Origin of the sequence: Algoriphagus halophilus (assembly GCF_900129785.1) — a bacterium.
Classification (GTDB): domain Bacteria; phylum Bacteroidota; class Bacteroidia; order Cytophagales; family Cyclobacteriaceae; genus Algoriphagus; species Algoriphagus halophilus.
Genome location: NZ_FSRC01000001.1, coordinates 2,306,861 through 2,537,546 on the forward strand (window position 1 = coordinate 2,306,861; position 230,686 = coordinate 2,537,546).

179 protein-coding genes and 1 tRNA gene (2 of these 180 cut by a window edge) are annotated in these 230,686 nt (G+C 39.2%); 45 read left to right on the forward strand and 135 right to left on the reverse strand.

Features of this window, described 5'->3' with window-relative positions:
- The 9 genes from BUR11_RS09725 to BUR11_RS09765 all read right to left on the reverse strand — a co-directional run.
- On the reverse strand, window positions 1-498 hold the 5' portion of the coding sequence (locus tag BUR11_RS09725) for a GumC family protein (RefSeq protein ID WP_074224624.1). 1,818 nt of this gene lie to the left of the window's left edge; 498 of the gene's 2,316 nt are visible here — the first part of the coding sequence; the start codon lies at window positions 496-498; its stop codon lies off the left edge, out of view.
- Between the two features lie 10 nt (window positions 499-508).
- On the reverse strand, window positions 509-1,288 hold the full coding sequence (locus BUR11_RS09730) for a polysaccharide biosynthesis/export family protein (RefSeq protein WP_074224625.1): 780 nt from the start codon (window positions 1,286-1,288) through the stop codon (window positions 509-511).
- 21 nt (window positions 1,289-1,309) lie between these two features.
- A complete protein-coding gene (locus BUR11_RS09735; protein WP_074224626.1) occupies window positions 1,310-1,918 on the reverse strand; it encodes a 4'-phosphopantetheinyl transferase family protein in 609 nt (202 codons plus the stop codon).
- 123 nt (window positions 1,919-2,041) lie between these two features.
- The gene (locus tag BUR11_RS09740; RefSeq protein WP_074224627.1) at window positions 2,042-6,070 is read right to left on the reverse strand and encodes a non-ribosomal peptide synthetase; all 4,029 of its coding nucleotides are present in this window, start codon (window positions 6,068-6,070) and stop codon (window positions 2,042-2,044) included.
- A 22-nt stretch (window positions 6,071-6,092) separates the two neighbouring features.
- Window positions 6,093-12,560: a type I polyketide synthase gene (locus BUR11_RS09745; RefSeq protein WP_074224628.1), complete on the reverse strand. Its 6,468-nt coding sequence runs from the start codon at window positions 12,558-12,560 to the stop codon at window positions 6,093-6,095.
- 48 nt (window positions 12,561-12,608) lie between these two features.
- On the reverse strand, window positions 12,609-13,754 hold the full coding sequence (gene gmd, locus BUR11_RS09750; protein WP_074224629.1) for a GDP-mannose 4,6-dehydratase: 1,146 nt from the start codon (window positions 13,752-13,754) through the stop codon (window positions 12,609-12,611).
- Window positions 13,755-13,799: 45 nt separating this feature from the next.
- Window positions 13,800-14,759, reverse strand: coding sequence for a GDP-L-fucose synthase family protein (locus BUR11_RS09755; RefSeq protein WP_074224630.1), 960 nt, complete (start codon window positions 14,757-14,759; stop codon window positions 13,800-13,802).
- Window positions 14,760-14,766: 7 nt separating this feature from the next.
- The gene (locus BUR11_RS09760; protein ID WP_074224631.1) at window positions 14,767-15,777 is read right to left on the reverse strand and encodes a mannose-1-phosphate guanylyltransferase; all 1,011 of its coding nucleotides are present in this window, start codon (window positions 15,775-15,777) and stop codon (window positions 14,767-14,769) included.
- Between the two features lie 781 nt (window positions 15,778-16,558).
- Window positions 16,559-17,065, reverse strand: coding sequence for a hypothetical protein (locus BUR11_RS09765; protein WP_074224632.1), 507 nt, complete (start codon window positions 17,063-17,065; stop codon window positions 16,559-16,561).
- Between the two features lie 1,241 nt (window positions 17,066-18,306).
- Between BUR11_RS09765 and BUR11_RS09770 the strand changes: the two genes are divergently transcribed.
- Window positions 18,307-24,759: an Ig-like domain-containing protein gene (locus tag BUR11_RS09770; protein ID WP_159439217.1), complete on the forward strand. Its 6,453-nt coding sequence runs from the start codon at window positions 18,307-18,309 to the stop codon at window positions 24,757-24,759.
- Window positions 24,760-25,358: 599 nt separating this feature from the next.
- Here the strand turns inward: BUR11_RS09770 and BUR11_RS09780 are convergent.
- From BUR11_RS09780 to BUR11_RS09795, 4 genes are all read right to left on the reverse strand, one after another.
- Complete coding sequence (locus BUR11_RS09780) at window positions 25,359-25,889, reverse strand: RNA polymerase sigma factor (protein WP_074225202.1); 531 nt, start codon at window positions 25,887-25,889, stop codon at window positions 25,359-25,361.
- Between the two features lie 205 nt (window positions 25,890-26,094).
- Window positions 26,095-28,305: a hypothetical protein gene (locus BUR11_RS09785; protein WP_074224635.1), complete on the reverse strand. Its 2,211-nt coding sequence runs from the start codon at window positions 28,303-28,305 to the stop codon at window positions 26,095-26,097.
- A gap of 2 nt (window positions 28,306-28,307) precedes the next feature.
- The gene (locus BUR11_RS09790) at window positions 28,308-29,543 is read right to left on the reverse strand and encodes a sialidase family protein (protein WP_234982138.1); all 1,236 of its coding nucleotides are present in this window, start codon (window positions 29,541-29,543) and stop codon (window positions 28,308-28,310) included.
- Window positions 29,504-30,517 (reverse strand): polysaccharide deacetylase family protein, encoded by a 1,014-nt coding sequence (locus BUR11_RS09795; RefSeq protein ID WP_234982139.1) that lies wholly within the window; start codon window positions 30,515-30,517, stop codon window positions 29,504-29,506. The genes BUR11_RS09790 and BUR11_RS09795 overlap by 40 nt, the downstream gene beginning before the upstream one ends.
- Window positions 30,518-30,740: 223 nt before the next feature.
- Here BUR11_RS09795 and BUR11_RS09800 point away from each other — a divergent pair, with 223 nt between their 5' ends.
- On the forward strand, window positions 30,741-32,018 hold the full coding sequence (locus BUR11_RS09800; protein ID WP_074224637.1) for an MFS transporter: 1,278 nt from the start codon (window positions 30,741-30,743) through the stop codon (window positions 32,016-32,018).
- Between the two features lie 4 nt (window positions 32,019-32,022).
- On the forward strand, window positions 32,023-33,201 hold the full coding sequence (locus BUR11_RS09805) for an AraC family transcriptional regulator (protein ID WP_074224638.1): 1,179 nt from the start codon (window positions 32,023-32,025) through the stop codon (window positions 33,199-33,201).
- Between the two features lie 231 nt (window positions 33,202-33,432).
- Here the strand turns inward: BUR11_RS09805 and BUR11_RS09810 are convergent, their stop codons facing one another.
- Window positions 33,433-33,645, reverse strand: coding sequence for a helix-turn-helix domain-containing protein (locus tag BUR11_RS09810; RefSeq protein ID WP_074224639.1), 213 nt, complete (start codon window positions 33,643-33,645; stop codon window positions 33,433-33,435).
- 336 nt (window positions 33,646-33,981) lie between these two features.
- Here BUR11_RS09810 and BUR11_RS09815 point away from each other — a divergent pair, with 336 nt between their 5' ends.
- The 5 genes from BUR11_RS09815 (at window position 33,982) to BUR11_RS09835 (ending at window position 41,304) form a co-directional block, all read left to right on the forward strand.
- Window positions 33,982-34,326: a hypothetical protein gene (locus tag BUR11_RS09815; RefSeq protein WP_074224640.1), complete on the forward strand. Its 345-nt coding sequence runs from the start codon at window positions 33,982-33,984 to the stop codon at window positions 34,324-34,326.
- A 185-nt stretch (window positions 34,327-34,511) separates the two neighbouring features.
- On the forward strand, window positions 34,512-35,795 hold the full coding sequence (locus tag BUR11_RS09820; protein WP_074224641.1) for a hypothetical protein: 1,284 nt from the start codon (window positions 34,512-34,514) through the stop codon (window positions 35,793-35,795).
- Between the two features lie 181 nt (window positions 35,796-35,976).
- Window positions 35,977-36,177, forward strand: coding sequence for a hypothetical protein (locus BUR11_RS09825; protein WP_074224642.1), 201 nt, complete (start codon window positions 35,977-35,979; stop codon window positions 36,175-36,177).
- 22 nt (window positions 36,178-36,199) lie between these two features.
- The gene (locus tag BUR11_RS09830; protein WP_084560918.1) at window positions 36,200-39,595 is read left to right on the forward strand and encodes a SusC/RagA family TonB-linked outer membrane protein; all 3,396 of its coding nucleotides are present in this window, start codon (window positions 36,200-36,202) and stop codon (window positions 39,593-39,595) included.
- A gap of 17 nt (window positions 39,596-39,612) precedes the next feature.
- Window positions 39,613-41,304: a SusD/RagB family nutrient-binding outer membrane lipoprotein gene (locus BUR11_RS09835; RefSeq protein WP_074224643.1), complete on the forward strand. Its 1,692-nt coding sequence runs from the start codon at window positions 39,613-39,615 to the stop codon at window positions 41,302-41,304.
- 153 nt (window positions 41,305-41,457) lie between these two features.
- Here the strand turns inward: BUR11_RS09835 and BUR11_RS09840 are convergent, their stop codons facing one another.
- Window positions 41,458-42,756 (reverse strand): M28 family peptidase, encoded by a 1,299-nt coding sequence (locus tag BUR11_RS09840; protein WP_074224644.1) that lies wholly within the window; start codon window positions 42,754-42,756, stop codon window positions 41,458-41,460.
- 586 nt (window positions 42,757-43,342) lie between these two features.
- Between BUR11_RS09840 and BUR11_RS09845 the strand changes: the two genes are divergently transcribed.
- Window positions 43,343-44,341, forward strand: a complete 999-nt coding sequence (locus BUR11_RS09845) for a polysaccharide deacetylase family protein (protein WP_074224645.1) — start codon at window positions 43,343-43,345, stop codon at window positions 44,339-44,341.
- Window positions 44,342-44,482: 141 nt separating this feature from the next.
- A complete protein-coding gene (locus tag BUR11_RS09850; protein ID WP_074225205.1) occupies window positions 44,483-45,616 on the forward strand; it encodes a glycosyltransferase in 1,134 nt (377 codons plus the stop codon).
- A 238-nt stretch (window positions 45,617-45,854) separates the two neighbouring features.
- Here BUR11_RS09850 and BUR11_RS09855 read toward each other — a convergent pair whose 3' ends face one another.
- From BUR11_RS09855 to BUR11_RS09955, 21 genes are all read right to left on the reverse strand, one after another.
- A complete protein-coding gene (locus BUR11_RS09855; protein ID WP_074224646.1) occupies window positions 45,855-47,078 on the reverse strand; it encodes a hypothetical protein in 1,224 nt (407 codons plus the stop codon).
- Window positions 47,079-47,158: 80 nt separating this feature from the next.
- A complete protein-coding gene (locus BUR11_RS09860) occupies window positions 47,159-48,244 on the reverse strand; it encodes a glycosyltransferase (protein ID WP_074224647.1) in 1,086 nt (361 codons plus the stop codon).
- On the reverse strand, window positions 48,241-49,875 hold the full coding sequence (locus tag BUR11_RS09865; protein ID WP_074224648.1) for a glucosamine inositolphosphorylceramide transferase family protein: 1,635 nt from the start codon (window positions 49,873-49,875) through the stop codon (window positions 48,241-48,243). Before BUR11_RS09865 ends, BUR11_RS09860 begins: the two co-directional genes overlap by 4 nt.
- The gene (locus tag BUR11_RS09870; protein WP_074224649.1) at window positions 49,865-51,100 is read right to left on the reverse strand and encodes a glycosyltransferase family 4 protein; all 1,236 of its coding nucleotides are present in this window, start codon (window positions 51,098-51,100) and stop codon (window positions 49,865-49,867) included. The genes BUR11_RS09865 and BUR11_RS09870 overlap by 11 nt, the downstream gene beginning before the upstream one ends.
- Window positions 51,101-51,103: 3 nt before the next feature.
- Complete coding sequence (locus BUR11_RS09875) at window positions 51,104-51,856, reverse strand: FkbM family methyltransferase (protein ID WP_074224650.1); 753 nt, start codon at window positions 51,854-51,856, stop codon at window positions 51,104-51,106.
- Between the two features lie 31 nt (window positions 51,857-51,887).
- The gene (locus BUR11_RS09880; protein WP_074224651.1) at window positions 51,888-52,661 is read right to left on the reverse strand and encodes a class I SAM-dependent methyltransferase; all 774 of its coding nucleotides are present in this window, start codon (window positions 52,659-52,661) and stop codon (window positions 51,888-51,890) included.
- Window positions 52,654-53,202, reverse strand: coding sequence for a serine O-acetyltransferase (locus tag BUR11_RS09885; protein ID WP_074224652.1), 549 nt, complete (start codon window positions 53,200-53,202; stop codon window positions 52,654-52,656). The genes BUR11_RS09880 and BUR11_RS09885 overlap by 8 nt, the downstream gene beginning before the upstream one ends.
- Window positions 53,199-54,119, reverse strand: a complete 921-nt coding sequence (locus BUR11_RS09890) for a glycosyltransferase family 2 protein (protein ID WP_074224653.1) — start codon at window positions 54,117-54,119, stop codon at window positions 53,199-53,201. Before BUR11_RS09890 ends, BUR11_RS09885 begins: the two co-directional genes overlap by 4 nt.
- Window positions 54,109-54,966 carry a polysaccharide pyruvyl transferase family protein gene (locus BUR11_RS09895; protein WP_074224654.1) on the reverse strand — a complete coding sequence of 286 codons (858 nt, stop codon included), beginning with the start codon at window positions 54,964-54,966 and terminating at the stop codon, window positions 54,109-54,111. Before BUR11_RS09895 ends, BUR11_RS09890 begins: the two co-directional genes overlap by 11 nt.
- Window positions 54,959-55,852, reverse strand: coding sequence for a glycosyltransferase family 2 protein (locus BUR11_RS09900; protein ID WP_074224655.1), 894 nt, complete (start codon window positions 55,850-55,852; stop codon window positions 54,959-54,961). The genes BUR11_RS09895 and BUR11_RS09900 overlap by 8 nt, the downstream gene beginning before the upstream one ends.
- Window positions 55,853-55,859: 7 nt before the next feature.
- Window positions 55,860-56,708: a glycosyltransferase family 2 protein gene (locus tag BUR11_RS09905; protein ID WP_074224656.1), complete on the reverse strand. Its 849-nt coding sequence runs from the start codon at window positions 56,706-56,708 to the stop codon at window positions 55,860-55,862.
- A complete protein-coding gene (locus tag BUR11_RS09910) occupies window positions 56,698-57,825 on the reverse strand; it encodes a glycosyltransferase family 4 protein (RefSeq protein WP_074224657.1) in 1,128 nt (375 codons plus the stop codon). The genes BUR11_RS09905 and BUR11_RS09910 overlap by 11 nt, the downstream gene beginning before the upstream one ends.
- Complete coding sequence (locus tag BUR11_RS09915) at window positions 57,822-58,943, reverse strand: glycosyltransferase (RefSeq protein WP_074224658.1); 1,122 nt, start codon at window positions 58,941-58,943, stop codon at window positions 57,822-57,824. Before BUR11_RS09915 ends, BUR11_RS09910 begins: the two co-directional genes overlap by 4 nt.
- Window positions 58,930-60,045 carry a glycosyltransferase family 4 protein gene (locus tag BUR11_RS09920; RefSeq protein WP_074224659.1) on the reverse strand — a complete coding sequence of 372 codons (1,116 nt, stop codon included), beginning with the start codon at window positions 60,043-60,045 and terminating at the stop codon, window positions 58,930-58,932. Before BUR11_RS09920 ends, BUR11_RS09915 begins: the two co-directional genes overlap by 14 nt.
- An 81-nt stretch (window positions 60,046-60,126) precedes the next feature.
- On the reverse strand, window positions 60,127-61,965 hold the full coding sequence (gene asnB, locus BUR11_RS09925) for an asparagine synthase (glutamine-hydrolyzing) (protein ID WP_074224660.1): 1,839 nt from the start codon (window positions 61,963-61,965) through the stop codon (window positions 60,127-60,129).
- Between the two features lie 5 nt (window positions 61,966-61,970).
- Window positions 61,971-62,711: a class I SAM-dependent methyltransferase gene (locus BUR11_RS09930; RefSeq protein ID WP_074224661.1), complete on the reverse strand. Its 741-nt coding sequence runs from the start codon at window positions 62,709-62,711 to the stop codon at window positions 61,971-61,973.
- On the reverse strand, window positions 62,708-63,979 hold the full coding sequence (locus BUR11_RS09935) for an ABC transporter ATP-binding protein (RefSeq protein WP_074224662.1): 1,272 nt from the start codon (window positions 63,977-63,979) through the stop codon (window positions 62,708-62,710). The genes BUR11_RS09930 and BUR11_RS09935 overlap by 4 nt, the downstream gene beginning before the upstream one ends.
- Window positions 63,972-65,051 carry a glycosyltransferase WbsX family protein gene (locus BUR11_RS09940; protein ID WP_074224663.1) on the reverse strand — a complete coding sequence of 360 codons (1,080 nt, stop codon included), beginning with the start codon at window positions 65,049-65,051 and terminating at the stop codon, window positions 63,972-63,974. Before BUR11_RS09940 ends, BUR11_RS09935 begins: the two co-directional genes overlap by 8 nt.
- Window positions 65,048-65,911 carry an FkbM family methyltransferase gene (locus tag BUR11_RS09945; protein ID WP_074224664.1) on the reverse strand — a complete coding sequence of 288 codons (864 nt, stop codon included), beginning with the start codon at window positions 65,909-65,911 and terminating at the stop codon, window positions 65,048-65,050. The genes BUR11_RS09940 and BUR11_RS09945 overlap by 4 nt, the downstream gene beginning before the upstream one ends.
- Window positions 65,912-65,947: 36 nt before the next feature.
- Window positions 65,948-66,886, reverse strand: a complete 939-nt coding sequence (locus BUR11_RS09950; RefSeq protein WP_074224665.1) for a hypothetical protein — start codon at window positions 66,884-66,886, stop codon at window positions 65,948-65,950.
- A complete protein-coding gene (locus BUR11_RS09955; RefSeq protein WP_074224666.1) occupies window positions 66,886-68,400 on the reverse strand; it encodes an MBOAT family O-acyltransferase in 1,515 nt (504 codons plus the stop codon). The genes BUR11_RS09950 and BUR11_RS09955 overlap by 1 nt, the downstream gene beginning before the upstream one ends.
- Window positions 68,401-69,247: 847 nt before the next feature.
- On the opposite strand from BUR11_RS09955, the gene BUR11_RS09960 reads away from it, so the two are divergent.
- The 6 genes from BUR11_RS09960 (at window position 69,248) to BUR11_RS09985 (ending at window position 74,759) form a co-directional block, all read left to right on the forward strand.
- Window positions 69,248-70,909: an FAD-dependent oxidoreductase gene (locus BUR11_RS09960; protein ID WP_074224667.1), complete on the forward strand. Its 1,662-nt coding sequence runs from the start codon at window positions 69,248-69,250 to the stop codon at window positions 70,907-70,909.
- A gap of 200 nt (window positions 70,910-71,109) precedes the next feature.
- Window positions 71,110-71,679 carry an RNA polymerase sigma factor gene (locus BUR11_RS09965; protein WP_074224668.1) on the forward strand — a complete coding sequence of 190 codons (570 nt, stop codon included), beginning with the start codon at window positions 71,110-71,112 and terminating at the stop codon, window positions 71,677-71,679.
- Window positions 71,648-72,874, forward strand: coding sequence for a porin family protein (locus tag BUR11_RS09970; protein ID WP_074224669.1), 1,227 nt, complete (start codon window positions 71,648-71,650; stop codon window positions 72,872-72,874). The genes BUR11_RS09965 and BUR11_RS09970 overlap by 32 nt, the downstream gene beginning before the upstream one ends.
- An 87-nt stretch (window positions 72,875-72,961) precedes the next feature.
- A complete protein-coding gene (locus tag BUR11_RS09975) occupies window positions 72,962-73,348 on the forward strand; it encodes a 2-polyprenyl-6-methoxyphenol hydroxylase (RefSeq protein WP_074224670.1) in 387 nt (128 codons plus the stop codon).
- 2 nt (window positions 73,349-73,350) lie between these two features.
- On the forward strand, window positions 73,351-73,890 hold the full coding sequence (locus tag BUR11_RS09980; protein WP_074224671.1) for a YceI family protein: 540 nt from the start codon (window positions 73,351-73,353) through the stop codon (window positions 73,888-73,890).
- Window positions 73,887-74,759, forward strand: coding sequence for a DUF5777 family beta-barrel protein (locus tag BUR11_RS09985; RefSeq protein WP_074224672.1), 873 nt, complete (start codon window positions 73,887-73,889; stop codon window positions 74,757-74,759). Before BUR11_RS09980 ends, BUR11_RS09985 begins: the two co-directional genes overlap by 4 nt.
- A gap of 105 nt (window positions 74,760-74,864) precedes the next feature.
- Here the strand turns inward: BUR11_RS09985 and rffA are convergent, their stop codons facing one another.
- From rffA to BUR11_RS10295, 60 genes are all read right to left on the reverse strand, one after another.
- Entirely contained in the window at window positions 74,865-76,022 is a 1,158-nt protein-coding gene (rffA, locus tag BUR11_RS09990; RefSeq protein ID WP_200800403.1) for a dTDP-4-amino-4,6-dideoxygalactose transaminase, read from the reverse strand.
- 10 nt (window positions 76,023-76,032) lie between these two features.
- Window positions 76,033-76,704: a GNAT family N-acetyltransferase gene (locus BUR11_RS09995; RefSeq protein WP_143185910.1), complete on the reverse strand. Its 672-nt coding sequence runs from the start codon at window positions 76,702-76,704 to the stop codon at window positions 76,033-76,035.
- Between the two features lie 134 nt (window positions 76,705-76,838).
- Window positions 76,839-77,756, reverse strand: coding sequence for a glycosyltransferase family 2 protein (locus BUR11_RS10000; RefSeq protein WP_074224675.1), 918 nt, complete (start codon window positions 77,754-77,756; stop codon window positions 76,839-76,841).
- 173 nt (window positions 77,757-77,929) lie between these two features.
- Window positions 77,930-78,757, reverse strand: a complete 828-nt coding sequence (locus BUR11_RS10005) for an ABC transporter permease (RefSeq protein WP_074224676.1) — start codon at window positions 78,755-78,757, stop codon at window positions 77,930-77,932.
- 131 nt (window positions 78,758-78,888) lie between these two features.
- Entirely contained in the window at window positions 78,889-79,395 is a 507-nt protein-coding gene (locus BUR11_RS10010) for a winged helix-turn-helix domain-containing protein (RefSeq protein WP_074224677.1), read from the reverse strand.
- Window positions 79,396-79,681: 286 nt separating this feature from the next.
- Entirely contained in the window at window positions 79,682-80,398 is a 717-nt protein-coding gene (locus BUR11_RS10015) for a hypothetical protein (protein ID WP_074224678.1), read from the reverse strand.
- Between the two features lie 173 nt (window positions 80,399-80,571).
- The gene (locus tag BUR11_RS10020; protein WP_074224679.1) at window positions 80,572-82,122 is read right to left on the reverse strand and encodes a hypothetical protein; all 1,551 of its coding nucleotides are present in this window, start codon (window positions 82,120-82,122) and stop codon (window positions 80,572-80,574) included.
- Entirely contained in the window at window positions 82,110-83,657 is a 1,548-nt protein-coding gene (locus BUR11_RS10025; protein WP_074224680.1) for a hypothetical protein, read from the reverse strand. Before BUR11_RS10025 ends, BUR11_RS10020 begins: the two co-directional genes overlap by 13 nt.
- A 239-nt stretch (window positions 83,658-83,896) precedes the next feature.
- Window positions 83,897-86,347: a leucine-rich repeat domain-containing protein gene (locus BUR11_RS10030; RefSeq protein WP_074224681.1), complete on the reverse strand. Its 2,451-nt coding sequence runs from the start codon at window positions 86,345-86,347 to the stop codon at window positions 83,897-83,899.
- On the reverse strand, window positions 86,334-87,176 hold the full coding sequence (locus tag BUR11_RS10035) for a hypothetical protein (RefSeq protein ID WP_074224682.1): 843 nt from the start codon (window positions 87,174-87,176) through the stop codon (window positions 86,334-86,336). Before BUR11_RS10035 ends, BUR11_RS10030 begins: the two co-directional genes overlap by 14 nt.
- Window positions 87,173-87,751, reverse strand: a complete 579-nt coding sequence (locus BUR11_RS10040) for a hypothetical protein (protein WP_074224683.1) — start codon at window positions 87,749-87,751, stop codon at window positions 87,173-87,175. The genes BUR11_RS10035 and BUR11_RS10040 overlap by 4 nt, the downstream gene beginning before the upstream one ends.
- Before the next feature lie 26 nt (window positions 87,752-87,777).
- Window positions 87,778-88,245 (reverse strand): nucleoid-structuring protein H-NS, encoded by a 468-nt coding sequence (locus tag BUR11_RS10045; protein WP_074225206.1) that lies wholly within the window; start codon window positions 88,243-88,245, stop codon window positions 87,778-87,780.
- A 554-nt stretch (window positions 88,246-88,799) separates the two neighbouring features.
- Complete coding sequence (locus BUR11_RS10050; RefSeq protein ID WP_074224684.1) at window positions 88,800-89,762, reverse strand: MraY family glycosyltransferase; 963 nt, start codon at window positions 89,760-89,762, stop codon at window positions 88,800-88,802.
- A gap of 106 nt (window positions 89,763-89,868) precedes the next feature.
- On the reverse strand, window positions 89,869-91,515 hold the full coding sequence (locus BUR11_RS10055) for a hypothetical protein (protein ID WP_074224685.1): 1,647 nt from the start codon (window positions 91,513-91,515) through the stop codon (window positions 89,869-89,871).
- Between the two features lie 233 nt (window positions 91,516-91,748).
- Complete coding sequence (locus BUR11_RS10060; RefSeq protein ID WP_074224686.1) at window positions 91,749-92,960, reverse strand: glycosyltransferase family protein; 1,212 nt, start codon at window positions 92,958-92,960, stop codon at window positions 91,749-91,751.
- A gap of 98 nt (window positions 92,961-93,058) precedes the next feature.
- Window positions 93,059-94,756, reverse strand: coding sequence for an asparagine synthase (glutamine-hydrolyzing) (gene asnB / locus BUR11_RS10065; RefSeq protein WP_074224687.1), 1,698 nt, complete (start codon window positions 94,754-94,756; stop codon window positions 93,059-93,061).
- Window positions 94,756-95,451, reverse strand: coding sequence for an acylneuraminate cytidylyltransferase family protein (locus tag BUR11_RS10070; protein WP_074224688.1), 696 nt, complete (start codon window positions 95,449-95,451; stop codon window positions 94,756-94,758). The genes asnB (BUR11_RS10065) and BUR11_RS10070 overlap by 1 nt, the downstream gene beginning before the upstream one ends.
- Complete coding sequence (gene neuC, locus BUR11_RS10075; RefSeq protein ID WP_074224689.1) at window positions 95,451-96,605, reverse strand: UDP-N-acetylglucosamine 2-epimerase; 1,155 nt, start codon at window positions 96,603-96,605, stop codon at window positions 95,451-95,453. Before neuC ends, BUR11_RS10070 begins: the two co-directional genes overlap by 1 nt.
- The gene (locus tag BUR11_RS10080) at window positions 96,602-97,603 is read right to left on the reverse strand and encodes an N-acetylneuraminate synthase family protein (protein ID WP_084560920.1); all 1,002 of its coding nucleotides are present in this window, start codon (window positions 97,601-97,603) and stop codon (window positions 96,602-96,604) included. Before BUR11_RS10080 ends, neuC begins: the two co-directional genes overlap by 4 nt.
- Window positions 97,604-103,834, reverse strand: a complete 6,231-nt coding sequence (locus BUR11_RS20930; protein WP_084560921.1) for a PKD domain-containing protein — start codon at window positions 103,832-103,834, stop codon at window positions 97,604-97,606.
- A gap of 145 nt (window positions 103,835-103,979) precedes the next feature.
- Window positions 103,980-105,092, reverse strand: a complete 1,113-nt coding sequence (locus BUR11_RS10100; protein WP_074224690.1) for an acyltransferase family protein — start codon at window positions 105,090-105,092, stop codon at window positions 103,980-103,982.
- Between the two features lie 52 nt (window positions 105,093-105,144).
- Entirely contained in the window at window positions 105,145-106,149 is a 1,005-nt protein-coding gene (locus tag BUR11_RS10105; protein ID WP_074224691.1) for a glycosyltransferase family A protein, read from the reverse strand.
- Between the two features lie 48 nt (window positions 106,150-106,197).
- The gene (locus BUR11_RS21360; RefSeq protein WP_074224692.1) at window positions 106,198-106,665 is read right to left on the reverse strand and encodes an acyltransferase; all 468 of its coding nucleotides are present in this window, start codon (window positions 106,663-106,665) and stop codon (window positions 106,198-106,200) included.
- On the reverse strand, window positions 106,646-107,080 hold the full coding sequence (locus tag BUR11_RS10115; protein WP_074224693.1) for a sugar 3,4-ketoisomerase: 435 nt from the start codon (window positions 107,078-107,080) through the stop codon (window positions 106,646-106,648). The genes BUR11_RS21360 and BUR11_RS10115 overlap by 20 nt, the downstream gene beginning before the upstream one ends.
- Complete coding sequence (locus BUR11_RS10120) at window positions 107,070-107,477, reverse strand: sugar 3,4-ketoisomerase (RefSeq protein WP_074224694.1); 408 nt, start codon at window positions 107,475-107,477, stop codon at window positions 107,070-107,072. Before BUR11_RS10120 ends, BUR11_RS10115 begins: the two co-directional genes overlap by 11 nt.
- A gap of 8 nt (window positions 107,478-107,485) precedes the next feature.
- Window positions 107,486-109,345, reverse strand: a complete 1,860-nt coding sequence (gene asnB, locus BUR11_RS10125; RefSeq protein WP_074224695.1) for an asparagine synthase (glutamine-hydrolyzing) — start codon at window positions 109,343-109,345, stop codon at window positions 107,486-107,488.
- 6 nt (window positions 109,346-109,351) lie between these two features.
- Window positions 109,352-110,386, reverse strand: a complete 1,035-nt coding sequence (locus BUR11_RS10130) for a glycosyltransferase family 4 protein (RefSeq protein WP_074224696.1) — start codon at window positions 110,384-110,386, stop codon at window positions 109,352-109,354.
- Window positions 110,383-111,279, reverse strand: a complete 897-nt coding sequence (locus tag BUR11_RS10135; protein WP_074224697.1) for an NAD-dependent epimerase/dehydratase family protein — start codon at window positions 111,277-111,279, stop codon at window positions 110,383-110,385. The genes BUR11_RS10130 and BUR11_RS10135 overlap by 4 nt, the downstream gene beginning before the upstream one ends.
- Entirely contained in the window at window positions 111,276-112,472 is a 1,197-nt protein-coding gene (locus tag BUR11_RS10140) for a glycosyltransferase family 4 protein (RefSeq protein ID WP_074224698.1), read from the reverse strand. The genes BUR11_RS10135 and BUR11_RS10140 overlap by 4 nt, the downstream gene beginning before the upstream one ends.
- The gene (locus tag BUR11_RS10145) at window positions 112,469-113,788 is read right to left on the reverse strand and encodes an acyl-CoA synthetase family protein (RefSeq protein ID WP_074224699.1); all 1,320 of its coding nucleotides are present in this window, start codon (window positions 113,786-113,788) and stop codon (window positions 112,469-112,471) included. The genes BUR11_RS10140 and BUR11_RS10145 overlap by 4 nt, the downstream gene beginning before the upstream one ends.
- Before the next feature lies 1 nt (window position 113,789).
- Window positions 113,790-115,208 (reverse strand): O-antigen ligase family protein, encoded by a 1,419-nt coding sequence (locus BUR11_RS10150; protein ID WP_074224700.1) that lies wholly within the window; start codon window positions 115,206-115,208, stop codon window positions 113,790-113,792.
- Between the two features lie 11 nt (window positions 115,209-115,219).
- Window positions 115,220-116,332, reverse strand: coding sequence for a glycosyltransferase (locus tag BUR11_RS10155; RefSeq protein ID WP_074224701.1), 1,113 nt, complete (start codon window positions 116,330-116,332; stop codon window positions 115,220-115,222).
- Window positions 116,332-117,030: a class I SAM-dependent methyltransferase gene (locus tag BUR11_RS10160; protein WP_074224702.1), complete on the reverse strand. Its 699-nt coding sequence runs from the start codon at window positions 117,028-117,030 to the stop codon at window positions 116,332-116,334. Before BUR11_RS10160 ends, BUR11_RS10155 begins: the two co-directional genes overlap by 1 nt.
- Window positions 117,023-118,168, reverse strand: coding sequence for a glycosyltransferase (locus BUR11_RS10165; RefSeq protein WP_074224703.1), 1,146 nt, complete (start codon window positions 118,166-118,168; stop codon window positions 117,023-117,025). Before BUR11_RS10165 ends, BUR11_RS10160 begins: the two co-directional genes overlap by 8 nt.
- On the reverse strand, window positions 118,165-119,310 hold the full coding sequence (locus BUR11_RS10170) for a glycosyltransferase family 4 protein (RefSeq protein ID WP_074224704.1): 1,146 nt from the start codon (window positions 119,308-119,310) through the stop codon (window positions 118,165-118,167). The genes BUR11_RS10165 and BUR11_RS10170 overlap by 4 nt, the downstream gene beginning before the upstream one ends.
- A gap of 28 nt (window positions 119,311-119,338) precedes the next feature.
- Complete coding sequence (locus BUR11_RS10175; protein ID WP_074224705.1) at window positions 119,339-120,748, reverse strand: glycosyltransferase family protein; 1,410 nt, start codon at window positions 120,746-120,748, stop codon at window positions 119,339-119,341.
- Window positions 120,748-121,926 carry a glycosyltransferase family 4 protein gene (locus BUR11_RS10180; RefSeq protein ID WP_074224706.1) on the reverse strand — a complete coding sequence of 393 codons (1,179 nt, stop codon included), beginning with the start codon at window positions 121,924-121,926 and terminating at the stop codon, window positions 120,748-120,750. Before BUR11_RS10180 ends, BUR11_RS10175 begins: the two co-directional genes overlap by 1 nt.
- A 7-nt stretch (window positions 121,927-121,933) precedes the next feature.
- Entirely contained in the window at window positions 121,934-122,836 is a 903-nt protein-coding gene (locus tag BUR11_RS10185; RefSeq protein WP_074224707.1) for a glycosyltransferase family 2 protein, read from the reverse strand.
- Window positions 122,817-123,929 carry a DegT/DnrJ/EryC1/StrS family aminotransferase gene (locus BUR11_RS10190; protein ID WP_074224708.1) on the reverse strand — a complete coding sequence of 371 codons (1,113 nt, stop codon included), beginning with the start codon at window positions 123,927-123,929 and terminating at the stop codon, window positions 122,817-122,819. The genes BUR11_RS10185 and BUR11_RS10190 overlap by 20 nt, the downstream gene beginning before the upstream one ends.
- Window positions 123,930-123,949: 20 nt before the next feature.
- Window positions 123,950-125,746: an ABC transporter ATP-binding protein gene (locus BUR11_RS10195; protein WP_074224709.1), complete on the reverse strand. Its 1,797-nt coding sequence runs from the start codon at window positions 125,744-125,746 to the stop codon at window positions 123,950-123,952.
- Window positions 125,747-125,762: 16 nt separating this feature from the next.
- Window positions 125,763-128,132 (reverse strand): GumC family protein, encoded by a 2,370-nt coding sequence (locus BUR11_RS10200; protein WP_074224710.1) that lies wholly within the window; start codon window positions 128,130-128,132, stop codon window positions 125,763-125,765.
- A gap of 13 nt (window positions 128,133-128,145) precedes the next feature.
- A complete protein-coding gene (locus tag BUR11_RS10205) occupies window positions 128,146-128,970 on the reverse strand; it encodes a polysaccharide biosynthesis/export family protein (protein ID WP_234982142.1) in 825 nt (274 codons plus the stop codon).
- A 112-nt stretch (window positions 128,971-129,082) separates the two neighbouring features.
- Entirely contained in the window at window positions 129,083-130,381 is a 1,299-nt protein-coding gene (locus BUR11_RS10210) for a nucleotide sugar dehydrogenase (protein WP_074224711.1), read from the reverse strand.
- Between the two features lie 311 nt (window positions 130,382-130,692).
- A complete protein-coding gene (locus tag BUR11_RS10215) occupies window positions 130,693-132,420 on the reverse strand; it encodes a capsule assembly Wzi family protein (protein WP_074224712.1) in 1,728 nt (575 codons plus the stop codon).
- A 2-nt stretch (window positions 132,421-132,422) separates the two neighbouring features.
- Entirely contained in the window at window positions 132,423-133,280 is an 858-nt protein-coding gene (locus BUR11_RS10220) for a glycosyltransferase family 2 protein (protein ID WP_074224713.1), read from the reverse strand.
- Window positions 133,281-133,291: 11 nt separating this feature from the next.
- Window positions 133,292-134,047: a glycosyltransferase family 2 protein gene (locus BUR11_RS10225; protein ID WP_074224714.1), complete on the reverse strand. Its 756-nt coding sequence runs from the start codon at window positions 134,045-134,047 to the stop codon at window positions 133,292-133,294.
- Window positions 134,047-134,808, reverse strand: coding sequence for a glycosyltransferase family A protein (locus tag BUR11_RS10230; RefSeq protein WP_074224715.1), 762 nt, complete (start codon window positions 134,806-134,808; stop codon window positions 134,047-134,049). Before BUR11_RS10230 ends, BUR11_RS10225 begins: the two co-directional genes overlap by 1 nt.
- Window positions 134,790-135,992, reverse strand: a complete 1,203-nt coding sequence (locus tag BUR11_RS10235) for a hypothetical protein (RefSeq protein WP_074224716.1) — start codon at window positions 135,990-135,992, stop codon at window positions 134,790-134,792. Before BUR11_RS10235 ends, BUR11_RS10230 begins: the two co-directional genes overlap by 19 nt.
- Entirely contained in the window at window positions 135,989-136,984 is a 996-nt protein-coding gene (locus BUR11_RS10240) for a glycosyltransferase family 2 protein (RefSeq protein WP_159439219.1), read from the reverse strand. The genes BUR11_RS10235 and BUR11_RS10240 overlap by 4 nt, the downstream gene beginning before the upstream one ends.
- A 1-nt stretch (window position 136,985) precedes the next feature.
- Window positions 136,986-138,077 carry a Wzz/FepE/Etk N-terminal domain-containing protein gene (locus BUR11_RS10245; RefSeq protein WP_074224718.1) on the reverse strand — a complete coding sequence of 364 codons (1,092 nt, stop codon included), beginning with the start codon at window positions 138,075-138,077 and terminating at the stop codon, window positions 136,986-136,988.
- Window positions 138,078-138,126: 49 nt separating this feature from the next.
- Window positions 138,127-138,996, reverse strand: coding sequence for a glycosyltransferase (locus tag BUR11_RS10250; RefSeq protein WP_074224719.1), 870 nt, complete (start codon window positions 138,994-138,996; stop codon window positions 138,127-138,129).
- Window positions 138,996-139,856, reverse strand: coding sequence for a glycosyltransferase family 2 protein (locus BUR11_RS10255; RefSeq protein ID WP_074224720.1), 861 nt, complete (start codon window positions 139,854-139,856; stop codon window positions 138,996-138,998). The genes BUR11_RS10250 and BUR11_RS10255 overlap by 1 nt, the downstream gene beginning before the upstream one ends.
- Window positions 139,857-139,866: 10 nt before the next feature.
- Complete coding sequence (locus BUR11_RS10260; protein WP_074224721.1) at window positions 139,867-141,294, reverse strand: lipopolysaccharide biosynthesis protein; 1,428 nt, start codon at window positions 141,292-141,294, stop codon at window positions 139,867-139,869.
- Window positions 141,295-141,300: 6 nt separating this feature from the next.
- Window positions 141,301-141,906, reverse strand: a complete 606-nt coding sequence (locus BUR11_RS10265; RefSeq protein WP_074224722.1) for an acetyltransferase — start codon at window positions 141,904-141,906, stop codon at window positions 141,301-141,303.
- A 60-nt stretch (window positions 141,907-141,966) separates the two neighbouring features.
- Window positions 141,967-143,286 carry a UDP-glucose dehydrogenase family protein gene (locus tag BUR11_RS10270; protein WP_074224723.1) on the reverse strand — a complete coding sequence of 440 codons (1,320 nt, stop codon included), beginning with the start codon at window positions 143,284-143,286 and terminating at the stop codon, window positions 141,967-141,969.
- 18 nt (window positions 143,287-143,304) lie between these two features.
- A complete protein-coding gene (locus BUR11_RS10275) occupies window positions 143,305-145,887 on the reverse strand; it encodes an SLBB domain-containing protein (RefSeq protein ID WP_143185912.1) in 2,583 nt (860 codons plus the stop codon).
- 181 nt (window positions 145,888-146,068) lie between these two features.
- Window positions 146,069-146,587, reverse strand: coding sequence for a DeoR family transcriptional regulator (locus BUR11_RS10280; RefSeq protein ID WP_074224724.1), 519 nt, complete (start codon window positions 146,585-146,587; stop codon window positions 146,069-146,071).
- Window positions 146,588-146,699: 112 nt separating this feature from the next.
- Window positions 146,700-147,071, reverse strand: a complete 372-nt coding sequence (locus tag BUR11_RS10285) for a hypothetical protein (RefSeq protein WP_074224725.1) — start codon at window positions 147,069-147,071, stop codon at window positions 146,700-146,702.
- Between the two features lie 4 nt (window positions 147,072-147,075).
- Window positions 147,076-149,490: a penicillin acylase family protein gene (locus BUR11_RS10290; RefSeq protein ID WP_074224726.1), complete on the reverse strand. Its 2,415-nt coding sequence runs from the start codon at window positions 149,488-149,490 to the stop codon at window positions 147,076-147,078.
- A 244-nt stretch (window positions 149,491-149,734) separates the two neighbouring features.
- Complete coding sequence (locus tag BUR11_RS10295) at window positions 149,735-150,307, reverse strand: DUF2911 domain-containing protein (RefSeq protein ID WP_074224727.1); 573 nt, start codon at window positions 150,305-150,307, stop codon at window positions 149,735-149,737.
- A gap of 242 nt (window positions 150,308-150,549) precedes the next feature.
- Here BUR11_RS10295 and BUR11_RS10300 point away from each other — a divergent pair, with 242 nt between their 5' ends.
- Window positions 150,550-151,593 (forward strand): endonuclease/exonuclease/phosphatase family protein, encoded by a 1,044-nt coding sequence (locus BUR11_RS10300; RefSeq protein WP_074224728.1) that lies wholly within the window; start codon window positions 150,550-150,552, stop codon window positions 151,591-151,593.
- On the opposite strand, the gene BUR11_RS10305 is transcribed toward BUR11_RS10300, so the two are convergent.
- Window positions 151,582-153,843: an efflux RND transporter permease subunit gene (locus BUR11_RS10305; RefSeq protein ID WP_074224729.1), complete on the reverse strand. Its 2,262-nt coding sequence runs from the start codon at window positions 153,841-153,843 to the stop codon at window positions 151,582-151,584. The two genes, BUR11_RS10300 and BUR11_RS10305, sit on opposite strands and share 12 nt — an antisense overlap.
- A gap of 131 nt (window positions 153,844-153,974) precedes the next feature.
- Between BUR11_RS10305 and BUR11_RS10310 the strand changes: the two genes are divergently transcribed.
- A complete protein-coding gene (locus tag BUR11_RS10310) occupies window positions 153,975-154,769 on the forward strand; it encodes a thymidylate synthase (RefSeq protein ID WP_074224730.1) in 795 nt (264 codons plus the stop codon).
- A 76-nt stretch (window positions 154,770-154,845) separates the two neighbouring features.
- Here BUR11_RS10310 and BUR11_RS10315 read toward each other — a convergent pair whose 3' ends face one another.
- The 4 genes from BUR11_RS10315 to BUR11_RS10330 form a co-directional block, all read right to left on the reverse strand.
- Window positions 154,846-155,406 carry a hypothetical protein gene (locus BUR11_RS10315; RefSeq protein ID WP_074224731.1) on the reverse strand — a complete coding sequence of 187 codons (561 nt, stop codon included), beginning with the start codon at window positions 155,404-155,406 and terminating at the stop codon, window positions 154,846-154,848.
- Between the two features lie 166 nt (window positions 155,407-155,572).
- Window positions 155,573-158,386 (reverse strand): S9 family peptidase, encoded by a 2,814-nt coding sequence (locus BUR11_RS10320; RefSeq protein ID WP_074224732.1) that lies wholly within the window; start codon window positions 158,384-158,386, stop codon window positions 155,573-155,575.
- A gap of 6 nt (window positions 158,387-158,392) precedes the next feature.
- Window positions 158,393-160,309 carry a M14 family metallopeptidase gene (locus tag BUR11_RS10325; RefSeq protein ID WP_074224733.1) on the reverse strand — a complete coding sequence of 639 codons (1,917 nt, stop codon included), beginning with the start codon at window positions 160,307-160,309 and terminating at the stop codon, window positions 158,393-158,395.
- Window positions 160,310-160,398: 89 nt separating this feature from the next.
- Window positions 160,399-160,935 (reverse strand): hypothetical protein, encoded by a 537-nt coding sequence (locus tag BUR11_RS10330; RefSeq protein WP_084560925.1) that lies wholly within the window; start codon window positions 160,933-160,935, stop codon window positions 160,399-160,401.
- A gap of 373 nt (window positions 160,936-161,308) precedes the next feature.
- Here BUR11_RS10330 and BUR11_RS10335 point away from each other — a divergent pair, with 373 nt between their 5' ends.
- The 10 genes from BUR11_RS10335 (at window position 161,309) to BUR11_RS10380 (ending at window position 169,926) form a co-directional block, all read left to right on the forward strand.
- On the forward strand, window positions 161,309-161,782 hold the full coding sequence (locus BUR11_RS10335; RefSeq protein ID WP_074224734.1) for an Lrp/AsnC ligand binding domain-containing protein: 474 nt from the start codon (window positions 161,309-161,311) through the stop codon (window positions 161,780-161,782).
- A 240-nt stretch (window positions 161,783-162,022) separates the two neighbouring features.
- Window positions 162,023-163,468: a Fe-S cluster assembly protein SufB gene (gene sufB / locus BUR11_RS10340; protein ID WP_074224735.1), complete on the forward strand. Its 1,446-nt coding sequence runs from the start codon at window positions 162,023-162,025 to the stop codon at window positions 163,466-163,468.
- Window positions 163,469-163,507: 39 nt separating this feature from the next.
- Entirely contained in the window at window positions 163,508-164,272 is a 765-nt protein-coding gene (sufC, locus tag BUR11_RS10345) for a Fe-S cluster assembly ATPase SufC (protein WP_074224736.1), read from the forward strand.
- A 22-nt stretch (window positions 164,273-164,294) separates the two neighbouring features.
- On the forward strand, window positions 164,295-165,563 hold the full coding sequence (sufD, locus tag BUR11_RS10350) for a Fe-S cluster assembly protein SufD (protein ID WP_074224737.1): 1,269 nt from the start codon (window positions 164,295-164,297) through the stop codon (window positions 165,561-165,563).
- 7 nt (window positions 165,564-165,570) lie between these two features.
- Window positions 165,571-166,794: a cysteine desulfurase gene (locus BUR11_RS10355; RefSeq protein ID WP_074224738.1), complete on the forward strand. Its 1,224-nt coding sequence runs from the start codon at window positions 165,571-165,573 to the stop codon at window positions 166,792-166,794.
- On the forward strand, window positions 166,791-167,222 hold the full coding sequence (locus tag BUR11_RS10360; RefSeq protein WP_074224739.1) for a SufE family protein: 432 nt from the start codon (window positions 166,791-166,793) through the stop codon (window positions 167,220-167,222). The genes BUR11_RS10355 and BUR11_RS10360 overlap by 4 nt, the downstream gene beginning before the upstream one ends.
- Before the next feature lie 3 nt (window positions 167,223-167,225).
- Window positions 167,226-167,564, forward strand: coding sequence for a DUF59 domain-containing protein (locus tag BUR11_RS10365; RefSeq protein ID WP_074224740.1), 339 nt, complete (start codon window positions 167,226-167,228; stop codon window positions 167,562-167,564).
- Window positions 167,565-167,587: 23 nt separating this feature from the next.
- Window positions 167,588-168,013, forward strand: a complete 426-nt coding sequence (locus BUR11_RS10370; RefSeq protein WP_074224741.1) for a BrxA/BrxB family bacilliredoxin — start codon at window positions 167,588-167,590, stop codon at window positions 168,011-168,013.
- A gap of 241 nt (window positions 168,014-168,254) precedes the next feature.
- Window positions 168,255-169,541: a citrate synthase gene (locus BUR11_RS10375; RefSeq protein ID WP_074224742.1), complete on the forward strand. Its 1,287-nt coding sequence runs from the start codon at window positions 168,255-168,257 to the stop codon at window positions 169,539-169,541.
- A 124-nt stretch (window positions 169,542-169,665) separates the two neighbouring features.
- Entirely contained in the window at window positions 169,666-169,926 is a 261-nt protein-coding gene (locus BUR11_RS10380; RefSeq protein WP_074224743.1) for an acyl-CoA-binding protein, read from the forward strand.
- Between the two features lie 53 nt (window positions 169,927-169,979).
- On the opposite strand, the gene BUR11_RS10385 is transcribed toward BUR11_RS10380, so the two are convergent.
- The 3 genes from BUR11_RS10385 to BUR11_RS10395 all read right to left on the reverse strand — a co-directional run bounded on the left by BUR11_RS10385 (window position 169,980) and on the right by BUR11_RS10395 (window position 172,675).
- Window positions 169,980-170,864, reverse strand: a complete 885-nt coding sequence (locus tag BUR11_RS10385; RefSeq protein ID WP_074224744.1) for a hypothetical protein — start codon at window positions 170,862-170,864, stop codon at window positions 169,980-169,982.
- Between the two features lie 78 nt (window positions 170,865-170,942).
- Window positions 170,943-171,929 carry a bile acid:sodium symporter family protein gene (locus BUR11_RS10390; RefSeq protein ID WP_074224745.1) on the reverse strand — a complete coding sequence of 329 codons (987 nt, stop codon included), beginning with the start codon at window positions 171,927-171,929 and terminating at the stop codon, window positions 170,943-170,945.
- On the reverse strand, window positions 171,929-172,675 hold the full coding sequence (locus tag BUR11_RS10395; RefSeq protein ID WP_074224746.1) for an RNA methyltransferase: 747 nt from the start codon (window positions 172,673-172,675) through the stop codon (window positions 171,929-171,931). Before BUR11_RS10395 ends, BUR11_RS10390 begins: the two co-directional genes overlap by 1 nt.
- A gap of 19 nt (window positions 172,676-172,694) precedes the next feature.
- On the opposite strand from BUR11_RS10395, the gene tamL reads away from it, so the two are divergent.
- From tamL to BUR11_RS10450, 11 genes are all read left to right on the forward strand, one after another.
- Window positions 172,695-175,115, forward strand: a complete 2,421-nt coding sequence (gene tamL / locus BUR11_RS10400; RefSeq protein ID WP_084560971.1) for a translocation and assembly module lipoprotein TamL — start codon at window positions 172,695-172,697, stop codon at window positions 175,113-175,115.
- Between the two features lie 13 nt (window positions 175,116-175,128).
- Entirely contained in the window at window positions 175,129-176,040 is a 912-nt protein-coding gene (hemF, locus tag BUR11_RS10405; protein WP_074224747.1) for an oxygen-dependent coproporphyrinogen oxidase, read from the forward strand.
- Window positions 176,037-176,612 carry a phosphatase PAP2 family protein gene (locus BUR11_RS10410; RefSeq protein ID WP_074224748.1) on the forward strand — a complete coding sequence of 192 codons (576 nt, stop codon included), beginning with the start codon at window positions 176,037-176,039 and terminating at the stop codon, window positions 176,610-176,612. Before hemF ends, BUR11_RS10410 begins: the two co-directional genes overlap by 4 nt.
- A gap of 161 nt (window positions 176,613-176,773) precedes the next feature.
- A complete protein-coding gene (locus BUR11_RS10415; protein ID WP_074224749.1) occupies window positions 176,774-177,427 on the forward strand; it encodes an outer membrane beta-barrel protein in 654 nt (217 codons plus the stop codon).
- A gap of 102 nt (window positions 177,428-177,529) precedes the next feature.
- On the forward strand, window positions 177,530-178,771 hold the full coding sequence (locus BUR11_RS10420) for an OprO/OprP family phosphate-selective porin (protein WP_074225211.1): 1,242 nt from the start codon (window positions 177,530-177,532) through the stop codon (window positions 178,769-178,771).
- Window positions 178,771-179,970 carry a BamA/TamA family outer membrane protein gene (locus BUR11_RS10425; protein WP_074224750.1) on the forward strand — a complete coding sequence of 400 codons (1,200 nt, stop codon included), beginning with the start codon at window positions 178,771-178,773 and terminating at the stop codon, window positions 179,968-179,970. Before BUR11_RS10420 ends, BUR11_RS10425 begins: the two co-directional genes overlap by 1 nt.
- 118 nt (window positions 179,971-180,088) lie before the next feature.
- The gene (locus BUR11_RS10430) at window positions 180,089-180,565 is read left to right on the forward strand and encodes a hypothetical protein (RefSeq protein ID WP_074224751.1); all 477 of its coding nucleotides are present in this window, start codon (window positions 180,089-180,091) and stop codon (window positions 180,563-180,565) included.
- 18 nt (window positions 180,566-180,583) lie between these two features.
- Complete coding sequence (locus tag BUR11_RS10435; protein WP_074224752.1) at window positions 180,584-181,231, forward strand: DUF4136 domain-containing protein; 648 nt, start codon at window positions 180,584-180,586, stop codon at window positions 181,229-181,231.
- Window positions 181,232-181,234: 3 nt separating this feature from the next.
- Window positions 181,235-181,825, forward strand: a complete 591-nt coding sequence (locus BUR11_RS10440; RefSeq protein WP_074224753.1) for an outer membrane beta-barrel protein — start codon at window positions 181,235-181,237, stop codon at window positions 181,823-181,825.
- Window positions 181,826-181,968: 143 nt separating this feature from the next.
- Complete coding sequence (locus BUR11_RS10445) at window positions 181,969-182,514, forward strand: DUF4136 domain-containing protein (RefSeq protein ID WP_074224754.1); 546 nt, start codon at window positions 181,969-181,971, stop codon at window positions 182,512-182,514.
- A 17-nt stretch (window positions 182,515-182,531) separates the two neighbouring features.
- Window positions 182,532-183,173 carry a hypothetical protein gene (locus BUR11_RS10450; RefSeq protein ID WP_074224755.1) on the forward strand — a complete coding sequence of 214 codons (642 nt, stop codon included), beginning with the start codon at window positions 182,532-182,534 and terminating at the stop codon, window positions 183,171-183,173.
- 58 nt (window positions 183,174-183,231) lie between these two features.
- Here BUR11_RS10450 and BUR11_RS10455 read toward each other — a convergent pair whose 3' ends face one another.
- Window positions 183,232-185,766 carry a phosphoenolpyruvate carboxylase gene (locus BUR11_RS10455; protein WP_074224756.1) on the reverse strand — a complete coding sequence of 845 codons (2,535 nt, stop codon included), beginning with the start codon at window positions 185,764-185,766 and terminating at the stop codon, window positions 183,232-183,234.
- A 243-nt stretch (window positions 185,767-186,009) separates the two neighbouring features.
- On the opposite strand from BUR11_RS10455, the gene BUR11_RS10460 reads away from it, so the two are divergent.
- Entirely contained in the window at window positions 186,010-187,077 is a 1,068-nt protein-coding gene (locus BUR11_RS10460; RefSeq protein WP_159439220.1) for a lactonase family protein, read from the forward strand.
- Here the strand turns inward: BUR11_RS10460 and BUR11_RS10465 are convergent.
- Window positions 187,074-188,156 (reverse strand): o-succinylbenzoate synthase, encoded by a 1,083-nt coding sequence (locus BUR11_RS10465; protein ID WP_074224758.1) that lies wholly within the window; start codon window positions 188,154-188,156, stop codon window positions 187,074-187,076. The genes BUR11_RS10460 and BUR11_RS10465 overlap by 4 nt on opposite strands.
- Before the next feature lie 72 nt (window positions 188,157-188,228).
- Between BUR11_RS10465 and BUR11_RS10470 the strand changes: the two genes are divergently transcribed.
- Entirely contained in the window at window positions 188,229-189,440 is a 1,212-nt protein-coding gene (locus tag BUR11_RS10470) for an S-adenosylmethionine:tRNA ribosyltransferase-isomerase (protein ID WP_074224759.1), read from the forward strand.
- A gap of 51 nt (window positions 189,441-189,491) precedes the next feature.
- Window positions 189,492-191,018 (forward strand): hypothetical protein, encoded by a 1,527-nt coding sequence (locus tag BUR11_RS10475; protein WP_074224760.1) that lies wholly within the window; start codon window positions 189,492-189,494, stop codon window positions 191,016-191,018.
- Here the strand turns inward: BUR11_RS10475 and BUR11_RS10480 are convergent.
- Entirely contained in the window at window positions 191,015-192,265 is a 1,251-nt protein-coding gene (locus tag BUR11_RS10480) for a PAS domain-containing protein (RefSeq protein WP_143185914.1), read from the reverse strand. The genes BUR11_RS10475 and BUR11_RS10480 overlap by 4 nt on opposite strands.
- Before the next feature lie 265 nt (window positions 192,266-192,530).
- Window positions 192,531-192,785 (reverse strand): hypothetical protein, encoded by a 255-nt coding sequence (locus BUR11_RS10485; protein WP_074224762.1) that lies wholly within the window; start codon window positions 192,783-192,785, stop codon window positions 192,531-192,533.
- A 262-nt stretch (window positions 192,786-193,047) separates the two neighbouring features.
- Between BUR11_RS10485 and BUR11_RS10490 the strand changes: the two genes are divergently transcribed.
- Window positions 193,048-193,136, forward strand: a tRNA-Ser gene (locus BUR11_RS10490).
- Window positions 193,137-193,608: 472 nt separating this feature from the next.
- Here the strand turns inward: BUR11_RS10490 and BUR11_RS10495 are convergent.
- From BUR11_RS10495 to BUR11_RS10555, 12 genes are all read right to left on the reverse strand, one after another.
- Window positions 193,609-194,706 carry a hypothetical protein gene (locus BUR11_RS10495; RefSeq protein ID WP_074224763.1) on the reverse strand — a complete coding sequence of 366 codons (1,098 nt, stop codon included), beginning with the start codon at window positions 194,704-194,706 and terminating at the stop codon, window positions 193,609-193,611.
- The gene (locus BUR11_RS10500; RefSeq protein WP_074224764.1) at window positions 194,684-195,898 is read right to left on the reverse strand and encodes a hypothetical protein; all 1,215 of its coding nucleotides are present in this window, start codon (window positions 195,896-195,898) and stop codon (window positions 194,684-194,686) included. Before BUR11_RS10500 ends, BUR11_RS10495 begins: the two co-directional genes overlap by 23 nt.
- A gap of 18 nt (window positions 195,899-195,916) precedes the next feature.
- Window positions 195,917-196,699 carry an ABC transporter permease gene (locus BUR11_RS10505; protein WP_074224765.1) on the reverse strand — a complete coding sequence of 261 codons (783 nt, stop codon included), beginning with the start codon at window positions 196,697-196,699 and terminating at the stop codon, window positions 195,917-195,919.
- Window positions 196,696-197,394, reverse strand: a complete 699-nt coding sequence (locus tag BUR11_RS10510) for an ABC transporter ATP-binding protein (RefSeq protein WP_074224766.1) — start codon at window positions 197,392-197,394, stop codon at window positions 196,696-196,698. Before BUR11_RS10510 ends, BUR11_RS10505 begins: the two co-directional genes overlap by 4 nt.
- Window positions 197,391-198,626 carry a nitrous oxide reductase family maturation protein NosD gene (locus BUR11_RS10515; protein ID WP_074224767.1) on the reverse strand — a complete coding sequence of 412 codons (1,236 nt, stop codon included), beginning with the start codon at window positions 198,624-198,626 and terminating at the stop codon, window positions 197,391-197,393. The genes BUR11_RS10510 and BUR11_RS10515 overlap by 4 nt, the downstream gene beginning before the upstream one ends.
- 5 nt (window positions 198,627-198,631) lie before the next feature.
- The gene (locus BUR11_RS10520; RefSeq protein ID WP_084560926.1) at window positions 198,632-199,669 is read right to left on the reverse strand and encodes a nitrous oxide reductase accessory protein NosL; all 1,038 of its coding nucleotides are present in this window, start codon (window positions 199,667-199,669) and stop codon (window positions 198,632-198,634) included.
- Window positions 199,670-199,805: 136 nt separating this feature from the next.
- Window positions 199,806-201,764: a Sec-dependent nitrous-oxide reductase gene (gene nosZ, locus BUR11_RS10525; protein ID WP_074224769.1), complete on the reverse strand. Its 1,959-nt coding sequence runs from the start codon at window positions 201,762-201,764 to the stop codon at window positions 199,806-199,808.
- Window positions 201,765-201,814: 50 nt separating this feature from the next.
- Complete coding sequence (locus BUR11_RS10530; RefSeq protein ID WP_074224770.1) at window positions 201,815-202,294, reverse strand: c-type cytochrome; 480 nt, start codon at window positions 202,292-202,294, stop codon at window positions 201,815-201,817.
- Between the two features lie 15 nt (window positions 202,295-202,309).
- Complete coding sequence (gene ric / locus BUR11_RS10535) at window positions 202,310-203,035, reverse strand: iron-sulfur cluster repair di-iron protein (protein WP_074224771.1); 726 nt, start codon at window positions 203,033-203,035, stop codon at window positions 202,310-202,312.
- A gap of 51 nt (window positions 203,036-203,086) precedes the next feature.
- Window positions 203,087-203,512: an RrF2 family transcriptional regulator gene (locus tag BUR11_RS10540; RefSeq protein ID WP_074224772.1), complete on the reverse strand. Its 426-nt coding sequence runs from the start codon at window positions 203,510-203,512 to the stop codon at window positions 203,087-203,089.
- Between the two features lie 798 nt (window positions 203,513-204,310).
- Window positions 204,311-209,617 carry a CHAT domain-containing protein gene (locus BUR11_RS10550; protein ID WP_074224774.1) on the reverse strand — a complete coding sequence of 1,769 codons (5,307 nt, stop codon included), beginning with the start codon at window positions 209,615-209,617 and terminating at the stop codon, window positions 204,311-204,313.
- A 288-nt stretch (window positions 209,618-209,905) separates the two neighbouring features.
- Window positions 209,906-210,859 (reverse strand): helix-turn-helix transcriptional regulator, encoded by a 954-nt coding sequence (locus BUR11_RS10555; protein ID WP_074224775.1) that lies wholly within the window; start codon window positions 210,857-210,859, stop codon window positions 209,906-209,908.
- Between the two features lie 131 nt (window positions 210,860-210,990).
- On the opposite strand from BUR11_RS10555, the gene BUR11_RS10560 reads away from it, so the two are divergent.
- Window positions 210,991-211,476, forward strand: a complete 486-nt coding sequence (locus BUR11_RS10560; protein ID WP_074224776.1) for a DinB family protein — start codon at window positions 210,991-210,993, stop codon at window positions 211,474-211,476.
- 34 nt (window positions 211,477-211,510) lie between these two features.
- On the opposite strand, the gene BUR11_RS10565 is transcribed toward BUR11_RS10560, so the two are convergent.
- From BUR11_RS10565 to BUR11_RS10575, 3 genes are all read right to left on the reverse strand, one after another.
- The gene (locus BUR11_RS10565) at window positions 211,511-212,899 is read right to left on the reverse strand and encodes an MATE family efflux transporter (protein WP_074224777.1); all 1,389 of its coding nucleotides are present in this window, start codon (window positions 212,897-212,899) and stop codon (window positions 211,511-211,513) included.
- A 137-nt stretch (window positions 212,900-213,036) separates the two neighbouring features.
- Entirely contained in the window at window positions 213,037-214,584 is a 1,548-nt protein-coding gene (locus BUR11_RS10570; RefSeq protein WP_074224778.1) for a sulfatase family protein, read from the reverse strand.
- Between the two features lie 19 nt (window positions 214,585-214,603).
- The gene (locus BUR11_RS10575) at window positions 214,604-216,295 is read right to left on the reverse strand and encodes a sulfatase family protein (RefSeq protein WP_234982143.1); all 1,692 of its coding nucleotides are present in this window, start codon (window positions 216,293-216,295) and stop codon (window positions 214,604-214,606) included.
- A gap of 309 nt (window positions 216,296-216,604) precedes the next feature.
- Between BUR11_RS10575 and BUR11_RS10580 the strand changes: the two genes are divergently transcribed.
- On the forward strand, window positions 216,605-217,333 hold the full coding sequence (locus BUR11_RS10580; RefSeq protein WP_074224779.1) for a DUF4397 domain-containing protein: 729 nt from the start codon (window positions 216,605-216,607) through the stop codon (window positions 217,331-217,333).
- A gap of 62 nt (window positions 217,334-217,395) precedes the next feature.
- Here BUR11_RS10580 and BUR11_RS10585 read toward each other — a convergent pair whose 3' ends face one another.
- The 12 genes from BUR11_RS10585 to BUR11_RS10640 form a co-directional block, all read right to left on the reverse strand.
- Entirely contained in the window at window positions 217,396-217,773 is a 378-nt protein-coding gene (locus tag BUR11_RS10585) for a VOC family protein (protein ID WP_074224780.1), read from the reverse strand.
- A 148-nt stretch (window positions 217,774-217,921) separates the two neighbouring features.
- Window positions 217,922-219,310, reverse strand: a complete 1,389-nt coding sequence (locus BUR11_RS10590; protein ID WP_074224781.1) for an outer membrane beta-barrel protein — start codon at window positions 219,308-219,310, stop codon at window positions 217,922-217,924.
- On the reverse strand, window positions 219,297-219,845 hold the full coding sequence (locus BUR11_RS10595; protein WP_084560927.1) for an RNA polymerase sigma factor: 549 nt from the start codon (window positions 219,843-219,845) through the stop codon (window positions 219,297-219,299). The genes BUR11_RS10590 and BUR11_RS10595 overlap by 14 nt, the downstream gene beginning before the upstream one ends.
- 82 nt (window positions 219,846-219,927) lie before the next feature.
- Window positions 219,928-220,113, reverse strand: coding sequence for a hypothetical protein (locus BUR11_RS10600; RefSeq protein ID WP_074224783.1), 186 nt, complete (start codon window positions 220,111-220,113; stop codon window positions 219,928-219,930).
- A gap of 60 nt (window positions 220,114-220,173) precedes the next feature.
- Entirely contained in the window at window positions 220,174-221,799 is a 1,626-nt protein-coding gene (locus BUR11_RS10605) for a hypothetical protein (RefSeq protein ID WP_074224784.1), read from the reverse strand.
- Complete coding sequence (locus tag BUR11_RS10610; protein WP_074224785.1) at window positions 221,796-223,982, reverse strand: hypothetical protein; 2,187 nt, start codon at window positions 223,980-223,982, stop codon at window positions 221,796-221,798. Before BUR11_RS10610 ends, BUR11_RS10605 begins: the two co-directional genes overlap by 4 nt.
- On the reverse strand, window positions 223,979-225,142 hold the full coding sequence (locus tag BUR11_RS10615) for a BatA domain-containing protein (RefSeq protein ID WP_074224786.1): 1,164 nt from the start codon (window positions 225,140-225,142) through the stop codon (window positions 223,979-223,981). The genes BUR11_RS10610 and BUR11_RS10615 overlap by 4 nt, the downstream gene beginning before the upstream one ends.
- Window positions 225,142-226,011, reverse strand: a complete 870-nt coding sequence (locus BUR11_RS10620) for a DUF58 domain-containing protein (RefSeq protein WP_074224787.1) — start codon at window positions 226,009-226,011, stop codon at window positions 225,142-225,144. Before BUR11_RS10620 ends, BUR11_RS10615 begins: the two co-directional genes overlap by 1 nt.
- Window positions 226,001-226,996: an AAA family ATPase gene (locus tag BUR11_RS10625; RefSeq protein ID WP_074224788.1), complete on the reverse strand. Its 996-nt coding sequence runs from the start codon at window positions 226,994-226,996 to the stop codon at window positions 226,001-226,003. Before BUR11_RS10625 ends, BUR11_RS10620 begins: the two co-directional genes overlap by 11 nt.
- A gap of 6 nt (window positions 226,997-227,002) precedes the next feature.
- Complete coding sequence (locus tag BUR11_RS10630) at window positions 227,003-227,617, reverse strand: DUF4159 domain-containing protein (protein WP_074224789.1); 615 nt, start codon at window positions 227,615-227,617, stop codon at window positions 227,003-227,005.
- A gap of 108 nt (window positions 227,618-227,725) precedes the next feature.
- Window positions 227,726-229,042 carry a TldD/PmbA family protein gene (locus tag BUR11_RS10635; protein ID WP_074224790.1) on the reverse strand — a complete coding sequence of 439 codons (1,317 nt, stop codon included), beginning with the start codon at window positions 229,040-229,042 and terminating at the stop codon, window positions 227,726-227,728.
- Between the two features lie 17 nt (window positions 229,043-229,059).
- A protein-coding gene (locus BUR11_RS10640; RefSeq protein WP_074224791.1) for a TldD/PmbA family protein crosses the window boundary here: on the reverse strand, window positions 229,060-230,686 show its 3' portion. 17 nt of this gene lie beyond the right edge of the window; 1,627 of the gene's 1,644 nt are visible here — the last part of the coding sequence; its start codon lies off the right edge, out of view; it ends in the stop codon at window positions 229,060-229,062.

The following is a 230,686-nucleotide window of genomic DNA, read 5'->3' on the forward strand; positions in this document are numbered from 1 at the left end:
AATGACGTAATCATTCTCAATCCCCAAGACCTCAAATTCCTTATCCAATAAGTATTCCTCCTCAATATTGATCACTTCGATCAGGAAGGGAAGCTCTTGGTTTGATACCGTATTGAGCTTACCCAGGAAATTTTTATGGTAGGCTAAATAATTAAAATTCAAATCTTTGATCGCTTGTCTCATTAAATCCGAAGATTGAAGTACATCAATCTCGTTGTCAGTAATTTGGTAGGATTTAAAATCGCTTAATTCACTTAAAACTGGATTTTCCAAAAACACAGAACCCTTCGATTCGTCTTTGAGCATAATCACGCTATTCACCTGAAACAAAGGGATAGCAAAATAGATATAGGCAAACACCGAGGAAAAAACCACCACAAAGGAGATCAAAAAGAGTTTCCAATACCTTACATAGTAAAGGAAGCTTTTCTTGATATGTGATGACTCAAATACCTCTGTGTCAACAATTCCATCCAATAAAACATCTGAAGCTTTCATAAACAGTTATTTAAAAAATATTCTGATAGTTAAATATTAGTGCCACAGCAACAGAAGATAATATGGTCATGAACGCAATGGTGGTTGGGTTCATTTCCGCTTGTATCAGCTTCTTTTTATCTGCCTCTATGTAAAGCACATCGTTTTGTTTTAGGAAGAAGTTGGCCGATCCCAACAATTCTTTGTCATTCATATCAATACGATAGAGCATTTTCTCTCCATCATGTTCTCTGATCACTAAAACATTCTCTCTTTTACCATACACGGTCATATCTCCTGCCAAGCCCAATGCTTCTATGACCGAGATATTGTCCGTGGTAATGGTAAATGTATTAGGTTGATTCACCTCTCCTAAGACCGTGATTTTAAAGTTGGTAATGGATAATTCTACACGGGGGTTGGTCACCAACTTTTCCAAAGAACTAGCTATTTTTTCTCTGGCCTCATCTCTTGTCAACCCCAGCAGTTCAATTTTCCCGACAATTGGAAAATCTATTTCTCCACTCTGAGATACCTTATATCTACTTTGGGTATAGGTAGTTCTGGCCCCCACTTCCTCCTCTCCATTTGCAATCACACCATAATTGAAGAGCAGGTTAGATTCAGGATCCAAGGTGGTTACCTTTACTTCCAATTCATCTCCTTTTTGAATCCTAATAGGATCTATTGCATTGGTAGTCGTGTATAATTCACCCTTTTGTAATTCTAAATTGGAGAAATAAGTGATATTCCTTTTAGAACAAGATGCTAAGAGAAATAGCACGAGCATGTATTTAAAAAAATATTTCATAAAATTATAGTTATATATCTATTACAGTTGATAAAATCTAATGATTCTTACAGCGGAATCATGGGCTATGCTTACACAATACTCTCCCATTTCAAAACTCCATATCTTCCAGGAAGAGGCAAAACTTGAAAGGTCTGAAGGAATTAAATTTAAGCCATCTACACAGGCTACATCTTTGATTCTATCGGTCAATCCTAAACCAACTCCTTTCAACAATGACTCTTTTCTAGTCCAGTGTTTAAAAAACACAGCTCTCGGTGCCTCAGAGTTTAAAATCATGCTTATTTCATAATTGGACATACAATTAATAATCATATCATATAAGTCCAATTGTGAATTCATAAACTCAATATCTACACCTACAGACCATCTATTTGCAAAACCAATAACAATGTAATCTCCTGAATGAGAGATATTAAAATTAAAATGAGGGTAGTATTTAAAATAAGGTTTATTGTTTTCTAAATAATCAATCTCAAATGAATTGGGGTCAACTTTTAAATAATCTGAACTTATTTTTCTGACAAAATAGCGAGCCAATAAATGCCTATTCCTATCCTCCGTATCTTTATAATTATTAAATCTATTTAACTCCTCTTCTGATAGTGTATCACTTAGATGATCTAACATATCTAAATGATCGGGAATATATATTCTCCATATATCAAAATGATTATCTAAGTTATAATCACATGATTTCCTCCATTCAATCACCCTAATTTGATCACAGAAAACTTTACCCATTATCATAGCTTACCTAGTGTAGGAGTTCAAAATATTCTGTAATGTCTTTGTAAATTCTGCACCGTGAGGTGGTTTAAGCATATTGGCATGCTCACCTGGCATCCTAATTACCTTGATCTCTTTTGCAAAAGGAGTCCAACCAAATGTTTTGAAATCCTCTACGTAAAATGTTCTTCTATTGGCAAGAAATAAGGTAATGTTTACGTCAACCGGCTCATGAACATAATTTTTCCAAGCTTCCTTGTTGACATGTTCGATCTCCTTGATCCTAGAAAATAAATTGGTGTTCTTCTGGAATTTTGCCCTCCAATTATCCCTCTTCTCCAATAAATATTTCTTTCTATAGCTCAGGTAAAAACCTGGATCTCTGACGATGAATTTTATTTCATACCAGATCCTCTTGAACAATCTGGACACCTTGCTGAAAAACCCTTTTGGAGTAGAATCTGTATCAAAAGCAATCGTATCAATCATTCCTAAAAACTGTACCTGATCCCCCATCTTTATTAATTGCTTCGCCATTTCAAAAGCAATCAACCCTCCCAAAGAATTCCCCATTAAATGATAAGGACCTTGGAGACCTGCTATTCTGATCTGTTCAATATATACTTGAGCAATCTGTTCAATGGTGCTAAGCGGCGCTAAGGAAGCATCTAAAATTGACGGAGATTGAAGTCCCCAAATCGTTTGGTCCTCATCCAGATTATCCACCAACGTATTGATTTCCAAAGGATTCAACCCCACCCCATGAATAAATAGCAACACTTTATTGGGGTCACCTTCCTTGATCTTCACCAAACATTTGGACTGTCCTTTATTCTCTTCTTTTTTACAATGTTCAATGTGAGAGGCAAGCATCTCAATCGTAGGAAATTCAAATAGGGTGGAAAGGGGAAGATTTATTTTGAAGTGGTTTTCAAGCTTGGATAATAAATCTACCGCAAGAAGGGAGTGCCCTCCTATTTGGAAAAAATCCTCATTTGTTGCGAGTAGTTCTCTTTTTAGTACTTGTTCCCAGGCTTTTTTAACAGCAAGAATCGATGTAGAGGAACCTTTGATCTCTTTTTCTTGATCAATGGCTTGGGTAAATACGGAAGTTGGCCTATATCTTTCCAATAACTTCCGATCGATTTTACCATTGGAATTCAACTCAAAACTAAGCTGTTGAACGAATTCACTGGGAATCATATATGAAGCAAGTTTTTTGGAAAGCTTACTTTTTGTAATGTCTATCCAATTAGAGAATTTAGAATCAGGTATTTGCCCATCTACAAAAGAGACATGAGCTCGCAGCATTCCCTCCCCATTGGCATCGAGTACTTTGATGACCACTGCATTTTTGATCAATGGATCTTTGGCAAGTTCACTCTCAATCTCACCCAATTCCAATCTTTGACCTCTAATCTTCACTTGGTGATCTATCCTTCCCTTGCACAACAGATCACCCTCTTCATTCCAAAGACCTAAATCACCGGATTGATAGAATTTTCCATCATATCCTTTAAATGGACTTGGGACAAACCGTTCTTGGGTTAATTCTGGGCGGTTCAAATAGCCGTTTCCAACGCAAGTCCCTCCAATCCAAATCTCTCCCATTTTACCGGGGATATTGATCAATTTACCTTGCTCATCCACTAGGATGACACAGGAATTTTTAACGGGTTTGCCAATGGTAATTTCCTCTTCAGAGGCATTTATTTTCTTAATCGTGGCAAATACAGTAGTTTCTGAAGGCCCATAAATATTAAATACCGAGTCAGCAACTTTGAGTAAAGAATCAGCCAACGTCCTGGATAGCGGTTCTCCGGCAGAAATGATGGTAAGTCCTTCTAGTTTCGGCTCGCCCATGTATTGAATGAGGGACTTTAGATGAGAAGGAGTGATGTACAATTTGGTAATACGGTGATCTTTCAGCGCATTAAAAATTTCCCGCTGGTCCTTTCTTTCATACTTACCAAGTAAATAGAGACTTGCCCCAACTGTCAGAGGAAGAACCGTCTCAAGCCATGCCATGTCAAAACTTATAGAAGTTAACCCCAACACCCTATCTTCATCACTAAGTCCTGGCTGTTCAAGTACCTGCTGGGTGAAGTAAAATAAATTCAAATGGGATAATTCTACCCCTTTGGGCTTACCCGTAGAACCTGACGTATAAATAATCAGAGCTGGATTTACGGGATCAAAGTTTTCAACTTTAAACAGCTCGTATTGATCAAGGATCTGACTGATTGGAATTGGTAGTTTCTTGGGTTGCAATTCACCCCAATTCACCGAATCATCACTCGAAATGAAATACTTCACGTCGGCATCTTCCAGCATGAATTTTACCCGTTCCTCTGGAAAATCCGTATCAATGGGAAGAATCCCTGCTCCAACACAGATTACTGCCAAAGCAGAAGCGATTAAATGTTCATCTCTTTCTAAATGGATTCCAATAATATCTCCAGGTTTTACGCCTTTGCTATGGAGATACCCTGCCAAATGCTTTACCTTTTTCCCCAATTCCTGGTACGTGAATTGTTTTTGGTTCACCGTCAAGGCCACTTTATTTTGAAACTGGCTTACTGAATCAAAAAAGTACTTTCCAAAAGGAATGAAGTCCAATTGAGAAACCTGCAGATCAATAGAAGGCTCTTCTACTTTTGGAGCATTGGCTTCGATCTCCTGAATGATCTCCTGAATCGAACGTTTTCTTTCTATCGTAAAAGCCTTGAGGTAATTGACAAAATCCTTTCCCGCATGATTGATGTACTCCCGGTCAAACAAACTTTTATTATAGGTCCACTCGAAAATGAATTCATCCGAATTCCCATAGAGGTTTAGTATAATTTCAAAATTTGCATAGGCTTTCGGATTAAAGGAAAGTTGATGGTCCAAGCCCACAAAGTCCACTTTGGCATCCAAGTCCAGATCAATGTTAAAAGTAATCGGAATCAAAGGGACTTTTGAGGAATCTCTTTTGATCGGAAGATCCTGAATCATATTTCCGAAACTCAAGAATTGATGATCCAATGCTCGGTTATAATTCGCCTTCCTTTGTTGCAAGTACCCTGAAAAAGGCAACGCCTTATCTACTTCACTTCTCAAGGGTAATAAATGCACACAATGCCCGATCAGACGGAGTCTGTTTAGTCCTAGCTGCCCGGATACTGGCATCCCTACCACTACTTCCTCCTCACCGGACCATCTGCTTAAAAAGATCTCAAATATGGAGAGTATTACTAAGTTCAAACTAACTTTCTCCTCCGAGGAAGTCTTCTTGAGTTGCTTTACAACTTCTTTTGGCAAAGGAAACCCGATCACATCGGAGTCATAGGTTCTATGGATAGGTCTGTCTTTGGAAATGGGTAATGAAAAATCCGGTAAAGGATTTGACAAATAATTTTTCCAATACTTTTTGGTCTCCTTATGTTCGAACTTTCTGCTTCTGTTGATCAGTTCCGCTGAATATTCTCCCAATAAATCCGGCTCTGGGAGGTCCAATTCCAGGCTTTGAACACTTTTGGAATATAATTCACTTAATTCCTCCAACATCAATCCAATTGACCAACCGTCGAATATGATGTGGTGTCCTGTAAAAGAAATTTCATGGAGCAACTCATTAATTTTAATCAGTTCCATCACATACAAGGGCCCCTGACTTAAATTAAAGTGGTAATTACCGATCTCTTTTGTATGCTTTCTAAAAAAACACTGCTGCTCTGCCTCAGTTAAGTGACTGATATCCCTGAACCTAATAGGCAGTTCGTAGGAAGAAAAAACCAACAGATTCTTCCCATTAGGACTGATAATTGTCCTCATCCCATCATGTCTCCGAATCAGCTCTAAAAATGCTTTTTTCAAACTATCAACCGAAAGGTTTCCTTTCAATTGAAGAGAGACAGATTCATTGTAAGCCATGTTGGCTTCCTTTCCTCCCATTTTACAGGCCAACCAAATTTCTGTTTGAGAGGGTGTAGTCTTAATCACCTTCTCAATTTCCATGGGTGCTTTGGTCAGCATGGATTGATTCAATGTCTGTTCTAATAAGTTATTCATAAAAAAATCAGATCAATAAAAATTAATTATTCTCTTTAGGTGAAACCCACATTGGGTTTCCTTCACTGTCTAACCCGATTTTCGCACCTGGAAATGGAGGGTTATGAGTATCCATTACCAGCTCTTCCAAATCTGGAAGATCTCCTCTCACTACATCATTTTCTATCATCAGTGCCAAGGCTTTTTCAAGCTTCACTAACGTTTGTTCTATATCTATTCGAGTATGCTTTTCGGTGAAATAACAAGGGATTCCCCGCATCATATGAACGCCTTCGTACCTCAACAAAACGAAAAGTAATGGGGTCGTAGAAGTAGGCTCTTTCTCCTTAATTCTCCAGATAGAGCGAAAATTAGCTGCCTCATAGGGGCTATTATATTTTTCGAAAAGCTCATTTACCCGTGCCACAAATTCATCTGTCTTTTTGGATAATTCATCTTGAAATCCCGGTCCTCTATCTTCAATCTCCTTCAACAATGCCACGGTAGCTGCTAAGACAAATGAATCGCCAGTATATTCTCCCAAGTCTTGGAGCATTCCGAACTGGCTTTTATGGATGGAGGAGGTGATTCCTGAATAATCTCCCAAAATCCCCAAATGCAAACCCTCTCCGATTAAATTTCCAAAAACCACTAAATCCGGTTTTGAATTCATTAAGTGGCTTACACCATTGGAGTAGGTATTAAAACCGGATAATACCTCATTCAATACCAGTAGCATATCCTCCTCAAGAGTTAGCTTTCTTAAGTTGTCCAAGAAAACTTCCAATTCTTTCGCATTCAAATCATCACATCGCACGTCAAATAATACAGTGCCTATTTCGGAGGATCGATCTTGGAGGATATCCAAAGAATCTTCCAAACTCCCGTTCAAGACGAGTAAGTCCGTATGAAAATGGTCCTTTAGGAAATCCAGGCATTCTGTATTACCCAATGAGCCACAAGGCAAATGAGTGTCACTACCTTGTTTGCTGCATTTTCTTGAAACGACTGCAATCAGTTTTTTATCACTGATGGATTGACATCCTGTAACCGCTCTCAACAATGCTTCAGAGAAGTGGTCGAACAAATAGGCATCCTTCACTTGGGTCAGCCTTTTAAATTTCCTGATCACCTCTTTTTCCTGATCTAAATGAGTCCCAAACTCCAAACCATCACTGATCTGTGTTTTCAATGCTTTTTTGATAAAATCAGCATTGTATCCAAACAATTTTGACCCATAGCTGAAATGCCAATCCAAATATTCATTCCCATCTAAATCAATCAACTTTGACCCATCGGAAAACTTGGATATAATTGGATAATTCAACCGCTTAGCACTCCATACCTGTTCTTTTTCCTCTTGCAAGCCCGCTCCCTCATGATGGGAATCGTAATAATCCTTACTTTTCGAGGTTCTCTTTTGGTACTTTTCTTTCAATTCATCAAAGAATTCCTGAGCCTCTTTACTTAGGTTAGCCGGATCAATTTCTTCCTCTACTGAAGAGGAGGAATCTTCCGATTGTGCAGTTTTATGGATTGCTCTTGGCTTTTCATACTTACTGATAGAATGTTTCACTCCTCCACCATTGGTCTGTAGTTGGGAAATTTGTGTTTGAATGGCATTCAATTGTTGTTGAATCAATTGAATCACATCACCCCCTACAGATTCTTCCTTCCGCTCAGCTACAGGCTCCTTCTTTTTAACCGCTGCTTTCTTAGGTGGATTAACTGGCTTAGGAGATTTCGATTGGATAAATGATAATAATGTACCTGGGGTATTTAACTCATCATTGATTTGCCTGAACGTGATCGTTACTCCAAACTCCTTTTTGATAGAAAAAGTAAATTGAGTTAGTACTAATGAATCAAGGCCCAGTTCAAAAAACGAGGAACCAATATCCTTACGCTGGATCTGAACCCCAGAAGCTGATTCAAGCATTTCTTTGATCTTCTCAAAATTATCCTGCGCTACCTCCTCCTCTTCATGAATGGCATCTTCCATCTGTCCATTTTCCTGGAGACCATTCAAACGAGAAGCATTTGCCAAGCTCTTAGAAAATGCCGGATTTAATAAAGCTCCTTTTTGAGTCCAGCAAAGCTTGGGTTCAAAAGAATAGGTGGGGATATCCATGAATGAAAATTCCCCTATCCCATTTAGTTTAAACTGATCTATTGTAGCCCCGAAGGAAATCAGTCTTCCAATTTGATTCATCAAATAGGTCAATTCATGCGCTTCATTTTTTCTGGAAAGAGTAGAAACAATTGCCCGGTCTTTTGCCTCAGCCTGCTGCTGCATGAGGCTTGAAAGCACATTTCCAGGTCCTACTTCTATAAAGTAAGAATCCTCTAATTCTTCAAGTAAAGCTTTGGCGCTGTCATGAAACAATACTGCATTTCGAATATGATCTACCCAGTATTCGATGGAAGTAGCCTGAGCATCAGTTAACCAAGCTCCGGTTTGGGTAGATTTTATGGGGATTTGAGGAATATTCAGCGTAACACTTTCCAATACTTTGGAGAAATCATCCAAAGCCCCATCCATCATTTTAGAATGGAAAGCATGACTCGTTATTAATACCTGGTTGGCAATCCCATACTCTTCCAGTACTTTCTGAAATTCTTCGATTACTTGATGCGCTCCGGAAACCACACATAAATTGGGGGCATTATGCGCCGCAATGGACAACTCATCTGGCAGAATTTCTTTAACGATATCTAACTGGGACCGAACAGATAGCATTTGCCCTGCCGGCAAATCGTAAATCAGCTTTCCTCTGTAGGCAACGACTTTAACGGCATCTTCCAAACTGAACACCCCTGCTAAATGTGCCGCAACGTATTCTCCAATGCTATGCCCACATAAGGCAACCGGATCAAATCCCTTATTGATCAGCATCTTGGCCAAGGCATAAGAAACTGTAAAAATGGCTGGTTGGGTTAAGTAGGTTTTGGATAAGTTCTCTTGGGTCCCATTGAAAATTTCTTCTTTCAAAGAACAACTTAAATAGGAGTCAAATAGCTTACAGCTTTGATCAAAGGCATCTTTGAAAACTTGATTGGATCTGTAAAAATCCTTTCCCATTCCCACATATTGCGAGCCTTGACCAGGAATCAAAAATACTGGAGTTTTAAATGCTCCTTTTTTATATAAAACCGGAATCAATCCATTTTCTACCTCCTCCAGGTTCTTAATTAATTCAGCTCTTTTTGTGGCGGAAAAATGAAGGTTCACCCCATAATTCAAATACCTATTGGTAAGGTTTGCATGGAGGTTTTGAAGATCCAAATCAGGATGTTCCAGCACATAGCCATGCAGTTTTTTCGCGTAATCTTTTACACTTGACTCAGATTTTGCTGAAAAAACGTACAGATTAGGTTCTTCTCCCTCTTTCGTGGTAATGGCTTTTTGTTCTGGATCTGCTTCCTCCAGGATCACATGAACATTCGTTCCACCAAACCCGAAGGAACTTACGCCAGCGATCCTCTTAGTATCACTAGCCCAGCTTTTGGTTTCATTGTTTACATAAAAAGGTGATCCTTCAAATTTTATCTCTGGATTGGGTTTTACAAAACCCAAAGAAGCTGGAAGTATCCGCTCATGTAGGGCATATACTGTCTTAATGAACCCTGCAATACCTGCGGCAGCTGTCAAATGTCCCACATTACTTTTTACTGATCCAATGGCACAGGTGCTGGATAAACCTTCCCCAAAAGCCATCTTTAATCCTTCTACCTCAATGGGGTCACCAATAGGGGTAGCCGTGCCATGCGTCTCCACATAACCAATTTGCTCTGGCTTTACTTGGGCATCCAAAATGGCATCTCTGATGGCAGAAGCTTCTCCTCTTACACTGGGGGAAGTGAAGCTTGCTTTTTCAAATCCATCATTGCTGATCCCAATTCCTTTAATAACTGCATAGATTTTATCCCCATCTTTTACAGCTTGTTCATAATCTTTCAGCAGAACTGCACCTGCTCCATCACAAAACATGGTTCCAGTAGCTTCTGAATCAAATGGTTTACAATGACCGTCTACACTGAAAATGGCTCCCTCTTGATAGCGTTGCCCACTATTGGCAGGAAATGTAATGGAACTTCCTCCAGCAATTGCTGCAGTACATTGGCCAGACCTGATACTCATCACCGCATGGGCTACTGCCAATAGCGAGGTGGAACAGGCGGTGTAAACACTTACAGCAGGTCCTGTTAAGTTGAGTTGGAAGGCCACCCTGCTTGCCACATAATCTTTTTCATTGAGGGACATGACCTGATTTGGGCCAAAGATTTCCGTTGCCTCATGATCAAAAACGATATTCCTGTTGTAATAGGTGTTATTATTGGTCCCTGCAAATACGCCTATTCTAAAATCCGGCCGGTTGGCAATCCACCCTGCCTTTTCCAACACCTCATGGGAAATCTCTAAAAACTTACGTTGCTGGGGATCCATGATTTCAGCCAATTTTGGATTCATCCCAAAAAATTTGGAATCAAACTTATCATAATCGGCTACTACCCCTCTTGATTTGATGTAATTGGACTCTTCTGCCTCATGTCTCACCAAAGGATCTATTTCCTCCAGGGTAAAGTGGGTAATCCCCTCTTTTTTGTTTTTGATCATTTCCCAGAAACCGGCGGTATCATTTGCTCCTGGAAATCTTCCAGACATGGCAATTACTGCCACATCTCGATTTTCGGAAGCAGCTTTTTTGGTAAGCTTTTCAGGACTATCCAAGCCTCCTTTTTTTTCTCCTTTCAGGAAAGAAATCTGCTTACCTAAGGTTGGGTTCTGATAGATCAAAGCCACTGGAAATACAGTTTTTAGCTGATCATTGATGGCCAATGAAAGTTTTTGTGCCAAAATCGAGCTTCCTCCCAATTGGAAGAAATTACTATCCAGGTTGAACTCCGTCTCTTGAAGGAGATCCTTCCATATCTCTGTTATTATCTCCTTATAATTTGTATCATCCTTCGTCTGGGAAACTTTCTGGTCTTTTTTTTCGGCCAGGGAATTCTTCAAAGCTTTTCTGTCAATTTTCCCGCTTCCAGTTCGAGGGAACTCGTCAATTCTGATGAATTTGTACGGAATCATGTATTCAGGAATGGATTTTCTCAATTCCTCTTTGATCTCCTCGATTTTTAGATCATTTCCAGTAGTCTTGTAGAACAATGCCACATAGTTTTGTCCATCCTTGAAATGGCCAATCACCACCGCATTCTCCACAATCCCGCTAATTTTAGAGGCATTTACCTCAATCTCTCCTAGTTCTACCCGATGGCCATTAATTTTAACCTGATCATCTACACGCCCCAAGAACTTAATACTTCCATCTACATTCCATTCCGCCAAGTCACCTGATTTATAGTACCGTTTGATTCCGGCACCATCCAGGTTCAGTTCCACAAATAACTTGTTGGTCAACGCTTCATTTTGATAATAACCTCGGGCTAAACAATCTCCGGTGATGTAGATCTCTCCGACCTTATCCATTGAGGTGATGGATTTCCCTTCGGGACTTACAATCAACATTTCCACGTTGGAAATTGGCCAACCTATACTTGGAAGATCTTCCCATTCTGAGGGTTCTCCTTCTAAATATTTCTGTGAAACAATAATGGTAGTTTCGGTAGGACCATACTGGTTGTAAAATCTGCAGCTTCGTAACTCCTGGAAAAACTCCCGAATGGTACTGCTTACTTTTAACTGCTCTCCGCAGGTCATGATCTCTCGTATGGAGCCCGGAAAAATTTTGTAGGATACAGCCGCGTTCGCTAATCCTTGAAGGGCAATAAAAGGTACAAACAACCTATTTATCCCTTTATTCTGGATGAATTGTAATAATTGATAAGGGTCTTTTAGTACCTCATTGTCCTGAATATACAAAGTACCACCACTTACCAACGTGGTAAAAATCTCCTGAAATGAAATATCAAAGGTCAATCGGGCAAAATGCAAAGTCTTAAAACCTGGTCCCGATTGAGAGTTTTCCAGTTGCCAGTTCACCAAATTGACCAAACTGGGACTACAGACCTCAATTCCCTTAGGCACTCCTGTAGTACCAGAAGTAAATAAGACATATGCCAAATCAGAGGTATAGGTAGGAGTTAACGTAGATTCTCTATATTTCCCCTCAATGGTTTTAATTGAAAGAGAGGCAAAATCCTCCGAATCCAGCCCTGGCAATCCAAAACGAACATTGGTTTCTGATACAATTTTAGCGAGTCTTTCTGTTGGCTGATCAAAATCCAAAGGCAGATAGGCCTTTCCCGCAGCCAATACTCCCAACATGTTAATGATCGTTTTTACAGATCTGGAACAGGAGATGGCTATTAGTTTTTCTTCCGGAGCCTCATTTCTGATTCTTTGCGCAACTAAATCTACCAGGATCTCCAATTTCCCATAGGTGATGAATTCGTCATGATGAACGAGTGCATCGTATTCTCTAAACTCCTCGAATCTCCTTTTTAAAAGATCAAAGATATTTGGTGTAGTTGAAGTTGAAAAGTTTTCCATCTCAAGAGACGTTTAAATAAAAAACAAATTATAGTCGGAGAGCTGAACTCAATATTCCAAATGAGATACTACCTCAAAGCCTCCATTCACTAAGCAGATGTCTTTGTTCAATTCTTGCAAATCTGCATGCATCATATCCTCTACAAGCATTTCCAAATCATATTTAGGTTTCCACCCAAGATTCCTTAATGCTTTGTCCGGTTTTCCAATTAATAATTCCACTTCGGTAGGTCTGAAATATTCAGGATCAACTTTCACTAAAATCTCACCTAGCTTGGGAAGCTCCTCTTTTCTTTTTCCGAGCTTTCCATAGGCTAGCTCATAATCAATGGAAGAAAGAATACCCATCTCCCCCACACCCACTCCAGCAAAATCAAGTTTGAAGCCTATTTTGGAGAATGCCATGCTCAAAAACTGACGAACACTGGTAGTCACTCCGGTGGCTACGACATAATCTTCTGGCTTATCTGCCTGTAGCATCAGCCACATCGCTTCTACATAATCTTTGGCATGTCCCCAATCTCTTTTGGCGTCCAGGTTGCCCAGATAGAGTACTTTCTCCATTCCCATTCCTATTCTCGAAACTGCTCTTGTGATCTTTCTTGTCACAAATGTTTCTCCTCTCAATGGGGATTCGTGATTGAAAAGAATTCCATTACAGGCAAACATGTCATAGGCCTCTCTATAATTCTTCACGATCCAGAATCCATATAATTTTGCCACAGCATAGGGAGATCTGGGGTAAAAAGGAGTCTTCTCCGTCTGCGGAATTTCTTGGACCAAACCATAGAGTTCAGAAGTACTGGCCTGATAAACCCTGGTCTTTTTTTCCATACCCAGCAATCTGACCGCCTCCAAAATTCTAAGAACTCCCAGACCATCCGCATTGGCTGTGTATTCCGGTGAGTCAAAACTTACTTTTACATGACTCATAGCTCCTAGATTGTAAATCTCATCCGGATTAGTTTCCTTGATGATTTTAGTTAGGTTCATGGAATCGGTAAGATCCCCATAGTGCATAAAAAATCTAGCATCAGCCTGATGTGGATCTTGGTATAAATGGTCGATTCGTTGGGTATTAAATGAAGAGGACCTTCTTTTAATGCCATGTACCACATATCCTTTGTTCAGTAAAAACTCAGCTAAATAAGCTCCATCTTGACCTGTGACTCCAGTTATTAAAGCGACTTTCATAAATAGTATTATTAAAAATTGATAGGATTATTAAACAGTGGACTTTTAAAATGCAATGGAATGCATTTTTAGACTTTTTTGATTTTTTTGGAACCAGTTATAGGTCTGGGAAATACCCTCTAGTAAATTCAGTCTTGGTTCCCAACCCATGGATTTTATTCTGCTGATATCCATTACTTTCCGGGGCGTACCATCCGGCTTACTTTCATCCCATAGGATATCACCTTCATGGCCCACTACACTTTGGACCATCAATGCCAGTTTTTTTATTTCTATATCGTAGCCTGTACCCACGTTGATCAATGGGTACTTCACCTCTCTTGTCAATAAAAACATGACCGCATCAGCCAAGTCCTCCACATGCAAAAATTCGCGTAATGGACTTCCTGTCCCCCAAAGCATCACCGGTTGATTTCCGTTGATCTTAGAATCATGAAACTTCCTGATCATCGCAGGCAACACATGGGAGCTGTTTAGGTCAAAATTGTCATAAGGACCATAGAGATTAGAGGGCATAATAGAACTATACCCTTTACCCATTCTGGTATAAATTGCTTCACAAGCCTTGATTCCTGCTATTTTTGCAATTGCATAGGATTCATTGGTTGGCTCCAAAGGACCCGTTAATAGATACTCTTCTTTTATAGGTTGGATAGATCTTTTTGGATAAACACAAGAACTACCCAAGAATAGAAATCTTTCGACTCCGGATTTTAAAGAGCTATCAATGATGTTATTTTGTATCATTAAATTATCCATCAAAAACTCGTAGGGATAGGAATCATTTGCTAGGATCCCTCCTACTTTGGCAGCTGCATTGATGACTATTTCAGGACGTTGATCAGCAAAAAATTCACGAACCTCATATTGATCTCTTAAATCAAGCTCGGAACTCTTCTTCCCTATCAGGTTCATTGCCCCCCGGGCTTTTAAAAGTCTCCAAATAGCAGAACCCACCATTCCTGTATGCCCTGCTACGTATATTTTCTTCTTAAAAATATCCATTGTAAAATCAGTTAACTAAGCTTGGATTTTCTGTTTCAAATTGTTCAAATAGGTTTTTTACTTTTTGACAGTCAGACCTATTCAAAATCAAAAATGCATCTGGGGTCTCAACAAAAATCATGTTGGAGACACCTAGAAAACTGGCATGACGGGACTTGCCTATATAGACATTCCCATATTCATCTTCCTCTACTTGATGGGTTTCACACAAATAATCACTTAGTGCTTCGAAAGAACCAAGGTCAGACCATTTAAAGTCTCCTTCTACCATCACCAATTTCTTGGAATGCTCCATTACAGCATAATCCACACTGAGTGAATCAATTAATTCATTATCTGATTGTTGGATAAATCCATCCTTGGAGTTTTCAAAAGCTATTTTTACTTGATGGAAAAGATCTGGCTGAAAAAATTCAAGTTCTCTTAAAAAGAGCCCAGCCTTAAAACAGAACATTCCGCTATTCCAAAAATGATCCCCCATTTCCAAATAAGTCCTTGCAGACTCAATACTTGGTTTTTCTTTAAATCTTTTTACAATCCCATCTTCCACCTGGATGTAACCATATCCTGTTTCAGGACGGGTTGGGGTAATTCCAAAAGTCACAAGAAGATCTATACTTGCAAGTTTCACTGCATTTCCAACTGCACGTTCATAAGAGTCTTGATCTTGTACCAAGTGATCTGATGGAGTGATTAATAAAATATCCTCAGGATTACTAGACATAGCCGCAAATGCAATGGCAGGAGCTGTATTTTTAGGTAAAGCCTCTACAATCTCTCGGTAAGGGTCAATCCCCATCTTTGCAAAGGTCTTTCTGGATAATTCGAAATTTCCCAGACTTCCGACTACAACCCCTTTTCCGCTTAGAAAGCGGTTACGCTCCAAACACAATTCAAACAATGACTTTCCGTCAAAAATCTCCAAATATTGTTTGGGGCAGGACTTTCTGGAGAGAGGCCATAATCTACTACCTGTTCCACCAGATAAAATGACATGAGTTACTGTTGAAGGACTCATAAAACAATAGATTTAAAAGGTTAAATAACAATACTATTTACTGTTACTATATTATTAGAAAAATGACAAGATTAATTATGTAACAATCATCTGACGATTCAATATTAGGAAATAGATTTTGAAAGAAAAAATGTTGAAAAGCTCTTTTTCTAGGACGAAATACGTTTTTTTGTTCTTCAAATACAGTTATATCCCAAATAAAATTTTAGTAAAATTTAAAAAATACCATTAAATAGGATGGAATTCCGGGTAAAATACAACACAATTAAAATTAAATATTTATTTAGTAGATTATGCCAAATTTTAGTATTGAAGGAAACAATATATAAAAATAAAGTTACACTAAACTAGGTATAATTAAATGAAAATAATTATATACACCTATAATACAATTTTTTAAGTAAAAATATAGGAAAATTTAGGAGTCTAAAAATGATCAATAAAGTTAAAAAAAATAATTTTTTTTTAAAGAAAACTATTTTTTCCATCAAAATGGAATCACAAAACCTAACAATATCAAATTTTGCAAAATAAAAATATTAGCATAATACAATGAAAATGGGAGAGATTTATGAAGGTGCACACAGCAGTTCCGCAATTGGTTGTTAAAAAAAACCATGATCAAAACAGAAAAGGAAAAATGAGGAAAGTGAGCCACCCTATGTTTTTAATCCCTGGTAGTAAAGCAATATCCATTTAAAAAAAATCCTTCTCTTTAGGTAAGAGAAGGACTTCAACTATCAACTCAATTTAGCAGTTAATAGCATAATATATATAGGAGTTAAAATATCGCTTTCAATTTAGGGCTATCATTTAAGACTATCTCCCAATACCAAGAAACAACACCTCCATGTTCAATAGTTATAGATAAAGGAAAGCAAAACTTTAAGACTGGCATTTTATCTTCCATTACTAATTGAACGGTATGTATAATATAAGGTCTAGGTAAATTTGATAAATCCAAATTTTTCGCATCTTCAGACTTGGTCCACTCTAATATCTCTTCCACCAACTCATCTGGCCAAACCCAATTTTGAGGGATAGGACGATTGGTAAACATCCAGGTCCAAGAGTCAAAATTGAAAAGCCGATACACTCCTCCCATCTTATTCAAACGTTGTTGGAGGATACCATTATAAGTAGAACTATAACACATCTCAAATCCTAAAATCTCCTTCTTTGCAGAAGAAATGATTTCAGAAAAAGTCAGAAACTGATCTCGCTTTTTTTGCAAAACGTAATAGATTATTTCCAGTGCTTCGGAAACCATTAATTCAGATTTGCTCATAAAAAAACAATTTATAGTTTAGATAAAAATTTAAGTTCAATAAATAATTGAAAAATTTATATTTTTTAATTTGAACTTACTCTTGTATAAACAAATTTAAACAAATAAACTATTAGATTCCTATTACTTACTACATTTTTTTAGATTTAAAATTCATTTTTATCACCTCAAATAAGATCATCATAATTCAGAACTATTTTTTTTGAAAATTAGTAAAATACAATTTTTTTAATTGGAATAATGATATATTTCAATCGATAAGAAATTAACTGATGAAAATCATATAATTTTTTAATTCCTAATTGCATAGTTCTTCTATTCAGCTTTTTTTTATAGAATTTTTCTTTTTCTAACTACACATTTAATCTTCATTTTATTGATTTTCAGTTAATTATAAAATTTAAAATCTTAATTTTTAGAAATTTGATTTAGCTGAAAACCCAAGTTTTTTGAGCTTTCATTTCCGGGATATCTCAATTAAAAAAATAGCATTGAACTTGGACTAACAAATAATTTTGTGCTCAATTTCCAACCAAGAATCTTCTCTTTAATCAAATTGGATTTCCCTCGTTACCACAGGCAGGTGGCTGAACTAAGACTCCGGGAAATGCTTGAATTACCAACAACTAATTTCCTCCCAAAGCATCCCAGTACAAGCGGCTCTTCCCCCTAATAATCTTTATCCACACATCGAAAACCCTAGCATATTCAAACTCATTGGAGAAAGACCACTCTTGACGTCAATCTTATTTAAGTGCAGAGAAAGTAAAAAACATTAAATACAGAATATAAACAACACTAAAAAGTTCAAAATATAGTATACAAATCACCTATAAATACAAAGTTAATTGAATTATATTTTTCAATAAGTCTTCCTTTAATTATTTTTTTTATCAATAAAATAAGAATGAATGAACATTTCAACCACTCAATAGTTATGCTAGAAATTGACCTTAAATGGTTTTTTACATTTAAGTAATTGTGACATGATTAAAAATAATGATGGTAAAAAAAATTAACTATAACTTATTTTCAATTTAGAAATTTTAATTATATTAAAAATTCTTTCTTTTTGAAAATTATAATTTTAGTAACCTATAATTATTTTTATATATGATTTTAGAAAATTGTATTTAATTAATTTTCACCTAACCTTTACTAGTATGAGCTTTTTCAACATTTTAACAAAAGTATTTTTAATACCCCCTAAAAATAAACATCTCTGCCAACTGATTAAGTTATTGATTTTTATTTTTATAGTTAACATCCCCAGTATTTCATATGCAACGGATTATTATTTCTCCTCTAGCAAAGGAGATGATAGCAGAAGTATCACTGAGGCTCAAAACCCTGAAACCCCTTGGAAGACGATTGATAAGCTCAATGCCATTTCCTCGGCTTTGAAAGGAGGAGACAGAGTCCTATTTGCTGCTGGGGAGGTTTTTTATGGGACGATCAATGTCGTTAGAGGTGGGGAGGTAGGAAATCCTATTGTTTACACCTCTTATGGCTTAGGCCCTGCTGCACAAATCACCTCCTTGGAAACAATTTCCGAATGGAGATCTTTGGGTGGAGGCTTGTACGAGGCTTCCCTTCCGAATTTACAGAGTTCAGTCATTCAAATCTTAGAAATTGACAATACACCTCAAGAAATAGGAAGAACTCCTAATTCTTTCAGCGAATCTCCTTTTTTTGAAATTCAAAATGTGCTGGGCACCAACTCCATTTCAGGAGAAGGAAGCTTTGGGGATTTAACCGGAGCTGAAGTGGTCATCAGGAAAAACAACTGGATCATTGATAGACATCCTATTTCTTCTTCCTCTGGAAATACCATCAATTTTGAATCCATCAATACTGCTTACACTGTGAAATCAGGGTATGGTTACTTTGTCCAAAATCATGTGAGTACCTTGGATTCATTTGGGGAATGGGCTTATAACCCCACTCTGAAGACTGTCACGGTATTTCTGGGTGCCAAAAAGCCTTCTACTTTTAAAATCAAGGTAGCGAATAAGGATAATTTGGTTACCAATAACAGATATATACAAAACATCACTTTCTCGAACCTTCATTTCAAAGGAAGTAACAAAAGCATTTTCTCTCTCAAAAACTCTGGCAATTTTAAGATAGAAGCGAGCATTATGGAATCTGCTGGTGACAATGCCGTATATGTGGAGGAAGTTCCTGATTTAACCTTGTCCAAGAACACGATTAAAAATAATTTGAACGGGGGCTTATTTGTATATTATGGTAGCCCAAGAGTTCAAGTAACTAATAACCTCTTTGAAAACTCCATGCCTTACCAAGGCATGGGGAAAAGCAGTGATTTAACTGGTATTGCCCTTTACATTGCTTCGGACTCTGACAATTCTTTAATAGAAAAAAACCAGATCATCAACACCAGTTACAATGGTATCCATTTTGGAGGCGATTACACCATCGTCAAAAACAATTTCATTGAGAGATTCTGTGTTTTTAAGCAAGATGGTGGTGGTATTTATACCAATGCCGATGGTCAAACGAACCGAAATAATACAGGAAGAGAAATAGTCGGTAACATCATCCTAAATGGACTTGGAAACATTGATGGAAATGAAGAAAAACTATTCCTGGCAAATGGCATCTATTTGGATGATATGGCGGCGGGTCTGAAAGTCTATAAAAACACCATCTCAAACATCAATGGAAACGGGATTTTTCTACACAATAATAACAATGTGGAAGTCTCTGACAACTTGTTTTACAAGATTCCAACCCAAATCCTCGCCTCCCATGACCCAATCGGCACCCCTATCCGAGATATCATCGTCAAAGAGAACCAGCTTTCCAGAATTTATGACAATGAACTGGTCATGGATTTCAATTCCATAGATTATGATGTGGCCCAATTTGGTCAAGTAGACAACAATTACTTTTTGGACCCTTACCATACTAATTTCTTCTTCTATTCTAGAGAACCTTCAGACGGTCAAATTGGACAAACTAGAAATTTAAAAAATTGGGGAGATGCATTTGGATACGATTTAAATTCAAAGCAGCCCAGATTCAACTTGGACCGATATGAAATCCTAACTCAAGATCCTATTAAATCCAGCACCTTTGACGCTAATATTGATTTTGTGGCCGGAACCTATGGTGGGACCGGACAATGGATTCCCGATGGAATTGAGGGGGGCTCCCTCTCCTTACAACCTAATCCCGGAGGTGATGTACTTTCTTATCTGCAGATTGGGCCAGTAGAAGTCGGAGATCAGATTCTGATTGAATTTGATTCTAAAAGTGTGGAGGAAAATAAAGAGGTCATTTTATTTTTAGAAAAAACATTTGACCAAGATCAGGTAGGGAGCCTCAGGTTTTTTGCTACCACCACTGAATCAGAAAGGATTCAAATCGGTTTTATTGCTGAGGTGGCAACCCCTAACGAAAGTATCGTCATCAAAATCCCTGACCCTTCTGAACCCGTGATTTTTGATAACATTGAAATTTCTAAAGTCACAACAAGGGAATTGAACATTTTAGAATATGTGTATTTCAATTACAATAATTCTGATGAAGAAGTGACTTACCCTCTTTCAGGAATTTATAGAAATGCAAAAAATGAATTCTTCTTTCAAAAGGTAACCATACCACCTTATGAATCGGTACTTTTAGTGAGATTGGAATTAGATCTACCCGATCTCCCGGAATCCTCCATAGAAATTTCCATCACCGATCCGGCTCCAAACACCGTATTCTATAATGGTGATAATATTGATATCAAAACTCAAATAACGGACCCAAACGGAACACTGAGTAAGGTATATTTCTATCAAGGAGATAGTTTGTTAACTAGAATATACCAGCCTCCCTTTCAATATACCTGGCCTGATCCTGCGCCAGGACCATATAATTTAAAAGCAGTTGCCTATGATATCCTGGGCAGAACTTCTGAATCAGAAATTGTTCCCGTTTCCGTATTAGAAGAAACACTTCAAAACCAACCTCCCACCGTAGAAATTATTACTCCTTCCAATAACCAATCCATCGATTTAGGACAAGATGTTTTAATCAGTACTTTTCCCCAAGATGCTGATGGTACGGTAGATCGAGTAGAGATTTACGAAGGAAATAATCTTTTAGGAACTATAAACTCATCTCCCTATGAAATCACCTGGACTCCCTCAAGTATAAACAGCTATACCCTCTATGCCAAAGCCTTTGACACCGAAGGGGCAGAAGGCCAGTCTGGAAATATCACAGTAAATATTACAGAGCCTCCCAGTGCCAACCTTCCTCCCACAGTCGAAATTACTGACCCCCTGGAAGATCAGTTTAAAATCTTCGGACAGGATATCCTGATCCAAACCAATCCATTTGATCCTGAGAATAAAATTCAACGAGTTGATTTTTATTCAGGAACAGATCTTATTGGCACCTCAGAATCGGCCCCATTCAGCTTCAACTGGACGAATGCCGAAGCGAAAGATCATGCTTTAAAATCTATCATTTATGATGAACAGGGAGCCAACTCAGAATCGAGTGTAGTCAATATCCATGTGATCGATACTTCATTGGTAGATTTCCCTCCGATAGTCGAATTGGTTCAGCCAATTAAAGAAACAATCTTAAATTCCGGTGCTTTGATTGAAATTGCGGCCGAAATCCAAGATCCACAAAATAATCTTGACCGTGTTGAAATCTATAGCAATGGCAATCTCATTGGGACCATTTTTGCGAATCCTTTTGAATTGGACTGGACTGCAGATGTCCAACCAGGCACTTATTTACTTTATGCCATCGCGTATGATACTAACGGAGGAAGTAATCAGTCAAAATCTGTAATCGTCCATATCATCCCTCCTAGTGAAGAGAATCTACCTCCTACCATCACCATCAGCCAACCTATTACGGGTGATGATTACCACTATGCACAAAAGATATTGGTGAAAACCAATCCATATGATCCGGAAAATGATCTTAAAAAAGTTGATATCTACATTGACGGTGAGTTAGTTGATGTAATAGGTGCTGAGCCATACAATTATGAATGGACTAAAATCCCTATCGGAACGCATGAATTGTATGCGGTAGCCACAGACAATGATGGACAGTCTACTTCTTCAGAGCTTGTGGAAATAACGGTATCCAACTATGCTCCATCGATCAGCATTGAAAATCCTTTGGATGGACAGACGTTTACCAAAGGGGAAGATGTATTGATCCAGACCAATCCAATAGATCCTGAAAATGAAATTGAGCATGTAGAGTTCTTCTACAATGAACAGATCTTTGGAATCGCCTTTGAAGCACCTTATGAGCTCAACTGGGAAAGTCCTCCTCCAGGTACCTACACCCTTAAAACGAAGGTATTTGATGTTTATGGATTAACTGCTGAATCCAGCAGACCGGTCATCACTGTTCTGGATAACCAACCACCTAGCATTACGATAGAGGAACCGGTAGACGGTCAGAAGTTCAGCTTAGGTGAAGATATACTTATCAAAACCAATCCAATTGATCCGGAAGGAGATATTGACCATGTAGAATTCTTCTACAATGAACAAATCTTTGCCATTGTGACAGAAGCCCCTTATGAATACAATTGGGTAAGTCCTCCTGCAGGCACGTATACCTTAAAGACCAAAGTCTTTGATGGAGAAGGTTTGACTGCAGAGTCCAGCAGACCGGTTATTACCGTTCAGAATAATCAACCACCTACCATAACTATCGAAGAACCCGTAGACGGCCAAATATTCAGTCTAGGAGAGAATATTCTAATCCGAACCAACCCAATTGATCCGGAAGGAGATATTGATCATGTAGAATTCTTCTATAATGAGCAGATATTTGCCATTGTTACAGAAGCTCCGTATGAGTATAATTGGGTTAGTCCACCAGCTGGAACTTATACCTTAAAGGCCAAAGTCTTTGATGGTGGAGGCTTGACAGCTGAGTCCAGTAGGCCAACCATTGTCGTAAACCAGCCACCAATAATCTCCTTCATTTCTCCAAATGAAGGTCAAAAGTTCTTCTACAACGAAAGCATATTATTTAAGCTAGCGGCTTCAGATCCTGAAAATGGATTGCAAAAAGTAGAGCTTTATTCAGATGGCGAATTAATTGCCGTCATTGTTGAACGATCTCTTGAATTTAATTGGACAGATGCTACTCCTGGTTTTCATAGAATTGAGGCAGTTGTATATGATCAAGAAGGTTTAACATCGAAATCTGAAATCAATATTCAAGTATTAGAAAATCAACCTCCTTCTATCACGATTGAAGAACCTTTGGATGGACAGACCTTTAATTTGGGAGAGGATATCCTGATCAGAACCAATCCGATAGATCCGGAAGGTGAAATTGATCATGTAGAGTTCTTCTATAATGAGCAGATCTTTGCCATCGTTACAGAAGCTCCGTATGAGTTCAATTGGGAAAGTCCTCCAGCAGGTACCTACACCTTGAAAACCAAAGTGTTCGACGGTGGTGGATTGACCGCTGAGTCCACTAGACCTGTAGTCACTGTTTTGGATAATCAGCCTCCTACCATTACCATCGAGGAACCTGTAGACGGACAAACCTTTAACTTGGGTGAGGACATCCTAATCAGAACCAATCCAGTGGATCCAGAAGGTGATATTGACCATGTAGAGTTCTTCTATAATGAGCAGATCTTTGCCATCGTCACAGAAGCTCCGTATGAGTTCAATTGGGAAAGTCCTCCAGCAGGCACCTACACCTTGAAAACCAAAGTGTTCGACGGTGGTGGATTGACCGCTGAGTCCACTAGACCTGTAGTCACTGTTTTGGATAATCAGCCTCCTACCATTACCATCGAGGAACCTGTAGACGGACAAACCTTTAACTTGGGTGAGGACATCCTAATCAGAACCAATCCAGTGGATCCAGAAGGTGATATTGACCATGTAGAGTTCTTCTATAATGAGCAGATCTTTGCCATTGTCACAGAAGCTCCGTATGAGTTCAATTGGGAAAGTCCTCCAGCAGGCACCTACACCTTGAAAACCAAAGTGTTCGACGGTGGTGGATTGACCGCTGAGTCCACTAGACCTACGGTGACAGTCATTAATAATTTGCCACCAAGCATTTCTATTATTTCTCCTACGGATGGTCAGGTCTTCAAAGAAGGAGATAATGTGCTGATTCAAACTAACCCAATAGATCCTGAAGGTGATATTGACCATGTTGAATTCTTCTATAACGAACAGATCTTCGCGATCGCCTTCGAACCACCATATGAGTTCAACTGGATCAGTCCTCCTCCGGGAACCTATACCTTGAAAACAAAAGTGTTTGATGGTGGAGGGTTGACGGCAGAATCTTCAAGACCAGTCATTACGGTAACTCCAAAAAACAATGGAAACAATGGAAATGGAGGAAAAAGATTAGGCAACCAAAGCACAGATAGTGATAGTCCATTCGAAATAAATTCATCGGATATAGCGCAAAAAACTGTTGCACTTCCTAATCCTGCCATCAATGAAGTAAGAATCAGGTACGAGAATAGGTTCTTACCTCTAAATGCAATAATCAGGGTGTTTGATATGAATGGAAAGGAAATCAAAGCCAAAATAAGAGATCAAAGTGACTACCAGGTTACTTTGGATATTTCCTCCTTAGCCCCTGGAAATTATGTGATCGTACTTCATCATAGCAACGGAATAATAGAGTCTAAGAAAATCATCAAACTATAACTAAGATGGATTGACTAAATCATCTAATTCTTAAAATGAAACAAGCCGGAGAAGGATTCCTTTTCCGGCTTTGTTATGAATTAATTTTATTCCCAGGAATTGACTTACCAGTTCATTTATCTATTCAAAAATTATTCAACTGATCCTAAAACGGAAAGAGGAAGAAGTGATAGGCTTTAAAGTGAAATCAGATCTTTACTTGTCGACTTACGATCAATCCATTTCCTGCTAACAAAAACCGGCTGAAATAAGTGGTCTTTTTCAAATCAATTAAACAGGAAAAACTTCAAAAGGCAGGTCTTGGTGCTATGTATTGATTTCTTTGAAATAAAATCTTGAAAACTTAAACGGCTACCAGGAAATTTCTCAGAGACTTACCCAATCATGTGACTAATGTAATACAAACGCAAAAGCCCAGGCTGAAGAATGGAGAGGTACTCTTGAAAATCATGATGAGCGAGAGAGAAAGAGAGAAAGAGAGAGAGAGAGAGGGAGAGAGGGAGAGAAAAGAAACTAAAAATTTAAAGTCAAAAAATTCAACCCAAAAACTAAAAAATAAATATTAAAAAAAATCAAATTTATAATCCCTTATGTCCTGATTAAATGGTCAAATAATGGCGAAGACTAATCTTCGCTTTTATCAAATGGTTCTTGACGGTGTTTTTGGAAATCAACATCCTCTCTGCGATCTCTTGATAGGATAGATTTTCAAAGTAGGACAGCTGGATGACTTTTTTCCGTTGATCCGTCAACAAGTCAATTGCATCTTCCAACCTGTTCATCAATGCTTCTTCTTCCAGCTTTAAATCAACCGGACGCTCAATCCTGTTATTATAAAACTCTTCCGCTTTCTTCCTATTGGAATTCAAGTGGTTGAAATAGTCTATCACTTCATTCTTTGAAATGGTAAAAATGTAGGACTTGATGCTTTTTTCAGAGTCCAATTCTTTGCGCTTTCTGAGGATTTTTAAAAAAACATTATGGTAAATAACCTCTGCCTCTTCGGCATCTTTCACCATCGAAAGAACAAATCTCATGACCGAAGGCTTATATTGATAATACATGGTTTCTATTGCCTCCCGATCCCCTTTGCTAAAATTTTTAATCGTATCTGTATGCGTTGGTATCATATGAGCTAGGTTTCTTTCTTCTAAATTTTGAAAAAATAAGCTCAATCATGATCGTAAATCACGCATTTAAATCCTCAATTTGCGAAAAATTCAAACCGATTAACTCTTTATAATCAATAGGTTAAGTTTTTATTACTTGGCTTCACTCCTATCGATTTAATGATTAGTTTTTCGCAGCCTCCAGAACCATCTGGCCGTACTACTTTTATTGAATTACCTTCAAATACCTACCCATCCAATAAGGAAGTAACCATATATCCCCAGCACTATAGACTGACCTGCCGTTTCCATTTCCATCTAAATTGAAGCGGTTGGCATTGTGCCGGGCTATTCTTGTCTCCGAAGGAGAAAGAACCTGTGAAATACTTTGTCTTCTAAAGTTTGGCTCCAGTGCTTGGATATCTTTCCGATGTGAATTTTTTACATTCCAATTGATCAGATCAATGGGGTGTTCCTGAAGGAACCATATAGCCTCATTTAAATCAAACTTTTCGGGTTGAACCAGTGCCCCGAAGATATTCCATAGCCCGTCCTTTTCTGGTCTTTCAGCATTCCAGTGGTCCAAAATTGCTGTTTTGTAATTTGCCTTCAATTCCTCATTGAACGCATACTTGTACAGCCCCCAATACCCTAAAAAATACATTTCATCATCAGAATGATTCCAGGACTCTGACAGCATTTGACTATAAGAATCACTTCCATCCCCTGCTTGTCCTATGATTGACATCGGTCTCATCAGGTTCTCTAGATATCCTTCTTTCTCCATCAATTCAAAAGCCTTTTCTTTAAATCTTTCTTTTCCTGTAAAATGATAGGCTGTTTGAAGCATGCTGATGATATTGGAAGAATTGAGTTTCCTATCCCCGACTTGAATTGGAAATTGATTGACGTATTCAGGATTCCATTTTCCCCATTGGGTAGGCTTTCCATCGAAATCGATCAAGTATAGGTCATGATCTAAAATATGGGTCATCAGGGTATCCATCAATTCAATGGATTTATTTTTCACCCAATCATCCTCCACTAGTTCCGCCAGCACCGCATAGACAAACATATGTCCAATAGCTTCATCACTACTCGTAGTAGATTTCCAATCCCACTCTGGGTTGGGAGCATGTTGCCATCTTTCAGGGTCAGATAGCTTTTCTATGTATCCGGATCGCTCAAAGGATCTGGAAGGGAAACCTGCAACCGGATTGATGGTAAAAAGCCGTTCCATTGCCAACAAGGATTGCCTGATTTGATCCATGGCTTCTGGATCCTGGGTCATCGCATATCGGAATCCTTGGGAAGCCAGATACATGGAGGTCCATAACCCATCATTATCCGAATCATCCAAGACCCCTGTCTCCAATTTCCCGGGTTCTGCCAATTTCAAGGAGGCATTGAACCCGTGTCTCAAATGGTTTTTCTTTGTATACCTATCAAATAGTTTGGCCTTTTCTGCCAAGGTCATTTCAGTTTGGACCACCGTTCCTAGCCCTTGATCTGTCAACAAATAGACCTCTCCATTACCAAATGCAATATCTAACACCTCTTCTCCGGGAAGCCAGCGCTCCAAGTAATAATAGTGACTATCTCCATTCGGAAGTAGCACAAAAGCACCTTTGGAAGTCCCAAACCATATTTTGTCCCCTTGGGCTTCCACCACATTGATCTCATCCCATGGAAGTTTGGCATGTAACTCTGATGCAATTTTTGCTTTGATATCATAGGTAAAATAGCCGGATTCCGTCCCCACAATCAATCTGTTTTGCTCCGGATGGAATGAAAGAGAAGTCATCTTTGGTGTACTCAGTTCTTCGGTCAGATTTTTTTCTTGGGGATCAAATAAAAATAGCTTCTCAGAACTCAAGACCCAAAACCCATTTTGAACAGGATCAAACTCAATTGCGATTATTTTATTTGGGGCAGGTAAGATCAATTCCTTCCCGTCCCTGTTTACATACTGCACTTGTTTCCCGTCACTGATCAAAAAATCAAAATCATTTCCTCCATCAATAATGTAAGCGGCCGGAAGTCGATGTTCCAAATACAGGCTTCCTGCCCAAGCATTACTAAATACAGCCTTATTATCAAGATAAATGAATTCACCTTGATAGCTAGCTATCGCTTGGACCTGCTTATCGGCCATGGGTAAATAGGAAAGATCTTTGACCAAGGTTCCCCAATGTTGAAACTGGCCACCAAAAGGTTTTAGCAGTTGGTGGTCTTCCACTAACTGAACGCTTCCATGCTGATTGGATGCCAAGCTATACTGGTTGGGATTGGATAGGGATTTGGCATGAACGATCGAATATTCCTGAATAAAAGGACGATCTATATAGGACCCTCCGGATCCGGATTGCCCAAAGGAATCCAAAGAAATAAGCCCTATGATCAGTACTAGGGAAAAGGCAGAAAAATTGGTTTTCATAATCAATGAATTAGGTTAGGGTCCAACATTCTATATTGGATGGTTTTACCTTCTTTGAGGTGTTTTGAATAAGTTAAATGCACGAGTCCTTTGGAATCTTGGATCAATGCAGGGTATGAAAATTTTCCATTGTGAGTGGGGTCAAATTCCAGGTATTGAGCAGGGCTCCAGTGTTCACCTTCATCGGAAGATATCCATAAAGCCAACTGATATCTCCCGTCATAAAGATCATTTCCTACCATCCACCAGCGACCATCCTGCAGTTCAAGTAATTCTACACTTGCTGTATTGGGAAAATCGGTTTTTCTGGCTACAGTCCAGGATTGACCCAGATCTTTGGAAATGCTTTGTTGAATTTTTGGAGGCGCATCACCTGAATCCCGAAGCATGGCCAAAATCTCTCCATTGTTTTTTTGTATCAATGCGGGTTGGATGGGCCCCTTCCCCACCAATGGCAAACTGGGTTTCCAAGTATTGCCCTGATCCTCAGATATCGCCATCATTGAAAAATTAAAACCATCGGAATAGAGCGGAAGAATAATTCTATTGCCTACCATTAAAGGCTTGATTCTGGTCATCCATCCAATACTTCTTTTTTTGGAATCTTTGGAAGCCTCCAAAATCAAACTCTCATATGTTGGAGCATAAGTAGCCCAACCTAAATGAGTTGGGGGTAAATCTGCCCATTTTTTTTCCACTTCCTCCGCAAATTCACTGTCAGGCTTCAGGAAAATATTGTCCTGCCAATACCAGTCGGGAGCTCCCTCCTTTTGATAATCCTGGCTTCGTTTGACACGTAAAATCGAATGCTCCCATTCATTTGCCAAAACCGCTATCCAAACTAAAAACAGTTCCCCACTTTGATTTAAAAACAAGACCGGGTTACAATCTGGGATCCCTGGAGTATCTGCCATTAAAAAAGGAGCAGACCAACCTTGTTCCCCACTTTTCTTTCTCGCGCCCATCAGCAGCACATCATCCGCTTTTCTTTCTCCAGATCCCTCAAACCAAACAGTCAATAAATCTCCATTGGGCAGCGCAACAATGCTACTGGCATGGGTATGTTTTTCCTGCAAAGGAAAGATGGATTCATTTACGGTAGAATTCAGCAAATCTCCTTGCCCAAGGGCGGAATTAGGGATCAAGCTCCACCCCAGGATCACCAAGGCAATAGCACCCGCCATTTTTAACAGCTTCTTCATTCGAGTCTCTTTCTTCTTTCCAAAACTTCTCTCCATGTGGTCAATATGATTTCTTCCTGGTCAATATAAGACTTTAACTCATCAGAAAGCATGGCTTCTAAATCCGCTTGTCTTGAGCGTCCTGAACTGGAGAAATGTTGAAAATTCTCAGTTGCTGGGCTACAATGTACAATGATCATTGCCAAACCAGGGTCCATGGTGTCCAGCGTCTCCTTAAATTTTTGAATTTTATAATCGGTAATTTCTTCTTGGGTATAAGGACTTTTTTCGGGCTTCCAATCTCCACTGATGCTGTGCAAATCATCCAATACCGGAAAACCCAATTCCCAGATTCTTTTCCCGAACGCTTCTGCTTCTTCCAGAATATCCGGAACAGGAAGTTCCATCCCCTCTGTATAGGCTCCCTTTTCTTTCAATTCCTTGACCAAGGGGAGCTGTAGGCTTTGTGTGATTAATTTATTCCTTCCTCCAGGAAACATGATGGGAATTTGATACTCCAACCCCACCTTTAAATAGGTTTCCAAATATTCGGGCTTGGCAAATAAAGTCCCCATGTGTGAATCCAAATGCGTAGGCTGGACTCCGATTTGTAAAGCTCTGTCAATCTGGGCTTTCAACTCTAAGTAGACTTCTTCTGCTGAGGCATGCCTTACAACTTCAGCTACACTTGGCCAAAAAGCTCCTTCCGGGTCTGTAAGACCAGGAACCAAACTTTTCCCGGCTAGCGGCTCCCAACGATACGTTTTCCATTCCGACGTCAATACCAGGTGTAGCCCGATGTCTATACCCGGGGACACCTTGCTTTCTCTTAAAAATGTGGCTGCCCAAGGGCATGGCATCATGACACTACAGGATGTCGCTACTCCGTTTTGAATAGCTTGAAAAGTACCGAAGTTGGATTCATAGGACATCCCTGCATCATCTACATGAAATATGGCTACTTTCTTCCCTTTTGGGTAGCCAAGTTTCTCGGCATAAGTCTTAGATGACTCCACTTGCATTTGTCCCATTGGACTTGGATTGGACATCCCTAAGAGAAAAAACTGTATTATTAGGGGAATTAACATTTCTTACTACACATCATTGAAGTATTAGTTTGATTTACTGATGTTACCTTAGTATTTTCAAAAAGGACTAATAGTTTCTTCAAGTTTATTTTTAATTAAGAAACTGTTAACGCCTTAGTTTTTAATGTCATTCTCCTTACAATTGCGTACTTAATTTTTGCTTGAAATGATAGGTAATCAGAAAGTTCAAAGGAAGAGGGCCCAAACGAAAATCCTCCTTCTTATTTTTTTGATATTCTTTGTGATATCATTGATGTCCAATATTCTTGGGCCCATTATTCCGGGAATTATTAAAAGCTTCTCTTTAAGTTATGGGTTAGCAGGATTCTTACCCTTTTCTTTTTTTGTAGCCTATGGCGTGATGTCCTTGCCCTCAGGCCTATTGGTAGAAAAATGGAGGGAGAAACCCGTTTTATTACTTGCATTCAGTTTAGCAGCTATTGGGGCCTTAATATTTGGATTCAACCCTCAATTTGGGTTCTCTTTGAGCTCTTTATTTATCATAGGCTTGGGAATGGCCATGCTTCAAGTGGTCATCAATCCCTTATTGAGAGTTACAGGAGGTGAGGAACACTTTGCCTTTAATTCAGTACTGGGTCAATTGGCCTTTGGGGCAGCCTCTTTTCTAAGCCCCATGCTCTATAGTTATTTGGATCGCTCTCTATATTCAACTACTGCTCCTGACTGGGTCCAATACCTTGAACTTTGGGTACCTGAGGATATGAAATGGGTGTCCGTCTACTTTGTATTTGCTTTGCTAGCCTGTATCATGCTGGGGTTGGTAGGGTTCACCAATTTTCCTCAGGTGGACCTAAAAGAAGACGAGCGTGTTGATTTAGGTATCACTCTGAAAAAACTTCTCAGCAAACGACTGGTCTGGCTCTATTTTTTAGGGATCTTTTCCTATGTAGGTACAGAACAGGGAATTGCCAACTGGGTGAGTAAATTTTTACAGGATTACCATGGCATTGATCCCAGTGTCGGTGGAGCTAAAGTTATTTCATATTTCTGGGGCCTGTTGACCGTTGGCTGTCTTTTGGGACTGGTTTTACTAAAGTTTATGGATAGTAAGCTGGTATTGATATCCTTTACCTGTGCGGCAATTTTTTCCTTATTGGTAGGACTACTTGCACAGGGAAATGTAGTGTTAATCGCGTTTTCTTTTTCCGGGTTTTGTCTTTCTGTGATGTGGTCCATATTGATTTCACTGGCATTGAATTCAGTGGATTTTGCCCATGGCACTTTTGCAGGTCTCCTCTGTACAGGGATTGTGGGAGGAGCTGTCATCCCTTTGATTATAGGGACATTGGCAGATCTCATAGGTTTACAGTTTGCGATGTTTTATCTGCTTATTCCCCTAGGGTATATCTTATTTATTGGTTTTTGGGCCAAACCATTAGTAAGCAATTCCAGGGTCAAATCTCTCAAAGAACTTTTTGCCTGATCTTATGTATCGTGTAATTTTACTGTTAGATTTTGGAGAAGAATATAGTAAGTCTCTGTTAAAGGGTATTAGTACCTATTCCAGTGAAAATGGGCAATGGACATTTTGCAGAATGCCTTTGTATTACCGCGAGATGATTGGCGCCAAGGGAATCCTCAAATGGGCCAAAGAATGGAAAGCTGATGGGATTATTGGCCAGCTGTATAATGAAATGGAGGAAGAGTTTCTGAACGGTGACCTTCCTGTAATTGCCCAGGACTTTAAAGAACGGTTTTCAAACATTCCAAATATTACCGGTTCTTACCGTGAAACAGGAAGGTTGGGGGCAGAATATTTTCTTAATAAAGGCTATTACAACTTTGCCTTTTATGGGTTCAACAATATCGTTTGGTCAAGAGAAAGGGCGGAAGGGTTTGAATCCACCATCAAACAGGCCGGATTTGAGGTCAATTACTTTGAACATAAGAAAGCAAGATCTACCGATATCTGGTATTACAAAAGTAAATCCCTGAATAAGTGGCTCAACAATCTTCCAAAACCAGTGGCCTTGATGGCCTGTGATGACAACCAGGGAGTACATATTATTGAGGCTTGTAACCATAATAAAATCCGCGTACCTCAGGAGGTAGCCGTGCTGGGTGTGGACAATGATGTCATGCTCTGCGAATTATCAGACCCAAGACTTTCCAGTATAGAATTAGACATTGAACGGGGAGGATATGATGCCGCTCAGGTATTGGATGAAATGATCCAATCTGGAAGTAAAGAAAATCGGGATATCATCGTACCTCCAATGAATATCATCACCCGCTCTTCTACCGATATGTTTGCTTCTGCAGATGGATATGTAGCTGATGCCCTCACCTATATCCATAAAAACATCGACCAAAACTTGTTAGTAGACCATGTAGTCAAAGAAGTACCCCTTTCCAGAAGGGCTTTGGAAAAGCGGTTTTTGCAGATTACGGGACATCCCGTTTACAAATACATCACTAAAACCCGCATGGAAAAACTCGCCCAAAAGCTACTCAGCTCCGACCAGTCCATTTTTGAGATTGCTGTGGACCTGGGATTTCAAGACAGTAAAAACCTAGCTAGGCAATTCAAACAACTCACGGGATATTCTCCAGGGGAATACAGAAAGAAGTGGGGAAACATCCCAATGCCTCCTTCTAGGCAATAAGTTATTGAATTGAAAATCCACTATTCGGGATTTTCTTCGATAGGTTTCTGCGTTCTTTTTCTGCCCTATCCATTTCTCATGTTTTGCTAAAACCTGCGCTAAACAAAGGGGGAGCCGTAAAATTATTTCTGGGATTTAAATATCCTAGGAAAGCCATCCAAGACCCCCTCCTCTCCTATCCCCTCCTCACATCCTAAGTAATATATTTAAGATGCTGCAGGTATGTCCCACTCACACATCAAACAATTCTTTTGGGGCAACCTTTAATGCTTTGGCAATGGCAGAGATATGACTGATGCTTGTGTTAATTCCCCCTCTTCCTATCCTTCCTATCTGACTCAGCGTAAAACCCCTTCTCTCTACTAAATCTTCTTGAGAGACCTTCTTGGATTTCCTTATCTCCACAATTCTTTTTCCAACCTTATCGATAAACTCCTGACCCAAAAACTTTTCATTGAACTAAGGCCAATGAAAAACTAACATTATTTTAACGCAAATATGGGGTAACTTAATTTTAGTATATTTTATAAATTAACACTGTCATTCAAGGAGTTAATACTCCTATGAAAACACTGGATAGCCATGAAAGCATGAACAGATTTTCAGCACATATTATTTGACAACTAAGCCTTAGGACAAGACCTCATTGACTTTAGGAAATTGAAATATTTAAAAGCGATGGATTCAACTGGCTATTCAAGTACAGGAGCTTAAAAAAAGTAATGAACAATCGAAGTCTATTCCATACAAATCATCAACCTTACACTAAACCAACTCGTCATGATCAATATTCCAAAAGATGAACTTATTAAAACGCTGATACTTCAAGATCTCAAACATTGTCAACTGGTTTACGGCTTAGATCAACTTCATTTGGATGCCGGTTTTCGCCATTTTCTGGGAATAATGGATTTGGTCAGGCAATTAATGGAAATACCGGAAAGTGAAGCCAACCCCTTTTATGACACCTATAGTAGTTTCATGCAAAATTGTATGAACTACCCAATTTCCAGTAATGGTGAAGAATTAATACCAGTAGCTGAAGAATGCTTCCTCAGTTTGGAAAAAATTCAAAAAAATGATTTCAAAACTTATCCTAAGCAACCAGTCCTTTTAACTGGATAAGTTGAATACTATTCATGATCCTATTTTTTAAAATGCTTACTACTTCATTGATTCTGGGGAATACTGGAAAAAGTAGGGTAACATTCCATTGCTTCCTTCCAGGCAATAAGTTTGCAAACACCTTTGTTTAGTAGTCCATTTCAGTTTGGTAGTCCATTTCATCAGATCCGGGGTATTAAAGTGGAATGAACCAGAACCTCCGCATCCTTTTAATCACCTCTATTACCTTAGGTACTGCTTGGGCCATCCGCGGCCAATTCGGGCATGAGCAGGGGGCTGCCTGGGCGGGTGGCATTGCCTGTATTTTCTTTATCATCAGTACTGGAAATAAAAACTGGGAATCCGTAGGCCTTAAATCTTCCCTAATGGGTGCTATTGGCTGGGGATTGGGAGGAATGATGAGCTATGGTGTAGTCGTTGGGTATGGGAGATCCGAAGATTTACTCAATGCCGGTTATGGATTAGTGATGCTTGCAGTAATAGGAGGACTATATGGTCTACTGGGAGGAGGATTATTTGGATTGGGATTGGAAGAGGGCAATTCAGGTAAAAAAGTGGCCTGGCATCATCTATTCGTAGAAATGACCGCTGGAGGCATTGTCTTTTATTATTTTATTATTGAGCAGCTTGGAATTTTAATGACTCCGCCAAGATCAGAAGCTTGGGCTGTTTGTGCCGGAGCTGGCATTGCGCTGATCTATTTCATGGTCCGGAATTCCTATCAAGGTGCCTTACGAACCGCTTTGTTCTCTGCAATTGGAGGAGGGTTTGGATTTGCTTTTGGGGACTTCTTACAAGTGATGGGATACTTGTCCGGAATCCAGTTCAACTTCTGGAATGTCATGGAGTATAGTTTGGGATTTTTTGGTGGATTGGGCATGTCCTATGGTGCCATTACAGGTTTCAAGAAATCCTCTCCTGTACCCATAGAAACAATTAAAGCAAACCCCAGAACAGGATGGGCTTTGTTTGGATTGGTTTTTCTAATTCCGTTGATTGTGTTTCAAAAATCTTTTTTGGAAAAAGACCTCAGTTCAGAATTCACAAAACTGGGAGTAAGCACCTCCTCAACCTGGGCTGCGATTTCAGTTGGTGCTGCATTTCTAATTTGGGTGATTTTACAGCTACTGACTTGGAAGAATTATAAAGATTTTTGTGCTTCTCACTCCTTTCCTGAACGTTTGTTGAACGTTACAGGCCCCCTCCTTTTTATTTCTTACCTCCTCTTTTCGATCCTACTTACGGGCTCTTACTTCAAATGGGGTAGGCTGGAACAATACCTTTATATCCTCAATTTTATTTTCGTGCTGGTTCTAACTTTTAAAGTTGAAAAGAATGGAATCAACACCCATTTACCGGATTATTCAGCGGTAAAAACTGCTACCATCGCAATGCTGATCATTCTTCTATTGGCAATCATCGCGTCCTCCTCCCATAGCCCCATCCCTGGTGCCCAAATGCGGTTTTAAAAAAACTTTCATTTCGTCCCCAAAATCAATCCAGTCCAATTAACAACCCTACTCGCAAATGAATGTTTCCTCAACATTATCAAAAAGAGGAACTCAACAATCAACAATTAACAAACTGGTAATCAGCAAATAGATAGTCCATTTTTTTAAGTAGAGAGTATTACTCCTGAAGGTATAGCCTATGAAAAATTTAAACATCAAGGAATTACTGGAAAAATTATCCACTGGGGAGATCTCAAAAGATGATTTTTTTCAATTGCTAAAGACACTTGAAATCGAAAAAGATTCTCCGGAATTAACCCAGGCATTCCTTGACATTTTTGACGGGTTTATTCCAGATGAAACGGATCAACCTATTAAACCAAAAAACAATTCTGACTAACCCAATAAATTTCTTTTTGCTTATGAAACATTTTTCCTTTTACCAAAAAATCAAGATTCTTTGGGGATTTCCCAGGATTTTTGGATTGATACTGATCCCAATTTTTGGGCTTTCAGTAATGTATTCGACTCCCTCTTATGCCGCTAATGAAGTTTTTCAGGTGCAGCAAGTAAGGGGTAAAATCATTTCCGGAATAGATGGCCTTCCGCTTCCCGGAGTTACCATCCTAGAAAAAGGAACCAACAATGGAATTGTATCAGAAATCGATGGAACCTATTCCCTCAATGTGGCTGGTCCTAATTCCGTTTTGGTTTTTTCTTATGTGGGCTTTGTCTCTCAAGAAATTACGGTAGGAAACCAGTCTACCATTGACATCACCATGGAAGAGACAGAAACGAGTATGAATGAAGTGGTGGTCACAGCCTTGGGAATAGAAAGAGATCAGCGTTCCTTGGGTTATGATGTATCGAGTGTGCAAGGGGAAGAGTTGACCCAGGTTTCACAAGAAAATGTCTTGAGTTCTTTGTCCGGTAGAATGCCTGGAGTCACGATCAACCAAACCAGTGGTCCAGGTTCCTCCATGAGTATGGTGATCCGTGGAGCCACCTCTCTTACCACCGACAACCAACCTTTATTTGTGGTCGATGGGGTCCCCATGTCTAATTCTCTGAATAACATTCGTGAGAACGGGAATGGAAACCAAGTCGATTATGGAAATGCGATTTCAGATATCAATCCAGATGACATTGCAAGCATTTCTGTACTAAAAGGTCCTAGTGCTGCCGCATTGTATGGAACACGGGCAGGTAACGGGGTGGTGATTATCACGACCAAATCCGGAAAATCAGGAAAGTCCATGGGAATTTCATTTTCTACCAGCAATGTGTTTGAAAGACCGACCCGATTACTGGACTTTCATTATAAATATGCCAATGGAAATAGAACCGGTGTCTTTAATGAGGGTTCTGCTTATTGGGGAGGCCCAGAACTGAATGCCGGAAATACTGCTGTTCAATGGAACAGTCCACTGGATGCCAATGGAAACCCTGTCCCAACGGAATTGCTTGCTTACCCCAATGCCATGAAAGATTTTCTTCAGACCGGGGTAACCTCCACCAATAATATTGCAGTCGATGGAGGAAGTGACCAAACTACCTATCGAATCTCCTATTCCAATATGTTGCACCAGGGAATGATTCCAAATTCGGATTTATTCAGAAATAGTTACTCCACTTCCTTGAGTCATAAGATTACCGAGAAATTGACCTTCACTTCCAACTTCAATTACACCAATAGTAAGTCCAATGACCGTCCAAGTACAGGTGATCGTAGAGCCAATCCATTAGAAGCAGTTTATACTTCTCCTTATGTAGATTTTAACCAAATGCGAGATATATGGGTGCCTGGGCAAGAAGAAGTGCAACAAATGAGGACCTCGGCAGGTGACAATCCCTACTTTATCGCTTATGGTATCCAAAATGCCTTTGTAAGGGATCGAATCTATGGAAACGTGGCTTTGGATTACCAGTTTTCTGAATCCTTCAATATACGAGTTCGCTATTCTCTGGATAGATCGGACGAAAACCTCGAAACAAAAATACCCTATAGTTTCAGCCGAATGGCGAGAGGAGGTTATTACACCTCAGATATTCTGACGCAAGAATCCAATGCGGACTTTTTGGCTTCCTGGAATCAGGATTTCGGAGAGTTGGATATCAATGCTTCTCTAGGCGGGAATATCATGAATCGTTTTGGACGAAGCACGAATGTAGGGGTAGGTGGAGACCGAAACAATGGGCTGGTGATCCCCGGAATTTATAATGTTCAAAATATTCCAGCAGACAATCGGTCAATGAACAATTCCTATTTTGAAAAAGGGATCTATTCTATTTATGGATTAGTTTCTTTCGGCTATGCAGATCAATTGTATTTGGATCTGACCGCAAGGAATGACTGGTCTTCTACCCTGCCTCAGGATAATCGATCCTATTTTTACCCATCGGCATCTTTGAGCTGGTTGGCTAATTATACCTTAGGGATGTCTGATAAAATTGACATGTTCAAGTTTAGATTTGGCTGGGCCCAGGTAGGTAATGATACGGGGCCATACAATTTGGTTCCAAACCTTTCTACGGGACTTTACAATTCCATCAACACGGCAAGCATGCCCTCAGGCCTTTTGAATCCTGATTTGAAACCAGAAGAGGCTACCTCCTATGAAGGTGGTGTTGACTTGAACATGTTCAACAATAAACTCCGGTTCTCTGGTACGATCTACCAAATTGACAATCGAAACCAGATTTTCTCTGTAAACCTTCCTTCCTCTTCCGGGTATTCCGGGCGTTTGATCAATGCAGGCTTGATCCGTAGTAAAGGAATAGAACTAGCTCTAGGTGCTACGCTGATTCGGAAACAGGATTTTTCTTGGGATGTGGACTTGAATTGGAGTAGAAACAGGACCACTGTCGTAGAACTTGCGGAAGGTTTAGACCGCATCACCCTGTGGTCTGAAAACGGAGGGGGGGCCATTACCTTTGTGGGAGAGCAAATTGGAAACATGTATAGCTCCAGCTATGCAGAAGTAGAAGACCCCAATTCACCTTATTATAAGTGGCCTATTTTATCCAATGCAGGAGGATGGCAGGAATTATCAGGAACTGAAAATTTGAAGAAAGTAGGAAACTTCAACCCGGACTTCCAAATGGGTTTACAGACTACTCTGAATATTAAAAACTTTGTCATCGGAGCTAGCATTGATTGGAGACAAGGTGGAGAGTTTATGTCTTTTACCTACCGTTATGGCGAATCTGACTGGAAGTCCCAAAGACAATTGGACAATTTAATCCCTGGAAGTTTGTATTCGACGGATGAATTGATCGAAATGATGAAAGCCAATCCTGAGAAATACATCATACCCACTGCTGGAAACTATCCTAGAGTGGGCGGTCACACCGCAGAAACCGGTGGATATTATGTAGATGAAAATGGCAGTGATGGAGCATTTGTACCAGGAGTAATCCAAACTGCGGGGGCTGATACTCCCAATGATTTTAGTGATGATGTGTACGAAGAGCATTTGGGAGCGGAGGGAACAAACATCTACCCTATTACCAATACCTATCCTTGGGATTTCAATGAGCAAGTAACTTTTGATGCTTCCTTTATCAAATTGAGAGAATTAAGCATTGGCTATAGGATTCCAAACCTTGGCAAGTTTAAAAATGCAACCTTCTCGATTTACACCAGAAACCTGATGATATGGACCAAGGCAGATATAGGAATAGACCCTGAAAGAGCCTTTTGGGCCAGCGGAGGAACACAAGGGAATACCTCTTCCCAATTCCGACAAGGGATCGAAAGACAAAATGTGATGCCTTGGAGTCTTCCAATCGGGTTCAAATTAAATTTTAATCTCTAACCTCAAATCATCGAATCATGAAAATTACATCAAAAATATATAAAGGAATGATGATAGCTTTGGTTTGCTGGGTGGGTTTCACGGGCTGTGATGATAAGCTTGATGAAATGAATATCAATCCTTATGGAATTGATCCTACAGAAGTTAACCCTAACCTACTGATGCCAACCATTTTGGCCTCTGCGGCTCAAAACTATACCAATCTAGGCGTGAATGACTTAGCCGGAGCTGTTCAACATACACAGAAAAATGGATGGTATGGAGGTCATAATAATTATAGCTGGGAAAGTATGAGTTGGAATGGATGGTACGATATTCTTAGAAACAATGACTTGCTTTACAAGAGAGCGGTAGAATTAGAGAATGAATTTTTCCAGGGCGTATCCTTGACCATGAAATCTTTTGTTTTTGGAAACATCACAGACTTATGGGGAGATGCACCCTACACCAATGCCCTAATGGGATTTGAAACTTCTCCTGAGTCTCAATTTCCCGCATTTGATAACCAGGAAGTGATTTATGATGGGATCATAGCGGATTTGGAGAATGCCGTTGCTTTGTTTAACTCTTCCAATTCTGATTTAGTAGTGCCTGCAAATGACCTTTATTTTGGAGGGGATGTAGGAAGTTGGAAACGTTTTGCCAATTCCCTTTTACTACGGTATTATTTACGGATTTCTTCTAAGAAGCCAGAGGTTGCCAAAGCGGGCATTGAAGCGATTTATTCTTCAGGAGAGTACATCCAAAATCCGTCCCAAGATGCGGTATTGGATTATACAGGAGGGGCAAGTGATATTTGGATAACCCGTCATATTGCCTTAAACCCTGATGACTTTCAGCGGTATCAAGCATGCCAAACGTTTATTGACCAATTGGTAGGGACCAATGACCCAAGGCTTCCTGTTTGGTTCGCACCAGTGCGTGTACAATGGGAAGCAGATGAAAGCCTGGATGTTGCTGCTGAAGATTTTATTCGAAATGACGGTGAAGCCTTAGGAGTGGTCACCTATCCTTTTGATGACTTTGTGGAATTGTATCCAAACGAAAACTTTACCAGAAAATACAATCCCAACTTGGTCTCTTACAATGATGCAGCATATGTCGGATTACCACCTTCTTTGATGATTCCTGAATCTTATAATGGAAATCCTTCTCCCGGTCAGGGGACGCAAAACCAGCATGTATCCCAATTGGCGGATATTTATCAATCCGCAGGTTCTGCAGGAGATATCCTAAAATCCAGATTGATCTCAGCTGCAGAAGTGAGTTTTATTTTTGCGGAAGCAGCTCTGAAAGGCTGGAATGTGGGCTCAGCGGAAGATCACTACTATATGGGAATTCAAAACTCCTTAATTACCTGGGAAAAAGAAGCAGAGTATGAAGCTTTCATCGCTCAACCGGAAGTTGCTTTTAACAATACCATCCAACAGGTGATTGAACAAAAATGGGTAGCAAGCTGGACTGCTGCAGCGGAGTCTTTTGCTGATTATAAAAGAACCGGATATCCTATGTTGGAAACAGGACCTCAATCTCCACAACCTAGGGTAGCATTGAGATTCCAATATGGCAATGATGAGTACAACAACAACGCTGAAAGCATCACTGGTGCCTTGGACCGATTGGAATTAACTGAGTATTCAGGAGGATTTGGAAAAGACAGCCAATGGTCCAAATCCTGGCTGTATCAAGGAAGTTCTATTCCTTGGTAAAAAATTAGATATAAAAAGAAATGTCACATTTTGGCCCCTACAATTATTAGGGACCGAAATGTGACATTTTATTGTTAACTGAATTTTAACTTCGCTTAGTTTGACCCTTGTGATCGCTCAGAAAAAGCCTTCAAGTATTTTCAGTTTGGATCATCAATTCAATTTCTCCACCCTAGTGGGAGTATCCTTGCCGCTGATGATACTTTTGCTGCTTAAAGCGATCGCCTTGATTACTTCCGTCATATTGGCCATATCCAGGGTTTCAATTTCATCTGAAGCTTTATGGTAATTGGGTTCATCATTCGGAGGCTCTTCCATTTTCGAAGTAGAAATCGTATGGGCAGGCACTCCCAAAGCTGCCAAGGTCGCATTATCGCTTCTATAAAAAAGATTTTGCTGTGGATAGGGATCTGGCTCAAACCGAAACTTGGAGCCTTCCAGGTTTTTCTGCAAAATCTCACCAATGCTACTTTTCTCAAAACCTGTAATATAAGCACTATTTGTACCCCACTTGCTTTCCGTTCCGATCATTTCAATATTGAACATGGCCACCACTTGATCCGGATCTAATTGCTTGGAAAAATAGGTGCTTCCAAAGCCACCGGATTCTTCTGCAGTAAAAGCCACAAAAATTAAGGAACGTTCATTATCCTGCAGTTCTTTAAAGTATTTTGCCAACATGATCACAGCAGTAGTTCCCGCTGCATTGTCGTTGGCACCATTGAAAATACTGTCTTGCCCCTCTCCCATGGATCGAATTCCTAGGTGATCATAGTGCCCACCGAAAACCACATATTCGTCTTTTAGGGACTTTCCTGGAATCATTGCTACCACATTCTTCAACTCTTCTTTTACCACTTGATTGGTAGCCTTCAACTGAATAGAGGAAGGGTCCAAATTCTTTGTCAAAACAAAAATCTGGGAGTATTCTGTAGGGAATTTTGGTCTGCTTGCACTCCTGGCCACTCTAGCAAAGTTTTCTTCATGGGCCGGGTCTATTAAAACCAGTAAATTCTTTTCTTCCCTCAATAGCGGAAAAACGCTTTGGTTGAATACATCATTTTCCTCCACGCTGATGAGTTGATACCCATCAAAAGATTCTAAGTTCAACTCCTCTTGGGTAGTATTGACCACCACATTTTGGGCATTCAATGCTTGTTGGTCCAACATTCCCTCTATTTCAGCCGGGACCGTTTTCAGTAATTGGAAATTCTGGAAATAGGAATTGTTACCTTCCAGATAAGGCAGATCACTTTTTTCAAATTCAGAAGCGACAAAATCAGCTGCTTTCTCCAGTCCAGGAGTAAATATTCTCCTTCCCTCCATATCGTCCGCAGAAAGTGTACGTTCAATCCGCTCCACTACATCCATGGAGATGACATCCTCAATAGTTGGGTTACAGGCATATAGCATCAGGCAACATGCCGATAGTGATAAAATAGTTTTCTTCATGCGTGGTGGGTTTATACTTTTTAGTAATAAGTAGTCATCTAGTTACTAAGATGGAATGAATTTTAAGCTTTAGGTAAACATAGTTTAAATTCTTGTATTTGGAGAAACAGGAATTGAGGAACCTTAAAAATGGATGCCTTGGTTAAAACCAATCCTTTGCTTTTCTCCTTCACTCGTATAACTGATAGAAATAAAAAAGACCTTCGAGGGTGTTACTTCCTCAAAGGTCTGATTTCGATACGTTAAGCACTTAAGGGTTAATTGCAACTTTCTAACCAATAATCTTTAAGTTAACTAATATTTATTTAGTAACCTATTTATCAGCTCTACATTTAACTATTAGTTGACTTCAAATAATCTATAAATGTCAATCGATAAGCAATTAACCTGAATATCAAAAATGTAAACCATCTTAAAAAAACTGAATAGTAGTAGTTAGGGTCTTACCACCACACAAAAGATTCGGTCCCTACCCTCAAAGCCTATACAAAAAGGCTCATTTCTATTATATTAGTAAAAACAAGTATCTTTCTTTTAACTATAGAACTTACCAGAGCTCGACCCAATTTTTAATTAACCAACCAGAATGAATTCAGGCATCTTCTGCATTTCCTTAGACTTCGAACTACTATGGGGCATTTTTGACAAAGTGGGAATGAATTTCAGTCCAAAATACTTCGAGCATACCCGGCAGATAGTTCCTGATATGTTGGATGTTTTTGCTAAAAACCAAGTCCAAGCTACCTGGGCTACTGTGGGGATGCTGTTTGCAGAAAACGAAGAGGAATGGATGGCATATGCTCCAATGCAAAAACCTTCCTATCGGGACCCGAAGTTATCTGCATATGAATTTGCTCGCAGCTATGGCTTGAATCCCCAAGTTCATTTTGCACCTGAACTGATCCAACAAATCATTGATACCCCAGGCCAAGAACTTGGCTCGCATACTTTCGCCCATTACTACACCTTAATGCGGGGACAAAGTCCTGAGCAATTCCGCCAGGACCTTCAGGCATCACAGAAAATCTCTCAGGATAAATTTGGAATCACTTTGAAATCATTGGTATTTCCAAGGAACCACATTAATGAGCTCTACTTACCTATTTGTCTGGAGGAAGGTTATACTCAAGCTAGAAGCAATCCCAAAAGCTGGTTCTGGCAAGAAACGCAACATGAGGATTTAAGTAAAAAATGGTTTAGATCTGCAGACTGCTTTATGCCTATTGGAAAAAATACTTCCTTCAAAAAAAGTGAATTGAAGATTTATCCCAATGAGCCTTTGTTAATTCCAGCTTCCAGGATCTTAAGGCCCATCTCAAAAAACAACAACCTGTTCAATTCTGTAAGGCTTTCAAGGATCAAGTCAGAAATGAGCTTTGCCGCAGAAAACCAAGAGATTTATCACCTGTGGTGGCATCCGCATAATTTCGCTAATGACCCTATCCAATCCATGATAGAACTGGATGAAATCATGGATCATTTCCAGCAATTAAAATCTGAATTTGGAATGAGAAGTCTGAATATGAAGGAAATAGGAGACTTGGTTGCAAAAGAATCAGAAAAAAGTCTCCAATCCATCAATTGACAAAAGGGGTCAGGAGTGGAATTTTACCCGCACTCCTTTGGGTGGAGTATAATGTCTTTTTTATAATTTTGGCCGGTGAAGGAACTAGCTACTTTCTTAATTTCCAGTTTGCCTTCTTCCCTATCAAAAACCCAAAAAAAATTGAATAAAAAAATAAAGGTATTACACTTGATCAAAAGTCTAGGAAGAGGAGGGGCAGAAAAGTTAATTCCTGAAACAGCCTTGGTACATAATCAAGAGCAATTTGAATTTCATTGTCTTTACTTTTACCACCAAGAAAACAACATTATCGATGAGCTTGAAAATGCGGGTATTCAAGTTCATTTAATCCCTTCTGGAAACTTAGGATTGTTTTTTCGGGTCAACAAAGTACGCAACTTTATCATTTCCAATGGATTCGACATTATCCATGCACACTTGCCATGGGCTGGAATAATGGCGAGATCTGTAGGTAGGAATCTGAACATCCCCATCGTGTATACTGAACACAATACCTGGGAAAGGTACAATAAGCTTTCCTACTGGGGCAATAGAATTAGCTTCAAAAAACAAGATGTGGCCATTGCAGTATCCAATGAAGTAGCCCTATCCATGCGACTCAATTCCATATGGGACCCTTATCAACGGGGAGGCAGAATGAAATTAAGAGTCATTCAAAACGGGGTGAATACGGAGGTGTTCAAAAGAGTGAAAATAGAATCCATTACCCGTGAGAAAATTGGAATACCTCCAGATGCAACAGTTGTTGGGATCGTTGCAGTTTTCAGGGATCAAAAACGCCTATGGCTTTGGGTGGAAGTGGCGTTGAAAATCCTAGAAAAATGCTCAAATACCCATTTTATCCTGGTGGGCGATGGAGAGTGGAGAGAGAGGCTGGAAGACCAGATCCTTAAATCCGGAAAAGAAAATCAGTTTCATTTAGTGGGAGTTCAAAAAAATGTAATTCCATTTTTATCCATGATGGATATTTACTTGAGCACCTCAGAATTTGAAGGATTACCTATTGCAATGTTGGAAGCCATGTCTTGTCATGTACCTGTGGTAGCCACAAGAGCAGGTGGAATTGGAGAGGTAATCCAACATGGGGTTCAGGGGTATTTAACGGAAATAGAGGACTGGAAGGAATTGACTCCGCATGCCATCAAACTCATTAAAAATCCAGCACTTCGGCAAAAAATGGCAGATGCCGCCAGAGCTAGGGTAATCCAAGGATTTAGTATGAAAAGGATGGTAGAAGAACTGGAAGAAATTTACAAGGACACCGCAGGTAAATAATCAGACTTAAAAAAATTAGAATCTCATGATATAGAAAGACAACTAAGACACATTTTCATGGTTTCTTTCGTCAGTTAGTATTCTTAGCTAATTAGGAATACCTCACTTCCAATCAAATATTCAGGTCCTAAAAGCTAAAGATCGGGACAATCAGATGGAAGATAGAAATGGATTTTAAAAATCCTGCAATCTACTATCCTATCTAATTCAGAAAAGAAAATAGAAAGCGGTTAACCTCCTATTGCTCCATCAACTCCGCCTCAGCAATACGCTTCCTCTCCTCCTCCACAATGCGGTTGTAAATCTCTCCACGTTTTTTAATCCGGTTGATCTTCTGCCAGTCCATAAAGGCGACTACCACAAAAAGCATAAAATACATGATCTGTGATTTTTGGCGGATGATGATCCCCAAATTGGACATCACATAGGTCATGGAGATGGAGATGGAAATAAATACCACTGCCGACATCTTGACCATCGCAGGGGCTTCCTTGATGTAGGTAATAAAATCTTTTCTTAGGATTTTACTAAACATGTAGATATACAAAGCATTTTCAAAAGAAATAGCAATGCCCAAGGCATTAGGGGAATCCACAAATAAGGGTCGAAACCAAAAAGTAAAGAGTTTCATCGGTAAACTATAGGAACCCATATCTACAGCTGAACCTGCTGCTTGCAATCTTTGCCTATTTAATTCTGATTCCTCTTCAAAACTATCCACTAAGTTATTAGGGTCATATCCTAAATAAACTATTAAATCTTCATAGACATAAATACTCATTCCGATTGCAAACACAACCACCATGTACTTCTGGTATAGAGGAACTTTTTCTTTACCCATCACAAACCCTACCCCCATACCAATTAAGATCGCAAAAAGAATATGTGGCCGTACCATATAGCACAAAAAGCTTCCAAAAATAATGTGAGGTATTCTTTTTGCCGGCCAGGATAACCCATAGACCAAGAAACCTATTCCTGCAAAAATCACCGCTCCTTTCCCCAAAGAAGCAGTCCAGAAATGCATATTGGGCAAAAACATAAAAATGGTAATCGCATCCCAACCTTCAAATTTGGGATTGAAACGCAGATTTTCCTTAAAGAATAGGTAAAAATAGACAAAACCCCAAAACCCTAACCAAGTAGTTAGGAACATCATCATATCGTAATTAAACCCAAACCAACGAACCCAAGGAAATGCCAACCACTCAATAAAATCTGTGCCCTCAGAAAAAGCATCAAACCAACTTCTCCAATAAAATTTCGTTCGATTAAAATAGGTAATAGAGTCAGATCGATTGAATTGCCCATACGTCCAATAGACCAAACCAAAAAACATATGGTACCAGAAAATCTGGTTCAGCATTCCAGCTTTCACCCATTTATGTTCCTTTTGGAGATTCCCAAGGATAGGTTGGCTAATGCCAAATAAAATCAATATGAGAACTACTGCACCAAGCACTCTTTGAATTTATTGTTTGAATTATTTTCCAATTTTAATTTATAGATATTCCTTTTTGAAACTTCCTACTTTCCCTAAAATCAAATAGACAAAGCCGTAACTACTCTCAAATAAAACTTCTCAAATTGAGTTGTAATATTTTCGATAGAATAATTTTCATTGATCAGCTGAAAAGCCTGATCAAGTATATTCTCCTTTTTTAATTCATCCATTTGATGTACTTCTAAGATTGATTTAATAAATGCATTTTTGTCACATTTGGAAATCAACCACCCTGTTTCCTCAGTCAAAACTTCAGAAACTCCTCCAACATCATATGCAATAACCGGAATTTTATTTGCAAATGCTTCTAGGATTACAGCAGGTAATCCCTCTATTTTACTTGGAAGAAGGATAATTGAATTTCTGGGTATAACCTCAAAAGGCTTGGGAACAATGCCCTTAAAAATGACTGAATCTTTCAAATTCATTTTTTTTACTTGATTTTCGATTGAAGCCTTTTTTGGCCCCTCTCCAAACAGCCACAATTTTAACGTCGGATATTGGGATTGAACTTCTGAAAAAATATCCATCAATTCCGAGTGATTTTTTTCGAATGTAAACCCTCCTATATGAACTAACAAGGGGTTTTCGGTTTTAATAAAATATGACTTTGATTTAGGAATTTCTATTCCTATTGGAATTACTTCATGTGCTTTATTAAAATAAAAAATAGAATTGAAATCTGATTTTGAATTAGAACTAACTGAAATTATACCGTCTATCTGATTATACAGGTATTTATTAAAATTCTTAATTAATGGACTCTGGATGTACTGACTTATTTGAGAAGCGTTTCTGAAAATCAAGGGTGTTTTCCACCCAAAAAGTTTCTTGGATAAAACAGTGAATTTTAAAGTATCAGCCGCATTAGCCTGTATAAGATCAGGATTTTCGGTTTTAATTAATTCTGCAAATTGGCTCCATGCTCTAAGATCCCAAAGCCTGTTTTTAATAGATCTTTTTAAATGAATCTGTTGTCCTGAAAAAGGTAAATCAAAATTCCCTTCAAAGAGAGAAATTAGAATGACATCATGCCCTAATTCTTTCAACTTTCCAGAAAGAAGGCAAGTAAAAAACTCAACTCCTCTTGCCTGGGGCTTTTGTATGACCTGGAAAATTTTCATTTTCTATAGTAAGCGTCTGAGAAGACCCACTCTTCCGTAAAATTAAATGTATGGGCACCCAGTTGCTTTTTTGAACTATCTGGCTCTAGGACTGCCACAGTATCTTCTTTATATTCTTCTGGAGTAAGATTCAAAATCTTCTGAATTTTTACTCTATGCCCATACCTCAAACCTGAATCCTGAGCAGGTCTAAATAATTTTTCTCCATTTTTAAAAATCCTTCCAGCAGGCCTAGAACAATTAACATCTGACACTATAGGATTCAATGAATGGGCGATCCATTTTGGTTCTAATAAACTTGGTGAATAATAGGCATATAATTCTACAAAGGCTGAAGTACCTTGGTGAGGACTCTGGTTCACAAATAACCAATACTTATCTTCTACTTTTATAAGTGTGGGATCATAAGCTTCTCCTTCAAAAAACACTCCTACCTTGGTCCATTTAAAAGGGAAATCTAAAGCTTTGTAAATAAATAGCTTTCCTACTTCTCCCGATTCTGGGATCAAATAAAACTCATTATTTTCTTCCCAAATAAAAGGATAGGAAAGATGCCATTTTTCCTCCAATACAACTTTTGGATCTATCATTTTCTTTCCATCCCATTCTGCAACAGAAATTCTTCCCTTATTGGAATTGTAATCAAAATCTTCAAAAAACACCCAGGTCTTTTTATCTTTTTCTATTGGAAAAGGATCTGCCCAGAAAGATCCATTTGAAAGTAAACCTTTTGGAGGTTTAATGGAATGGAAATTAATGACACTCAAATTTGATAAAACATTTCCCTCATTTCTAGCCACTACTATTTCCCAGTAAGGTTTTTTAAATCCCTCTTTTATTTTCCTGAATATATTTCTGAAAGTAAGATCAGTAGCCAAAATCGCCATCTTTCCTGAGGCTGGAGGTGTTAAAAGTGGTACCTCTGACTTTATCGGGACTTGATTACTATGTATTTCTTTTTCCCATTTATCAATTCCTTTGGTATTGATTTGACGGATAACACGAGGGATAATAAAACTAGAGAGCCAGAAAATTTTATTCGCATTTCTCTGTACGGAGAGCGGATCTGTTTGTGAAAAGGATTTATACAAAACTTGACCATCATCAAGTTTTTCAGATAATCTTTGAAGAATCAACCCTGTAGTTTCCTTTTTCAACATTACTTCCCAAAATCCTGGGGGGCCTCCTTTGTAGAATTGATTGTCACCATGATGGAAAGACCAGACTCCCAGTTTGGGGATAAGGAGAATTTTTCCCCTAAGTATTCTGAATCCAAAACGAACAATAATATCTGGATTCAGGGCACTGATTTTATCCAGATCTTCTTTTTGAAAGTAATCCGAATACTTCTTTTGAATTGGCGTAATTGGAAGAGAAGGAATATCCCAACCTTTTATATTCCTGATATCTTCTTGTGCAAATGCATCAGGAGATTTCAAAAATAATTTCCTGTCTATTGCTCTAAACAAGCGGTACAGGAATGGGGATTTCTTGCCGCTGGATTTAGGTTTTTGATTAATAACAGCTAAAACTAATTCAGTATTTCTTTCTTTGAGTATTTGTTCAATTGCCTCGAAGACCCAAGCTGCAACAATAAAGGAATCCAACAAAAGAATTATTCTAATCTTCACTTCTTAAGTTTTGATAGATTTTATGCAATGTTTGTTCGTATTGGATAGCAATTTTCTCAATATCAAACCTGGCAATAGCTTCCTCCCTAGCCTTTCTTCCTAATTCAGCCATATACTCAGGATTTTCTATGGCAAAAATCATCTGATTGGCTAATTGCTCCGAATTTTGAACTTCAAAAATCAAAGCATTCTCAGTACTCACTGCCTCTAAGTTCATAGAAATATTTGAAGCAATAATAGAAATTCCTGCCATCATGGCTTCCACCAATGTACCTGCAAAACCTTCATACCAACTAGGGAACAGAAAACAGTGGGCAGTGATCAGTGGGCAGTCCCGATAGCTACCGGGATCAGTAGTCAATGGATAGTACCCATTTATTAGTGCAATATTTGGATTGGAGATTTTTCCGGGAAGAAAAATCGAGTCATTGAGATTTAAATCCTGAACTAGCTTTTCAAGCTCTGATCTAAAAGGCCCTTCTCCAAAAATAGTCAAAGAACAATTTGGGTACTTTTCGATAACTATTGAAAAAGCATTTATTGCATCCTGAAAGCCTTTTCTTTCCAAGAGCCTACCATAAGAGATAAAATTAAAAGTTTTAGGACTCTCCTCTTGTTCTTTGGGGTTTTTCCCAGAAGGCCTTTCTCCATGAATTCTTACTTCTCTAAGTTTATCTGAAGTCCAGAAATTTTTAGGAATATTTCTGCCCCTATAAACCACTTCAATTTTATTCTCATTTAAACCCAAAGTCTTTATATGTGAATCAGCTAATGCCCTAGCATTAGAAATCCAGAATTCCGGAATGGATGCAGTTATTTTATCCAGCCAATATACTATTTGATGCTTTATACCAGATTTGTCCTTCCATGCCAATTTGGAATAGCTATCATTTACAAGAGTACCAACTAATGGAACGCCAGTAATCCATGAAGCTAGGCGGGTGATTATATCAGCACGCCATAAACTTGAGACCAGTAAATCTGGCTTTTCCTTATGGATCAAGCTAACCAATCTCCTTATTCCTAAAATTAGATGGTATTTCTCAGGAATATCCAAAAAAAATAGCCGAATACCGGCTCTTTGATATTCTCCTTTCAATTCATTTCTGGGATAGAAATAAACCAGGGAGGTGTCAAAATCTTTAGAAAATCTGGATAGTAGTTCTAGGTTACTGCGTTCAGTTCCAGCATTTATTAAAGCATCTTGAGTAAAAAGGAGTTTCAAGCTTTAAAGAAATGTTTTTATTAAGGTGGAAAAAGAATTATGAATAAATAGTGCGTTTGAAAAATGGATTTTACGATCAATTTTCCTAATATCCGTTTGAAATAAGCCTACGAATATATAATCATAATTAGACAAATATTCTATAAAACTTGACAAATGAACATGACGAGTATTTGATTTATCTAATCCACATTCAACATATATTAATTTAAATATACCTAGGGACAAATTCTTATTAGATCCTTTTAACACATTTAAATCATATCCTTCAGTATCAATTTTCAACAAATCAACACTTTTAATATTACAAGATTCAATATAATTATCTAGAGTATTGACTTCAATATCCTCTATTAATAGGGAATTTTTAGGCTGATTCTCTAAAACCAAGCTGTTAATATCAGCCCTGTTTGGTTCATTTATTCGAATTGAAAGATTTTGAACTAAATCTCCAATTGCAATTTGATTTAAAATAACATTACTATTCGTACCTAGATTCCTTTTAAGTATTTCAAATGTCCCTTTTATCGGTTCGAAACAATGATTCTCTGATTTAGAGTAAATTTTAAGAATTTGGTTTGTAAATCCACCTACGTTGGCTCCCACATCAAAAACAGTCTTTATATCAAATTGGACTCGATATTTTAGAAAATAAAAAAAATGCGTTCCTACAGGGAGTCTTTTCACATCGTAAAACCAAAAATGAAATAGATTTACAATATGTAACTTTATATATTTAAAAAGAGCTTTTTTCAAATTTCTTTACTTACTTTTTCAGCATATATAATCAAAATGGTTTATACCAGTTCCATTCTCTTTTGTCTTCAATTTTCTTTCTAAAAAAAATCATTGAACTATACAGCTTAAGGTTTCTATCTGATTTTATTACTCTATCTGACAAAACTCTATGATAATATTTAGAAGGTAGGACCAATTTTAAACAACCAAAAATATTATTCAAAAAACTATCCCTAAGTTTAGCCTTTCTACTAATGAACATAGGGACATTATAAGCAATTTCAAGATTAGGATAATTCATTAAATAACGAACAACCTTGTTTATGCCTGGTAAATGCACATCATCTATTGCAATAATTCCTCCAGGACGAATCATTTTCTCTAAATAAAAGAAATCAATTAATGTATGATCAAAAGTATGCCAGCCATCTATTAGTGCGAAATCAAACTCTTCCTTCTTTTTTAATAATTCAGGAAGTGCAGTTTCAGATCCTTCTTCAATTAATTTGAAATTAAAAACATCTGCTTTAATAAGGTTATTTATCCCTACACTTTTCCAAGAAGTTGTTTGAAAAGGGTCAATAATGGTATGAAAAGCATCAGCCCGACCTAATGTACCTTCACATATATAAAGTGATGATAAGCCAAAGGCACATCCTATTTCAATAGTCTTCGTAAATTCAGAATTAGCTTTCAAAATACTTAGAATGGCTTTACCCTCATTTGGATCTATTGCAGAATTCAATTTCAAAAATTCACCATTCGATGTAGTAACAACCTTATTGGTATAAATCGAATCTCTTAATTCCTGTAATTTATTCATTATGAAAATTTATGTAATCCCTTGAAGTTTTCCCCTCAACTATTTTAGCCGGATTCCCGATTACCATACAATTAGCTGGGACATCTATATTTACAAAAGTAAGTGGTGCGATCAAGACATTATCTCCTATACTTATTTCACCAGATAGAACTGCATTCGGGCCAATCCAAACCTGATTCCCTATTTTTGGAGCCCCTTTTCTAGGACCTGAATTTATTCTACCAATAGTTACTCCCTGTGCTATGTTACAATTTTCACCAATAGATGCATGACTGCTAATCACAATTCCTCCAAAATGTGGTAAAAAAACACCTCCTCCGATTTTTGTATAGTGCGCAATTTGAAAACCAAAACGGATTTGGCTCAAGCGATAAAAGAGTCGAAGAAAAAGCCCCACTGGATGGTACTTTGAAAATCTATTTATCAATCTGAATAAAACAAAAAATCTAAAGCCCGGGTTTTTGTATGCCTTGAAAAACCCCGCAATCCCAGGCTTCGCATAACGACTTTGATCCTTAATAATCGCCTCTTTCCAATTCATTCTAGTTTCTTTGATAAAAAAACATGTGCCTTTGCCCCATACTTAGAACCTAAAAGCTCAAAGAGTACAAAAATTTGCCAAGCTCTTTGATGAGAATATTTGTCCTTAATCAATTTTCTGAAAAACCCCCTTGCTAATCTATAATTCCCCAAGTGATAATTTAGCCACATCATTTTATAATACCATTTCAGCCTTAAAGTTCTATTTGTATTTATAGTGGATTCATGCTTCGGAAATATTTTATTATAAGCTAATCCTATCTTCTTAAAATCAAATGAGAGTCTATCTGAATGTTCAATATAAATATTTACTAATGGCTCAGATATTGTTTTGAAATAAAACTTTTGAATAATTCTAAGTAAAAAATCAGTATCCTCCGCAGCAGGTAGCGTATCATCGAAATAGCCACATTTAATAAAAACTTCACGTTTGACCATCAGCCCTGAGTTGGTTCCGGTATGAAGTGCGTTTAAAAAAGAAAGGTAGTAATTAGAAGTATCTGAAGGTTTCCAAAACTGAGACTTTTGGCTAGTAGAAGTAACATAGTTATAACCAGTCCATGAAAAGCCAATTTCATCATAAGTATTTGAAAATAAATCTATTGAAAGTTTTAAAAAGTCTGGCTCATAGTAATCATCACTGTCCAAAAATGTTATAAAATCACCTTTTGATTTAGAAATCCCTAGATTTCTAGCTCCAGCAGGACCAAGGTTTTTGGGAGTATTTAGAACCAGTATTCTTTCTCCGGTATATGATTTAAGTATGTCAAGACTAGCATCTGTAGAATTATCATCAATCAAGATCAACTCCCAATCTGAATAGCTTTGGCTCAGAACACTATCAATGGCTCTTGCTACTTTATCTTCTCGATTATAAACTGGAAGTATAATGGAAATTCGCGGAATTCTATTTTTCAAGATCTTGAACAAAATTATTAAGACATATAACCATTTCTTGGTGCTTAGATTCCAAAACAGATTTTTCACTAAGGAATCCATTTTGATTTATCAATTTCCTGAGTTGGTACATCCCTATTTTAGAGCCAAATAAAACCCCATAAATTGTCTTTAACATCCATTTTAACTTCGATTTTTTATTAAGAACAGCTCGATCATATAGTGATGATAGATGTTCGATTTTAACTTCCAAATTCATGGATTGCATCCAATCATTCCACTTGAACTCAGAAAAATGTCCTTTTATTTTTACCGGAATCCACGGCACTCGAAAAGTATCCGCAATGATAGCCCCATGTAATGATTCTGCTATTATCAATTTGGAATTGATTAAGTCATCAATAACAAAGTCAGGATTTTGTTTTGGATTTATAAAGTTAATACTCAATTCTTTACACACTCTCTCCCAATTATCTTCTGCTGAGGTTAAATGATGTGGTATAAATGAAACTTCGTATCTTGGTATTCCCTTTTGGTAAAGATCCTTACATAGGATAGCAGCATCTGTAATTACCTTATTTCGATCGATACCGAGCGCATCTGCTGTAAGCGGGCCTCTAAGGCATCTGATATCCCAATTTTCATTAACTGTAGGAGGAAAATCTGAATATCCAAAACCAGCACCAAAAACAATAATTCTTTTTCCTTTGGGAATATTTTTTGGCCTTAACCGAGTACCAATACCAATAAAAAATGTGTCATTATCTAAATATTCTGAAAGTGGTTTTGGCAACAATTTATTCCACATTGTAACATTTAAATCATCGCCAAAGTTACCTCCATCAATCCGTTCATAATGATTAATCATTCGCAATAAGCGGTAAAGTCATACCAAACTTACCAATATGGTAATGGTAAAATGCCGTAGAAATATATTTGAAATTGGTAATTCCATATTTAAATCCATACCTGAAACCATAGAATAATTTAAAAGACCATTTTTTCACTAATTGTCTTTTCATAGAATCCAAAGTCAAGGAATCCGAAATCAATAAAAGGTTTCGCAAACTGTAATACTCACGAACTAAACTCTCCTTTTTTTTGTATCGAGCTCTTTCAAAATCCAAACGTTCATACTTTTTCCTAGCCTCTAAGAATAGCTTACAGTCGACCACTATTGTAAAACCCTTTCTAGCCACTTTCAAACAAAAATCTAATTCCTCAAAACCAAAAAATAATTCTGGATTCGGCGAAATACCTAACCTTGCAATTTTTCCATTTACTAACATACACATTCCCCCAGCTACATAATCCACTTCCAATGTTTCTTTCTTTTCCAGAAGCCTAGATTGAACTCGCTTAATTACTCCTTGTTTGCGGTCAAAAAATTGCCCTACTGTACCTAAGACACCCGTAAATGGATTTTGCTCACTAATGGCTAACAGTCTTTCAAAGCAATCGTTTCGAAAAGGAGGATCATTATCATCTCCCCAATATATCCAATCCAACCCCTCTTTTCCGCAAAGTTCTAAACCCTTCTCTGCAGCTCCCGCCGGGCCTGCATTATATCCCATTCTAAAATATCTAATCCTAGAATCTAATAAAGTCGCAATTGCATGATCAGTTTCAAGATTATCTGAATTATCAATTATCCAAAGTAGTTCCGGAGGATGAGTCTGATCAAATAGTTGCCGAATAGTATCCAAGAGGATTTTTGATCTATTATAAGTGATAATAAAGCCTCCTAATCTCATGGATTTGCTAATTCTTTGTGTAAATTATTTTTGCCAATGGTGGTAAAAATGCAATCATCAATCTTGCCATTGTTTGCATTTTGAAGGGTTTAAGCTGAAATGCATCCCAAAGGTGAATCCTTGCTTTCCTAAATTCCTCAAATCGCATATAATTAACTCCTAAGATCTGATGATAAAGAAATTGGACATGTGAAGAAAGTGTATCATTATGTTTTTCCAATATGATCAATAATGAATCCATTAAGTTTTCTGAATTTTTGCTACCTCCTTGAGGATTGTCGTAATATTTAACTGTGGCTTTTTTGAGAAGTATTTCCGAATATCCCAATAAATTAATTCTATGGAATAATTCCGTGTTTTCTGAAAATTTCAACCTTGAGTCAAATCCTCCTACACTATGGAAGACCACAGTTCTTAAACAGAAGGTACCTGGAATTTTTGCCTGATAAACTCCCTCTTCTGGAATCTTAGTAACCTTATTCTCTCCAGTAATTTTTGTTATTCCTCCAACAAAAATTTTCTGCTGTGGATTACATTTAATAGAATCCCAATACAAAGCCAATGCATCCGCTTCCAATTCATCATCTGCATCAAGAAAAACTAACCAATCAGAAGTTGCTTTAGCAGCTCCAGAATTTCTTGCAACTGAGACACCATGATTTTCCTGACTGAAATAGCAAATTCGAGGATTGTTTAACCAATTCTTGCATAATTCAGGAGAATGATCAGTACTGCCATCATTCACTAAAATGAGCTCCCAATTTGTAAAACTTTGATTGACAACTGACTTTATTGCTCTTTCAACGGTACCTTGAGAGTTGTATACTGGGATTATTATTGAAATGTCAGGCCTCATCCAAAATAGTAATCAAAGTATTTGCCCAATGATTAAATGAAAAATGATCACTAAGAGAATTAAAATCACTTTCCGCATTTTCCATTTTCAACCCTTGTTCTATTGCCAAAACCCATTCACCAACAGTTGAAGCCATTCTCACTAAGCCAATGGAATTCCATTCCTCAAATCCTCTCGCACCAAATGTAGAACTAACCACCTTTCGGTAATGATATAGGGCTTCGCTTAACTTAACATTACTACCTCCACCATAGAAAACCGGAACTATACAAATAGTATGCTCTCGATATTCAAAGGCCAAATTATCAATGTTAATTTTTAGTGTAACGCCTACACTTTCTTTAATAATTTTTGCAAGCTCTTCATCAGGGTTTGTTACAGATACTATCGTCAATTTAATAGTAGGATTTGTAATTATCAGTTGCGGCCAAACGCTCTTGAGAAACCATAAAATCCCATCCGAATTGGGCAAATAGGTCAACTTACCTACAAAGAGAATTGAGTTACCTGAGGGTTTGCAAAAAGACCTGGAATCATTACTCAACAGGCTTTGAAAAGGCATATTGGGTAGAATGTCATATGGTAAATTAAGATGCTGAGGTTTCACTAAAATCAAACGTGCCGCCGACTCCAACACTCTCTTATAAAAAATGGTATTCAGTTTAGCGATTTGCCAATATCTTATTTTACGAGCCCAGTCCTTTTCTGATTTGATTTTTGAATTCATCAACTCCTGATAATCATCGTCTATATCAATGATAAGATTGTCAATTGGAGGGAGATCTTTTGCAGCACTTACATACCTACAAAGAATTTTGTCAAAATTGCGCTCTGTTAGAAATCTATCAATTCGTTTCTTATTCTCAGAATTTGGCAAGAAACTCAAGCCGAGTTTTTTTGTTAGCCCCTTATGTGTTTCATAAGGCAAATAGAAAAATTTTAGACTTCTAGCTTCATTAACTTTTGCTTTTTTGAATTCACTTAAATTCCCAAGTATTAAATAATCTACGCAATACTTAGTCTGAGCAGCAGTTACTAGGGCTAAGTTTCTTTGCCGTTTACCATCTCGTGGAGGATAAGGACCAGAATCTGCAATAAAAAGTAGACGGGGTTTCAATAAAAATTCAATCTATTTAGTATCCCTCCAATAAGTTTACCATAGCGTAGGTGGTTCAATTTCTTAAGCTGTGGACTCATAATGTATCTTGAAATTGAGGCGGCTTCTTTTTTTGAAAAATCAAGCTCTAAAATAAAGGCTTCTAATAATGGACTTAAATCTCTGAGTAAAACTTTTATTTCTTCCAATCTAAAAAAATAGCCCCAAGACAGATAGCTGGATAAGCTACGTAAATCTTCAGGTTCCAAAGACCAGTTCCATTTTTCTTGCTCTTGCTTATACCATTCGGTTGCTTCTTCAATTCCTCCTTGGTGTATCATTACACCTAAGACAGTAAGCAAATGGTTCTTTTGAACTTCTGCAATTTCCAAACTATAAGCATGGTTGAATTTTGAAGATTTTGTAAGTCGGAGATCCTTCCTTCCAGCTCGCCAGCTCACTTCAGACAATGCTTCATACATAACTCTTGGATTTCGACTCATGCTATTACGCACATAACGATAGGCAACCAATACTTCGGGGATAGACCATATTTTAGCTCCCATCTTTCCAGCACGTATCCAAAAATCCCAATCTTCACAGCTTCTGAGCAAAGGATCAAATCCTCCTAGCATTTTAGCAAAATCACTCCTAACTATAATAGAATGACAAGGGCCAATATTTTGGGTTAAAACCTGTGGGAAAATTTCACCATTAGCCATAGGCAAATGGGTATGGAAAAGTAACCCGTTTGGTTTGTCCCAATAGGCATATCCCATCCGATATAATTCATATCCAGGACACTCAAATATGACAGTAGATAAAGTTGAAAAAGCATTATTTTCGATCCAGTCATCTGCATCTAAAAAAAGTAGATAATCTCCTCTGGCAACAGACATTCCATTATTTCTAGCAGATGACAATCCTAGATTATTTTGACTTTGGACTATAATTCGGGCATCTAGTGCTTCTAGGGATCTAGCTATCACTTCGGTGTCATCGATACTTCCGTCATTTATTATAATAGCTTCCCAATTATCAAATTTTTGGGCTAAAATAGAATTTATACAATCCTCCAGAAAAACACCTTGATTGTAACAAGGAATGATAATTGAAAAGATCGGATTATTGGCTTTCAATAAGCTCTAGATATTGATTACACATTCTTGCCATTGAAAAAGAATCGGCTATTCTTTTTTTATTTTGCCTTCCTATACCATCCGACAAAGATCTATTTTCGATTAGCTCTATTATTTTTATAGCTAATGACTCATGATCTTTAGGTGTAACCAGAAAAGGGTAATCAACACCCAAAGCTTCCTGTGCTCCTAAGCAATTTGTTGCAATTACTGCTAATCCAGCAGCCATTGGTTCCAAAACACCATTAGGAATTCCCTCATTATATGAGCTAAACACCGCTAGCTGAGCTGATAAAAGCAGAGAGTTTATATCTTTTACTTCACCTAAGAATGAAACTGTAGATTCCATTTTATTCTCAGAAACAAAAGTAGACAAACTTGAGTACTCGTCTAATTTATTACCCGCGAGAAGCAACTGTACCTCTTCTTTCCCAAATCTTTCAATTACTATTTTCCATGCTTTCAAAAGGGTAAAATGGTCTTTATATGAATGAAGATTACCAATTTTAACTACCCTAATTTTACTTTCATAATCACTTTTAGATGAACTTTCGTCAACTGGCATTACACCATTATGAATAATCTTTATATTCCTCTTAGTGAATCTCTGTAAAAAATTACTTCCTTCTAAACTATTAGAAATGATTGAGGTAGCGTTATTTAAACATTTAATATCAAAAGAATCCCCCTTAAAAAACCTACCCTCATCTCTTTGATTCCAAAAACATTTTTTTGCTCCCATTCTTTTAAACCATTGGCAAAAAATACTATTCGCTGGATAGGTGAAAGGTATAATGGAGTCAATACCTAATCGTTTTACTTGTAAAATCAATTTTCTAGAATAGTAGTATCGCCTCAGAAGCCCAGATAAATTCTGTGTTGGGGTCAGAATCAACTTTTCTTGAAAGCCCCAATGTATTGTTTTATGCCCTAGTCTATTAAATCGAAAGTAGCCTTCTCCTATTTCATCCCCAAATGCACCGATAGTCACTTGATAGCCTTCCTGTTTCAAAAATTCCGCAAGGTACAGAGCTTGGGTTTCTGCTCCTCCTATTGCAAATCGATGTAAAGCAATAAGAATATGTTGCTTTTGATACTTCACTGATTACATTGATTTAAAGAAATTACAATTTCATAGGTATTTAGTAAAAACTTCAATGGTAAAATCCGTGATAGTTCTCAATTATTTATTTTGTACCATCCATTCCTGAAGAAATACCAAAAGCCACTGGTGACCAGAATTGGATCCATTTGCTACTTTCTTCAATTCATTTTTATCAAATAAGGTATCTAAACCATTTCCAGGGGAAAGTAATCTTTCGGATACTTCTTGGCTGGATTTATGGGTATCTGCAAACCATTTACTAATTGGTGCTGCAAAACCCATCTTTTCTCTAAATGCAAAATCCTTCCCCAAATCCTTCGCAATGATCTTTTTCAGTAGTTGCTTCCCTTCCCAAGTTCCTGAAGTCTTATTGATATTAAACGTTTCAGGGATTTGAGAAGCTAGCTCCACCACTCTAAGATCTAATAAGGGCGTTCTCACCTCAAGACTATTCATCATACTTGCAATATCCACCTTCGCTAAGATATCATTAGGAAGATAGGTCTGAAAATCAAGCATCTGAGCCCTTTGAAAATGGCTATAACTTCTACTCAAATTCCATTTTTGCTCATGAATAGCATCGGTTGCAAAAAGTTGTACTTTGTATTCGGACTTCCAGAGATTTGTTCGGGCATTCTTAGCATAGAATTGAATATAGCGTTGCCAATCTGTAAAATTAGCAGTTCTCAAAGGGTATCTCTGAGGTAGAACTGAATTAAGAATTGGATATAACCCTTTCTTAAAACAACCAAGGTGCTCAGGAACTGATGAAAGGTGGCGCGTCCAACGATCTGTGTAGCTTAAATATCCTGCGAACAATTCGTCTCCGGCATCCCCAGACAAGGCCATGGTTACATGCTGTTTAGCTAACTTCGAAAGATAATAGGTGGGAATTGCAGATGAATCCCCAAATGGTTCTCCATAGTGTTTGACTAATTCAGGTAGAATACCAAGTGCATCAGGTTTTACAATTGCTTCAAAATGATCAGTACCCCAAAAGTTTGCTACTTCTCTAGCATAGTTTAATTCAGAAAATCCCTCATCTTCAAATCCAATACTGAATGTTTTTACTGGATTAGACATGATTTGAGACATATACCCCACTACAAGGGAAGAATCGATACCTCCCGACAAAAATGCTCCAAAAGGAACATCTGCAACTAAATGTGATTTTACCGATTCCTTGATACATAGTTCAAGTTCTTCAATCCATTCAACCTCAGTTTTATTGTAATCAGGCTTGAACTCAGGCTGCCAATAGCAAATCTGTTCCTGAATCTCACCTGAAAAATCTACACGCATAAAATGGGCAGGCGGAAGCTTACTGATTTCCCGATATATGGTGTTAGGAGAGGGAATATACTGATAGGTGAGGTATTGATCAATCGCTGTTAGGTTAATATCCCACTTGATAGCATCTAATGGCTTTAAGGCCTGTATTTCTGAAGCAAAGGCAAAAACTCTTGAATTATGGGCGTATACCAATGGTTTGATACCAAAATGATCTCGCGCCAAAAACAACTCTTTTTTTGTGGTATCAACAATGCAAAAAGCAAACATCCCACGAAAGTGCTTGACACAATCTATGCCCCAATAAGCATAAGACTGTAAAATTACCTCCGTATCTGAAGATGTGCGAAAAGAAAATCCTTTCACTCGCAATGATTCTCTCAGTTCTTTATAATTATATAATTCACCATTATAAGTAATAGAAAGATTTTTCTCAGAGTTCTGTAATGGTTGTTTACCACCTTCTAAATCAATAATTGAAAGTCTTCGATGACCAATCCCAATATTATCAAAATAATAGACTCCTTGTCCATCCGGGCCGCGATGTTCCATTGAATCCAGCATCTGATTTAACAATTTGCTATTTACTGGACCTTTGCAATTGACTACCCCAAGAATTCCACACATAATATTTAAATGGTGGCGATGGCTAAAAGGTGTGGTTTCTTCTTTTCAATTTTATTTTTAAGAAACTCAAAGAATTTACCAATTGTATATCGATTAAAACCATACCATTTGGCTGATTTAAAAAAATGGGTTGATTGAACTCGGACGGGCTTCAATCCCTTTTCAATTATTTTTTGATTAAGTGTTTCAACATTCCATGATCTTACATGTTGCCACCTATGAAATACTTTATCACTAAAAGGACAGTAAATATAAGATTTTGATAAATCTTCATCATTTGGGGTTGTAAAAACAACTTTCCCTCCTGGTCTTAAAAGTTGTTTAACATTGTCAAATAACTGATTTAGCTCTTTGTCATAAATGTGTTCAATTACTTCGACGACGAAAATCAAATCAAATTTCTCTCCACTATCTAATAAATGATCATAGCTAAAAACTTTTTTAAGTGTTGGATAGGATTTCAATTCTCCTTCCAAAAGCTTAACCCCTTTGTTAGAAAACTCCATGGCGGAAACTTGCATCCCCCTATCCAAAAGCTTTTTACTTAAAAAACCAAATCCAGCACCGTAATCAAGTATACTTATGCTTTTATCTAAATATTTATTGACAGATTCCAAAATCTCATCTCCGTGGCCATTTGTAAAAAAGTTTTCAGGTTGTAAAGATTCAAAATCCCAGAAAGATTTAAGAGAATTCTCATCCCATATTGCAAGTGGTTTACCTAAATATTCAGTATTTCTATTCATTTCTCTTTTAATTCAACTGACCAATTAAAATCATCAATATAAACGCAGTTGTCTTTTCCCCATGAGAACTGATGAGGTTTATTCATCATAGAAACTTCAAAGGAGTTTATATTCTCAATTTTCATTACATTTTTAGTCCCATCCAATTCAGAAAAATGCAAGGTTAAATGATATTTCCCATAATAAAGTTTAAGAGAAGGGAAGTGACATTTCAAATAATAAACACCCTCCTTCTCCCCAATATTCATTTCTTTGTGATGAAGCCAAGAATAAAGAGCTGGCCTTCCAGAAGTACTGTGTACAATCTGAAATGCGATGTTCGCTTGATCTAATCCTTCTGGTGCTTCCAACTCAAATGAGATATCTAGGGGATCTCCAAATCTGTGAATATTTTGAGGATGGGAAGTATGAACTTTTACCTCCTTAATCAACAGTCCATTATCACCTTTTGGGAAATGGTTGGTGGCACTTTCATTTAAAAAAGACTCTCTATTTAAATATCTTTCTATTGCAAGAGGTGTTTCAGAAGTTATTAATTCTGAACCATTTTCTAAAACTAAAACTCTGTTACATAAATTACTAATAGCTGGCAGATCATGACTAACAAATAAAACGGTCCTTCCCTGACCTGCCACATCTTCCATCTTTCCTAAGCACTTGGCTTGGAACTCATAATCACCAACAGCAAGCACTTCATCAATAATCAAAATTTCAGGTTCTAGGTGTGCTGCAACAGAAAAACCTAGACGAACCTTCATACCTGAAGAATAAAATTTAACAGGAGTATCAATAAATTTTTCAACTCCAGAAAAATCAATTATTTCATCCAGCTTAGAATCAATCTCCCTACTCGTCATCCCAAGGATGGTGCCATTCATATAAATATTTTCCCTTCCCGAAAGCTCTGGGTGAAATCCAGTTCCTACTTCCAATAATGAAGCAACTCTCCCATGTATTTCAATCTTCCCTGAGGTAGGTTCAGTAATCTGAGAAAGTATTTTAAGTAAGGTGGATTTACCGGCCCCATTCTTACCAATAATCCCTAAAACTTCTCCTTCTTTGACGTCAAAGTTGAGATCTTTTAGTGCCCAAAAGACCGAATCATCCTCAATCCCAAAACGACTCATTTCACGAAGTCTTCTTAAATTTTGCCAAGGAGACTTAATCAAGTTTCCAATTTGACCTACAAAGGTTTCAGCTTGTTTTTCTTTTAAACCTAGCCGATAACGCTTAGAGAGGTTTGAAACCTTAATTACAGATTCACTCATTTTTGATTTTTTTAATCACTTCCAAATAATCTCTTCCATGCTTTTTAGTTGGTTCCAATACATTCCCCTCAGCCCATTCATTCCAAGATTTAACAAAAACAATTTGTCGATCAGATGATAATTTTGAAGCTTGAATTACACAAGTTTTTAAGTGTTTTTCAAAAGCTTCTGGTGTAGCATTCAAATATACTGTCCCATTTTTTTTTGTCCGTGGAGTGTTATCCCAGTTTGGAATCGCTAGTGGAAAGAAATCAATAAGATATTGATCTTTAAAATCCTCTAAGCAAGCTCTTACAGTATGATAGTAAATAGTTTTGGGCCACTTCAATACATTGCGAACAATTGGATTATTAAAAAAATATCTTAGAAAAATACCAGAACCAGACTTCCTGTGGTACTGATTAATATTTGAAAGATTAGAGTTAACATATCCATTGAAATTAGAATTCAATCCACTCCAATTTGCCCTAGTCTTTACAGCAATCCAATAAATTCCAGATAATCCAGCCAATTTAGCTTGATCATCAAAAGTTTTCACGAAAACCTCTAAATCTGGAATTGATTCAGGTACATATACTTGAAAAACAGATTTCCCATCAATTTTAAGACACCTTGGATCTTTAAAAAAAGGCAATAGATATTCAAAATGTGCTATATAATCTTCTTTTCCAGGATAAAGTTGCTCTTGAAGCATTCTGTTACCTGCGCCATGCCAAGTTCCTTTCCACGATTCATTTGCCCAGCACATCGCAAATTGAATATCAACATTGGTATTTTTTAAAAAATCTTGAAGCGGCCTTTCTAATAATGTTTTCCCATTGCCAAACCAATAATGATAAAAAACAAAACCATCTACTCCATAGGATTTGGCCAAACTAGCTTGTAGTTTAAGAGTATCGGGATCTTCTAAAGAATAATAACCCAATTCTCCAGGAAATAAGGGTTGCTTATGACCTGGAAATAAAGGAGTTGCTTTCTTAACATTAGTCCATTCAGTAAAACCTTTTCCCCACCATCCATCATTCTCTGGAATAGTATGAAATTGAGGTAGGTAGTAGGCAAAAAATTTCATTGATATTTAGATACTCTTAAAACACCTTTCCTTAGAAAAGGAGCTTTTATCTTTTTGTCGTGATAAAACAACATATATCCTGAAGAAAAGCTTGTTTCGAATCCCAGTTTTTTAAAGTATTCTTCAAATTCAATGGCATCATTTTGAGAATGATAAGTACAAATTGCAATTTTAATTTTTTGGGCTTCCTTTAATAGTTTTTGCATCCCTTTTAAAACCTCCCGCTCCCCACCATCTACATCAATTTTTATAAAAATACTCTTATCAAACAATTCAGAAAATGAATCTAAAGAGACAGAATTTCCAGAATCTTCTGAGCCCGCAAACTTATTAACTATGGTAACTTTTTCTTCAAATCCCTTAAATGTTTCTTCAAGAGGCTCCAACCAGTCTTGATTCTTTTCAAATAAATAAACCCTACTGGCTTTTTCTATATTCTCTATTGAAAAATTCCCTTCCGCTACTCCTAAATCAATTAATATATCTCCGGCCTCAACTGTAAAATCAGCATCACAATATAAATGTGCAGATTCATCATCTTGCTCCATTACTATACTTTTATAATAATGATTAACCTGTTCTGCACCCCATCTTTTCTTAAAAAATAGTTTTCTGCCTTTGTGAAAGACATATGGAAATGAGTTTTCAAAAAACACTTCAGTTTTGAAATCTCGATACTTTTCAGAAAATGAATGAGGAAAAATACACAGACCATTCTTTTCTATAAATTGGATTGATTCCAATTCCAAATCATTGACAGAACCTTTTTTTGAAAATTCAATTATTCTTTTAAGTAATTTTTTTCTAAAAAAATCTCTTCTCCAAAAATAAATCTTAACTCTAAGACTTTTAAAAAACATTTTTATGTTGAGGGGTTAATAATTCACAACCTAAAATCAAAATTTGCTAGATTCTAAAGCAAATTTCTTTGTAAAATGCGATACTCCATTTTTATTTAAGTGAGTTCCATTATAGAAATTATCCTTTGAATAATTGATTGAGTCATCGGAATAGTCGAGAAAAGTAAAACCATATTCATGACTTAAATTTTCAACCCTCTTGGTAATTTGATCCTCATTCCGAATTAGATTTTTAGCCTCATAATAAATAGGGCTTATGACTAAGACTACTTCGATTTTATCGTGAATTAAAGTAATTAGTCTGTCTGAAAATTGGGCAAATATTTGTTCTTCAACCTTATATGAAATACCCTCTTTATACTTCGCTTTAAATCGATCAAACTCTCTATCCCAGACTTTATCGCTTTTACGGTAGCCTTTAATCAAGGCAGGTCGTGTTTCGTATAGTTCAAAGAAGTTTAATAAGCCGACCATTTTCATTTTGGGATTGAAACTGTAGCGCAACACTGGAATTTGATAAAGTAATGCATCTGTCTCTTCATTGGCTTCTAATAACATTTGAACCTCCAATTGATCCTGATAGGGTACTAGTTGCTCAAAGCCATAGAATTCCTTGCTGTGCTCAAATGAATGATAATCCACATTCCATACCAAGGTCTCTGGAGCCTTGTTGTTCTTTAAGTATAAATCTAACATCAGTCGTTGATGCTCGAATAGCGTGCCGTCAAATCCTAAATTAAAACACTTTTTACCAGTAATTTCCTCAATCAACTCGCAATCATAATGAACCAAAGCCCTTGAAGAACCTACAATTAAAAGCTCAGCATCTATCCCGCCTTTGATTACCTCATTCCATTTGCTTACCTCTCTATAATTTGAAGTTTTTAATCCTTCTTGAATAAAGTAATCTACACTATAGAGTAAAAGTGCAAATACAGCCGAAATAAAGAAGAATTTTTGCCCGAACTTTCTCATCAAAACTGAAAGTAAATAAACTCCTTAGCTTCAGTAAACACTCCCCAAAAAACGATTAGGAATCCTGTAAATAGGTAAACTGGGTATCTATACCATTTTCCCTCTAACCTACCTAACCAATTGAACTGAAACCTTCCAATCCATTCCAATCCAAGAAAAAGAATCAAAGCAATTCTTATATCATAGCCAAGCCAAGCAAAATTCCTTGGTAATAAAGGGTTTTTAAACAAACCACCTAAATACCCCCAAGCATCTCCAACTGAATCAGCCCTAAAAAACACCCAAGCAATACAGACCAGAGTGAAAGTTGATACCATCTTTAAAGCTTCTTTGAAGGAAGGGATAAGATGGCTTCCTTCATGAAGGTGAGTTCTATTCTTCCCAATCAAAAAGATCGGTATAAATAAGGCAGCATGGATCCCTCCCCAAACTATAAAAGTCCAGTTAGCACCATGCCAGAAGCCCGAAACCAAGAATACAATAAAGATATTGCGAATAGCTTTGGCTTTTATTACTCGGCTTCCTCCAAGCGGAATATAGAGGTAATCACGAAACCAGGTAGAAAGTGAGATATGCCATCTCCGCCAGAATTCAGCGATGTCTCTACTGAAATAGGGAGTTCGGAAGTTAGTCATCAGATCGAAACCAAAGAGCTTTGCTACACCAATAGCTATATCCGAATATCCTGAGAAGTCTCCATAGATCTGAAATGCGAAGAGGATAGCTCCCATGATAAGCTCTAATCCTGATGCGGTTTGATAATTCTCGAATATGGGATTGACTACTAAGGCACAGTTGTCAGCAATAACCATTTTTTTAAATAGACCCCAGAGAATTAGTTTCATTCCATCGGATCCTTTTTGGTATTCGAATTCCCGCTTTTTAAAGAACTGAGGAAGTAGATTCGAAGCCCTCTCTATAGGACCTGCTACCAGCTGAGGGAAGAAAGCCACGAAGGTAAAGAAGGCGATTGGGTCTTTAGTTGGCTTTAGCTTCCCTTTATAGACGTCTATGGAATAGCTTAAAGTTTGAAAGGTATAGAAAGAAATCCCTACAGGAAGTATCAGGTTAAGCGTGCTGATATGAGGTTGAAAACCTAGTAACAAGATAAAGTCAGCTGCAGAATCTATAAAGAAGTTGAAGTACTTGAAGAAAGCGAGAATTCCTAAGTTAAAAATTAAAGAAATGGCTAAGTAGCGTTTACGGCCTGTGAACCAGTTTTCAGTTTTCAGTGGTCGGTTGTCAGTGGTCAGTCCTTTCTCAATTTCAAATTGATTCAAGTCTGCTGTAGACTGCTGACCGTCGTCTGTCGACATCTTTAATCCACACCAGAAATCTATCGCCGAACTCGCAATAATCAATCCAAGAAATCTCCAGTCCCACCAGCCATAAAACACATAGCTAGCCAATAAAAGAAAGGCATTCTGAAACTTCAAATTCTTCTGAAATACAAACCAGTATAGTAGAAATACTATCGGCAGGAAGATCAGAAAGGTGAAGGAGTTGAAAAGCATGTTTCAGTGAACAGTGATCAGTTGACAGAAATCAGTGGTGCAAAGGAAAGCGTTCAGGGGGCAGAAATTAAGAATTGCAGGACACAAGGTCTAGTGATCATCTGTTCTATATTCATGATTCTGCGTGCAATGTATATCTAGACTGCCCTCCTCTATTTTGTATCAGTGTTGACGCGGAATTGAACACTGCCAACTGGCCAAGGCTTCGCCCTTTCACTCCCATCTTTGAATTTAAAATGAGGAGTTAAAAATGAAGAAATGGAGTCAGTAATGCTACTGAGATTGCCAGGCTGCTCTCCCGCCACGGCGGGCAGGCGAAATGACTTAAACTGACTGAGTAATAAATTTACTCGGTTGGTTTGGATTCGCAAATTTTATGATGTGAGATTTTTGAACAACAAAGTTTCAAATGGGAATTGGTGAGCTTTAATTAGAGTTTGGAGAATGAAAAATTTAAAGTTTAAAAAGAGGAATTTAAAGTAAGGAAAATTGAAAATGATCAAAATTGAAAATGATGTATTTCGAGGAACAAATCTCAGTCGACCAAGGAGCCAATATTTAGCGAAGCCTATCTCAGTGCCTGCCTACCGAAGGCAGGAAGCTGTATTTCTCCGCCAAAGGCGGATTAATTCAGCCGAGGAACGAGGCTATATCTCGCCGAAGACGTATTTCAATCGAGGTACGAGCTTTTATTTCGCCGAAGGCATATCTTCTTTATTCAAGATAGCACTTTGGGGCAGATATTTTTAAGATCGGATAAATTTCAATCCAAAAAATTGATCTTCAATTGTTATCTTAAATTCCCAATTAATTGAACCTTTACTTTTTACAATAATTCCAAATACTCATGACCAGATTTCGATTGCCCTGCTTCATTTTTTTAATATTCATTCAATGGACCTATGTACTTGGGCAGGAATATGATCTAGTCATTTATGGGGGTACTTCAGCAGGAGTAGCAGCGGCAATCCAAGCTTCCAGAATGGATAAATCTGTGGTGTTAATTGAGCCCAGTCATCGATTAGGAGGACTGACTACCGGCGGTTTAGGACAAACGGACATAGGGAATAAACAGGCGATTGGAGGAATCAGCAGGGAATTCTACCAAGGTATCAAGGAATACTATAACCAGCCTGAACATTGGAAATGGCAGAAAAAAGAAGAATACAAAGACGGAGGTCAAACGACCACTGCTGAGGGAGAAGATGCCATGTGGACGTTTGAACCTTCTGCAGCCTTACAGGTTTTCCAACAGATGTTGGATCAGGAGGAAGTTACTCTTGTCTATGGAGAACGGCTTTTGAGAACTGAGGATGGGGTCGAGAAATCAAATGGCCTACTTAAAGCCATTACCATGGAAAGCGGAAAGAAATTCCAAGGTAAAATGTTTATGGATGCCACCTATGAAGGTGATCTAATGGCTACTGCTGGGGTTTCCTATACGGTAGGAAGAGAGGGGAACAAAAAATACAAGGAATCCCTCAATGGGGTCCAAGCCAATTATTATGCCCCTACCCTCCAAAACAAGGTTTCCCGCAATGCCATCAACCATAATTTCGTCCCGGGTGTGGATCCCTATGTTGAAAAAGGCAATCCTTCCAGTGGTTTACTTCCTTTTATTAATCCCGAGGGACCAGGAATCGATGGAGCTGGGGACCACAAGGTTCAGGCTTACTGCTTTAGAATGTGCTTAACGGATCATCCTGATAACCGAATTCCATTTGAAAAACCTGAAGGTTATCAGGAATTGGACTATGAATTACTGATCCGAAATTATGAAACGGGAGAAGCTCAGGTTCCCTGGATCAATTCCTCCATGCCCAACCGAAAAACGGACACGAACAACCGTTTGGGCTTTTCCACTGATTTCATTGGGCAAAACTATGATTATCCGGAGGCCAGCTATGAAGAACGGGAAAGGATTGTAGAAGCTCATAGAAAATATCAACAAGGTTTGATGTGGACCTTGGCCTATCACCCAAGAATGCCTGAAAAAATACGAAATGAAGTCTCTAGATGGGGTACCAGCAAAGATGAATTTGAGCGGGAGGACGGTTGGCAAAACCAATTGTATATCCGGGAAGCAAGAAGAATGGTCAGTGATTTGGTGATGACCCAGCATCATTGTGAGGGCTTAGAGGTTGTAGACGATGGAATTGGTCTGGCAGCCTATGGAATGGATTCTCATCATATTCAGCGCTACGTGGATGCCAATGGCTTTGTCCAAAATGAAGGAAATGTAGAAGCTCATGTTTCTGGCCCCTATCCAATCAGCTATAGATCCATTATTCCTAAAAAATCGGAAGCCCAAAACCTCTTGGTGCCTGTTTGTATCAGTGCTTCACATATTGCTTTTGGATCCATCCGAATGGAACCGGTTTTCATGGTATTGGGGCAATCTGCAGCAATAGCAGCAGTGATGGCAATCGACGAGTCCATTCCGGTTCAGGATATCTCCTATGCTTCATTGAAGGAAATTATTCTAAAATATAAGCAGCGGTTGAAGTAAAATCTAATAAGTACGGAATGGGAAGTACGAGGATCAAATGGCTCTTACTTCTCTGTAAGAGTATACTATCCTAACTCAATATTTTGAACATAGGAATTCGCCAACCCTATCCCCTTAGCTCATAAGATTAGAGTTTTTTTTAAAATCCCACGCAACCAATTCGTAACTTCCCTTGTATGGGCTAATGCAAGCTTGGGAATGTGAAATCTGACAAACTGGAAAAAGATATCTGGCAAGGCCTGGTGGAAAACAACCGTAAATACCAGGAGATTCTGTATAGACGCTATTACAGTTATGGAATGAGTATATGCCTACGCTATACCCAAACCAGGGAGGAAGCGAAAGAAATCTTGCACGATGGATTCATGGTTCTATACAAAACGCCTAGAAAATTAGATCCATCCTTACCCTTCAAACCTTGGTTTAGAAGGGTGTTGATTAACCGATGCATCAATCATTTCAAAAAGCATCATAAAAAAATGGATGAAACTGGGTTTGATCAGATTACTGAGTCAGAAACTAGCGAACCAAGCCCATTGGAAAGCATGCAATATGAGGAACTTTTACAATTGATCCTTCGCTTGCCAAGCGCCTATCAGGCTGTTTTCAATTTATATATTCTGGATGGCTATACCCATGATGAAATTGCCAAGTTACTGGACATCAGTGTAGGAACCTCCAAATCAAACCTTTCGAGGGCAAGGCAAAAATTAAGAGAGATGTTAAACACCCAAAGCAATGAGCGAGAATTTCTTCGACAAGAGCGATAAGGAGTTGGATGAACTCTTGAAAAAGATTTCCGAGTCGGCGGACATCCCCTTCTCAGAGAAAGATTGGTCTGATATGGAATCACGGCTGGATCAAAATCTTTCTAACGGGGCCATTGACTGGAAAACGTCCATCTTAAGTTGGGTCGCAGCTTTGCTCCTTGTGGGTGCCTTATTGAGTTCCATTTGGGAAAGGCAGGATCCCATTCAGGAGTATCAAACAGAACAACATGAGGGCTTTCTGGAGCCGATTCCACTTGAAAACAATACTCCTCAGGAAAGTCCTATATCCGTCCTAGAAGGTGATGAATCTGGTAAAAGTGCTTTTGAGGAATCTTATAATGAAAGCTCACCTTTATCAGGTCCTGCCACTTTCAACCCTATTTACGACCAAGAATCTTTTGTCGGAAATTCCTATGCAGAAAACAGGGGGCTCGACCATCCTATTCCCGTGAGTGAGAGGAATGGGGCAATTTCAATTAGAAGTTTGGAAGGTCTGGACAAATCACTAGAAAAAGGCTTGACGACTTTCTCTTTCGAAGCGCCTCTTCAGGAAGACATAAAAAAAGTAAGTAAGCAGGGAAGTAAGCAGGGAAAGGAACAATTTGGAGGAAAATTCAATATTTCAGTTCAGGTAGCTCCAGACATCAGTGCAATTCAAATCGATCAATTTCGCAAAGCAGGAAATATGGTTGGCCTGGGTGTCGAATATTTTATCCGGTCAAAATTGAGTATTTCCACCGGAGTCTATTATTCCTATAAGCCATACAGTGGAGATCAGGGCTATCATTCAAATTATGGTTATGAACCAACCTATATAATTGGAGCCTGTGACCTGCTTGACATTCCTTTGAACCTAAGATATTATCCTTTCGAAGGGAAAGTTCAACGGTTTTTCATCAGTGCAGGAGTCTCCTCTTACCTGATGCTGAAAGAAAAATATGAACTGGAATACTATAACGAAGACACAGGATATCCCTATACAAGGGAGTTAGAGGTAAAAGGTGCCAATCAGCATTTCTTGGGCATAGCCAATATCAGCGTGGGTTATGAAAGAAAACTCGGTAGGCAAATCAGTTTACAGGTGGAACCCTATTTCAAGGTACCCTTTTCAGGTGTAGGAGAAGGGGATGTTTCATTAAAAAGTACCGGAATATTCATAGGTCTAAAATTCTATCCTAGCCAAACACTGAAATAACCATAACACATTCTTATTAAATATGTTAACCTCTTACAGTTAAAAGAGGTCAGGAAATTATTTGCTAAAATTTTAATCCCTACAACTATGAAAACGACATTCTTGAACAAAAAAACCAATTGGGCAATCATAGCCACATTTGTTTCAGCTCTGATGATTTTTATTTCCTGTTCCTCGGATTCAGAAGATCAATTGCCAGCTCCACCAAACAATGAATGTGAAGGAAGCACCGCTTCTTTGGCCAATGATATTATTCCCATCATTCAGCAAAATTGTGCTGTGGCAGGATGCCATGTCTCCGGTACAGGTAGGGCTAATTTATCTGTCAAAGAGAATATTATTTCTTTCGCCAGTCAAATCAGAACCAATACCCAAGCTGGTGTGATGCCTCCTTCCACTTCAGGCAAGTCCCTATCGGACTCTGAAAAAAAACTGATCAATTGCTGGGTGGCCAATGGTGCTAAAGACAATTAATCATGAAAAAGTTAATCCTATTTACCTTCTTCTGGCTACATGCCTATTATGGATCATGTCAGGCTTTACAATCTGAAAAGGGGTATGTCAAATTCTTCAGTAGTGCCTTAATCGAGGATATCACTGCTGAAAATCACCAAGCAAAAGCCCTATTCAATCCAGAAACCGGTGAAGCAGTATTTCTGATTCCTATAGCTGATTTTGAATTTAACAAAACGCTGATGAAGGAGCATTTCAATGAAAATTATATGGAATCTGATCAATACCCCGAGGCGTATTTCAAAGGAACTATATCCGGATATCAAAAAGACGCCACAAAAAGTGAGGCGGTTGCTGAAGGGGAAATGATGATTCATGGCGTAAAAAATCAGGTAAGGATTCCTGGAGAAATCATCCGTCAAAACAACACGCTTTTATTGAAAGCAGTGTTTCAGGTGGCCCTTGAAGATTATGACATCGAAATCCCAAAATTGATGTTTCAAAAAATTGCGGAAGAAGTAGAAGTGACCATACAATTTGAATTTCAAAACCCAAGCTTATGAATTCAGTACGTTTATTTATCACCCTATTATTGGCATTCATTACCATGAACTCATCCGGACAGGATCTATTAGATCAATTAAGAGCAAGTTCTGACAATGACCCAAGACCTGTCACTGGAACTTTTAAGGGGACAAGGATCATCAATGGCCAATCAATAGAGACAAGAGGAAAAGGGAATTTGGAAGTCATCATTTCTCATAGATTCGGAAGAATCAATTCAGGTTCCTACAACTTGTTTGGCCTGGATGATGCGAATGTAAGACTGGGGTTGGAATATTCCATTTTGGATAGATTGACAATAGGCTTAGGAAGGAATTCCCTCAATAAGGTATATGATAGTTATATAAAGGGTAGAATCCTTCAACAAAAGACTAAAGGAAGTCCCGTCTCTATCACTTGGGTCAGTGATTTTTCCATCTACACCTTGAAACGACCAGAATTGCCGATGACTTTTGAACGAAGGCTTCGATATGTGCATCAGGCATTGGTGGCACGAAAATTCAATTCGATCCTATCGATTCAATTTATGCCAAGTTATGTGCACCGCAACTTAGTTCCGACAGAAATCGAAGGTAATGACCTATTTGCATTAGGCATGGCTGCTAAGGTCTCTTTATCAAGAAGAGTGGGAATTACAGGAGAATATTATTATCGATTTGGAAACGACTTGCCTGGCTATAATTCTTTGGGACTGGGAATAGAAATTGAAACCGGTGGACACGTTTTTCAATTGCAGTTCACGAACAGCAATGAAATGACTCCTTCTGGATTTATCCCTTCTACTACAGGAAACTTCTTTGATGGAGACATCCATTTCGGATTCAATATTTCCAGGTCGTTTCAGGTAGGAAAAGGGAGATTGGATTAAAGTTTAAAATGAGGAGATAAAGGAGATAGAGGAGATAGAGGAGATAGAGGGGTTAGAGGAGTTAAAAGTGAAGAATGAAAAGTTTATAGTCAATGTGGAAGTAGGCTATTCAAACTGCTTACTGAGCTTCGGTAACTCATAAAAAAGCGGTAAACGTAATAGGCAATCGGAATAGTAATCAGAATTGGGGAGATCCCGCTGATATTGATCGGGGAAATGCCTTTTAGCAAATTCTGATCTGTGAAGGCTTTGGTAATGAAATACTGCGAGAATTCCATTTTCCCTGAGCGAATTGATATAAATTGACCTTGTGGCAAGGGATGGAAAAAGTAGAAAGAAGAGGTGTGCATTCGCACTGAATTTTAGATATGAAGAGGAAGAATTCAATGTTTTGATAAGCTCCAAATACTTGGGGGCCAAAACATGCGATTGAACTTCCTCCCGATTGAAAGCGCCAAAATAGTCTTCCCAAATTGCTTTTCTTCTCAATTGGATTACATCAAGGTTTTCTAGCTGAGCCCAAAGGAATGCCGCAGTAAGTTCAGAAGGCAAAAATGAACTTCCTTGATCTACCCACCCGTATTTTTGAACTTCCCCTCTTGAAAAAGCGACTCTCTCTGTTCCTTTTTCCCATAGGATTTCAGCTCTTTTTATCAAAGAAGGATCGTTGATCATCAACATTCCCCCTTCCCCACTTTGGATATTTTTTGTTTCATGAAAGCTCATGCATCCCAAATGCCCCATACTTCCCAATGCTTTCCCCTGATAAAAACTGTCTATTCCCTGTGCTGCATCTTCAATTACCAATAGGTGGTATCGATCGGCAATTTCAAGGATGGTATCCATTTCGCAGGGAACTCCTCCATAATGAACAACCACAATGGCTTTGGTCTTAGTGGTAATAAGCTCTTCAATCAGTTTTTCATCCATATTCGGATGATCAGATTTACTGTCCACAAAGACGACCTTGGCTCCTCTCAATACAAACGCATTGGTAGTAGACACAAATGTAAAGCTGGGTACAATGACTTCATCTCCGGGTTGGATATCACAAAGCAAGGCTGCCATTTCCAAAGCATCGGTACAGGAAGTGGTCAACAGGCACTTTTGGAACCCATATCGTTTTTCAAAAAACTCCTGACATAACTGGGTGTAATGTCCATTCCCTGAGATTTTCCCCCGGTGGATGGCATCTTGTATATACGTCAGTTCCTTTCCTGATTGAAATGGCTTGTTGAAAGGGATTTTGATTTCAGGTTTCAGATTTTAGCGTTTAGATTTCCCGATTTTTAAAATGATACACATATGTTTCATCCACTATTGCGTATCCCAATTTTTGATAGAGCTGGCATGCCGCTTTGTTGGTATCCTGAGTAGGAATCAGTATAAATTCTGCACCAGATTTTAGGGACTCTTCCTCCACCGCATGTATCAGAGCAGATCCTAAGCCCAGCCCTCTTTTTTCATTTGCAACGGCCAACAACCCAATGCTTGCTTCTTCTCCTTCCACCGAATAGGTAACCATGCCTGACCAATCATTTAAAACCAGAATTTCATCTTCATCCAGCGTCCGATCCATCCAAGCAGTATACATTTTCTCAAATTCTTGCTGCTTTAATCTAGTATCTACATGAAAACGAGAATATGCCCCACTTTGAAAGGCCAATGAATAAAGTGAAGGCAGTACCTCGGTCTTGGTATACCTTTTCACTTGATGATCTATTTCCCTCTTCTCTTTCAGGTCTTTTTTGAAAACCACCTTCTTATTTAAATATAAAATCCTGGGGTCTTGAGTATCCAAAGGGTCATTGGAAAACAGGTAAACCAAATTGAATTCTTCTGCTTTTTTTAAAAACTCAAACTCATTCCAATCCCCCTGTACCTCTAGCTTTGCTACGGGATACCCAAACAATTCTGAATCGAATGGAAGTGTCTGTATTTTCAATTGAAACTGAGGAAATGAAGGGTCTTGTAGGATTGAGACCAGAAGAAAAAAAGATAGCCCTTCCGGGCTGAATTTTTAGTATATGTACTAAGTTTAATTAGGATTCATTTGTCCAACTCTTTTCTTGTCAAGTACTATTTAGTCCTCGTTTGCTTTTCTATGATATAAACCGGTCTGTTCTTTACTCCCTCAAAGGTCTTCCCCACGTACAGTCCGACCATACCTAGGGTAATCAAAATAAACCCGGTCAATACCCAAATGGAAATAATCAAACTGGCATACCCTGCCACTATGATTTCACCATTGAGATACTTGAAAAAGGTAAAGAGCGCAAATAAAAAACCAGAGAACGCAATCCCAAACCCAAGTTTTACGGTAAGTCGAATGGGTTTATCCGAATAGGCTAACATGATATCCAAGGCCAAATTAAACAACTTGCTAAAGCTGTAATTACTAGTTCCTTCCTCTCGTTTGGCATGGACCACTTCCATACTGGTTTGCCTAAAACCCACCCATTTAACCATGGTAGGAAAATATCGAATGCTTTCCCGCATCCGAATAATTTCATTGATTACGTTTCTATGGTAGATTCCAAAATTAGCAATGCGTTCGTCCTGATGGGAGCCCGTCAGCCATGCCAACGTTCTATAAAACAATTTGGATGAGAGTCGTTTTAGGAATCCGTCTCTCCTATTTTTTCTTTTCCCTAAAACCACGTCATAGCCTTCCAAAGCTTTGTCCAAAAAGGAAGGTATTTCCTCGGGTTGATCCTGTAAATCACAATCCATCACTACTACCCACTCTCCAAGGGAAGCATCCAGCCCAGCTGTGATCGCATAATGTTGTCCAAAATTCCTGGAAAGCTTAATCCCCTTAATTTCTGGGTGAGTGGCTGCCAATTCTTCAATTTTGACCCAAGAATTATCAGGACTTCCGTCATCCACTAAAATGATTTCCAGTTCACTTGCCGGAACTGCCTTTTTTATCCTGAAGACCAGTTCTTCAAGCGTATTTTCGGCACGGTAAACAGGAGAAACAATGGAAAGTCGCACTGAGCTATTGGAATGAGGGATAATTAGAATTGAATTTCAAAGGGTGGAAATTGAATGATTTTCTAGTATTAGTATCTGGGGTCTATAGGTTGAGTATTATTTTTTTCACCCTTTATCTTAAATGCCAACCCCTAAGAGCAAAACGATTTTAGAAAGATTCCCAAGGGATATGATTAAGCTACATCTGCGAATATGCGTTCCATCCTTCGGAAGTACATCATTCCAAAAACAAATAGAACCAATGCCACTATACTACCTGGCCAGATCCATTCCCAAGGCATAGGACGATTCAGAAAGGCTGCTCGGAACCCTTCAATGACTCCCACCATGGGATTTAGGATGTAATACTTTTGGTAAGTTTCAGGAACTGCATTTGTACTATAAACCACCGGTGCAGCATACAACAATAGCTGTACAACAAAAGTTAAGGCATGCTTCACATCTCTGTACTTCACTGCCATGGCAGATAAGGTCATCCCTACCCCCAAACTACACATCAGGAGTTGAATAATTAATAGCGGAACCACCAGCAATCCCCATCCAGGAACCACTTTGAAATAAATCATCATCCCGATCACCACCACAAATGCAATGATAAAATCTAATAGTTTAGAAAGTATGGAAGAAAGTGGCAACACCATCCTGGGGAAATAAACCTTCGTAATCATGTTGGCATTTTGGATCAGGGAATTGGCAGACTCCGTAAGGGTACCGGAAAAATAATTCCATGGCCAAAGGGCTAAATAAGAAAACAGCACATAGGGAATGCCATCTGAATCCACTTTTGCTAAATTCCCGAATACCACCGTAAATACCAGCGTGGTAAACAAGGGTTGTATAATCGCCCAAGCTACTCCCAAAATGGATTGGGCATATCGTGCCTTTATTCCCCGTAAGGTCAGAAAGTACAATAAATCCTTGTATCTCCAGAGTTCCTTGAAATCAATTAGCTGCCAGCCGGATGTTGGTTGTATGATTTTAATATGTTCTTTTGGATTCAATTTATTAGTAGCGTGTTAAGGATTTAAAATGGAGCAATTTGATATTGCTTTTGAAGCTGGAAGTCAACCGATTCTCATTTCAACCAGGGCTGTTTACCGGCATCTGAACATTTCCTCCCGAATACTGGGCTTCACTTTCCATACACCAAAATCCCCTGAATATCTCCAGGATCATCCTCCAATATGGATACTTCCACTTTTCGCTGAACTTTCTCGTAGGTTTTTTCACGAATAAAATCGAGATAATCAGTGTCTAAGTTCTTACCAATTAAGACCATATGGACGGTTCCCGAATCAACTCCCAAGGCATAATCACCTACGATATAGGCTTTCTCCACCTCTCCCATTCTTTTCACAATACGTTCCATTAGGTCATCCAACCCTAAAAACTTGGATACCATATTGGTGATTTCAGAAAAGAATGGATGCTGCTTATTAGCACGATATACTTTGGTTTTCCCTTCTTCCTCGGAAACCAATAATCCGGCTTCTGTTAATCGATTTAATTCAACCCGAACGGAGTTGGTGGATTCATCAAACTCCTTTGCCAAGGAACGCAAATACCCGGAATTGGCATGTGCAAAAAACTTCAGCAAAAGTTTGATGCGGGTTTTAGATGTAACGAGCGATTCTAGCAAGCTTTATAATGTCAGAAAAAGTGATTAAAAAAATCAGGTGGGATTGGCTATTTAGGATGGCAATGCCCTTTCAGTCCCATCTGGAACCTACCATACTGAGTAATAAATTTACTCGGTTGTTTGGTAATAGCAAATTTGTAGTTTGTTTATTCACAATCACCCCTTCAAATACAAAAACATAAAATCTGCCCCTCCTATTTTGAAAAAATTGGATTGTTGTTTCTTTCTCTAAGAAATTGTGATTTAAAATGCAGGAATTAAAAAAAGGATCGTTGAGGATATGGTTTTAAGAGGGTCGGGTAGAAAATGCCTCTTCCCCAGAGATCCTAGTATATCTTTGATGAAACTTGGAGGTATTTATCGTTGGGAAATGTTCTTTTGCCCACTCCACAATTTGTTGTTCATCAGGTCTATTGGAATCGTCCACATAGATAATAGCATTCTTCGAAATCTTACCTTTCAAAAAAGGAATAAACCCATATCTAGAATATTTGCAGACACTTTTTTTAGGAGCATCCACTATCACCAAATCGAAATTCAATTGGGTGAGTTCATGATTTTCAGGTATGTCAAACCATTTTCCTTTTCCCTGATAAGAATAAGGGCTATCCTGAACCAATGAAAAGCTGGATAATGTGACATTTGGGTTGGAAACCTTGAGCATGGACTGCCATTCCCCATCATCGTCTACACTATATAACTTAGTAGTTAACTTATTTTCCAATAAAAAATTGGATATGATTTGGGTAGATAAACCAGATCCAAACTCCAATATCCTCTCAGGCTTATAAATAAATATATCGTTTAGAATATGTTGGATTGCCTGAAAAGACATACTAAAACTTGATTCAAACAAGTATCCCTCGGGAAAATAAGGCTTTAACACCTCAAATGCTTTTAGCTCCTTGATTTTAAACAAATTACTCTCTTCCAGCTTTTTGTTTGATTTCTCAAGTTTATCAATCCCAAGTAATAGATCTCTAAGTCTGATTAATTTTCTCATTTATATCTGATTCAAAAGCATCAATTTAGTTTTGATTTGAGGTTTAACAAAATCTTTATCCAAGCCTTCAAAAATAAATTTTTAAACAACTGATGATGAGATAGATATAACGATCAAAACCAAGCGTTAAAATTTATTGGATCAACCAACCAAAAGATATTTTAGGATGTCCTTTACTCAGAAGTAGCAAATCTTAATAATTGGAAATTATTAGTTTCGATTTTTTCTACTAATTGGAACCTGGGATTTAAGTGTTTCATATAATCAGGAAAAACCACAGGTTCATCCATTCGGATTGCCAATAAAGAATAGGAGGATAATTCGCTTGGCTTTTCCACATCATACTTCTTTAGCATCTTCTTTTGAAAAGGAGATCTGGAAAGCCAACCTTGATTAATGAATGGAACCTGATTATTCACTGTAAAATCAAGTCCAAACATATGTTCTTGATATCCTTCTAAAAAAATGGGGGCATTTTCATCAATCCTACTGATAAGGTATTGCATCTCCTCATCCATGATGGCTCGATTTTTCCCTTCTTCTAAAAAATTCATGGTATGATAAATCATTCCAAAAATCAAGACAAACGACATTCCTACTACAAGCTTTGTATTACTCTTTGGAGGAAGATTGAAGAAAATTGGAATTAAGAGAACCAATAAAAACAGCACATTAACTCTTCCATAAAACAGGAAAAAATGATTTAAAACCACCATTCCAAGCAACCAACATGCAAGAAATTTTCTATTTCTTGGGTTCTGGGTTGGTAGAAATAGGAATAATAGAACTACCCAAAGAAAGCTCTTAAATGCTTCTGCACGTTGTACTGAAACAATTCTATAACCTGTATTTCTGAATTGTTCTAGAGAAAACAACGCTGCATCAAGACTGGATTTCATTTTTTCTAACTGGTCAATATCTATTTCACCTTCTTCAAAAAACCACCTTGAAAAATAAAACCATGGAGAATCCTTGCTTATTTCTTCCTGAACAACTTTTCTATAAAATACCGGATGATCAATCACCGAAGATCTAGCTTGATTGAAAACAAGGAAATCCGAATATTCTGAATTCTTTTCCCAAATTGACTTACCTGCAGCTAATAACAGGCAAACCAAAAAAACAGGGGCTAATTTTTTACCATATCCCAGTAGCTGCTCTTTTTTAAAATTAAAAAAAGCCCAACTAACAAACCCAAAGGAAACCAAGAACATTGCCTCCATCCTTATTAATCCTCCTACTACCAATAAGAATCCTCCTAATACCAATTGAAAATATGATCTTCCAGCGTTCAAAATCAACAAGAAACCTCCTAAAGCGGCGAATCCCGCTACCTGGGTAAATTGTAAAAAGAATAGAAAGTGGATGGTTAAACCTAGTAAAACCAACACGAGCAGCCCCCTATAAAAAGATGAAACCGCATGTCTTGAAATAGAATAGACAAGTACCAAGTATGAAAAATAGACAACGACAAACCAAGCAATAGGGTACCAGGGAATGAGTGGGGAATAGGTATAAAGTTTAGCAAGGCTCCAACTAAGTATTGGATGAATAAAGACCGTGTAGGTTTCAGGTGTGCCCGTATAAGCACCTGATATTAACCACATCATAATCTCATCATCATTTACCTGAAAACGCCATGGCAAATTCCAGATCAGGATGGTAATCAATAACCCAAGCCCGGACCAAATCAAAAAAAATAAATTCCCTTTTATCTTCTCCATAATAGATTTACTTCTCCTTGAGGCAAGCTATATTTTTGAACTTGAAATTGGGACATCGCATCTCCGGGGAGTTCCTGGTAGGGAAAATAAATAATATAATCGAACCCTTCAGGAAAATAGGGGAAATAGGTATTGAGTTGGTCTTGATCCCAAATTCCAGGATTTTTAGGAGAGGTGAGGTCTAGAAGTACCATCCAACCGGGATTTCGATATACGGAAATAATTTCTTCATTTGGAACCGCTCGAATCTTTTCCTTCATATCTTCCAACACAGCAACCATTTCCTGGGAAAGCAGAATTTTTTTTCCCTTTCTATACTCCCACTCTACTGTATTATTTAATAAGTGCAATTGCTCAAATGGCCCCAACCAGATTCCGTTCGCAATTAAAATCAGAGAAAGGATAGAAAAAGAATAGACAAATTTTATCTTCTGGGAAGTTGGTTTTTTCTCTATCAAAAAAAAGATTCCCAATACTCCAAAAACCCAATAATGAATACCTAATCTCAAAAAATAAACATTGGACCCAAAGTGTAAGACAAAAGGTAAAATCATCAGAATTATAAAAAAAAGTGTTTTTGAGGGTTTCCAATTCCAATCTTTCTTACTCCCTATTAAAAAAGCAATGATGGAGAAAGTCACAATTAGGATTCCATGAGACCACTCATTTGTAATCATCGTCTTCTGAATAACCCAAAGTTCGAATATGATAGAAAGCACGAGTAAATACCATCTGAATTTATTTCCTGCTCTGGCTGTAATGAAAAATGGAATAGAGGCTACTAAAATCCAAAAAACGCCTACCAAGTTATGTTTAACTAGCAATACCCATTGGTAATCTTCTCGGTTGATCATCATTTGGTACCCCTCCAACACCCTGAAAATCCCTGCTTCATGTAATGTCAGGTAAAACAAGGACTCCAAAAACAAAAAGGGGAAAAGAAGTGAAATTATCACTATGGGACTCAAAGACCTTCTATATGAAATTATCAAAACTGTCAAAAGCCCTAATAACCCACAAGTGGTTATTTTCACATAAAATAAAAGTGCTAGTAAAAACCCAATCCCAATATTCACCCAGAAAGATGGGGTTTCCTTGGTTATTAAATATAGCCACAGGCAAACGATAACCACTGAAATAGAATTATAAGATAAGGATGGAGGTAGAAATGCATACCCGGAAAACACCCCTAGCACACTAACCAACCACACATTTAAATCTATTTTTTTATCAGCGTGGATATTCTTCCAGAACAAAGCAAGGGCAAACCCTCCGATAAGGTAGCTAATCAAGCGAATTACTCGGGAGCCAACAATTCCAAATTCAATCCCAAACAAGCTATACAATACCTTAAAAAACAGGTCATAATTATAGATTCCAGCACTATTGGCTTGATGTGGGTTTAAAAGCAAAGAATAAAGCCCTTCATCAGAGGTGTCGAATCCTCTGTTTATTCCCAACAGGATCATCAATATGCCTAGGAAAAAAGTTAAGGCTAAGGTCAGTGTAGAAAGGTCTGATTTGCTAAAATTCACAAGATAAAATTAATAGTTCTCCTCAAAACCCAACTGATAAAGATTCAATGTTTTCTAAAAAATTTCACAATTTGTGGATAACTACTAGGCCTAAAAACAAAAAAATACCCAGTACTGGGTATTTTTTTTTCAATGCTGCTTTCTACCTTTATGTCAGGGTGATTAAGCAACTTTTCTCAACATTTTTTCTAGACCATCATTAAGGGATTTTTTTCCACATTTTTTTACCCCTTATAATTTTAATAGTACCTCACCTCACAGTCTGGTACTGCTTGTTTGAAATTATCAACAGCCCGGCTATTGAGTCGGGTATTGAAGCATGACAATTTTTTCAGATTTGTCAAGCCTTCGATCTGTCTTAAAGACCTCAAATTAGTGCTGGCAACGTCTAGCTCTTCCAAATTGATTAGGCCTTCCAAACCTCGAAGTGTTTTCAGATTTGTTCCTGAAATATTCAATTTCTTTAAATGAATCAAACTGGATAGAGGTTCTAAATCAGAAATACCGGTATTGGAAATATCCAGTTCCTCTAAGTCAGTTAATGAAGCTAATGCACTAAAATCCGAAACAGGTACCTGAGAAAGCTTTAAAGACTTTAAAAGCTTTAATTCAGATATCGGAGACATATTCATTAAAGGCGCATCAAAAATCGTCAAGGATCTCAAATTACTAAAAATGGTCAAGGCTTCCACTTTCCCAATCGGCACACTTTCAAAGTTTAAAGAGGATTTCTCGGTCATGGCATGTAATTGCTCGGTATTAGGATCTTCCGGTGTCCCATTTTGCCTTCTTAGCAAATTCTTCCATGTTCCATCCAATTCTTCCCACCAGGCCATCAACTCATCTGTCCGATAAATTATATTCAGAGTTGGCTTTTGAATTAATATTTCTGGCACCTCCTCCTCAAATATTGCGGAGTTGTTTACATTGATATATACCAACTCTGGAAGAGACAACACATCCATGATGCTCTCAACTGGGGCGCCCTCTAGATCGATCCTTTCCAGCAATTCATTGTTTTTGATTGGGGATATATCTCTTATCAACGTGTTTTTACCGGTGATCTCTACCAAGGTTTTTACCTCCGAAAGTGGTAATAAATCCGACACCTCGTTGTCGGAGAAATTCAACTTATGAAGCTTTACGAATCGGGTGATCGGATTGAGCGTTTCAATCCCCTCTCCAGACATATCCAATTCCTCCACCCCGATGGTTTCGGTTAAGATTTCCACATTCGGGTTATCTGTTCTGATCTTTGGATTGGCTTTTTTCAAAGTAGACTTCCAAGCATCGGATAAACCGGACCACCAGCTCTCCAAATCTCTGACATGGTGGATCAGTAAAACGGAGGGGTTATTTCTGGTAAAATTATCAGCTGCCAATACTGAAAGTTTGGTTTGGTCGGCCAATACTTTATAAAGTTTTTCCTTACCATTCAATCCAGATATATCCGCAACCTGGGTACCTGTCAAATCCACCTCCTGCAAGTTCTCCAAATTATTAAGTGGTGTGATATCCTGGATATTGGTTTCGGATAGGTTTAAATACTCCAAATCGGTCAACGCTTCCAAGGAGGTAAAATTGATCAAGTAATTTCGACTTAAATCCAATCTTTTCAGATGCTTCAACTCTTTGATATTTTCAGCACTATTGAAACCACTTTGAACCAGGCTCAGGTTTTTCAAGCTATCAAACTCATTCAATACCGCAAAGCTCATAATCGGAGTATAATCGGCTTTCAGGCTGGTCAATGACTTCAAGTTGGCCAGCTCCTCAATATGTTGAATCTGTGTATTGGAGATATCCAAATGCTTCAAACGATCGGAATATTTGATGAACTGGATATCGGAAGCAGGAGTATTGGACACATCCAAATATTCCAGAAAGGTAACGTTGGAAATCGGACCTAACTCAGTGATCTGGGTATTGCTGAGGTTGACATACTTCAATTGCCTCATCGCCTCCATGGGCTTCAGATTCAATAACGAATCTGTCCCGGAGATATCCAAGGAATCCATTTCCACAAATCGATACAGCTGATTGATATCAATGGAGTCATATTCTGAAATCTGGAATTTCTCCCTGAAAAAGACTTTCCAATTTGGATCCAAAATCTCCCACCATTCCATCAATTCTTCATCACGGCTCAACTTCGTGGTATAGATACTGGCAATTTTTAATTCCTGGGATTTGTCTTCCAAATTCACTTCCACAAAACGGGGCTTGGTATTGCTGATGCTCTCACCTGTTTTTCCCGTGGCAGTGATGGTTCTATCCAAGGAAACTATAAAAAAGACCTCACCATTATCCTTTTGGGAAGGCTTTACCTCCCGGATTTTGAATTTGAAATTAACATTGGTGAAAAAAAACTCAATGTCTTTGAGATAAGCAGTTACATCTTTATTGGTCACTACTTTTCTATCCATCAGCAGGTCATCTTCTACCTGCACATGCTCATCTCTGAATATTTTCAGGTAACTCTCTCTGATCACCACATCTTTATCCCGAGCAGGAGTTTCCTCATTCCCAACCGTGTTGAGAAGGTATTCCAAAAAGCGAACCTGATCTTCTACTTTTCCAGTGAAGTCTTTGATTTCTTCTTGGGTATAGCCTTTGATGTTTTGCGCCTGAACTGAAGCAGCAAAACCTAAAAGCAAGAATAGAAAAATGGATACTTTACTCTTGATCATAAATGTATTTCAGGATAGTTTCCTTATCACCTGGACTAAGTTTCACCAGATTTGAAATCAACCAGCCGGTATTAAACCCTGGTCGATTGAATTGATTCACTTCAAAATACCATCCTTCAATCTGAAAGAAATGGAACTTAACATCTTTAACAGTTTCGAATCGAACATTATTCTGTTTCATTTCATACAAAAACAGTGTCAAATAATCCGGTTCAAAACTAGATTTTGTAAAAGCTTCAGGCATTTTAGAGTCTTGGAAGGCCCTACGCAGGTTCATGAAGCCTAATTCATGACTTAAGGGATGCAGAAAATCCTTCTCATCACCTACTGGCTTGTTGAAAAGATCCTTAAATGGGGGAAAACTCACCTTATCTATGACCCATTCATAGCCCAAACCTTCTGGTTGTAATTTTAATACTAGGGTAGCCGTTTCTCTTTTACCTTTAAAAATGAAATCGGCTTGTACTTCTGCCATCCAACCTTCCCGATGAAAATTCAGGTATTGTGGGTATTGATCCGACAATACATTTTTCTGAAACTGATCTTTCAGGTCAGGAGAAATAGAAGAAGTTTGATTATCAAAAAGGACTTTTAAAAAGCCCTCTCTCAATGCTTTATTATGGTAAAGGGAGTCACCTGGATAAAATCTCTTATTCCCATCGGTCGGTGATTCCTCGGCATTAAACCTTCTAAAAAATTGATTTACTTGCTTTGTTGATGCTGCGAATCTACCATCATCTTTGATTGTCCCGGGGCCGCCTATGCCCTGCCCCGAGACAAAAAAGATGCTTGCGATAAAAAACGCAAATATCAGGGAAATTAATCTCATGCGGAGGTTTCAGTCACTCTTACATCACCCAACATCACATCCCAGAATTCGATGGTTCGTCCGGCAATTTGAGTCTGCTTTTTCTCTACGTAAATAGTGATATCTTTTTTGGTGGTATCCTTATAGTTCATTCCAGTTTCAATGGAAGTACCTTCAAATCGTTGGAATACGGTAATCACACCTACATATCTGCCATCAGGCTGTCTTTCCAAATCGGAGATGTATTGAATGTCATACCAAGTGATATTCACCCGGTCATAATTCAACGCCATCAATCTTTCGAAATAACGTCTTACCTTGTAATAAGCAATCTCACTGGAATTGATGCTGGAAACACCCATTTCAGCTCCCGGAGCGAATAGCTCTTCTGCTCTGTCCATTACTCGGTTAGCTTCAGAGAACTGAGTTTCTTTGCTACCGATAATGCTGATATATTTACTTAAATCTTTTACTTTTTCTAAGGCTAATGAGTCAATTGCCTGCTTTCTTGCAGGGCTGATATCATCCGCCTGAGCGAATACACTTACTGTTGTGGCTAAAAAAAGGCCCAACATAAGGATCATTTTATTTTTCATGTCAAATCTATTTTTCAGGTGGGGAATTATTTTCTTCTAAGTTCCAATTCAGAAACTTTACCATTTGCATCCAAACGAATGTCAGAGATGAAATTCAAGTTTTTCTTGGTGTCTTTCAGGTATTCAAGGTATTTCTTGATGGTAGTTGGTTCATCGTAATCCTTGATTCCGTTTTCTTCATGAATAACAATCAAAACCGGGGTTTCCTGATTTGAAAACATAGAAAGTGTTTCCTGAATAGATTGATTTGCCATCGAAGCACTTCCAGAGGAAGCTACACTATTGAAATAGTTCTCCAATTTTTCGGCAGCCACTTCTTCAGCAGAGGCAACAGGTGGTGGAGGTGGAGCTTGCTCTACTGTCTCTACTGGTGCAGGAGCAGGAGCTGGTTCTACAGCTTTCTTTTTACTCTTACAAGCACCTAGAGCCAACAGACCTACTAGGGCAATGATCAGAGAGCGGTTGATCGAAAAAGAGAATAACTTTTCTTTCATTTTAGGGGTTTGATTAAATTTTACGGTGTTATTTGGAATTGCTGTATCGGACTTACCGGTGCGCAAATTTGCCACAAATTAAATAAAAACAGATGATTAAAAGACAAATGCCATACCAAATAGTCAATCCTTTTTGTTAATAATTCTATTCACCTTTTTGACGGCATCATGATTACCTTAATGGTAGGCGAAAATTTTCGGGAATCCCTGAAATAAAACCGCTCAGTAAGAGTAGTTTTTTTAGTCGGTTAGAGGATTTAGTCAGAAACGAAACCAAAAATCCCGCGAAAGATCACAGATTGTATAAAAACTATTCCAGATTTTTAATTCAATTAAAAAGAGCGAAAAACATCAAAAATTAAATCCTGGAAAACATGAAATATCCACAAAATGGTTAAAAAATACCCAATTATAGGTATTTCTTCGAGTTGAAATATACCCGATATTTGAAATGCGTTAAGTTTTAAATAGGGCGTTTGCCTAAACGAAGAGCCGAGGGATTCCCTCGGCTTTTCTTATTTATTCTCCTAAATAACTTTACCTCAAGGGCAAATTCAGGTCATTCTATATTTAGATAAATAAATTCTTTTCACGGCGAGGTAAATCAATCCATACACTACAATCACTAGCACTGACAAATCCACTGGTGGAACCTCTCGATGTTGTATAAACAGGAAATAATTGATAATCCCTTGGATCCCTGCGAAAATCATTGCTACAAGGATATGGTCAATTTTACCTTCATTGGCCAAGATCTGATAAAGATGAGACCGGTGAGGCTCAAGCACATTTTCTCGTTTGATCAACCTTTGGATCATGGTTAGCATGGAATCGGCTCCGTAAACAATCAAAAACAACAGCACGGTCCAACTCTGTTCGTATAAATACCATTTCGTCAAAAAATAAATCATTAAATAGGCGATGGAAATGCTTCCTATATCCCCCGCAAACATCATGGCTCTTTTTCTAAAATTAAAAATCAGGAAAACACTCAAGGCAAGGATTTCATATTGAATCAATTCCCTGTCAAATAGTGGCGTATAAGTATTCACCACTAACATACTACCCATAAATACCAAGGAATAAAGCCCGGTCAACCCATTGATGCCATCCATAAAATTGACCGCATTGATAATTCCCAAAGCAAAGAAATAAAACACGGGTAATACATACCAAGAAACGCTGGTAAATAAATCCAGGTCATAAAAAGCCATGCTTACTGCCAAAAACTGAACCCCAAAACGAATCTTCCTGGAAATAGAATATAGGTCATCCATTAAAGAGACAGCAGAAACCCAAACGACCCCAAGTACCATCCAGGTATTTTGAAAATCAAAAGCCATCCACCACAAAATCACTCCCACCGGAAATAAGATCCCCCCTCCCCTTACCGTTGGTATGGCATGGGAACTCCTATTATTTGGAATGTCAATAATTTTGAATTTTATCGCCAAGCGTTGATAAATCAGCGCAAGCAATAAAAGAATAAGGAAAATTATAAGGTGGGATAATATCATACAGTGCAGTATGTCAAATCAAATTTGAATCAAATTTATAGAAGAGTGGAGAATTCGGCCCTTTCTTCCAGAAAATTAAGGACAAGTTCGGCTATTGGAGCAATTTTTAAACCAATGCCATTATAAAATCGATAAAATCCTTTGCTTTTTTTGCCATGTCTCCAGATTCATTCATAGGTATCTCTGGATTAAACTGGTCTCCAAAACCGCTGCAGTTAATTAAGGTATATCCTTTGGAATTACCCTTTCCAGATTTGGATTGCCTGTAAAACCCTTGGTGAACTGTATTTTTGGCCCAAAGGGATATTTCCTTATGATTATAGGAAAGTACCCCAAAAGGATTGGAAGCTAGCATATAATCCAAGCCATGGTCCACATCCATATTTGTCTGCCAATTTTTATTATACTTAAAGACAATATACCCCTCATGAAGGTTTCCATCCAGCAATTTTTCTCCTTTACTTTCTAACACTTCTACTTCTACTACCATGGGTATATCCTCTGGAAGATCTTTATCCAACTTAAATTCCTGAGCGTAATAGGAGTCTTGACCATTAAATCTATATTCTGAATTAAAAGTCACTCCTGGAATTCGATCCGTGATTTTGACTAGGTATTCTTGCCCATTTATCCTCAATCTGTCCCCTACTTGTAATGACCTGACAACATTGGGTTTGGGATCCAAACCTAACTTTTCCCAGTTGATGACATTTCGTAACATCCCAGGAATAGGTACCCCGTAAAGATCATAACTTCTAGACATCAGAAACTTCTCTCCCACTGATGGTATGGGATGGATGTAATGAGATATATCCTGATTGGTACTGTCTATACTATCTCCATTATATCTGTTATGGTAATTTCGAATGAATGTTGTGGGCGGAAGTAAGAAAGTCATTCCCTCTACAAAAACTATATTGGAGCTGTTTCCCATTCCTTGGAAGGTATTTTCTATCTGGTTGAAACTTCCTTCATTGACCATGACAGCATTTTTTGAGAACTTTAATTGCTTCTTAAAGTAAGTAGGTGGATCCACTTGTTTCAAGTGACAATTATCCATAATCACTTGTAAACCTCCCCCATTGTTGGCCTTTAATTCCTGCCAAATGATTCCTTCAAAATTGACATCTTTCTGAATAAGGGTTAAATCTTCCTCTTGGCCTCCTGAATATAAGAGTCCAAACTCCATATCAGTATTTGAATTTATTAAGGCTATTAATCCTGATTGATTTTGGTTGGGAGAATTTTTGAAAATACCTCGATAAAAAGGTTGAACTTCTTGCACAAGTTGTGCTGATTTGAGGTCTACATTTACAATTGCCACTTGGGAATTCCAAGTATCCAAATCAAATACATAACGGTCCTGTTTCACCGATGGATCTGGATTCCATTGATCGAAATTATCCAACCCGAATCGTAGTTCAGAATCTCCTTCAGAAATAATAAATAAGTCCTTCTTAAGCTTTTGGGTACTATACTCTTTAACCCTGTATTTCTTTCCTTTTTGAAGCCTGATTATTGAAACATCCGAGTTCTGAGTATGCTGAATAGCTTTTTCCCAATCATAGTTAAATTCCTCCAGCGTAATATATTTTACCTCTGATAAGTTTTGGGCTGGTTCTGGATCAAAATCAGCTGGAAGAGCAGAGACAATAGCAGCTGCAACTCCGTCCTTTATGGATTTTGAAAGGTCCTCCAGTTTCTCAACTTCGATTTCAAAGGATAGATTGGATATGTGCACTCGATATTTCATAGATAAAAGAATTAGTTGATATAAAAGTCACCACCATTTCGGTGTCATATCTTGTTCAGATCCCTCTTTGGATTTAGAAGGATTCCCAGTATAAAAATCAAACTAAGATGTTACACCATAGCCCCAATTTAAAAATGTATTCCTAAGGATGCGAACATCTTATTCAAATAGAATAAATTTTCCACGTAGTTTTTTGATGATTCTCCAATTCATCTATGCCTACTTGAGATAATTCATTTATTGGCTTGCAATATTTCATTGAGCTGAACTTTGAAATTCTCTTGGCTGAAATATTCTCCAAATGGCTTAACAGGTTCACCCTTATCAAGTTCATTATCAATCAGTTTCTTCAGCTTCGTTTTGATTTCTGTTACATCCCCCATGTCTGCAATACATGTATCATCTGAAACGATGGTTCTTAGCTCGCTTTTCTTTGGAGATAAACAAAGAACTGCCTTATTAATGGATGCCAGAAAAGGAGCCTTACCCACTAAAATATTACAATAGTAAGGTCCGTTTTCCAAAATAATCACGATGTCACTTTGGTGAATCTGTTCACTTGAGGAACTGGAAAAATCCACCGTATCCAAAAATTTGATATTTAGGGCATCACCGTATATCTCCTTGAATCGAGCTACCTCATTCCCTTTTACTCTTAAAATCAATTCGGAATTTTCCACATATTTCGGATCAGAATTGACCAATTCACTGTACGCTTTAATCAGGTTTTCTATGTTTCTACCAAACATCAATGCCCCATGGTAAGAAATACTTACAGGTTTTTCTTTGACTCTTACTTGAGTAGGTTCCTTTAGGCTGAAAACGGTAGGGTCATATTGATGGGGAAGGGTGAAAAATGGCTTTTTAGAACCATAGAGGTGTTGCAGGTCATGTGACATGTAAGATGCGGTGGATGTACAAACATGTGCCTGCTCCACTACCTTCATCATCTTAGCCAGTCTAAAAAAATCTAGCTTTGTCGGCTTTACTTTTGTTCCTACATACCAGGCAACAGGAAAGGGATCATGGAAATTAACAATCGCTTTTTTAAGAATTGGTAAATCCAGGGTCGCTAGAATCATTTCATGACCAATCCCTGCACTCCTGATGAAGATATGATCATATTTTTCATAATCTATTTTGGCTATAATTTTAGCGTATTGTTTTACAAACCACTCTTCTACCAATGAAACATTGAAAAGTCTCCAATACAATTTATTTGCAAGCTGAACCAACATAGGTGCTGCAGCATTTACTCTGTACTCAACCATATGATCTACAGGAAGTAAATCGAGTTTATCGACTGAGTCCTCAGCTTTGATGTAATGAACATCGATCAAGGATTCAGGGTATGCCTTCCTCAGCTTACCCAAAAATGATCTAGAAATTATTCCCTGGCTGGTTCCGGAAACCCTTAAATCTTGCTCAATGATTAGAAACTTCATTTTTCGAACTTTTAAAAAGAATCCCTAAAACTGAATTCTTTAACTACTACTATTTACTAATATCTGTTTATCACCTACTTTTCGATTGGTCTCATGAATTAACCTTCGAAAAAGGAAGTATTGATCCATTGCCAAACGAAAAAGCTATTGTCGTTTTGACCATTTTTATAATTCTGCCATTCCAAATCCAATGCATTTTTCTCAATCCATGGGTTAGAGCGCAGCATACTGATCCTATCTTCCACAAAATCGGACAAAGGACCTCCTATCCATTCACGCTGAGGGGTTTGAAGGGGTCTTTTAGGGGCTAATGCAATATTTTCAAGCTCCTTTTTGACCAATTGTCGTGGCAACCACTTTCCTTGACCTTGCTTGATTTTCATTTCCCTTTTTTGGGCAAATGCCATTTCTACTAACCGATAATCCAGAAATGGTTCTCTCAATTCTGTACTATGCATCATACTTACTCGATCATTGAATCGGAGGGCTCTAGGGATTTTGGTAAAATACACATCCCTGTATTGCTTGTTTTGGAGTGGATTATCAAAAGGTTCCGGATAGCTTATTGCTCTCGCCTTGGCACAAAGCTCTGGGGAAATCACATTTGGCCGAGTCAATGAACTTTTAATTCCCTGGACCAAAGCATTGGAATCGCTCCGGTAATAATCATAACCTGCCCAGGCCTCATCCATCCCCTGTCCATCCAGTAATACCAAGAAGCCTTTCTGCCTTGCCCTTTCAAAAATCCTTGAATAGGCAATGGTAGGAAATCCCCCAAATGGCTCGTCTTGGAAATAGGCTACTTTTTCTATTAGATCCGGAACCTCGGATTGGGATAAAAGAACAGGGTTTAATGGACTTTTGGTTTTAGAAATTAAATCCTTGACCCATGGTAATTCATCATAGCGCTCATCTCCAGTATAGAAAGAAAAAGCTTCTATGTTTTGCATTTCACCTTCCTTGATTCTAGAAATCATAGCGAGTAGAATGGAAGAATCCAACCCACCGCTCACATTGAAGCCAACAGGGACATCTGATCTGAATCTTAATCGGATGGAATCCAATAACAATTCCAAATATTCTTCTTGAAGTCTTTTTTCATCCTCAAAAACAGGCTGATGCTTCACCTGATCTACAAAGTCATAGTATTGGCTGATTTGAGGTCTGTGATCTCCTTCTCTATAGCTAAGACTATGTCCTGGAGCTAATTGGTAAATGTCTTTGAAAAAAGTCTCTTCAGGATATCCATAACTCCCGTGAACGAAATAATCTGCCCAAACTTCCTCATTCAGAGTTTGGGTAACCCCAGCTGCAAATAAGGTTTTAATTTCACTTGCAAATAAAAACTGGGACTGAGCCATCGAATAATAAAATGGCTTTACTCCAAATCGGTCTCTAGCCGCAAAAAGCTGTTTCTCCTGAATATCCCAAATGGCAAAAGCAAACATACCATTGAGATAATTGATCATGTTATCCCGGTACTTGATATACATTGCCAACAGCACTTCTGTATCAGATTTCGTCCTGAACGGGTAATCCAAGGATTGCTTTAACTCTAGATAATTATAAATCTCCCCGTTAAAAACAATTACATAGCGCCCGCAATTACTGAAAAATGGTTGATTTGCCGCTTCAGATAGGTCTAAAATAGAAAGTCTATTGTGACCTAGAAAAACCTCATCCGCAGACCAGATACCCTTGGCATCAGGTCCTCTATGGGTCTGCTTTTCAAGCATGTTTGCTAGGACAACCTTATTTTCAGGATTTCTTCCGACAATACCGGCTATTCCACACATTAAACTATGTTTTTATAAGTTGTTTCTGCTTTTACCCAGTCCTCTTGGGTATCCAAATTGGCATAATAGGCTTTATCTGAAAGCACTCCTACAGTTTTTCCTCCAACAAGCACTTTATGCTCTTTGATTAGGGAGACTTTGGATATATATACCGACCCATCTCTGTGGTAGGCCATGGGCAGCTCCTGTCTTCTAGGTATCAGGGTAGGTTCACCAGTAGCGATTGACAAGCTTCCTTCTTGATCCATTTTAAAAGTCCAATGTGGATTGTATTCATGAGGAACCTCCAATACCGAAATAAGGGAATCTGCATGGGTATCCACAAATTTTTGAATACAGGCATCAATGAAACCCTTGGGCCGGAAGGGGCTGGTAGGTTGCAACAAACAAACCGCATCAAAAACCTCTCCGTTTTGCTCAAAAAAATCCAAAGCATGAAGCACCACATCTATGGAAGGAGTTCGGTCTTGGGCCAACTCTTTAGGTCGCAAAAAAGGGACTTCCCCTCCATAGGATTTTGCAATCTCAGAGATCTTTTCCCCATCTGTACTGACCGCTACTTTGGTTAATTTTTCAGAAGCCAGACCATCTGTGATGGAATAGGCAATTAAAGGTTGGTGACCTAGTATTCTAATATTTTTACCGGGAATTCCTTTTGACCCTTCTCTTGCAGGGATCAGACCAAGTATTCTCATTAAAAGGTGATGGTTTTATGAAAAATCAACGGAAGTTCAGACAAGTGCTGCGCAATTTTCTCACCCGCATCTCCATTTCCGTAGATGGTAGAGATTTGAGGTTTTGGTGAATTTTCTATTTCATTGAGCGCCTGAAGAATTTCTACTCGAGAATAACCAACATCTTTGACATTATTCCCTCTTTCTCTACTGTTTTGTCGGGAACCGATATTCACCACTGGCACTCCCATAAACGCACATTCTCTAATTCCTACAGAACTATTTCCAATAAGGCCTTTACTGGAATAAAGGAGCTTTAAGAAATCCTGAGGCTCCATATTCTTAAAGAAATGAAAATTCTCCAAGTCATGTGTTTCCCTAAAAGATCTGATTCCGGTACTGGTTCCATCCGCTCCTGCATCGACATTGGGCCAAAACCAAAATACGGGTTGGTTTAAACTGTACATAGCATGTAGTGTCTCCTCAATATGAAATCTTGAATTACCTACTTCCGTGGTGACAGGGTGTTGCATGACTACCCAATACCCATTGGAGTAATCCATCACTTTTCCTACTCCCCCATATTTTTGAATGGGGTCAAAGTCCAACTTGGGGTTTTGTTTGATTTCATAGGCCAAATCAATACTAGGACAGCCCGTATTAAAGACATAAGATGGATTTTCTCCCAATTTCACTACTCTTTGATATGCATCCTCGGATGCCACAAAATGGTAGTCAGATAATTTGGTAATGGCATGCCTCACTTTCTCATCAATATTTCCCGTTACTTCGCCTCCTTGGATATGTGCCAAAGGGATGTTCATGTAACTGGCGGAAATTGCCGTGGCCATGGTTTCAAAACGGTCTGCCACCGTCACCACAATATCAGGATTCAGGTTATTGAATACAGTGGAGAGCTCCAAAATGCCTATTCCTGTTGTTTTTGCAGCAGCAGTCAAGTTCTCTCCCTCCAATACATTAAAAACTTTCGCAGTAATCTTAAAGCCGTCTTTCTCAATATTATTTACTGCATTGCCATACCGGTCCAGTAATGCGGAAGCGGCTACTACCAACTGCAATTCCAAATCAGGATGATTGTTAATTGCTGCCAATGCAGTTTTAATTCTGGAATAGGAAGGGCGTGCAGTGATTACAACACAGATTTTTCTTTTCATGAGTCTGTCTTAAGATCTTCTGAATTCAGAAAATCCCATTTTTCTAGATTTCTATTTAACTCTTTTCCAAGGACTAATTGGTATTGAGAGGCAGGAATTCCTTTGTCCCCAGGTTTTTTGGATTCCAAGTCATCCACCGTCAATAGATGACCTTTCGGTAAGGCTTTATTTACTGCCAGGGATTTTCCAAACATCACTTTCAACTCTGAATATTTCTGGTTTTCAGATTTCACCACTGGATTTCTTAAGGCACTTTGGATTTTCTTGATTCCCTCGCAAAGCACCTTAGTCTGATCGATGCTGATACTGGCAGGGGAATCCGGTCCAAATTGTCTTTTGTCAAAGACCACATGAAACTCAAAAATCTCCGCTCCGAAAGTTGCCGCCGCTAGGCAGGCAAAAATATCTCCACTGTGATCTGAAAACCCAACAGGTACCTGATACCGTGCTTTTAATTCAGCCATCACATTTAAACCCCATTGTTCCGGTTGTGTGGGATAAGCTGTGGTACATTGTAAAATACTTAGGGCATTACCAAAGGGCCTTAAAAAATCAACCGTTTTGTCCAATTCCTCAAATGAACTCATCCCTGAACTTAGCATGATCGGTTTGCCGGTACGGGCAATTTTTTCCAACATCAAAAAGTTTCCAATTTCTCCTGACCCTATTTTATAGGATTCCACCTGTATTGATTCCAGTAAGTTCACTGCTGCATTACTGAAAGGAGAAGAGATGAATTTCAGGTTCTTTTCTTCACAATGTGCTTTTAATCCTTTCCATTGTTCTGGAGTAAACTCCATTCTTTTCCAGTAGTCAAAACGAGTATCGTCCTGCTTGGAAAACTTCACCCGAAAAGGTTCAAAACTAGAAGACTCTGCTTCTGCAATGTGGGTTTGAAATTTTACTGCATCTACCCCTGTTTCAGCCAACGCATCTATAAAGGCATGTGCATTCCCCAGGCTTCCATCATGGGCCTGGCCTATCTCGGCAATTATCATCTATCGAATTAAAATAAATACTCCTCCTTCATCAAACACATTTCCAGACCTGGTTTGGTATTTCACTTTATAAACATAATTACCATTTGGTGCTGGTTTGCCATTCAGTGTACCATCCCAACCTAAATCTTCCAAAGAATCTGAATGGTAGATCAGTTCTCCCCATGTGTTAAATACATAAAAATCAAGACTGGCAAGTCCTCTATGCATCGGTTTATAATACTGGTTTTTGACACCATCAGGAGTAAAGGCATTTGGCATCATCAACAAATAATCATCTTTCACATCCACCAAAATCGAATAGACACTTTGACAACCAATGGAGTCTGTTGTTTTCAATGTAACGGTAAATGTACCTTTTTTGGAATAGACATGGCTTGGGTTCTGTTCTGTACTAGTAGCTCCATCACCAAAATCCCACTCCCACATGATAACTTCCCCACTGGAAATATCCTCAAAATCAACATTCTCAAGAATCTGAATATCCCCGTTGCTGACAATGATTCCATCTCCTTGGTCGGCATGGTATTCAAAGTTGGATTGTAACATCTCTTCAGCGATCCTTACCAGGATTCGTTGCGATTCTGTCCAACAACCGGATCCTTTCAAGGAGGAACTCACTTCATAATTTCCTGAAACATTTACGGCACTTACTTCATTTCCTGTCAAGGCATTGCCCAATGGGCTAATGATATTGTATTCATACACGGATGGATTGTAGCCTTCAATGTAATTGGTCAAATCCACCGTTTCATTTGGATCACAAACAATGGAAGGATTAGAAACCCTCAAATTCGGGAATGGGCTGACTTTCACTTCCACTTTTTCAGGGATTATCCCGCAGACTCCTACCCCACTTACCATAGCATAGTACTCATAAGGTTGATCTCTGGAAGGCAATCCAGAAACAGTCATTTCACCCTCTGAATCAATGGTGTAAGTAACTCCATTGACCACACCTGACTGCAAAGGATTATTCATTTCCTCGTCGAAGAACCAAGTGAATACAGGAGCGTTGACATTGCTTGGAACTTCTGGAGTTAAGACGGCATCTTGTCCTTCACAAATTTGCTGATCTTCCAAACTGATCTCAGTAGGAACTTCTACCAAATCCAATGGTTCTGAAAGAGTGATGGTACATCCTAACGCATCTGTGATTTCAAAGACAAATTCTCCTTTGCTGATTCCAGATACCATCACCTCCCCGTTTTGATCGGAAGTTTGGGTTCCCTGACTTACTCCATCTTTGAGTACTTCTACTGAATAAGGAGCCATTCCACCCGTTAATGCTAGGGTAATGGATCCATTGGACATATCACAGGCAGGATTTACAATATCTGTGATCTCTCCATTCAATGGACTATCTGGACCTACTATTTCAATATTATCCAGTGTAATTTCACAAGTTTCAGGAGTTGAAATGGTAATGCTATGAATTCCTCTAGGCACATTTTCAAACAAGCCGTTATCTTGAGATATCTGACCATCTAATGTGAAGGTATAATTCCCTGAACCACCTGTAGCAGTTACTTCAATGGTTCCACCATCCTCAAAACAAACTTCATCTGTCTTCACATAGGTGGCAGATGGTGTGCCATAAACCATGGCCTCCGCTTCCGCCACAAATCCAGTACAAACCTCATCTCCTACTGCAATTACATAATATTGATAAGGGGTGGCTGACACCGACAGACCAGTGATGGTCAATTCCCCTGTGGAAGAATTGATTTCATAGGTAATCCCTTGTCCATTAGGAGTAGAACTTGAAGGGATTTTTTGGCTGGTATTGGCATCGAAATACCATTCAAATGTTGCCCCAGGAGCTGCAGGATCAATAGAAGGGCTGAACACCACTTGTTGCCCTTCACAAACAGCTTGGTCTTCTACCAAAATCTGAGAAGGTCCATCAATAAGCTCCAAATCGTTAGAAACTATCTGACAACCTTGTGCATCTTCAATTTCCAAGGAATAGAGACCTGCACCAAGCCCAGTCAATGCGATGGAACTTCCGGAGTCTTCAATCGTCTGAAGAATTGCCCCGTCTTTGATCACGGTAACTTGGTAAGGGCTCCAGCCTCCAGTAATATTTGCCTCTAAACTTCCATTCAAAGCTCCACATCCTGGGTCTATTCCCATCAGAGGGGTAACTTCCAAGGCAGATTCAGGTCCCTCTATTGTAAATTCCAGTTCCTGAGGACATCCTGCAGGCGTGGTCACTTCTACTTGATAGGTTCCTGCAGCAAAGCCCATCGACTCAAACTCGCTTTGTGAAATCGGCGCAGCGGAATTGATGCTATATTCATAAGCTGGATTCGTTCCTGATAGGAATGTTACTTTTCCATCCTCCCCTCCAAAACATGAAACTGGGCTTGTTTCCAGTGCCACTGTTGGTACTGCAAACACCTCTACATCTACTTTTATCTCCTGACCAGTACAAGCCACATAAAAATAGTATTCATACACACCTGCCGGAAGTCCATCGACGAGCAGTTTAGGATTTAACCAATCCGAGTCGTCTACGGTGTAGCTAACGCCAGGCATGCTAGCGTCAGGCCCTGTCGTGATCAATCCTTGTTGTCCTGCATCCTTGTACCAGAAAACCTCTGTAAATGCTGCTGGAGGTAGATTAGGATCAGGAGCCAAATGAATAGGTCTGATTTCTACTTGCTCTTCTACGCAAACGTCAATTGGTGGAACAATATCATACACTGGATCTGACAGTGTTCCTACCTCAAAATCAAACGAAATGGAACAGCCTATAGCATCAGTAACTATAGCATAATAAGTGTCAGGCAATAAGTTATTTGCTCCGGTCAGGTCACCTGGAATCACAGGGCCATCAAGAGCGCCTTTACGCCATTCTACAGTATAATCTCCCCAACCTCCACTCAGCTGAATATCTTTGATCACACCATTAGCCAATCCACAGGATGCCCGCTCAATGGAGTAATTTGTATTGATGGATATTGGATCTGCTGGTTCTTTTACCTCAATTCCACCCAAGGTGGTGATACAATCCAAATCATCTTTGATACTTACCTCATAGATGCCTGCTGGTAAGCCAGTAAACAATCCATCATTTTTAGAAAAATCCTCGAAAATCCCGTTATCCCCTGAAAGGCTAAATTCAAAATCCGAATAGTTATTTCCAGGTATTTGTGCTTGAATACTTCCCGTAGTTTCTCCAAAGCAAGTTTCAGTCACGATCGGAGGATTCATTTCAGGGCCTGGAGTCACCAAAATTTCAGTAGGAATATAGCCTTGATCACAGATTCTATCTCCAGTAACCAATAAATAATAGATATAAGGGCTTGGATTGGCAGTCAAACCGGTAACCGACAGTTCCATGCTAGGGTTGATTTCATAAGAAAGGTCACCCACAGTCAATCCATCCGTAATTTGCTGATAGTTTCCGGAAGCATCTTCATAATACCATCCATAGGTTGGAGTTCCTGTAGAAGGGTCGTTAATATCAATGGTGGCAGTCCCTACCTTTCCCTCACAGATTTCAGAGCCAAGAGTAGTGAAATTAGATGGTTCATCTCCTGGTATCACCATAGAAATACTCGTATTACAGCCTTGCGCATCAATGACTTCGATCGTATAACTTCCCTCTGCTAGTCCAGGGACAGCATAAATTCCATTTGAAGTGACAGGAACATCTACTCCACCCACTTTGACAGACTGATAAGGCATGTTACCTCCGCTTACCACAAAATCAATCTGCCCATTTGGAAGTTCACAATAGGCATTGTCAATTTGCGACGGGGTAATTACTAACCCTTCTGAAGGGCCTTCTATGATCACCTCTTCCACAGGAGTACTACAGCCTAGGGAAGGTGAACTTCCATAAATTTGATAAGTACCTGCAGGTAAACTTGAAAATTCTCCCGAGGTATTGTTTCCAATTGGATTCCCCGTTTCATCCAATAAATAGTAAGTGACATCTGAAGCTCCAGTGACAGTACCTATAATTTCACCAACATAACTCAAACACCAATCATCGGTATGTGAAATGGTAAATTCTATAGGTGGGTTCACTAGAACAGTCGCTTTGGTAAGTACGTCACCTATATAAGGACAAAAGTTACCTCCAGTTTGAGATTGTGAAGCTGCCTCCACATAAAACTCATAAGTAGATGTACCTGCAGCATATTTTAATCCGGATAAAGTCAATTCCCCAGATGAAGAAATAGAAACATCCACTGGGTTACCGTCGATTGTTACAGTAGACCCATTCACCAATGCTCCTCCAGCCCGATTGGCATTTTGATACCATAAAAAATTAGGAGTAGCTCCTGAAGGATTATTTGCAGGATCAATCAAAGGCAAAAATGAAACATCCTCCCCTTCACAAATGGTTTGATTGGGCACTTCTATATCGACTGGCGTACCGTCTTCCTGATTGACAATTACCTCTACAGTTTCGTAACAGCCTCCATTTTGGGAATCTGATGGGTTCCAAACATTTAAAGTATAGGTCCCTAGATTAATCCCATCCAATTCAAAGGTGGCTTCACCATTCACCAAAGTGCTAACGGAAGCTCCAGATTTTCCAATTGAATTACCATTGTAGAGCCATTCATAATCAAATCCATCTACTAGATCACCTACAATGATGTCATAAATTCTACCATCTGATTGTCCATCACAACTCGGGTTTTCTATGGATGCGTCTTGAATTTTTACTGGAAATGGATTGGCAACAACGGTGATTTTTCCTGGTTCTGAGGTCAGACCGTAGTTGTCAGTCACATTATAATAAACAGTAGCTTCACCTATAAAATCAGGTGCTGGTTCAAATCGGATTGTCGCTTTATTTCTTAAATCTTCAAAGTTTTCAGTATCTAAAGGCTCCAAATCAGCATAAAATGTCCCCAATAATTTACCTGTTGCATCTCGCACCTCTACAGGTACATTTAATGAACACTCACTACTACAATCAGAGTCATCAAAAGTACAATCCTCAACCGTTGAGGGAGGGGTATTATCAGGGGAGCCTGGGGAGTTTTGAAATAATTGTATACAAGTTATAAATGCATCAGCTCCTGTCTGTAACTCTACAGGAAATTCAAATTCTAAATCCTCTCCGACACATACAATTCTTTTTTCATCAGAGACAATTGGAAGACGAAGGGGATCAATACTTGACACATTTACCTTTACATTTCTTATTTCATGATTATTTCTACCATAACCTGTACTACCAGCAAACCCAATCTTCAACCTTTCCGGAGCTAAATAATTATATTCTATTGGAGGAAATTCTACTGGGTGAAAACCATTGTCTTTGGTGTTTACCAACATTTTAATATAAATCCAATAACCAATACCAGATTCATGAGGAACTAATTCGATGAACACTTTCCTATAACCTTCTAAACTACAATCGGTTGTTCTGACTAAAGAAGTATTATCTATATCAAACCATTGGTTACTAGGAATTGTAGCAGGGGGAAAATAAGGTTGTCCTCCATAATTAGTTTTATTTGTATGATACCTCTCAACAACATCATAGTCTTTCTCTACAGGGCCACGTACTGTTATACTTTGAGCAATACCATCTAGCCAATTTTCGATTGGTTCCTGATATGTCCCTCTAGCAAAATTACCTCTTTCATCAAATCCAATTCCAACATATCCGCCAGCAATCCCATCAACCAAAATTTCACCATCATCAGGGTCAAAGGCAGGAGCATAGGCTAGAGATCCACCTAAATACCCAATATCAACTGGTTGATCAGCGTCAAACATAAAAAAACTGATCCCATCTGCAGGTGCAGCTCTTTCTGTTAACGGATCAAAAGGACCATAAGAAAAATATTCGAAAGAAGCTTTTATCCCATATTGGGATGAGAAAGGAATATCCACAATTGCATAACCAGAATGCCAATATTCATAAGGGGTTAATTGTAAAGATGTCCCATTTGGTTTGGCATGGTATTGCTCACTATCATCCACTATTGGGAGAGGCGTCCAATTTTCCGGAACGTTTATCGGTATTCTTAGCTCTCCACCTAAAATTGTGTATTCAAATGGCCCATTTCCAGTAAATGGCTGACAATAGGGGAAACCTTCTCTTGGTATTGGAATTGCAATCTGAGCCTCTGCTGAACTCAGTACAAAAAATTGAATAGCAATAATTAAACTGGCCGCTAAAGCAAACAGCTGATTCTTCTTTTGAAAAGAAGTCATTACGAGTCTAGCAAGGCCAAGTAAAATTTTTGCCATTTACTTTATTTTATCCATCTATAATTCCTCAAAGGTGTGTAAAAACGCAACCTCATGCAATTGATTTTTATGATATTCAACCTGCAATTTAAGAGTCTTAAAAAGTAAACAAAAACTATGCAACTTAGTAGAATAAGCAAAAAAATTAGGAGGAACTCACCGTCAGCTCTTTTTCGGAAGTGCTTTTGATGGTCGTATACTTCGATTTTAGCTTTAAAAATCTTTTTTCAAAATAATGGTAGGAGAGGTAAGATATTGCTACAGTCAATACCAAAGAGAGAATGCCCAAGGACGCTAATTTCAGACCATTTGGAACAGGTAAGATTTGAATGAAGGGGACTAATAATAACACGATCAGCTTGTGGTATACGTATATCCCGTATGAAAGCTTTCCGATGAAATTGAAAAATTTGTTCTCCAAATTAAGGAGTGGCTTTTTGAGGGTGATGTTTGAAAGGATCAATGAAAGTGTAACTAAAGCCACCAGCTGATGATCTATTAACATGGAAAATCTGAACTCTTCTAATAACATCACAATCAGGCTGATCAGCACGATCCACTGAGCAGCTTTGCTGGTAAGAAATTCAACCATCTTACTTTTTTGGTGATAAAGGACGGCCCCAATCCCTCCTATTCCCATGCAATCAAACCGATTCACTTTCAATACGGTATAAAAAATATCGCTATCGGTGTATTTGAAGATCACTAGGGCAAACACTTTTAACGCATAAAACGCCAAAACAAACACAAAGAGCTTGGTCAGGATTTTTTTGGTGCTCTTGAACAACCAAGGCCAGAATATATAAAATTGCTCCTCCACCCCGATGGACCATAAATGACTGATCGCCATCAGTCCCGCGCCAAGAATAAAAGGGACATTGGCAAAGAAGGTCAGGTAATAGAGAAGTTCTACTTGAATAATACTTGTGTCTAAAAAAAAGTAAAGGCAAGCAGCAGAAATAAAAATATAGAGGTAATAAATAGGCCAAATCCGAAGAATTCTCCGAATGTAAAAATCCTTCAGTTTGATGGTCCCTGACTTTTTTTGCTCCATCAACAATAAACTGGAAATCAAAAAGCCACTTAGGGTAAAAAACATGGTGACCCCATAATTGGCAATGTCCAATTCATCGATCTCCAATTGGGGATAAATATAATTGGCCCCTGTGATAATATGCGAAAGAAGGACTGACAAAGCTGCAATCGCTCTGATTCCATTTAAACCTTTGTAATAAAGGACCTTCTTTGCTTGGGCCATTAATTTCTAGATGAAAAATTAAATTTGATCGTGATCATGGACTTTAGGGTGATCATAGGCTTTTAAATTGAACAGTCAACTCGGGGGCTGGAGGCCTAGCATCATTTTTCATTTTAAATAGCTTCGCATATACCCGATGTTCCAATTGGTTTATTTCACCAGTTTTTATATCTGGAAGGCGGATCAATTCAGGTACCTGATCGTTCTTCTCAACTTTTTCAAACACCAGATTGTTTTCTTGGGTTAATTGGTTTCCCATATGATGTACCCAAGTATGCAACGTACTCAATCTCCAAGTACCTAATTGGTTGATGGGTATATCTATCCAGTTCAACTCACTACCGGATCCGATTTTGATAAAACTTGGCTCCTGTGGCATCCCGAAAAACAACTCACGTCTAATGGTAAATACCTGATGACCGCTTCCCATCACAGCTTCTACCCCTTTGCTATCCACTACCGGCAATAGCCCATCGTACCCAGGATCATAATTCCAACCATAGGAATCATACACCTCTTTGATCATTTCATGCTCTGAGGTTTCTTTGAACTTAAACCCCAATTCACCTTTTATGACAGCTTTTTGGGTGGAAGAGGAATGATAATACATATGTCTGGCGATTGGAAATGGTGCCACTGAACCTGCTTTGGGAAAATTCCTGAAAACTTTTTCCACTTCCTCCTGCCAACCATTCCTGAACAGGATATCACTATCGGATAAGGTAATCAGTTCCTCCCTGCATCCCCTGGCAGCTCCCATGATGGCGTCAATTTTACCGACATTTTCTTTGTGAGTAATCAAAGTTTCTATGACTCCTTGATCCTGCAATCCCCTCAACCAAGTCTTCACCTGATCGCAGGATCCATTGTCTACCACCGTAATTGCTGACCTCCCATGCTGGGTCAAATGGGCTGATTCAATGCACAACCGGTACACTTCCATCAAATCCTTGAAATAACCAGAAATCTCCGGAATAAACACAGGTATGATGATCCTGTGATGATATTTTTGGGCAATTTTGGAATCTAATTTTGCAGGGTTAATTCCTGTTCTCATGACTTCTCAACCTTTTTGGAATTCATTTTAGAGCATTTATAACAATCATTATTCAGCATCTTCCACCAATTTCCGGACAACTCTGGCAGGTCTTCCCATCACCAAGGTGTTGGGAGGCACATCATGGGTGACCAAAGATCCTGCTCCTACCATGGAATTCTCACCGATGGTGCAGCCACCCAAAATCACCGATGCGGCTCCTATGGAAGCGCCTTTCCTAATAACGGTGCGCTGAAATTCATCTGGATACTGCTTGGAACGGGGATATTTATCATTGGTAAACGTGACATTCGGACCAATGAAAACATCGTCCTCTACCGTCAAGCCGTCCCAAAGGAAAACACCGGATTTCACGGTCACCCGATCCCCTATCAACACATCATTTTCAATAAAGGTATGACAGTTGACATTGCAGTCTTTTCCAATGGAGGCTCCTTGCAAAACAACTGCATATTGCCATATACGGGTATTTTCTCCAATCTTTTTGGTTTGGACGTCAGCTAGCGGATGAATCATTGGATTGTATGAATTTCAAATAGTCAGAATAATCTCGTATGTAATCCTTTTCATTGTATTTTTCACTTGCCAACACCAAGCAAACGGCTCCAGAAGAAAAATTGATTTCGGAAGCCCAAATACCTGCAGGAATCATCAATCCCAAGTCAGGTCTATTCAATAATACTTGCCTTTTGGAATTTCCATCATCCAATAACACTTCGAAAGCTCCACTGACGGCCACTAAAAATTGATGGCACTCGTAGTGGGCATGGGCTCCTCTACTTTCCCCTCCAGGAATATCATATAAATAGAATACTCTTTTGGTTTCAAAAGGCAATTCTTTCAGGTTGGTGACTGGAGTGATATGGCCTTTTCGATCTCCTAATTTTGGGAGATACACCAAATTGCAGTCCCAAATTGTCTTATTCGCCATTTTTTAGGGTTTGGTATTGTTGAAAATCCCGAATATAATCTCCTTTCAAGTATTCTGAATCGGATAAATGCAGCGCCACAGAATTAGTTGAAAAATTCTCCAAATGCCTCCAGGTCATCTTTGGCAAGAACAAGGCCTGATAAGATCTATTCAAGGAAGTTCTGGTTTCATTCCCTTGTTCATCCGTAATGACCACATCGAAGGATCCACTTAAGGCAATAATAAGTTCTTGCTGCTTCCTAAATGCATGCCCGCCACGGATTTCTCCACCTGGAACATCATAGGTCCAAAACACCCGTTTGATTTCAAATGGAACTTGATCCGGGTATTGTAGAAAGGTTAAATTCCCCCTGGGGTCGAATATTTGCGGAAGTTTTACTTGCCCATTATTCTGCATATCATGAATCAATTTTCAATGGTTGAAGGTTCAAACTTGGTCTGAAACCACAATGCGGTAAAGAATACCTGCCGAATGGTAGGATAATATAATTTAGGGTTCTTCTTGAAATTCTCAACAATCCCCTTCACATCCAAATAACAATATGGCTTAAAAGAAAATAATTCGGAATTGGGTAAATTTTCCAGATGTTCTCTCAACATTGGGTTTTGTAAAATCAATTCATCCCAAGGAACCGATAAGCCTACTTTCCTATGCTGCGTGATGTAATCAGGAAGTTTTTTACCAATACTGTTCATCAGCAAGTCTTTGCCTTTTCCTTTGATATGAAAGTACTTATCCGGAAGACTTCCCACACCTACCACCAGGTTAGGATCCAGAAATGGATCTCTACACTCAATGGATGCTCCCATAGTGGTGCGGTCATTTCTGTCATTCAAGGTGTACAGATGTGTGTGTTGCTCCAGGTATAGCAGTTGTCGTAAGCGGTTGTTGGGATATACTTTCTTGGCTTCTTCCAAAATTCGAACTCTAAAATCCGGAAGTAAATTCGAAGATAGAACGCCCAGTTTTTTCAGGTCGGCCAGGTAGAGTTCATTGGAATTCATGAGGATTTCAGCCTCTCTATTCCCCATTCCCAAATAGCGTTTCATTTTTCTCAATCGGTCATTTTTCAACCATTTGTCGGGGATGAACCGAATTAAATTGAGCAGTCTATATCGGAGTTCGTTGTCATGGACTTTATACCTCACATAACCCCCAAGGATCTCATCCGCTCCTTCCCCAGATAGCAACACTTTCACTTCGGACTTTGCCTTTTCGGATATTCCCAACAAATGACCATCGGAAAAATGCATGATGGGCTCATCGTGTTGGAAAATAGATCTGGTGGTCAAATCTACTAGTTGCCCCCGATCAAACTCATAGCTATGGAAATTTGCCCCAAGCTCTTTGGATAGCTTTCTGGCTAAATGGGACTCATCATGCTCTTTATTGCTGAATGAAATATTCCATGCACTTAGATCCTCGAATCCTTGGCTTGACTGGCTATATAGGGTACTGCTGCTGTCCAAGCCTCCACTTAAAAGGGTACCTACAGGTACATCAGCGATCATCCTCAAACGAATGCTGTCATGGAAGGTCTCTTCAAACCATTCGTAGGGATTGGTGATTGTTTTTTGGGCAGCGATCTCATTCCCCAAGTGAAACCAGCGTTCTGATGAAACATGATTTCCTGAATCCTTTAATCGGATCAGGTATCCTGGCAACAACCGGAAGATATTTTTGAATACGGTGTTTTCTCCGGAGGTATATCGGTAAAGGAATAATTCGTCAAGCTGAGATTCCTGGATCTCTTTGGGAACTTCTCCAGCCCATAGGGCCTTGATCTCACTGGCAAAATAAAAACCGCGAGCGCTGTTGGAATAGAACAATGGCTTCACGCCGAATCTATCCCGCACCAAAATCATTTCCTGATTTCTTTTATCTAAAAAAGAAAATGCGAAAAATCCATTGAGTCGGCTTAGGCAATCTGTTCCATATTCCATCAACAGGAATAAGAGAACTTCGGTATCAGAGGTGGTTTTGAAGCTGTACCCCTTATTTTTTAGCTCTGGGTAAAAGGTCTTGAAGTTAAAAATCTCGCCATTAAACACTAAAATGTAATTCCCACAAGGAGATTCAAAGGGCTGGTTGGCTCCTTCACTCAAATCCAAAATGGAAAGTCTTCTATGTCCCAAGCCAATTTTACCCTCAGCCCAATGTGAGCCCGCATCGGGACCTCTATGAATCAAAGATTCCCGCATCGCAATCAGAGTGGATTCTGAAGCCGGTAACTCTTTATTCCAAAAACCTACAATTCCACACATGTATTGTTAATTAGTTTGCATTAAGGATCTGTACCTATCCGAGATGATTTTCATGTTTTTACGATAATCCACATGCTGCTCAATATACCTTCTGTTTTCTTCCAAAGCCTCTTCAACCTGAGCTCCAGCATGTAATGCGGACTCTATGGCATTTGCTAATTCAATAGGCTGACATGGAGCTACCAAATGTCCGTTCTTTCCATTTTTTATAAATGCCTGATTGGCAGGAAGGTCCGTAACAATAGGGTAACAGCCTGATGCAATCGCTTCAAACAATGAACTGGAAACTCCCTCTGTGGTGGGAACCGCAACATAGTAGCGGCATAAATCCATCAGTTCCGGTAATTGATCATTAGGAACATGCCCCTTTAAAATCAGCGTCTCCTCCAATTGGTATTGGTGGATTAAGGATTGTACTTCCGCTTTTTCTGGTCCTTCTCCGACCATATATCCTTTTATCTGAATGGACCTGTCCCGTAAGATCTTAACTGCCTCCACGATATCGATATGCCTATACAGATCATAGAAGGATCTGGTCACAATAAAAGCAGGCGTCAACTCCTGCTTATCGGGACATTGGTATCGGGATAAATCAATTCCTTTGGGCATCACCATGATTTTGTAAGGACTAGCCCCCGATTCCAACATGGCATAGGTCATCACATTTCCCCAAGCATGGATCAAATCCGCTTTTTTGTAAGCTAACCTCTGGAGAATACTTTTATAGAAACCTGAGAATCCACATTCTGGATACACGTCCGTGATTCCCTGCTGTGCTACTACTCGCTTTTTGGCATGTACGAATAAGGAGAAAAACCCATAACTGGTCGCACGCTCTGCCAACACCAAATCATAAGGTTTGGAAAATCGGGTCATCAGCAGCTTGCCGAAAAAACCCAAGGCAGCAAGCATTCTCAAAACCCTTGAATTTCCTTTCGGCAATTCCCTGGTTTCCAATTTTACTCCCAAGTTGGCTTCCACTCCCTTTATCCAACTGATGGCGTCTGCCCGGTAGGTTTCTCCTAGAAATAAAATTCTCATGAAATAATGGAGGTGTTTTTCAAAAAGCCAAGCACACTGTTTGGCTTCCAGTTAAGTTCATCAATCGCCTTCTGGGTATCAAATGTCAGCGTACTGGAAAGCTTTTTTACTTTCAAGGAATTAAGGGGAAAGAATGGGAAAAGGTCACCGATTTTTGCAACCAGCTGTATAGGAAGTTCCGGTATGGTTTTCACACGATACCCAAATCGTGATGCTATAGATGAGTCAATTTCCGATAAACTGGCAGGTGCAGGATCACATAAATGATAAATCCCGGGAGGTTTGTGCGCTAGTTCACCGATCAGCTTGGCCACATCTTCCGCCAAAACCATGGACTTTTTGTTGAGTCCTTTCCCGATCCTGAAATACATCTTTTTCTTGATTGCCTTCGCTATAGCCGATAGGTTACCGGGAGGGTTTTCACCCACCACCAAAGGGAGCCTAAAAATAAAAGTCTTTACCCCATTTTTTTCAGCCCATTCCAAAATCAGGTTTTCTGCTTCAATTTTACTTTTCCCATAGGGGTTTTCCCCATTGAGAGGGGTCGATTCCCTGACCATATCTCCTTCATCCAATCCATAAACCGCCACGGTGCTGATGTAAACAAATAGTTTAGGAATCTCTTTCAGACCCCTTAATAGTTTTTCTGTACCACCTACATTGACCTCAAAAAAGGACTGTTTTTCGGACTCGGTTTTGGGGATAAAATGAGCTGGACTCGCAGCATGGATCACCCAATCAACCGAAGGAATCGAGGGCAGGTCCTTGCTGAAATCAGCCTGAAGGCTGTTCTTTGCGGATCTACCCAAAGTGATGACTTCATGTTCTTTTTGGAGTGCCTTGAAAATATAGGCTCCTAAAAAGCCTGTTCCTCCCGTTAATAAAACCTTCATGAATATACCTCCTCGATTCCTTTAAGCATTTTTCTGGCAAGGAAGTCTGCATCAAATTCCTCTTTGGCTATTGCCATGCTTCTTGCCCCCATGTCCTCCAAAATGGCTCGATGATCCTTTAAATAAACCAACAGATCAGCCAATTGGGCTGGATCGTTGGGCGACAGTGTATAGCCGATTTTATTCTTGTCTAAGAAATCCTTCATCCAACCTTGGGTATTTTGAACTACGGGTACTCCAGCGGATAAGGATTCAAAAAACTTATTGGGTGAAGAGGTATCTAAGACGCGGGTTCCTTTCAATGGAACCAAAGAGACCATGGCATGCTGAATGAGTGGAACCAATTTATATTTTGGCATTAATCCTAATCTAATGAGGGTATTTAATCCTTCCTCTTGAATCGCTTGATCGATCATTTCCCTTTGTTGCCCTTCCCCAATCATAAAAATCTGGACATCATCAATACCCCTTTCTTGAAGAATTCTTGCAGCATCCAATAACCAGATTGAATTATTGACCTCTCCTATATTCCCCGTATAGATGGCATAATGATAGGGCTTGACCGGTGCATCTGCCGGAAAATTTGCGGGGGTAGAAAACAAGGATATGTTCGCCGCATTGGTAACTGAAATCACCTTGGTTTGAGGGGACTTTTCCAAAATCTCCGACTTCATCCCTTCTGAAAGCGCAACCACTAAACTGGAGGATTTGTAACAAAACTTTTCAAAGGCCAGGGATAATTTCTTGAGCAATGGGTTCTTGATGATCCCAAGCTCTATGGCTCCATCGGGCCATAAATCCCGAACTTCAAACACCAATTTCCTTCCACGAAAATACCTCGCAATCAAACCAGGTAATCCTACTGTGATGGGGCCACTGGAGGCAATAACCAGATCACAGGAATAGGTCAAGGCATACCAGCAGGAGATAAAGGAATAAGCAAGGAATGAAAAAATCCTTTTCAAGAATGGCTGTCTGTTATCAATTCGAACATTAATGATAATGACTTTCACCCCTTCATAATAGTTCGTTTGAATAAACTTAGAAGCAGAAATATCGGATTTTGAATATACACTGGTAACCACCGTCACTTGATGTCCTTCCTTCACCCATTCTTTGGTAAACTCATGTACTCTTGTGCCCCAAGATCCTTTGGAGGTGGCAAAATATTGATAGAAATAAAGGATGTTCATGAATTTGGTTCTTCCAATAAGGATAAAAAATGTTTTAGCTTTCCGGACTTCTCCCGATTTATTTGATCAACTTTTTTTAGTCTTAGGGTCAAGCCCTTTTCCAAGTAGGTGTCAAAAGCCTCTTGAATGCAGGATATGGACCGGGCATCCAATGGTTCTTCCATGACTACATCCACTTCAAAGGTATCTCGTTGGATTTGCCTTACCTGGTATTCATCTAACTTCAAAAAGGAGGTAGTCAAATGCTTGGAAATATAATACAATGAAAATCCAGGGGCTTTTCTTCCGGAAGGAAGAACTATGGTATCATTCAAACGACCATTGAGTTGTGTCAACTCATCCTGAATTGAATAGCTATCCCTTTTAAAAGCACCTAAATCCCCGACTTCATACCTGATAAAAGGCATGGCTTTGTTGTAAATGTTCGTGAAAATAAAACTACCTCCTTCTTCTGGATTCAAAATCTGATAGTTTTCATCCGCCACTTCAGCAATCACTGTTTCTGAAGAAAGCCTTCTTTTACCCTCATGATCAGTCATGGCAAGGAACTCTAATTCGGATGCTCCATATTCATTGTAAACAGGAAGTCCAAATTGGGATTCCAGAAATACTTTGTCTTCTTCTGTACATTGCTCAGAAGTCACAATGGATCCTTTCAAGGTAGGACAGATGTCCTTTAGAACGATCCCTTTTTTCTGTAGATACCGGGCAAAAAACAATTGGGAATTGGTATACCCATAGGTATAGATAAACTTCTTTGTTTTGAAATTCTGGATATAAAACTCCATGTTTTGATCTGAAAAATCAAAAACTATGAACCTGTACCGATTCATGAGTTTATCTTTTAGCCTTTCCTTATGATACTGGGGAAACCCTAAAGGGATGCCATAAAATCTTGCCTGAAAATCATTTTGCGAAAACCCGATTTTCTGGTATCGATCCACGATCAATGCCCAGGTCATGCTATGACAAAATTTATCCTTGGCAAATTTTAAGGGAATTCCAGATGAACCTGAAGTATTCCCAAAATGCAGGTCTTTTTTGGAAATCCCATGACTCAGTTTCTCAGTAAAATCCACTTGGATATCCTTTTTCTTGACAATGGGTAAATCTTCCCATCTGTCAGGAAAATGCTTTCCTACCAGTTTTTTATAAAGTGGATTATGTTCATAGTGGAACTTGGCAGTTTCCCATCCTTTCTTAGTTCTCCAATCTTCAAACTGGTCTTTGGAGTAGGATTGGAGGGTTGCCAACTCTTTTTGGGCCGCTTCAATAGGGTATCCCTGAAACTTCAATAAATCAAGAATATTCAACATGTCAGCTTACAGAAACTGGTTCAGGATGAATGGGTTCAAGCTTTTTAACTCCTTTAGCAGGTGTCTTTTTCCCCAAAGTAGGTTTTACATAAAGTAGACTTAATCCAATAAAAAGTGGGGTAAGATAAGTCCTCATGGCCGCATGAAAAGTCGTGTACAAGGCAATGATGAAAAAGGCTACCATGATCCCTTTTTCCATTGGTGTTTGTTTTTTCAGTAATATTTGAACCAATACATAGAGCAGCAGCACAAAATAAATGAGGCCCAGTAATCCATGCTCTGATAGCAATCGGCTCATCTCCACATGGGAAAGGTAGAAATAGCTGAAATTCCGCATATAGGAGGATGCTCCTGCTCCTACCCCTAAAATGGGTGAATCCCCCCATAACTGCATATCCTCCAAGAAAATCTCTACTCTTCCTGTAGTGATCGAGTTGAGTGACTTTTCTTTGGTTCCTGCCAAGGTTCCTTCTGTTTCTCCCAAGTACCTTAGGCTCAATAGGCCTCCTGTTAAACTGTCGGCAACCTGAAATGTGATCAATACCAAAAATAAAGAGAGTAAGAAGGCCTTCCCCAAATTAGGGAGCTTGAACAGGGTTTTCTGTTTCTTAGGAGTCTTAATTACAAAATAAAACACAATCATGATCCCCAAGGCACCTCCCAGGATTCCCCCTCTGGAAAAGGTCAGCAACCCCTGGAAACCGAATAGAAAAAACAACAGGAAGTCTGTGATTCGGTATCCTGTCAAATTCCATTTGTTGATGAGGAAAATGAAAGAGATAAACATTCCCAAGCCCAACACGGTGGAAACCTGATTGGACCCACCTCCACCACTGGTGGCGAAATTTGCTCCTAAGGTAAATTCCAGCTCATTATAGGAAGGGGTTTTAAAAATAGTCGAAGCAAGAATCGCTATCAAGGGAAGGATACTAATCCTTAATAACCGAATCAACTGAAGTTTAGAAATCGATTTTCCATAAAAAAGCCAGATGGCCATGGCCACATTGATAGGTCCCATCAAATTGAAAATCAATGAACCTCTGTTGACCTCTCCTGAAAGATCGAAGAATGCAGAGGGCAGGAGTAACAGGACCATCACCAGCCCGATATGACTTTTGGTCTTGAACTTATACACCCCAATGCAAAGCATCAGAAACAAGAGGTATTTCCCCAATTCATAGGGGATAAAAGGGGACGTCTGAGACATCCTTGCCAACAGCTCAAACGAGGTCAGGTAGGCTATAAACAGGCAAAAAGGAAAGATGGATTTACTTTTGATCACGACATAAAACGAAGTCGCAAACACTAAATAAAACCAGGCAATTAATCCCCATGGAGTAATCGAGGAGACGATCCCCAAAAACACATGGAACAACACCCACCCAAATCGGGATTTAGAACTGATAATCCGCTTTATCATACAGGTTGGGGCTAAGCCATTTTTTGTTCAAATGCCGGTAAAGCAATCGGTAAATACTTTTTGAAGAAGTTTGAAGGCCCATAGTTGGCTTCTGTCTGCTCCTGAAATTGATACCCACGCTGAATGGCCTGAGGATACTTATTAAACACTCTTAGAATTGCTTCATGGAGCTGTTCCGGTGATTTAGAAGGGATCAATTCCCCCAAGGATCCACCTCCCAAAACATCTGCACATTGTCCTACATTCGTTGCAATGGTAGGCAAGGCTCCCATTCCATATTCCAAAAGGGCAACAGGTAGTCCTTCGGATTCTGAACTCAAAATCCCCAAATGTGCCATTTCAATATAGGGAGTGACATTCACAACGGGTCCTACTATCTCTACCTGCTCCTGTAACCCAAGCGCATCTATTTCTTCTTTGATTGCTGTCAACCAATCTTTCTCCACAAACTCACCTAGCAAATACACTTTAAAATCTCCTAGCTTCTCTTTTAATCCGGTAAGGGACCTGATAAGTGTTAACTGATCCTTTTGCCTTCTGAAATTTGCAATATTGATGATTTTAAAGGTGGAGCCCAATTTCCTTTCGGGAACTGCTGTAAGTTTTCCTGAAAAGTTCTCGATGAAATAGGTGGAATCTGCCATCATCGGAAATCTTGATTTCCAATAACTTTCAATTTTCTCATTGACAGAAATGATCAAATCCACAGAGGAAATCAGGTAATCCATTTCCTTTCTTGGATGTTGATCCAACTGTTCACTCATCCCAAAATGATCGTGCCATATCAGTTTGGTGTTGGGGAGAAACTTCTTCAGCAATGCCCCCCAAAATATGGATGTCTGATGTACATGCAGTACATCTGGAGCCTCTTTTTTCAACAAGCTCAAAATTTGGAAGAAGGTAAAAACATCCAGCTTTCCTTTCTTCTTGAATATGAATTTCTTTACTGAAGGCAGTAAATATTCCTCCAACCCCCCGGATTCTCTTGTGACAATCAAGCCACTCTCCACCCCTATTTCAGTTAAGCCATTGGCAATATTTACCGACATTCTCTCAGTCCCTCCCATGCTAAGGGAATCAACCAATTGAAAAATCTTGGGCTTATTTGGGCTAGTTGTCCTCATTAATTTGATTTGGCAATCACTACTAAGCTGAATCCAAAGATTTTGGAGTAGATCCATGGATTCAACGCCACCATGATTCTTTTTAATGGAGAAAAGAGTTTTTGAAGTACTGTTTCATTATTCGAGGGAGCCTTGATCGTCTCTCTAGAAAAATCATAATCCAAAATCTGTAAGCCTGCCATGGTAATCATATTCAAAGCAGAGTTGACATTCAAAAATATCAAATGACCAGGATTCTGGATTTTTTGTCTTTGAAGGTTTCTTAGGTTCACACTTAAGCAATCATCCAAAGGAATATGAAAGGCGATAATCTTACCTTTCTTGGAGACATTTTTGATAAAATCAACTGGGTTTGTCACGTGTTCAAACACATCGGTTAAGGTAATCAAGTCCGCATCGGTCCCTATTTCCACAAAATCCCCATGTACAAAACGAATAGGATCCATCTTCATGTCTTTCACATGTGGGGAAACATCGTATCCTTTGACCTCTTGGATAGGGTTGCCTTTTTGGGAAAATGCTTGCGATATACCAAGTAATACTCCCCCGGCACCACAGCCTACATCCGCATAGGAATTCACTTTTATATCAGCTTTGTCTAAAATAGGATTCAGCAACCTTAGAATTGCACTGACCTTAAAATCAGCATCTTCCAAGTGGCGCTTTGTATCAGAAAAATAGGTGCCTTCTTTATACATTCTTAATTAACTTCTTTATTTCCAGTTCAAAACTTTCCTTGGTAAAAGCTTTGGACCATTCTTTTGAATTTCTAGACTTTCTAAAAAAATCTTCTGGGTTTGTCAGGTAATGGTTGATTCTCTCTACTACTTTTCCTGGATCCTTATCCACTAAATCTCCCCGCTCTCCATTTGCCAACATAAATGGAACGCAAGATACGGGAGTTGTAATGGGCAGGCAACCAAAATACATGGATTCGGCTACAACTTTAGGCCATCCTTCACTTTCCGATAAAAATATTAAAAAGTGGGATTGTTTGTACTTATTCTTCAATCGTTCACTGTCCAAATTCCCACAAAGTTCCACTTCTTCTTCCAGGCTATTTTCTTTCACAAATTGGCGAAGTGGTTCCATTTGATCCCCTTCTCCACAAAAAGTCAATTTAAAGTTGACTTCCTGCAATTTTAATAGGCGGGCTACCTCCGCAGCCATGAGTGGATTTTTCCCGGGTACCAGCGCCCCTACAAAAAGTAATTGTAGTTGGGGTCTGTATAGTTTATTTTCACGCTGTAGCGCTTCTCTGTGATCTTCCTGGGATTCATTCTGACTATAAGAAAACGTAAAAAAAGGAACTATATTCTGACTTTGGTTGGGCCATTTCCCATAAACCAACACGCTCATGTTTTTTGCAAATGTGGGGTTGGAAACCAATCGCTGTTGGAGCTTATAGGTATATGGCTGGTCGCTTTCCGGGTCCCAATTCCCAGCATATTTGGCTGTTTTGGCTTTGGATGGGAAAAAGTACTGAAGAACCGCTCCTGCCAATCCCATGTTTCCAGGACACCTCAAGTGAATATGGTCTGTTGACCTCATCGCCTGAAGTATTTTAGCAAGGGTCCCTGGTAAGGACCCTAGGGTTTGGACTCTCCCCCTCCAAGTGGTCAAGTTGATTTCCTGAACAGGTACAAATCGGATGTTTTCATGCTCGTAGGCAATCTCTATTGGATTCAATTCTCTATCCTCTGACAGCGGTGCTAGGATCGTAACGGAGGTAAAAAATTTGGTCCAGATATTCATTTCTCTTACATAGGGACCATAGGCATAATAGTTACCTCCTTTTTTGACATGATGCACATGGGTAAGAATCAAAAAATTCATCCAGCTACTACTTGCCTAAAAAAGTCTATGTTTTTATGGACCAGTTTGTCAATGGAGAAGCGTTCCAACACATCTTTTCTTGCCGCCTCTGCCATTTTCAGATTTTTTTCCTTATCGCTGAGCATTTCCAACAACACGCTCTCTACACTTGCTACATCTCTTGGATCACATACCCTTCCGGTAACATGATCATTCACCACTTCTGGACCAGGCCCTAAAACAGATCCCAAAAATGCCTTCCCCATACTCAATACTTCAATCCAAGCCAAGGGCATCGCTTCCATATGGGAGGGATAGGCACAGATTTCTGCTGCTTCCATGTATTTTGGAAGCTCATGGTTTGCAACTGGCCCTAAGAACTTGATGGAATCTTTTACGGCATCCTGAATTTGAGAATCTTTCAAATACTGAATATAGGACCTTCCATCCGGGAAAAACCAATCTCTTCCGGCGATGTACAATTCACTTTCTGGAAATCGTTCTTTGATTTTTGGAAAGGCCAAGATCAATTGCCTCACTCCTTTTTTCTCGCATACGGTACCCGCAAAAAATATTCTTCCAGGTACCATTTTACTGGGGTCTGCCTGATAGAAATGTTCAAGGTTCGCAGGGTTATAAATAACAGGTCCTTTCTTATCTGCAAAATCCAGGTAGTTGGCAGTATGGTTAATCACATATTCACTCACCCCAAAAACCATGTCCGCCTTTCTAAATGAGCGCTTTTCCTGAAAGCCTTTCCAAGGGTCAATTGGCCGGTTCTCTGATTCTGCAAAGAAATGATGGCCTCCATTCATCCGTATCAAATACTTGATACCAGGAATCTTTTTGATAAATGCCAAGCCCAATTCTGTGGACTCTACGATAGATATGGGATGCTTTTGATGGATTTCCTTGATTTTGGAGTTGATCGCCTGAAATGTCAAATACCATGTAATGGGTTTTACTTTTCTAGGCTTTAATCTATAAACGTGCACTCCTTCATCAAGCGTCTCTTCGTATTCATCGGTATAGTTCAACCCTACAATGGAAACACGAATGTCATGCTTTACAAGATTCCTAGCCAGAATCTGAAGAAAAGTCCCTACTCCTCCATGGGGAAAACCTGCTTTGGGGTATTCACTGGATAAAAAGCAAATATGCATGATCTTTTTCTTAACGAATTGATTTGAGTTATTCCTGGACTGCCTCTTTTTCAATCAATAGGGATTCCAAAAAAGCCGCGATCTGTACGGAAGAAGGTGCATTTTCTGTATTGGCAGCGATTTTATCTCTCCACAGATGTTTTTGGGTAGAAAAGCGGCTTGGGTTTTCCAATACCTGCTTCAAGAGGGTAGCCAAGCTTGATTTTTCTTTTGCAAAAACCACGGCATCCAATCCTTCAAAGGATCGAAAGTGCTGGAATTGATACACCACATCGGTACTCCAGTGTTGATCTTGCACCGTATCATATGCCAAAAAAACCGTTGGCTTCCCAAAGTATGAAAAGTCCAACCCGATGGTGGACCCAATATTTACCGAGCATTCACAATGGTGACAAAGGTTCATCAACAGTTTCACATCCTCGAAAAGGGGATAAAACGACATCCAACTGGTTCCTTTTTCCCATTTAGGCGGAACATGTATGATATTTGGATACTGATCCAATACCGCTTGGTATCGATCCACCGTACAAACAGGAACTTGCCTGAACAGAATGGACACCTGAGGATCTGAAGCCAGGGCGGATGCCACATCTTTCAAATATTCAGGATCATGCGGGGAAGTCAGTTCATCATCGCCTGAAAAAAGAATCCATTTTTTTGAACTATCCAGTCCATACCTGGCAGCAAATTCTTCCCTGGATTCCAACAGTTCAGGTTGAAAATGGAAATCAAATTGCGGGGTACCTACTACAGCGATGGAAGGTTCAGGAATTTCCGGATAATATTCCAGCAATTCATTTTTCATGTATTCAGACCATACTGCATAGTGATCGGTACGGATGGGTAGCCTGGCTTTTGGGAGATTGTCCCAAGAAAATATGGCCGTAACCGTCTTAACTCCCAAATCAGCAGCTGCCAGGCAAAGGGGTTCCAGTGTAGCTACTCTTTGGTGGGTAATAAAGATCAAATCGGGCTGAATTCTTCGGATATCTGATCTGAATTCTTTGTAGGCAAGACTACGCCTCCACTTGAATCGATTGGTCTCTTCCAGGTATTTGATGCCATCATAGGAAGACAGGGTAGCACTTGCCAGCTCAGTCGCCTTTTGAAATACACGTTTCAAAGGATTGTTTTTCACCTTAAACCAATTGGTGAGAATGGTAGGGTTTTGTTTCAGCTTGGAGTTATGTTTCAACCTGGCATAGGTAGAGGTCTCCCTCAGAAATTGCTGAAACCTTGATTCGCTGACCTTTCTTACCGGTTCATCGCTAAAATCAATCCCTCTTTCATTCTTTACATAATTCAACACCTGAGGTTCTAAATGATGCATCAAATGAATCTTAAACCCTTGTTGCTTCAGGTGATGAAATACATCAGAATACAGGTAATTTCTGATTCCTACCCCATCGGGGATGACAAATAGAATTTTCTTATCCACTAATTACTTTTTGAACGGATGATGTCCCAAATACTTTCCTTGAAGATTTCTTGGCAGGCTTTTTCTTCAAACTCTTGTAAAAAGAACTCTCTACTTCTCTTTCCATGTTTGGTTACAAGATCTTGTTGATCTAAATACTTTTCCATCTGCTGGGACAAAGAGTAAGGGGAGCAATCAATAGGCAAGACATAGCCATTTTGATCCTCAAAGACCCGGTTGGGTACATCTCCCACAAGGGTGGTAATAATTGGCTTTCCAGCGGCCATTGCTTCCAAAATCACCAATGGACCTCCCTCAAATGTACTTGTCATCACAAAAACATCCAGTTCGGAAAAACAGGTATGCCTTTGTTCAAAAGGAAAACTGCCCTTGAATTCCACTTGGTCTTCCAATCCAAATTTCTGGGTAAATGCTTTTAGATTAGCCATCTCAGGGCCATCCCCAAACAGTAAAAATTCAAGCACATGGCCTTTCTCTTTCAAGATTTTTACGGCTTCCAGAATCACCTGAAGATTTTTCCCTGAATCCATTCTGCCTACATAGCCAAACTTGATGGGATGCTGGTTTCCTTGGGGAATTTTCAAGAACTCTTCCTGGCCAAGGTATATCCACTGCTTGATGATCGAATAATCAGCATGAGGGTAATGTTCCAAGAGATACTCTTCTTTTGCCTTTGCTGAAATCAATAAAGAACCATTTCCCTCCATTAATCGATAGAAATGGTCGTTTTTGGGATGGAAAATCGAAGACTCATGGTAGGCAAATGCCAGGTTATTTTGAATACAGCTGTTCAAAATATGGGGCAATAAACCCGTGGGACTAATTCCCGTGAAGCAGAGATCAAATGTGTTGAGTTTGGCATTCAGCCAAGCATCAAACAACTCAGGAAAGTTCCTAAAGCAATTCCCCAGACTCATTTGAAAGTTGAAGCCTGATTTCACCCAGATCTTCAGGAATTTTTTATTGAAAACTACCTGCTTCAACTGAGACAAGTCCCAGTCCAACTTGGGGAGATTTTCCAATTCTTTCACCTGGAAAGGAGCATAAAAATTCAGGACTGTAACCTTAAACCGAGCATCCGTATGGAGGCATTTTGCAAATCCAATATTCTCCAATTCTTGCCCTCCAGGTCCCAATAGCTCGGGCAAAATGAAAAGAACCTTTCTTTTTTGGGGCATCAACAGCTCAATAGTGTTTTTTCAATTGGGATTTTAGGAATTTCTGAATCCCAAGTTGCAAGGAATAAACTAGGTTGAGTAAGGAAGACTTTGCCTTATGGGCAATTAAAAATTGGTGGGTTATAAACCGATCCCACTCCCCTTTTTGGCCAAGGTATTCTGAATAAATTTTCAACCTGGTGGCTTGCCTATGAAATGGATCTGTGGATCTCAATAAGGAAGTTTCTAAAATGCGGTATTTCACTCCTACTTGCAGGATTCCTTTGAAGGAATACTCCTGTGCCATTTTCAAGAACAGGTCCAGATCTTCCATCATGGATTCTGGATTATACCCTCCCACTTTCAAAGCCAACTCTTTCTTGACCAATACCGTAGGGGCACAGATGAAATAATCCATCAAAAGTATAGGGAAGATCATTCCAGCAGGCAATTGGGAAGCTGAAGTCCAATTTCTTTCCTGAAAAAATGTAGGTAAATGCATGGATTTACTTTCCCTATCGATCTTCTCTGCGTCACAATACACCACTCCTAGCTGATTGTCAGATTGCTGAAATAGGTTTACCTGATCCTGGATTTTATGAGGAAGCAACACATCATCACAACTTAAAATCTGGTAATATTCACCTTCAACCAATTCCAATGCGTCATTGGCATTTTCGGTAATCTTCTTGGTAGAGGACTGGAAGATGGTTTTGACTTTTACGCCTGGGTTGCTGGCGATCCATGCGTTGATTTTGGAAACACTTTGGTCTTTGGAGCAGGCATCCACCAGGACAATTTCAATCTCCGGATAGGTTTGGGCAATGATGCTGTCCAGCGCTTCTCCCAAAAACTCCTCATGGTTATAAGCAATGGCGATGATACTGACCAAAGGAGTGTGTTTCACTTGATTATCCAGGTTGATATTCATTTAACACGCTGATTACCTCATCCACTTCTGCTTCTTCCATCACCGGGCTAATCGGAATACTTAAAATCTCCTCATGGATCCGTTCTGTAATGGGAAGTTGGAGTGAAGAATATTCCTGGTAAGCCCCTTGCTTGTGAAAGGGAATCGGATAATGGATCAAGGTTTGGATTCCTTGAGCATCGGTGAATTCGATTAATTCTTTTCTGTTTTTGGTTCTGATGACGAACACATGAAACACATGATCCAAGCTATCCGGTTGGGATGTTGGTAGAATCAAATGGGGGTTTTTTATTTCAGTGAGGTATCTCTTGGCAATTCTTCTCCTGACGGCATTTTCCTGATCGATGTATTTCAGTTTAACAAGTAAGACTGCTGCCTGAATTTCATCCAATCTGGAATTCACCCCTTGCACCTCGTTGAAATATTTCTTTTGGCTGCCATAATTCCCCATGGTTTTGACCATATCAGCCAAGGATTCATTGGAAGTAGTGACTGCTCCGGCATCTCCCAAGGCTCCCATATTTTTACCAGGGTAAAATGAAAAAGCGGCTGCATCAGAAAGGTTCCCGGCTTTAAGGCCTCTTTCATCCATCGCTCCATGGGACTGGGCGCAATCTTCCACTAACAATAAGCCCTTCTCCTCAGCCAGTTCTTTCAGCTCTTTCATCGGGGTCAATTGACCATAAAGATGAACTGCCAAGATTGCTTTGGTTTTACTGGTAATGGCTTTTTTTACATTTTCGACGCTCAAGTTGTAGGTCTCCTCATCTGGCTCCACAAAAACTGGAACCAAGCCGGAAGCGGTAATTGAAATGATGGAAGCGATATAGGTATTGGCCTGCACAATTACTTCATCTCCGTCTTTGAGTAGACCCAACTCCTTAAAGCCTTTGAAGATCAAAATCAATGCATCCAACCCATTGGCTACCCCAACACATCTTGAAGTCCCACAGTATTCCGCAAACTTCTGTTCAAATTCATCATGAAATTTACCTCTGATGTACCAGCCATTCAATAAAACCTGATTTAAAGCTTCTTGTATTTCTGCTTCATGAGCAAGGTTTATTTTTAGAAGGTCTAGAAATTTTACCATAGATGTCTTGAAGGGTTTAATTAAAACTCTTGGAGTTCCACCATTGATTTAAAGGTTTCACTTTCATTCAGTAATTGACTAAAGGTGCCTCTGCATTCCACTTCTCCATCTTTCATCAAAAGGATCTCATCTGCGTTCTTAACGGTACTCAATCGGTGGGCAATCAAAACAATGTTGCAGCTACCTTTTAATGAGTCAATATTTTGCTGGATCATTTTCTCGGTTTCACTGTCCAAGGCGGAAGTAGCCTCGTCGAAAATCAAGAGCTGAGCTTCTTTGAATAATTCTCTGGCAATAGAAATCCTCTGTTTCTGCCCCCCACTGATCAAAGCTCCACTGTCACCTAAAATGGTTTCTTCCTTCAAAGGAAGTGAATCTACCAACTCGCTGAGATTCGCAAGATTCAAGGCATGTTCGAACTTCTTATAATTTTCTTCTGTCTTATCTGACCAAAAGGTCACATTGTTAAAAACAGTATCATTGAAAATCACTGCTTCCTGGGTGATATATCCGATTTTGGAGCGATAACTTGCCAGGTTAAAAGATCGCAAGGGTTCCCCGTTTAGGAGGAATTTCCCCGCAGTAGGATGTACCAATCCCACCAATAAATTGGTGAGTGTAGTCTTCCCACTCCCACTTTTCCCAACCAAGGCATAGGACCTATTATTCTCAATGGTCAGATCAATCTGATGAAGAACCATTTTTTCAGGATGGTAATAAAAGCCCACCTTTTGTAAGGAAAGGGATTTGATATTTTCCACCTGTTTTTTGGAAACGTCTTGTTCTTTCCCCTTTTCTAAGTCTTTCAACAATTCCAAGCCCACATGCAATCCCCCGAGATTGGCCGTAAATGCCTGCCAGTGCGTTTGTACCAACATAATGAAATTCAAAGCACGATAGAAAAACATCAGACTCAAAAAGATGGCCGCAATGTTTCCGTTCAGGAGTTTTATTTCCACCAGAATTGCTCCCACTACAATGGCAATAACCAAGGGTTCTCTAGCGGCCAAAAGAATCGCATTAAAGATTCCTATCTTCTTTTGCTCCAGCTCAATTTTATCCACATAGTCCTTGAGTTTAATTTTATACCTCTGAAAGTAATTGGTAGCCTTGAGGTATTTGAAGTTGTGAACCGCCTGAATCAGGGAAGATTGATATTTATGACTGAGCTGGCTGTTATTGAGAGATGCTGATTCGGTGTATTTAAAAATTACTTTGAAGATCAGATTGGATAAATACCCACCTACACTGACTACCAATGCGAATTGAAAATTGGCCAATAGGGCCAACACCACATATACCAATAACAACACAAAGGATTGCAGGGTATTAAAATAAGCAACATAGGCCGAGACGATCTTATAGATCTCTCCTGAAAGGGTATTTTGAACCCTACCGGCATCCAATCCCAAAAAGTTTCGGTACTCCATATCGCCAAGACTATCCACCATTTGGTAACGGATCTTCTTTACAAAGAACATCTGCACCATCACTTTGTAATGGCTTTCCATGTATTTAAAAAGTCCTTTGGCAACAAATATGGAAAGTAAAAAAACAAGGATGACTACCGCCGTCAGCTCCAAACCGGTCCATGTAATGAAGTCCAATAAGAAACTTAAAGAACCTAAAGATTCGGCTGCCTCTGCTTTATCTATTTGATCTTTGCCAGCAACCTGGATCAAAGGAATAAATAAAGCCAGGCCAAATCCATCCAAAAACCCGCCCACTAAGCTTAAGCCTATTAACAGGATAATCCTATTTCCTAAATAGGAATAAAAGAAGAGGAAGTGCCGGAAGTATTTTGAAATCAATTTCACTTAGAATTGTTTCAGATTACTTCTTGACTTGTTTATCATCACTATAATATCCGTATCCATAGCCATAGCTATAGCCGTAGCCATAGGTGACTCCTTTACCTTCTACTCCGTTGAATAAGGCGTAGATATTTTTGATTCCCTTGCCGGTTTTCAATCCATTCAGGGCATCTATGAAGTTTCGCTGGCTATAATCCTGTCTAAAGACAAACAAGGTCAAATCCACAAAATTCAATAATTCTATGGTTTCACTCACCAAACCAATTGGTGGAGTATCCAGAATGATGACATCATACACTTTTTTGAGGTCGTTTACCAAACTTTCAAATTGATCCCCGGACAATAATTCCGCCGGATTCGGAGGTATAGGTCCTGAAACCATGATATCCAGATTGTCAAACTTGGAGTTTTGAACTGCTTCTTTCCAGTCATCTACCTGGTTACTTAGAACCGTGGAAAGTCCTACATCATTTTTCAATCCAAAATCATCAAAGATCTTCGGCTTCCTCATGTCACAACCTACCAAGATGGTTTTCTTTCCTGTCAAGGAATAGACGGAGGCCAGGTTCATGGCACAGAAGGTTTTTCCCTCACTTGAAATGGTAGAGGTAAGCATCAGGGTCACCTGCTTATCTTTTTGCATCAGATAGCGGATGTTTGCCCTCAAGGATCTGAAGGATTCAGCGATACCTGATTTCCCGTTATTGAAAACAACCAGGTTGTTTTCTTCCTTATTTTTTAGAATAGTGGCGATCACCGGGATTTTAAGCCGCTTCTCTAAATAGGAAATGTCTTCGATTCGTACCCTAAACAACTCTCTTCCAAAAACAAAAAGGACCGGAAGCATCAGACCACAGAAGAACGCAAAAAGGTAATTCCGCTGTGGTTTTGGGGTAATAGGGCCACCAATTACTTTTGCAAATTCAATGATCTTGTTATTGGGTCTATTGGAAGCCTTGGTAATCGCAGACTCTGCTCTTTTCTCACTCAAGAAATTATAGATGCTTTCGGAAAGATCTGCCTGTCTCTGAAGGGCAATTAAATTCTGCTCTGCTTGAGGTAAATTCCTGAAGGAAGATTCTATTTCGTTCTTTCTTTGTTCCAAATCCTGGATCGTCATCTTATTGTTCAGATCCACGTTGTCCAAAATCTCCCGAATGGATTTATTCAAATCATCGAGCTTTTTATTGGCCTCCCTCACTGCTGGGGAAAGGTCTGTCTGGGTTGCCATCAATCTGGAACGCTCCACTTGGACAGACAAGAGGTTTTCAATCAGTCCATTCAAATAAGGATCTTCAATACCCAAACCGGAAGGAACTACGATTTCATTGTAATTTTCCCTCACCAAGTAGTCTTTCAAACTTTGATAGTACCTACTCTTGAGATTGGCATTGGCTAATTCAGACTCAATTTCTGTCAACCTGCCATATACGGTACTACTCTCATTGTTAAGGTTATAGATCTTGTTACTGGACCTGAAGGCCTGCAGCTTATTTTCAAATTGAGTCAATGAATCTGCCACTCCTGCCACCTGCTTATCGATGAAGTTGATGGTTCTGTTGGCAATCTCGTTTTTTTCCTGAAGTTCCAGTTCAAGATAGGTTTCCATCAAGGCATTGAGGTAGGTTTGTCCTTTATCCACATTAGGAACAGCCATACTCAAGTTAAGAATGGTAGAGTTCTTTTCCTCCAAATCAACAATGAGCCCACCGGAATATTTGTTGATCAAATAGTTATTATCTCTTACAATGTAATAGGCTTCTCCAGTATCCTGATTGGAGGTATTATTGATTTTGACTTTGAATTGTGGAGTTTCTATCCATTCATTGAATTGATAGGTACCCTCTTGATTCGGAACTCCTACCCCAAAACTTCCATCAGGAAAATACTGGGAATAGTTTTCATCATTAAAAACCAAGGAGTATTCATTGGCATTCTCCCATTTCACTTCTACTAATCCATTGACCAGTTGGGGAAATCCCCAGTCTACCTCCACCACAATAGGAGTTTTCCTAAATACCTCTCTCTTGATGAATCGACCTTTTTCGTAGTATTCCACATCAAAATCCAATTGGATCAAGGTGGCTTCTGCAATCGGTCGGGATTTTAGGATGATGATCTCATTGGTGATCCCAATTCCTTGCTGATTCCCTAAAGCAGGGTTTTCAAATAAGGATAAGGCACTTTCCTGTTCTTTGATAAAAAACTTACTTGACACCAAATAAGTAGGAACGGTAGTACTGGTATAATAGTAGGCAGCACCTAGAAATAGGGCTACAGTTCCTAAGATTATGGGCCAAATTTTTAAAATTTTTGGAAACAGCGTTTTTAAATCAAAACTGCTGTCATCCTCTTGGAAAAAATCGCTTTCCTCTTGATCGAAACTCATATTCTTGGAAATATTAATTTTTAATTAAAGTAAGAACCAACGCTACTGCCGTGATGGTCGTCGTCAGCAAAGTCAAGGTTTCTACTAAGTTTGTACCTGCTCCCAACTCTCTGACTTTCATTGGTTCAGCATAGATTAAATCATTGGGTTTTAAAAAGTAAAATTCTGAGCCAAGTAGGTCCCTATCCAATAAATTAATTTTATGGATCTGGGAACCATCAGGATATTGTCTCACCAAGAGCACTTGATCTCTTTTGGCAACCCTGTTTAGATCTCCAGCGAAGGCTATCGCCTCAAAAATTGTCACTCTGTTTTGTAAAATCGTGTATTTACCGGATCTGGTAAATTCTCCCAACGCACTAAAACGAATCCCTCCCAATCTCACTCTGACAAAAAACTCGTTCGCCTTGACATATTTCAACACCTCATTCTCGATCAACTCTTTTGCTTGCTTGGTATCAAGGCCTAGCAATTTCACTTCACCGATCAAAGGAATCTCCACCATCCCTCTCTCGTCAATGGTATACCCATTTAAGAAAAATGCATCTCCTGCTCCCTGGCTTCCTCCCATTTGGGCAGAGGTCTGATTTTCGTTACTGATGGCCCCAAAAATCAGGTTCAAGTCCTCATCAGTAGTTTTAATGGTGATTTCTACATTATCGTTAATCTGTAACAGATATTCCTCTGTTTCATAGGAATATTTTTCACTTGACTCAATCAAAGGCCCCTGACTTTCCTCTAACTGCTGCATATAAATCATTTTCTTGTTGGGAACGCAAGAGTAAAAGCCTAATGCGATTACCCCAAAAAAGAACAGGTTTCTTAAAATTTTATTCATGAATTAGGTAAATGTAGAAAAAGGATCTCTTCAGAATTTGAATACGGGATCAAAAATAAGAATTAATCAGAATTTTAAACTTTTATTTATTTAGGCAGGTAATTCTGCAAAATTATAATCTGGCATCCACGTCAGATTTATCCAAAAATCCCTTCACATCAAATACCACTTGAGTATCAGATTTCTTGATTTGCAGTTGCTTAAATTCTTGATGGGAAACCGCTAAAATTACAGCAGAATAGTTTGCTAAGTCCGGAGCTTGCTTCCCGGAAATGATCTGAACACCATATTCATGCTCCACCTCAGCGGGGTTGGCCCATGGATCGTACACATCCACTTCCATGTCAAAGGATCTTAACTCCTTGTAGATATCAATCACTCGGGTATTTCTGACGTCTGGGCAATCTTCTTTAAAAGTAAACCCTAAGATGAGCACCTTGGAATCAATGACCTTCAGGTCTTTTCTCATCATCAGTTTAATGACTTCAGTGGCGACATGCTTCCCCATGGAATCATTCAACCTTCTTCCCGCCAGGATAATTTCAGGGTGGTATCCCAATTCCTGCGCTTTCTGAGCAAGATAAAAAGGATCCACACCAATACAATGCCCGCCCACTAATCCTGGTTTAAACTTGAGGAAATTCCATTTGGTCCCTGCTGCTTCCAACACCTCATTGGTGTCGATTCCCATCAGGTTAAAGATTTTGGAAAGCTCATTGACAAATGCGATGTTGATGTCTCGTTGGGAGTTTTCAATCACTTTTGCAGCCTCAGCAACTTTGATGGAAGAGGCCTTGTGGGTACCGGCCACAATCACTGTTTTATACAGTTGATCTACATATTCCGCTATTTCCGGAGTACTTCCAGAAGTGACTTTCAAAATTTTTGCAACGGTATGCTCTTTATCTCCGGGATTAATTCTTTCTGGAGAATAACCAGCAAAGAAATCCTGATTGAATTTCAATCCAGAAACTTGCTCTAAAACAGGCACACATTCATCTTCGGTCACACCAGGATATACCGTCGATTCATAGATAACGATATCTCCCTTCTTCAAATACTTTCCAATATTTTCAGAAGCTTTGAGCATAGGGGTCAATACCGGTCGATTGTGTTTGTCAGTTGGAGTAGGGACAGTCACAATATAAATATTGCAATCAGCCAAGACCTCCGAATCAAAACTTGGCAATAAACCTGTATCACCATTTAAAGAATCAGTCAATACGGATTGAAGCAGCTCATCTTCTACTTCCAGTGTATGGTCCACACCGGCTATAAGTTCTGAAACCCTCTTGGCATCAATATCAAAACCGACAGTTGGATATTTTTTGGCAAACTCTACCGCCAAAGGAAGACCAACATACCCTAAGCCTATAACGGCAATTTTAACTTCTTTGATAGGTGTCGACATTAAAAATACTATGTTTTACGTTGTGTTATTTCAATTTTTATATTCCTGCTTTAGCTAGCAGGAATACATATTCAGTTGGCTCAGCTTCGCCCTTTCGGTCCCATGAACCCAGCACTATTTGACTTACTTTTTTCTTTAAATAAATTCTCAATGAATCGTGGAAACTCCTCCTAAAAGGCGGTATTGGTTCATTGGAAATCTCCCAAAAGGAATTTATTTAAAGATAGCTATTAAAATGAGTACTAAAGTTACTCATTTGAGCATGAATGCAAATGTAATAGGTTTTGGAATAAATAAAATCCATTAACTACTTACTTCTTTAACTGGTAAATAATATTCAGATTCCCGTAAAAAGAAAAGACTTTTCTACCGTTGGGATAATCATCAGTACTTATTCCTTTGGACTGCCACTGATAATTATGGGCTTTCACAAATTGGGCTTTCCCACTGAGAACAAGTCTATCAAATCGCTGGTCCCAAAGCAATCCAAAGCTTAAATCTACCCATGGTTTTTTCTCTGGATTTTGCCCAAATGCCCTGAAAAAATAATCTTGGTTATTTTCCAAACGCTCTAATAAAATGCCTCTTTTCATCATTCCCTTCACCTCTGTTATCTCGAGTGTTTGAACGTTTGAACCTACTCCTATCCCTACTCCTAAATTTTCCCCGTAATTACCAAAAGCCCGAGCCAAACCATGGGTATTCCAAGTTTGATTTCCAATCAGTCCAGGATATCTCACATACCTGTTGACAGACTCTTGCTGTTGGGTCATTTCCCCTCTTACTTGTAGAAATGAATTTCTTTCTGGAATAGGAAATAGTTTTTGAAATCCAAATAGGTATGCTCTCGCATGGTCTGGGTTTAAAATAAAATCTCTCCAATTGTAGGCATGATCCCTCCTCCCATATTCTGCATAAATTTCAAAATTCGCCTTGGGAACCACATACCTCATGGATAAGGAGACCTGTTGATCCTGCCCTCTTCCGTCATAGGTAATTGAATTCCCATTTTCAAACAATGTTTTCTTTTGAAAAACCTCGAAAACAGGGAAATAATCTTTAAAAGAATCCCCCATGTACTTACTATATTGATGAAAAGTTCTACTGAACCCTAAAAAGAAATTCTTTAAAAAAGAGGGGTTATAATTTATTTTTAAACCATTCAAATAGCGCCAATCCCCATCAAATCTTCGGAAGTACCTCCTATTTAACACCTCGTTTTGAGAAGGAAACAATCCCGAATCTTCGAGTCTCCCCATAATTACCTGCATTTCAAAATTCCCGACCACCGTCTTGAGAGGTCTTCGAGTGGATAAGGACAAATGAGGAAATCCTTCAGAATTATCCGAGAAAATCAAGGAATTAAATTGGCCTGGCCCCCACCATATGTTTTGGGTGGAAACACCCAAAGCCATAGGCCCCATTAAAATATTTACGCTTGACTGGCCCCACCAAAATCTATGAATGGACTCATTCCCAAATCGCTCTGGGTTATCTCCATTATTCCAGTAAAAATATCTGGAATAATTTTCGAAGCCAGAGAACTGTGCTTCAAATCCATCGAATGGCTTGTTTTGAGAATATGAAAATTCTGGTTGGAACTGGATTTCCAAAAACTTAAATCGAGCATAAACTCCAACACTTAAGTAGGTTTGGATACCTACATTGGGTATCAACCCCTTATTGCCCCAACCATAAGGCCTTTTGGTATTAATTTCTGTCGTAGAAATCAAAGGTAATATATTGATTCGCTTCTGTGGATTTTCAATTTTCGATATCCCTGTAAGTATCTCAGAAACGGTATTGGTTGCTCCTGTAGAGTCCCTCCCATCAAAGCGAATGGGCCTGAGTGTAAATGATTGGTGAAGGGGAAATTCTCCTAGTAATTGTTGCCTCCTAAGGTATTGTTCCAATACTGGGAAATCCGCATTCAGGATTTGGGCTTGAGCATCCTCATAATAAGAAAAAAGCATGAACAGGAGTAAAACACCAAATCGTAACTTGGATCGATTTAAACCATTTTCAGCTTTTTTAAACATGATTATTTTCGACCAGGTTTTTTACCCAAATAAACACGCATTGATTCATTTGCTTCTACCCACCTTAATCGTTGTTTGATCAGAAAAAAGCCGAATTTATCTGAGATCCCATATCCCGATAGGTGATAAACCTGTTGAATATCCGTGAACCTTATTCTAAACTTGCCGATTAATTTCAAGATAATTACGAGTTTATTTTTCCCTTTGGGCAACCTCCCTCCAAACCGGATGGCCTTCACTTTCATCTCTTCCCAACTTGACCTTGCCGGGTGTTTCAACGACATCAAAGGGCTATAGCTAATTTTGAACCCTGCTTTCACCGCTCGATTGCAAAACTCCGAATCTCCCCCTGTCATTAAAGACGGATTAAAACCACCAATTTTCTCTACAACTTCTTTTTTTACCAAAAGGTTAGCGGTAACACTAAAACTGCCCTTTTCTACATAAAAGGCATTGGGGAAGGCAAATGCTTTCTCAAAATTGACAAAGTTGTTTTCAAGGTGAGAGAATACTTCGATCTGTCCCCCATACAACTCTGCCTCTCCATTTTCAAGAAGGTTTTTGGCTTGATAAATCCAATCAGGGGCTGGGATACAATCAGAATCCGTAAATAAGACACCATCTCCTTTGGCTTCAGTCAATCCTTTATTTCTGGCTGAATAGGAACCTGGTATTGTTTCTGTTAAAAATTTAATAGGGAAGGAAAATTTTTCACTGGGTCTATAATCGTCAGAAGGATCATTATTTACGATTATTACCTCAAAGATAGATTCAATATTTGTTTGATTATCCAGTGCTTTGAGGCATAAATTCAAACGTTCCCAATCCTGATAAACCGGAATAATTACACTAATAAACACGCCGCTCAATCTTATTTTTTCGCTTTATGGAAATACGTTTTCAGCACCCCAAAAAAGGTGTAATGCATGAAATAATAAATAGATTTTAAAAGGCCTAGATTTTCAAACTCCCGATATACAATCCATTGATATTTAGCGGCTTTAAATTTATTCCCTGAAATAGAATCATCCCTTAGCCTGTATTTTGCCAATGGTTGATTGATGCCATAGGCGTAAGGTATAAGCTTCAATATTTTAAGCCATAGTGCAAAATCTTGTCTTTTGGATATAATTGGCATATACACTTTCCCTAGCTGGTCTGTATCGTACATGGCTGTCAAGCAACCAATGGAGCACGTTTTTAATAAATCATTGTGGTTTACTTTAGCGGGAACTACATGTTCTCCTACGATGATATCATTCTTGATTTTAAAATAACCTGCAAAAGTAAATGCATGCTTATTTTCCAACATAAACTTTACTTGAGTTTCAAGCTTAGTTGGTTCCCAAAGATCATCACTATCCAAAAATGCGATAAACCTGCCTTTGGCCATCTCAATTCCTTTGTTCCGACTGACAGCCGCTCCAAGATTTTTTGGGTTTTCATGCAAATGAATTCTCGCATCCAATTCTGTATAGCGGCTTAAAATATGAATCCCATTATCAGTGGAATAATCATCTATCAAGATCAATTCCCAATCAGAATAAGTTTGTGCTATAATAGACTGTATCGTCTCCTCGATATGAGAGTGGGCATTGTAAACAGGAGTTATTATTGATACAAGCATTATCCTTTATTGATTGAATTGAAACCTATCAAACTTTCTTTGAATGAACTAAAAAGAGAAATAGATCTTTGCGGTTTTAAATATTGCTTCATCAAAAATGCTATGCCCAAAACTAAATTAAAAGAATAACCATATAACCTTTTAATAAGCGCCCCTTTAGTTTTATAATAGCTTGCATCCAGAATTTTCCCGGAGCTTTCAAGTGGATGCATTACGATATATTCTGGTACAAAATAGATGTTTAGACCTTTATTCATTGCGTCGTTTAAAAAAATGGTTTCTTCCCCACTTGGATAGGAAGCCCCCAAGCCAAATCGTTCATCAAACTTAATTCCAGCTTTTTTCAAACTTTCAAGCTTGAATACGATCTCTACTGAAGACACGGTATAAATACTTTTCCGTGTATGTTTAAAAGAACTCTTTGGGTAATTTTTATAATTTTCTCCTGTTGGAGTCAATATTTTAAAGGTAATAATATCTGCGTCGGGGAAATCATGAAAAGCTTTTTTGATTTTAGCATCAAAATTTTCACAGAAATCCACGTCATCATCAGCTATTAAGCCTAATTCACCAGTTCCATTTTCCAATGCTCGGTTTCTACTCTTTGATAATCCTTTTTCGTCAAAGGAAATAAACGCTAAGTTTTCATCCTGGAAGTGGATTCCAGTTTGGTTTTGAGAAATGACTAATACATGAAAACTTTTCCCTTTAAACGAATCTGGCTTTGGATTCATTGTGGAAATCAGTACCTGAAAATCCATTTATATTTTGGCAAGTAATACGCTAATGCTTGTGCAGCAATACTCAATATTAATAAAGTTGCGGGCAATCTATGACGAACTGCACCTAGCAAATGAAATTCAAAAAAAGCAGACATACCAACGTAAACTCCAATATAGATCAACCATAAGGAATATTTCTTGATGTTTTTTATAAAAGTTAAACAAATAAATAAAAGGAAAAGCAGATACAATCCATCTGCAAAATAGGCCAATTTAGTCCAAAATGGGATGAAAATAATTACTGGAAAAGGAGCCAGTAAAAATTGGAAAAACAAGCCTGGAAAATCTAATATTAGGTCCAACCAGGTCCGCCAATCCACTTCTGGGTAGGTAACTCCAGATTCAAAATAATTCATACGTTGTACGTTTCTAAACAACGACAAACTCTCAGGTGATATGGGGATATTTAAAATACTGGTAGACAAATAATTCAAGGCAACGAAAAATAATGGAAACAGGACTAAAATAAGACCAATTACCATTTTTCGGCTCAACTTCAGTTGCACTAAATATTGGAACCCGACAATGATAAAAAAATACAAAAGAAGCTGGATCCTAAGAATCCCTGCCAAAATCACTCCCAATATCAGGAAGTAATTGAGTTTGTATTTTCCTGTCATTCCGTAAAAGAATAACCCCAAGGCCAGGACAAAATAACTCTCTCGAAGTGGCGTGAAAGAATAAACGACAATGGAAGGAGCCAATGCAGCAAGTATTAAATAAAACCGCTGAACCCACACATCCTGAATTCCATAGGTTCGATTAAATGCCCCAGCCAAGAAAATCAGACCAAGTTGAAAGAATAAAATATTAAATAAGAAATAATTAAATATGGATTTCAGTGAAATCAGATAGATTGGGATAGCTAGAAATTTATAGCCTATTTTTACCCCTATCGATTGATTGTGTGGGGTTACCCCTGTCTCTAAAATCCTGGTAAATAGATTCGTATCCGGGAAATAAGGAATCAGTTTGATTTTATAATCAACTAATCCTATTGCAAGATAAAAAAGCAGCAGACCAAGAAAATGGAGGTTGATATACTTATTATCTGAAATTAAAATCCTTTTGGCAAACGTCGTCAGAATTAGATAAACCAAAACGAAGTAAATGGGCAAGGTAATTAAATGCCAAAACTCAATATTTTCATAATAGGCTTTCAATGGTTCAACTTCTTTCGGGTTGAGTAAGCATATTTTTTGAAAACCATAAAACTCAAATACTTTCTAAATCGGCTGGAATTGGTCATCCAAGTTCCATAAACCCAAACCAGAAAGCTGAATTCATTAGCTAGTTTACCCGACTTCGAATCCTCAAGATTCGCTTGCATAAGGTTTTTAAGCATCTTTACATCCTCTAAGCCAAACACTTCCTCAAACCTGAAAAACAAATAAATAAATAATCCCTGGACCCGTAGATAGTCTTTAGCGGGCAATACCGACTTCAATTCAGTGGCAAAAGCAAGCCCTTGATTCAATATAAACCTCCGTTTTTCTTTGGTGACTTGTTGATGAAACTCGGATTTCCGGTAATAGGATGTAACAGGTGCAGTATTATCCAGTTTGAATTTGATGGCAGGAACTGATAATGCTCTTACATGGATATCCACATCCTGAAACCTCAACAATCGTTCGTTAAACCCATTTATTTTGGTAAAAAACTCTTTCTTCCAAATCCCGCTACTGGTATGCCATGGAATCATGTATTCCAAAAACATGTTCCTGTATTCAATAGCAGATAAATGGATATTGAGGTTTGGGAAAAATGGAGTTGCCTCATCTATATCTTTCGTAAAATGGGCTGTCGAATGAATTATTAAATCTTCATCAGCTATTGAATTTACTCTTTGTTCGATGCAATTTTTACTCAGTAAATCATCCGCATCAAGAAATATCAGATATTCTCCAGAACTCTTTAGGACCCCGAAATTCCTACATGAATTGGCGCCTTTGGGAAGTTCAGCTGGCCTCTTGAATAGTCTGAATCGATCATCTCTATCCACATAAGACTGAGCCTTACCCTCGGTACCATCTTGGGATCCGTCATCTACTACGACACACTCCCAATTAGAATAGGTTTGTTGGAGAATAGACTCCAATGTATCGGTAATTAACCGTTCGTTGTTGAAGCAGGGTACAACTACAGATACTTTCAAATCAGGCTTCAATTTCTTGATGTAGCTTGATGTATTGCTTGATGTAAAGAATGAAAATAAAGATCAGCCCAAAAACAAAACCTAAGGTGATGCTGAATGCCAACGTCAATAGTAGGTTTGGAGCAATAGGCCTATTTGGTATAATAGGGGGTTCAATCTCCGTAAATATGGGCTTTTGATTGTTCAATTCAATTTTTGAGGTTTCTAACTCTTTTGCAATGGTTCTATATAATTCAAACTTTAGGTTATATTCCGAATTTAAGTTTTGCTCTATGGCCTTCATACTTTCCAAAAACAAGCCTTGATTCCTTTCCCTAAAAGTAGTCAAGGCGTTTTGAGCTTCTTTAAAACCTTCCTCGCTTTTTTGGTATTGAACTTCTAAATATTGAACCTGACTTTTTTGCTTTTCTTGAAGATATCTAGTGGAATATTCTACTAATAAATCTTTTACCATTTTGGAAAATTGGAATGCCAAATTTGGTTCTGGCATGGTAGTAGAAATGATTAATAACCTACCCTCAGAACTTGCAGTGATCCGCTCAGAAATTCGATACAAAACATACATCTCCATCGGTTCATACTTTGTTCTGTTTTCCATTTTGATAGAATCTCTATCACTATCATTTACTTGAATACCTGGTTTAAAAACTGAAAGCGGGCTTTTTATAAACTTGTAAATTTCATTATCAGGTCTTGTTTCCACGAAATATTTGAAAAGAGAAACTGAATCTGGATAGATTTCAGATTTAATTTTTGAATTCATCAAATCCTCCAAAAATGGCTTGCTCTGCAAGATCATAGGATATAGTGCAGGATCCAACGTGGCCAATTCCGCTGAGGAACCTGGAACGGCAAACCCTGCCACCTGTGCCAAGGACCCTAAACCTCCGGCAGAACTTGTGTTTTGGCTTTCTACCAATAAAATCGTCTCTGAAGAAAATGAGGTTGGAGTAGAAATATAATAAGCAAGCCCTATCAGTATAAAGATTACAATGGTAGCTATCAGTACTTTCAGCTTAGCTTTACCTAATTTCACTAAGTTGAGAAGTGTAAAATCATTTTTTAGCAGGATAGTATTTAGTTGATTTTTCATAGAATAAAATTCTGATTTACGAAATCCTGATCTCTTTGAACATGTCTTTTCATTCTCTTTCTGCTTTTTTATGACCCAAGTCCAATTTCAACATTTCCTTCATCCCAATGCATTCTACATACCAGGTGGCAAAAAACAGCTTAGTTCTTTCTGATAAACTTAGATTAGGATAACCAAAGATAGAAACATGAGGCCTGATAAAATGTAGTCCGAAAAGGAGTTTTTGCTTGGGAGTATAGAATTTATAAAATCTGGAATACATACCTCCAATCGTCCTTTTCTTTTTCTTAATTAGTTCATGTAGATTTTTTCTAGAGGGGTGAGCCACTACCACATCATGACCATATCCCATTTTGAATCCACCGTCTGTTGCCCGCTTTGTCCATTCAAAATCACCTCCAGACATCAGTGTTTCATTAAACTTCCCGATTGTTTCTATGACTGATTTTTTACAAATCAGATTGGCAGTCACACTCTGACCTTTTTGAGTCACATTTTTAAATTGATTAAAAGAAAAGGCTTGTTCGTAAATAAATGCCAAATGGTTTCCTCCTTCGGGTTTAAAAAGCGTCATCCTTCCTCCCACCAGATCAAACCCCTTCTCTATTTCCTTGACCCCATTTTCTAACCAATGGTTGGATGGAAGGCAATCAGAATCAGTAAAGGCAATTAAATCAGACTGAACTTCAGCTATCCCTTTATTTCTGGCAGCATAAGAGCCCGGTTTGGCTTCTTCCAACACCCTTAAATTTCCTTCAAAAGGCAAATCTGGAATCGGTGATCCTGGCTTATTGTTAATAATCAATACTTCAAACCGGTGTTTTTCAAAGGTCTGTTGATTCAAAGCCTGGAGACAGGCTTTGAGAAGCTCCCAATTCTCATAGGTGGGAATGATCACTGATAGCTCCACCTGTGACATCAAAACTTCAATTTTAAAATCATGATTGAATAGGAGAACGCAAGCCCCCAAAACTGATTTTTCAAGCTTTTCTTCCAAAGCATGATTATTTCAGGTTTGCAATACTTGAAGATATCCTGATTAAACTTTCCTCCAGAATTTGAGCGCAGGGAATCATAAAACCGGAACTTAGAAATCAGGTGCTTTTTTAAATCACCTTCATCGTAGTTGGATTGGATGGAGTTCTCATGCATCCTCCTATAGCAATGGACATGATCAAATACCTTAAACCTTGGTCTGGATAAAATCAGCCTACTATAGAATTCCCGTTCCTGCCTTCTTTCCAATTTTTCGCTGAAATGGATGGGAAACTTCGCTAGGAAATTCCGTTTAAATAGTGGTCCGGGGGTAAGAAAGAAAATTTGATAGGTCAAAAAATCCTGTATGAAGTTGTTGGAATGAAGACTGTATTCTGGAGCCAAAAACGCTCCATTTTTGAAAAACTTACCCATCTTGGTAACCACAAAATCAAGTTCTTTTCCTGCACTTAGTAATTCAACTTTTTCCTTAATCATGTTTTGGAGCATCAGATCATCGGAGTCGAAATATTGAATGAATTCTCCCTTTGATTGTTCGAAACCAAAATTCCTGCAGGCACAACCTCCTTTTACTCTATCGTTTGGCCTGGAATAAACCCTAAATCTCGGATCCGCTTTGCTGTATTCCTCTAATACTTTAAAACTGTCATCCGTGGAGTGATCATCTACCAGCACACACTCCCAATCCGTAAAAGTTTGCGCTTTGATCGAATCCAACGTTTCCGAAATCAAGTCAGATCGGTTGTAAACGGGAATAATTATCGAAACCAGAGGGGAATGCACTTCTAAATTTTTAGCTGGACTTGAGTGAGGAAAAGTGTTTTATATCCTTTTTTATTTCACCTTTCAACCCAAAGAGATAAACAACAGCCATTAAAATAAAGGTGATGAAATAATGGAGCCCCAGGACCTCTCTAGATAGGATTCCTATAAGAATCATGGCGACAATGAAGAACCATGTCTTTTTCATGAATGCAAAGACTTCTCGATAATCCAACCCTATGAATCGCTTTAAAATAAAGACTCCAATCACCACTTCTGTGGATTTGTTAATGAGAATTGCGATGGATGCTCCATTGATCCCATAGTAATAAATACCGATGGTGAGCATTGGAATAAAAATAAAAACTGCTTTGAAGAGTTGAAGTTTAAATTCCACATCTGCTCTCCCGATCCCTCTTAATAGCACGGTATAACTATTAGCCATCATATGAATGAGGATGGATAGAGAGATGATTTTCAATGGAAAAACAGCTTCCAGCCATTTTTCTCCAAATCCATACCTGATTACTTCTTCTCCCAACACCACAAAAACTGCCATGATAGGACTAATAATCATACTGTTGTATTTCAATACATTGAGGTAATTTTTCTTGATTTCTGCCGGATTATCCTGGATGGTGGAATAAACAGGAAACATCACCTTGTTTATGATTTGAAGTACTTGACTTCTGAACGTATCGGTAAGTATGAATGCAAACGTGTAAATACCTAGGTAATAGGCCCCCACCCATTTTCCTATTAGTAAATAATCGATTTTTGTGATGAGGTTGTTAAAAAATTTAGTGCCCGTAAAATAGAAGCCGAATCCAAAAATCTTATTGAAATCCTCTTTTTCCCAAATGAATTTTGGCGTCCATTTCGTGGCATGCATAAACAGTGGAATGGCTACAATAAATCCTGCCACTGAATTAAAAACCAAAGACCAATACCCTGCCCCTAAAAGCGCCAACGTAATCGATAATACCCCGGAAAACACATTGGAAATATTACTGATGATGGCCATTTTCTTAAAGTCCATGATCCTGGTCAGCTGGACTTTGTGGATGACAATAATGGAGTTAGAAATAATCCCAACAGACATCACTGGAATGATCTGCAACAAAACGGGTTCTTCGTAAAAACTTGCCGCCAATGGAGCCACGATAAAGGCAACAGCCAAATAGGTAAGAAGAGACCACCCTAAATTGGTCCAAAATGCGGTGTATAATAGGTTAGGGGTATAATCCGTCTCCTTTTTTTGAATCAGTGCCGCCCCAAATCCTAGGTCATTGAACACCTCTACAAAACTGATAAACACGATCGCCATCCCTACTACCCCAAATTCCTCGGGTACCAAGAGTTTTGCTAAAATCAACTTGATGATAAAAGCAAAGGATTTGTTTATGATCAATTGGAGGGCATTCCAAAATACCCCTTTAATTATCTTTTTCTGTCCCAACGCTCCTTATTTTGCCGGTATTCCTTTGATCACCATTCCTTTTCCAAAAAAACTTTTGGTTACCACTGCTCCAGCTCCCACGATTACTTCATCGCCCAATTCTACTCCGGGAAGGATCACTGCCCCAGCTCCAATCCTGCATTTCTTTCCAATTTTCGAGGCGCCCAATAACATGGCCCCGGGACCTATTTCACTGAATTCTCCCACTGTACTTTCATGGTGCACACTGGCCCTGGTATTGATCAGCACACCTGTGCCAATGCGGGTCAAGGGCCCAATAAAACTGAATGGAAAAACATCAAACTGAAACTGGTGAATATCCTCTTTCAACGATGAACTGCCATGGAGCCCGGTATAAATCCCACCAAGATTCGTCAATAAATGGTATAGCTTTTCTCTATGGATTGGATTACCCACCCCCAGCATGAACCGGGGATCCTTTTGGAAGGCTTCCTTCAATTGCTCCTCCCCACAAATCAATATAGGATGCTCCTCCAGATTTTTGTTGGATGGATGTTCATCAAAAAAAATGATTTCTGAATCGGCAATACCTTCCTGTATGAGGCAATATTTCAATTCATGGCCATGTCCTCCAGCCCCAGCTATTACCATATATTTATATGCAATAAGACATAGTTATGCCCCTGAGAAAGAACCCAGGGGCAATTATTATTACTTCGATCCGATATTGTATACCTCAAACCCAAGAGTATTCAAGTATTTTCTATCATAGATATTTCTACCATCGAATATCACTTTGTTTTTTAGGAGTTTGGATACTACATCCCAACTTGGAATTCTGAACTCTGACCATTCGGTCACGAGCAACAAGGCATCAGCATCCACCAATGCATCATAAGAATCCTTACAATAAGTCACCTTATCAAACAGGTAATGTTCCTTCGCCTCTTCCATGGCAACGGGGTCGTAAGCCCTCACGCTTGCTCCTGCTGCTCTTAACTCATCAATGATCACCGCAGCCGGTGCTTCCCTCATGTCATCGGTATTGGGCTTAAAGCTCAACCCCCACATGGCAAACGTCATTCCGCTTAGATCCTCTCCAAAATGTGCTTTTACTTTATTGGCCAACACATGCTTCTGGTCATCATTCACGTCTTCCACAGCCTGAAGGACTCTCAGATCATATCCATATTGTTTGGCTGTCTTGATAATGGCTTTGACATCCTTAGGGAAACAGGATCCACCATATCCCACACCAGGGTAAATGAATTTATTTCCAATTCTTGGATCTGTTCCAATTCCTCTTCTAACCATATTGGCATCCGCTCCTACTTTCTCACATAGGTTGGCAATGTCGTTCATGAAAGAAATTTTTGTCGCCAACATGGCATTTGCCGCATACTTGGTCATTTCTGCTGAAGGAATATCCATATAGATGATTCGCTCTCCACTCAACTGAAACGGCTTATACAAACGCTTCATGATCTCCTCTGCACGGGTATCATCCACTCCGATGACAATTCTATCAGGTTTTAAGAAATCCTCCACGGCAGCTCCTTCTTTTAGGAACTCAGGGTTTGAAGCTACTGCAAAAGGAAGATCAGATCCTCTTTGATCCAAGGCATTTTTGATGGCCCCTCTTACCTTTTCCCCAGTAGTCACTGGCACCGTACTTTTGGTAGCTACTACAATATAATCTGACATCTTTTGGCCAATCTCATCAGCCACTGCCAATACATATTTTAAATCCGCAGAACCATCTTCTCCCGGAGGGGTACCCACTGCGATAAATGCAACAGATGCTCCTTGAATGGCTTCCCCTAAGTCTGTGCTGAAGTGTAATCTTCCACTTTTATAATTTCGAACCACAATTTCTTCTAGACCAGGTTCATAAATGGGCATGATCCCATTCTTTAACTTCTCGATTTTCTTTTGGTCAATGTCCACACAGGTAACTTCGATACCTACGTCAGCAAAACAAGCTCCTGACACCAGGCCCACATAGCCGGTACCAACTACTGCAATTTTCATAAAATTATTCCTTAAATATTAATTTAATAATCGATCAACAAGGATCCCTAACGTTGCTAAACTTGAAGCAAGTCCTATCCAACCTGCTGCATTCAGTCTATTTCTCTGAGGTTTTTTGGGTACTACAATTTCAGCACCAGGTTCCAGCTCAGGGTAAAAATTTATCCCCAAAAAGTTATGCGTCCGTTTGGCATCCCCGTTCGCATAAATCACATAGGTTTTAGATTTTCTAGCCTCTTCCGTGAATCCACCTGCTTTTGAAATGTAATTTTTTAAACTACTCTTTTTATTGTATCGGCTGGTAGTAGGTAACAACACCTCTCCTACCATCCTCACAGTTTGTAACTCTTTCGGTACCCGGATGATATCCCCTTCCAATAGAAATAAATCCTCATCTGAACCCGGGTTTTGCATAATTTTCTCCAAATCAATACCCACTAAATCCTGCTCTGAGATTCTTACTTGATTGATCGTAGAGTCTAATGCTATTGTATCGTTTAAGCTAGTTGACTCAAACAGCTTCATTCTCTCCTGCTCCCTTTCCCTCAAGAGGCGCTCTTGCTCTTTTTGACTTAGCTTGGTGTTAATTCTTTCAAACATCAGTTCCTCCGCTTCATTGATGTTTCGGTTTCTTTCTGGATCCAGGTTATCCTTTAAATTTCTTAAAGAGCCTTCCTTCATCTCTTCCTCCGTCGGACCTTTATAGTATACGGTTCTTCTGATCAAACTTGCTCCTTTTGGATAGGCAAATTGAGTCAAACCACCTGCTCTTTTTATCACGTCAGAAATTCTTTCATCCGCTCCTGAAATCGCAAACTCTCCAGGGTGTACCACTTCGCCTTGCAAGGTGATTAATTGCTCTCTTTCAAAACCGGGGCTTCTCCGAATAAAAACGTGATCAAAAGGCTTTAATGGCATGTTCGACTCCTCAGGAGTTAATTCTAAATTTGGATCTATTGACAGAGTGGAAATCTCTGCAATTTTTCCAGAACTTGGGTCTCTAACTCTTCGGGCAATTTCAATGGAAGCATTGGAGGCGGATTGCAATAATCCTCCGGATCTTAAAATCAGGTCTCCTACCGTCATATTAGAAGCAAATGGATAGGTTCCGGGAAAATTGATCTCTCCGGATATTTTGACATAATATTCCTCTTGAATATCATACCTACTTGGGATAAATAACAAATCCTCGTTTTGAAGCGTAATATCCGGTTTGGTACCATTCAAAATCCCCGCTAAATCCAAGGATTCGGCAGCAAGTGTCAAATCTGTACTTGTTCTATATAAAGTAGATCTATTGGTAAAGGCCTCTGGTTTTAATCCCTCAGCTTTCTCCACCAATCCTTTCACGGTTAGCTTGCCTTCTTCAAAGGAATATTCCCCTGGGCGATTGACAGATCCTGAAATCTGAACCCTATTTACAAATCGATCCAAGGCCTCTCCTATTAGAATTTCATCTCCATCTTGGAGAGGAAAGGAGTTAAATTGACTTGAGGAGACATCAATTACTTTTCGTTGATTATCCTCAATCCTTCTGATGGTCACTCGGTCTTTATAAGCCAAGCTTTCAAAACCTCCTGTATAGATATATAAATCCGTTAAATGCTCTTCTGGCTTCACTTCGAATAATCCTTCTCTCCTAACAGGACCAATCACTTCAACTCTAGCTTGGACAGGTGGAACAATCACCACATCATTATCCTGTAAGGTAATATTTGAACTCTGCTCCCCTTTGGAGAGGAATTCATAAATATCTACTGTCGCTACTAATCTACTGTTTCTGTAAACTTGAATATTTCTGAATGCACCGTTCTCATTGGGTCCACCCGCCGCATACAAGCCATTGAAAACGGTGGCAAAAGAAGGCAAGGTATAGGTACCTGGTTTCGTCAACTCACCAACCATAGAAACTTTGATGGAGCGGATATTCCCCAATCGCAATTGGATAAATGTGTTGGGGTTTGCCCCATTCAGCCCAGAATATATTCTTCCCAAAGCAGTTTTGATTCTTGCTGTTGCTGCCTCTATGGTGGAGCCTCCTACCTGAATTGGCCCTATATTGGGCAGATAGACTCTTCCTTCTGGAGTCACATTCAAATCGAAAGACTGTTGAGATGCTCCGTAAACATCCAGTAATAACTGGTCTCCAGATCCAATCACATAGGATAAAGGAGTAGGAAGGTTGAGACTTGGAGAAAAATCTAAGTTTTTATTGTGGAATAACTTAAATCCAAAAATTTTCTTCTGAACTGGAGTTAAATCATAATAGGGGTCAGACCTTCTTAAAGAATCAAATACATCATTCCCGTCCCCTCCTACTACAGACCTCCCCGAGCCTACAGGGGTCACCCCGCTTTGAGGACTTACAGCCATTTGAAGTTGGTTGATCCTTTGCCTCAATTTTGCGGCTTCCACAGCAGGCATGCCTCTTTCTCTCGCCAAGGCTTCCAATTGATTCACAGTCAACCCATTCGCCTCTGCCCGTTTTAGCAATTGCTCTAACTGAGCATCCGATAGATTATCCACTTTCAAGTTTTGGATATCCGAAAGATTTTGGGCCTGTACCACTAATCCTATCAAGAAAAACAGGATGGTAAACATAAAAACCCTGATATCTATTGTCTGATATCGCCTTCTAAAAGCATCTGAGATCATTATATTTTCGGTGTTAACCATAAAGTATTTGCAATAAATTTTCCAAAATCAATTCGCCCGGGCTACAGCTTCGCCCTTTCAGTCACAAATTTGTACTTAGCAATTGAACAATATCTTGTTGCAGGATTTAGATCCCTGCCTCTTTATCAAATAGTACCAAACCTGAAGAAGCTATCCGTTCTCCATGCAAGGTAAATACCACTTTTCTATCAATCAGCTCCTCCACTCTTGTAGTCAGGTGGTTAATATATTCCGCATTTAAGCTCTCACCTGCTACCAACACTTCTATATTCCCCGAATCTCTCCCTTCGGCAATATCTCCAACCAAAACCACTTGCTCCACTTCACCCATTCTTTCTAAAATCTGTTCCAACAGCTTATCCAATCCCAAGTATTTACGAATGATCTCCTGAATATTGGAAAAGAATGGATGCTTCACATTTGCCTGGTATTCAATTTTATTTTTGTCGGTATGCCTTTCCAGTATCCCTGCCTGGGTCAGGTTATTTAATTCCTTTCTAATGGCATTGGTAGATTCCCCAAACTCCTCAGCTAACCCTCTCAAATGGCTATGAGTTTTGGAATTGACAAAAAACTTGACCAAAAGTCTCAGTCTGGTCTTAGAAGTAATTAATGAATCAAGCATAAAAAATCACTTTTATAGTGAGTAACAAAGGTACTCATTAGTATGAACTGAAAAAACAAAATGATTATTTTGAAACACTTGTTGAACTAAGAAACTTAAATGATTAGAAATTTTAACCTCTGTAAATATTATCCGGCTTCTTTTTGAGCATTCTTCTGAACAAACTGCCCGAATAGGCACTAAAGCCACCTAATAAAAAGCCAATCAAGCCTGTGATTGCGGAAAGGAATACTCCACTACTTGCCCCCATAATCTCAGCCATTTGATCTGGAAGTGGGCTTCCGGTCATAAAACTTAGGTATACGGTTTGACCCACCCAGGCAAGTCCCATTCCCAGGCCTCCTGCTAAAAAGGAAACAAATCCCTTCAAACCAAATACAGCCGATAGTATCCCTATCAAAATCATCACGATCCAGTATGGGAAAAATGGATTGACAAAAACCACAATCAAAGCACTTACTATAGTTAGTGATATAAACTTCATGACGTTACTTTAAAGTAGTTTGAAACAGGACCCCCTCTAAATTTTCCGGGTCTCTCAAATCGAAATTCAAATAGCCTCCTTCTGCCCAAATAGGCAACAAATCAGCATAATATTTACTCCCAGGGTTACCCGACTGACCTCCAGGATATACCCCAGAGGCATTTGGAACATCCCCCAGCTCTACGACCATTCTCCAACTAGCCCCATGCCTACCGCTGGTGGCATTAACTATTCCAGATCCTCCTCCAGTAAAAACATGTGATTTTGAAAATGAAGTAAACTGTGGAACCAGATGCTGGATGGTGGTATTCTTAAAATTAGCCCAGCCATAATCTCCCTCTTTTGAAATATATTCATTCAATTCTTCCACCATCCGTTCAAATGATGTCCTGACAAGTGTGGTAGCAGTTTCTTTTTCTGAGGTGCCCTTCTTATCAAAAATCTCTCCCTCCGGTTCTTCAATCAATAGCTGTATGGTGCGATAACTAGTGGGCTTGACGACTGGCACGCCAAACTCATCCCATCTCTCCCAAATTAGGTCATATAACTTATTCCACCAGACATAATAAACGGTAGGGGCTTTTTGGTTGGGATCAGCATAATAATCCCATTCTTGAAGCTGCTTTAGAAAGGTCTGTGCGTTTTTCCCTTCCGGAACCTGATCCCCCAGGAGCTTCAACATGGTAGGAAGAATTTCTGAAGCCTGCTGGTAATAATCGTCAAACTGTAATTCTTTCATGTCCTCTACCGTAATTTGATCCATGGCTCGAAGTCTTCCATTAATTCGGTGATTTCTGTAATGCTCATAGGTATGGTCAAAAACATAATAAGGGTAATCCGAACTTACGGGTCGTTGGTTTGCAGAGGAAACAAAACCTCTTTCAGGATTTAAGGTACTTGGGTTTTGATCGTTTGGAATAAACTGTTGCCATTCCATTCGAGGGTCGGAACCATCCATCAAAAACTTTCCTTGTTCAGGCCATTTAAGGGCAAATTTCCCTTGTATTCTCATGGCAATATCTCCCGAATTAGAGGCAAAAACGAAGTTTTGGGCAGGGGCTGTGAAATGATCCAAGGCCTGATTATAATCTGCATGGCTTTTAGCCTTATTGAGCGATAAAAAAGTCTTCTGTTCATTTGAGCCCATATGAACTGTCCACTTCAAGGCAAAATTGACATCCTGCCTTTCACCACGGAAATTTCTATCATATACGATGGGGCCATAGTGGGTATAGACTACGGTATCCAAAAAATCCTCTTTTCCTTTGACCTTGATTTCTTCTATCCGAAATGTGGTTTCCCTCCACTCTTCTCCATATTTATATGCATTTCGGCTTCCATCCCTAAAAGTAATTTGATACCAATCACGAGCATCTTTGGTCGCATTGGTGACTCCCCAGGCAACATCTTCATTAAAACCGGAAATGATGCCTAAGGCCCCGGGAAGAGAAGCTCCTTTTACAGAAAATTCAGGGGTAGTCAATTGCAATGCATACCACAATGAGGGCAGGTTTAGACTAAGGTGTGGATCGTTTGCTAAAATTGGTTTCCCATTTTTCGTTTTGGCACCAGATACTGCCCAATTGTTCGAACCAATTCCTTCTACGGGTTGAGGTAAAGGATCCAGCATCAAGGAATCGATTGGATAAGCCAGCCCGTCAGGCTTTTCAATGGGTATGGGTTCAAAATCCCAAATCTTTTCTTTTTCGATCACAGGATCAGGTTCTTCCGGAAAATCAGGATAAAGTTTTGCCAACATCTCGGCCCCTAAAATTTTACGAAGGTTGGTATATTCTAAATCCCGATCACCCACCAACATATCAGACATGTATTTTAAGAGCAACAAGGTTTTATAAGGAGTCCATTCCTCAGGTCTATAATTCAAAATCTTGTATTCCACAGGAAGTTCCCCTGGACTTAAATCATGAATGTATTGATTCACTCCTTTGGCGTAAGATTCAATGTATTCTAAGGTTTCTTGGTCATTTGCTTTCAAATATTCCAAGCCTAGCTCTGCTCCATAACCAAGTCCTTTTCTTCTGGTCATTCGATCTAGGTCTAATGCGATATCCCCAACTATCTCAGATAGCCTTCCAGCGGCAGCTCTGGTCTGAAATTCCATTTGCCAAAGTCGATGCTTGGCAGTAATGTATCCCTGAGCCTGATATAAATCCTTGGAGTTCTGAGCAAAAATATGAGGGATCAGGTGTTGATCATAAATTACCTGAACAGGCGCACCTAACCCTGGAAGTGAAATTTCAGATGCTGCTTTTTCATCCTCACTGATCATATTTTGCCAAAATCCATGATGCGGGTCCAGCAGTGGTGCAATCGGGGGAATTGGTCCAATAGGTCTTGAAATATAGATAGCCAAAGCGATGGTGATCCCGAGAACAAAAAGGAAGGAAAAATATTTCATGTGTTTTAAAACAAGGAACCTGAATAAGACGAGGGGGGAATCAAATTACATGATATACCAAAGAGGTTACATCGAGCGAATTTAACCCATTCTTTTTTAATCTCTATACTTGAAATCGAGTTTTGACATCCATCAAAAAAAAGCCCTCAATGATGAATTGAGGGCTTAGGATCTAGATATTATTTTTTGGACCTAGTCATTATTTTTTGGACCTAGTCATTATTTCTTGGATCTAGTTATTTTTTTATTGAATGGTTATTGGAAGCTTTAATTTTTCCCAACGGATCACTAATCCCGGATTTTCTAAATCAATAGATAAACGCTCTTGAGAATTTTCTTCCCAAATGGGGTCAACTTCCACTCTTAAGACATCATTATCCTCATCATACTGAAAATGGCCATGTTCCAAATCCCACTCAGAATTAAAAATAATGGTCCAGGAAGTGTTTTCTTTCGGAATTGTAAAAAGTGAATATTTCCCTGCTTTCAACAACTCCCCTTCCACGGTCATATCCTCACTCAACTCTACATAGGTAGCCTCGTTGGCCCCAGTTCGCCAAACTACATTATAAGGAACCAAATCTCCCCATAAAACGCGTCCTTTGACGGCAGGGGAACCATAATGCACCTTAAATGCTTTTCCAGCTACCGTCCCATCTTTCACTTCAAGTGGACTGGGTCTATTCTCTACTTCCTCTGATTCAGGGTCCGAATCGGACAAAGCAGACTTTTCAATAGACTCAGAGGATTTCGGATCACATGAAGTAAATAGAAGGGTAGCAATAGCTGATACCCAAATTAAGTATTGTATTTTCATGATATAGAGATTTCTCTTTCAAATAAATAATTAACTTCTTCCTTACAAAATTCCAGCCTATCTTAATTTAAACGACAATTTTCATACCTATGAGGGTCAAGCAACTAATTTTTTCAACAGTTGAACCAATTTACCGTATTACAGACGAAAAAGGCCAAGAATTTGTTAAAACAAATTAAACCCTTCAGATATTCTGATTTTCAATTTTGACTCATTTAATTTGAAGTCCACTTCGCTTACCTATGAAATACCTCTCAGGAATCATCTTTTGCCTTTCACTGACTTTATTTTTAAGTGTATATGTTTCCCCCGAATATTTTCCCTACGTAGGCTTACTACCTTTCTTTATTCCTATCATTTGGTTGGTCAACCTATTCTTATTTTTCATCTTTCTTTTATCATGGAAAAAATGGGCTTGGTTTCATCTTGCAGCCCTATTGATTGGCTACAAATTCGCCCTGATTACTCTTCAGCTCCATCCGAAAAATGAAGATTCCCAAGGACTTAAAGTGCTTTCCTATAATGCCCATAAATTTGACTTTAAAAGGGATGCTGAAGGCAAAATAGATCAAAATGTTTTCACTTGGTTGAATGAACATCCAGCGGACATCAAGGTTTTTCAGGAATTTTACCAGGATTATACCTCTGCTTCCAGAAATGCAATAAAGCTGCTGGGCAAAGACAATGGTTTTTATTCCTTCTACCACCCGGTGGATGGAAACCCTGAAAAACGGTCCATTGGCTTGGCGATTTTCAGTAGATACCCGATCATCCATGAAGGAAAAGTCTTTGACAAAAATGGAACAAACGGGGCAATTTTTGCCGATGTTTTGGTGGATAGCGATACGATCAGGATATATAATGCACATTTGGAATCCATGAGAATCGATTCGGATGGTTTGGAAAATCTGGAAGGGGTAAAAGAAAACTACCGACAAACGCTGGGAAAACTTCATAGAGGTAGCCTGGAACGGAGCAAGCAACTAGCTGTATTGGTGGAACATTTAAAAAACAGCCCCCACCCGATTATCTTAATGGGTGATTTGAATGAAATCCCCTATTCCTATACGTATTTTAAACTTGGGGAGAATTTGGACAATGCATTTGAAAAAGCGGGCAGAGGCTTTGGGTTCACTTATAATAAAGTTTTGTTCTTTTTACGAATAGATCACATCTTTTCCTCTCCTAATCTAAAAGCCATCGAGTTTAAAACACATCGGGAGGTGGATTATTCAGATCATTACCCAATATCCGCTACCTTCTCAACCGGAACCTCATCGGATTAATTTCTTTGCTTTTTTCTCCCAAACTTTTTTCATGGGAAGCAATAATACAGGAAGTAGAAGTAGGTCTGATAAAAGTGCAACAATCAAGGACGCTGCGATCAATAATCCGGTGAAATGAGTCACTCCAAAATCACTGGCTATTAATAACCCAAATCCCATCACCAAAATTAAGGTGGTCAAAACGATGGCTCTTCCGGTTTCCATCACCGTTCTTTTCATCGCATATATCAAACTTTTACCTTTCCCCAATTCAAATCTTAACCTGGTCATGAAATGAATACTGTCATCCACGGCGATTCCAAAGGCCACTGTAAACAGAATTGCTGTGGTCAACTTAAATTCTATCCCAAGCAAAATCATCATTCCAAGCATCCAAATCAGTGGGATCACATTAGGTATCAATAGAATCAAAGATATTCTCCAGGACCTGAAAAGGATCCCCGCAATCAGGCCTACCACTAAAAAAGCAACTCCTAGCCCTTTAGCCATTTGAATGGTTACAGATTGATGCCCATGATCTATCAGATAGGCAGTGCCTGTCCATTGAATAGTCAATAATTGAGGGTCAATTTCATGACTTACAAATTCTTCAAACGCTTCTCGGATTTGGGTCATTTTATACGACCCAAAATCCGGAGACCTACCGCTGATTCGCCCCTCCTGATGATCATTGATTAATAGTTTGAAGTTTATTTCCTCCCCTGCCCTTTCAAGATACCTGCCCATTCTCTGAAATTGTCCAGGTGAAGGAAATACAAAAGCTTTTGCACTCCCTTGATTTTGTGCCTGATTGATGGTTTTCACCAACGTCAAAGGGGAAAGAAATTGATCGGTGCCTGTAAGCTCAGTTAGTTTGGATTCCACTTTTTCTAGTGCCTCTAATACCTGGTAATCCATCAGGGAGGAAGCCTCAGGGCCTGCTTTTAAATAGATTTCCAATGGATTGGACCCTCCATATTGCTCATCAAAATAGTTGACATCTTGTTGTATGGGATGGTTTTCTGGCAGATTATCCAATAGATATCCGTTCACATGAATCTTTGATCCTCCCCAAAGGCTCAGGAGACTGACCAATAGGAAACCCATCAAAATCCATTTCCTCTTTTTAAGGACCTCAATAAACAATCCTCTCAAAAAATTGGGGGAAATGAATTTTTCAGTTCCTTGATTTGGCTGGATTCTACTTAGATATAAAATACCGGGGGTCAACAAAATCAATGCTCCAAACACGACCAACACCCCTATTCCAGTACTGATCCCAAATGATTTTAATGCAGGAATGGTCGTGAAGTATAAGGAGATAAATCCTAATGAAGTGGTTAAAATAGTCAACCAGACTGGGATAAAAAGCTCTTTAAATACTCCCTGAATCGATTTTTCTACCTGGATGCCTTGACGGACTTTTTGGTTCAAATGTGAAATAAAATGGATTAAAGCACTTAGGCCTACAATCAGAAAAATGGTAGGTTGCATCACGGACATCACATCTAGTGCCTTTCCGAAATAAAGCATCAGGGCAAAAGACCAAAGAGTCCCTACCAGCAAAACCACACATGGAATCCATATGGACCAAAATGTCCTGAAAATAAAGAAAAGCATTCCAAGGATCAGTACGATGGAAGCCCCAAAAAACACCCCGAATTCTTTTTGCATCAAACGGATAAAATCCCCTTGAGCTTGAATTTTACCTGCAATGGCCTTGGGTTGGATGCCAGCTTGTTGAAAGACTCCTTTGATCTCGGAATAGAGCCTGTCCCCATTTTCCTTACTGATGTTTTGAGCATTCTTTACCCATAGCAAAAGGGATTTTCCATCCTTTGAAATCAATTGAGATCTATAAATCCCTAATTCTGAAGAAGATTCCGACAATTGGCTTTCCGTTTCCCATTGCAATACTTTTTCTTTTCTTAGTCCAAATAGCCCTATGATGGGCTTTTCCAGGTTCAGAATCGATAGGACTGTGTCTACTCCTTCCAAGTCCTTGACCTTGCTTTGAATAGACCAGATGGATTCCAAAAATTGCTTTTCTAATAAATCTCCTTTGGGATTTTCAAAGGCGATCAGCAAATAGTCATTGTCGTTTTCAAACTTCTTTTTATAGGCTTCATAAAACTCCAAGTCTTCATTGCTTTGAGGAAAAAATTGTTCAAAATCATAATTAAAGCTGATTTTAGGAGGAAAAATTAAAATCAAAACAGTAATTAAAATCCCAATAGCCAGTGATATATATGAAGTAGATTGATGGAACATTTGAATAATTAAGTCTTTACCGCTAGACCTCTAGAACTTAATAATACAAGATAACTCTGATCTTTGTTAAAGATTGTTCCTTTTCTTGGCCGAACTAACTAAATTGCGGGCAAAGAAATCTCCCAAAATCCATGAAGCAATACCACGATTTAATGAGAAAAATCCTTGAAGAAGGAACTCAAAAAGGCGATAGAACCGGTACAGGAACCAGAAGTATATTTGGTCATCAAATGCGTTTTGATTTATCTGAAGGATTCCCTTTAGTCACTACCAAAAAACTACATTTGAGATCTATCATTGTGGAATTGTTATGGTTTTTAAGAGGGGATTCGAACATCGGCTATTTGAAAGAAAATAAAGTCTCTATTTGGGATGAATGGGCTGATGAAAATGGGGATTTAGGTCCTGTATATGGATATCAATGGAGACATTGGCCTGATGGAAAAGGGGGAGAAATTGACCAAATCAAAAATTTGATCCATCAGATCAAAACCAAGCCGGATAGTAGAAGGCATATTGTCAGTGCCTGGAATGTTGCCGATGTGGACCAAATGGCGCTACCACCTTGTCATACCATCTTCCAATTCTATGTAGCCGATGGGAAACTCTCTTGCCAATTGTACCAAAGAAGTGCAGATGTGTTTTTGGGTGTTCCTTTCAATATTGCCTCTTATGCCTTATTTACTATGATGATCGCTCAGGTCTGCGACCTGAAGTTGGGAGATTTTGTCCATACGTTTGGTGATGCACATTTGTACTCCAATCATATTGAGCAAGCAGAATTACAATTAAGTAGAGAACTAAGACCACTTCCAACCATGAAAATCAATCCGGAAGTGAAAGACATTTTCTCTTTTAAATTAGAAGATTTTGAATTAGTGGGATATGATCCCCATCCACATATCAAAGCGGCCGTGGCCGTGTAGCATCCTGAGAATCCACATTTCTTTGATGCGCATTAAAAAAGCCCTTGGGAAGATTTTTTCCCAAGGGCTTTTTGCACTATTCGAGTATTGAAAGGAACCGATCCAATTCGGTTTGATTATTCCAAATGAGTGTATGGGAATGTCCAAAATGACTGAAAAACATGGCGTACTCATTCGACTTGATACAATGAGCAGTTTTTGAATTTCCCTCCAGATTATATTTTTCAAGGAAGCTGTTCACCAATTGACGGTGAAAATCACCATAATCATATTTTCTGGTGAAAACCGCAAAGGTTTCTCCGTCTACTTGGTACACATAGATGCTCACCGAACGATGTTGATGCTTGGTCACATATCGCTTCACCAGGTAGTTGTTATGATTCACCCTAAAGGTGGCTTCATGGGTAGGTATCAATTGCTCCACTGAAAAATTTTTCTTTTCCCAACAGGGTTTAAAATTCACCTGTTTTAAAGATTGAATGGGGGATTTAAGAAGCTCATGCTTGATACTTCTTAAAGGGGCTAAAGGGTCTAAGGTTGAAAACTTTTTTTGACATGCCAGCTTTACCTCTATTTCCCCTAAGGTTAGCTTTTTGATCTTGTAGCCAGTGACAATGGATTTAATTTTGTTGTACATGAAAAGTAAATGATAAAATGGGTAATAGAATTAACCATAAATATAAATTAAAAAGCACTTAATGTCATTAAAAATGTAATTTAAAAACTAATTGCTTGTTTATTAGGTATAAAAAAAAGGGTCTGGAATGTTTCCAGACCCTTTATATCAACGGATCTTTTTCTAGTTAATTGTCACTCAGTTCATATTTGAGTGTTTTCCCTTTCTCTACAGCAGGAAGTCCTTCGGTCATCCACAAAGGAGCAGGTGCTCCTTTCAGGTAATGATCAAAGAATTGGCTTAATCTCATTGACAAATCCTTGCGATTTCTACGATTGACCAAATTGTGGTCTTCCCCGTTGTACTGTAATAACCAAGCAGGTTTACTTAATCGCTTTAATGCCATAAACATTTCTATCCCTTGATACCATGGAACGGCTCCATCTTCATCATTATGCATGATCAATACAGGGGTTTCTACTCTATCCATAAAAAACAAAGGTGAATTCTCTATGTAATAAAGTGGCTTCTGCCATAAAGTACCACCAATTCTTGACTGGGTCTGTTCATACTGAAACATCCTACTCATACCGGTACCCCAACGGATCCCACCATAGGCAGAAGTCATGTTGACTACTGGGGCTCCAGCTCCTGCAGCTTTGAACATATTGGTCTGTGTAATTAAATAGGCCACTTGATATCCACCCCAACTCTGACCTTGAATGGCCATATTATCTGCATCAACAAATCCTTTTGCAACGACTGCCTGGACTCCAGGAATGATACAGTTATAGGCACTTGGTCCGGGTAATCCCAACTCATACTTGATATCCGGAACAAACACGACATATTCATTGCTTACAAAATAGGGGATGTTGATGGTGGAAGCACTAGGAGCCGGTGAGCGATAGGAATATAGTCCATCACTACTTCTTTCATAAAAATAGACCATCATCGGATACTTCTTAGTAGGATCAAAGTTTTCAGGTTTGAACAAGATCCCTTGAAGTGGGGTGCCGTCATTGGCCAAATAAGAAACCAATTCGGAAGTACCCCAATTAATCGTGGCTTGCTGGGGATTCAGGTTGGATGCTTTGGTTAGATTTTGGAAGGTCAAATCTGTAAGATATACATCCGGATTTTCTACATAGGTAGATTTTCTTACCAATACCTCCTCAGAATTTTTGGCCTTTGTCAATCCATAATAACGATTTGGAGTAAAAATCAGCTTTTTAGGTGCAGTCTTCGCATCTATTCTTGTTGAGTAATACCCTGATTCCTTGGTCATTTCATGGAAAGCATTTAAGATCAACGGTTCTTCCGGGTCAATACTCAACACCTCTCTATCAAGAACCTCCACTCGAAATTCAATTTTGTTCTTTCTTCCTTCTCCCAGTGTAATCCTGGATGCGGCCCCTGGATTTTTTGGGTCAATTTTCCAGATATCATAGCGGTCATTAATCAAAATAGCTTCATCCTCATCCAACCAACCGCTAGAACCATAACTTCCAGGATTAGATGGGGAATCATGGAGTTCTTCATAGAAAGGCACATCAAGACCAGCTGTTAAATTGATTTTTTCTTCACTCTGAATATCATAAGCTACCCATGCACTATCTCTACCTGCATACCAATAAACATACTTCCCTCCAGGAGAAATACTTGGGAAACCACTTACATCTTTTTCAATGAGCTTTCTGGAACCATCCTTGAAATCAACTAAATAAACATCCCTGCCAATTTGAATATCCCAGCTGTAATTCCTTTCATAGGGAGCATTGGTAGTTCCTAACCCAACCTCTCTCGTAACTTTATTCTCCAATGAAACATCCTGTAAATCCGGAGTTTCTAATTGAGCTATTTTTCCGGAATTCAACTCCATGGTGGCCAAATAAGACCTGCTTTCCTCCCTGGATTTTCTTTTTAATTGCATAGGCTGAATCTGGGAATCCTGCCATCCCCAAATATCCAATCTTGGTCTTTCGTCATCCAAAATGGTACTATCCTCTTCATACGGATAATCGATGTATTCTGGAGCCGTCCCAAAAAATATTCTGGATTCATCTTCAGAAAACTTCAACGAGCCATTTTCACTGATCCTACCGTTTTCTACTATACCATCGGTGTGCTCATCAGCAATTTGACTCAGACTCTTATTTTCAATATCAAAAAGCTGCAGCTGATAATAAGGCTTTTTGGCCTTCGTGGAATCATCCGAAGTCAGGAATGCCAAATACTTTGATTGGGGAGAAAACTTATTCATGGTATAAGAGGTCATCCCCTGATGGATTTCCTGACTTTCCCCTGTGGCTAAGTTCAAAATATGAATTGCCGCATTGTCTAGGGTATCTTCCTCTGCCAACTCAAAATGAAAATAATCCCCATTTGGTGCAAACCCATAAGACTTTACGCGTTCAAATTCAAATGACTGATCCCCACTAAGACTTCGGACAAGCAGTTTCGTTCCATCTGTCTTTTTGGGTTTTTCTGCTTTCGAGGTAGAGTCCGCAGGGTCTTTCTTCGCAGGTTTTTCTTTTTCAAAGAGAATGGCCACCCAGCTGCCTTTTTCGCTTGGAGTATCAAAGGACTTTACCCTGGCATATTTTTCTATTTCCCCAGTGCTCATTTCATAAATGAAAAGGCTGTCTGTAGGCATATCCTCCTTTTTTGTCTTTTTCACTTTGAGCAAATGAACAGTATCCTCTTGAGGAAGGATTTTCCCTACCACGAACTGATCGTCGGCGGTGAAACTAAAGGAGGTGCCTCTTGGGATGACATATTTGTTATCCGGATTTTTAAAGGGAAAAATTTCAATTCTTCCGTCCCCTTCCTGTGGAGAAATCTGATAGCTTACCCAACGTCCATCCTTGGTGATTTTTTCTGATCTGAGACTTTCCCAGCCATCGTAGTCCTGATGCGTCAAGGATCTTTTCTGTTGGGCCTCCAGATGGTTGATAAGGCCCACAAAAAAGAAACAAATCACTACTATTTTTTTAATCATAGTTGCTTATTTTAATGTAAATTCTTTCTCAAAATACCCTCCTCTCGTAGAGGACAATCTAATTTTCCCGGAAACTTCTTCGGATGTTTCCACTTTCACTTTGAACATAGCTGATTTCTTCTCCCCTACACCAGTATACCCTGCATAAATAGTTTTATCATACAATGCAGGAGTAATGATTTTAACCTTGGCTTGCTCATACCCTTCGGTCAATTCTTTCTCAAAGCTTAAGGACACTCGATCCTCCTGAACAATTTTGACCAATTTGGCCTGCTCCAGGGCTACAGGCAGACTTCCTGTATTCTCCCAATTCAATGTGATTTCGAATTCGCCATTTCCTAAATTGGCTACATCCAAAGAAGATATCGTCAACTGAGGCAGCTTTTTGGCCATGGCGAGATTAAATAGGGCCTGCTTTTTGGCCCAATTTTCCAATTGCCAGGTAGGTCCGTTTTGTCCAAAGAATTTTGGGTGAAATCCACCAATTTCCACTTCTCCCAACACAGGGTGCTGGAAAGGTGTCCATGATTTAAATCCTTTGCCTCCGTTTTCTTCCTCATCCCATCTTAGACCATCAAAATCATCATAGATGCCGTCTCCATTGTAATCCTTCATGGCTCCATTGTTCCAAAGCTCATCCCCATACCAGATACTCCCATAATAGAAATATCCAAAATCAGGTCCGTGACCAAACAATGGGCTTGGTTTTAAGGGATCACCAGTCATGCTATTCACTTTGTATCGAGTAGCATAGGTTTCATACACATCTCCCGCCCATGGATAGGCAGTGAAGGACAACCCTAATTCATCCATTTCCTTATAAATCTCCAAATCTTCCGGGTACATCCTTTCTTCTGCTTTAGAAGTAGATGGGGCTCTCAAATGCATAGGAACTCTCGTATCCATTGAATTGACCACCGAGATATTTGGATGGCTCAACATCCATAATACGGTATACCTGGATTCCAGCTCACTCATCGGGTATTCACCAGCTCCATATTGGGTATACCCGCGGCCTGTTAAATCTCCACCAATATCCGGCCTCCAGTTTTCGGGGTAATTCCTATGCAAGTCCAAACCACCAATACCATCTTCATTATAGGAACCATCACCATCATTATCATAGCCTTCGGTATACACCAAGTATTCGCCTTTCCCCGGGAAAGTCCTTTTCATTAGCTTTTGACTAGGATCTTCAGGATCAACAATGAAATTGGCCTTTTTCTTCTCCTCTTCTGTTACCGCCTTTTTCCTCATTTGATAAATAATACCATCTCCATCCAAGTCTTCTTCCGGATCCTCGTCAATCAATCCATCCCTGTCATTATCATGAGGTTTAACTGTGCTCCTATTTCTCTGTTCTGTTCTTAAGTAAAGATTGGATCCATCCGGATTGTTTTGGGGACGCAGATAAATTGCCTTGGTATCCACCAGTTTTGTGATCTCTGGATCAGTACCATAATTCTCAAGGATGTGTTGGGTCAGCCAAAGTATAGACTCACTGGAGGTGATTTCACCAGAATGTCTTCCTCCTTCAAAATAAGCTGCAGGCTTGTCGGTATCTTTCCCTGTTTCCTTATTGGTAATCGTCATTTGAAGAATGGGTCTTCCTTCAAAGGATTTTCCCACTTCATACACTTCTACGATGTCCGGATATTGTTCAGCCCAGGTAGTATACCAATGATACATCACATCTACGGTGTGGTATTGGTCAAATGTCAATTGCTCTCCTGGAGTATACTGAACTTCTGGGAAGGTGAATTTTTTAAAAAACGAAGGCCCGTGCCGCTCTCCTGAAACCGTATAAAACTTGGATTTGGAATTTTCTTCTGGAAAAATTTTGTCTGGAACAAATGATTTTACCTGGGAAAATGATGCATTTGCGGACAAAGCAATGCAGATAATCAGTAACGTTTTTTTCATTGGGTCTGTGGTTGTTTTACTCAAAATAAATAGAGTAGGGATAAACCACCCAACCGCTCAAAAAAAAGCCTGACTTATTTGAAGGATATCTATTTTCGAATGGTCAATTCAAAGACTTCTGGATTATAATAGGCATAACCAGGTACTGGTTTGCAATCAGGAAGTTTGCGAAGCATGTGATCCAATCGCTCTTTAAGTCCATGATCTACCTCCCCTAAAATCTCGAAACCACTCAATCTCCCTTTTGAATTGATTTGAAGCAAAACTTTTACTTCCTCTAAAGCAGCTGATTTTTTTGTCCTGAATAGAAAGGGGGAATAACTATCTATCATATCCAAAGTATACTCAGGCCAAGTCCAATGTGAATTTAAATTCCGGGCAACATTTTCCTCGATCATCGTCAGAGGTTCAATCTTTAACTTTTCAGCTTTTAATCCTTCCTCTTCATGAGTTTCTTCTTCCAGGTTGCGAAAGCTTAATCGATTATACTGAATGTAATTGATTCTGGTATCCGGGAAATCACCGGAATTCTGTGCTTTTAATTCACCACTGGTTAATGGAAACAGGACCGTAAGTCCTAAAAGGGCCAAAGAAGAAAAAATCCGAAAAATTACTTTTGAGTGCATAGTTGTAAGATATTCAACAAAAATACATGAATAAAACTTTCAAATGCAATTTTTTGTATTTTAAATTTCAAAATAGCAACAAAAAAGTCTTGCCATCAGCAAGACCCTTTTCAGAATATAAACCCAAATATAACTTTAGAGATTAAAAGTTTCTAGTTTTTTATGATCGAACATTTGGCTATTCGAAAATCAACCAATTTTAATTTGATCATTCAAGATGAAAACCAAATATTCAACTATTGTTTCATCTAGCTCCCAAAGTAAATAGATTTATCATTCAATTACAAATTGAAAAAAAAATTTTGGTATTTTTTGAAGAACCTCTAATTTACAGGCACATTCATTAACAATCATCTAAATCCAATAACCGAAAATGGATAAAATTTTAGATATCGACAACATAGACCTAAAAATCATCTCCTTATTAAACGAAGATGCGAAGACCCCTTACACGGAAATTGCCAAAAAAGTTTTCGTTTCATCCGGTACCGTTCACGTTCGAATGAAGAAGTTGGAAGATATGGGAATTGTGAAAAGTGCCACACTCAACATAGATTTCTCAAAATTAGGATATGACATTTCAGCATTCTTGGGAATCTATCTCGAGAAGAGTTCTCTTTATGACAATGTCATTGAAAAATTAAAAACCATTTCTGAGGTAGTAAGTGCTTATTATACTACAGGTAACTATTCCATTTTTGCAAAGATCATCTGTCGTGACACCAATCACTTGCGTTTGGTTTTGGACAATATCCAAAAGGTGGAAGGAATAGACAGAACCGAAACATTAATCGTCTTGGAGGAGAGCATTAATCGACCCATTCAATTCTTTGACAAAGAGAAATAACTCTATTTGGATTAAATCTAAATAAATAAAAATCAGTCTTTTGAGACTTTTCAAAAAAAATAAGTGTTGAAAATTCAGCACTTATTTTTGCTTTTATAGGGCCAAATTGAAGCAAAACACCCCTTTTTATTGAATTATTATATCAATCATAGATTTTTCGAATGATTCTGAACATAATTTTTTCATTATATGTTGTACCTTCGCAGTTAAAATGTAATTAGTCTAAATAACTTAGCTAATATGAGCAAAGACAATCAGATTTTAGAAGAATTTACCTCCAAAGAGTACGAACACGGCTGGTCTGTAAATTTTGAGGCGGATGAAGCCCCAATCGGACTCAATGAAGAAATCATTCAATGGATTTCTGCCAAGAAGGAAGAACCACAATGGTTGCTTGAATGGAGATTGAAGGCTTTCAAAACCTGGCAAAATATGACTGAGCCCAATTGGGCCAATGTCACCTATCCTAAAATTGACCTTCAGAGCTTACGATACTACTCGGCTCCTAAGCAAAATAATAAGCCTAAATCATTAGATGAAGTGGATCCTGAATTGCTTCAGATCTATGAAAGATTAGGAATCAACCTGAATGAGCAAAAGAAACTTCAAGGAATCGCTGTAGACGCAGTCTTGGATTCAGTTTCTGTGGCAACCACGTTCAAGGGTACCTTATCTAAACTTGGTATTATTTTCTGCTCCTTCAGTGAGGCCGTCAAAGAACATCCAGACCTGGTAAAAAAATACCTGGGTTCTGTGGTTCCAATGACTGATAATTATTACGCAGCACTGAACTCAGCAGTATTTTCCGATGGTTCTTTCTGTTATATTCCAAAAGGGGTAAGATGCCCTATGGAACTCTCTACTTATTTCAGAATTAATGCCGCTAATACCGGACAGTTTGAAAGAACGTTGATCGTGGCAGAAGATGATTCCTATGTTTCTTACCTAGAGGGCTGTACTGCTCCTCAAAGAGATGAAAATCAGCTGCATGCTGCCGTAGTGGAGATTTATGCATCCAAAAATGCAGAAGTCAAATATTCCACCGTGCAGAACTGGTTCCCTGGTGATAAAGAAGGAAAAGGCGGTATCTACAATTTTGTGACCAAAAGAGGGATATGTGCCGGAGATCATTCTAAAATTTCTTGGACTCAGGTAGAAACCGGTTCAGCAGTTACTTGGAAATACCCTTCTTGTATTTTGAAAGGAGATAACTCCATTGGAGAATTCTACTCGGTAGCTGTTACTAATAATTACCAGCAAGCAGATACTGGCACCAAAATGATTCACATTGGTAAAAACACCAAATCGCGAATTGTATCCAAAGGTATCTCTGCAGGGAAATCCCAAAACTCGTATAGAGGACAGGTCCAAGTGATGAAAAGAGCGGATAACGCAAGAAATTTCTCACAGTGCGACTCCCTATTGATGGGTGATAGATGTGGGGCTCATACGTTCCCTTACATTGACATCAACAACTCAACTGCGAAAGTGGAGCATGAGGCGACTACTTCAAAAATTGGTGAAGATCAGCTTTTCTATTGTAATCAGCGAGGAATTTCTACAGAAGATGCAGTAGCCCTGATTGTCAATGGTTACGCAAAAGAGGTATTGAACCAATTGCCAATGGAATTTGCTGTAGAAGCTCAAAAGTTACTTGCTCTTACATTGGAAGGTTCCGTTGGGTAAGTGAGTTTAAAAATTAGAAATTGAAAGATTAAGACGAATATGTTAAGTATAAAAAACCTGCATGCCTCCATCGAAGGAACACCTATTTTGAGAGGTATCAATTTGGAAGTTAAAGCTGGTGAAGTTCATGCGATTATGGGACCAAATGGTTCCGGTAAATCTACATTGGCTTCTGTATTGGCTGGAAGAGAGGAATATGAGGTGACCGAAGGAGAAGTATCTTTCAAAGGAAAGGACCTGTTGGATCTGGCTCCTGAAGATAGAGCTAGAGAAGGAGTATTTCTTGCATTTCAATATCCTGTAGAAATCCCTGGAGTAAGCTCTACTAATTTCCTTCGAACTGCTGTCAACCAAGTAAGGGAGTACAGAGGCTTGGAGGCCTTGGATGCAGTGAAGTTCTTGACCATGATGAAAGAAAAGATGAAGTTGGTTGAAATCGACCAAAAACTGCTAAGCAGGTCTTTGAACGAAGGGTTTTCAGGAGGTGAGAAGAAAAGAAATGAAATTTTCCAAATGGCCATGCTTGAACCTACGCTTTCTATTTTGGATGAAACCGATTCAGGCTTGGATATCGATGCATTAAGAATCGTTTCAAATGGAGTGAACCAACTGAAATCCAAGGATAATGCAACCATCGTTGTAACTCACTACCAACGTTTATTGGACTACATTGTACCTGATTTTGTACATGTGCTTTACAAAGGAAAAATTGTAAAATCCGGCACCAAGGAACTGGCTTTGGAATTGGAAGAAAAAGGCTACGACTGGATTAAAGAAGCCGTAGATTCTGAGGCAACTGTCTGATATTCGCATCAACCCCAAAAACATGAGTACGCTGACTAAGGAAAATCTATTTGAAGGATTTTTGGAATCTTCTTTTGCCGGATTTGAAAAAATCAGGGAAGAAGGTAAAGTCTGCTTCACCAAGCAAGGCCTTCCATCTCTCAAATCAGAAGAATATAAATTTACTTCAATCGCCAAAAAGCTGGAGCAATCTCTTACTTCTATTACCGGAGCTAAGCCTTTTGAGGTTAGTCCCGAAGAAGTGAAAGCTAGTATCCCAACAGGGTTTGAAGGTTCTGTATTGGTATTTGCCAATGGACATTTGCAACAACACCTGTGCCTGGAAGCTGAAAGTCTAAATTTCTCTCCCCTACACGAGAAATCCGATGTAGCCATTGGAAGTATTGCTAAGGCTGAAAAAGATCCTTTTGCTGCCTTAAATCAAGCTTCTTTCGAGGGCGGAGTTTTTATTTCCATTCCCAAAAAAGAAGTGGTAGAAAAGCCTATTCTATTGCTTTCTTTCAATAAGAGCAAGGAGGGCGATGTTATTTCTCCTAGAGTGTGGATTGAAGCAGGTGACTTTGCCGAGGTAACTTTTATTACCCATACGATCAATAAGAGTGACAAGCCTTATTTTGTCAATAAAGTAGTAGAAATTAAAGGAGGCTTAAACTCTCAGATTAGATACTACAGGCTACAAAATGAAGGAAAGAATGCCATCGAGGTAAGTAATATTGAAACAAACCTTCTTCAGGATTCCCGATTTACTTCTGTGACGATCTCCCTTTCCGGAGAAATGGTAAGAAATAACCTTTCCCTGAATCTCCTGGGAAGTAATTCAGAAGGAAACATGTATGGAATATATCTTCTGAATGGTAAAACACATGTAGATAATCATACCAATGTGGACCATACCATTCCCCATGCAGAATCCAATGAATTGTATAAAGGAATCTTGGCAGATCAATCCAGAGGGGTTTTCAATGGTAAAATCTTCGTAAGACAGGATGCTCAAAAAACCAATGCGTTCCAACAAAACAATAACATCCTCCTTTCTGAAGATGCAATTGTGAATACCAAACCACAATTGGAAATCTGGGCAGATGATGTGAAGTGTTCCCATGGCTGTACTACTGGTCAACTGGACGAGGAAGCTTTGTTTTACCTACAAGCGAGAGGAATCGATAAATTACAAGCGAAAGGATTACTCCTTTATGCATTCGCCGGAGAGGTATTGGAGCATATCCATAATGACAGCTTTAGAGAGTACTGCATCAACTTGGTACAAAATAGGCTTGGGAGTAATTTCTAATGATTGAATGAGTTTCCCTATTGATAAAATTAGACAACTGTTCCCCATACTTCATCAAGAGGTACATGGGAAGCCTTTGATCTATTTTGACAATGCAGCCACCACGCAGAAGCCAAAAGCGGTCATTGACTCGTTGAATGGATATTACCTTCATGATAATGCGAACATTCATAGAGGGGCCCACGCCTTAGCAGATCGATCTACCCGATATTTTGAGGATACGAGAGTGGCTGTTCAGCATTTTATAAATGCCAAAGAGTCCGCCGAAATTATCTTCACAAAAGGTACCACTGAAAGCATCAATTTAGTTGCCTACACATTTGGAAGAAAATTCATCAATCAAGGCGATGAAATCATTATATCCACTTTAGAGCATCATTCCAACATTGTTCCCTGGCAACTACTTTGCGAAGAAAAAGGAGCGATATTAAAAGTAATCCCTATTAATGATGCCGGGGAAATCCTTTTTGAAGAGTTTGAGAAACTTCTCAGCCCAAAAACCAAATTGGTCAGTGTGGTGCACGCTTCAAATGCGTTGGGAACAATCAATCCCGTAGAACGGATGATTGAAGCGGCTCATGCCGTTGGTGCCAAAGTCCTCTTGGATGGAGCGCAATCCACCAGTCATTTGGAAATAGATGTCCAGAAATTGGACTGTGATTTCCTTGCGTTATCCGCACATAAATTATACGGACCTACTGGCCTTGGGGTACTTTATGGTAAAAGAGAAATTTTAGAATCTATGCCTCCTTTTCAGGGAGGTGGTGAAATGATCAAGGAAGTAAGTTTTGAAAAGACTACTTTCAATGATATTCCATTCAAATTTGAAGCAGGAACTCCAAACATCGGAGACGTCATCGCATTTAAGTATGCATTGGATTTTATCCGTGAAATTGGAAAACCCCAAATTAAAGAGCATGAAGATGGTTTGTTGGCTTATGCCAATGAATTACTTTTGCCGATCAAAGGCTTTATCCCCGTGGGTACTGCGGCTGAAAAAGTAAGTGTGCTATCATTTAACATCCATGGAATGCATCCGTTTGATGTAGGTGTGATGTTGGATGCAAGAGGAATTGCCGTAAGAACTGGTCATCATTGCACGCAACCTTTAATGAAAAGACTTGGTCTCGAGGGAACTGTTAGAGCTTCATTTGCTGTTTACAATTCCAAATCAGAGATTGAACAATTGGCCGAAGGCGTTGCCAGAATCGCAAGAATAAAAAATAAATGAGCAGTATTCAGGAAATTCAAAATGAAATAATCAGTGAATTTGAAATCCTTGGGGATGACAAAGAGAGTACCATTTATTATATAATGGAACTTGGTGCCAACCTTGAAAGTTTTCCTGATAACGAACGGGTGGAAGAAAATATCATCAAGGGTTGCCAATCAAAAGTTTGGCTAATCGCAGATGATAAAGATGGGAAAGTCCATTACCAAGCTGATTCGAATACAGATATAACCAAAGGACTGATTTCATTGTTAATCAGAGTGCTGAATGACCGGACTCCGAAGGAAATCATCGACGCTGATTTAGATTTTATCAATCGAATAGGCATGGGTGGCATAATTGGAAGTCAACGTTCCAATGGGCTAGCTGCAATGATCAAACAAATGAAATTGTACGCATTGGCCTTACAAACCAAACAAAACGCCTAATCCATGGAAACTGAAAACAATACAAGTGTGGGACAAATAACAGATTTGAAGGAGAAAGTAGTGACTGCTATCAAACAGGTTTATGATCCTGAAATACCTGTAGACGTTTACGAATTGGGGCTGATTTATGAGATTACAGTATACCCTGTAAACAATGTTTATGTACTCATGACATTGACATCTCCGAATTGTCCTTCAGCGGAATTTATTCCTTCAGAAGTGAAGGATAAAATCCAGCAGATTCAAGGTATTAGTAATGTGGAAGTAGAACTTACTTTTGATCCGCCTTACTCTCAAGATATGATGTCTGAGGCGGCAAAATTAGAATTAGGTTTTTTATAAATAGACTTTAAATAATAGAACATATGTATCCAGAAGAATTAATTGCTCCCATGAGAGCAGAACTTTCTAATGAAGGTTTTGAGGAGTTTAGAACAGCCGATATCGTTGCTGAAAAACTTGGTCCAGACCAAAAAGGAACCACATTTGTAGTAGTAAACTCAGTATGTGGGTGTGCGGCAGGAGCTGCAAGACCTGGAGTGAAATATGCTTTAGATCATGCAAAAGTAAAACCTGATGTCCTGGGAACTGTATTTGCAGGAAATGATAGAGAGGCAGTGGAGAAGTTCAGAGAAATCGTGCTTCCTTACCCTCCTTCTTCCCCAGCTATGGCCTTGTTCAAAGACGGTGAATTAGTTCACTTTATTGAGCGTCACCACATCGAAGGAAGAAATGCCAAAATGATTGGCGACCACCTAGTGGAAGTATTTGAGCACTTTTGTGCTTCATAAAAATAGCCCTGCGGGGCTTTTTTTATTCAACGAATGGAGATGGCTGGTTTATTGGATAAAAAACATGCAGTTCATTCTTCAAAATATCCTATAACCTTTCTGCGATTAAGCCAGTTTATCAATTAATCGAAGAATTATATCTCCCTTAATACAATTATCGTCCAAAAAACAACATGCTTTTATTAACTTAACCCCGAATTTCTAAGTTTTTTCTTAAGAGCAATCCAAACAAACCTGTTATATGTCTGAATCCGCTAAGTTGTCCTTCAAAGGACAAGAGTATGAATTCCCGGTTATTACCGGCACAGAAAATGAATCTGCAATTGACATTGCAAAGCTTCGAGGAGCTTCCGGTTTAATCACCCTTGATCCGGGATTCAAAAACACTGGTTCAACTACTAGTGCAATTACATTTTTAGATGGTGAAGAAGGTATACTTCGCTATAGAGGTTACAAAATTGAAGATCTTGCAGAAAAGTCAACTTTCTTGGAGGTCGCTTACTTATTGATTTATGGTGAGCTTCCTACCCAGGCGGAGTATGAGTCCTTTTCGAAAGAAATCACTCACCATACACTCGTACACGAAGACATCAAAAAAATCCTGGAAGGTTTCCCTTCTAACTCTCACCCAATGGGGGTACTTTCTTCTTTGATCTGTTCTTTAACGGCTTTCTATCCGGAATCATTGAACCCAAATAGAAGTGAGGAAGAAGTAAATATGAGCATTATTCGCCTATTAGCGAAAATGCCAACATTTGCTACTTGGGCTTATAAAAATGAAATCGGTCATCCGGTAAATTACCCTGACAATTCATTGGATTACTGTTCGAACTTCTTAAAAATGATGTTCGCACTTCCTGCTGAGAAATATGATGTAGATCCTGTTGTTGCTTCTGCTTTGGATAAATTATTGATTTTACATGCAGACCATGAGCAGAACTGTTCTACTTCTACGGTAAGAATTGTGGGTTCTTCTCAAGCCAGTATATATGCTTCTATTTCTGCAGGCATCAATGCTCTTTGGGGTCCACTACACGGTGGAGCAAACCAATCAGTGATCGAGATGCTTGAAGCGATCAAAGCAGATGGCGGAGATGCTAAGAAATACCTTGACAAAGCAAAAGACAAAAATGATCCATTTAGATTAATGGGCTTTGGACATAGAGTTTATAAAAACTTCGATCCAAGAGCTAAAATCATTAAAAAAGCTGCTGATGATGTATTGACTAAATTAGGTGTAAATGATCCAGTTTTGGATATCGCTAAAGAATTGGAGCATGCTGCATTGAATGACCAATACTTTATCGATAGAAAGTTATATCCTAACGTAGACTTTTATTCTGGTATCATCTATAGAGCACTTGGAATTCCTACCGATATGTTTACAGTGATGTTTGCATTGGGAAGACTTCCAGGATGGATCGCCCAATGGAAAGAAATGCGTGAAAATAACGAGCCTATCGGACGTCCAAGACAAGTCTATGTAGGAGCTAACGAACGCGAATATGTATCTATGAATAAGAGATAAATTATCTTTGAATAATGATAGAAAAGGCGAGTTTTAATGCTCGCCTTTTTTTATGCCTTTACATTTTATTTATTCTAAAATTGGCGCAATATTTGGAAACTAGAATAGCCTAAACCAGTTTACCATGAAATTAGAAAATCTAAATCAAGCGATTGATTTAACGAAGAAATTTACGCAGAAGCCTTCTAATGAAGAGCTCCTCAAACTATACGGCCTATATAAGCAGGCCACCGAAGGGGATAACGTGGGGGAAAAACCAGGGGGATTCGACTTCAAGGCTGCTGCAAAATACCACAGTTGGTTAAACTTAAAAGGCAAGTCTAAGTCTGAGGCTGAAAAAGAATACATTGCATTGGTAGAAGAACTTTCTAAGTCTTATTTATAAAAAAAGCAGGTCTGAAAATTTTCAGACCTGCTTTTTCTCTGTTAATACTTAGGTTATTTTTTTCCGTATTTGGAACCAAACGGAGTTCTTTTGATCATATAACTAATTCCATTTTCATAGGAATTCACATCGCTACCAAACACATGTCTGGAATCCGAGTATAAGTTTGTACCCTGATTGTTGAAAAGTCTAAAGTCTACAGAAGTATCATATTCAATGGTGGTAGAAGAACTTGATGAGGTAAAAGCACTTCCTTTGGTTCGTTCATCAGACTTTCCTCTGTTAGTATCTGTTTTTTCACGCTCGTTATAAGTAGTACCGGAGCTGCCATAAGTAGAGGCGCCTTTATTTGTTAGGTTAACAGTACCATAAACCACATACTCCACCCCCAACAAATTCGCTACTTCTGCAGGTGTCATGGAAGTAATATTGGATTGATCTATATTCTTCTTGGCTAGCAGTGCGTTGGTAGTCACAGGGTCTTGCAAAATCAGGTTTCCATATTGCTCTCGAATAGAATTAGCAGTGGTGTTTTGAGCTAGATTACTCAAAGAGTTAGCATCCATACTTGGATCATTGCTAATAAACTGAAAGGGTAAAACGGCGATTTTATTATGGGCATCTGCCGCATTTGCAGGAGCAGGTAAGGTGCTTACCGTTGCTCCAGTTTCAGCGACCTCAAATACTTCCTCCCTCCCACTGGAAAATTGGATCTTCGCTACATCTGTTTTTGGAATTTCATAATCAAATTCTTCGCCTATATACCTGAATTTGACAAGTGAGGTAGTGATCCCCGTTACTTTACCTTCTTTCTTCTCCCCGCTTTTTAAGAATAAAACGTCCGTTTTATCCTGCGCATACAATTCATGACTTGGGGAAAACCCCATTGCAAAAAAAATAAAAAAAAGCACATAAAATGCCCTTTGGAAAGCTTTCATATCTTTTAGTGACTTATTTCAATTGAAAATACAAAATATATGGTTTGATCAAAAAACCGGAAAAAGTAATAATTTGTTTTAATCCCTTTTACCCATACTAGATGCAATAATTGACCCTGCAATCAATTGCTGAATATGATAAAGCATGACTGGAAGTAATACCAATCCTAAAATTGCAGGATCCGGAAAAATCACCTTCCCAATCACTACACCCTGAACCAATGATTTTTTAGATCCGCAAAAAAGAGCGGTAATTTTATCCTCCCTGGAAAACCTCAAAACCCTGCTTAGGAGTTCTACCACTCCCATCACCAAAAAGAATAATCCCAACATGGTCACACTTACCTCAGCGAGTGTTGAATAGGTATAAGGTGAAAACACCTGTTGGGCAAAAGACTCCGCAAAAGAGGTGAAAACTATGATCATAATGACTGTCTGATCCAGGTATTTCACCTTCGCTATATGACTTTGGATTTTCGGGAATAACCAATTATGGCACAATATCCCTAAAATCACGGGCAACAGTACTTTCACCGACAACTCTCCTAAGGTGGCCGCAAAGTCAATCTCAAAATTGGAAGAGCTCCCCAAGACTTCCATCCATGCAGGTGTGATAATCACTCCCAACAAACTGGAAATACTTGCATTGAAAATTGCTCCTGGGATATTCCCTTTTGCAATGGAAACCATCACGATGGAAGCACTTACCGTGGAAGGCAACACAGAAAGATAGGAGATCCCCAGTCTAAAATCCTGATTGATAAAAGGTAGAAGATTAAAAATCAACAACACTAAAAGGGGAAATAGCAGGAAGGTAGTCAATTGTATCAGTACATGTAACTTCCAGTTTTTTAACCCTGATTTCAATTGTTGGGGATTTAATTTGACCCCATAAAAGAAAAATACAAATCCAATCCCCACATTGATGATGGGTTTCCAAGGAACCGTGGATTCTGAGGAACCGAACACCGGGAATAAATAGCCCAAAAATATGGCTGCAAATATTCCTAATAAAAACCCATTAATTCCGACCTTATTTAAGGTACCTAGTAATTTCCGAATCATTAGACACCCAACCTACTAAAATTGTCACACAGTATTGCAGTGGCAATTGCTACATTCAATGACTCGGCATTTCCAGACCCGGGGATGGTCAATTTATTGGTGACCATGGGAGCAAGCTCCTCTGAAATCCCTTTGGACTCATTCCCCATTAAAAGTATACCAGGATTCACCTGGTCTAACTGATGAATATTCTCTCCATCTAAATAAGCTCCATATACAGGACATTCCCACTGAGCAAAAACCTTTGCCAAATCCCCATAATAAAACTTCACTCTTGTGAAGGAGCCCATACTTGCTTGAATGACTTTCGGATTATAAAATTCCGCAGTTTGCTCGGAGAAAAGTAAATGCTTGATCCCATACCAATCAGCAATCCTGATAATGGTTCCCAAATTCCCAGGATCTCTCACATCATCGAGCGCTATCACCAACTCATCCTGGGGTTGATCAAAATAGTGATTGGGTTTCATACAAACTACCGCCAATGCACTGTCGTTACTTTGGAATTGCCCAACACTTTCCAATTGTTTTTGGGTTACATTCAACAGCTCACCCCGGTAGGATTGCATGGTTTCTTCATTACTTTCCATGAATTGATCTGTGGCAAGCAGCAATTCAATCTTAAAATCCGAATCCATGACCTCTAAAACTGATTTTTCTCCTTCTAAAAAGAACTTTTGTTCTAGGTTTCGGTATTTCTTTTGATGTAAGGTTTTTATAAACTTAACTGTATTTTTGCTAAGCATTCCGATCTATTCTCCCGTTTTGAAATTCATCAAATATATACTTTTTATCTGTGTCCTTTTAGTCCAGGCAGGCTGTTCTGTGACTAAAAACATCCCTGAGGGTGAATATGTGATCTTTCAAAACGACATCACCGGCCTTGACCAGGTAAATCAAGGAGATCTGTACCCCCTACTCATTCAGGAACCCAATACAAGAATCCCATTGACCAACATTTCTTTGGGAGTGAATATTTACAGGTTTGGAAAAAATTTTTATGACAGTGCGAAAGTTGCAGGAAAACTAGAGCTGAAGAAAGAAGCACTAGATTCCATTAGAAGGGCACGTGGAGAAAACCCTGACAACAGGAAACTGATTAAAAAGCAAGACAAGTTAGAATCAAGAGTGGAGAGCTTGGAGAAGAAAGCTGAATTTGGAAATCTGGTCATGCGAACCGGAAATCCTGCTACAGTTTTAGACAGTGCAGACACCAAGGTTTCTACCACCGAAATCAGAAATTACCTCTACAACAGGGGGTACATGGATGTTTCCACCAATTTCAAAGTGGAAACCAAAAAGAAAAAAGCATTTGTAACCTATGAGGTAGAAGAAAATGAACCTTACCTCATCGACTCTATCTATGTCAGGTCTGATAATGAAGAAATTTTAGGGTTATTGAATAGCTCAAAACCTGAAAGCCATCTAAAGCTTCATGAAAACTACAATCAAAACAACATCGTAGCGGAGAGAAACAGAATTGAAGACCTTCTGAAAAACAACGGGTTTTTCATGTTTTCGAAATCATTTATAGAATACAATGTATTTCAGGATACAAGCAAGAAATCGGTGGTCATTGAAGAATTGATCAGAAAACCCACGTTTGCGGAGAAACATGAGGTATACACCATCGATTCCATCTACTTCCGGGTAAACCCACCCAGCAATGATTTCATCGATCAAAAAATTTCAAGAAGCTATAGAGATATTGACTTTTCATTTTATAAGGATCGTTATTCAGAAAAAATATTCTCCTCAAGAGTATTCTTGGATAGTGGCAATGTGTATAACAGATCTGAGGTATTAGAATCCCAAAGACAATTAAACAACCTAGACTTATTTCGATTTGTAAACATTTCTTTTGATACTGTTGGGACTTCACTCACTGCCAAAATTCAAACACAACCCAACCAAAAATATCAACTGACGAATCAATTGGGACTTAGCATTACTGAACAGTTGCCTGGCCCATTTTTCTCTGCCTCTCTTAGGAATAGAAACTTTTTTAGGGCTGGGGAAATCTTGGAATTCAATTTTAGAGCTGGATTGGAAGGGGTAGCCTCCGCTACTGATCAAGGGGTTTATCAAAGCCGGGAAATAGGAACGTCAGCTTCTGTGATATTCCCAAGATTCTTAATGCCTTTCTCTCCAAGAAGTCTGGAAAGATACGGTAGATACAATCCCAACACCCGGACCCTGATCGGATTCAACTATACCAATAGACCGGAGTACACCCGCTCAGGTCTCAACGGGTTAATTTCTTACACCTGGGCCACCAGGTCCAATCGACAGCAATACACGTTCAACCTGCTGGACATCAATTACATACGAACACCACAAATCACCCAGGACTTCCTGGATGTATTAGAGGAATTAGCCAACCAGGGGAATAACTTAATCTGGTCATTTCTTCCTTCTATTGTGAGCAGTATTTCCGGTCAAACCATCATTAATTTCAACCGATATGGTGAATTTGAAACCAACCGCTCCTCCCTATTAAAACTATTCGTTGAAAGTGGTGGTACCTCATTTAACTTTTTTAATGCACCCTCCAATAACGAAACCACAGACTTTGCAAGGTTCCAATGGCTGAAACTACAGGCAGATTTTAGGAAATACCTACCAATAGATAAAAAGCAAACTTTTGCTTATCGCTTGAATTTTGGAATTGCCCAGCCCTATGGAGTTAGTAATGGGATTTTACCCTATGAAAAATACTTTTTTGCGGGAGGTGGTACCAGCATCAGGGCTTGGCAGGCAAGACGTCTTGGTCCCGGAAGCTATACTCCTCCATTGAATGAAAACGGATACTTTGATTATCGATTTGAGCAACCTTCTGAGATGATCATAGAATCCATGCTCGAGTACCGAAGAAAACTGGTGGGGTATTTTGACATGGCCTTATTTATAGATGCCGGAAATGCCTGGAATATCGGGGTGGAAGATTCAAGACCAGGTGGTGATTTCCGGATCAATCGGTTTTATAAGGAAATTGCCGTTGGAACAGGAATCGGACTCCGAATGGATTTTGACTTCCTGATTATCAGGCTTGATATGGCCACCAAAGCCATTGACCCAGCAAGGCCTGAAGGGGAACGATGGATTCTCAATAAATTAAGTTTTAAAAGACCCTTGGGGGAAAAAGGGCAAACAGTGTTTAACTTTGGCATTGGCTACCCTTTTTAATTCAAATCAGATTATGGCTAGAAAAAGCAAGGAAGAGATTTCTAAAATATACCAAGGTATTCAAGACCTTATTTGTAACCAGCTTGAAATCGGGGATGGAAAAGGGAAATTCCTGGAAGATAAGTGGGAAAGACCTGAAGGCGGTGGTGGGAGAACACGGATTTTTCAGGGAGGGGAAATAATTGAAAAGGGAGGTGTTGCTTTTTCAGCAGTTCATGGACCAACCCCCACTAAAATCCTGGAAAAATTGAAGCTGGAGAAAGCAAATTTCTATGCCACAGGGGTATCGATCGTATTGCACCCAAAAAACCCCATGGTCCCTATCATTCATATGAATATCCGCTACTTTGAAATGGATAATGGGGTGCACTGGTTTGGAGGGGGGATAGACCTCACCCCTCACTATATCAATTTGGAAGATGCTTCTTACTTTCATTCGGAAGTAAAAAAAGTCTGTGATGAATTCAATCAAGATGCTTATCCAACTTATAAAAAATGGGCCGATGACTACTTTTTTATCAAACACCGGAATGAAACAAGGGGGATTGGTGGGATTTTTTATGACCATTTGAGAGCCAGTTCAGATCAGGAATTTGAGGATATTCTGAATTTCAGCCTCAACGTGGGAAAACTGTTTCCAAAGGTTTACACTCATTTGATGAAAAAAAACCATCAGATTCCATACGGCCCAAATGAAGTGGCTTGGCAGAAATTAAGACGGGGTAGATATGTGGAGTTCAATTTGGTCTGGGATGCAGGTACAAAATTTGGCCTGGACACCAACGGAAGAACCGAAAGTATCTTAATGAGTATGCCACCGGAAGCGAGTTGGGAATACATGCATCAACCAGAAATCGGTAGTGAAGAAAGCTTTACTTTAAAGCATCTAAATAAGGGAGTGGACTGGATAAACTTTTCTTTATGATTGAGACCATCAAAAAATGGGACGAGAGTCTCTTCATTTTTTTAAATTCTTTCCATTGGGATTGGATGGATCCTATCATGTACCAAATTTCTCAAACGGTAACATGGATCCCCTTTTATGCCCTTTTAATCTATTTTATCTACAAAGCTGACCCGAAAACCAGCTGGTGGGTGTTTGGCGGAATTGCATTATCCATTCTTATTGCAGACCAGACTACCTCTGGCTTCATGAAACCCTTCTTCGAACGCCTGAGACCTTGCCATGATGAGCGCTGGGAGGGTATCATGCACAATTATGAAAGATGTGGAGGGCTCTATGGTTTTGTTTCTTCACACGCCGCAAATACTTTTGCCGTCGCTACATTCCTGAATCTCAAAGTAGGTAAAAACATCAAGCATCTAAAATGGCTGTTTCTTTGGGCTGCGATTATTTCCTACACCCGGATTTATTTAGGTGTACACTACCCTGTTGATGTGTTGATTGGGGCATTCATAGGCTTTTTAGCTGGATTGATCAGTTGGTTTTTCATTGTATTTATCAAGAGAGAAATCCTCAAATCATTGCTCAAATAGGCAGAATCCATAGAAGTAAGGACTGACAGTGCAGGTTGATTCGAATCAGATATTTTTAATAATTGGGAGGTTTCATTTAATCATCTAAAGAATAATTGTTACTTTTTCCTTATTATTAAAGTACTATTCAGATCCATTCAGTTGATTTAACCTTATTTACAGTGAAAAACACCTTTCTATTTCTGGCTCTATTTATCATTTCAGGATGTGCCATGGCACAGGAATTAAGAGTAAATACCTATGGTGGGTATATATTCAAGGACAAAGTGGATTCTTACTATTCTAGTTCCTCCTATTTCAATGGACAAATCCAAGATGGTTTCCGATGGGGTGCAGGTCTGGAATACCACATCCCGAACCGGGGTGCCATAGAAATCCAATATTTGAGACAAGACACCAGTGCCCCTACTACCTACCTTGACACAGGTTTTCAAGGAGGACCGAGATTCACAGATTTTGACATGGCGATTAACTGGATCATGTTAAATGGAACAAGGTATTTCCCTGTATCTGAAGTGGTGGAACCTTTTGCCGGTGTGGGAATAGGAATGGGAATTTTCAATGTCAGCAACCCTGACACCCGAAATAGCAGCTCCGCTACAAAATTCTCCTATAACATTCGAGGTGGAGCCAACTTTTGGTTGTCCACGAATGTCGCTTTTAGGGCACAGGCAAGTTTATTCTCTGCCACACAAGCCATTGGAGGAGGGCTTTACTTTGGTACAGGAGGTTTAGGAGCAGGACTTTCTTCCTATAGTTCCTTATTCCAGTTCGGTTTTGAAGGAGGGCTGGTATTTAGAATCCCTGGGAGTTAAAATTCTTTTCTTGGAAAAATCATAAAAATGCATTGGGAAAATATCATATTCTCAATGCATTTTACGTTCTTTGCCTTCGCAAATTTCAAAATCAGAATTTTAATGGATTTCTTTAGGGACTCACCTTTTCCAAATACCTTCAAACACCTGCTCGGACTATCTCTAATCCTACTAAGCTTTGGTACCGTCGCACAGGAAAAAGATTCAATCCAACAGGAACCCGTTTTAAAAGAAAAACCCATTAGACACACATCCAAAGGTTTTGTTTTTACTACGGCAGATGAAAAATTTGAATTACAAATCGCCAGTAGACTCCAGTTTAGATTTGCTGTTCCTGATGATCAAGACCCTATCACTTTTAATGATTTTAATAATCAGGATGTAAAACTGTTCAAAATCAATAGAGCACGTTTAAAAATAGGCGGTCATGCATACCAACCATGGTTAAAATATTACTTTGAGTATGAACTAGGCCAAAGTATCTTATTGGATTTTCGGTTTATGGTTGAAAAATTCCCTTGGTTAAAATTTAAAGCCGGCCAATGGAAAGTTGAATTCACCCGAGAGCGTTTCATAAGCAGTGGTAGCCAACAACTGGTAGATAGATCGTTGTTAAATAGATTCTTTACCGTGGATAGGCAACAAGGGTTATCTATCTATGGAAATTTAGATGGCGGAGGAGCTGCAAACTTTAATTATTGGCTTGGAGCTTTTACAGGAACAGGAAGAGGATCGAGATTTAATGATGATTCCAAATTGATGTATTTTGGGAGATTCCAATGGAATTTATTGGGAAGAGAAGTCCCATTTTCAGGTGGTGATGTATCTATTTCGGAGAAACCAGCTGCTTTGATTGCAATTGCAGGAATCACCAACACCAGCCCCTATACCAGGTTCTCTAGTTCGGGAGGAGGAAATTTGGCAGGATTTGAAGGCACAAACGATGGCCAATACACCATCAAGCAGTATAATATTGAAACCGCTTTTATTTACAAAGGGTTTTCTTGGGCCAGTGAATTCCATAGAAAAAACATTGTAGATAATTTTGAAGACAGTGGGAGCACTACCTTAGGAGGCGTGTACATCACTGCCGGGTATTTCCCGAATCAAGTGGTTGATTTTTGGCCAAAACCGTTGGAAGTGGCCATGAGATATGCAGTGATTAGTCCAGACTTGTCTATTTCACAAAATAAACAAAGGGAATTGGCTCTTGCATTTAATTGGTTTTTTGTGGGACATTTGAATAAACTTACCACAGAAATCACGAAATTCACTTTTGAGGATAAAGAACTTCCTCAAAGTGATGAATTAAGATTTAGGTTGCAATACGATATATCCTTCTAATGAAACAACTCCTGACTATAATCATTTTTCTAATCCACTTTGGAAATAGTTATGCTCAGGACTCTGTTACCTACCAACCAAATCAAATTAGGGACTTCAAAATCGTCCCCTTGCCTGCCATAGGCTCCAATCCTGCCAATGGTTGGTTATTTGGTGTTGCTCCATCTGCTACTTGGCGCATGGGCAATCCTGAAGACACCCATTTATCCAATTTGGTGGGGAATTTTTTATATACCACTAAAAAACAATGGATTTTTAGTGCTAGATCGAACATTTTCCTTTCTGAAGACAAATGGATTTTATGGGGAGATTGGAGGTATTTTATCACTTCACAGCCTACGTTTGGATTGGGAAGTGACGCACCAAATGCCCCCACAGAAAATCCTAATCAAACAGGGGTCCTTTGGGGTGAGCAGCAAATGGACTTTTCTTGGTTTAGATTCTATGAAGCAGTTTTAAAAAGAATCAGTGACTCTAAATTTTATCTAGGTATCGGTTACCACTTGGACATTTATTCCAAAATAGAGAATTTCCTTGATACGGAAACCGGGCCATCCGAATTGAGGTTTTCTCATGATTATTATAATGCTCAATTGGGGTTTAATGAAGATCGTTATACCTTATCTGGCATCACCATCAATGGACTATATGAAAATCGAGATGTAGCAGTCTCTCCTTATGAGAAAAATTTTGCACTGGTTTCTTATAAAATAAATCCAACGTTTTTGGGATCTGACAAAACTTCCTCCACCCTCCTCTTGGATTACCGGCATTACTTTAACTTAAGTGAAAAACGGAAAAGACACCTCATCGGAGTATGGGGATTAGGAAACTTTTTAGTTTCAGGTGATCTTCCTTATATGAGTTTACCTGCAATAGGCTATGACACTTTTGGACGGGGAGGAAGAGGCTATGCGCAAGGAAGATTTAGAGGAGAAACCATGGTTTATGCTGAAACTGAATATCGTTTCCCTTTACAAAAAGAGAAAGAAACGTTCGGAGGAACAGTTTTCATCAATGCCTCTTCTTTTGGAAGTAAAATGACCCAAGAGAAACTTTTGGAAAACATTAATGCGGCATATGGGGTTGGACTACGTGTGATGATCAATAAGGAAAACAGAACCACCATTACCGCAGATTATGGTTTTGGCAAAAAAGGAAATTCAGGATTTTACCTGAATGTGAATGAAACATTTTAAAGTTTTGACATATTTCAGTGAATTTTAACACATAATTCATTAATTTTTTAACTTTTCACAGAATAAATAATCTTGAAGCTTTATTTTTAATAAAGCTTTTCACCAACTCATCAAGATCATGAAAAATTATTTAGTCCCTCTAGTAATCTGCTTGTTTTTTACAGTCAGCTTTGGTTATGGTCAACAGATGACTGTTGATGATGAAATAACCTTAATTCAGGAAGCCTTTGGTAATGATAAAAAAATGATTGTCGAGTCCTATATGGATTTACCTGAAAGTATTGCTCCCGTTTTTTGGACCGTATACCAAGCATATGAACTGGAACGTAAAGCCATTGCCAGGGATCGTATCAAAATCATTGATGAATATCTGAACAAATACAGCTCTTTGGGAGAATACGAAGCGGATGATCTAGCAAAAAGGACCATCAAGAATGACATGCAACTCTCAAAACTTCACTCCAAATACTATAAAAAATTCAAGAAGGCAACCTCAGCCATTGATGCCGCAAAATTTCTACAAATAGACACTTATATCCATAACACCATACGGAATGCGCTTCAGCAAGAACTTCCATTTATAGGTGAAAATTAATTAAACCAACAAAAAACAATGAAACAAAAATTACTCAAAATTACCCTTGTACTCACTCTGGGATTGTTTGCAATATCCTGTAGCCCGGGTGGAGCGGATTTTATCGACGAATTGGACTTAGTATACACCAACTATGATGTTAGCTATGATTTTCAATCCAAATCAACGTATTCCCTCCCAGACAAAGTAGTGTTAATCACAGATGACTTTATCGGTGGAGAGCCTGGTGATGAGCCGGAATACCTTGATCCAAAGTATGGCAACCTAATTTTATCTTCCATAAGAAGTAATATGAATGATTTAGGATACACAGAAGTTAATTCATCTGTAAATCCTGATTTAATTATTTTGCCATCAGTTTCTCAAACTGACAAGATTTATTATTACTATGATTGGTGGTATTGGAGTTGGTTTTACCCAGGATGGGGCCCAGGATGGGGCTGGTGGTATCCAGGTTATTACCCGCCCACTATTACAAGATATAGGACAGGAACTTTGCTAATGCAAATGACTGATCCAAATGCAATAGATGAGACTGAAAAAGTCCCAGTTCTTTGGACAGGTATTTTTAATGGATTAATAGAAGGAAGTGAAAACAGCATTAACAATCGTGTAAATGCAAGTATTAATCAAGCCTTCGATCAATCACCATATTTAGCAAAATAAGTCATGAAAAATATATTTATCACTACCCTATTATTTATAGGTATATCCTTTGTTGCTTCCGCCCAGAACTCTTTGTTTTCAGTCAACTATGTGGTAACTGTTCCATTGGGTAATACCTCAGATTATATTGATAATCCTTCAGGAAGAGGAATCAATTTTGAATTCCAAAAATTTATCAACCCTCATGTAGCTGTTGGCCTAGAAGCTGGACATACCACACTATATAAAAGAGAAGAAGATAAGGTATATACAGAAGGTTCAGCGTCTATTTCTGGAGTCCAATATCGCTATCAATATACTTGGCCAATTTTAGCTACTGTTAATTACTATGCGCTTAGAACTGGCTTATTTAGACCCTATGCTGGTTTAGGCATCGGAACCATGGCAAGTAACAGAAGACTTGACATGGGGATTTACACTACCAGCAAAACCCATTGGCAATTTGCTATTAAACCTGAAGTAGGAGCATTAATCCAACCTAATGCAAGTATGGCTTTTAAATTCGGCGCTAAATATTTAATGGGAACCGGTGGCGATAATTTTGATAGTCAGTCAAATATCAACTTTAACATCGGCTTTGTAATTTTCAATTAAATGCTTGGCCTTCTTGCATCAATTTCGTTAGATTCAATTGATTACTTGGAACAACCTATTGGATATCACGCTAGTACTTTCGAATAGGCCCAACTTTCGGTAACATCCTTTTGTAATAGTAATTGAATTAAAACATCAATGAAATGAAAATCAAAAAGCTACTAGTTCCATACCTGATATTGTTAGTCAGTTTTGGATGTACTTCTTCTTTGGTGACGGTGGAGGGTGAGGACTACCAAAACTTCAATCTTTCCGATTATCAAAGCTATGGATTCATGGAAATTGAAAATACAGCCCCTGATAATCCATATTTTCAGAAAGCCATTGACCTGATCAAAAAGGATATTGAGTCAGAAATGAGCACTCGTGGATTGAGTGTTTCTTCCAATCCAGATTTATTGGTAAACATTGGCCTATTGGTGGAGGATAAGGTGCAAACCAGGACGACCAGTTTGGCCACGGATCCATTTACCTATACAGGACAAAGACGGTATACATGGAAAAGTGAAGAGGTGCCGGTAAATACCTACAAAGAAGGAAGCATTACCATGCACCTAATAGATCCAACATTAAATACAGCAGTTTGGATAGGTTCCATTGATCGAGTAGTCCCTAAAAAAGACGATAAAAAAGCAGAAGCAATCCAATTCGCCGTGAGTGAATTGTTCAAAGAAATTGACCAAAATTAAATCTTCTCTCTTCAACTATGAAAAAGAATAATATAGTATTCACTTTGCTTATTTTGGCATTTGCCATTTCATGTTCTCCAAGTTCCAAAATTATTGGATCTTGGACAGGGCCAGACACTCCGTCTGAACCTTACAAAACAATTTTCGTCACTGGGATTTCCAGTAATTTGGTGGCTAGACAAACCATTGAAAGCGACATCAATACTCATTTGAAAGAGAGAGGGGTTACTGCTGTCAGCTCTTTTGATATTATTCCTCCAGGTTTTAAAGCATCGGAAGAAAACAAAGATGCTACGTTAAAGGCCATCAAAGAAGGGGGTAGTGATGCTATTTTAACAATTGCATTATTGGACCAAACTTCCGAAACCAGATATGTGCCTGGTACTACCATGTATTCACCAATGATGTATGGAGGTTATTATGGTAGATTCTATGGATATTATTCTTACTATAATCCTGTCATGTATAACCCAGGATACTATTCTACAGACAAGAAGTATTACTTAGAGATGAACCTCTATGATGTACAAACTGAAACACTTGTTTGGTCAGCTCAATCTGAAACAACCAATCCTAGTTCGATCGAAACCTTTTCCAGAACTTTCTCCGAATTAGTGGTTCATCAATTGATCAAAGACGGCTTAATTGCCGGTAAATAAAACCAAAAAAAAGCCGCTTCCATCATTTGATGAAAGCGGCTTATTTTTTTAATAGTTCTTACGCTGCATTTCTTGCCGCATTGATAATTCCAAACATACTTCTAAGAATTAATTTCTGAAATAGTTCTGAACTCTTTCCAGATTCTAGCATGGACTGAATCGCATATTGCTGAATGGTAATCAGAGGCAGAACAATTTTTTCACGAATTGCAATGGATTTTTTACTTACTTGATTATCTCCCATCAACTCTTCCATTTCAGAAACCTCTTTCAATTTCAGTATTGATTTATTGTATTCATCAAACATAATTTGCCAAAACTCCCCGTAACTCTTATTATCCCTCAAGTAGGCTGTTGCCGGATAAAAACATTTATTGAGAGACTGCATGGAGTTACCAAGCAAGGTTCGGAAAAACAAGCTATTTTGATAGAGCTCCTTCACCTCATCAATTCGTCCTTCTTCTTCAAGCTTTTCGATGGCGGTTCCTACTCCATAAAAACCAGGGATGTTTTGCTTCATTTGAGCCCAACTACCCACGAAAGGAATCGCTCTCAAATCTTCAAATTTAAGTCCTCCACCTTTTCCTCTTTTGAGAGGTCTGGAACCGATATTGGTCATTCCAAAATATTTCAACGGAGTTACATGTTCCAGGTATGGAACGAATTTATCGTGGTTTTTGAAGTCCTTATAGGATTCATATGCCTTATCGGCAAGTTCCTGAATCAATGCCCTTTGGCTTTCACTAAGGTTATTTTCTGAATCTGAATACAAATGATTCTCTAACCCAGCACTTAACAACTGCTCAAAGTTATAGGTGCAGGAAGCTTGTTTTCCATAATTAGCAGAAATGGTCTGTCCTTGAATCGTAACTTGGATTTCCGAGTTTTCAACTTTCTCTCCCAAGGAAGCATAGAAATTATGCATGTTTCCACCACCTCTTGCTGGAGGTCCTCCTCTACCATCAAAAAAGGCTATCTCAATCCCATTCTCTCTGGAAACCCTGGTCAGTTCTTCTTTCGCTCTCAAAATAGACCAGTTAGCCTGAAGGTAACCCCCATCCTTTGTTCCATCAGAGAATCCCAACATGATGGTTTGTTTATTACCTCTGCTTGCCAAATGTGCTCTGTACTCAGGCAAGTGATAGAGGGAAGTCATGATCTCTGGTGCTTCGGCCAAATCATCAATCGTTTCAAAAAGTGGTACTATATCCAAAGGTAGATTTTCTTTCCCCTCTCCCACAGTGAGTTTTGCCAATTGATACACTTCTAACAGGTGCTTTCTAGATTGACAATTAGAAATGATATAGCGATGCAATGCTTCTTCTCCATTGGATTTTTGGACTTGTCCAATCACCCCTAAAGTTTGGAGCATTTCTTTATGAAAATCATCTTGCACCTCCTCTAAGTCAGGTAAATCTTTGATGGCTAAAATTTGCTCAATCTGGTCATCTTCTGTTTCAGCCCAATCAATCCCTTTTAATTCAAATATTTCTCCCCAAAGGCTATCATGCTTTCTACTATCCTGCCTTACATCCATATAAGCGAAATGGAGACCGAAAATCTTGACTTTTAAAATAAACTGGTCAAGAAGATCTATAAACATCCCATTATGATCTTGAATCAACGTCTCCCTAACCTTTAGCAAATCGTCTAAAAGCTGCTCTTTGGAAGTATAAACTGCCTCATCCTCAAAAAGCGTTTTATAAATAGACCGCTCAATATGAAGTACTTTATCCTCTACATTTTTGAAGGTCAACCTTCTTTTCAATTTTCTAAGATCTCTATAATAACATCTTAGAATCCACTTCTGAAGCCTTTCAGCTACTTTGACGGTGGTATCATGGGTTACAAATGGGTTACCATCCCGGTCACCGCCGGGCCAGAATCCAATTTTCAATAAACCAGGGTTCTCCCAGGTATGAAGTGGAATATCTAGGGTAGAAAGCAACCTGATGGTGATATCAGAAATACTTTGATAAAACACATTTTCTAAATACCATATCAAACTGATGGCTTCTTCATAGGGGGTTGGTTTTTCCCTATTGATAAAGCCTGTTTTCCCCAATTGCTTTAATAACAAATTGATTTTTCCAATATCATCGGAACGAATCGCATTCTCTAAATCAGTAATGATCCCAAGTACACTGCCTGGATAAAATTGGGTGGGGTGGGCAGTCAACGTAAGTCGAACAGAGAAATTCTTCAATTTCTCAATCAAGGCCTCTCGCTTATGATCATTATCCGCTCTTGCGATCAAGGCTTTAATGGAACCTTTTCCACTCAAATCATTGATTTTTTCGAATGCAGCATCTTCTATGGAGTCAAACAGTACCACTTGCCTCTCCACATATTGGATCATTTTAAACAAAAGGTTGGTCTGTTCTGTCTCGGTATTGTTTGACATCATTTCCTCAAAAAAACCTTCAATGATCTGCTTGGGAGTTAGACCGGATTGAAAGCCTTTCTGACATGCTGTACCTAAAATTGGCAATAAAGTACCGGTACGGTAGATATCATCAAAAGGAAGATCTAAAAATAAACTGTTGTAAATCGTAAATCGCTTCGCGACTTCGGTATCATAGGTTTTATGCATCAGGGTCTGGTTTAATAAGCTTACCAAATTAAATAAAATTCTAAGTTTTACCCAATTATTTACCTATTCAATAACAGAAAAGGCAAATCATTTAATTTTTTACATGAAAATTATCAATTCTCAACATTTCAAACAATTATCAACAATTGAATATTTTTCTATCTTTCCCAGATGAAATCGATTGTTTGTCTCACCCTCTTATTTATTCTGTGTTTTTCTTGTAAAAATCCTTCCACACCTCCTATGGATCAATCTGAAAACATATACACTTTTCTGATAGGCACCTATACAGATGCTGCGGATCAAGGGATCAACTTATTGAAATTCAACCCAGGTAAAGATATTCTTGAAGTTACCCTATTAGCACCTGATGTGCAAAACCCATCTTTCGTATTAGGTAATAAAGAGGGAAACTTTGTATTTGCCTTGGAAGAATCTGCCGGAGTAAAGGGTGGAGAGGTACTCAGTTTTAACTTAAATAGGACATCAGATTCATTGGAGCTTGTGGATAAAGTCCCTTCTTTCGGTGACCACCCTTGCTATTTAGGTTTATCCCCAAATGAAAAACACCTTACTGTAGGTAATTATACGGGAGGAAGTCTAAGTATCTATGAAATCACCCCAGAAGGAAAGCTGCTCCATCAGCAAACCATTCAGCATCATGGAAAAGGGACAAACCCGGATAGACAGGAAGGCCCCCATGTTCATAGTACCGTTTTCAGCCCTGATGGGTCCAGGCTATTGGTGGCAGACCTTGGAACCAATAAACTATACAATTACAAGGTAAGCCCGGAGGATGAAGAGCCTTTGTCTCTGGTCAATGAATTGAGTCTTTCCGCAGGAGATGGTCCAAGGCATTTAGTGTTCTCAAAAGATGGCAACACCCTCTTCCTAGTGCAAGAAATGTCTGCAATGCTAGAAATAATCGGGTTCAACAATGACACCTTTACTCCCAAACAACGGCTCAGTTTATTGGATGAAAATTTTGAAGGAGCGGTGGGTGCTGCTGAAGTGAAATTATCTCCAGATGGTGAAAACATCTATGTTTCCAACAGAGGGGATGCCAACACCATCTCCGTATTTAAAAAAGCCCAAGATGGAACATTCTCAAGAATTCAAAATACTGGCTCCGGCGGACTCATGCCGAGAAATTTTAACCTGACCCACGATGGAAAATACCTGTTAGCCGCGCATCAGGCCAGCAATGATATTGTGGTATTCGAAAGAAATGAAGAAAATGGGACTTTAGCCTTGACAAACTGGAAAGTGAAAGTCCATAAACCAGTTTACTTGTTTCAATTACCTCATTAAGAGGGCAATTCCCAAGGAACTTCGACCTCGTAATAAATATTCCCCTCACGAACAGTTAGCGGAGAATTCAAATTATTGTGAAACAACTTCCCGGTACCCAACCCCTGTGGAATGGATGGCTGATATTGACTTGTCAACTGACTAATGGAGTTTAAGCCTATATTGCTTTCCAAAGCGGAAGTCATCCACCAGCCAATCCCACGTTTTTCGGCTTCGCTGATCCAAGCTCTGGTTTCTTTGATACCTCCCAATAAACTTGGCTTCAAAATAATATAAGGAGGATTGATCTGATCCAATAACCCGGCTTTATCCTTGACTCCTATGAGTTCCTCATCCAAAGCGATCGGTAATTCAGAGGCCATGCATAGCTTCTTCATTTCTTCACCCTGCCCGGACCGAATCGGCTGTTCGATGCTATGCAGATCCAATTGATGTAAAGCAGCCAGTTTAGAAAGTGCTTCTTCGGGTGCAAATGCTCCATTCGCATCCACTCTCAACGAGATTTCTGAAGCGGAATAATTGCTGCGGATATAGTGTAATAACTCAAGCTCTTTTTCAAAATCAATGGCTCCGATTTTCATTTTGATGCAGTGAAACCCCTGGGCCAACTTTTCATCAATTTGCTGTTTCATGAATTCAGCACTACCCATCCAAATGAGCCCATTAATAGGAATTGGAAGCCCTTTCTCATAAAATGGATTCGAAACAATCTTTTGATTACCGCCATTCAACAAATCCAACAATGCTGTTTCCACTCCAAATCGAATACTCGGTAATTCAAATGGGATCAAATTGGCTACCTTTTCCAAAATTGAGGCTTCCTCCATGGACCAGGATTCCTTTTCCAAATCCCGGAGCGTTTTTTCCAATACCTGCTCAAAATCAGGCCTGTCATCTGGACTTAATTTCACCAATGGAGCCGCTTCTCCCCATCCGATCAAGTCGGGTTCACTTTCGCGAAAGGCCTTAATCCAAAACACTTCTTTCGTTTTCAAAACCCCTCTTGAGGTTCCAGCATCGAATCGAAAAATTAGATTCCTTTTAATGAATTCAAATCGGATGGTTGGAATAGTCTGCATAGTTTAATCAGTAAGCCAATCGGTAATTTTGTTTACAAGGGCTATATTTGCCAGCGAATTAGGAAAAAGTACATGAATATCCCCCAGATTGATTTAAAGGAATACGAATATACATTACCAGAAGAGAGAATTGCTAGGTTTCCGCTTGAAAAAAGGGATTCTTCCAAACTCCTCCATTTCAAAAATCAGGTAATTACACATCAGCGATTTTCGGACATCCCCAATTTATTGCCGGAGGATAGTCTTTTGGTTTATAACAATACCAAAGTCATTCCTGCACGCCTTATTTTTCAACGAGAAACAGGTGCACGAATTGAAATTTTCCTACTTCAACCCATCGCTCCTACTACCGTCATCCCTGAAATTATGCTTGCGAAGCATCCAGTGATTTGGGAGACCATGATCGGAAATTTAAAAAAATGGAAAGATGGAGAAATCCTTCAAGGAAGGATCATCTATCAAAATCAGGAAATAATCCTTTCTGCCAAATTAATCAATAGGGATCGTAGAGAGGTTGAGTTTTCATGGGATCAAGAACAGATTGCGTTTGTCGATGTGGTGGAAGCCAGTGGAGAAGTCCCATTACCCCCCTATTTAAATCGAAAGCCAGTAGCCGAAGATCGTGATAGATACCAAACAGTCTATTCCCAAAAAGAGGGTGCAGTGGCTGCCCCAACCGCTGGACTTCACTTTACAAATGAAGTTTTAGAAAAACTCCGAAAAAAAGGGGTGAAAACGGAGGAAGTAACATTGCATGTCAGTGCGGGGACTTTTCAACCCATCAAGTCGAAAAATATCACCGAACACCCCATGCATAGCGAACAGATCCACGTAGCTATTGACACCATCAGAAATCTGCTCCAGCATGAGGGAAAGATGGTGGCTGTTGGCACCACCTCCGTCAGAACCTTGGAAAGTCTGTATTGGTACGGTGTGAAGCTATTGAGAAATGATGGAGAGGAATTCAACATTCCTAAACTTTATCCATATACAGAATCCTCCGTTCACCCTCATTACAAAGATTCCTTTCAAGCTATTTTAAGTCATATGGAAGCCAAAGGAATGGATACCTTAGTGGGTTCAACGGAAATTTTCATCTTCCCAGGTTACCAATTTCAAGTTGTTAATGGGTTGATTACCAATTTCCACCAACCTGGATCTACCTTGATTCTTTTAATAGCGTCTATTCTTGGTAATCGATGGAGAGAAATTTATGAGGAAGCATTAAATTCTGGTTATAGATTCTTGAGTTACGGGGATAGCAGTCTACTTTGGATAGATTAAATTCTTAATTAGCTTTAATCCAACTTAGTAATCCCTCATTTGGGCTCAATAATGAAGAAGTTTCTTTTTATCCTTTTGGCATTCTCTTTTTTGTTTTCATGTAAAGAAGATGAAAAACCAAGGCCTGGTAATGGAATACTTACGGTTACAGGAATAGATTTGGGAAACTTCCCACTTTCCAACGATAATGGAACAAATTGGACACATGTTTTGACTAATTCCATGATAGTCAACTTCACCAATGAAACCAACCAAACCTTTCAATTAGAGCTGAACCCCAACACTATTGAAAAGTCTTTTTCAATTGAACTACCATTGGGGAATTATACTTTTCATTCGATTTCTGTCAGTCCAGATTTTTCGGATTTTTTACCTTTAAAAGCTGAGGGGCAACTAAACCTCAATCAAGAAAAGCAATCATGGAGATTACCCGTAGACACCGATTATGGTTTATTGACCCTCTCACAAAGTCCTGACTCACCCGCACCACAGTTTACCTCTCATCCTTCCTTTCAATTCTATAAGAATAATGAAGTATATTATTCTTATATCAAATCAGGAATAAAGACAACTGTTGAGGTGTCTTCCAATAACCCATCTAGTAGTTTTCAGGTAATCAGTCAATCAGTGCCTTTTCAGCACGTTTCAAAAATCATTCAGAAACAGCATGAACAAGTTTTGGATGCATTTCAAAAAACGGACTTTGATCTGGTTCAGGAGAAAATCAACCTGGACTTGGATCATCAACCTATCAACCTATCACCCTGGATTCAAGCTGAATTAGGAACTTCTCTCAATGAAAGTTCTGGTCTGGCACTCATTGATGGCAGATTATTTTCTATTAATGATGAAGACAATGACCCTAAAATCCAAGAGCTAAACCCTGAAGACGGACAATTGATACGGGAAATAACTATTGAAAATGCCTTCAATGAGGATTGGGAGGAATTAGCCCAAAGTGAGTCACATGTTTTTATAGGAGATTTCGGGAACAACCTAGGAAGTAGAAAAAACTTAAGTATTCTTAGAGTCTCAAAAGATGAACTCCTTCATTCCAATACCTTAGTGGCTGAAAAAATAGAATTTTCATTTGCCGATCAGGTGAATTTTTCCGGTCCTATGGAGAGCAATAACTTTGATTGTGAAAGTTTCTTTTTCCTGAACAACCAACTTCATCTATTTACCAAAAATCGAGGGGATGGAAAAACCAGGCACTATGTGATTAAAGATGAGATAAGCACACAAGAAGTTTCTCCCACAGAAGAATTTGATACCCAAGGCCTAATAACCGGTGCAGATATCAGTCCAGATGGAAAGGTCTTTGCTCTTTTGGGCTATGAAAACAAGGGAATTGCTAGCCAGTCTTTTATCTGGTTGTTTTCTGATTTTAGTACTACTGAGTTTTTCAGTGGAAAGAAAAGAAGGATTTATCTGGGAAGCCCTTCCATTCTATCCCAAACAGAGGGCATCGTTTTCAGGACAACGAATGAAGTCTTTATCTCAGGAGAAGAAATTAACTTTGGAGGCGTTTATGTCCCTGGCAAATTGAGCGAAATGAACATAAAGGGTCTTTATTAATCAAATACACTCATGTTTTTGGCATTGGTCCGGATGACATCATCCAACTCTTTCGCCAATGGCTTGAGGTATGAAAAATATTTTTGATTTTCTATATCCAGTTGATGAGGGTCGATCAAATCCAAAAGCCCCAACATGGAAGACAATGGAGAGCGCAACACGTGGGAAGGCTTTAATGCCAGCTCCTTCAGCTTTTTATTTTCATTCTGAATCTCTACCAATTTATTTCCCCAAGCAGAAATGTCTATCGCTTGTATCAAGGCCGCAACTCGATCTCCATTTGGATTCAAAACAGGCTTTACATTCACTTTCCAAAACCCAAACTCATCCTCATTCAGTTTGAGATTCAGTTCTATTTCGGAGGAACTTCCTTTTAAAAGGCATTTCCTTACATTTTCCTTTAATTGAGTAAATCTAGAGGAATCGGAAGTGAATTGGAGCTTTGATCCCTCTTGGAATTTCGAGCCAGACCAGGATTCTGAAAGTACTTTACCCGCATTATTTTGCTGGATCAAATTCATATCCGAATCCACCACCCAAACAGAACCAGGAATTGCTGTTAACTGAGTTTCACTAAATGGTTTTGAAGTTTGAAGAGAAAATGGTTCTTTCATTTTTGGAAGAAAAAAAAGTTGATACCCTTTTTTATGTTGGACCATTAAGCCCGTGAATTCATGACCTAGTTTGGAATCTTTTAGAGGTAGAAATTGGGAGCTCTCATGACTCAACGACAAGCTCCTCCAGGAGGTATTGGTTACTATTTCCAAACCAAGCTCGGAATCAAAAATTCGTTTATCAGAAAATTCATCCAAGTCTATACCAAGCCAATTTCTGACAACATCCTCGACTTCAATTACACAGAAATTCTCGTCTAAAAGTAAACTTGGTAAACCCAGGATATCACTAAGATTATCCAAAGGTATTTCCTGCTTTAGAAACTGAAAATCTATCCCTATCCCAACTACACCTAATAAGTCCATGTCAAGATTGGTGATGACTGAAAACTCAATCCAAACCTTCGGATTGTTTCTACCTCCTCTCAATTCTAATAATAAGTGCTGCTTTTCTTTTGGACAAGACAATAACTCATCCATGGTATTTGCAAAATCTCTACAGGAGCTTTCAGACAAATACGAAGACAAGGAAGCAGTTTCTACTCCCTCAACAGCCTCTTTAAAGATTTTATTAGAGTCCAATAGATTTCCTTCCACATCCATCAGGATGAGAAAAAAATGATTAGAATCCATTAAAACCTCCGGAATAAGATTTTCTATTTTTTCAGCACTAATCACAGCATTAAAGAAGTACTAGGTGATAACTTCTTGATTCTTTGAACTTAAAGATTGATAAAAATTATCAATTAAAAAAAGGTGGTTTTGAAGAATTTTATACTATAAATAGTCATTATTCGAATTAAAATTTTTATACGACTGAAAAAAAGTAAGTGAATAAATGAAAAATGCTTTTCATCCCTGAAAAGCATTTCTAAAAAAAAATCATTTTTTTTTGAGCTTATCTGTTTACAAGCTCTTGGCTATTAAATTCAGAGTATTCTATCTCTTTTACCATCAGAATCAGTGCATTTGCAAATTCTTGCTTACAAGCAAAAATGTGGTATGGATAATCTGGATTCGAAGTAAAAATTATCTGATTTGAGCCAAAAAAACGTTGCAGTTCTTCTTTTGAATTAGTTTTGATTTTCACAGAGTCTGATTTCAAACTGTTTCTTTCAATCAAAAAATTTCCGTTGCTCGTTTGTATTAACATAGTTTTAAAAGAGGATTGATCACAAATTTATAAAAGCGAAATTCAATAGAAATACCCAGTACTGGGTATTTTTTCCAAAAATGGAATTACGAACATGTAAATTATTTCTTTTGATTACCAGTATTTTAACAAAAAAGTAAAATAGAAATGATTTCTATGCCTCTGAAGCTTGTTATAATCTTATCAATTGATTTATATTTGCAACGCCTTAGGGAAACAAGGAGGTTTATTGAAGTAATTTCTTGTTCTCCTAAAGTCAAAAAGAGGGTTGGGTGAGTGGCTTAAACCAGCAGTTTGCTAAACTGTCGTACGGGTCAAACCGTACCGGGGGTTCGAATCCCCCACCCTCTGCAAAGCAAGCCTTTTCGCATAGCGGAAGGGCTTTTTGTTTTTAGCTACCAAGCTTGCTTGAGTGGCTATGAAATAAAAAGACCAAAACGAAGAAGTGAGTAGGCTTGGTTTGCATCTTTCCCCCAACTAGGGAAAGGCGAAGCCAATCCCCCACCCTCTGCCAAAACAAACCCCTAATTTCTTGATCAATAAGTAGTTAGGGTTCTATTTTTTACTTCAGTAGCGATTTCACGAGATGATTGCATTAAGTATTGTAATTCACCTTAGCACTGTTTAAATACATTTCAATGTTTCGTACATTTCGTACGGTACGGGAAGTACGAGCCCTGAGCATCCCCCAATAGTTGGACAGATTTTCTAAGACTTCAAGTATACGGAGGCCGGATGAGTTTTCCATATTTCCACACCTCAAGATCCTGTTTTAGATTTTTAGGATAGTGTGGGAATGTGGTAAACTCGGTTTCATGCCACCTCAAGGTTTTCGAATCAATTTGTGATGAAAATTGATCGCTTTTTCCTTTCTTACATTTACCATTAATAAGCCCACCACATTTACTATAAAAATCAGGATCACTACTCCATTGATAAATCCACCAACTTGTTTCCAACTTAAAAATGAAAGAAAATCCCCCAAAATTCGGACAACCAGGGAAAGCTGAAAAATCCCCACCCAAAAGTACCATACCGAATGATAGGGTTTTGAAGCCAATCCCAAAACTCCCGGTAAGATAATCGGGGCATGAGCAAAAATCATAGAGAACACAAACCCCAAAAAGAAGCTGTGTATCAGTGCATCATAGGAGATACTTCCTGATTGATTAAAGAGAAAAAAAATCCCAGCCACAGCTAACCAACTATATGCAAAACTCAACGTAAGTGCTGAGAATCGATGAATCCCAGGCTTTTTGATAGATTTCCTCACCATATCATAAAGCAAAAGCCAAAAGCCAATTCCTGTCATGGAAATCCCGGTCAGTAGTTGTCCTCCCAAGTGAAAAGGAAGTACACAGGAAATAACAAATAAAAGGAGAAACAACATGAGAATATTCTTTTTGAACTGGCTCAAAGGAAGAAAACGTGTTAGCTCCATCCTCTCTCCCACAATCGTCAAAAGCAAAAATCCCATCCACCAAATAATAGAATTGGCATATTTTTGAAAAATCAGCAAATGAGCATTTCCAACCAGCCACATGGCCGAACCGACCCACATCATTTGATACCCCAGTTCTGTTTGCTTTAGATTAATCAGGTAAAAGACGAAAACCAAGCCCAATGAACCGATGATCAAGCAGGAAAAGGCTATTTGATTCCAATTAAGATAGAAAAATAAAAGGCTGGAAGCATTGATTATGGGCAAAGCAAAAAGCCACTTCTTTTTGAACGTGACTATGCGTTCGATTAAAATGACCGTTCCCAAAAAGCTACCCGTCATCATGGCTCCATGGTGCAGGAATACTCTGGAAACCGGAAGATCTAATCCCAATCGAAACCAACCAGTCAGGATGCCTGAAAGCAGACAGGCAAAGACTAAGAGCAGTAGAGGAGCTTTATTGAGCAATAGCTTTTTCATGGGACTTTATCTTTTGGGTATTGAATAGAACACAAAGAATTCCAAGCACTTGAATTAGGGCCAAAATAAAGAGTACCAAGTTTGATTGGCTGGCCATTAAAGGAAAAACCAACATCAATTCAGTCCCCCAAAAAGCCCCCAGAAACAAAAAGATGCCTGTTTTAGAGGAAATTGACTCTTGGGTGTATTTCATTTTCAGAAAAAGGAAAAACAGCCAAATAGATACAAATCCGATCAAAACAAGATGCAGGTAAGCGATGACAATGGGCCTGGCAAATGCCATTTTGCCAAGGGATGGAAACGCCGATAAAAACATCAACACATGCTGAAGGCTAAGCGCCAGAATTCCGCACCATAGAAGGATTTTTTTCAAAAAAGAATCCGAAGAGATCAGTGCCCCTAAATGCCGCAAAACAAAAAGTAATAAATAACCTAATCCAATTATTTGGCCCCAAGCAACGATCCCAGCCAGGAAATTCCATTCAAATCCCGGCTCTGTCCACAAAGTGGATAAAATATAGGCGGGAAATATGGTCGCCAATTTTAGTTTAAAACCCCACTTGACTTCCTTGGTTTCAGTAGTTACTCCTCTCCTTTCCAAAAGCCACAGGATCAGTCCAAGCAAGGCAAATGTGAACCAACCATTGTATTGGAAATGCAAATAGAAATAAATGGTCAAATGGTAAAGGTCATTTTTCCCATGAATCGCCGAAATCGGTCCCAACGCAAAGGGAGCTAGGTTTGAAACCGTCATCAGGATCAGGGCCCATTTTACAAATTGAAAAGAAAGCTGATGCGTTTGGGGCAAATTGGACTGGACAGCCCTGATAAAATTCCAGGCAAAATAAATGGTGCAAAGTGCATGAATGGTGGAAAAAATAATGGACCAAAGTGCATACCCAGTCCAGGGAAAGGTAGCCAACATTCCCAAATTTGCTCCCTGCAAAATCATAAAAAGCAATGGATATTTCCCTGATTTCAGCTTATCTGGAGGCAAATATGCATATGACAACAATACATAAAGTGCCATAAAAACCCAACCCAAAAATGCCAAATGTGAATGTCCATGTAGGACGAATTGAAAATTGAATCCCGGAATGGAATGAACGAAATAAAAACGCATAAGGCTCCCGATAATCCCAACAATCAGCAAATTGAAAATTGCGATCTGGTTGCCTCTGCTTAGGTTCATATCTTTGATTTTTGAGGTTTAGAAGTTCTTTTTACGGGCCTTTCGAATCATTAAAATAAGAGGGATAATCGTCCAGATCAAAAGCATGGTCCAAGAGGCAATCAATCCAAGCCCAGTACCAAAAAAGCGCTGGAATAATGCTCCGGTATATCCCAAAAGTGCAGAGATGTCGAGTTTGAGTAGAATCATGATTCTGGACAGGTCGATTGGATTGAGGAAGCTGGCGATCAGGGCAAAATTGTCCAGAGGATAGTCCTTAAAAACCATCATGGCTAGCAAAATCAAGCCATCGTAAATCACAGCGAAAAAGAGCCACATCAAAATCGCATATCCAAAGCCTTTGATCTTATTGGAATTAAAAAGCGCTATGCAAATGGCCAAGGCTACGAAAATAAAAGTCAAAAAGGTCCCAGAAATCAGTAGAAAGATGAAATTGAGGATCTCTCTTGATTTGAAGAGTCCATAGACCAAGAAGGGAATCCCCAAACCAATAATCAGGCTCAAAGCAAGGGAAATGGATATTCCGAGGAATTGTCCCAAGAAAATCTTCGATCTTTTGATGGGTTGGGCCAAAAGGAGTTCGGTGAATTCCCGGGAGTTGTAGAAATACATCACCCCAAAAATAGTCCCGATCATCGGAGTCAAGACCACAATGACGTTCATTAGGGTGATAATTCCCTTAGAGAGATCATTGTTGAGAAACAACAAAACAATCCCTAGCAGCAGGTAAAATCCCAAATAAATAAAACTCCATCTACTCCGGATCAAATCCGAGAAACTATACTTGAATATCTTGATCATGGCTCTAGAATTGTCGCGATTGCATGTTCTAAATCTTCAGTTGCGGTTTTTGACTTTAATTCAGTGATAGTGCCCTGGAAATAAATACTGCCTTCCAAGAGGAATACCACCTCATCGGCAAGCTCTTCTACCAAACTCATAATATGAGAAGTTATTAGTATGATTTTACCTTTTGCTTTTTCCTGATAAATCAATTCTTTCAGCTTGATCAGGGCAACAGGATCCAAGCCTGCTGTTGGTTCGTCCAACACGATCACGGGCGTATCAAACATAAAAGTAAGGACGATATTGACCTTTTGTCTGGTACCTCCAGAGAGGTTGCCTAGCTTTTTGTCCAGGAATTTTCCCACCCCAAAAAGCTGAACCAGTCTTTCTGGATCCGAAGGTTCATTTCTGACATCAGCAATCATTCCTATGATTTCAGAAACCGTCAAATTATCCGGAAATCGGGCGATCTGGGGCAGATAACCTATGAATTTCCTATATAAATGGCTTTTTGAAATATTCTGATTCTGATAATACATCTCTCCCGCATCCGGAATCACCATCCCAAGCAGTATTTTAAGAAAAGTCGTTTTACCAGATCCATTGGGTCCAAGTATGGCCACGATTCCTGCCTGATGGATTTCCAGAGAGATATCATCCAATACCTGGAGCTTTCCAAAAGTTTTTTTTATATGTTGGGCGCTTATCATTGAAATTGTTTCATTGAGGGTGAATGATCAACCAAATCATCTGGAGTAAAAGAAGGGGAAACTTTCTCTGAGAAATTAATCAGATCTATGAAAAGACTTCTGAGCAAAACGATGGTTTCCGGAGTCTGATTGACGATGTAGGAAAAGAGCTTGACGGGTCTATAGGGTTGGTCCCCTACTCCATCCTTATCCAGATCGTATCCGCTATAGGATCCCCAGAAATTCCCATCAAAACTATTGTCGTTCATTTTGGAGTTGTAGGAGAGGTCAAAGGAGTTACCATGGAAATTATTTCGGGAAAATTTATTGGCATAGCATCCTCCGGAAACCTTGATCGCCCAGCCATTTTGCTTGAATGTATTGCCTATGTAATTCACTCTCGTAGATCCATCGACATAGACTCCAAGGGTGTTTTCCTGAAATGTATTGTTCAGAACCTCTCCATCATAAATTTCTTTCAGCAAAAGGCCATAGGAAGCTGTGCCCCAGTTGTCAATAAATTGGTTTGCTTCCATTCTTATCCACTTGGAAAACATGACTGCTACTCCTGCTCCATTATTTTGAAATACATTTTCCAGGTACTCGTCATGGTTGGAAAACATAAAGTGCAATCCATAGCGGACGTTTTGATGTGTATAGTTTTCAGCAATACGGCTTTCATCCACAAACTCCAGATAAATCCCGTCACGCATACCGGAAACCTCATTTTTGAGTACTTGGACTTGTTGGGCATGCCACAGGTGGATGCCGTTTCCCGATTGGTCCTCCTGGACAGCAACTCCCTTCACTTTATTCCCCTGAATCAACCCATTTTTAGATTTCTCTATCAAAATCCCAAAGAATGATTCGCTGATTTGATTGTTTAGAATCTGGAAATCAGCAATCCCAAAGGTATAGATGGCAGCATAATCTTTGGTATAGCTCCTTCCTGAATTTCTCAAATCAAAACCAGAAACAGTAATGCTATCAGCCAAAAGCTTCAATACATAGCTGTCGGCCATTCCGTCAAGTATTGCTCCTTTTTCACCTATCAAAACAATGGATTTGGTGATAGAAATAGCCTTGGATGGGTAAATTCCCGCTTTTACCAAAACTGTATCACCTTTTTGGGCCTGTTCGATTGCCGTGATCAACTCCTTGAATTGACATTGCTCACAGACATTCAGAGTCTTTGCCTGAGCATTTGAAAACAGGTAGATCAAGAGAATCAGGAAGTAAATTCGGTGTACCATGGAGTTCAGGGATTACTATTGGCTTTAAGCCTGGTATCTGTTTGAAGCTGGTGCCAATCCAGTTGAGATCCACCCATAGTTTGGTATATTTTATCACGAGAATTGGTGCTGGAAAAAGCACTGAGATTGGCGCCCATAGGGCTTGGAATCTGATCACTGATCAAATAGGAAGCTTTTTTTGCTTCGATCAACGTTCCAGGTTGCTCATAATCTGCCACTAATAGAAGTTCCACTTCAGGCCTTTCCCAGTCTTTAAGATCATTGACCATGCATTCGATGGCATCGTATTTATAGGCTCTTCCCTTTTGGGTAACCAGCTGGGCGGCATGCTGTTGATCTACAATTGTCATCCGACAAAATTGACAGAAGTCTTTTCCGTAATGGATGTCTTCAGGCTTGATATCACAGGAATTCAAAGTCAAACTCAGTGGAAGAAGCATCAGGAAAGCGGCATTTATTCCTGTCCCCCTATTTTTCCCGATAAAAAAGGCTAGTAGAGACAATCCCATTGCAGCTCCCATCAGGTAGGCTCCGACTTTGGGTAAAGAGATGGCCCGGAAATTCAAGATTGTCTTCGCTCCTATCAAGGGAGGCTGGTAAGACATGGGATTTCCATCCTCATCCGTGAATTTGATAGGAGCTTTATCTGCCAGTTCGTGGCCATATTCGTATTCCCATTGATAAAAATCATACATGCCGATTGCCCCAAAAATCAGCATCAAACAAAACCAGACCAGGTATAGGTTTCTTTTACCAACCAAGGCTAAAATCAATCCTAAAAGCACCATCCCTCCCACTACATAGGGGAAAATGGAAAACTCAGGAATCACTTCAGGGATTTCCTTCATCCCCACGTAATGATTCATGATGTTGATGTTTTTGATATCATTATCATTAACTCCATGGAATTTGTTGATGTAGATATCCATTCCCAATGGTTCAGGGTACTGAGGAGCTTCCAATGTGATATTCCACAAGGGAAAAACAAATACTGATCCCATTAGAATTGCCGCAAAGAGCATAATTATTTTAGAGCGTTTCATTCTGATTTTTTTATGGAATGATTGAGGCTGTTCCTTAGCCTTTTGGGAGAATCAGAGTGAGCACCTTTCACAAGGAAAGGTGTTCATTCTGACTGTGGTGATAAATTCAACTTTTGAAACAGCTTTTTTTGGGTGTTTATTCACCATCTAGGCTCCAACTCAAAGGAATTGTTGAGTTTTGTGGAGATACTCTGACATAGCCCTGCATCTCTTGGTGAAGAGCTGAACAAAAATCAGTACAGTAAAAGGGCCAAACCCCTACTCTTTTCGGTTCCCAAGTGAAGGTTTCGGTTTGTCCAGGCATAATCAATAGTTCAGATGTATTGGCTCCAATCATGGATATACCATGTGGAACATCATAATCCTGCTCCAGATTGGTCACATGGAAATAAACCTTATCACCTACTTTGATTCCCTCAATATTGTCCGGTGCAAAGTGGCTTCGGATAGTAGTCATATAGATATGAACCTCTTTTCCATTTCTTTCTACCCGAGTTTCACCTTCAGTTTTCACTGCATAAGGATGATGATTATCTTCGAGTTTAAAGATTTTTGTTTGATTTGGAGCGATCAGGTCTGCAGGACAAGCTGCAGCATAGTGGGGTTCACCTATGGTAGGAAAATCCAAAAGTAATTCCATTTTTTCACCTGAAATATCATAAAGTTGGGCAGATTGAGTAAGCTCAGGGCCAGTCGGTAAATAGCGGTCTTTAGTGATCTTATTCATTGCGACAGCATATTTACCCCACGGTTTCCTGGAGTTCCCTCCCGGTATCATCAAGTGCCCCACAGAGTAATAGGTTGGTTGTCTATCTATTACCTCCCATGTACCCACTTTCCATTTGACCACCTCAGAAGAAATAAAGAAAGTCGTATAACCATTTCCTTTGTCATCAAATTCAGTGTGCAAAGGCCCCAAACCAGCCTGTTCCACTACTCCACCAACTATATCGTCATAGTTTAAAATTGGAATACCGTATGCTTCACCATCAAATTTATTATTTTCAATGGCCTCCATCATTTTAGTAAATGAATGTGCTGTAAGAGAAGCTGACAATTTACCGCTTCCAATTATAAACTCACCAGTCGGATCTACATCGCAACCGTGTGGGGACTTAGGTGTTGGCAATAAATACACCAAACCAGGATATTTGGATGGATCGATGAACCTTACTTCTTTTTCCATGGTAGAAGTAGCCATGTGTGTAGATTCATCATATACATTATGCGCATAGGATGCTGGCATAGTCTCAAACTCTCCGGATTCAATCAATTCCTGGGCCTTTTTCCAGTTGATTGCAGCGATGAAATCTTTGTCATTTTGAGAAGCATTCACCTCTAGCAGTGTATTGGCTTCTTCGGTGTTGTAAGTGGTAAAAAACATCCAACCATGGGATTTTCCTCTTCCAGGGTGCGCCAAATCATAATTAAACCCAGGCATCATCACCTGAAAATCTATCTTCATATGACCTGTTTCCTCATCTACTTTAATAAAAGAAATAGCTCCTTTGAATTTCCCTTTGTATTCACTGATGGAAATATCCTCCTGAGGCACCGGCACGGAAAAACGCGTTCCTGCTACCACATATTCTGTGTTTTCAGTTACGAATGAGGAGCTGTGATTCCCTGCGCTGTTGGGTAGCTCAATAATCTCTTCGGTTTCAAAAGTAGATAGATTAATTCGAGCAATCCTGGGTGTATTGTTTCCATTGATAAAACACCATCTCCCATCGATTTCCCCATTGGTTTGTGACAAATCAGGGTGGTGAGCATCATCCCATGGAATAAATCCAAAGGAAGTTTCCAGCAAAGGTATAGTTTCCTCATTGTATCCATAAGCTTTTTCGGGATCTTGGGAAAAAACCGGAATGACTTTGAAAAGTCTGCCAGAAGGTAGCCCATATACGGAAAGTTGTCCACTGAAGCCTCCGGAGACAAAGGCGTAAAATTCATCATGTTCTCCTGGTGGTACATATACTCGCTCTGCAATATTACTACTCAGAGCACCACCTTTTTTCTCACCTTGACCACAGGATGTGGCCAACATTGCCAGGCCTAAGGCACAGACAAAAGAAAAGTTAAATAGCTTTTTCATAGTGTTTTGTTTGGGTTTTAGAAGTAGAGATTGTCCTACTTATTTATTTTTTATAATGTCCTGAAATACTCCAAAACTGCCCTTGCCTCATCTTCTGTTAGACTTTGATTGGCCATAGGAGAACCATTGAAGTCCATAATGAGCTTTTTAGCGATAGGATCTTCCACTACCATTTTGTCTGGTACCAAAATCATGTTCATGATCCAGGCAGGATTTCTTCTGTTTAAAATATCCTTGGGTGATGGGCCAATAAATTTTTTATCGGTTTTATGACAGGCTGTACATTTAGATTCGAAAATGGTTTGACCTGTTGTGGCCAAGGTTTCATCTATTTCATTGGGTAATGTGAATTCTTTTACTGGTCCCACTCCCTGGTAATCTTTCCAGTTTTCATAAGGATCAACAGCTGCCTTTGCCGCTTGTTGAGTTTGTACCCCGCCTTGGGATGATTGAGATTCTTTCTCTCCTCCGCAGGCAAAAACAAGAGATCCAATAGTGGCCAAAAACAGATTTTTGAATGTGCTTTTCATCTTTTAGGTGATTATTTAATTATCAAATTTGAATTCATTAAACAGTTCTTGGGCCCTTGGAAAAAGGATATTATTTTCCAAATGAATATGCTTATGGAGATCCTCTTCGAACTCTTGTAATATGGCATAGGTGACCTTAAAGGTCTGGCATCCATCTGGAGGGCAATTATAGCCTTTAGTAAGCTCAGCTATTTTCTCGAATCTTTTCCCTTCTTCGGCATGTTCATGTTCCATCATTTCAATGGGGTTTGATATATCTTTGAAATGCGGTTTAGATAGTGGGAATCCATCTTTCTTTGACTGAATCATTGCTTTCACATAAGGAAACAATACCAATTCTTCTTTTTTCATGTGGATTGTCAATGCGTTCGAACCATCAGTGAATAATTCATTAATTTGAAATAACTCAGGATGTCTTTCTCCGTGCACTTGGCAGAGTTTCTCCAAATACAGTCTGAGAACAGGAATGCTGGCTTCTACATATTGATGATGGACTTGGACGATCATATCCATCAATTGGTCTAATTCAAATGATTGCCAGTTTTGACTGTCTTTGGTTTTGAATATTTCCTCCAATTCAGAAATAATTTCATCCAAATTTTGGTTTTTGATTTTACAAGCTTCCTCCAACGTAATCCCTCCCCCACAGCAAAAATCAATTTGATGTGAAGTGAAAACAGTTGAAGTTTTAAAATTGGAGGCCACAATTTTCCCCACTTTAGTTTGTGCTAGATTTTTCATATTAGGGAGTTTAGGATCTTTTTATCTTTTATTAGTTTAATTTTTTTTATTTTATAATTTCAAAAACCTGTTACCGGCGATCAGCCCACTCTTTAATTCTTTCAATTGTGTTGTGGTCAAAACCCCTTTTAAATGATCTCGAATAGCCATGAATTTATCATGAGCTGGGCATGGGTGGGAAGAACTACATTCCTCCAATCCTAAAACACAATTTTTAACAATCCTATCTCCATCGATCGCGATGACTACTTCAAGCATAGTGATAGGTCGATCTACAACCCTGAACCCCCCACTTGGTCCTCTCAGTGACTGTAATAATCCAGCTCGTACGAGTACCTGCAAAATTTTTGCTGTAAATGCCTCAGGTGAGTCTATGGCTTTTGCTACTTCTTTCAAACCAGCCAGGTTTCCTTCACTCTGCACTGAAAACAAGTAAATCATAATCTTTAAGGCATATTCACAGGCTTTCGAAAACATATTTTGCTAATATTTTGAGTAAATGTATGCAGAAAATCTATTTCGGACAAATTTATCCTTTATTATTTTTGTACTAATTTCTAACTATCTTTTGGAATTGATTTTTGTAATTAAAGGATCCTTCTTTCCGGGGGAACTCCGCTTTTTTAACAATAACTATTCTTGTTTTCCAGAATCAAAAGCTCTGACTTTTATAAAAAATAGGTCCAAAGAGAAGCACAGGCATTAAATTTTTAACTTGATTTTGAACCCAAACGAGTTCTGAATGAATATGAATACTTCTTTACTTTTTACACTTTTAAACTCAACCGTTTTGAATCTAACTCATTATTTAATAAACCCGTTAATTATAAAAACACCTGATTATGTGGTCAGTAATAAAATTTTCAGGAACAGTGTTCATTAGCTTTTTTGCCATGATTGTGGTGCATAAAGTCAGCTAAAAGTTTACCACTTAGGGTATAAAGTTAAGTGACACTTAATTATCTTGAAAGCATGCTTTCAAGGCTTTATTCAAACCTTAAAAAGTAAACGGGATGGGGCCACCAAGAAGACCCAAAATGAGAACTGTTGAGGCAGTTGTCAAGGACTGAATATGTGACTTAATTTTACCACCCTTGGTAAACATTGGTTTGAAGACATACATTTTATCATACTCTACCAAATTGTCTTGCTCCTGTTGATCATCTTTCCCTTTAATAAGATTTGAATAAAAGGTTCGAATCCCCCACTCTCTGCTTCAAAAAAACGCCCTGCAGGTTGAGACTGCAGGGCTTTTTTATTGGATTGCTGGTATACTTAAATGCTAGCTCTCAAATGCTCCATTAATTCATCAATATCCTTTCCTAATTCTTTGGAATCCGTCTTTTTGATGTTGGAAATAATCAAACTTAGAATTTCCAAGTGTTCGATCTCTGCATTCTTCTGTCCTTTATTTCCCGCCATTTTCCAAACCTCATTGTAAGATTTTTTGACTTCACCTAAGTTTACCTTAGGGGTTCCCAAAATCAGCTGGGTTAATTGGATCGTGGCCAGATTTGCATAGGTCCAATAATCCTTTTCTTCTTCCAGTTTCTTCTCACACCTACTTTTCAGTTCATCCAATGCTTTTCTAGCATCTAGTGGAATCAATGTAATACTTGGTTTTCCCTCCAATAGCATCGCCAACCTTTCTAAGGAAAGCCAGTTTGTCAAAGGGTAAGGATCCTTGAAACCACTCATACTAGCAGCTTTTTCATAATAGGAAATCGATTCTTTAAGGGATTTGACACTTTGTTTGACACCCATCTTTTGCTGCACAAACATTTTTCGTTTGTAAGTACTTCCCATCAAACTTAATCGCTCCCTCGTTTGACCAAATTTGAGTAGGTTCTCAAAATCAGCAATTACCACATCCATTTCCTTAATCGTCTCTGGTCCACTGATCGATTCTTCCAAGAAATTCTTCACCGCAAACTTGGCTCTTACATTCCCATATTGCTCAACGGACTTCATCGAATAGGTAGCTCTATTCGAGGATAGAAGCTTTTGATAGCATGTGATGGAACTCGCATAATTATTCAGCCCATTATATAAGGCCGCTGTAAGCTCTACAATTCGATCATTTTCCAGCCCTGTTTTTTCTGTTGCTTCTACCAACTTGTTCACCCTACCAAGCACATACTCATGGTCGTTTTGATTGGCCTCTAATTGATGTAAAAGGTTCTGCAATTCAATTTCCACCTCTTCTTCTACCAAGACTCCTGAACCTCCGGATCGATCTCTGGTTCCTTCAGAAAGGTTATAAAATGGATCACCATAACATTGGAATGCCCCCCAGGTATTTGTTCTTCTTCCAAATTCCTCATAGATCCTTTTCCTTGACCTTTTTATAGCCTCTCCAAACCCAACTCCTGAGAACATGTACTTATAAAACTGCCGTGCAAATTCCAATGCTGCCGAATCATCAACAGCCCAACCAGCTACCACCACTGCTCTTGCCCCATTATTGATTAATTGAGTTCCAATATTTGCTGCAAACTTGTTTCGCTGCTGACTTTCCTTCTCAGACTCTTGATTCATTTGACCCAGATAACAACAGTTCACAAAAACCATTTCTGCTGTTTCACTCATCCCTGCAATCTGCCCTGGTGTTAAGAATGTATCATTCCCAATGACCATTCCAGTTGCCTTTTTGCTACCATAATTAAAAACTCCATGGCCTGCCAAATGAACTATTTTATGATTTTTGGAGAAGAGCTTTAAAAAAATCTCTGATGCATTGGTGTTGATGAGACTTTGTGTGGTGTACCCAGCATCTTTAAGCAAACTCGAAACCATTTCCGCCTCTCTCTTTGCTCCTGGCAATTGCGTCATGAACTGGTCCAATTGGGGGTCACCTATGACCAATGCTGTTTTATCTTTTACCCTAGAGGTCTTTTCCCTGAAATTCCCTGTGGATAACTGTCTTACCATTCCTGTATGGATGCAAAGTGGAACCGCATTTAAATCCTCTTGGATCATCTCCCAAGGGTATTCCGCTGAAGCAATATCCAATACCCATGAGATATTGTTTTGCCTTTTCAATTCCTCTTTGAAACTAAAAGGAACCAACAACTCAAACATGGTTTTTGCAATCTCCGGGGAATATTGATTATTCAAGGTCATGTCCCTTAGCAAAATCTCCAAGGTTTTGTTATTGGATTGAACCTCTTCCACTTTTTCACTTGCTCCACTCGTCGCAACCGAAATCTTGAGAATTTCAGAGGATTCTTTGAGCTCTTCCCTCACCGTAATTCTAGTCCACCAATCTGAAGAATTATCATATGGGATTCTCCACCTTTTACCCAATTTTGACTTCAATCCTTTTCCCTTGAACACCATGTTAAAGTCTCTGCTATCGCTGTTTTGCAATTGCTGGACTGATTTCAATATGGACAAGGCTTTGTCATGGAAAATCTCTATGAATTCTAATTCTTCAATAACTTTTATTTTTGATTCATAAAAATTTCTAATATTTCTATTTGCCCGCTGAACACCTTGAACGATCGCTCTAATGGAGCTCTCTGTAGACAAACCCCCATAGGTATTTGCAATCGCTATGACGGAAATCCCAATTGTCTCATCTGAAACCTCTTCTTCAGGGGTATTTTTGATGGTCAGATACCTGGACACTCCTTTTTCGATGGAAACCATCAACTGAAATGCAGATAATTCGCCAGGAACTCCCAAACCCACAATAACTCCACCCTTGAATTTTGTCTCCGCATCTTTATCAGCTAAAACAATTTGATTTGAACCGATTGGTCCCGGGTATAAACCTAGCCTCAACAACCTACTTAACTCGCCATTCAATTGATAATCAATTGCTTTTTCAGTAGTCAAAATTGAATCGTACTCAAAGTGTCCTGCTAATACTGGATAGTCTGCATATTTTAAATCTCCATGACTGACACATACTCGAATGGGAGCTTCTACATTCCACTTTTCCTCTTCCTTATCCAATCCAAGGATGCTGTTGACTACATGCTCTTCACTTATATCAAATACCTCTGTCTCTTTAGGAGCGAACTCTTGCTCTTCACCTCTTACCACCGGAAGACTGTTTTGTAATTTGGAGGTAGATCCATACATCAGCAAATCTTCAATCGCTGCAAACAACTTACTATCCTTCGAAAGCCCTCCATGGGTCACATTGCAGTAATAATATTGTCCTGCCTTTCTGATTCCATCAGGGATTCCAGATTTCCATGTCACACTCTCGTCCCCAGCATTGGTGGCATAAAAGACCAATTCTCCATCTTCAATGTCCAAATTCGAAACAGTAAAGTTCTTTTTACTGCTTTGTCCAGCTATATAAGTAATGTTACTATAGTCTATGGAGTCAGCCTCTGACAACACCTTGTTTTGATGCAGGGCAAACTCATCCAATACTTTTTTAGATGGAATTGGCCAAGAACTATCCCCTGAGGCAGCTCTCAATTTCTCCCAAAAACTCCTGCTTGAAAAGTCATGGTTTCCATTTTTGTTGATCGGCAACAGATTGAGTATTCCAGGAAAGTCACAAAAAACAGACAGCAGGTCTTTGGTATTATTTCTAATATCAATTTTACCCAACAGTCGGATTAAACTGTCTTTGCCAAAAAGCACATAAGGAATTCGATAAGACCCACCCAAAGGAGAGCCCAAAAAGACCGCCTTGAATCCAATGGACTTGTTCAGTGATTGCCAGGTTTCGGGATGATATAAAATAAAATCCCTGACCAACACCCCTCCCATACTATGGGCTACTATCTTGATGGGCTGGTTATACTTTAATAATTCTGAAACCTTTTCATTGAGTCTTTCAGCACTGACCTTTAAAGGTATTCTCCAGTCAAATTGAAACGTGAGCACCTCATAGCTCTTTTCTAGATTTTTCCCTAAGGCCTCGTAAGAAGTAGCAATCAATGAATCTGCTTGGATAGGCTGTTTACCGCTGTCTTTATAACTTAATTTGGACAAGTCGCCTTTCAAAAACCGGAAATAATTAATCCAAAGCATTTTCTCGTCTTTCAGGTTGGAACCCATGATTCCCGGCAAAAGAATGGCAATTGGTTTTTTCCCCGAAATCTTCTCTCGTTTGTAATCTCCTCCCTCAATTCCAAATACCCCTCTCTCCTTACTACTGGCCTGCGCAAAGGTGATGAAGCCTTCTGGCTCTTGGTCAATCAACGCATCTAATGCATCCACCACTGCTTTCAAAGTCCTAGGAGAAGAAAAGTATTTAAAGTGGTCTATCAGACCGCTTTTTTCTATAAAAACTGAAACATTCCCTTCTTTTCTCACTGCACCCCACTTCATACTTTCGGTATCCACTACCAAGTCGTTTTTATCCAAAAAGAAGAACTTACCAACTAAGACCACCAGACTTTTAAATCGTAAACTCAACTCACTACTACCCCCTACCACATACAAAGGAGATTGGATCACGATCTCTGATCCTTGATAATTCAAAGCCTTGATAAATGGAGACTTGGGATTCATGGCTTCTAAACCAGGAAGCACATCCACATCATCCTTACATGCAACGGCCTCCATAATCATCTCTTTGAAAGTGATAAATATTGGATTTCCGGCTTGCCCGGTTGCCAACCCGATCAAATTGAAGGTTACATTTAAAAATATATTCAATCGTTTGGAGGCCAGGGTGGTTCCGTTTGCCGGGCTGGCTACACGAACTACCTTATGAATGGTGATTTTTTTAGACTCCATCAAGGATTGAAGTTCCTTGATTACTTCTACATCACGGTCTCGATCATTGTCAACGAGAACCCCTAACTCTGCTGTATCAAACCCCCTTGAATCGGTACAAAACCTTGCAAAAACATCTGACACCAAACCTCCACGAGACTGACTGATCAAATCTAATTCAATCTCATCTGGGAGCTGACTGACTAAATCCAACACATTCTCAAGAGGACTGGTAGATAAGGTTCTATGCTGAAAAGCCAGAATTTGGTCAAGCCCATATTCACTGGTGTAAGTCTTCCAATCTTCAGAATCTTTCAAATCTCCAAAAGAACTTTTGGTAGATGAACCGGTACCATGCAAAAACAACAAATGTCTTTTGGAAGAGTCCAGCGCTTTGACTTCCTCTAATTCAAAATCCGGCAAACAATGGCATAAAATACCATACTTCACCTGTTCAAAGTCGTTTCCACGAAATGCCAGTTGTTTGTTTTCCAGGTTGATTGCCAACTCCCTCATTTTGGGCCGGATCACCTTTTTTTTCACAAAAATCTTCAACAGTTTGATTCCCACTTTTTTGAAGATGCCTCTATCCGTCTCTTCTGTGGCAATTTCATCGGGCAAAAAAAGCTCGTCTTCGCCAGCGGAACGCTTGAATCGCTCTGGGAAAATTTCACGAAGGGTTTCCTTGTCCCCTACCCAAATGCTGTCATCGTCAAATTCAAATTCAATAATATGATCATCATCTATTTCAATGGTTTGCTCCTCCACATCGCCACGGGTAGGGCTTAAAATAGTAAATGCCTGATCCAAACCATAATATTCAAAACCATTATCCTCCCCTTTAATAAACGGTAAATGGTCATTTCCTTTGAGCTTGAGTTTCAGTGTTGACATAGCAAAAATGGTCTTTGTTAAAGTGTTTTTTTCCTAAAAGGACAGAGTTTGAGTAGAAATCTGGATTGATGCCAAAGAAAAATTCAGAGATGAGAAAAAATCATCGTCCAATTTTCAAAAATCGGTGAGAGTAATCAGAAAACCCTATCCCAAAATCTTAAGTACAAATTATAATTTATTACTTGTATTTTCTTCCAAAATCAAAAGAATTGAAAAATTATGAGGGTGAAAACGAGTAAAAAACCCAATAATATCAGGGAGACAAAAAATAAACAAATAAAAAAATTGCTAGAATTCTTGAATCCTCTTTATATCCTCGATTAAGTCTTTCAAATTTTCTTTCAACTCAATAGGCTCCACAATCCGAATCATATCGGTCATATTAACTATACATCTTAAAAAATACTGCAGGGATGAGTTCATAAAAACCATCTCTGTTTCATCGCCTATTTGTTTTTCGGAAACAAAACCTAGGTTATACTTCTGGGTCTGTAAATATTTTAACCCTTCATTTTTAACCATCAATATGATTTGATGCAACTGATGCTCGTCTGACAATTGATCCAAAAACTCCTGTATACTGGGATGTTTTCCCAGTACAAAATTCTCTTCCAATACTAATAGTTGATCAAATCGATCTACTCGGAAAGTCCTGTAGTCTTTTCTCAGCCGACAATAAGCGATCAGATACCAATGTGAATAATGATGATAAATTCCTATAGGCTCTAGCTTTCGCTCGGAAGATTGCTGGGGTACAAAAGTGGTATATTTCCCAAATAGAACTTTCCGCTCTGATATTCCCTCCAGGACTTTTTGAAAGTTCTTACTTTTTTGTTTTTGGGTAGGAACCGAATTGGAGCCAATTACTTGAATCTGCGCATCTACTCTTCCAACGAGATCCTTCTCCTCAGATTTTAAAATGGCCTTGATCTTATATAATGCTTCCTTATAAAACCGGCTATTCTCCTCATCCATTGACTTCTCCAACAACTTTTCTGCCACTACAAATGCCAGCGCCTCTTGCTTGGTAAACATCACCGGCGGCAGCCTATACCCCTCTACCAGCGAATATCCCTGGCCTGCTTCTCCTATTATTGGAACCCCAGTTTCTTCCAATGCCCTGACATCTCTGTAGATGGTCCGAAGACTTACCCCAAAACGCTCCGCCAGTTCCACTGCCCGAATGGTCCTTTTGGATTGGAGGTGGGTTAAAATTGCAGTCAGTCTATCGATTCGATTCATTGGTAAGGAGCTATCTGATTGAATGGAAAATCAAATGAGCAAAAAATAAATCATTTTTTCATAACCCTACTGACATAAGGCTGACACTGGGTGCCTATACTTTTACCCTATCAACAAAAAACAACCGCATTATGGAAACGCAGATTATGAATCAAATCATCACAAAAGACCAACTTTTAACCCATTGGCAAGGACATAGAACCCTGAGCAGAAGAACGTTGGAAAAATTCCCCGAAAAGGAGCTTTTTGAGTTTAGCATTGGTGGAATGAGAAGCTATGCCGATTTAGTAAAAGAGATGTTGGCCATCGCAGCTCCTTCGGCAAAAGGTCTGGAAACAGGCAAATGGGAACCCCTTGATGAAGATAAAAAAGACTTGAAAACCAAAGAGGATTTACTGCAAGCTTGGGACCATGCAACGGAAGTAATCAATGGGGCTTGGAAGAATGTCCCTGATGAAATTTTTCAAAAGAAGGTAGTCGCTTTTGGTCAATATGAAAGTACTGGATATGGTCTAATTGCTTATGCCATTGAAAATGAAGTTCATCATAGAGGGCAGGGATATGTCTATCTGAGAGCATTAGGAATTGAACCTCCTTTCTTCTGGGAGCGGGAATAATCACAAAAGGCCCTTGTATTGCTTTCCAAGGGCCTTAATTTATTCCTTGTTGAAGCCATAAATGCCGTTTTCTCAGCGTTCGGACTTTCCAATGTCCCGATTTATAATAGATAAAAGCCACTATCGCTGCAAAGAGGTTAGAAATCGGGAAAGACCACCATATCCCTTCAAAACCTAAATCTGTTTGGTAGGAAAGGATAAACGCCAGCGGAAACCGCACGATCCACATATTGAAAACTGAAATCAACATGGAAGCCTGTGTAAAACGTGCCCCATTAAACAATCCATTTAATACTTGTTGAACTCCCAATAAGCCAAAACTTGGCGCCATTATCTTAATAAACTTGGACCCTTCTCGAATTACTTGAGGATCATTGGGAACAAAAAACCGGGTCAGTGGCTCTGCCAGTAGAAATAATATCAAGCCTACCCCCGTCAATCCAAAAAAGGCGATTTTACTGCTTAAATCCCCTATTTTTTCAGCACGTTTGATTTTAGCCGCTCCAATATTTTGACCGACAAGGGTCGTCGTGGCGATGGCAAAACCTAATGCAGGGACAATGACTAAGCTCAATATCCTGGCTCCAATTCCATAGGCAGCCACTACATTACTTCCAAAGCTTGTAACCAACATGACCATTACTGTCATGGCACCAGCCCTGGAGGACTGCTCCAAACTGGCTGGGATGCCTAAGGAAAACAATCGCTTCACCCACTCCCATTGGGGAATCATATCTCTTAACTTAATTCTTATCCCGCGCTTGCCTCCCAATAGAATTATCAACCCAACTACCGCAGAAATACCCTGTGTGATCACACTTGCTACTGCTGCTCCTGCTACCCCATAACCGGGGATAGATCCATAACCAAATATAAAAAGGGGATCCAATACCAAGTTTAGAAAAACAGTGCCCAACACGATATACATGGGAAGCAACACATTTCCGATTCCCCGCATTAAGGATTGAAAAACAAAAAACATAAATAGGAACACAAAGCCCCAAGAAGACACTTGAAAATAGGAAACTGAATCTTCTAGGATTTCAGGACCAGCTCCTATGAGTACCATTAAGGGTCTTGCGGAAAAAAAACCAACCACTGCTAAGAAAGAAGAAACCAACAATACCAAAGCCACCGTTTGTCCAGCAGAAAAATCAATCATTTTTTGATTGGAAGCGCCTTTGTATTGAGAAACAATAACGGTACCTGCCAAGGTCAACCCAGCACCTAAAGACAGGACTAAAAACAGGATCGGGAAACTGATACTCACTGCGGCAACGGCATTAGCACCTAATCTTCCAAGCCAGAACGTATCTATTAATTGGTAAGCAGTTTGAAGAATGTTGGCCATGATTATTGGCCAGGCTAGCATGGATAAAGATTTAAAAATGCTTCCTTCTAGCAACCCTTGCTCATTTTTCATACGCTTTTCATCTCCTATTAGTCTACCTATCAACAATCAATTTAGACTTAAAATAATTCCGAAAGGTATTCAAACAAAAAAAGGATTTAAAAGGACTTTCATCCATTTCAAATCCTTCTTATGTAGGGAATAAAAGCTTAATTAATCGTTACATCCACTTTCTTCCCTGTAATTCTTTCAAAGTCTTGTATCATCTCGGAAACAAGATCGGGATGCTGCTCTGCCAAATTTTGTTGTTGACCTATGTCTGATTTCAAATCATACAATTGAACATGGGGATCATTTCCTATCTCTATATTCACCGTCTCAATTTTTGCAGCTCCTTTATGAGGAGGAATCATCACATAGTCTCCTTTTCTAATTGCCAGCCTACTGGTTGCCTCCAATATCAATTCATCCCTTCCCTGATCTGATTTTCCCAGAAATACATGCAGGAAATCCTCACTATCCTCCCCTTTTTTTGTACTACCCGCTAAGCGTCCCAAAGATGTCATCAAGTCAATTTGAGAAACTAACGCATCAGAAACTCCTGGTTGAATGGTTCCTTTCCAATAGGTAAAAAACGGAACTCTTGTTCCTGCCTCAAATAAACTATACTTCCCTCCTCTCAGAGGACCCGCAGGGGTATGATCTCCAAGCATCTCTACGGCATTGTCATAATACCCATCATTCAAAACAGGACCATTGTCGCTGGAAAAAACTATCAAGGTATTTTCTAATAATCCTTCTTCTTCCAAAGTTTTTATAAACTCTCCTAGTACCCAATCTGCTTCAACAATGACATCTCCACGTGGCCCCATTCCTGAAGAGCCCACAAATCTAGGGTGGGGTGTTCTAGGGACATGTGGCTGTTGGAGCGCATAATACAAGAAAAATGGTTCTTCCTTATGGGTTTTCACATAGTCCTGAGCCTTCTTCAAAAAGTGATCAGCCATATCCACATCACTCCATTTGGCAGATGCCCCTCCTTTCATAAAACCAATTCTGGGAATCCCATTGACGATGCTATTGTTATGCCCATGATGCCATTTCATGGTCAATAATTCCGGGTTATCCAGCCCGGTTGGCTCACCTTCAAAATTGCTTGAATAGTCCACTTCAATAGGATCATTTGGATCCAAACCATCTACATCGCCATTGTGGATATATACCGTGGGAACCCGATCCTGAGTAGCAGCCAATATGTAACTGTAATCAAAGCCCACTTCATTCGGTCCCGGAGAAATATGTTCATTCCAATTGGTAGTTCCATCGCCAAGGCCCAAATGCCATTTTCCTACGATCCCGGTATAATAGCCTTGTTCTCTTAATAGCTTAGGCAATGTCAATTGTGCCGTATCGATAATCAAAGGAGCTGTCCCAGGCAAAATATGGGCGTTTTTATTTCTCCATGGATAAGTGCCCGTAAGTAAGGCATAACGGCTTGGTGTACAGGTGGCAGAGGAAGCGTAGCCATTGGTAAACCTTACCCCTCCATTGGCCAAGCGATCCATAGTCGGGGTATTGATTTCTGTGGCTCCATAAGCCCCCATATCCCCATACCCCAAATCATCCATATAGATGATCACAATATTGGGTTTGGATGGCTGCTCTTTAGCATCTCCTTCCGTACCAGAAGAACAACTTACTAGGACAGTCATCAGCCCTATCCCTAGTGATAAAAGAAAAGTAGATTTTAGGTTCATGTGTTATAGATAATCAAATTTATTTTTTGTCTAAAAGCATGGAATTACTTCCATTTTTCAACTGTTGGTAGGTTTCAATTTCATCCAAATCCTGGAAATCAGTTTGATTTACCCAACCATACTTCACATCCTCTCCCTTAAGGTAGCGCTCATAAAAATTTACTCCTCCCTGATCTGCATAAGGATACCTTTCTAGAACATCTCCTTTACCAAACATTCTTGGATCCCCTTGTTCGGTCAATGCAGTCACCATTTCCATGCGCATTTCCTGGAGAATATCCTGGTATCCTTCCTCCAATGCCAAATTTCTCATACAGTCGGGATCATTCTTAATATCATACAATTCTTCTTCATTTCTTTTCCCAAATGACCAATTCCAAAATTGAAATGTATCTGGGGAATAAATACTATTTAAAATCACCGTTTTGGTTGCACCTCCATCCGTATTCAGGTATCCAGTCTCCGGATTACCTACAGGCCATCTATCGGTTTTGTAGTTTTTCAGGTAAAGCATCCCCTCTTTGACCATCCCACGAATCGGATATCCTGCATCATTGGGTCTACCCACATCATGTCGCTCCTTTCCAATCAAAACTCGGTCCCTAAAACCGGTAACTTTTCCTTCTTTTTCTGAAAATAAAATCTCCGTTAAGCTCTTGCCTGTAATAGTTTCCATTCCCGAATTTTCTTCAGAAATCCCTGCCAATTCTAAAAAGGTAGGGGCAAAATCAATAAAGCTTACCAAGTCCTCTACCTTTCTACCCGTAGACTTAATTCCTGCAGGCCACATCATCGCCAAAGGTAAATGGTTTGAATATTCGTATTCCTGTCCCTTGATCCTTGGGAATGCCATGCCATTATCGGAAGTAACTATGACCAAGGTATTCTCCAACTGTCCAGATGCTTCCAATTGATCCAGCATTTTTCCTAGCTGCTTGTCAAAATATTCAATCTCGTAAGCATAATCCAAAAGGTCCGTTCTGACAGAATCCACTTGAGGCCAGAATGAATAAATATCCTCATCCTTCACTTGGCTAAGTTGCTTTCCACCCTTGGCTATGCCGGAGCCATATTCATAACCTCTATGAGGTTCTAAACCACCATACCAAAAAAAGAAAGGTTCTCCCTCTTTATTGTCTTTCAAAAAAGCTTCAAAATTGGCCGCATAATCTACATTGCTGATATGAGGCGTGGGCGGATTTAACGTTAGTTCACTGTACCGATGAACCAATAAATCTCTTGGACTTCCATCTGCATGTTTTGCTACCCCTGGCGCCCAACCTTTCCCCGTATAGCCAACATGGTATCCATTTTCAGACAAGGATTCTGCAACAGACTTAAACTTCACGGGAAAATAAGCCCAATGATTGACCGCTTCTTCCAATTGCCAGGAGTTCCTGCCCGTCAAAATATTGGATCTGGAAGGTCCACATTTTGCATTTGGGGTATAGGCATTTTGAAAAAGAATACCCTGAGCTGCAACCCGGTCAAAATTAGGAGTATTGATCCAATCACTTCCATAAGCCCCCATATGCATATAGGTGACATCGTCCATGATCGCAAATAAGATATTCGGTTGCTGGGGAAACTTATCTTCTGAGTTGCTACAACTAAAAAGGAAGAATAGTACAAAAGCATAAGTAGTTAATTTCATCAGGTTCTTACTCATCATGTTAGTATTCCCTTTTCTTCTACTTAAAAACAGGGGCATTTTGGGTTTTCATGTTGTTAAAATATGACCAAACTTCAAATGATAATTCCGATTTAGGTCGATACCAAAGAAGATGAGCCTTTCTATGTACCTTCAGGCAAACAAATAACCTGTTGAAGTCCTTCATATCTGAAATCAAATTACTTGGTCAATTCCCATTATCCAAACTAATACGTAGATCCTATCAGAAATTATCAACTAGGAACCATCAATGGATAAAACTCAAAGAAATCGAAAAAAAACACAACGATTGATGCGTTTCTAGGAAAGACCACGTCACAGTTGTGAAAAATTAATTAACCTACTATTATGCTTAACAAAGTGAAAAATTGGTCTAACAAACATTTAAGATCATTACTTGCCCTGTTACTTATTGGCGCTACAGTTTCTTTAACCAGCTGCTTTGATGATGATGAAACCATTCCTGTACCCCCTGCAGCTTACGTTTTAGTGTACCAAGGTTCTCCCGATGCTCCAGAAATGGATATTTATGCAAATCAGAACAAAATCAACAACTACCCAATCAAGTATGCAGATGGGGTTAATTATGGCCCATTCTATACTGGAGAAAGAACGTTTAAATTTACTTCAGTCAATTCCTTGAGTTCCATTTTAGAAAAGGATTTCACCATCAAAGAGGATAGTGTCTATTCTATTTTCGTATTAGATCAACTATCTCAGATCGACGCAATCTTGGTTCAGGATGAATGGGAAGAGCCTGTTGCCGAAGAAGCCCAACTTAGATTGGTCCACTTATCTCCTGATGCTGGAGATGTTATTTTAGAAATCTCAGAACAAGAGTCTGCTTTTGTAAGTGATCTGGCTTTTGGAACTGCAAGTGATTTTGAAGGAATTGAAGCTGGGACGTTCGACCTAACGGTTAAGTCTTCCACTACCGGAGAAACCTTGGTCACAGCAACCGATATTGAGCTGAAAGGTAACCGTGTAATTACATTAATCTTAAGGGGTTTAACATCAAGCACCGATAATGACAAAAAGATTGATCTACAGCTGATCACCAATTATGTCAATTATTAATAGTTAATCTCCGTCAGTAACATCCCAGGGCTTCGGCTTTGGGATTTTTTTTTTGCGTGTACCTAAATGTCTTCCAAAATGGACAAAATGTTTCCCGCAGGATCTTTAAACCAGGCGATTAAGGGTCCTGAATTTCTGCAGATACCCTTTTCATCTGTTTTGATGGGATCTTGGTACTGCTCAAATACCACACCTTTTGCAATCAATTCGTCCACCGCTTTTTCCACATCTTTTACAGGAAAATTCAATACAGTGAACGTGGCAGGCTGATGATTGGTCTTAGGATAAATCATGATTTGATTGTCATCCGGGAATTTGAGACAAAGTATTCCCATAGGCAATTTCTCCACCTCCACCCCTAAAATCTCCCTATAAAAAATTTTTGCCTCATGAAGATCGTCTACAGAGAACCCACCGAATGCTTTTGTATTCGTAAACATAGTGTTAAAAGGTTTTAATTGTTAAACAACACAGGAAATTCAGGGGCTATTGTATAAATCCAATTTCTACAAAAAAATATAAAAAAAAAGGTTTGAAGACATATATTCTTCAAACCCTTCAAGGAAAGCTGGAAATTTTATCTGTTTCTTACTTTTCTGAACCTCCGAAATTTAACTTGAGGCTAGCCCCAAACATTCCGAAATTTGTCCCAAATCCTGAAATAGATCTCAACTGGTGATTGTAAAAAGGCATGACCAGATAATTGGCATGTTTTGTCTCCACCAATCGAATATTCACCCCAAAATTAAGCGTAGCAAATGGGTAGAATTTAGAATCTTCTGTTTGCAATACTTCTGTTTGGGATACGGCTACGCTGGATAATGCAAATGCACTGCTATTCGCATCTGAGAAGTTATTGACTGCAACCTGTTCATTGATGGTAGTGCTTTGTTCCGCATTTTGGTTTATCGCATAAAGGTTGGAAAATCCCGCTTGAATGGAGACCGCATTATTTCTAGTTACCGGGTATTTGAAATAAACCGGCAGCTCCAATTGAACCTGCTGAATATTTTGCTTTTCCACCTGAGAGGTACGATATCCGGCAATGGTCACGGGCATTTGAGACTTATTTTGCTGACTCATATAATTCAACCCAAAGCCAGAACCAATTGTCAATTTCCCAGGGAGATCCACATCCAATAACATCCCAACTCCAATGCTTGAGGCAGTGGTATTCACATCATCTTGCTGAATGGTTCCAAAGCCTGGGGATACACCCATCCCCAAGGAAACCGTGGTATGATCTTTTGGAATCTCAGGAAAATCCTCTTCCTCAACTTTCGCTATCAGTTGATTATCCTGTTCTTTTTTGATTTTTACCACTGTTTCCTGCGCTGCTTGAGCTTCAGGTTGCTGGTCCAGTGTTGCAATCAATCCGGAAGTGGAAGTTGGCTGTTCGGTATTTTTCTTTACCTCTTCTTTTATTGGATTACCGGTTATTGGATTAGCAGTCTCCTGCTCTTCCATTTCCTTCACCTCTTCCAGTGCAATCAAATTTTCTGTTTTACCTGCTTTGCTGAAAGAAGGTATTACCTCCGTATTCTGAACTGATCTCTCTGCCTCAATTTCCTCATCCGGTTCCTTACTGCTACTGCCATTATTCGGCTGAAGTTGATGAGACTCAGCCAATAATTCCGGCTCAGGACTTTTGCCCTCTTCCTCTTTTACATCTGAATCGGAGGCATCATCTTGAATCGGTTTCTCTTCCTGCTGTTGGAATGGTTCTGATCGCATTTCCGTGGCAACCAACTCCTGATCAGGTATAAGGTCACTTTGGAAGAATACTTGACTGATTCCAACCAATAGAAGTAAAGAGGCCGCTACTGCACCCATCCAATAATAGGAAGCACGACGTTTCCTGGAATTCCTCACTTTTTGGAATTCCTCCCATGCCCCGATTTCATAAGGCAATTGCCCCTCCTCCAGATGTTTTTTCAGGGAAGAAGCAATCCATTCATCCGACTTATCTTCCTTCATATTCTTTTAAATGTATATGGACCAATTGTCGAAGTTTAACCTTGGCTCGAGTCAAATAAACTCTAGACGAGCCTTCCGTTATCCCCATTCTATCCGAAATTTCCTTATGACTGTACCCCTCCACTTCATAGAGATTGAATACTAGCTTTTGATCTTCCGGCAATTGGTTTATTAGCTTTAATATATCCTCAAACCCCAAACTTGACAGGGCGTTTACCTCTACCTCATTGGGTATATCTATTTCTAAATCAAGATGACTTTGATACTTCTTGTTTTTTCTATAATAATCTATGGCCGTATTGACGGTGATCCTTCTAAGCCAAGCTTTCACAGTTTTAAAGCTTTCGACTTTCTTGATGGAAGCAAAAAATTTTAAAAAGGCATCATTGGTGATTTCCAATGCCAAATCCCGCTCCTTGGAATAGGACAGACTGATTCCCATGACATAGCCATAGTACTTTTTGTAGAATACCTCTTCATGTTTGGCAGACCTCCGTTTGCAACCGGCGATCAACTCCTCTTCCGTATAGTTCAATTCAATACGCTATTTCTTAGACAGCCAAAGTTGGCTGATTTTTTTCTATTCTTATTTCATCATTAGGCATAGTTCTTCGTACCTAATCCAAAACCGAATGATCTATACGGTGAAAATTCTTAAGATGATACATTCCCGAATCTTCAAACTCATTCAATTCTCCTTGATTAATTAAACATTGCTCTATTAAACCGCATGCATTACCATTGTCTTCGAGCGTAAACCCAAAAAAGAACAACAATAAAATCACCTTAATAAAGACTTTCATGATGGTTTTTCAACCATTACGTGGCTGGTGGGCTCAATGCAACATGGACCTTAAAAAAAATTAATAGTTTATTCTAGGTTCTACCCACAAAGCCCCAAGGAGGATTAAAAAGAGAATTAAAAACACCCATTCTGAAACCCCGCTTTTCTCCTCTCCGGATTGCAAATCAATTTGATGACCAGCTCCTTCCCTGAAAAACTCGGCCAGAATCCTCTCAGATCGAACGGAATTCAATTCATTCTCCCCGTATACATACACTTCCATGGAGTCTGCCAATGAAACCCAGCCGGATTCTAAGGAGATAAATTGTGCTCTTTTAGTCAATGGATTGATCAGGTCATGTTGAAAATAAACAGTATCCCGGCTGAGCAAGATGGACTCCGCTTCCCTATTGATTCCGTTATATACTATTTCAGCAACTTGATTCGTAAATACCGGAGCTGAATGATTCCAGTTTTCAAGTTCACCAGGAGTGACTAGGGATAGAATTTCATTCCAAATCTGCTCATAAGCGAGCGTATCCCCACTTAGGTATTTAGGAAATGTCTGACTTAGTAAACTGAACCCAATTTTCAAATCACCCTGATCCTGAACAGCTACTGAATTCTCAAACAACGTTTTCTGCCCCGTTTTTGGAACAAAAGAATAGGGTAAGACCTCAATTCCTGATTCCAAAACTCGATACTCCTCGCTAGTACTTCTAGTGATCTCAAAGTTTGTTTCATAAAGCTCATTCAACGCCTTAACATCGGATTCTGGGTTCTGGGTATTAATCAATAAAATCCCTGCAATACCCGCATGTATATCAACATCCCCATGGCCCGATTGGAGTTGTTCTATATCACTGATCAGAATAGTCAATGAGTCCAATTCCTGGGTTCCGGAAGCGATTTCACTGGAGCGGGAAACTTTTATCTGTTCTTCTACTTTTGCTCCTTTTTTGATTAAATATTGGCTCAAGGCACGGACTTCAGGGTCAGGAAAGGAGAATTGGAGGCTATAACTTTTGGGTTTAGTAGCTTGAACAAAAAATCGGATTTCATCTTGAAGTGAATCATTCAAATAAAGTCCCCATTCATTCCTGCCTGAAATGTAAACTGGGAAATTAAACTCAACGATATTGGTACCGGCATGAAGAGAATCAAAAGCGATCCGTTGTTCAAGAATTTTGAGTTCAAGGAGAGATGGCTTATCCACCTGAATTTCACCTGCTATTTTTTGAACTTCTCCCTGATTAAGAAGACCTCTCCAATGGATATGCTCCACCTTATTTGGACTGGCACTTCGTATCCAATTCACTTTTTTCCCGACCAACTTATTCAACTCAAAGCCTGAATAGCCTTTCCCAATCAAATAGACAGGATTCCCCGTACCATTATACTCATCAATGGGTACCTCTCGCTTTAACACCAAGCTATCTTTAAGGAAGCGAATTCTTTCCTGAGGAATATCTTTGGAATACACCAACACTGGTTCAGAAGCCATCCTGGAGATCCAGGTAGGCTGGAATAGATAGGCAAGCAAACAGGTAGCAAAAATGATATTCAATAGAGACTTCGCCCATTTCCTGTAGTTGGAAATCTTCAAATTATAAATCCAAAACAACTGAAACCCAAGAACCAGGATAGTCAGGACAGAAAAAACGGTCAACCAGCCGATGGGTATGGAGGGATTAAAATTCATCATTTGATATGTTTCCAAAAAGCACGCTCCAAGTCCTGCTGCTGTAAATAAGAAGTAGACTTTCTTTCACCACTTACTGCGAAAGGATAGATGGATTCGAATAATTGAATTTTTCCTTCTCTGGAAATTTCACCTGAGGATAGTTGCTGTAATTCCAGTAACACCGACCAATCCTCCATGCCAGAGTATTGCATTTTAGCTGTCCATAACTTCCCAAATTCAGTAATGATCAACTGATCATTACCATTCAATTCATTTTTTGACATCAATCCGATCACTTGGGAAGCTAGCGGCCCAATTTTCTCCTGAAGGATCAACTGCTCCTTTCTTATCTGTTGGTCTAAATCATCTAATTCTCCAGTCAATCTTTTCTCCTCTTCTTTGATTGGAGGAGGGTCAAAACCAGTTCTCTTGACATATACTCGCGATTTTTGCTGCACGGATTTCAGATATTCCAAGGCCTTCTTTTCATATGGCAAGGCTTTCTCCGGTTCATATAATCTCAAGTAGAGTTCCGATTCCCACATTTGCTCCAAGGCCATTTTCAAAGCGCTTTTAGTAGATTCCTCAAAAAATGTATTGGTCTCTTCCTCTTCATGGTTATGCATATAAGCGCTTAACAAATCTCCCAATCCGGATTCATCTTCACTGACATGTTCTTCTTCGGAATGGCTCTCTTCAACTACTGTTTCGGAAGCACCAAGATTAACTGCCATTTCATGTTCTCCCTCTTCATCATGGGCATGCCTATACCCAGCCAAAATATCCCCATCATCTTCCACCATGGATCCACCTCCAGCAGAATTCTCAAATTCTTCACCTAGGTATTGACCATATCGTAATCGAAGTAATTTTTGATCATAGCCGATATTGTTGGAAGTTTCATTGAATGTTTGCTCCTTTAAACTACTGCGTTCAGCAATCAATTTTTCCGTATCGATAATAATTTGACGTTGACTTCTGAAATATTCAGGCAACACGTTAATGGCCATTCCTGCCATTTCAGTCTCTCCCAATCCGGAAGAATCAACGTATTTGATGAAATAAGTGTCTGATCTTGAATAATTAGATTCAGGTAATTTATTATCCTTTGCTGCCCAATAATAATACAGCTCATCCCCTTGTTGAAATTCCAAGGCATCAAAATCAAGTTGGACACTGACAGTAGCAGATTTAAAATTCCTTTCCACGAGATCGATCCTACTTTCACGAAACTTTACATTCTCTCCAGATCCTCTGGCCAAGGTAGCTACCAAGTACACCTCTTTCACGCTGAAATCATCAGAAACCCTAGCCTCCAGATTCATTACCTGTGGATCTTTCTGGAAATGAAACTTGTACACTTCCTTTTCAGAAGGCTGAATCAAAGGCACTTTATCCTCAAAAACTTCCATCGTGAAAAAAGAGGATTCAAATACTTTTTCTTCGCCTTGGTACCCTCGAAGTGCATAGATCCCTGATCCTAATGCCTCATCCTTTAAAGAATAGATTTGTTTCTCCTTTGTAAAAATCAATTCCTCTCCCTGAGAATTAACCATCGTCACATTCAATTGATCTGAATTGGAAAACTCAGCACTCCATGTGATTTCGGATCCTTTAATTGTCTTTATCTCCAGCGTATTTTGCTCTTGAACAGGCAGCCCTGTATAGGCAGGTGGGCGAACAGTCACTTGAAGTTCAGACAATGCCACAAGTGGGGCTACCTCCTCAGTTGCCAGGGTATTTCTTATTTCAGGTTGCAGCATTTCTTGATTAAAAGAGGAAGTCCAGTCCACAAAGCTTAAGGCAAACACCCCTGCACAAATCAGGAAAAACACCATAAACACCTTTAAGCCTTCCTGATAAATGGAAGGATACTGTTCAGGAACCTGTTGGTTGATCCGCTCCCACTGAAGTGTTTCCGCTAGATTTTTTTCTTTTTTGTCCAATAACTCAAGGCTGAATTCCAAGGCAGGTAAGCGCTCGTGAAGGATCTGTAAAGCATGGGATTTTTGATCTTTGAACAGCCCTTGGAAATAGGCTCCAATTGCAAATGAAATTATTGAAACAGAAAACGTAACAGCCAATGAATCTTGAAATGCATCAAACAACAATCCTGAACCCAGTCCTATAAACATGGACTTGATGAGTGCATTGACTCTTAGCTGAAGCTGAATTTGGTCTATATGTTTTTCAATTCTACTCATATCCCCCGCTGGTTAGAGTAATAACGTTCTGCCCCATAGGTGAGGACAAACAATGCTACCAGAACGATCTCAAAGCCAGACTTTTTATCTTCTTTGGGAGTCTCCTTGGCTATAAATCGGGACTCTATTTGATGTTGGGTCACTTCCGCGGACAAGGGTTGTATTCCAAGAAACTCCAGGAAGTTTACTAAAATAAATTCAGGAAGTTGGCCATTCCTGACCATCTCAGATTGATCAAAATTCAATTGCTCTTGAATCAAAACCACATTCTGATCCATCGAATACCCTTGATGGGAAACTAGAAAATAGAATGTGGATGGATCCAAATGATCAGGCTTTTGGGAATCGAAAACCAAATTCCCTTGGTCTTGTTGATCCGTTTCGACACACTTGATTTTCATCACTTCCGAAATTGAGTTCATTGCGGCCCGAATGGTGCTTTTCTCTCCCTCCCCTAGATTTCCTAGGAAATAGGATAGTTCGAGCAACTCTTTCTTGGATGGGTTCAAGGAGCTTGTACTACTTACTTCCAAAACCCCTAGTTCATTTTGTTCGAGCACATAGCTTGAATCAGCCTTTATGGATGTGAACGCCGGCTTCATTTTTGCGGATTTTGCAATATGAACAATAGGCTTCACAGGGCTTATGATCGGGATTTCAGGCAAATAGCTTTGGGAATTCGGCAGGTAGATATGGAGCTCGGATATTGGTCCTTCCAAGTTGTTCAAAGTCTCTTGCACCCCTTTTTCAACCAGCCAATTGGGATTTATTTCAGTAGTTACCTCGGACAATTCAGGTTCCAACCAAAACACTTCCTCTCCAGCGTCCATCGCCCTATCTATTTCAAATCTATATTCCTCAAAAACCTGTTGATCTGGGGTCACCAAATGTACTGTTTTGGTTTCATCAGGTAACAGCCAGAATTTAAGGATCAATTTTGAAAGCAACAACACCAATAGGGTCAACAGGATCAACCGTAAGAGCAATACCAGGATTTGATCTAAACGAATGGATTTAGAGGATTGATTTTCTTGCTCGGAAAGCCAGGCCATGGCTGCCCAGGAAATGGTCTTCCCCTTTTTTCCATTCCATAAATGAATGGCTATCGGGATGGACAAGCCTAACAATCCCCAGAGCAATATGGGTTGCAAAAACTCCATTAGAAAAAAGACCTTTTAGAAAGAAATTTAGAAATGACTGATACCATGGGTTCATCAATGGTTTCTTGCATCAAATGGATATTGGGCTGGTGAAATGCTTCTTTTAAGGATTTCAAATACGCATCAATCGCTTGATTATATTGCTTTTTTGCGGTCGCTCCATCCAAGGTAATCTCTCGATCACTTTCAAGATCCTTGAAAACAAAACTGCCTTTCATATCAAACGCTACCTCCTGTTTTCCTAAAAGCTGAAACAAAACAATCTCTTTTTGTGGATGTTTCATTTCTTCTACAATCTCCACCCATTCCTGGTCTTTTTGTAAAAAATCAGAAACCAATAGAATCAATTCCTTTTGTTTATTTTTCAATGCGGGAAAGGATTGCTTAGAAACTGGCCAAGAACCGGATGCTTCTTCAGACTCCAAACAATATAAAATACGCTGGAAGCTTTTTGGGGAAGGTGCCACTTTCTGAGTAAGCGTACCCTCGTGAAAAGTAAAATACGATAGGGAATCTCCCTGTAGATGGGCTAAATAGGCAATCGTAGCGATGATGTTTTTGGCATAATCAATCCGCCTCACCCCATTTTCTTCATAATTCATTGAGCCAGACAGATCGAGCATCAAGGTGATTTGTAAATGACTCTCTGTTTGGGATTCCTTAATCATGTATTTCCCAGATCTCGAGAAGTATTTCCAGTCTATTCTTTTGGGATCGTCACCAGGTTCGTAATATCTGTATTGTTCAAACTCAGATCCGGCTCCCACCCGTTTTCCAAGATGGATTCCTTGCTTTAGTTGTTCGCTGATGATCTTAGCAGACAACCTCAAGTTATTGAGTTTGATGATTTCCAGATTACTAGCTTGCATGTAGCGGGAGGGAATCTACAATTTGAGTGATCACCGCATCGGCTGCAACATTTTCCGCCTCTGCTCTAAAATGCAGTGATAATCGATGTCTCAATACCGGAAAGGCTAAGGTTCTGATATCTTCCGGGGTGACTGCAAACCTACCTTTCACGATGGCCCTAGCTTTGGCACATAATATCAAGGCCTGACCTGCACGGGTTCCTGCACCCCATTCCACATATTCACGAACCGCCTCGACTTGGGAAATATCAGGTCTGGTAGACCGGATCAGCTTATTGATATGCGCTAGTAATTTGGAGTCGATATGCACTTCCCGGGTCAGTTTTTGAAGCTTCTTCACCTCTGTGGCTGACAACACGATTTCAGGTTTACCCGAATAGGTACCGGTAGTTTTTTCCAGTACCTCCAGTTCCTCTTTTTCTGAAGGATAGGCTAGTTTGATATACAATAAAAATCTATCCAACTGTGCTTCCGGAAGTGGATATGTTCCGGATTGTTCAATCGGGTTCTGGGTGGCAATGATTAAAAATGGGTCTGGAAGTGGATGAATTTGCCCTCCATAAGTCACCATTTTCTCCTGCATCGCTTCTAAAAGTGCAGCTTGGGTCTTGGGTGGGGTTCTATTGATTTCATCCGCCAACACCATATTTGCAAAGATGGGACCTCGGTTAAACTGGAAGAATTTCTTTCCTGTTTCATGATCTTCCTCTAAAATTTCAGTCCCTAAAATATCCCCTGGCATCAAGTCCGGAGTAAACTGAATACGTTTAAACTGGAGCTCCATTACTTCAGAGATGGTCTTGACCATTAAGGTTTTGGCTAAGCCTGGAACCCCTTCCAGCAAGCAGTGACCTCCTGCAAGCAACGTAATAATGATCTCATCCAGAATTTCTTCCTGGCCCACGATCACTTTAGCAATTTCTTTTTTCAGCAGCGGAATCTTCTCTACCAACTCCTTGTACTCTGCTAATTCTATATTTTCCAATACGTGTTAGGTTAAAGCATAGACCACTATGTTGACACCAAACTTGGTGTTATCAACTTTGAGGAAGCGCTTGTTTCTAAAATCATAGTCCCATTCGCAACCATAATCTTTATTACTATAAAGGACTCCTATCCTTCCATTGATCATGATGGCTTTGAGATAGTCATGGACTAAATCATCGCCCCAGCCATTCAGTTCGAAGGATGTGGCTGGAGGGCCATCTTCAAATTTGAAGAAGCAATTATAAATCCAGTGGTCATTTGGGATTTTTTGTAAAGCATCCGGGCCAAATATCTCTGCCATTTCTGCTTCGAAGGATTTTGCAAAGAGCCCATCAATATCATGGTTGCAATCATCTGCAAAGACGAATCCTCCGTGCTCAACATACGTTTTAAAATTGGATCGCTCTTGAGCCGAGAAATCCACCAATTTATGCCCACTTATGTAGCAAAAGGGGCTTTTGAATAATTCAGGGCTGCTCAACTCCACCACCTTTTCGGTTTCATCCACTGGTATGGTCGTGTAATCTACCAAAGAATGTATCAAATTGGATGGCATCCTTTGATCAGTATCCCAGTTTCCTGAATTGTATTTTATTCTTGTGAAAAAGAAAGGGCGCATGTAGTTGGTCAATTTTTCGATAGACAGTGAAAACGCAAGCAGTGAGCAGAACCTGATTCATGAAGATCGAAGGATGCTGCCCACTGCAAGTTTCACTGTTAGCTGATTTTAAACAGCATCAGATAAGCTGGTAAAGGTAAAGTCCCTGATTTTCATTGGAGGAACCATGCTACCATCCACTCGCTGAGGTTTGCCCATCGCTTCAATATTGTTAAGCATAATAATGGGGCTCTCGTTGAAACGGAAGTTTTTTACTGGAAACTTAATCTGTCCATTTTCAATATAGAAGGTACCGTCTCGAGTCAAGCCTGTGAATAGTAAGGTCTGAGGATCTACGGATCTGATGTACCAAAATCTCGTAACCAATACCCCTCTTTCAGTACTCTTGATCATATCGGCCAGAGATTGGTCTCCTCCTTCAAAAATGACTCCTCGAGGTCTTGGTACAGGTTCAACTCCTTGCTTCTCTGCCCAATACCTGGAATAGAACAAGTTTTTCACCACCCCATTTTCTACCCAATTGGTCTTGGTAAGAGGCAAACCGTCCCCACTCCACGGTGCAACAGGGATATCTGGATGCGTGGGATCTGAATAGATATTCACTCGCTCATCAAAGATTTTCTCACCAATTCTGGTTCCTCCTCCTTTTTTAGACATGAAGCTTCTCCCTTCATCCGCACTTCTAGCATCCAATCCAAATGTCAACCGGCCCAACAAATCCGAGGCAGCTCTAGGCTCCAAAATCACCGTATATTTCCCAGGCTCAATGGCTTGTGCATCTACGGAGGCCATTGCCTTTTGAACAGCTAGAGAGGTTACCGGTCCTGATTTTAAAAGACTCACGTCATTGTAATCAGAACCTGAATATCCGGATCCGGTTCCATCTGCGGTTCTTACTGTTACTGTAAAATCAACGGAGGTTCGCTTATTGTACCCAAAAAGACCTTTGCTGTTGCCGGTGGCAAAAAAGCCAGAAAAGTCTTCTAGGTAACCGGCCGCAGTTAGATTTTTCTCCGCACAGGGTTGAATACTATCTATTGCTACCTGTGCTCTATATTCAGGATCAATTTGATCCGTAGCCTCACTAAATGTATTGGTTTCCACATAGGTTTGAGGACCTAACATCGGCATATACTCAGGGTTTTCGGGTGCGAGTTGAGCGATCTCCTCTGCTCTCGCAACCGCCTTTTTCAAAGACTCATCGTCCAATTCATTGATGCTGGTGGAACCGGATTTTTTTCCAAAAACTGAGGTGATACTGAGACTGATGCTATTGGTTTCCCCACTGGTATTGACGGTGTTTCGGGCATACCGAATATTACCCGTTCTTCCTCCGGAAATGCTAACTTCAGTTTCATCAGCTTTAGCGTAGGAAAGAACTTTATCTATAATTTGTTTTGCTTCTTCTTTTGTTAAAATAGCCATTTCGATGATTTTAAAAGTTAAATCTTTCTTCCTGTGTTAATTACATTGACACCGTCAAATCGGGTAGTTGAACTACCATGAGAGACAGCTGAAACTTGCGAAGGCTGACCTTTTCCGTCAAAGAAAGATCCGAATAGCTTATAATCATCCTTGTCACAAATCTGGGAACAAGAATTCCAGAATTCCTGAGTATTCGATTGATAGGCTACGTCTTCTAGCATACCCACAATTTCTCCGTTTTTGATTTCGTAGAACAATTGTCCACCAAACTGGAAATTGTAACGCTGCTGGTCAATAGAATAGGAACCTCTGCCTACTATATAGACTCCTTTTTCCACATCTTTCACCATGTCATTGACACTCAACTTTTCTTTACCAGGTCTCAAGGAAATGTTTGCCATTCTTTGGAACTGAACAGACTCCCAGCTATCTGCATAGCAACAGCCATGAGACTCATTTTCACCCAGAATACTTACTTGATCTCTAATTGCTTGGTAGTTCACCAACACGCCATCTTTAATCAAGTCCCACTCTTTGGTTTTTACACCTTCATCGTCATAGGCAACATATCCCAAAGAATGGGGCTGCGTTTTATCTGCGAAGATATTTACTTTGTCAGAGCCGTATTTAAAATCTCCTGACTTCCATTTATCAAGGGTGGCAAAGCTTGTTCCAGCATAATTTGCCTCATAGCCCAATACTCGATCCAACTCCAGTGGGTGACCAACTGATTCATGGATGGTCAAGCCCAGGTGATCAGGGTCAAGTACCAAGTCATATTTACCAGGCACCACTGATTTTGCTGAAAGCTTCTCTACCGCTTGTTTTGCGGCAGCGGTTGCATCTTCGATTAAGTCATAAGAATTTCTGTAGCTCACCAATCCAGCTGGACCAGGGATCTTTTCAGATGCTAACCCATCTAAATATTCATAGCCCATTCCCATAGGTGCACTTAATGCTTGACGGCTTCTGAAATTACCCTCGGCTTTGTTTAAAGCAGTCACGGTAAAGTTTGGCCAAATCCTATGAACGTCCTGATCAATGTAAGAACCATCAGTAGAGGCAAAATACTTTTGTTCATTTACCATAAACAAAGCAGAATTGACAAAAGCAGCTCCGTTTTGAATAGCCGCATCATTTGCACTGAGCAATAAGTCAATCTTATCCTTCACGGGGACCTCAAAGGCATTTTTCTTAATTGGGGTTTGCCAGGAAACCTCACCTGCACCTTGGACTGGAGCAAGCTGCACCGGTTCTTTCTGAAGCTTTGAATTGGCTTTTGCAATCGCTACTGCCGTTTCCGCACATTTTTTTATTCCATCTGGACTTACATCAGACGTAGCTGAGAATCCCCAAGTACCTTCTGCGATTACTCGTATACCTACTCCAAATGATTCTGCATTGGTGATATTTTGAACATTTTTTTCCCGGGTGATTACAAATTGATTTAGGTATCTACCTATTCTCACATCTGTGTAAGTAGCTCCTTTTGCTTTGGCGGCATTGAGCGCAATGTCCGCTAAGACTTTCTTGGCAGCTACATCAATTCCAGGTTCCATTAATCTTTCCGCTGTCACGGGGTTTCCCATGGCCAGCATTCCAGGGGTCATTAGAGCGCCAAGGCCCATCCCTGAAAGGTGAATA

Bases quoted from the DNA above. Each gene is read 5' to 3' on its own strand.
- BUR11_RS09730 (WP_074224625.1), bottom strand. From the start codon at position 1,288: ATGAAATATTTTTTTAAATACATGCTCGTGCTATTTCTCTTAGCATCT.
- BUR11_RS09735 (WP_074224626.1), bottom strand. From the start codon at position 1,918: ATGTTAGATCATCTAAGTGATACACTATCAGAAGAGGAGTTAAATAGA.
- BUR11_RS09740 (WP_074224627.1), bottom strand. From the start codon at position 6,070: ATGAATAACTTATTAGAACAGACATTGAATCAATCCATGCTGACCAAA.
- BUR11_RS09745 (WP_074224628.1), bottom strand. From the start codon at position 12,560: ATGGAAAACTTTTCAACTTCAACTACACCAAATATCTTTGATCTTTTA.
- gmd (WP_074224629.1), bottom strand. From the start codon at position 13,754: ATGAAAGTCGCTTTAATAACTGGAGTCACAGGTCAAGATGGAGCTTAT.
- BUR11_RS09755 (WP_074224630.1), bottom strand. From the start codon at position 14,759: ATGGATATTTTTAAGAAGAAAATATACGTAGCAGGGCATACAGGAATG.
- BUR11_RS09760 (WP_074224631.1), bottom strand. From the start codon at position 15,777: ATGAGTCCTTCAACAGTAACTCATGTCATTTTATCTGGTGGAACAGGT.
- BUR11_RS09765 (WP_074224632.1), bottom strand. From the start codon at position 17,065: ATGAGCAAATCTGAATTAATGGTTTCCGAAGCACTGGAAATAATCTAT.
- BUR11_RS09780 (WP_074225202.1), bottom strand. From the start codon at position 25,889: ATGATACCAACGCATACAGATACGATTAAAAATTTTAGCAAAGGGGAT.
- BUR11_RS09785 (WP_074224635.1), bottom strand. From the start codon at position 28,305: ATGAAAACCAATTTTTCTGCCTTTTCCCTAGTACTGATCATAGGGCTT.
- BUR11_RS09790 (WP_234982138.1), bottom strand. From the start codon at position 29,543: ATGGAGAGAAGTTTTGGAAAGAAGAAAGAGACTCGAATGAAGAAGCTG.
- BUR11_RS09795 (WP_234982139.1), bottom strand. From the start codon at position 30,517: ATGGGACAAATGCAAGTGGAGTCATCTAAGACTTATGCCGAGAAACTT.
- BUR11_RS09800 (WP_074224637.1), top strand. From the start codon at position 30,741: ATGATAGGTAATCAGAAAGTTCAAAGGAAGAGGGCCCAAACGAAAATC.
- BUR11_RS09805 (WP_074224638.1), top strand. From the start codon at position 32,023: ATGTATCGTGTAATTTTACTGTTAGATTTTGGAGAAGAATATAGTAAG.
- BUR11_RS09815 (WP_074224640.1), top strand. From the start codon at position 33,982: ATGATCAATATTCCAAAAGATGAACTTATTAAAACGCTGATACTTCAA.
- BUR11_RS09820 (WP_074224641.1), top strand. From the start codon at position 34,512: ATGAACCAGAACCTCCGCATCCTTTTAATCACCTCTATTACCTTAGGT.
- BUR11_RS09825 (WP_074224642.1), top strand. From the start codon at position 35,977: ATGAAAAATTTAAACATCAAGGAATTACTGGAAAAATTATCCACTGGG.
- BUR11_RS09830 (WP_084560918.1), top strand. From the start codon at position 36,200: ATGAAACATTTTTCCTTTTACCAAAAAATCAAGATTCTTTGGGGATTT.
- BUR11_RS09835 (WP_074224643.1), top strand. From the start codon at position 39,613: ATGAAAATTACATCAAAAATATATAAAGGAATGATGATAGCTTTGGTT.
- BUR11_RS09840 (WP_074224644.1), bottom strand. From the start codon at position 42,756: ATGAAGAAAACTATTTTATCACTATCGGCATGTTGCCTGATGCTATAT.
- BUR11_RS09845 (WP_074224645.1), top strand. From the start codon at position 43,343: ATGAATTCAGGCATCTTCTGCATTTCCTTAGACTTCGAACTACTATGG.
- BUR11_RS09860 (WP_074224647.1), bottom strand. From the start codon at position 48,244: ATGAAAATTTTCCAGGTCATACAAAAGCCCCAGGCAAGAGGAGTTGAG.
- BUR11_RS09880 (WP_074224651.1), bottom strand. From the start codon at position 52,661: ATGAATAAATTACAGGAATTAAGAGATTCGATTTATACCAATAAGGTT.
- BUR11_RS09885 (WP_074224652.1), bottom strand. From the start codon at position 53,202: ATGAATTGGAAAGAGGCGATTATTAAGGATCAAAGTCGTTATGCGAAG.
- BUR11_RS09895 (WP_074224654.1), bottom strand. From the start codon at position 54,966: ATGATTAATCATTATGAACGGATTGATGGAGGTAACTTTGGCGATGAT.
- BUR11_RS09900 (WP_074224655.1), bottom strand. From the start codon at position 55,852: ATGAGATTAGGAGGCTTTATTATCACTTATAATAGATCAAAAATCCTC.
- BUR11_RS09905 (WP_074224656.1), bottom strand. From the start codon at position 56,708: ATGAGGCCTGACATTTCAATAATAATCCCAGTATACAACTCTCAAGGT.
- asnB (WP_074224660.1), bottom strand. From the start codon at position 61,965: ATGTGTGGAATTCTTGGGGTAGTCAATTGCAAAGGTCCAGTAAATAGC.
- BUR11_RS09930 (WP_074224661.1), bottom strand. From the start codon at position 62,711: ATGAATAGAAATACTGAATATTTAGGTAAACCACTTGCAATATGGGAT.
- BUR11_RS09935 (WP_074224662.1), bottom strand. From the start codon at position 63,979: ATGAGTGAATCTGTAATTAAGGTTTCAAACCTCTCTAAGCGTTATCGG.
- BUR11_RS09940 (WP_074224663.1), bottom strand. From the start codon at position 65,051: ATGAAATTTTTTGCCTACTACCTACCTCAATTTCATACTATTCCAGAG.
- BUR11_RS09945 (WP_074224664.1), bottom strand. From the start codon at position 65,911: ATGTTTTTTAAAAGTCTTAGAGTTAAGATTTATTTTTGGAGAAGAGAT.
- BUR11_RS09950 (WP_074224665.1), bottom strand. From the start codon at position 66,886: ATGAGAAAGTTCGGGCAAAAATTCTTCTTTATTTCGGCTGTATTTGCA.
- BUR11_RS09955 (WP_074224666.1), bottom strand. From the start codon at position 68,400: ATGCTTTTCAACTCCTTCACCTTTCTGATCTTCCTGCCGATAGTATTT.
- BUR11_RS09960 (WP_074224667.1), top strand. From the start codon at position 69,248: ATGACCAGATTTCGATTGCCCTGCTTCATTTTTTTAATATTCATTCAA.
- BUR11_RS09970 (WP_074224669.1), top strand. From the start codon at position 71,648: ATGAGCGAGAATTTCTTCGACAAGAGCGATAAGGAGTTGGATGAACTC.
- BUR11_RS09975 (WP_074224670.1), top strand. From the start codon at position 72,962: ATGAAAACGACATTCTTGAACAAAAAAACCAATTGGGCAATCATAGCC.
- BUR11_RS09980 (WP_074224671.1), top strand. From the start codon at position 73,351: ATGAAAAAGTTAATCCTATTTACCTTCTTCTGGCTACATGCCTATTAT.
- BUR11_RS09985 (WP_074224672.1), top strand. From the start codon at position 73,887: ATGAATTCAGTACGTTTATTTATCACCCTATTATTGGCATTCATTACC.
- BUR11_RS10015 (WP_074224678.1), bottom strand. From the start codon at position 80,398: ATGAGAAAATTAATCAGACTTAGAGATCTATTACTTGGGATTGATAAA.
- BUR11_RS10020 (WP_074224679.1), bottom strand. From the start codon at position 82,122: ATGGAGAAGATAAAAGGGAATTTATTTTTTTTGATTTGGTCCGGGCTT.
- BUR11_RS10030 (WP_074224681.1), bottom strand. From the start codon at position 86,347: ATGATCAAGAGTAAAGTATCCATTTTTCTATTCTTGCTTTTAGGTTTT.
- BUR11_RS10035 (WP_074224682.1), bottom strand. From the start codon at position 87,176: ATGAGATTAATTTCCCTGATATTTGCGTTTTTTATCGCAAGCATCTTT.
- BUR11_RS10040 (WP_074224683.1), bottom strand. From the start codon at position 87,751: ATGAAAAATAAAATGATCCTTATGTTGGGCCTTTTTTTAGCCACAACA.
- BUR11_RS10045 (WP_074225206.1), bottom strand. From the start codon at position 88,245: ATGAAAGAAAAGTTATTCTCTTTTTCGATCAACCGCTCTCTGATCATT.
- BUR11_RS10050 (WP_074224684.1), bottom strand. From the start codon at position 89,762: ATGATATTATCCCACCTTATAATTTTCCTTATTCTTTTATTGCTTGCG.
- BUR11_RS10055 (WP_074224685.1), bottom strand. From the start codon at position 91,515: ATGAAATATCGAGTGCACATATCCAATCTATCCTTTGAAATCGAAGTT.
- BUR11_RS10060 (WP_074224686.1), bottom strand. From the start codon at position 92,960: ATGAAGTTTCTAATCATTGAGCAAGATTTAAGGGTTTCCGGAACCAGC.
- asnB (WP_074224687.1), bottom strand. From the start codon at position 94,756: ATGTGTGGAATAGCCGGTATTGTCGGAAGAAATCCTGAAAATAAGGTT.
- BUR11_RS10070 (WP_074224688.1), bottom strand. From the start codon at position 95,451: ATGAGAATACTTGGTCTGATCCCTGCAAGAGAAGGGTCAAAAGGAATT.
- neuC (WP_074224689.1), bottom strand. From the start codon at position 96,605: ATGAAAAGAAAAATCTGTGTTGTAATCACTGCACGCCCTTCCTATTCC.
- BUR11_RS10080 (WP_084560920.1), bottom strand. From the start codon at position 97,603: ATGATAATTGCCGAGATAGGCCAGGCCCATGATGGAAGCCTGGGGAAT.
- BUR11_RS20930 (WP_084560921.1), bottom strand. From the start codon at position 103,834: ATGGCAAAAATTTTACTTGGCCTTGCTAGACTCGTAATGACTTCTTTT.
- BUR11_RS10100 (WP_074224690.1), bottom strand. From the start codon at position 105,092: ATGGCCCAAGCAAAGAAGGTCCTTTATTACAAAGGTTTAAATGGAATC.
- BUR11_RS10105 (WP_074224691.1), bottom strand. From the start codon at position 106,149: ATGAGAACAGGAATTAACCCTGCAAAATTAGATTCCAAAATTGCCCAA.
- BUR11_RS21360 (WP_074224692.1), bottom strand. From the start codon at position 106,665: ATGATTCATCCGCTAGCTGACGTCCAAACCAAAAAGATTGGAGAAAAT.
- BUR11_RS10115 (WP_074224693.1), bottom strand. From the start codon at position 107,080: ATGGCGAATAAGACAATTTGGGACTGCAATTTGGTGTATCTCCCAAAA.
- BUR11_RS10120 (WP_074224694.1), bottom strand. From the start codon at position 107,477: ATGCAGAATAATGGGCAAGTAAAACTTCCGCAAATATTCGACCCCAGG.
- asnB (WP_074224695.1), bottom strand. From the start codon at position 109,345: ATGTGTGGAATTGTAGGTTTTTGGAATAAAGAGTTACCGGCTTCAGAA.
- BUR11_RS10130 (WP_074224696.1), bottom strand. From the start codon at position 110,386: ATGAGAATTTTATTTCTAGGAGAAACCTACCGGGCAGACGCCATCAGT.
- BUR11_RS10135 (WP_074224697.1), bottom strand. From the start codon at position 111,279: ATGAAGGTTTTATTAACGGGAGGAACAGGCTTTTTAGGAGCCTATATT.
- BUR11_RS10140 (WP_074224698.1), bottom strand. From the start codon at position 112,472: ATGAACATCCTTTATTTCTATCAATATTTTGCCACCTCCAAAGGATCT.
- BUR11_RS10145 (WP_074224699.1), bottom strand. From the start codon at position 113,788: ATGTTGAATATTCTTGATTTATTGAAGTTTCAGGGATACCCTATTGAA.
- BUR11_RS10150 (WP_074224700.1), bottom strand. From the start codon at position 115,208: ATGATAAAGCGGATTATCAGTTCTAAATCCCGATTTGGGTGGGTGTTG.
- BUR11_RS10155 (WP_074224701.1), bottom strand. From the start codon at position 116,332: ATGAGGACAACTAGCCCAAATAAGCCCAAGATTTTTCAATTGGTTGAT.
- BUR11_RS10160 (WP_074224702.1), bottom strand. From the start codon at position 117,030: ATGTATAAAGAAGGCACCTATTTTTCTGATACAAAGCGCCACTTGGAA.
- BUR11_RS10165 (WP_074224703.1), bottom strand. From the start codon at position 118,168: ATGAATTTTTTGATTCTTACCCATGTGCATCATGTCAAAAAAGGAGGT.
- BUR11_RS10170 (WP_074224704.1), bottom strand. From the start codon at position 119,310: ATGCATATTTGCTTTTTATCCAGTGAATACCCCAAAGCAGGTTTTCCC.
- BUR11_RS10180 (WP_074224706.1), bottom strand. From the start codon at position 121,926: ATGCCCCAAAAAAGAAAGGTTCTTTTCATTTTGCCCGAGCTATTGGGA.
- BUR11_RS10185 (WP_074224707.1), bottom strand. From the start codon at position 122,836: ATGAATATCAACCTGGATAATCAAGTGAAACACACTCCTTTGGTCAGT.
- BUR11_RS10190 (WP_074224708.1), bottom strand. From the start codon at position 123,929: ATGGTAAAATTTCTAGACCTTCTAAAAATAAACCTTGCTCATGAAGCA.
- BUR11_RS10200 (WP_074224710.1), bottom strand. From the start codon at position 128,132: ATGAGTTTCGATCAAGAGGAAAGCGATTTTTTCCAAGAGGATGACAGC.
- BUR11_RS10205 (WP_234982142.1), bottom strand. From the start codon at position 128,970: ATGAATAAAATTTTAAGAAACCTGTTCTTTTTTGGGGTAATCGCATTA.
- BUR11_RS10210 (WP_074224711.1), bottom strand. From the start codon at position 130,381: ATGTCGACACCTATCAAAGAAGTTAAAATTGCCGTTATAGGCTTAGGG.
- BUR11_RS10215 (WP_074224712.1), bottom strand. From the start codon at position 132,420: ATGTTTAAAAAAGCTGAAAATGGTTTAAATCGATCCAAGTTACGATTT.
- BUR11_RS10225 (WP_074224714.1), bottom strand. From the start codon at position 134,047: ATGCTTGTATCAATAATAACTCCTGTTTACAATGCCCACTCTCATATC.
- BUR11_RS10230 (WP_074224715.1), bottom strand. From the start codon at position 134,808: ATGGATTTTCAGGTACTGATTTCCACAATGAATCCAAAGCCAGATTCG.
- BUR11_RS10245 (WP_074224718.1), bottom strand. From the start codon at position 138,077: ATGAAAAATCAACTAAATACTATCCTGCTAAAAAATGATTTTACACTT.
- BUR11_RS10250 (WP_074224719.1), bottom strand. From the start codon at position 138,996: ATGTCACAGGTGGAGCTATCAGTGATCATTCCCACCTATGAGAATTGG.
- BUR11_RS10265 (WP_074224722.1), bottom strand. From the start codon at position 141,906: ATGGTAATAGCTGGGGCTGGAGGACATGGCCATGAATTGAAATATTGC.
- BUR11_RS10270 (WP_074224723.1), bottom strand. From the start codon at position 143,286: ATGAAAATTGCAGTAGTTGGTACCGGCTATGTGGGCCTGGTGTCAGGA.
- BUR11_RS10275 (WP_143185912.1), bottom strand. From the start codon at position 145,887: ATGTTTACCATCCTGTTTTTCTTGATAGGATTAGTGGTACAGGCCCAA.
- BUR11_RS10280 (WP_074224724.1), bottom strand. From the start codon at position 146,587: ATGCTTGATTCATTAATTACTTCTAAGACCAGACTGAGACTTTTGGTC.
- BUR11_RS10285 (WP_074224725.1), bottom strand. From the start codon at position 147,071: ATGAAGTTTATATCACTAACTATAGTAAGTGCTTTGATTGTGGTTTTT.
- BUR11_RS10290 (WP_074224726.1), bottom strand. From the start codon at position 149,490: ATGAAATATTTTTCCTTCCTTTTTGTTCTCGGGATCACCATCGCTTTG.
- BUR11_RS10295 (WP_074224727.1), bottom strand. From the start codon at position 150,307: ATGAAAATACAATACTTAATTTGGGTATCAGCTATTGCTACCCTTCTA.
- BUR11_RS10300 (WP_074224728.1), top strand. From the start codon at position 150,550: ATGAAATACCTCTCAGGAATCATCTTTTGCCTTTCACTGACTTTATTT.
- BUR11_RS10305 (WP_074224729.1), bottom strand. From the start codon at position 153,843: ATGTTCCATCAATCTACTTCATATATATCACTGGCTATTGGGATTTTA.
- BUR11_RS10310 (WP_074224730.1), top strand. From the start codon at position 153,975: ATGAAGCAATACCACGATTTAATGAGAAAAATCCTTGAAGAAGGAACT.
- BUR11_RS10315 (WP_074224731.1), bottom strand. From the start codon at position 155,406: ATGTACAACAAAATTAAATCCATTGTCACTGGCTACAAGATCAAAAAG.
- BUR11_RS10320 (WP_074224732.1), bottom strand. From the start codon at position 158,386: ATGATTAAAAAAATAGTAGTGATTTGTTTCTTTTTTGTGGGCCTTATC.
- BUR11_RS10325 (WP_074224733.1), bottom strand. From the start codon at position 160,309: ATGAAAAAAACGTTACTGATTATCTGCATTGCTTTGTCCGCAAATGCA.
- BUR11_RS10330 (WP_084560925.1), bottom strand. From the start codon at position 160,935: ATGCACTCAAAAGTAATTTTTCGGATTTTTTCTTCTTTGGCCCTTTTA.
- BUR11_RS10335 (WP_074224734.1), top strand. From the start codon at position 161,309: ATGGATAAAATTTTAGATATCGACAACATAGACCTAAAAATCATCTCC.
- sufB (WP_074224735.1), top strand. From the start codon at position 162,023: ATGAGCAAAGACAATCAGATTTTAGAAGAATTTACCTCCAAAGAGTAC.
- sufC (WP_074224736.1), top strand. From the start codon at position 163,508: ATGTTAAGTATAAAAAACCTGCATGCCTCCATCGAAGGAACACCTATT.
- sufD (WP_074224737.1), top strand. From the start codon at position 164,295: ATGAGTACGCTGACTAAGGAAAATCTATTTGAAGGATTTTTGGAATCT.
- BUR11_RS10355 (WP_074224738.1), top strand. From the start codon at position 165,571: ATGAGTTTCCCTATTGATAAAATTAGACAACTGTTCCCCATACTTCAT.
- BUR11_RS10360 (WP_074224739.1), top strand. From the start codon at position 166,791: ATGAGCAGTATTCAGGAAATTCAAAATGAAATAATCAGTGAATTTGAA.
- BUR11_RS10365 (WP_074224740.1), top strand. From the start codon at position 167,226: ATGGAAACTGAAAACAATACAAGTGTGGGACAAATAACAGATTTGAAG.
- BUR11_RS10370 (WP_074224741.1), top strand. From the start codon at position 167,588: ATGTATCCAGAAGAATTAATTGCTCCCATGAGAGCAGAACTTTCTAAT.
- BUR11_RS10375 (WP_074224742.1), top strand. From the start codon at position 168,255: ATGTCTGAATCCGCTAAGTTGTCCTTCAAAGGACAAGAGTATGAATTC.
- BUR11_RS10380 (WP_074224743.1), top strand. From the start codon at position 169,666: ATGAAATTAGAAAATCTAAATCAAGCGATTGATTTAACGAAGAAATTT.
- BUR11_RS10385 (WP_074224744.1), bottom strand. From the start codon at position 170,864: ATGAAAGCTTTCCAAAGGGCATTTTATGTGCTTTTTTTTATTTTTTTT.
- BUR11_RS10390 (WP_074224745.1), bottom strand. From the start codon at position 171,929: ATGATTCGGAAATTACTAGGTACCTTAAATAAGGTCGGAATTAATGGG.
- BUR11_RS10395 (WP_074224746.1), bottom strand. From the start codon at position 172,675: ATGCTTAGCAAAAATACAGTTAAGTTTATAAAAACCTTACATCAAAAG.
- hemF (WP_074224747.1), top strand. From the start codon at position 175,129: ATGGCTAGAAAAAGCAAGGAAGAGATTTCTAAAATATACCAAGGTATT.
- BUR11_RS10410 (WP_074224748.1), top strand. From the start codon at position 176,037: ATGATTGAGACCATCAAAAAATGGGACGAGAGTCTCTTCATTTTTTTA.
- BUR11_RS10420 (WP_074225211.1), top strand. From the start codon at position 177,530: ATGGATTTCTTTAGGGACTCACCTTTTCCAAATACCTTCAAACACCTG.
- BUR11_RS10425 (WP_074224750.1), top strand. From the start codon at position 178,771: ATGAAACAACTCCTGACTATAATCATTTTTCTAATCCACTTTGGAAAT.
- BUR11_RS10430 (WP_074224751.1), top strand. From the start codon at position 180,089: ATGAAAAATTATTTAGTCCCTCTAGTAATCTGCTTGTTTTTTACAGTC.
- BUR11_RS10435 (WP_074224752.1), top strand. From the start codon at position 180,584: ATGAAACAAAAATTACTCAAAATTACCCTTGTACTCACTCTGGGATTG.
- BUR11_RS10440 (WP_074224753.1), top strand. From the start codon at position 181,235: ATGAAAAATATATTTATCACTACCCTATTATTTATAGGTATATCCTTT.
- BUR11_RS10445 (WP_074224754.1), top strand. From the start codon at position 181,969: ATGAAAATCAAAAAGCTACTAGTTCCATACCTGATATTGTTAGTCAGT.
- BUR11_RS10450 (WP_074224755.1), top strand. From the start codon at position 182,532: ATGAAAAAGAATAATATAGTATTCACTTTGCTTATTTTGGCATTTGCC.
- BUR11_RS10455 (WP_074224756.1), bottom strand. From the start codon at position 185,766: ATGCATAAAACCTATGATACCGAAGTCGCGAAGCGATTTACGATTTAC.
- BUR11_RS10460 (WP_159439220.1), top strand. From the start codon at position 186,010: ATGGATCAATCTGAAAACATATACACTTTTCTGATAGGCACCTATACA.
- BUR11_RS10465 (WP_074224758.1), bottom strand. From the start codon at position 188,156: ATGCAGACTATTCCAACCATCCGATTTGAATTCATTAAAAGGAATCTA.
- BUR11_RS10470 (WP_074224759.1), top strand. From the start codon at position 188,229: ATGAATATCCCCCAGATTGATTTAAAGGAATACGAATATACATTACCA.
- BUR11_RS10475 (WP_074224760.1), top strand. From the start codon at position 189,492: ATGAAGAAGTTTCTTTTTATCCTTTTGGCATTCTCTTTTTTGTTTTCA.
- BUR11_RS10480 (WP_143185914.1), bottom strand. From the start codon at position 192,265: ATGGATTCTAATCATTTTTTTCTCATCCTGATGGATGTGGAAGGAAAT.
- BUR11_RS10485 (WP_074224762.1), bottom strand. From the start codon at position 192,785: ATGTTAATACAAACGAGCAACGGAAATTTTTTGATTGAAAGAAACAGT.
- BUR11_RS10495 (WP_074224763.1), bottom strand. From the start codon at position 194,706: ATGAAAAAGCTATTGCTCAATAAAGCTCCTCTACTGCTCTTAGTCTTT.
- BUR11_RS10500 (WP_074224764.1), bottom strand. From the start codon at position 195,898: ATGAACCTAAGCAGAGGCAACCAGATCGCAATTTTCAATTTGCTGATT.
- BUR11_RS10505 (WP_074224765.1), bottom strand. From the start codon at position 196,699: ATGATCAAGATATTCAAGTATAGTTTCTCGGATTTGATCCGGAGTAGA.
- BUR11_RS10510 (WP_074224766.1), bottom strand. From the start codon at position 197,394: ATGATAAGCGCCCAACATATAAAAAAAACTTTTGGAAAGCTCCAGGTA.
- BUR11_RS10515 (WP_074224767.1), bottom strand. From the start codon at position 198,626: ATGGTACACCGAATTTACTTCCTGATTCTCTTGATCTACCTGTTTTCA.
- BUR11_RS10520 (WP_084560926.1), bottom strand. From the start codon at position 199,669: ATGAAACGCTCTAAAATAATTATGCTCTTTGCGGCAATTCTAATGGGA.
- nosZ (WP_074224769.1), bottom strand. From the start codon at position 201,764: ATGAAAAAGCTATTTAACTTTTCTTTTGTCTGTGCCTTAGGCCTGGCA.
- BUR11_RS10530 (WP_074224770.1), bottom strand. From the start codon at position 202,294: ATGAAAAGCACATTCAAAAATCTGTTTTTGGCCACTATTGGATCTCTT.
- ric (WP_074224771.1), bottom strand. From the start codon at position 203,035: ATGAAAAATCTAGCACAAACTAAAGTGGGGAAAATTGTGGCCTCCAAT.
- BUR11_RS10540 (WP_074224772.1), bottom strand. From the start codon at position 203,512: ATGTTTTCGAAAGCCTGTGAATATGCCTTAAAGATTATGATTTACTTG.
- BUR11_RS10550 (WP_074224774.1), bottom strand. From the start codon at position 209,617: ATGTCAACACTGAAACTCAAGCTCAAAGGAAATGACCATTTACCGTTT.
- BUR11_RS10555 (WP_074224775.1), bottom strand. From the start codon at position 210,859: ATGAATCGAATCGATAGACTGACTGCAATTTTAACCCACCTCCAATCC.
- BUR11_RS10560 (WP_074224776.1), top strand. From the start codon at position 210,991: ATGGAAACGCAGATTATGAATCAAATCATCACAAAAGACCAACTTTTA.
- BUR11_RS10565 (WP_074224777.1), bottom strand. From the start codon at position 212,899: ATGAAAAATGAGCAAGGGTTGCTAGAAGGAAGCATTTTTAAATCTTTA.
- BUR11_RS10570 (WP_074224778.1), bottom strand. From the start codon at position 214,584: ATGAACCTAAAATCTACTTTTCTTTTATCACTAGGGATAGGGCTGATG.
- BUR11_RS10575 (WP_234982143.1), bottom strand. From the start codon at position 216,295: ATGCCCCTGTTTTTAAGTAGAAGAAAAGGGAATACTAACATGATGAGT.
- BUR11_RS10580 (WP_074224779.1), top strand. From the start codon at position 216,605: ATGCTTAACAAAGTGAAAAATTGGTCTAACAAACATTTAAGATCATTA.
- BUR11_RS10585 (WP_074224780.1), bottom strand. From the start codon at position 217,773: ATGTTTACGAATACAAAAGCATTCGGTGGGTTCTCTGTAGACGATCTT.
- BUR11_RS10590 (WP_074224781.1), bottom strand. From the start codon at position 219,310: ATGAAGGAAGATAAGTCGGATGAATGGATTGCTTCTTCCCTGAAAAAA.
- BUR11_RS10600 (WP_074224783.1), bottom strand. From the start codon at position 220,113: ATGAAAGTCTTTATTAAGGTGATTTTATTGTTGTTCTTTTTTGGGTTT.
- BUR11_RS10605 (WP_074224784.1), bottom strand. From the start codon at position 221,799: ATGATGAATTTTAATCCCTCCATACCCATCGGCTGGTTGACCGTTTTT.
- BUR11_RS10610 (WP_074224785.1), bottom strand. From the start codon at position 223,982: ATGAGTAGAATTGAAAAACATATAGACCAAATTCAGCTTCAGCTAAGA.
- BUR11_RS10615 (WP_074224786.1), bottom strand. From the start codon at position 225,142: ATGGAGTTTTTGCAACCCATATTGCTCTGGGGATTGTTAGGCTTGTCC.
- BUR11_RS10620 (WP_074224787.1), bottom strand. From the start codon at position 226,011: ATGCAAGCTAGTAATCTGGAAATCATCAAACTCAATAACTTGAGGTTG.
- BUR11_RS10630 (WP_074224789.1), bottom strand. From the start codon at position 227,617: ATGCGCCCTTTCTTTTTCACAAGAATAAAATACAATTCAGGAAACTGG.
- BUR11_RS10635 (WP_074224790.1), bottom strand. From the start codon at position 229,042: ATGGCTATTTTAACAAAAGAAGAAGCAAAACAAATTATAGATAAAGTT.